Source organism: Microlunatus spumicola (assembly GCF_039536445.1).
In the GTDB taxonomy this organism is placed as follows: Bacteria; Actinomycetota; Actinomycetes; order Propionibacteriales; family Propionibacteriaceae; genus Microlunatus; species Microlunatus spumicola.
The window spans coordinates 1231711-1459739 of record NZ_BAAAYR010000001.1; the positions used below are offsets into that span (position 1 = coordinate 1231711).

Genomic DNA, 228029 nt, shown 5'->3' on the forward strand with positions numbered 1-228029 from the left:
CCCAGCGGTCCTGCCCCGGCGTTTCGCACCGGGGGGTGATCTGCGGGCCGGGCTCGCGCCCGGCCGGTCCAGCGGTACGACCGGTGGGTCAGTACCAGGTCATCGGGTTCACCATGCCGCCGTTCAGCCACACCATGAGGTGCAGGTGGCAGCCGGTGGAGTAGCCCGTGGTGCCGACGTAGCCGATGGTCTGGCCCTGCCGGACGTGGTCCCCGACACCGACGACGTAGCGGATGGCGTGGTTGTAGCCGGTGGTGACGTACTTCCCGTCGACCTTGCCGTGGTCGATCATCAGCCGGTTGCCGTAGCCGGCGTTGTAGTACTTCTCGGCCACGACCCCGCTGTAGGCGGCCTTGATCGCGGTGCCGCAGCCGGCGCCGAAGTCGGTGCCGTCGTGCAGCTTCCAGATGTGGGTGACCGGGTGCAGCCGCATCCCGTACGGGGACGTGATCGGTGCGGTGACCGGGTAGATGAAGCCGTGGTGCGCGCCCGAGGAGGACGTGCTGCGGGTGCTCGACGGGCGCGACGCCGGCTTGGGCGCCGCCACGCGGGCGGTGCTCGAACGCGACGTGCGCTTCGGCGCCTTGGCCCTGTCCTTGGCGGCGGCCTTCGCCTCGGCCCTGGCCCGGCGCTCGGCCTTGGCCTGGGCCTCGCGGCGCTCGGCGGCGGCCTTGGCCTCGGCGGCCTTCGCGGCCGCCTTCTCCTTGGCCACGCGCACCGCGATCCGGTGCTCCACGGTCGCCCGCTCGGCGGTGAGCTTCTCGTACTCCTGCTTGTCCTGGGCGACGTCCTGGGCGGCGGCCCGCTCGACGGCCTGCTGCTGCACGAGCTGGCCGGCGACCGCGGTGGCCGCCGCGCTGGCCTGGGCCTCGAGGCGACGGGTCTCGGCCAGCGAGTCCGCGGCCTCCTCCCGGTCCTTCGCGACCTTCTGCTCGGCCTTGGCCATCTCGGACCGCTTGGCCTTGAGCTGCGCCTCGAGCGCGAGCAGCTCGTCGATCTTGGACTGCGTGGTGTCGAGCATGGTGGTCGCCCACTGCATGCGCGTCGCCAGGTTGGCCGTGCTGGAGCTGGTGAGCACCGCGATCGGCATGAGGTTCGTCTGCTGCTGGTACTGGTTCCGCACGATGACGCCGACCATCTGCTTCTTGGCGTCGAGGCGCTCCTGGCAGTCCAGGACCGCCGCCTTGGCCTTGGCCAGGTCGGTCTGGGCCCGCTTCAGCTTGGCCGCCAGGCGGACGTCCTCGGCCTTGGCCGCCGTCAGGGCGCCCTGGGCGCGGGACAGCTCGGCCTGCGCCGAGGCGAGGCGGCTCGCGGCCTGGTCGACCTGGACCCCCGCGTTGCTGAGCGCGGCGCTCGACTCGGTGAGGTCGGACTTGGAACGGCTGATCTGCTGCTTGAGCGCGTTGCGCTGGTCGGTCAGGTCGTCGGCCTGGGCCGTCGAGACGAGCAGGCCCGCGGTCAGGGCGACGACGAGCGCACCCGTCAGGACCGCGGACGGCACCCGGACGCCGAGGGCGTGCAGGCGGCCGCCGAGGCGGCTGGGGCGCTGACCACGGTGCTCGCCCGAAGGCAGGTCGTCGGCGACCGGAGCGTCGGTGAGGACGCGGGGAAGGTCCGGCACAGCGTTCTTCCAATCGAGGTCCGTCGGAGCCCCTACCTCGACCGTTCGCGGCGGCCTCGGCGGTAACTCTCGACTAGAGATCGAGATTCTGGGGTGAATCCCGGTGTGTCGGTCGGGGGTGACCGGCAGCCCGGATGTTAGGCAGAACGTCGCGGAGCCCCGCAAGCCTTTGCACTCGAGTCACAGGGGGCTCAGGCGTAACCCGGGGTGAAGGCTTCATCGAGACTTAAGCAGGCACCTCGAGGCAGCACATCGGCGCCCGGATCGTCAAGACCTCACGTCCTCGGAGCCCCGGAAGCGCCCCTGACGCCCGTCGGACCGCCCTTGCCGACCACTGGTCACCTCGGCTGTAACGGCGCGCGCCTGAGGCGACGAACCGACCACTGGTCACTCGGTGTCCTGCACCTCGGGTGGAACAGGGATGGTCGAAGGGGCCTTCGTCCCCCGGAACGACGACAGCCGCGCACCGGGTCCCCGCGGGTGCGGGAGCCGGTGCGCGGCTGCGACGTGCTGCGGGCCCAGGGCCCCGTCAGCGGGTCAGACCCGGAGGTACTTCCGCGTGGTCACGAGGGTCGGGACGACCGCCAGAACGAGGCCGACGATAGCCACGCCGAGCATCGCCAGGCCGGTCTGGCTCCACCCGATCCAGGGGATCGAACGGATCGCCGGCTCGGCACGCTGCATGACGATGAAGTAGACGCCCGCCCCCAGCGTCGCGCAGGCCAGGGCGGCGCCGATCAGCGCCGAGAACACGGCCTCGAAGAGGAACGGCAGCGTGATGTAGAGGTTGCTCGCGCCGACCAGCCGCATGATGCCGATCTCGCGCCGTCGGGCGAAGGCGGCGAGCCGGATCGTGTTGCCGATCTGCAGGGCCGCGGCGACGAGCAGCAGGCCCGAGGCGACGATGGTCCCCCACTGGACGAAGTTCAGGGCGTTGAAGAAGGGGTCGAGGTACTGGCGCAGGTCCTGCACCTTCTGCACCCCGCGCAGCCCCTGGACCGAGCTGACGACGCCCTCGTACTCCTCGGGGTTCTTCAGCTTGACCCGGAAGGACTCCTGCATCTGGTCCACCGTGAGCGAGTCACGGATGGGGCTGCCGGCGTACGCGCGCTGGAACTCGTCGTACGCCTGCTGCTTGTTCTCGAAGAACACGCCGTCGGCGGCGACCTCGGGGTTGGAGAGCAGCGTCTGCTGGATGACCTGCTTCTGCGCGTCCGTGGCGTCCTGGCCGGGGTCGCAGTTGTCGCCCGAGACGTCGGTCGTGCACAGGAAGATCGAGATCTCGATCTTGTCGTACCAGCGGCCCTTCATGAGGTCCACCTGCTGGTTGGCCAGCAGGCCCGCCCCGAAGAGGGACAGCGAGACCCACATGGTCATGATGACCGCGAGGGTCATCGTCAGGTTCTGGCGGAGACCGGCGCCGGTCTCGGAGAAGATGTGGCGGAAACGCATCAACGGTCCTTACTGCTGCTCACTGGTACCCGTAGACGCCGCGGCTCTGGTCGCGGACGACCTCGCCGTCGTCGAGCTCGATCACGCGCTTGCGCATCTGGTCCACGATCGTCGAGTCGTGGGTGGCCATCAGCACGGTGGTGCTGGCGCGGTTGATCCGGTCGAGCAGCTTCATGATGCCGATGCTCGTCGCCGGGTCGAGGTTTCCCGTCGGCTCGTCGGCGATGAGGATCATCGGGCGGTTGACGAAGGCGCGGGCGATGGCGACGCGCTGCTGCTCGCCGCCGGACAGCTCCTCGGGGAGCCGTCCGCCCTTGCCGTCGAGGCCGACGAGCTCGAGGACCTCGGGCACGACGCGCTTGATGGTCGACGGCGGCTTGCCGATGACCTGGAGCGCGAAGGCGACGTTCTCGGTGACGGTCTTGTTCGGCAGCAGCCGGAAGTCCTGGAACACCGTGCCGATCTGGCGGCGCATCGCCGGGATCTTCCAGCTGTGCAGCTTGCCGAGGTCGCGGCCGGCGACGAACACCTTGCCGCGAGTGGCGCGCTGCTCGCGCAGGATGAGGCGGAGGAAGGTCGACTTCCCGGAGCCGGAGGCACCGACCAGGAAGACGAACTCCCCCTTGTCGATGTCGACGTTCACACGGTCGAGCGCCGCACGGCGCTGACCGTCATAGGTCTTGGAGACGCTCTCGAATCGGATCACAAGCTGGTCCTGGCCGGCTAGGTTGCTCCGTCCCCGGCGCACGGCCGGGCCGGACGGCCTCGACCACTGTAGGTGAGCGCACCACCCCACCGGCTGACCCGAGCGACCGGGCGCGCCGCGACAGCAGGCCCCGGCACGGGCCCGACGGCCTCGCCGGAGGACGGCTCAGCCCGCGTGCTCCTGCATCCGCCAGCGGATGCCGGACTCGATGAACCCGTCGATGTCGCCGTCGAAGACCGCGTCGGGCGAGGAGACCTCGAAGTCCGTGCGGAGGTCCTTGACCATCTGGTAGGGGTGCAGCACGTACGAGCGCATCTGCGAGCCCCAGCTGTTGCCGCCGTCGCCCTTGAGCGCGTTCATCTCGGCCTCGCGGTCGCGGCGCGCCTTCTCCAGCAGCCGCGACTGCAGCACGCGGAGCGCGGCCGCCTTGTTCTGCAGCTGCGACTTCTCGTTCTGGCAGGACACGACGATGCCGGTCGGCAGGTGGGTGAGCCGGACCGCGGAGTCGGTGGTGTTCACGCTCTGCCCGCCGGGCCCGGAGGACCGGAACACGTCGACGCGGATGTCCGCCTCGGGGATGTCGATGTGGTCGGTCGACTCGGTCACCGGCAGCACCTCGACCCCGGCGAACGAGGTCTGGCGGCGCCCCTGGTTGTCGAAGGGCGAGATCCGGACGAGGCGGTGGGTACCCTGCTCGACGGACAGCGTCCCGTACGCGTACGGCGCCCGCACCTGGAAGGTCGTGGACTTGATGCCCGCCTCCTCGGCGTAGGAGGTGTCGAAGACCTCGGTGCCGTACTTGTGCCGCTCGGCCCAGCGCAGGTACATCCGCTGCAGCATCTCGGCGAAGTCGGCCGCGTCGATGCCGCCGGCCTCCGAGCGGATCGTGACCAGCGCGTCGCGCTCGTCGTACTCCCCCGACATCAGCGTGCGGACCTCGAGGGCGTCGATCGTCTTGCGCAGCGCGGTCAGCTCGCTGTCGGCCTCGACCATGCTGGCGTCGTCGTCCTCCTCCTGGCCGAGCTCGACGAGCACCGCCAGGTCGTCGAGGCGCTGACGGAGGTTGCTCAGCCGGTCGACGTCGGACTGCAGCGACGAGAGCCGCGAGGTGACCTGCTGCGCGTGGTCGACGTCGTCCCACAGGTCGGGCGCAGAGACCTCCTGCTCGAGGGCGGCGATCTCCACCTGCTTGCTCGCGGGGTCCACCACCGCCTCGATCGAGGCCAGGGCCCGCTCGAGCTCGGGGATCGCCACGGAGAAGTCGGTACCAGCCACGACATGCGAGTCTAGGTGACCCCGCACAGGTTGCTCCCGGCTCGACCCGGCGGGCTCGCCAGGAGACGGGTCCAGGAGGAGAACGTGCGCGAGGTCGTCCTGGCCATCGACGTCGGCGGGACCAAGATGGCCCTCGCCCTCGTGGACGACGAGGGCACCGTCCTCGCCGAGGAGCTGCGCCCGACGCGGCCGGACCCGGACCCGCTCGCGGTGGTCGGCCCGCTGCTCGACGGCGTCGCGGCCATCTGCGCCCGGCTGCCCCCGGCCGACGGACCGCTCCGGGTCGGGATCGCCTCCGCCGGACCGTTGGACGGGCCGACCGGCACCGTCTCCCCCGTGAACATCCCCGCCTGGCGGGACTTCCCGCTCGTCGCCCACGTGCGCGGGGCCGCGGAAGCGGCCGGCGGGCGTACGGCGCTGGTCGGGCTGGCGGGCGACGGGCACTGCTTCGCCCTCGGCGAGCACTGGCTCGGGGCCGGGCGGGACGTGGCCTCGATGGTCGGGATGGTGCTGTCGACCGGGGTCGGCGCCGGTGCGGTGCTCGAGGACCGGCTGTTCGGCGGGACGACCGGCAACGCCGTCCACCTCGGGCACACCAGCGTCAACGCCTGGGGCGAGCTGTGCGTGTGCGGCGGGCACGGCTGCGTGGAGATGTACGCCCGCGGCCCGGCCCTGGTCGCGGCGGCCCGACGGCTCGGCTGGACCGGCGGCGACGACGCGAAGGCCCTGACGGCCGACGCGCGGGCCGGTGACCCCGTCGCAACCGGCGTCATCGACGAGGGGATGCGCGCGCTGGCGGCCGGCATCGCCGCGACGGCGACCCAGCTCGACGTGACGACGTTCGTCCTCGGGGGCGGGGTGTCCCGGGCCGGCGAGGTGATCTTCGGGCCGCTGCGCCGGCACGTCGCCGCCTTCGCCGCCCTCCCGTACGTCCGCGCGCTCGAGGTCCGCCCCGCCGTGCTCGAGAACGCCGGCCTCCTCGGCGCCGCCGCCCTCGCGCTCCGCCTCGAGGCCTGAGCCCACCTCCGAGCGTTCGTGGCGCGACTGTGCGCTGCCGCACCGCCGATGGAGTGTCGCGGTGCGCGAGCGCACACCTGCGCATACGCCCCCTGAGCTCGTCGAAGGGCCCGGAACGGGTCGACGCTGGTCGTGGAGAAACCGCCAACCTCTTCGAGGCCCTTCGACAGGCTCAGGGGGCGTGCTGCGGCCGACCTCTTCGAGGCCCTTCGACAGGCTCAGGGGGCGTTCACGGCTTGACTGCGCGCTACCGCACCCGCCGACGACGTGTCGGGGTGCGCGAGCGCACACCTGCACATCCGCCCCCTGAGCTCGTCGAAGGGCCCGGAACGGGTCGGTGCTGGTCGTGGAGAAGCCGCCAACCTCTTCGAGGCCCTTCGACAAGCTCAGGGGGCGTGCGGTCCGGCGATCACGCGCGGCGAGAGGCGGGGCTGCCCTCGTCGCCCGGCTCCTCGCCGGTCGTGTCGGCGTCCTCGAGCTCGTCCGGCTCGGGAACGCGCAGCTCCTCGACGCGGACGTAGGTGTCGACGCGGTTGCCGGTGCGCAGCGGGCGGTCGCCCAGCCAGACGAGGACGAAGGCGGCGAAGGAGAGCGCCAGGGCGAGGACCGGTCCGAAGACGAGCACCCAGACGAGGACCAGGCCGAGCACGTCGAGGCCGAGGGCGAGGAGCGCCGTGCGCGGGGCGAGGCGGCTGCGGCGGGCGCGCCAGGTCACGTAACCCACCCACGGAACCATCGCCACGAGCGTCACGACGAGCGCGAAGCCGGACATGCCGCCGGTGAACGCACCGGCGACCAGCCGGAGCATCGCCACCAGGGCGATCGCGCCGGTGAGCACGCCGAGCGCGGTGCGGGCCGCCAGGGTGGTCATGGGCGGCCAGCGTACGGGCTGGTGGTCAGCCCTGGCCGAGAGCGGCCTGGAGCGCGCGGACACGCGCGAGGTCGTCGGCGAACCCGTCGGGCGAGGTGAGGTCGGGCTCATCGTCGTCGCTGTTCACCACGTACTCGACGGTCTCCATCACCGCGCGCTGCTGCTGCGCGGTGAGGTCGTCCCAGCGGGTGAGGATCCGGGCCAGCCCCGCGTGCGCGGCGAACGCGCGGTCGATGTCGAGGTCGTGGTTGCTGGTGAGGGCACCCATGAGCATCGACCTGTGGTCCGACAGCGTCGTGCGGAGCACCGCCACCTCGTCCGTCACGCGTCCAGGTTAGGTCATCCTCACCTGGCGGGGTCCGGGGTCCGCCGACCGGTGCGAGAATGGCGCGGCCCGACGGGCGACCGCTACCTTGGTCGGCCGCGGGACGCGGGAGCATAGCTCAGCTGGTCAGAGCACCTGCCTTACAAGCAGGGGGTCGGGGGTTCGAGCCCCTCTGCTCCCACCCGCACGGCACCACGGGGGGCGCGGCGTCCCTCAGCGCAGGTCGTCGGAGGTCAGCCGGTGGGCGCCCCCGACCATCACCGCGAAGCCGTCCTGCATGGCCGCGGCGTCGGTCCAGACCGACGACGTGACGACCGCGTTGCCGTTCCTGGTGTAGGCCGTCGTGTTCTGCGTGGTCGAGCCCTGCGCGGAGAACGGTCGCCCGCAGCCCGTCGCGGCCAGGCTCTTCTGGTGGTCGTAGACCTTGCGGCCGGTGACCGGGTCGAGCAGGACCGACACGTCGTAGACCGGGATGCCGGCCGCCACCATCCGCTGCTTCTGGGTCGTCGAGTAGTGCCCGGTCAGCTCGTCGTTCGCCGCGACCTGGACGTACGCCCCGGCCTTGCGGAACCGGATCAGCTGGTCGACGAGCTCGCTCTTGGAGGGGCTCAGGTAGAAGTTGGCGAACGTGACCCGGGAGCCCGGTCCGCAGTCGGCCTTCTTCGCCCACCTGAGGACGGGGTCGGTGCGGACCTCGGGCATCATCCACAGCCGGCGACGCCCGTCGCACGTCTTCAGCGCCCCGATCTTCTTCGCGGTCCGGTCCCTCCACAGGAGGGTGAGGTGCGCACGAACCTGCACGTAGAGGCAACGATCGGTCACCACGGTCCGGTCGTTGTAGGCGGTGTCGAGCGAGTAGGTCCAGTTGCCCGAGTCCGAGATCGTCTGCTCGTCCCCGTCGAGAGCGGGGTCGGGGTCGATGAGGACGAGCTTGCGGTGCTCGATGCCGGCCTTGCCCGACCGGGACAGCGAGCCCCAGCCGACCTTCACCGGCTGCCCCAGGAGCCGGAGCGTGTCGACGAGCACCTGGACCTTGTCGGCGACGTCCCCGCTCTTCTCCCCGTCCGGCTTCGGGTGGCTCGTGAGCATCCGCACGGACACCCCGCGGGCCGCCGCCCGGATCAGCGCCGCCGCCAGGTCGTCGCGGGTCGTCGAGTACATGACGACGTCGACGCGGCCGCCGGGCGGCACGGCGTCGAGCCGCCGGACCAGGTCGTTGCCGAGGGTGCAGGGGGTCAGGTCCCCGGGGCGGCACCAGGGAGCGATGACGGACGTCGACGGTGTCGAGTAGAGGTACTCCGACGACGAGGGCACCGGCGGTTCGGCTACCGGTGCAGCCGCCGCCGGCGTCGGTCGGCCGGCGAGGGGCACCAGGCCCAGCACGAGGGCCAGCAGGAGGCAGGCGACGAAGGACGTCCGGGCGTGCCGGCGCGCGGGTGACCGATGCGGCACGGGCCGCCCTCCTTCGGCGGGGCGTCTGCGCACGCTCGGGGTCACGGCGCTGCTGTACCCGCAGGGAAGAAGGTCTCACCCCGAAGGGTGTGGGTGGCGCACGACGCACCGGAGACGAGGACGGGCTCCGGCCCCCGGAACCCTCCGCAGCGACGTCGTCCGACCGCGACGGAGACACCCTCGCGGAATTCGTGGCGCCGGACCTGTCACACGGGAGGCACCCGCAGCGATGAGGACGACGACCAGGTGTGCAGCAGCAAGGAGGACCCATGGCCGTCGTGCACGTCTACCTCGTCCCCGGGACGCTCGTCCGTGTGCAGGACGGCTGGTGCCCCACGTGCCAGGTGTCCTCGGTCTGGACCGGCCCGGTCTGGCGGCTGTGCCCGGACGGGGTGTCCCCGAACGGCGACATCACCGGCTGCGCCGGGTGCGACACGTGGAACAGGCGTCCCGCGCCGGCACCCGACCGCGCGGCGAGCCTCAGTCGCGACGCTCGGCGAGCAGGACCGGGATGAGGCGGTCGGTCTTCGTCTGGTACTCCGCGTACGGCGGGTAGGCGGCGACCGCCCGGTCCCACCACTCCTGGCGCTCGTCGCCGGACAGCTCGCGCACGTGCGCGTCCCAGCGGTCGGCACCGTCCTGCACCATCAGCGCATCGGGGTCCGCCGTGAGGTTGTGGTACCAGACGGGGTGCTCCGGCGCGCCGCCCTTCGAGGCCACGAGCGCGTACGCGCCGTCGTGCTCGACCTTCATCAGGGCCATCTTGCGGAGCTTGCCGGACTTGCGGCCGCGGGTCGTGAAGATCACGACCGGCAGGCCGGTGTCCATCAGCGTGTTCGCCTCGCGACCGTCGGTCGCCTCGTAGGTCGCGACCTGGTCGCGGACCCACTTCTCGGGGCTGGGCTCGTACTCACCTTCGAGGGGCATGGTCCGAGCGTAGGCACGGCGCGGCGACCGGGACGCCGGGGGTGCCCGGGGCTCAGGAGACCTGGAGCGCCGTCCGGACGTGCTCGACGATGTCGCGCGGCTCGCCGATGCCGTTCAGGACCCGCCAGGTGATCGTGCCGGACGCGTCCAGCAGGAAGGAGCCGCGGAGGGCGCACCCGGCCTCGTCGTCGAACACGCCGTACTCCCGCGCGATCGCCCCGTGCGGCCAGTGGTCGCTCAGCAGGTCGAACGGCAGGTCCTCCGCCTCCGCGAACGCGCGCAGCGTGAACATCGCGTCGCAGGACACGGCGGCCACCCGTACGCCGGCGGCCGCGAGGTCGGCGTGACCCGCCCGCAGCGCGCCCAGCTCCCCGGTGCAGATGCCCGAGAAGGCCCAGGGGTAGAAGACGAGCAGCAGCGGGGCCTCGTCCTGCGCGACGAGCCCGGAGAGCAGCACCGTCTCGCCGTGGTGGTTCCGCGTGCGGAAGTCGGGGGCCCGGTCGCCCACCGCCAGGGTCACCGGCGCGTGCCGCGCGGGCGTACGAGCTTGGTGGCGGACCAGTCCGTGGACACGGTGGCGCTGACGGTCTGCGCGAGGCCGGCGGTGATCGCGGACTCCGACAGGTCGCTCGCGTCGACGTAGCCGTCCCGGCCGACCTTGGGCGTCATCAACCAGATGTAGCCGGTGTCGGTGAGGTCGGTGAGCGAGTCGACGAGGCCGTCGACCAGGTCGCCGTCCCCCTCGCGCCACCACAGCAGGACGACGTCGACCGCCTCGACCGCCTCCTCGACGAGCTCGCCGTCGATGGCGTCCTCGACCGAGAGCCGCAGCCCCTCGTCGACGTCGTCGTCCCAGCCGAGCTCCTGGACGATCTGACCGCTGGTGAGTCCCAGCTTGCTGGCCGCCGGGTTGTCGCCCGTGGCACCTGCCGCCGCACTCACGGCGCGCTCCTCTCGTGTGACCGCCTCGCTGATGGACGGCCCGTCCCCGTGGGACGCGTCCACGCGCCCACCCTGATGGCGCACAGCCTCCCACAGGCGGGCCCCTCCAGGAAGGGGGAACCAGGTGTTGCGGCCCCGGTCGGGAACCGCACGGTGCGAAGCGCTGGGACCCGGTGACAGGATGGGGCCCACGAAGACGAGGGGCGCGAGCGGCACCACCCCAGCCGCTGGCCCGAGGTGAGGAGCATCCGATGGCGAGCCAGAGCGGGCAGACCGGTACGACCGGCGCGAACAGCGGCGGCCCCCGCCCGACCCTGACGGCGGAAGGCCTGGTCCACCAGGTCCCCGACATCGACCCCCAGGAGACCCAGGACTGGCTCGAGTCCCTGGACGACCTGCTGGACGAGAAGGGCAAGGCACGCGCGCGGTTCGTGATGCTGCAGCTGCTGGCCCGGGCGCGCGAGAAGCAGGTCGGCCTGCCGGCACTGCGCAGCAGCGACTACGTCAACACGATCCCGCCGGAGGCGGAGCCGTGGTTCCCGGGCGACGAGCACGTCGAGCGGCGCCTGCGTGCGTACATCCGCTGGAACGCGGCGATCATGGTGAGCAAGGCCAACCGCAAGGGCCTCGAGGTCGGTGGCCACATCGCGACCTACCAGAGCGCCGCGAGCCTCTACGAGGTCGGCTTCAACCACTTCTTCCGCGGCAAGGACGCCCCCGGCGGCGGTGACCACGTCTTCATCCAGGGTCACGCCTCCCCCGGCATCTACGCCCGCGCCTACCTCGAGGGCCGGCTGTCGAGCGACCAGCTCGACGGCTTCCGCCAGGAGGTCTCGCGCGGACCGGGTCGTGGCCTGTCGTCCTACCCGCACCCGCGGCTCATGCCCGAGTTCTGGGAGTTCCCGACGGTCTCGATGGGCCTGACGGGCATCAACTCGATCTACCAGGCGCGGTTCAACCGCTACCTGGCCAACCGCGGCGTCAAGGACACCTCCGACCAGCGCGTCTGGGCCTTCCTCGGCGACGGCGAGATGGGCGAGCCCGAGTCGCTCGGCGCCATCCGCGTCGCGTCCCGCGAGGGCCTGGACAACCTGACCTGGGTCATCAACTGCAACCTCCAGCAGCTCGACGGCCCGGTCGTCGGCAACGGCAAGGTCGTGCAGGAGCTCGAGTCGTACTTCCTCGGGGCCGGCTGGCACGTGATCAAGGTCCTGTGGGGCCGCGACTGGGACCCGCTGCTCGCCGCGGACGCCTCGGGCGCGCTGGTCAACAAGATGAACACCACGCCGGACGGGCAGTTCCAGACCTACCTGGTCGAGGACGGCGCCTACATCCGCCAGAACTTCTTCGGCGGCGACCCGCGTCTGGCCAAGATGGTCGCGAACTTCTCCGACGAGCAGCTGAAGGTGCTCTCCCGCGGCGGCCACGACTACCGCAAGGTCTACTCGGCGTTCAAGGCGGCGACCGAGCACGTCGGGCAGCCGACCGTGATCCTGGCCCAGACCGTCAAGGGCTGGACGATCGACGCGCTGGAGGGCAAGAACGCCACCCACCAGATGAAGAAGCTGACGAGCAAGGACCTCAAGGCCTTCCGCGACCGGCTCTACCTGGACATCCCGGACAGCAAGCTCGAGGACCCGTACAACCCGCCCTACTTCCACCCGGGCAACGACTCCGACGAGATCGCCTACCTGCAGGAGCGTCGTCGTGCGCTCGGCGGCTACGTGCCCGAGCGGCGCGTGAAGCCGACGATCGTCAAGCTGCCGGGCGACGAGATGTACGCCCCGCTGATGGAGCCGGCCGGCGGCGCCAAGGTGGCGACGACGCAGGCGTTCGTGCGCCTGCTGCGCGACCTGATGCGCGACAAGGAGATCGGCCAGCGGATCGTCCCGATCGCGCCGGACGAGTTCCGGACGTTCGGCATGGACTCGATGTTCCCGACGGCGAAGATCTACAACCCGCACGGGCAGACGTACGAGTCGGTCGACCGCAAGCTGCTGCTGTCGTGGAAGGAGGCCAAGAACGGCCAGCTCCTCCACGAGGGCATCTCCGAGGCCGGGGCCATGGGCTCCACGATCGCCGCGGGCTCCGCCTACTCGATGCACGGCGAGCCGATGATCCCCGTCTACATCTTCTACTCGATGTTCGGGTTCCAGCGGACCGGCGACTCCATCTGGGCCATGGCCGACCAGATGTCGCGCGGCTTCCTGATCGGCGCCACCGCGGGTCGCACGACGCTCACCGGCGAGGGCCTGCAGCACGCCGACGGGCACTCGCCGCTGCTCGCCAGCACCAACCCGGCGGTCGTGCACTACGACCCCGCGTTCGCGTACGAGATCGGGCACATCGTCAAGGACGGCCTGCGTCGGATGTACGGGCACGAGGACCCGGACCACCCCGAGGGCGAGAACGTCATCTACTACATGACCGTGTACAACGAGCCGGTCGACCAGCCGGGCGCGCCGGAGGGGCTCGACGTCGACGCGCTGCTGCGCGGCCTCTACCGCTTCAACACCGCGCCCATCGACCCGGCCGGCAAGCCGCGCGCCCAGCTCCTCGCCTCGGGCGTGGGGATGGCTGCCGCGCTCAAGGCCCAGAAGATGCTGGCCGACGAGTGGGGCGTGGCCGCCGACGTGTGGTCGGTGACCTCGTGGAACGAGCTGCGCCGCGACGCCGTGGAGACGGCGAAGTGGAACCTCAACCACCCGGGCGAGGACAAGCGGTACCCGCACGTCACGCAGATGCTGCACGGGGCCGAGGGTTCGGTCGTCGCCGTCAGCGACTACATGCGCGCCGTGCAGGACCAGATCGCGCCGTACGTCTACCAGCCGTGGACCTCGCTCGGCACGGACGGGTTCGGGTTCGCCGACACCCGCGCCGCCGCCCGGCGGTTCTTCGAGGTGGACGCCGAGTCGATCGTCGTCGCCACCCTCGAGAGCCTGGGCCGTGAGGGTCAGTACGACGCCGGTGCGGCCAAGCAGGCGTACGACACGTACGCCGTCGGCGACCCCACCGCCGTCGCGGGCGTGGCACAAGAGGGCGCTGGCGCGTAGTCGCCCACACCGAGCCATGTTGTGCACCGTTGTTGGTGCACAACATGGCTCGTTGTCGTCGTGGGGCGTCAGGCCGGCGTGCGGGAACCTGAGCGCAGGACGTCGAGCAGGGAGTCCAGGGCGGCCTCGAGGGGCCAGCTGCTGCGTTCGGGCTGGCTGAGCATCAGCCCACCCTGCACGGCGGCGAGGATGGCGGCGGCGAGGCGGTCCGGGTCGACCGAACCATCGACGTGCCCGGCGGCGCGCATCCGGCGGATGCCGTCGGCGAGCTTGCCGCGCCACAGCGTCATGGACTGCGCCACGAACCCGGCGAGCTCGGGGTCCGTCGCCGCGGCCTCCCAGGCCAGCGAACCGATCGGGCACGCCCACCGGCCGAGCCCGAGGTAGTACGCGACGAGCGCGTCGCGCCAGGCGTGCCAGGACTCCCACGTGGCCAGGTCGTCCAGCCACGGCAGCTGCGCCTCCAGGAGCTGCTGCCCCTCCCAGTTCGCGACCTCGCGGACCAGCTCGGACTTGCCGCCCGGGAAGTAGTGGAAGAGCTGGCTCTTGCTGGTCAGCGTGGCCGCGCGGACGCCGTCGAGCGTCGTGCCCCCGATGCCGCTCGCGAGGATCTGCTGCCCGGTCGCCTCGATGATCCGCTGGCGGGTCTGCTGACCGCGCTTGGTGAGGGTTCCGTCCACGCACCCGAGGTTACGCTCTGGACCCTACGGTCCAGAACCTGTGCTAGAACTGGACCATGCAGTCCAACAGCGACCTCCTGTCCGCCCTTCCCACCGACGACCGGCTCGCCGGTCGCACCGCGATCGTCACCGGCTCCAGCGCCGGGATCGGCGAAGCGGTCGCCCGCGTGCTCGCCAGCTCCGGTGCGACCGTGGTCGTCACCGCGCGCGACCTCGCCCGGGCCACGCCCGTCGTGGAGGCGATCACCGCGGCCGGCGGCACCGCCCACGCCCTGACCCTCGACCTCGCCGGCTCGTACGCCGACCTCCGGGCCTTCGCCGCGGAGGCGACGGACGTGCTCGGCGGGCGCGTCGACGTGCTCGTGAACAACGCCGGCATCTACCCCGTCGGGCCCACGGAGACGCTGCCCGACGCCGACCTCGACGCGCTGCTCGCGGTGAACGTCCGCGCCCCCCACGTCCTCGTCGGCGCCGTCGCGCCGGCCATGGCCGAGCGCGGCGACGGCGTGATCGTCAACATCGGGTCCTGGATGGCCCGGGTCGGCACGCCGGCCATGGCGATGTACCCCGCGACCAAGGCCGCGCTCGAGCAGCTGACGCGCGGCTGGGCGGCCGAGTACGGCCAGCGCGGCGTGCGCGTCGTCGGCGTCGCACCCGGCGCGACGAGCACCCGCGGCAACGCCGACTACCCCGAGGCGATGGAGCACCTGGCCAAGCAGACCGTCGCCGGCGTCCCCGTGCGGCCGGTCGACGTCGCGTACGCGGTGCGGTTCGTCGTGTCCGACGAGGGCCGCTTCGTCCAGGGCAGCTCGATCGACGTCGACGGCGGGATCACCGGGGCGCGGGTCGGCTGACCCCCGAACCTGAAGATCCGGCCGGCTTGAGGTGTTCTTCAGCCTGGCCCCGCACGCTGGGTCCATGACGCACCTCGGGCTGGTCGACCTCGTCACCCTGGTCCTCGTGGCCTCCTCCGTCGTCGGAGCGCTTCTTGGGCGGCGGGGCCTGTTCGGCGCGCTGCTCTCGGGCGCGGGCACCGCGGTCGGCTGCTGGCTCGTCTGCCTCGGCCTGGTCGCCTGGGCGCCCGACGTGGTCGCGAGCGCGGCCTCCTCGAGCGCGCTGTTGCAGCTGGTCCCGGTCCCCGGGCCTGCGCTCGCGAAGGCCCGGGCGCTCGCCGGCTGGGTCGCCGGCGAGTACGGCACCTGGCACTAGCGCCCGGGCATCAGCCCTGGCGGCGGGCGACCACCGCGTAGAGGGGGTCGCCGCGGTAGCGGCCGGAGGGCGTGCGGAGCGAGACCTCGGGCTCGTCGAACCCGCCGGCGAGGCGGACGTACGTCGCGGCGATGGCGCAGCGCGTGTCCTCGTCGGCGTAGAGCCAGCCCGCGACCGCCTTGGAGGGGAAGAGGCGGTTGGAGAACGTGAGCACGACGGGAGCCCCCGGCCGCAGCACCCGGGCGGCCTCGCGCAGCACCTCGACGGGCCGGACGAGGTAGTCGACCGAGACGCAGCAGAGCACCGCGTCGAAGGACGCGTCGGCGAAGGGCAGCACCGGGTCGGTGTTGAGGTCCTGCACGACGCGCTCGGTCGCCACCGGGTTGGCCCGCAGCTCGCTCGCGTTCATCCCGAGGACGACGAGCTCGGCCGGCGGCGTGCGCAGGTGCGAGACCCAGGACGACATGAGGTCGAGCACGCGGCGCGGCGCGGTGGCCGAGCCGTCGACGCCCAGCTCGGCGTAGAGGTCGGAGACGGCCGCGATCGCGCCGTCGTCGATGTGCGTGACCAGGCGCGGTGGACCGTAGAACGCCGCGTCCGAGCTCTCGTCCTCGCGGGCGAAGAAGCCCGCGGGGAAGACGTCCTCGGGACCCGACGCGCTCATGGGCGGACCGTCAGGCCGCAGCGGCGGCGGCGCCGTCGAGCAGCGCCTGCCGGGTCTCGGCCACCGCCTGCGCGTTGCCGGCGACGAGCCAGCGCTGCCCCTCGATGAGGACCTCCTCGGCGGCACCGCCCGCGCCTAGCACCAGGGCCGCGCCCGGGTACCAGTCCCACGGGTGCAGGTTCGCCTGGAGGAACACGCCGATGCGCCCCGACGCGACCCCGGCGAGGTCGACCGAGGCCGAGCCGAACATCCGGGTGGTCGCGGCCGTTCCCGTCGCCGCGTTCCACGAACCGGCCTTGACGCGGTCGCGCAGGTGCGAGGCGTTGGAGTAGGTGGCGACGGACACCTCGGCGAGCGGGCGGTCCGCCAGCGGGGTCACGTCCCGGCCGTTCAGCGTCGTCGGCCGGCCCCGGCCGCCGACCCACAGCTCGTCGCGCGCCGGGTAGAACACGGCCCCGAGCAGCGGGCCCTCGTCGTCGACGAGCCCGACGGCGGAGCACCAGTACGGGATGCCGGACAGGAAGTTGTACGTGCCGTCGACCGGGTCGATGTACCAGGTGCGGCCGCCGGTGCCGTCGGCGGCGGTGCTGCGCGCACCCTCCTCGCCGACCTGGCCGTCGTCGGGACGCTCGGCCGCGAGCCGGCCGGAGACCAGCGCCTCGGCGGCGTGGTCGGCCGCCGACACCACGTCGGAGATCGAGGTCTTGTAGTGGGTGTCCAGGCCTGCCGCGAGCATCCGGTCCGCCAGCCCACCGGCTTCGCGTACGAGGTCGGCCGCCAGCGCGTCGTCTTCCACGGCCCCGACCCTATGCGCTGCGCCCCGACCCGCCCCCGGCGCACCGCGGTGAGCCGCCGAGCCGGAGCGCGGGGGCAGCCGTCAGCGGGGCGTCCAGCTCGGCGTGCCGACCGTCCCGTCCTGGGAGAGCTCGCGCTCCTGCCCGCCGTCGCGGTCGACGACCACGAGCCGGAGGTGCTCGTCGTCGTCGTCCGACGCGCGCCGGAACACCAGGGACCGCCCGTCGGGCGACCACGAGGGGTCGGTGTCGATCTCCTCGCCCGTGGTCAGCTCGTCGATGTCGCTCTCGGACCCGTCGACGGGCATCGTCACGACGTGGGCGGGGTCGTCCCGGTCGTCGACGCTCACGTAGCGCGAGAAGGCGACGGTCGTGCCGGTCGGCGCCCAGGCCGGGCTGACGTTGCGGCCGCCGACGACCCGCGCGGGTTCGGTGGAGCCGTCCACGGCGGTGAGGTAGAGCGGCCCGCCGCGGCTCCAGGAGCCGGACTCCGCCTTGGGGTAGAGGACCTGCCGCCCGTCCGGGCTGAAGGTGGGGCTCCCGATCAGCCCGACGTCGAGCGTCCGGACGAAGGTCCCGTCGGTCGTGGCCGTGCCGAGGGTGAAGGTGCTGCCGCGCTCGTCGATCTTGCAGACGACGCCCAGCGTCCCGTCGCCGCTCCAGACGACCTGGCGCAGGAACGGGCAGCCCGGCGACCCGTCCCGGAACAGCAGCCGCTGCACGCTGCCGTCGGCGGCCACGGCGTGCAGCGAGGTCCGCAGGCCCGGGCGTTCGCGGCGCAGGTAGAGCACCGTACGGCGGTCGTGCGACACGACCGGGGCGATCTCCTGCTCCCCCGACGCCAGCACGACCGCGCCGCGCGACCCGGCGGAGCTGATCGTCGACATGGTCCAGTCGTCGCCGACGTTGTAGCGGACGACGATCTGGTCGTCGGCGAGCGGGCGGGCCGACCGGGGCAGGTCGTCCCCGCTCCCGGGCGACGGCGTGGCGGACGCCGGCGAGGACGCAGTTGCGGACGCGGGGCTGGAGGCGGCGGGCGCGGACGCGCTGCCCGGCCCGGCGGGCGCGGAGGCGGTGCGTGGAGGCGCCACGACGTTCCACCAGACCACCCCGGAGGCTGCCGTCAGGAGGACCAGGACGGCGACCAGCACGACGGTCAGCCGGCTGGTGCCGGGTCGCACCGTCGCCTCGTCGGGGGCGGTCACGCGAGAGATCCTCGCACGACGACGGACCCCGCGGCCCGGTCGTGCCAGCCCCGCCGGGACCCCGGCGCGCGGGCCAGGAGCGGCAGCAGACCGAGCCCGCAGGGGGCGACCGCCAGGAGCAGGACGACGGTCCGCAGCAGCGCGCGCTCGTAGCCGATCGGGGTCCCCCGCCTCGCGTCGACGACCACGATCCCCAGGACCCGCTGGCCCGGCGTCTGGCCCTCGCCGACGCCGACGACGGCGTAGAGCAGCGCGGCCACGACCCAGCCGACGAGGGCGAGGGTCGACGCCAGGTGCCAGCCGCCGTCCGGGCTCCGGGTCGAACGCAGCCCGAGCAGCAGGACCGCGACGAGGGGGACGGCGAGCACGGTCTCGTCGATCGCGGCGGAGCCGAGCCGCGCCCAGGGCGCTGCTGCCGCGCGGGGCACCGACCCCCCGGTGCCCCGCGCGCCGCGACCACGTCCCGCCCCCCACGGGGCGTGGCCACAGACCGGACAGCTCATCGACGCGCGGCACACCGTCGCCGGGGCATGTCCGCTCCTCCCGGGCAGCTGCGCGCCGCCGTCGAGAACGACCCTAGGGAGGTCTGGGCGGCAGCGGAATGGGGAGCACTCCCCATGCCCGCGGTCGTGCGGGCGCCGACCGGCGGGTCAGGTCCGGCGCGGGCCGCCGGCCGGGTCGGGCAGGAGCGCCAGGTCCGCGGCGGTGACGAGCTGGGTCGCCAGGGCGTACTCGACGAGCCGGGCCTTGCGGCTGGTCGCGAGCCGGGAGGCGTCCCCGTGCAGGCCGCGGACGCCGAGCTTGGTCAGCTTCTCGCAGACGTTGTCGAGCTTGCGATTGAGCTTGGTCGGGGTCCAGCCCAGGCGTTCCGCGACCGCGCTGGAGGCGGGCGTCACCGCTCCCCCGCGATTCTGCCGGTGCAGCACGGGCTCGCAGAGGCCGACGAGCAGCAGGTGCTGGTCGGGCGTCAGCGAGACGCGCCCGACGGTCACCGAGCCGGCGAGCTCGGAGCGCTGCCGGACCGGCTCGAACAGCGACCCCTCGAGGTGGACGTCGAGCTCGTACGTCGTGGGTCCGGCCGTGAACCAGACCACCGTGCGCGGGAACACGAGCGGCAGCCGCCCGCCCGGCGCCAGCCACGCCTGCAGCCCGCCGAACTCGTCGGCGACGGTCGCGCTCAGCACGGTCCCGACGTTCGAGAGCCACCACAGGTCGCCGCGGTCGGCCACCTCGAGGAACTGCCGGTGCAGGAAGGGGTTGTCGTCCACGGCGACGTCCGCGTCGCGCCCGATGACCAGGGGGTGCCCGGGCCGCACCGGGTAGACCTCGCCGCAGTAGTCCACGGTCAGGCCGGGCAGCGTGGACGCGTGCGTCGCCGTCACCCGGCACCCCCGGAGCGCAGGTAGAGCATCAGCAGCCCGAGCAGCAGGACCGCCGCCATCACCAGGACCAGGACCACCAGCACGGCCGGGGTTCGGGGGCCCGCTGCCGTGCCCGACGCGGCGGTCGCGACGGGCTCGGGGTCGGGCGCCGCCGTGTCGTCCGGCGTCGCCGGTGCGGGCTCACGGTCGGCACGGCGCCGCGTCACGCCCGCGAGGGCGGCCCGGTCCCGGTCGCCCCGGTCGCCCCGGGGTTCCGGCGGGCGTCCGGGGACGAGCACGACGTCGGTGGGCTCGAGGTGGAGCTGGCGCTGCACGTCCTGCAGCGCGTGCACGAAGCTGGTCATGGAGGAGAAGCGGTCGCCCGGGTCCTTGGCCAGGGACTGGCGCAGCAGGCCCTCGAGCGTCGCGGGCACGTCGGGACGCCCGAGCGCCGGGAGCGGTTCGAGCCGGATCCGGCGGACGAGGGCCGCCTCGCTGTCGCCCTCCCGGAAGAAGGGCGACCGCGTGGTCAGCAGGTGCCACAGCGTGGCCGCCAGCGAGTAGACGTCGGAGGCGACGCCCGGCGCGGCGCTGTCGGCGAGCACCTCCGGCGGCGACCACGGGATCGACATGCCGATGATCCGGTCACCGACGTCGGCGATCGTCCCGGCGATGCCGAAGTCGCTGAGTGCCGGCCCGAAGGGGTTGCGCAGGATGTTGTGCGGCTTGATGTCGCGGTGCAGGATCCCGGCGCCGTGCGCGTACGCGACCGCGCTGCCGATCTGCACGCCGGTCTTGAGGACCTCGGCCACCCCGAGCGGCGTCCTCGCCCGGTCGAAGAGCGTGCCGTCCGGGTAGAAGGGCATGGTCAGGTAGGGCCGTCCGTGCGCGGCCCGGCCGACGGCGAACACCGGGACGATGTGCGGGTGGGCCAGGCGGGCCATCGCGTGCGCCTCCGCGACGAAGCCCGTCGCCTCGTCCTCCGACAGCCCGGTCTCGCGCACGACCTTGACCGCGACGTCCCGGTTGAGGCTGGTCTCGCGGTAGAGGAAGACGTCGGCGTAGCCGCCCGTCCCGATCCGTCTCCGGAACTCCAGCCCCGCGATGTGCGGCCCGACCTCCTCGACCTCGGCCGCGCGCCCCTCGCGCGGATCGCTCACGGCTGGACCTCGAACGGCAGCGTGACGACGTCGGCGAGCACGATCGCGCCGCCGGGCCCGAGCGGGGTCGGCTCGTACGCCCGCAGCGGCGTCACCCGCCCGGCGTGGTCCACGACCGCGGTGCCGTTCGTGGAGCCGAGGTCGCAGACGAGGACGTTCCAGAGGTCGAGCACGACCGCCACGTGCTGCGCGGACACGTCCTGGTCCGGGTCGGGTAGCGCGACGAGGTGGGGCTGCGCGCCCACCCAGTCCGCGGGCACGTGCGGCGCACGGCCGAGCACCGCGCCCCGGTCGAGCAGCAGCGTCACGCCCTGCGGCAGCACCAGCCGGCCGAGCGCCGGCCGGGCCGTCTCGAACGCCTCCTGCGGCGGCACCGGCCTGCGGCAGACGCGGCAGAGGCCGGACCAGGCCGGCGTGAGGTGGCCGGCCGGGCAGACCGCGGCCAGCACCCGGGGCGCGTCGACCGCTCCGGGCGCGCCCGCGACCGGGGTGGGCGCCTGGCGGCGCACCCGGACCGTGGTCGTCGCGGCGTCGCGAGCCCGGGTGACGGTGCCGGTGGGGCGGGCGGAGGTCCCGGAGCCCGCCAGGGTGGTCGTCCCGACGAACGACTGGGTGTCGTCGGCCCGGTGCACCTCGGACTCAGCCGGCCGGGTGTCGACGAGGACGAGGTGGAACGCGCCCGCCGCCGCGACGCCGTCGCGCAGCGGGAGGTGGGGTTCGGCGGACCCGTCGGCGAGGGCCGCCCCCAGCGTCGACGCCCCGCCGAGCGGCAGGTCGAGCCACGCGGCCGCGGGCCGGTCGGGCTGGACCTCGGTGCCGTCCACGAGAAGACGGACGGCGCCGCGCGCGACGAGCCGGCGTACGCCCGCCTCGCGCACGAGGGCGAAGGCCGGCAGCGCCTCCGGGCCCTCCGCCAGGACGGTCTCGAGCAGCGCGTCGACGTCCGCCGTCGTCGGCAGCCGCTCCCAGCACCGCGTCACCAGCGGGTGCCCGGGGTCGACGTCGAGCAGGACGGCCCAGCCGCCGGTCCGCAGGAGGGTGCCGCCCGCGCCGCCGTACGTCGCGGCGGCGGGCCCGCCGGCCGTCGGAGGGGGCTGCACGCCGAAAATCTACAGCGCGGCACCTTTCTGCCGACATGGTCGGCCGGGGCACGGAGGGAGGGGTGGGAGGGGTCGGAGCGTCAGCCCTTGTCGGCCCAGGCCAGCAGCCGGTCGACCGGCCAGGTGTTCACGACCCGGTCGGGGTCGAGCCCGAGCGCCTCGGCCCGCTCGCACCCGTACGCGAGGAACTCCAGCTGCCCGGGCGCGTGGGCGTCGGTGTCGATGCTGAAGAGGCAGCCCATGTCGATCGCCTGCCGCAGCAGGTCCGTCGGAGGGTCGCGGCGCTCCGGGCGCGAGTTGATCTCGACGGCGACGTCGAAGGTCCGGCAGGCCTCGAAGACGACCTCGGCGTCGAACACCGACTGCGGCCGGGTGCCCCGCGAACCCTCGATCAGGCGGCCCGTGACGTGGCCGAGGACGTTGGTCCGGCGGTTCGCGATGGCGCCCACCATGCGGTGCGTCATCGTCTCGGAGTCCGAGCGCAGCTTGGAGTGGACGCTCGCGACGACGACGTCGAGGCGCGCGAGCAGCGCGTCGGTCTGGTCGAGCCCGCCGTCCTCCAGGATGTCGACCTCGATGCCCTGCAGCACCCGGAACGGGGCCATCTCCTCTCCCAGCCGCGCGGTCAGCGCCATCTGCTCCTGCAGGCGCTCGGGGCTCAGCCCGCGGGCCACGGTGAGGCGCGGCGAGTGGTCGGTGATGACGCAGTACTCGTGCCCGAGCGTCCGTGCCGTCGCCATCATCTCCTCGACCGGGCTGCCGCCGTCGGACCACAGGGAGTGGGTGTGCAGGTCGCCGCGGATCGCGGCCCGCAGGGCGGCGCCGCCCTCGACGAGGGGTTCGCGGTCGTCGCGCAGCTGTTGGAGGTAGTCGGGGACGCGGCCGGCGAGGGCCTGGGTGATCACGGTCGCCGTCTTCGGGCCCACGCCGGTGGCCTTCGCCCACGAACCCTCGGCCTGCCGCTTCGACCGTTCCTCGGCCGGCATCGCCTCGAGCGCGTCGGCCGCCCCCCGGTACGCCTTCACCCGGTAGGTGTCGGAGCGCGAGCGTTCCAGCAGGAAGCCGATCTCGCGCAGCGCGGCGACCGGGTCGACCTGCTCGGCGTCCTCGCCCACGTCCGTGCTCCTTCCTGCCGGTGCCGGGGTCCTGCCCGACCCCTACGCTCGACCCTATGGCGGCGAGCACGAGGGGCATCACCAAGTCCCTGCTCCCTGCCCCGAAGACGCGGGCGGCGATGGCCAAGCGCCTCGCCGGGGCCACCGCCGCGATGACGACCGCGACCGTGAGCGAGATGGAGGAGCGGCACCCCTGGTTCCGTGAGCTGGACGCGGAGCACCGCTCCTGGGTCGGCGTCGTCGCGCGGGCCGGCATCGACGGGTTCGTGACGTGGTTCGCGGACCCCGACCCCCAGTCGCCCACGACGACGGACATCTTCGGCGCGGCACCGCGCGCGCTGACCCGCAAGATCACGCTGTCCCAGACCGTCGAGCTCGTCCGCACGACCATCGACGTCGTCGAGGCCCAGATCGACGAGGTCGCCCCCCGCGGCGACCGGCCCGTCCTGCACGCGGCGATCGTCGGCTACAGCCGCGAGGTCGCCTTCGCCGCCGCCGAGATCTACGCCCGGGCCGCCGAGCTGCGCGGCGCCTGGGACGCCCGGCTCGAGGCCCTCGTCGTCGACGCGGTGCTGCGCGGGGAGACCGACGAGACCGTGCTCTCGCGCGCCTCGACCCTCGGCTGGCGCGCGTCCGGCGGCGTGGTCGTCGTGGTCGGCCCGGCCCCCGAGAGCGAGGCCGGGCAGGCGGTGGACTCCGTACGCCGCACCGCCGCCACCGCCGGCCTGGACATGCTCGGCGCCGTGCAGGGCGACCGCCTCGTGGTCGTGCTGGGCGGGGCCGCGCTCACGACGCCCGACTTCGCGCGGCAGGTCGTCTCGCGGTTCGTGGACTGCTTCGGCGACGGCCCCGTCGTCATCGGCCCTCCCGTCGAGCACCTGATGGACGCCGCCGCCTCCACCCGCGAGGCGTTCTCCGGCTTCCGCGCCGCCCCCGCCTGGCCCGAGGCCCCGCGCCCCGTCGAGTCCTCCGACCTGCTGCCCGAACGCGCCCTCTCCGGCGACGGCCACGCCCGCCGCGCCCTCGCCCGCGACCTCTACGACCCCCTCGTCGGCGCCGGCGGCGGCCTGCTCGACACCCTCGTGACGTTCCTCGACCAGGGCCTCCAGGTCGAGGCCGCCGCCCGCGCGCTCTTCGTGCACGCGAACACCGTCCGCTACCGCCTCCGGCGCATCCACGAGGTCACCGGCTACTCCCCCACCGACCCCCGCGACGGCTACGCCCTCCGCCTCGCCCTCACGCTGGGGCGCCTGCGGCACTGAGGGGTCGGTTGGTCTCCTGCCCCTGCTCGGCTGGGAGCCACGTCTGCTCGGGTTCGTGTCGTCTGCGCGGGCTCGAACACGCGCAGACGCACCGAAGGCGAGCAGACGTACGAGGCCGGGTTCGGCACCTGGCCCAGGGCGCCGCCTGCACGACAAGCCGACAGACGCACCAACGGCGAGCAGACGTACGCCGGGCCGGTCTGAGCGGCTGAGTTGGGGCCCTCCGGGGGTGCGCGAGCAGACGTACGCGGGCCCGTGTCTGCTCGGGTTCGTGTCGTCCGCGCGGGTTTGAACACGCGCAGACGCACCAAAGGCGAGCAGACGCACGCCGGGCCGGTCTGAGCGGCTGAGTCGGGTCCCTGCCGGGCCTCGGCGAGCAGGTCTGCTCGCGTCCGGGAAGTCTGCGCGCGTTCGTCAGCGCTCAGACTCGCCCGACCCGAGCAGACAGGCGCGGGGCCTACCGTCTGCTCGACCTCGTGTCATCTGCGCGGGTTTGAACACGCGCAGACGACACGAAGGCGAGCAGATGTCGGGCGGGCCGCACGCGAAGGCGGATCGGGCGTCGTACGACACGGCGTACGAAACCGAGATGAACGCCACACTCTTGTCAGAACCGAACAATCGGATGTCCGAAGATTCGTGGTGTCCCTGCGCGACTTCTGGGCCAAGGTCACGAAAGAGTAAAGGGGTGTTGGCGATCGTCGCGCCCGGTCAGGGCGCCCAAGCTCCGGGGTTCCTCGGCCCCTGGGTCAAAGAGTCCTCCTTCTCCGACCGCCTGAACTGGCTGAGCGCGGTGAGCGGTCTGGACCTCGAGCACTACGGGGTGCACGCCGACGCCGAGACCATCCGGGACACGGCGGTCGCGCAGCCCCTGCTCGTCGCGGCGGGTCTGCTCGCGGCGCTGGAGCTGTTCCCGCACCCGGCCGACGCGTACCCCCTCATCGGGGTCGCCGCCGGGCACTCGGTGGGTGAGATCACCGCTGCCGCAGGCGTCGGCGTCTTCTCCGCGGAGTCGGCGATGGTCCTCGTCGCCGAGCGCGGCCGCGCGATGGCCGCCGCCAGCGCGGTCCGGCCGACGTCGATGACCGCGGTCGTCGGCGGCCAGCCGGACGAGGTCGCCGCCGCCCTCGAGGCGCAGGGGCTCACCGCCGCGAACAACAACGGCACCGGCCAGGTCGTCGCCGCGGGCACGGTCGAGCAGCTCGCTGCCCTCGCCGAGCACCCGCCGACGCGGGCCCGGCTGATCCCGCTCAGCGTCGCCGGGGCCTTCCACACCGTCCACATGGCGTCCGCCGTCGACCGGCTGAGCCGCCTCTCGCGGGCGATCTCGACGCACGACCCGCGGACCCGCCTCTTGTCGAACCTCGACGGACAGGTCGTCCACGACGGCCGCGACGTCCTGCGTCGCCTGGTCGGCCAGGTGGCTTCCCCGGTGCGCTGGGACCTCTGCATGGCGGCCATGGCCGACCTCGGGGTCACGGGCCTGCTCGAGCTCCCGCCGGCCGGCACGCTGACCGGGATCGCCAAGCGCAACCTCAAGGGCGTCGAGCTGTTCGCGCTGAACACGCCCGACCAGACCCAGGACGCGCTCGACTTCATCGCGCGTCACGGCGGACAGCCGGCGTCCTCGACCCCGATCACCGCGAACCCGACGTGGCGCCTCGTCGTCTCCCCGGGCAAGGGCCAGTTCACCCGGACCGAGGACATCGAGGCCGGCATGCTCCTGCCGGTGGCCAGCACCATCGGCCTGGTGAAGAACCGCCGCGACGAGGTCGCGATCAGCGCCCCGTACGGCGGCATCGTCGTGGAGTGGCTCGTCGAGGACGGCGACCCCGTGTCGCCCGGTCAGCCGCTGCTGCGGCTGCACCCGACGGTGGAGTCCGACGAGGCGACGGAGGTGTCCCGATGAGCGGGGTGAAGGCGAGCCAGGGCGCGGCGTTCTCGAAGATCATGGGCATCGGCGGCTACCGCCCGCGGCGCGTGGTCGACAACGCGGAGATCGTCACCTACATCGACAGCTCCGACGAGTGGATCCGTACGCGCTCCGGCATCACGGAACGCCGCTGGGCCTCGCCGGACGAGACGGTCCAGATGATGTCGGTCGCGGCCGCCCGGACGGCCATCGAGCGCGCGGGCCTCGAGCCCGGCCAGGTCGACACGGTGATCGTCGCGACGGTCACCCACCTGCTGCAGACGCCGGCGATCGCGACCACCATCGCGTCCGAGCTCGGGGCCAAGAACGCGGCCGCCTTCGACATCAACGCGGCCTGCGCCGGCTTCTGCTACATGGTCGCGATGGCCGACGCGCTGATCCGCTCCGGGGCCTCGAAGTACGTCGCGATCATCGGCGTCGAGCGGCTCACCGACCTGACCGACATCCATGACCGGTCGACGGCGTTCATCTTCGCCGACGGCGCCGGCGCGGCGATCATGGGCCCGAGCGACGAGCCCTCCATCGGCCCGGTCGTCTGGGGTTCCGACGGCGAGCAGTCCGACCTGATCACCCAGACCCAGCCCTGGGACAAGGCGATCCCGCGCCAGGACCGCGTACGCCCCGAGGACGGGACCGCCGAGGCGGCCACCTGGCCGACGATCGCGATGACCGGCAACCCGGTCTTCAAGTGGGCCTCGTACGCGATGGCCAAGACCGCGGCCGAGGCGCTCGACGCCGCCGGCGTGCAGCCCGACGAGCTCGACGTCTTCGTCCCCCACCAGGCGAACAACCGCATCACCGACGCGATGTTCAAGGCGCTCAAGCTGCCGAGCGACGTCGTGATCGCCCGCGACATCGTCAACCACGGCAACACGTCGGCCGCCTCGATCCCCCTGGCGATCGAGACGCTGCTCGAGAGTGGCGAGGCCAAGTCCGGCCAGACCGCGTTGATCATCGGTTTCGGCGCCGGCCTCGTCTTCGCCGGTCAGGTGATCACGCTCCCCTGAGCGTGATCATCTCCCTCTGCCCGCAAGATCAGCACAACCCACACGAAGGAGTTCCCACCGCGATGCCCACCACCGAAGAGGTCCGTTCGGACCTGGCCGAGATCGTCAACGAGGTCGCTGGCGTGCCGGTCGACGACGTCCAGCTCGACAAGTCGTTCACCGACGACCTCGACGTGGACTCGCTCTCGATGGTCGAGATCATCTACGCCTGCGAGGAGAAGTTCGGCGTGTCGATCCCCGACGAGGAGTCCAAGAACCTGAAGACCGTGGGCGACGCCGTCGCCTACATCGAGCGCGCAGCCAGCTGAGCTGAATCGGTGTGGGGGGCGACCCCCCTCGCCCCCCGCCTACGTTCCACTCGCTAGCGCTCGCGAAACGTGAGCGTGACCCGGGATCGCCGACGCGGTCCCGGGTCTCGCGCCCGCACCACTCCGTACGACTCGTCTGACCCAGGAGTTCATTGATGTCCCGCACCCGTGTCGTCGTCACCGGCATCGGCGCCACCACCCCGCTCGGTGGGACGGCTCCCGAGACGTGGGCCGCGCTGCTCGAGGGACGTTCCGGCGTCCGGCACCTCGCGTCCGACTTCCCCGAGGACATCCCGACCAAGATCGCCGCGCCGGTCGCTGTCGACCCGTCGCAGGTGCTGGAGCGGGTCGAGGCCCGCCGTCTCGACCGCTCGGCCCAGCTCGGCGTGGTCGCGGCGATGGAGGCCTGGGCCGACGCCGGCTACGGGCTCAAGGACGACAACCCCGTCGACCGCGAACGGCTCGCCGTCGCGATCGGTACCGGGATCGGGGGGCTGCACACGCTGCTCGGGCAGTGGGACATCCAGAAGGAGAAGGGCGCCCGCCGGGTCAGCCCGCTGGCCATCCCCATGCTCATGGCCAACGCCACCGCGGCCAACATCGGGCTGCGGCTCGGCGCGCAGGCTCCCGTCAGCACGGCGGTGTCGGCCTGCGCCTCGAGCAACGAGTCCATCGCGCTCGGGCTGGACCTGATCCGGCTGGGTCGCGCCGACGTCGTCATGGTGGGCGGCACCGAGGCGTGCATCCACCCGATGCCGATGGCGTCCTTCTCGCAGATGCAGGCCATGAGCCGCCGCAACGACGAGCCCGAGCGCGCGTCGCGCCCCTGGGACGTCGACCGCGACGGCTTCGTCCTCGGCGAGGGGGCCGCGATGCTCGTCATCGAGACCCTCGAGCACGCGCAGGCCCGCGGCGCCCGGATCTACGGCGAGCTCGCCGGCGCCGGCATCACCGCGGACGCGCACGACATGGTCCAGCCGAACCCGGCCGGCGACACCCAGGCCCGGGCGATCACGTACGCGCTGCGCGAGGCCGAGCTGTCCGCGGCCGACATCGTGCACGTCAACGCCCACGCGACCTCCACGCCGACCGGCGACATGACCGAGATCAGCTCGATCCACCAGGCCCTGGGCACGGGGACCGAGGCGATCGTCACCGGCACCAAGTCCATGACCGGGCACCTGCTCGGAGGGGCCGGTGCGCTGGAGACCATGGCGACGCTGCTGGCGCTCTACCACCGCCAGGTCCCGCCGACGATCAACCTCGACAACCCCGAGCCCACGCTCGACGTCGACGTCGCCACCAAGGTCCGCGACCTGCCCGCGGGCGACCTGGCCGCGATCAACAACTCGTTCGGCTTCGGCGGTCACAACGTGGCGGTCGTCCTCAGCAACGCCTTCGCGACCCACCCCGCGAGCTAGTCCCTCTCACCGCCGCACCCTCAGGAGGGCCCGCATGACCGCCACCGTCGCACCCGCTGCCGCCGCACCCGCGAAGAAGGAGAAGCTCCCCCGCGAGCTCGACCCGCGCAACCCGAACCACCGCCTCGCCGCGCTGCTCGACGAGGGTTCGGTCGAGCTGATCACGCCCGACGACGACTCGGGCATGCTCGCCGCCGTCGGCACGATCAACGGCTCGCGCGTCGTCGCCTTCTGCTCCGACGCCACCGTCATGGGCGGCGCGATGGGCGTGCAGGGCTGCGACGTGGTCGTGCAGGCGTACGAGCGGGCGATGCGCGACCGCGTCCCGGTGCTCGGCATCTGGCACTCCGGCGGCGCCCGGCTGGCGGAGGGCGTGCTCTCGCTGCACGCCGTCGGGCGGATCTTCCACGCGATGACGCAGGCGTCGGGCAAGATCCCGCAGATCTCGATCGTGCTCGGCTTCGCGGCCGGCGGTGCCGCGTACGGGCCGGCGCTCACCGACCTGGTGATCCTCGCCCCCGAGGGCCGGATCTTCGTGACCGGGCCGGACGTCGTGCGCTCGGTGACCGGCGAGGACGTCGACATGCTCCGCCTCGGCGGGCCCGACACGCACGGGCGTCGTTCCGGGGTCGTGCACGTGGTCGCCGACGACGAGGCCGACGCGCTGAACCGGGGCCGCGCGCTGACGACGCTGCTCGCCGACCAGGGCTCGATGACGCCCGAGGTGGCCGACACCGACCTCGCCGCGCTGCTGCCCGAGTCGCCGAAGCGCGCCTACGACGTGCACCCGCTGATCAACGGCGTGCTGGACGAGGGTTCGACGGTCGAGCTGCACGCCCGCTGGGCCCCGAACGTCACCATCGCCCTCGGCCGTCTCGGCGGCCGCACGGTCGGCGTCATCGCCAACAACCCGCTCCGCCTTGGCGGCTGCCTCGACTCGCTCAGCGCGGAGAAGGCGGCCCGGTTCGTGCGGATGTGCGACACCTTCGGCGTCCCGCTGGTCGTCCTCGTCGACGTCCCCGGCTACCTGCCGGGCGTCGGCCAGGAGTGGGACGGCGTCGTGCGCCGCGGCGCCAAGCTGCTGCACGCGTTCGCCGAGGCCACGGTCCCCCGCGTCACGCTCGTCACCCGCAAGGCGTACGGCGGCGCGTACATCGCCATGAACGCCCGCTCGCTCGGCGCCACGAAGGTGTTCGCCTGGCCGGGGGCCGAGGTCGCCGTCATGGGCCCGGTCGCCGCCGTCCGCATCCTGCACCGCCGCAAGCTCGCCGCCGTGGCCGACGACGTCCGCCCGCAGCTCGAGGCCGAGCTGGCCGCCGAGCACGAGCGCATCGCCGGCGGCGTCGAGAAGGCCGTCGAGATCGGCGTGGTCGACGAGATCGTCACGCCGCAGACGAGCCGTTCGGCGCTGGCCACCGCCATCCGCGACGCCGACGTCGGCGCGCGAGGAGACCACACCAACATCCCGCTCTAGTCCTCCTCGCGCCCGGCCGTCGGGGGTCCGGGTCGGCGTGGGGTTACCACTGGTCACTTCGGGGTCGGCGTGGAGTGACCACTGGTCACGTCGGGCGCACTCAGGTGTGTTGGTCACGCCCCAAGTGACCAGTGGTCAGCACGGGGTGGGGCTGGCCGGGTTGCCGGGGCGCGATAAGAACGCTCCCTGAGCTTGTCGAAGCGGTGCCCTGAGCCTGTCGAAGGGGGCCTCGAAGAGGTTGGCACCGAGAACGCCGACCACTGCGTGGCCCTTCGACAGCCTCAGGGAGCGTTCTCGGGCTCAGGGGGCGTTCGCGGGCTCAGGGGGCGTTCTCGGGCTCAGGGGCGTCCAGCGTGGTGGGGTCAGCCGGCAGCGCGGCGGACCAGCTCGCGGAGGCGGCGCTCGACCTCGTCGTCCACGGCGAGGACCGCGTAGGCGGCGGGCCAGAAGACCCCGTCGTCGAGGTTCGCGTCCTCGCTGAAGCCGACCGTGCCGTAGCGGGTGCCGAACTTCGAGGCCGGCTGGTAGAAAACCACGACCTTGCCGTCGCGGGCGTAGGACGGGAAGCCGTACCAGGTCTTGTGCTCGAGCTGCGGCGCCTCCTCGGTCACGATGGCGTGCAGCCGTTCCGCGATGGTCCGGTCGGTGCCCTCGAGCGCGGCGATGGCGTCGAGGCAGGCCTGCGCCTCGCGCTCCTTCTTCGCCGAACCCTTGCCGCCCTTCGCCTGCTCGCGCAGCTCGGCCTTGCGCTGCTGCATCGCGGCACGCTCGGCGTCGCTGAACCCCTCGCCGGACCCCTGCTCGTCGGCCATCAGCCCTCGCTCTCGGAGTGGACGCCTCTCGTCCGCGCGCCATCCTGCACCGGGACGCACGCGGGCGGCTCGGCACCCGCCCACGACGGGTCGGACGTCGCCCCGAGCGTGCGCAGCAGGTCGAAGCGGGAGGCGTCCTCGCTGCCCGGCACGGCGGTGTACGCGACGATCCGCAGGTCCGTCCCGGCGGCGGTGAAGACGTCGCAGTCGAGCGTGATGTGGCCGACGACCGGGTGCACGAACGTCTTCGGCTCGGACCGGTGCTCCACGATCGTCGCGTCGGCCCACAGCTCCCGGAACGTCTCGCTCACGCTCCGCAGCTGCTCCACCAGCGCCGCGACGGCCGGGTCCTGGGGGTAGCGGATGAGCGCGCGCCGGAGGTCGGACACGAGGGCGCACTGGAACCGCATCTCGTCGTCGTGCCCCCGCAGGACGGTGACGCCGGAGCGCGTGAACTGCTGGACGACGAGGTTGCGGCCCGGCGCGATCACGCCGAGCAGCGCGGACCAGGCCTCGTTCGCGGTCAGCAGGGTCCAGGTCGCGCTGTAGACGCCGATCGCGACGTCGGGGAGCCGGGCCAGCAGCCGCTGCACGCTGCCCGGGATGTGGGTGGGCACCAGGCCGGACGTCGGCGCGGCCAGCCCGGCCGCCGCGTACAGCTCGTCGCGCTCGGGGTCGGACAGCTGGAGCACGCGGGCCAGCGAGGCGACGACCTGCGCCGACGGCCGGGCGGCACGCCCCTGCTCGAGGCGGACCAGGTAGTCGACCGACAGGCCCGCCAGCAGCGCGACCTCCTCGCGCCGCAGCCCGCGCGTACGCCGCTGCCCCACCGGGAAGCCGACCGCCTCGGGCTGGAGCCGGTCGCGCCAGGCGCGGAGGAGGCCGGCGAGGTCGCCGCGGCCGGTCGTCTCGATCACCTCACCAGTGTGCGCGGGCGGGGCCCGGCCTGGGTGGTACCGCGAGTCCCAGGGTCGAACGCTCCTACCCGCACCCCTCGAACGGCACGCACGCTGGTGCCCATGACCACCAACACCCACGAGAACACCACCACCACCCTGATCACCGGCGGCAACAAGGGCCTGGGCTTCGAGACCGCACGCCGCCTGAAGGAGCACGGCCACCGCGTCGTCATCGGCGCCCGCGACGCGGGGCGCGGGCAGCAGGCCGCCGAGGAGCTCGGCGTCGAGTGGGTGCAGCTCGACGTGACCTCGGACGACTCGGTCGCGGCCGCCGCCCGGGAGCTCGAGCAGCGCTTCGGCGGCGTCGACGTCCTCGTCAACAACGCCGGCATCTCCGGCCCCTTCGTCGGGGTCGAGGAGATGGACGCCGCGATCATGACCTCCGTCCTCGACACCAATACGGTGGCCGCCGTCCGGACGATCCACGCGTTCCTGCCGCAGCTGCGCCGCTCCTCCGCCCCGGTCGTCGTGAACGTCTCGAGCGGGCTCGGGTCATTCGCCGTCCGCGCCGACGAGTCGCGCATCGAGCACTCGCTCCCGACGCTCGCCTACTCCGCGAGCAAGGCGGCGCTCGACATGCTGACCACCGTCTACGCGCAGTTCCTGCCCGAGATCCGGATCAACGTCGTCGACCCGGGGTACACCGCGACCGAGTTCAACGGGAACTCCGGGCCGCAGACGGTGACCGAGGGCACCGACGCGGTCGTGGCCATGGCGACCATCGGCTCCGACGGCCCGACCGGGACCTTCACCGACCGCCACGGCGTCGTCGGCTGGTGAACCGCTGATACGCCCCTGAGCTCGTCGAAGGGCCTCGAAAGGGGTCGCTTCTTCTGATACGCCCCCTGAGCTTGTCGAAGGGCCTCGAAGAGGTCGGCTTCTTCTGAGCTCAGGGACTGCCAACCCCTCCGGGGCCCTTCGACAAGCTCAGGGGGCGTTCGGGCTCAAGGGCCTTGTCGGGCTCAGGGGCTTTGTCGGGCTCAGGGGTGCTGAGCGGCCCGGAGGGTGTCGGTCAGGCGGGCGGCTGCATCCGGTAGACCGCCCCGGCGGAGTCGTCGCTGACGTAGACGGCGCCGTCGGGGCCCTGGACGGCGGAGACGGGACGACCCCAGCGGTCGCCGTCCGGGCTCTGGAACCCGGTCAGCAGGGTCTGCTGGTCGCCGAGGCGACCGTCCTCGTAGGAGAAGAAGGAGACCTCGGGCGCGCGGGGCGGGGTGCGGTTCCAGGAACCGTGGATGCCGACGAGGGCGCCCGCGCCGTACGGGGCGGGCAGCCCGGCGCCCGAGGTGAAGCTGAGGCCGAGCGGCGCCGAGTGCGCCCCCATCCCCTGCTCGACCGGCGGGAGCGTGGAGCAGTCGAGCTTGGAGCCGTCCGCGTTGGTCTCCACGTCGCGCACGAAGGGGCGGTCGGAGTAGTCGAGCGCCGTCCCCGGCACGCCGGGGTCCACGTCGGGGTCCGGGTTGCAGTAGGGCCAGCCGAGGTCGCGCCCCCGCGTGAGCTTGGCGAAGGGCTCCAGCGGGTGGTCGCCCACGTACGCGGGCAGCACCTCGCCCTGGTCGGAACGCCCGTCGCCGTCGTAGTCCCGGTCGTACGGGTACTCGATGTTGTCGCGGTTGTTCACCGCGGTCCAGACCGCGCCGTCGGGCGCGATCGCCAGGCCGGTGCCGTTCCGCACGCCGCGGGCGAAGACCTCCGCCGTGCCGCCGCCCGGCGGGACGCGGAGGATCGTCGCGCGCTGCGGGTCGGCGTCGCGGTCCTCCTCGGAGATGTTGCCGGTCGAGCCGACGGAGACGTAGACCGCGCCGTCCTCGGCGACGGCGACGCTCTTGAGCGCGTGCGCGTACGCCCCGCGCAGGTCGTCGCTCTTCGCGTCCGGCAGCCCGGTCACGACGGGCTGCGGGTCGGTCGCCCGGCCGTCGGCGTACGCGTACGCGTCGACGCGGTCGCTCTGCGCGACGTAGAGCCTGCCGTCGTGGAAGGCGAGCCCGTGCGGCTGGTTCAGCCCGCTCAGCAGGGTCGCGGTCGTGGGCGCGCCGGTCCCGGCGGCCGGTGCCGGCGTGACGACGTCGACCTCGCCCGCCTTCGGGCGGGAGATCAGCAGCGACCCGTCCGGCGCCCAGGCCAGCAGCCGCGCCCCGTCCGTCCGCGCGAAGACGCTGACCGACCAGCCCGTGGGGGCCTGGACCGTGCGCGGCTCGTCGAGCGGCGAGGCGTCCAGCCCGGCGGGGACGGCGAGGTCGACGGTCTGGAGCGGGGACGAGGCGGACGCCGCGGCGGTCGGGGCGCTCGACGGCGCGCTCGAGGGCGTCGCGGCGGGGCTGCTGCTGCAGCCGGCGGAGACCGCCAGCAGCAGCCCCGCGGCGGCGAGGGCGCTGAGGTGTCGCGACGGCCTCCGGGTGCTCATGCCTCCCAGCGTGCCCACCCGGGGCAAGCCGCGGCGGGGCCGTCAGGCGGGCGGTGCCAGCCGGTACACCGCGTTAGCGAGGTCGTCGCTGACGTAGAGAGCGCCGTCCGGGCCCTGCACCGCGGCCACCGGCCGGCCCCAGCGGTCGCCGGCCGCGTCCTGGAACCCGGACATGATCGTCTGCTGACCGCCGAGGTCCCCGTCCGCGTAGGCGAAGAAGGCGACCTCCGGGGCACGGGGCGGCGTCCGGTTCCAGGAACCGTGGACGCCGACGAGCGCACCGTCGCCGAGGCCCGGGAGCGGCGTACGGGTGAAGGCGAGCCCGAGCGGCGCGGAGTGCGCGGGCAGCGACTGCTCGACCGGCGGGAGCGTCGTGCAGTCCAGCTTTTTCGACCCGGCGTTGAGCTGGACGTCCCGGACGAAGGCCCGGTCCGTGTAGCGCAGCGCCGCTCCCTTCACGCCCCGCACCTCGTCGGGGTCGGGGTTGCAGTAGGGCCAGCCGAGGTCGCGCCCGGGGGTGATCCGGGCGAGCGGCTCGACGGGATGGTCGTTGACGTACGCGGGCAGCACCTTGCCGTAGTCGTCGGAACCGTCGCCGTCGTAGTCGCGGTGGTAGGCGTACGGGAGGTTGTCGCGGTTGTTCACGGCGGTCCAGACGGCGCCGTCGGGGGCGACGGCGAGACCGGTGCCGTTGCGGACGCCGTGGGCGTAGGTCGTGTAGTCCCCGTCCGCCGGGTCGACCTGCAGCACCGACGCCCGCTCCGGGTCCAGGGTGCGGTCGCTCGCCGAGGCGTTCTCCGTCGAGCCGACCGAGACGTAGAGGGTGTGGTCGGGCCCGACGGCGACGCTCTTCAGCGCGTGGGCGTACGCGCCCTTGAGGTCCGGGCTCTCGGTGTCGGGCAGGCCGGTGAGCACCGTCGTGGGCCCACCGACGGAACCGTCCGCGTAGGCGTAGCGCTCGATCTGGTTGCTCTGCGCGACGTAGAGCGAGCTCCCGTCGAAGGCCAGGCCGTGCGGCTTGCGCAGCCCGGTGAGGAGCGGGGTCGAGGTCGCACGGTCACCCGGTCCGGGCGTGAGCCGCGTGACCACGCCGTCGGCCGGACGGGACACCAGCAGCCGGCCGTCGGGGGTCCAGGCCTCGAGCCGGGGCTTGGTCGGACGCGCCCACACGCTGGCGGTCCAGCCGGCCGGCACGTCCACGGACCGCGGCCGGTCGAAGGGCGCCCAGGCCAGGTCGCTCGGCACTGTGACCGGGACGGCGCCGAGCGCGACCCGGCTCGTGGTCGGGGCGGGAGCCAGAGCCGGCGCACCGGGCGCGGCGGAGGCGGTCGAGGCTGCGCCGGGCAGCGCGCACAGGGCCAGCAGCGCGGCGGCGGGCACGAGCAGGGCACGGGGGCGGGAGGTCGGGGGCACGGGCGTTCCTTCGGGTCGGGGTCCCGGAGGAACGCCCCCCGGTGCGTGCGCTGCGTGACGGACGCGGCCCCCCCCCTCCCCCCCCGAGGCCCGGTCCTGGTTCGACTACGCCGGCGGGGTCAGCCGGTAGACCGCGTTCGCGTAGTCGTCCGTGACGTAGACGTTGCCATCGGCACCCTGGACGGCGGCGACGGGCCGGCCCCAACGGTCACCCTTGCTGTTCTGGAAGCCGCTCATGATCGTGCGCTGCCCGCCCATCTCGCCGCGGGAGTAGCTGAAGAACGCGACCTCCGGCTCGCGCGGGGGGTTCCGGTTCCAGGAACCGTGGACGCCCACGAGCGCGCCGCTGCCGATCCCGGGGAGCTCGGTACGGGTGAAGGCGAGGCCGAGCGGCGCGGAGTGCGCCGGCAGCCCCTGCTCGAGGGCCGGGAGCGCACCGCAGTCGAGCTGGGAACCGTTGCCGTTGAGCTGGGCGTCCCGCACGAAGGGCCGGTCGGAGTAGTCGAAGGCCGTGCCCTTGACGCCCGGGTCGACGTCCGGGTTCGGGTTGCAGTAGGGCCAGCCGAGATCGCGACCCTGCGTGAGCCGGGCGAGCGGCTCGATCGGGTGGTCGTTGACGTAGGCGGTGATCTTCTTGTTGTAGTCGTCGCTCCCGTTGCCGTCGTAGTCCTGGTGGTACGGGTAGGTGGTGTTGTCGCGGTTGTTCACCGCGGTCCACAGCTCTCCGTCCGGGGCGACCGCGAGCCCGGTGCCGTTGCGCACGCCGCGCGCGAACACGGTGTAGCCCGACTTCCCCTTCTCGACCTTGAGGACCGACGCGCGCTGCGGCTTCTTGTCCCGGTCGTAGGCCGACGCGTTCTCGGTCGAGCCCACGGAGATGTACAGCTCGTGGTCCGGGCCGAGCGCCAGGCTCTTGAGCGCGTGGGCGTACGCGCCCTTGAGGTCCTTGCTCTTGCTGTCGGGGAGCCCGGAGAGCACGGTCGTGCGCTTGCCGACCTTGCCGTCCTTGTAGGTGTACCGGTCGATCCGGTTGCTCTCGGCGACGTAGAGCGTGTTCCCGTCGAACACCATGCCGTGCGGCTTGCGCAGCCCCCTGACCAGGGTCGACGACGTCGGGTAGCCGCGCTTGTTGGGGGTGAGCCGCGTGATGAGGCCGTACTCGGGCCGGGAGACGAGCAGCCGGCCGTCGGGGGTCGGGACCTCGAGGCGCGGCTTCTTCGGCCGGGCCACGACCTTGACGGACCAGCCCTCGGGCACGGTCACCGAGCGCGCCTTGTTGAACGGTGCCGCGTCGAGCGCCGAGGGCACCTCGATCCGGACCGTCTGCAGCGGGGCCACGGCGGGCAGCGGCAGGGCGGGCCGGGTCGGGGCGGCCACGGCGGTCGTGCTGAGGCCGGGCAGGGCGATCGTGCACAGCAGAGCGGCGGACGCCAGCGTCACTGCTGGTCGTCGGAGGGGGGTCAAGAGCACGGGGGAGCTCCTCGGATGGGGCCCGCGGCCTGCTGCCGTAGGGCCGACGACCGCATCGTAGGCATGAGTCCGACCCGCGAAAGATTGTCCGCGAAGATTCTTCGCGAGTTCAGACGAGCGCCTGCCGGGCCGCCGTCGCCGTCGAGACGAGGCTCAGACGACCTCGTGCAGCCAGCGGACGGGAGCGCCCTCGCCCGCGTGCCGGAACGGTTCGAGCTCGGCGTCCCAGGGCCGGCCGAGCAGCTCGTCGAGCGAGTCGGCCAGGTCCCGGCCGCCGGTCGCGGCCGTCAGCATCGCCGCGCGGACGCGGTCCTCGGGGATCATGATGTCGCCGTGCAGGCCGGTGACGGCGTGGAAGACGCCGAGGCTGGGCGTGTAGGAGTAGCGCTCGCCCTCGGACGCCGAGCGGGCCTCCTCGGTCACCTCGAAACGCAGGCGCTGCCACCCGCGCAGGGCGCTGGCCAGGCGCGCGGCGGTGCCGACGGGCCCGAGCCAGGAGTACTCGGCGCGGTACGCGGCACGCTCGGCCGGCTGGGGGATCCAGTCCAGCCGTACGGGCATGCCGAACTCACCGCCGACCGCCCACTCCACGTGCGGGCACAGCGCCGACGGCGACGAGTGGACGTACAGGACGCCACGGGTCGTGCTCATCCGAACCTCCACGGGTGGGACCTCGGCAGCTCAGGGCTGCCTTCCCCGACATCCTTCGCACCGGGTCCCGCGTGGCGGTTCTGCTGTTCTTGCGCCTCACATTCTGCCCCAGAAGTCTCAGCCGCACCAGGCGTTCGGGGGTCGGTTCAGGGTTGACGGTTGTGCACCGAAGTCGGTGCACAAGTGGCCACCCTGACGTCGAACCGGGACGTTCGTAGGGTGGGCCGCATGGTCACCACCGCTCCGTACGGCTCCTGGCGCTCCCCCATCGGCGTCGAGGACCTCACCGCCGGCTCGACCGGTCTCGACGCCGTCCAGGTGGACGGCGACGACCTCTACTGGCTCGAGTCCCGGCCCGACCAGGCTGGGCGGGTCAGCCTGTGGACGCGGCCCTTCGCCGGCGGCGAGCCCCGAGAGCTGACCCCGGGCTCCGCGAACGTCCGCACGCGGGTCAACGAGTACGGCGGCGGGGAGTACGGCGTCCGCGACGGGGTGGTCGTCTACTCCGACCTGGGCGACGGCCGGCTACGCCGACTGGACCGCGACGGCACGGTCACCGTGCTGACGGGCGAGGGCGATGCCTGGTACGGCGACCCCTTCGTCGACGCCGGCCGCCGGCTCGTGGTCGCCGTCCGCGAGGACCACCGCGACGCCGCCGTCGCCGAGCACGGCGAGGCCGTCACCACCCTGGTGTCGGTCCCCCTCGACGGCTCCGCCGCCGACGACCTCGACGCCGTCACCGTCCTCGCCGCGGGCGCGGACTTCTACTCCACCCCGCAGCTGTCCGACGACGGCCGGCTGGCCTGGACCGAGTGGTTCCACCCGAACATGCCCTGGGACTCGACGGCCCTGCACGTCGCCCCGCTCGAGGCCGACGGGCTCGGGTCGGTGGAGGCCGTCGCGGGCGGTCCGGAGGAGTCGGCCGTGCAGCCGCGCTGGCGCGGGTCCGACCTCGTCTTCGCCTCGGACCGCACCGGCTGGTGGAACCTCCACCTCTTCGACGGCGACTCCGTCCGCGCGCTGCACGAGGCCGAGGCCGAGTTCGCGGAACCGCAGTGGGTCCTCGGCATGAACCCGTACGCCGTCCGTCCCGACGGCAGCCTCCTGTGCCTGGTCGTCACCGACGGGTTCCCGAGCCTGGTCCTGCTCGACGTCGAGAGCGGGGAGCTAACCCCGGTCGCCGAGCCCGGGACCGGCGCGGACGGTCTGGCGGCCGGCGCGGCGGGCTCGGCGGCCGTGCTCACCCACCCCGACCGTCCGGCCGAGCTGGCCACCCTCGGCACCGACGGCACCTGGACCACGGTGCGGACCAGCACCCGGCAGGCCCCGGACCCGGCGCTCGTCTCGGTCGCCCGCGACGTCACCTGGCCGGGTGAGGGCGGCGTGGTGCACGGCTGGTACCACCCGCCGGTGAACCCGGACTTCGCGGCGCCCGAGGGCGACGCCCCCCCGCTGATCACGCTGTCCCACGGTGGACCGACCTCGCAGTCCCGTGCGGTCTTCTCGCTGTCCACGCAGTTCTGGACGAGCCGCGGCTACGCCGTGCTGGACGTCAACTACGGCGGCAGCACGGGCTACGGCCGCCCCTACCGCGAGCGTCTCAAGGGCCGCTGGGGCATCGTCGACGTGGACGACTGCGCCAACGGCGCGCTGGCCATGGTCGAGCAGGGCCTCGCGGACCGGCGGCGGCTCGTCGTCAAGGGCGGCAGCGCGGGCGGCTACACGACCCTGCGCGCGCTGACCGCGACCGACGTCTTCACCGCCGGCGTCAGCTCGTACGGCGTCGGCGACCTCGAGATCCTGGCGCGCGACACCCACAAGTTCGAGTCGCGCTACCTCGACGGCCTCGTCGGGCCCTACCCGCAGGACCGCGAGATCTACGTCGACCGCTCCCCCATCCACCACGTCGACGAGCTGTCCGCGCCGATCCTGCTGCTGCAGGGCCTCGAGGACAAGGTCGTCCCGCCGAACCAGGCCGAGGAGATGGCCGACGCCGCCCGCGCCAAGGGGCTCCCGGTCGCGCTGCTGATGTTCGCGGGCGAGGGGCACGGCTTCCGTCGCTCCGAGACGATCGTCGCCTCGTACGAGGCCCAGGTCAGCTTCCTCGCCCAGGTCTTCGGGTTCGCCCCGGCCGACGACGTCCCCGTGCTGGCGGTCGAGAACCTGGCCTGACCCGACCCTCCTGCCGCGCACCCCTCGGGTGACCACTGGTCACTTGGGGGGTGTCAGAGGACTTTCCGGCCTCCCGAAGTGACCAGTGGTCGCGGGCGGTGTCGGAGGGACCCGGCCAGGCAGGTTCAGCGGGTCTCGCGGGCGCCGAAGATGGCCTGGCCGACGCGGACGGTGGTCGCGCCGTGGGCTATGGCGAGGGCGAAGTCGCCCGACATCCCCATGGACAGCTCGCGCCCGAGCAGCTCGGGCGGCAGGGAGTCGCGCAGGGCGGCCGTGCGCTGGAAGCAGGCCGCCACCGCGCCCTCGTCGTCGCTGTTCAGGGCCAGGGTCATGAGGCCGCGGACCCTCAGCGTGGGCAGGGCCGGCAGCTCGACGAGCAGCGCCTCGACGTCCTCGGGCGCGAGCCCGGACTTCTGCGGCTCCGCCGAGGAGTTGACCTGGACGAACACGTCGAGCGTCCGGTCCAGCTCGTGCAGCGCACGGTGCAGCCCGCGGGCGACCTTGAGCGAGTCGAGCGCGTGGAGCTCGTCCGCGAACGCCGCCACCTGCCGGGTCTTGTTGCTCTGCAGGTGGCCGATCATGGCCCAGCGCACGTCGGGGTGGTCGGCGAAGTGGTCGGCCTTCTCGGCCGCCTCCTGCACCTTGTTCTCCCCGAACAGCCGCGCCCCGGCCGCGTACGCCGCCTCCAGCACGGCCGGCGGGTGCGTCTTGCTCACCGGCAGCAGCCGCACCTCGCCCGGGTCCCGCCCGGCGGCGACGCACGCGGCGTCGACCTCCGCGCGCACCCGCGCCAGGTTGGCCGCGACGTCCACCTCGACCCCGACCGCCGTCTCGCTCACCACGCCAGGCTAGGCGAGGCTCAGCGGGCCACCTCGGGGATGAGCCGCTCCGCGCGGTAGCGGTCGAAGAGTTCGGTGAACGCGCGCTCGGTCCGGCGGTAGCCGAGGAACCCGGCCTCGCGGCTCTTGCTCATGTCCGTGACGACCTCCATCGGCCGGCCGAGGTCGGCGTCCGTGTGCCACCAGGACGCCAGCCGGGTGATGTCGGCCTCGGCCAGCCCGAGGCGTTCCGCGATCGCGGGCCACGCGCCCTCGTGCGGGGTGAGCTGCTCCTCGAACGGCTGCGGGTCGCCCTGCGGACCCTCGACGCGCGCCGGGTCGACGCCCAGGTGGGCGGCCAGGCGCGGCCACATCCAGCGCCACCGGAAGACGTCGCCGTTGACGATGTTGAAGGGCTCGTCCGCGCCCGCCGGGTCGGTCGAGGCCCACACCATCTGCTCGGCCAGCAGGCCGGCGTCGGTCATGTCGGTGAGGCCGTTCCACTGCGCCTCGCTGCCGGGGAAGCGGAACGGCAGGTCGAGCTCGTTGGCCAGCGTCGCGGCGACGGCGACGGTCAGCCCCATGTTCATGGCGTTGCCGACCGCGTAGCCGATCACGGTGTGCGAGCGGTGCACCGACCACGTGAACCCCTGCCGCTCGGCGGCGGCGAAGAGCTCGTCCTCCTGCGCGTAGTAGAAGTTCGGCGTGTCCAGGCGCGGCTCGTCCTCGTGGAACGGGGTGTCGGGGACGACGCCCGCGGCGTACGCCTCGAACGGGCCGAGGTAGTGCTTCAGGCCGGTCACGAGGGCGACGTGCCGCAGCGGGGCTTGGGCCAGCGCGGCCAGCAGGTCGCGGACCATCGCGCCGTTCACGGCGATGTTCTCGGCCTCGGTCGCCTGGCGCTGCCAGGCGGTGAAGAAGACGTGGGTCGGTGCGACGTCGGCCAGCGCCGTCGCCAGGCTCTCCGGGTCACGCAGGTCCGCGGGGACGCTGCGCACGCCGGCCCGCGACGAACCGCCGCGCGACAGCGCCAGCACCTCCCAGCCCTCGTCGAGGAGCTGGTCCACCAGGGCCGAGCCGGTGATGCCGCTGGCCCCCACGACCAGGGCCGTGCGGCGGGCCGGGTCGGCGGACGTCGGGTCAGGAGCGTTCAGGTCACGTACGGTCACCCCAGGCGCAACCGGTCGGTCCCGGTGGGCATTCCGCGCCGGACGGTGGAAGCGGGGATGGCGGCGGCGCGTACCGGCTCGCGGAGGGTGACGCTGCGCCGGGTCCTGCTCGCGGCCGGGGCGCTGGTGCTCGCCGTGGTCGTGGTGCTGGTCCTGGCGGCCGTCGCGCCCTTCGCGCTGCGCGAGCGCGGCAGCACGGGAGCCGTCCCCGACACCGCGATGCCGCTGCCCGGCCGCGCCGGCGCCGCGACCGACGCCCTGCGCGGGCTCGGCTACACCTGCTCGGACGCCGTGGTCGCGGACGCGACCGTCCAGCGGTCGTGCGGCACGGTCTCCGGCCCGAGCACGAGCAGCGTCCAGCTCCTGGCCGACCGGGGCACGGGCGCGGTGCGGCTCGTCCAGACGGGCACGGACCGGTCGCCGACCAGCACGAAGCAGCACCGGGCGGTGCTCGACGCTGTCGGCCCCGCGATCGGGCTCCCGCCCAAGGACCAGGCGCGGCTCGACGACGCGGTCGCCGCCGACGTGGACACGACGCTCACGCTCGGCTGGGGCAGCGCCGTCGTCCACGCCTCCGAGCGCGTCGACGACCAGCCCGGCGCCACCCTGCGCGTGGCCGGGGACACCGGTCCGGGGCTGCGGCGCTCCCGCGCCACCCTCCGGGTGCCGGTCGACGCGCTGGCGGCCGCCGCCGAGGCCCACGGCTACACCTGCACGACGCCCGAGGTCCGGACCATCCGGGGCTGCGACCGGCCTGACGCCGACGACGGCTACGGCCAGGAGCTGTCGTTCCAGGGCACGGGGACGGCCACGGTCGAGGTCTACCTGAGCGTCACGTCGCTCTACCACCGGGACACGCGCAGCCGCTGGCTCGCCGAGATGACCGAGGTGCTCGGCTGGGTGGACACCGGGCAGACCCGCGAGCTGCGCGCCTGGCTCGCGGCCTCGGCCGACGCACCGGGTGGCGAGGGCTACGTCGACGGGCTGCCGATCTCGTTCCTCGTCCGCGCCGGCACCTGGGAGAAGGAGACCTTCGGCGTCGTCCGTGCCGAGTGCGCGAGGTTCGACGACCTCTCCTCCTGCGAGCCCTGACCCCGAGGGGCATCATCGGGACGGGACGCGGACGTCCCCACCGACCCAGGAGGACCCATGAAGGCAACCGTCGCCGGCACCGTGATCGCCGAGGCGCCGCAGGAGGACCTGATCAAGATCGAGGGGAACTGGTACTTCCCCCCGGAGAGCGTCGTGACCAGCCTGCTGGAGGAGAGCCCGACGCCGTACACGTGCCCGTGGAAGGGCCCGTGCCAGTACTTCACCGTGAACGTCGACGGGAAGTCCCTGCCCGACCGGGCGTGGACCTACCGGAACCTGTACGACGGGGCCGTCCAGCGGGTCGGCCAGGACTTCACGAACTACGTGGCCTTCTGGAAAGAGGTGCAGGTCAGCGAGTAGCGGACCGTCGCCCCGGGGCCGGTGTCCCGGGGCGGTGACCCCTACGGCCAGCGGGCGCCGAGCGAGATCATCCCGAAGGCCGCGAGGATCGCGAACGCGAGGCCGAAGCCGGCGTAGCGGGACGTGACCTCCTTGTCGACCTTCTCGGTGCCGACCGAGCTGCCGATGTCGCGGTAGACGTCCTTCAGCTGGCCGGCGGAGGTGGCCGTGTAGGCCGTGCCCCCGCTGATCCGCGAGACGCGGGCCAGCTCGGCCCGGTCGACCGGGACGGGCTCCCGGCGGCCGCCGATGTCGATGTAGCCGTCCGGCGTGCCGTACGCGATCGTGTAGATCGGCACCTTCTGGGCGGAGGCGGTCTGCGCGGCCTCGTCGGACGGGCGACCGATCTGGGTCTTCCCGTCGCTCAGCAGCACGATGCGGGCGGGCGCGACCGAGTTCGGGTCCCCCGGGTCGGGCGGGACCTGGGCGAGCGCGGCGAGCGAGGTGTAGATGCCCTCGCCGATCGCGGTCGACGCCTTGGGCTGCAGGCTCTGGATCGCCGCGGTCGCGGCGCCCCGGTCCTGCGTCGGCGGCACGAGCGTCGTCGCCGTGCCCGCGAAGGAGACGATCGCGACGTTGAACTTGGGCGGCAGCGCGTTCACGAAGTCCTCGGCCGCGGCCTTGGCGGCGTCGAGGCGGTTCGGCTGGACGTCGGTGGCCTCCATGGACAGCGAGACGTCGATGGTCACGACGATCGTGGCCCGTTCGCGCGGCACCGACACCTCGCCCTTGGGCTTGGCGTACGCGACCGTCAGCGTGAGCAGGCTCAGGATCGACAGCCCGACGGCCACGTGCCGGAGCCAGGTCCGGTCGCGCGGGATCACCAGGTCGAACATCGAGCGCGCGATCCGGTCGTTCCGCTTGCGCTTGCGGTTGACGAGGAAGAGGTAGAAGGCCACCAGCGCCGGGATCAGCAGCAGCCACCAGAGCCGCACCGGCTCCATGAACGACAGCAGCGGGGTCAGGGCGAGGGGGTCGAGGATCACGGCCACTTCGCCCCCAGCGAGATCGCGCCGAGCGCGGCGAGGACCGCGAACGCGAGCCCGAAGCCCGCGAACTGCGACGTCACCTCGCGGTCGGCCTTCTCGTAGCCGACCTCGGAGGAGATGTTCTCGTAGACCGTCCGGAGCTGCTCCGGCGTCGCGGCCGCGAAGTACTGGCCGTCGCTGATCTGCGCGATCTCCTGCATCTGCTCCTTGTCGACCGGCACCGGGTTGCGCTTGCCGTCGAGGTCGACGTAGCCGTTCTCGGTGCCGTACGCGATCGTGTAGACCGGCACGCCGGCGAGCTTGGCGTCGGCCGCCGCCTGCTGGGGAGCGCGGCCCGTCGTGTTCGACCCGTCGCTGAGCAGGACGATCGCGCCGGGCGCGGGTTCGTCGGGGTGGTCGGGGTCCTTCGGGGCCTGCTGCAGCGCGGCCATCGCGGTGTCGATGCCGGCACCGATCGCGGTCGAGTCCTGCAGCTTGATGCTGTTGATCGCGTTGGCCACGGTCCCGTGCTGCAGCGTCGGCGGCACCAGGATCGAGGTCGCGCCGGCCATCGAGACGACCGAGACGTTGTACTTCTCCGGCAGCGCGTTGACGAACGCGATCGCGGCGGCCTTGGCGGCGTCGAGACGGTTCGGCGGGACGTCGGTCGCCTGCATCGACAGCGACGCGTCGATGACCAGGACGATCGTCGCGCGCTCGCGCGGCACGTTCACCTCGGTGGTCGGCTGCGCGAAGGCCGTGGTCAGCGTGACCAGGCTCAGCAGCGACAGCGCGACGGCCAGGTGGCGGCGCCACTGCGACTGCCGCGGGATCACGACGTCGAGCATCGAGGTGTTGGTGAAGCGCATGCCGCGACGGTTCTTGCGCCGCGTCGCCAGCACGTACGCCGCCACGAGCAGCGGGATGACGACCAGGATCGCCATCCGGCCCGGGGACGCGAAGCTGATCTGGCTGAAGAACGACCAGAGGTCGCCGAAGACGTTCAGCGGCGCGAGGGCCACGGTGGGCGTGCTCATCGGGTGACCCCCTGCGGCGGGGCGTGCAGCATGCTCGCGACCCGGCGGTAGGCCAGGACGAAGCGCGCGATGTCGCCGACCCAGTCCCGGTCGGTGCGCAGCTGGATGTGCCCCACACCTGCACGACGCAGGGAGATGCGGATCCGTTCCCGCTGGGCCGCGCTCGCCGCGTCCATCCGGGCCCGGGCGTCCGGGTCGCCGGTGTTCACGTAGCGCTCGAAGTCGGTCTCGGGGTCACGGATGAGCATGTCGCCGACGTTCGGGAACTCGATCTCGCGCCGGTCGACGACCTCGATCGCGAGGACCTGGTTGCGCACCGCGAGGCGGCGCATGGACCGCTCCCAGTCCGGCGGGACGTTGGGGTCGAGCTCGTGGTCGCCCGGGGTGAGGAAGTCGGAGACGACGACGCGCAGGCCGCGGCGCCGCTGGGCGCGCGACATCTGCTCGACGCCGTTCGCCAGCGTCATCGGGCCGGTGGCGTGGTCGGGCACGAAGGGTTCGGTGAGCATCGTGCGCAGCAGGCCGTAGAGCGCAGAACGGCCCGACCGCGCCTGCAGGCGGCGCAGCTTGTCGGGCTTCATGATGTAGCCGCCGAAGCGGTCGCCCATCTTCTGGCTGAGGAAGCCGATCGTCGCGATCGCGGCGATGCCGAGGTCGCGCTTGGTGACGCCCTCGGTCCCCCAGTTCATCGACGGCGTGACGTCGAGCAGCGCCCAGACCTCGAGCTCGCGGTCGGAGACGGTGTCGCGCACGTACGGGACGGTCGTCCGCGCCGTGACGGCCCAGTCGATCTTGCGCACGTCGTCCTCGCCCGCCACGTACAGGCGGGCGTCGTTGGCCTCCGAGCCCGGGCCGGGCAGCAGGCCGAGGTGGTCGCCGTGGAGGTAGCCCTCCAGGCGCCGGACGATCGTCAGCTCGAGCCGGCGCAGCGCCGCCTCGGGCGCGAGCTTGTTGAGCGGGATGGTCGCCCGGGTCGGCGTGCCGAGCACGGACGAGACCGCGCCGACGTCGCGCGGCGGGGCCGCGAACTGCACGGGCGGACCCGACGGGGGCCCGTACCCCGGAGGAGAAGAAGAGAGTGCCGCCATGGACGGCCTAGAAGTCCCGCGTCGGCGGGTACGGCGCGACCGGACGACCGGTCGGCGGCGGGAAGCCACCCGGGCCCTGGCCGTTGCGGCCCTGGGGCGGACCCTGCTGGCCGTTGGGCGCACCCTGCGGCACCGGCTGCTGGCCGGGCTGCGGCACCGGCTGCTGGCCGGGCTGCGGCGCCGGCTGCTGGCCGGCGGGCTGCTGGCCGCCCTGCCAGACGGGCGTGGGCGGCGGCACCATCGCGATGATCCGCTCGACGACCTGCGCCGGCGAGATGTTGTCGGCGATGGCGTCGAAGCCGAGCGTCAGGCGGTGGGCCATGACGTCCTTGGCCACGGCCTGGACGTCGGTCGGCAGCACGTAGTCGCGCCCGTGGATCAGCGCGAGCGCCCGGGACGCCGCGACCAGGCCCAGCGTCGCGCGCGGGCTGCAGCCGATCTGGATGACGGAGGTGAGGTCGGGCAGGTTGAACTCGGCCGGCGTACGCGTGGCCAGCACCAGCCGGACGATGTACTCGGCCACGAGGTTGTGGACGAACACCTCGGAGGCCTGCTGCTGCAGCGCCCGGACGATCTCCGGGTCGAAGACGGGACGCGACTCCGGCGGGTCGACGCTCATCCGCCGCAGGATCTCGAACTCCTCGTTCCCGCGCGGGTAGGGCACGTCGACCTTGAGCAGGAAGCGGTCGCGCTGCGCCTCGGGGAGCGGGTAGACGCCCTCGGACTCCACCGGGTTCTGCGTCGCGATGACGATGAACGGGCGGGGCGTCTGGTAGGTCGTGCCGGCGATCGAGACCTGCTTCTCCGCCATCAGCTCGAGCATCGCCGCCTGCACCTTGGCGGGCGCGCGGTTGATCTCGTCGGCGAGGACGAAGTTCACGAAGATCGGGCCGAGCTCGACGTCGAAGGTCTCCTGGCTCGCCTTGTAGATGCGCGTGCCGACGATGTCGGAGGGCACCAGGTCGGGCGTGAACTGGATGCGCGAGAACGTCCCGCCGACCACCGTCGCGAAGCTGCGCACGGCCAGCGTCTTGGCGACGCCGGGCACGCCCTCGAGCAGGATGTGGCCCTTGGCCAGCAGGCCGACCATCAGCTGCTCGACCATGTGCTCCTGGCCGACGATCACGCGCTGCACCTGGCTGATGGCCTCGCCGAGCAGGCGCGAGGCCTCGGCGGGGTCCATGGCCGGGCGGGGCGCGGTGGCTACCGACGTCGAGGGCGAGGACGAGGCCGCGGACGCGCCGGTGGTGTCCGGCGCGCCGTAGCTGGGGCTGCTCACTCACTCACTCCTGTTGCACGGGGGGTCTGGGCACCTGGCGGGACCAGGGTGCTGCTCGGGTGTCGCTGCGTGCTGCTCCGGTCGGGGACCCCACGGTCACGCCCGTCCGGCAGGCCCGCACAGTCTCGCAGACCGGTGGGTCCAGCGTAGGTGGCGAGGAGCGCAGCACCAGGAGTTCACAGGTGATGCATAGGACCGGGTGCCGAGCGGCCCGCCGGGGCTCCGTGTGGCGCCCGGCGCCGGGGTCCGTCGTGCGCGCGACGGCCCGGGGCCGCCCCCGGGGACGAATAGACTCGCCCGGTCGCGCCGCCAGCCGTGCCGCCCGGGCTGCCGCCGCCACGACGACCGTCCCCCGCCGTCCGTCCCCGACCCCAGCCGAGGAGGTGCCCGTGTCGTCGCCGTACTACGGCCCCTGGACCCCCGGGGACCCCTCGGGCGCCCCGCAGCCCGGACCCGCCGCCCCGCCGAACGCCGAGGCCATGCGCGAGTTCGACGCGGTCGACCCCGCCACGCTGCCCGACGTCGTCCCCGTCAGCCCGCTGCTCCCCGACGACCCGCCCAAGGTCGGCGGCTACTGGCTCGACGCCCGCCTGCACGCGAGCGCCGCCGGCACCGCCTTCACCGCGCACGCCGCGGACGGCCCGGACGGTGCGCCCGCGATGGTGCTGCTGCTGTCCGAGGGCGCCGCCGCCGACGCGGCCGCCCGGGACCGGTTGGCCGGCGAGGTCAACGACATGCACATCGACACCGTGCTCGCCCGCGGCGGGCAGGGGCAGGACACGGGCCGGCTCGGGCGCCGGTTCGTCGCGCCGGACGTGCCGGTCGCCCCCGACGCCCGTCCGGACGCGCCCTGGGTCGCGCTCGCGTACGACGGGTCCCCGGCGGCCGCGGCCGAGGCCCAGCGCGTCCTCGACTCGGTCGAGCTGGCCGCCCTCGAGCCGCTCGGCCGGCCCACCGGCCCCGACTACCAGCTGCCCTGGATCGACCGCGTACGCCCCGGCGTCGCCCGGCTCTGGCCGCTGCCCTGGCCCGGCCGCTACGACCGCGCCGGCTGGCGCACGATCCTCGTGTCCTGGCTGCTGATGCTCCTGCTCGCCGCCCTGGCCGTCCTCATCGCCATCCTGATCTTCCAGAACCAGCCGCCGCAGAGCCCGCCGCCGCCCGCCGACGGCACCGGAAGCCCGCCGCCCGCGTCCTCGTCGCCGAGCCCGCAGTCCGGCTCGCCGTCGCCGCAGTCGGGCTCCCCGTCCGGGTCGCCGTCGCCGTCCGGTTCCGGCTCGCCCTCGCCGTCGCAGTCCGGCACGGAGTCCGGCTCGCCCTCGCCGGGCGGGCCCTCACCCGACGACAGCGGCGCCCCGGGCAGCCCGACCCCGCCCTCGCGGCTGTAGGCGACGGACCGTGACGACCCCCTCCGACGCGGGTGCCCCCGCGCTGGTCGCCTGCGACCTCGACGGCACCTTCCTCTCCCCCGACGGGACCGTCAGCGCGCTCAACGCGCGCGCCGTCCTGCTCGCGCAGCAGGCCGGCATCCCGGTCGTCTTCGCCACCGGCCGCCCGGTCCGCTGGCTCGACGTCATCGCCGACCTGCCCGGGGCGCACCCGACCGTGATCGCCAGCAACGGCGCCGTCCTCTACGACCTGGGCACCCGGCGGGCGCTCGACCGCCTGTGCCTGGACCCCGCGGTCGCACTGACGGCCGTCGCCTGCATCCGTGAGCACGTCCCCGACGCGGCCTTCGCGTTCGAGTCGGGCACCCACTTCGGCTACGAGCCCGCGTACCGGACCTGGGTCCCCGACACCGGCCAGGACCCGACGTTGCGGCGCGGCCCCGTCGAGGAGCTGGCGCACGAGGTCTCGGCGGTGAAGCTGCTCGTCCAGAGCGCCACCCTCGGCGACGACGCGCTGCTCGCCGAGGTGCGGACGTGCGTCGGCGACACCCTCACCGCGACCTGCTCGGTCGGGCGCGGCTACGGGCTGGTCGAGCTGAGCGCCTCCGGGGTCGACAAGGCGAGCATGCTGGCCCGGACCTGCGACCGGCTCGGCGTACCGGCCAGTCGCGTTGCCGCCTTCGGGGACATGCCGAATGATGTGAGCATGCTCAGCTGGGTCGGGATGCCGCGCGTCGTCGCGAACGCCCACCCCGCTCTCCTGGCCCTCGGCTTCCCGGTCGTGCCGCCCAACCACGAGTCCGGCGTGGGCGCCACGATCCTCGACTGGGTCGCGTCGCTGACGCGTCCGTCGTCCGGGTCCGGGCTGGCCGAGGGTGTCCCGAGCGGGCCGCAGGGCCACGTCGGGGCCGCGACGCCCGCATGAGGCGTACGGTCCGCGGCGTCGGGATCTGCCTCCTGCCGCTGCTCGCCGGGCTGTGGGTCGCGGCCACGGAGTTCGGTGGGCACCTCGTGCCCTGGCGGCCCGTGATGGTCGACCTCGAGGTCTACCGCGAGGCCGCGCGCGTGCTGATGAGCGGTGGCGACTTCTACTCGCTGCCCGGGCAGCTGCAGTTCCTCTACCCACCGCTCGCCGCCGTCCTGTCGGTGCCGCTCGCGGTCCTGCCCACCACGCTCGTCCAGATCGGCTGGACGGTCGGCGGCGTGCTCGCCCTGCTCGCCGTCCTGCACCGCGTCGGGCTGCAGGGCTGGGTCCTGAGCCTCGTCGGGACCGCCGCGATCGTGTTCGCCGAGCCCGTCCGGCAGACCCTCGGCTTCGGCCAGCTGGGCATCTTCCTCGTTGCGCTCGTCGTGCTCGACCTCGTCCCCGGCCCACGCGTCCTCTCCCGCCGGCTTCTGCCCGAGGGGTTCTGGACGGCGGTCGCCACGTGCATCAAGCTCACGCCGGCGCTGTTCGCGGTCTATCTGCTGCTCGTCCGCCGCACCCGCGCGTTCGTGGTCGCGGTCGTGTCCGGCGTCGCGCTCACCCTCGCCGCCGCCGTGGTCGCGCCGCAGCGGTCGGTGGAGTTCTGGGGCCGGCTCGCCCACGGCGACACCGGGCTCGGCGGCAGCATCATCTACTTCACCAACCAGTCCGTGATGGCCGACGTCGTCCGGGTCTTCGGGCTCGGGCCTGGCGCCGCGCTGCTCGGGCTGGCGCTGAGCGCGGTGGTGGCGGCGCTCGGCGCGTGGGCCGCCGTCCTGTGGCACCGGCGAGGCGACGTACCCCTCGCCGTCATGCTCGGCGGGGTCGCCACCCTGCTCGCCTCCCCCGTCTCCTGGCTCCACCACTTCGTCTGGGTCGTGCCGCTGGCTGTCGTCCTCGTCCGCGACCTGCTGCCCGTCGGCGGGGCCCGCCGGCTGCCGGCGTGGTTCGGCCTGCTCGGGCTGGTGTTCTGCGGCTGGGTCGCCATCGAGCCGTTCCGGAACCTGCCCAACGGCGGCGACTTGGAGCTGACCTGGACGGCCGGGCAGAACCTGCTGGCCTCCGTCACCCTGCTGCTCGGCGGAGCGTTCCTCGTCGCCGCCGTCCTCGTCGGCCTGCGCCGCGAACCTGGTCACACGCCTGTCACACCGGATCCGGTAGAACAGCGACGTCCTGACCTCGCCCCGCCCGCCCCCGTACGAGAGGTCCGTCCGTGACCGCACTCTCCGCCGACGCACCCGAGCCCGGCCGCAGCCGCCTGCACCGCCTCTCCTGGGTCGCCGTGCTCGTGCTCGGCGTGGTCGCGTACCTCGTCGTCCTCCGGACCGCCGTCGCGACCCAGAACGTGAACTTCATCCCGTCGCTGCTGCTGCTCGGCTCCGCCGTCGTGCCCTTCACCGTGCTCACCTTCGCCGCGACCGGAGGGCGCCGGATCGTCGTCAGCTCGGGTCTCCTCGCCCTCGTCGCCGTGCTCGGCGGCATCATCGGGACCGTCGCCGCCGGGACGCTGGAGTACGACGCCCTGGTGCGGCTCAAGACGCTGCCGATGATCTTCGTCGGCCTCATCGAGGAGTCGGCCAAGCTCGTCGTCCCGCTGCTCGTGCTGCTGTTCAGCCGCTACCGCGGCGCCGCCGCCGGTGTCGTCATCGGCGTCGCCAGCGGGATGGGGTTCGCGACGCTGGAGACGATGGGCTACGGGTTCACCGCGCTGCTCAAGAGCGGCTCGATCGCGGCCCTCGACTCCACGCTCCTGCTGCGGGCCCTGCTCTCCCCCGCCGGCCACGTCGCCTGGACCGGCATGACCGCCGCGGCCCTGTTCGCGATCGGGACGTCGACGCGCCGCGGTCGGGCCGTGCTGCGTTTCGTGGCCACCTTCATCGGTGCCGTCCTGCTGCACGCGGCCTGGGACGGTTCGAACAACCTGATCGTCCACGTCCTCGTGGCCCTGGTCAGCATCGCCGGCCTGCTCGTCGTGATCCACCGGACGCGCCGCTCCCCGGGCAACGGCACGACGCACGGCCACGAGCACAGTCGCGCCTCGGTAGCATCGTCCGGCCAGGGGCGATAGCTCAGCCGGTCAGAGCAAGGGACTCATAATCCTTCGGTCGTGGGTTCAAGCCCCACTCGCCCCACCGCTAGTCAGAGGTACATTCGAACTCTCGTCGTGAGCCAAGAACTCGAGTTTCTGGCACACCAATTGGCACAGGAGGTCGACGAGTCGACGACTGGTGCCGGCGATCCGCGCGTCCGCACAGTGCCCGCCCATGACCGGCGAAACCACCACTGCACGACCGATGGTGTCCCCCCCGGGAGCTGGCCGCCAAGTGGGGCTGCCACCCGCGGACGGCACGGGAGAGGACGTGCAGTGAGGGCTTTCCGGAGGCGGTTGGGTAGGCGACGTTTTCTTGGTGCTGAGCGAAACTCGCAAAAGCTGTCTATCGCCGCCGAGGAGGCTGCCAACATCTTCTGTACTGAGGACCTGACCGAGGTTCTCCAAAGTGGCCACCTGTCTCTGAGGACCCCAGTTATCTGTCCCTCTGACGGCGTAGACGACTGTCTTGACAGTCTTCCCGCGCTGGTCAGGCGCCGAGCCACATCGCCCGGGCGAAGATTCCGGCGACGGAGGCAACCTGGCGGGCGCTCTCCCACTGGCGAGCCGGGCGTCCTCTCTCCTCAGCGTCGACTAGGGCCTTCGCATCCCGGAAGGCTTCGACGGACAGGCCGATAGAAACGAGCATCTGTCGGCGGAGCCACTCAACGGGGAAGCCTTCCGCGAATGGCAGAGCGTGGTGGAAGGCAAGGTCTCCGTCCTCGTCGAGACCCCAGCCGGGAAGCCCGTGGGTGTCTGCGTTGTCCTCAAGCAGCCCGGACGCGTTCACACCGACGAACTCGGTGGGGACGGTGACACACAGCCGCGCCGGGGAGCTGTCGGAGCGTGTGGCACTGTCCGCCCACTCGGTCTGCTCGAACACGAAGACTTCCACACCGTCGACTCGCACCTGGTAGTACGGGTTCCCGTCATGGGCAGCCCCGCGTTCGACGGGTACCTGGTGAAAGGGGTACGGCCAGCCCTGAGCGGGGTCGAAGATGTCGTCGAGGATGAGCGTCTTCCGCAGCACGTCGTGACGCTAGCAGCGGCTTACCGGCTGTGTGACTGTTCGGGAGAAGCCAGTTGACTCAGTCGACGGGCTTGATCTCGTACTCGTCGAGGAACTCCTTGGACATGTCCGGCACGAGCGCCTTCAGCTTCTCGGCTCGCTCCTCGGTGATCATCCGCCCCTCGAAAGTGAACAGGCTGATGATGTCCTCGTGCCCGTTGATTCTGACCCACGCGTCGCGGTGCGGAATCCACCGCTCGATGGTGCTGACGGGGTGGGTAGCCGGAGCAGGACGCGTCCGGTCAGGTTCTCGTAGTACTCCACGGGTTCTCCCTAGGAGCGCGGCGGGCCTGGGCAGTATGCGGCCGCAGCGCGAACTGTCGACTCGAACTCACGCCACGTGCCGGCGAAGGTGCCGAGTAGTGCCGCGGCTTGGGCCTGCTGGAACGGCCGTCGGCGTAGCGTAGTGAGAGGGCGGAGCTCGTCACACTGGACGACAGCGCTGTCCGCTCCGTGTTGGGTCGCCGTGTTCATGAACCACTGGTCGGCGCTCACAGACCACTTAGCGACGCGGTGCTTCACGGAGGCTCCACGACACGAGCCCCATGGGTTCCCCGACCTCTGTCGTTCAGCAAGTGCGCTGATGCTGTCCCACTCGGGCACGACAGACAGACAAGTAAGACGCAACTAGCCCCGCCCCTCTCAGGGCGGGGGCTCGAACCGCTCGGTCAGTCGAGGTCGAACGGGCTGCGTCGTAGGCGCTGCTGCCCTGGACGCTGAAGTTGCGGTACGTCGATGTCTGCTGCGGGGCCGGCGTCTACCGGGACAACCCGCTCGGCTGAGCGACGGCCACCACTGGCGAGTTCCTGTGGTCGAAGCAGCGCGAAATCGGACAGGCGCACCCGAGCCGAGATGCACTCGAACCTGCGCGAACTCCTCCAGCAGCAGGCCGTCGACCTGTCCGTGCTGAACAGCGACCCGAGAAGCAGCGCAACCGCGTTATCACCGAGCCGACCGCCACCCGCGAGCTGCCAGCTGCCAGCTGCCAGCTGCCCGACTCTTCCGGACGCGTGCGCTGCTAGCCGAAAGCCGACGTCGCGAAGCGACTCGGAGGACGCTGACCACTAGTGTGGAAGCCCCGGCGTGGGCGTCCTCGTCACGACGAGGTGGGTGGTCGGGGCTTCTGTCATGGGCTGACGAGAACTCGACTATTGGCTTCGTGGGGCGCGCACGCACGGTCACTAGTGGCCGCACTCCTGCAGGCCCTCATCCGCCGGAGGACGCATCACATGACCACGCTCTACCCCGATCGTCAGGCTCTTTACGGCTAGCTCCACGCTGCTCACGCTGCCGTCCAGGAGGCGACGGAAGCTTTGCGTGCTGCGGCGAACCGTCGTCATGAGGCCGCCCTGGCTCTCGACATCGGCCCGTCAGCTCTCGCCACGACGCTCGGGTTTCAGACGCCTTCGTCGGCCCACGCCATCTTGATGGCTGCGGCCCACGGGAAGCTACCGAACATCCACAAGCGCAAGCCGCGCAAGCCCAAGGCGGACCCAACAGCGGTGCCGGCCCTGAACCTGGTCACCGGCGCCAAGGCGGTGACCACTCCGGCGGAGACTGGCTCTCCGCAACTGGTGGGGGCCACGCTCTGACTTCAACACCACGAATACTTGCCCTTCCGGGTGGGGGTTCGCTGCTGTTAGAAAGTTGCCGGTGCCGCGTAAGCGTCGCAGCTGTCCGGCGTACCAGCACTCGTCACGTTCGCCTCGACGAGGACGCGTCCCTTCGCGGGGATGAGGTCCGGGTACGCAGTCCCGCCCCCAATTATCTTGTCGGACTTGTCGAAGCAGACGACACCGATGCGGGCCGACTTCTGCGCTTCAACACCCGGGTTCTTGACCTCGAAGACGGCCGTCTTAGTGCCGTACTCGTCCTTCTTCACCTTGACCTTGCCGACGGGCAGGTTCGGCGCATCCTCCATGCTCGTCTTGTTGTCGAGCCCAAGCGTCGCCTCAACCTTGGCAACCTTCGCCTTGCCGGCCACGTCGACCTGCGTGCCGAGAGCTAGCGTCTGATCGGCGGAGGTGAACTGCTCGACCTGCGATTCCGATGCGACGAGTTCGCCCTTGGAGTCGAGCAAGTTGAACTGGACCGTGACGAACATGCCGACGTTGTCGGCTGAGCTATTGGTGACGATGGCGCTGGCCCAGCCATAGTCGCCGTCCTTGCCGAAGCCGGTTTTGACCAGAGTCGCCTTGCCCTCCGTGGCCGGCGTCTCGGCGGCCCCCGGAGTGCTGTTGTCCGACTTCTGCTCGCCCTCGCCCGTGTTCTGGCTAAGGGTCTGCGGGGACGAGCAGCCGCTGAGCAGGAGGACTGCGCAAGCTGCCGCCGCGAGAGCTGGCGCGAAGAGGCGCGCGTGAAGGGTCATGAGAAGGGTGGTTCCTTCGAGCTCGGGGGTTTCACCGGGACGCGAAGCGTATCTATGGATAGCCCGCTCGTGTGGCGGGCGCAGAAATCGACTCGCGGGTGCCTGACTGTCAGCCGGCTGCCTGCTACCTCCGGTCGGCCGTGGCTGGGGGAGGGGGCTCAAGGGCCTAGAAGGGCGCACAGGCCGACACGGTCCCTGACGCAGCCACCACGAGTGCGTCACCCCCGAAAGGCCCCGATAACCGACACCACCACCGCCCGCATCAACGTTATTCAGCGTCGCCTTGTCCGCACCTCCGCACTCCCTGGCACACCGACCACGAGCACGGTCTTCCCCAGGACGTCATCGTCGCCTACGGCCCGCTGGTGGTTCGCGGGCTCAAAGGACTGGACACGGCGCCTGACTGGAAGCTTCCACTGCGAAACGCCGTCCTCATCGCCAACGCGCCTGCTGACCTGGCCTGGGCACTCGACTGTACTGAGCTTCTCGCGTCAGTTCGGCTTGCGAGCTGCCACGCCTGTGGCTAAAGCCTCTGTGGATCTGCTATTCTCTAAGCCTCGGAGAATCTAAGATCTAGAACCAAGGAGCAGGGCATGCCCAAGATCAACGTAACCCTCGACCAGGACGTCTACGACGAGCTCGCCACGCACGTACGGGGATTCGAGACACCCAACGAGGTTATCCGTCGGCTGCTCTTTGGCGAGCAAGACGGCACGAGCCGGAAGCCTCCGGCAGCCGTCCGCCGGCCTGGTGGACTGATGAAGTTGATCAGCGCCGGATTGGTTAAGCCCGGGGACAGGCTCGCCCACTACCAGAAGCGCAAGAACGAGACGCACCTCGGCACTGTCGATGCGGACGGCTGGATCACGACGAAGCTGGACTCCTACGCGAGCCCGTCTCCGGCTCTGGGCGACCTGGTCGGAACCTCCATCAGCGGCCCGGACTTCTGGGTCCACGAGCGGAGCGGCAAGACCATCAACCAGCTGAAGGCGCAACTGTAGGCGTCGGGTGCTCTGCTGTCGAAGGGTTCGGCCGAGCACCCTGTCCCAGTGGCTCAGACCGCCGCCCGGCGTGCGTGCCACGCGAAAGCCGACGCGTACTCCGTGCGGACCACCCGTCTCCCTCGCACTTAGCGGGCCGCCCCCTCGAGCTGTCGTTGAACAGAGACGAGCCCGCCGTCGAGACTCGGGACGACCCGACGAAGGTCCGGCCGCACGAGATCGGGAACCGATAGTCATCTACCCAGAGACACCGGAGCCGATTGAGTTCCGGGTGCGGCCCGACGCCACCTACGGACAGACTGCTCGAGCCCCGCTCCCCATCCCGGAGTTGGGCTGTGCCATGGGCACACGCCGCTGAGCCACACGTCGCGTAAGGCCGCAGACAGTGCCACATGAAGGCGGTATGGAGCAGGTTCCGCACAACAATCCCTGTGCCAACACGTCACTCGATGTGTGCCTCTGACAAGGCGAAGCCGTGTCGAAGAGCGAGTTAGGCGGGGTTCTCACAATCCCTCGGTCGTGGGTTCAAGCCCCACTGGCCCCACCGCGCGACTCGTCCTAAACGCTCTCGAGCAACCACCGAACCTCGCGCTGCAGGAGGTCGGTCCGGCCGGGCGAGGCGAAGGCGCGTACGTCGTGGCCCAGGGCGTCGTAGACGGTGCGCGCGCCGTCCTGCTCCGTTACCCAGACCAGCGGCTGCTGCCCGCCCTCGTGGTTGTGGTGGAGCAGGACGTGGGCGTCCGAGCTGCGGTCCAGGAGGCAGTAGCGCTCGTCGAACAGGGTGAAGGGCGCGAGGCCCGCGGTGATCGGGTGGTCGCCGTCGCTGACCTGCACGGCGGCGTCGCCGATCGGAGGGTGCATCGAGCGGCCCTGAACCCACCGGCCCCCGACCCAGTCGGGCCACTCGTCGAGGCCGTCGAGGGTCATGGTCGCGGCGTGCAGGGCGAGCAGCGGGCGGCGTCGGGCGCGGTGGTCGCGCAGCGCCTGGAACGCCTCGACCCACGCCTCCTCGGGCCCGTCGGACCGCGCGTGGAACTCCCCCGCGCCCGCGTTGACCACGACAAGGTCGCTGTCCGGCACCTCGGCCACCACGCCGGCGGGCTTGAAGGCGCGGACCGCCACCTGCAGGCCCATCGCCTCGAGCGCCCGGGCCACCTCCATTGAGGTGGCCGTGAAGTCGTGCCACTCGTCCTGGTAGCGGCCCGAGCCGGAGAGGATCGTCACCTTCATCGCTGTGTCCTGTTCTGTCGGGGTCGTACGGGCTGGAGGCGGCCGCTCACGCGGTCGACGCTCGTTCGACCAGCGCAGGCGGGAGGTCGGAGCTCAGCAGGCCGGCCGCGGCCAGGTCCCGCCAGAGCTTGGCGGGGACGGGCCAGCGCGACCAGGCGAGGTTCTGGCGCCACTGGTCGACGTCCACGGCGCCGGTGAGCGCCATCGCGACCTCGGGCCGGGCGAGCACGAACTGCAGGGCCGCGGCGCCGATCGGGGTGCCGTGGCGGTCGCAGACCTCCTTGATCGCGGCCACCTGCAAGACCACCTCGGGCGGCGTCGGCGCGTAGTGCAGCTGCCCGGAGTCCCGGCCGTCCACCAGCCCGGCGTGCAGCACGGACGCCACCACGAGCGTCACGCCCTGCTCGGCCACGAGCGGCAGCACCTCGTCGACGGCCTCACCGTCGACGAGCGACAGCCGGCCGGCGAGCAGGGCGACCTCCACCCGGGTCTCGCGCAGCAGGTGCAGCAGCGTGGGCACCTGGCAGACGCCGACGCCGATCCGGCCCACGAGACCCTCGTCGCGGAGCCGTTCGAGCGCGGGGTAGCTCTCGCGCGTGACGAGCGCGAGGAACGCGTCCGGGTCGTGCACGAAGGCGACGTCGAGCCGGTCGACCCCGAGCCGCTCGAGCGACTCCTCGACCGAGCGCCGGATGCCGTCGGCGCTGAAGTCGAACCGCCACAGCGGGTCCTCCCCCGGCGGGACCGGCTCGTCTCCCCGGACCAGCCGCCCCACCTTGGAGCTGAGCACGAGGTCCGCCCGCGGGTACGCGGCGAGCGCGCGGCCCATGAGCCGCTCGGCCACCCCACCGCCGTACATGGGTGCGGTGTCGAAGTAGCGCACCCCGTCCTCCCAGGCGGCCGCGACCAGCACGTCGGCGTTGGCCTGGCCGCCCGGGTGCTCCGGTACGCCGGTGCCACCGAGGGCGAGGCCCTTCGGCTGGCCGAGGGGAAAGGTCGCGGCGGGCACGGCGCTCACATCCAACCGCCGTCGACGACCCAGGTCTGGGCGGTGCACATCCGCGAGTCGTCCGCGGCGAGCCAGAGCAGCATCCGGGCGACGTCGACGGGCATCACGGGCTCGGTCAGGCACTGGTTGCGCCGGATCGACTCCTCGGCCTCCGGGGTGACCCAGTCGCGGAGCTGGCGCTCGGTCATGACCCAGCCGGGGATGATGCAGTTGACCCGGATCCGGTCCGGGCCCAGCTCGCGGGCCAGCGTCCGCGTGAGGCCCTCCACCCCGGCCTTCGCCGTGATGTAGGACGGCAGGTCCACGAGGTCGATGTGCGCGCTGATCGACCCGAGGTTGATCACCGAACCCCCGCCGAGCGCCCGCATCTGCGCCGCCACGGCCTGGGCCGCGAAGAAGTGGTGGCGGACGTTGACCGCGAAAGACGCGTCCCACGCGGCCACGTCGACGTCGGCCACCCGTTGGCGGCGGTCGTTCGCGGCGTTGTTGACCAGCACCGAGATCGGGCCGAGCTCGTCGTGGGTGGCCGCGATCGCCTGCTGCAGGGCGGGGATGTCGGCGACGTCGCAGGGCAGGAACAGCGGCCGGGGGTGCCCGGCCGCCGCCACGTCCTCGACCAGCCGCCGGGCGGCCGGCTCGTCGATGTCGACGAACGCGACTCTCGTCCCCTGCGCGGCGAGCGCCGCCACGAACTCGGCCCCCAGCCCGGTGGCGCCGCCGCTGACGAACGCCACCCGGTCACGCAGGCTGGGGTAGACCGCCGAGGTCATCGGTGCTCCTTCTCTTCTGTCGGTCTTCGGGTCGGCCGGGCTCTGCTGACCGGCCGGGCGCGTCTAGCCCGCCTTGAACTGGTCCACGAGCGACTCGCGGACCTGGCAGCTCTCAAAGGAGAAGGAGTCCGCGAGGGCGTCGAGCTCGGAGTCGTCCAAGCCTCGCAGGAGCTCGGCGTACTCCTCGGCGAGCGGTTCCGCGACCGTGATGTTGAGCAGCAGACGGCGGACGAAGTGGAAGCGCCCGAAGGGGTAAGGGTCGAAGTCCGGGAACTCGCGCGCGACCAGGTCCTGCACCGGCTGGGTGATCTCGGCCGGCCCGACCTCGTCGCTGCCCCAGCCGTCCGCGGCCAGCCGGAACTTCTTGGCCACGAAGGGGTCGAACCGCTGCCGGTAGGGAGTGTCCGGCCGCAGGCCGACCATGCCCTGACGCCCCAGGTCCTTGTACATCCAGGACTGCCAGCTGACGCCGTAGCGGGTGTAGATCTCGAGCTGGTCGGCCAGGATCTGGCGGCGCTGGACGTCCTTCGCCTCGTCGTTGAAGTAGATGGGCGAGAACTCGCTGACCACGATCGGCGTGCCGGTACGCCGGGCGTACTCGGAGCGCTTGAGGAACTTCTCCTCGACCACGTCGCGGTCGATGTAGGTGCCGTCGGTGACGCCCGGGTAGGGCCCGCCGCGCCCGAAGCCGGAGGCGACGTAGTCGTGGAGGGCGTAGACGACGCCGTCCTGCGGCTCCTCGAAGAACTCGAACTCCGTGGAGTACGTGTTCCCGTCGAGGAAGATCAGGTGGTCGGGGTCGACGGCCTTCACGGCGGCCACGAGCCGGTCGTAGTACGGCCCCACGCGCTGGCGGGTCGCGTCCGCCGGCTCGTTCATCAGGTTGTAGCCGCTGACCCAGTGCTGGTCCTTGTAGCGGTCGGCGATCGCCTCCCACAGGTGCACGACCCGGTCCTGGAAGTGCGGGTGGTCCCAGAAGGTGTCGACGTGGGTCGGGTTGTCGGAGTGCCAGTCCTGGTTCTGGTAGCCGGGCAGCGCGTGCAGGTCGATCATCGTGTAGATGCCGTGCTTGGCACCGAGCTCGACCGCACGGTCGAGGTGGCGGAAGCCCGACTCGATGACCTCGAACGGCTTCGCGTCGCTCTCCAGGTGCCGGTAGTTGACGTTCACCCGGACCGCGTTGAAGCCCTGCTCGGCCAGGAACGCGACGTCGGCCTCGTTGTAGAAGGCGGTCAGCAGCCGCTCGAAGAAGCGCGCGGCGCGGTCCTCGCCGAGGACCCGGCGGACCTGGGCCCGCATGAACGACTCGTTCGCGGCGTAGCCGGTGATGAAGTTCTCCATGAGCAGCCAGCCGCCGATGTTCGGTCCGCGCAGCCGCACGTCCTGCCCGTCGGCGTCGACGAACTGGCTGCCGCGGGCGGACAGGTTGCGGTGGGTCACAGGGGGTCCTTTCGTGGGTGCACCCGGCACCGGTGTGCGCAGGTGTGGAACGACGTCAGGCACACCTCGACCGGCGCGGGGAGCGCGGCCGGGTGCGACGCGGGTGGGGTCAGTGGGACTCGCGGCGCACGGCGGAGCCGCTGGAGCCGACGAGGAAGTCGAGGTCGGCTCCCCGGTCGGCCTGCGTGACGTGGTTGACGTAGAGCAGCTCCCAGCCGCGGTCGGGCTCCGCCAGGGCGTCGGTCATCGCCGCCGGGGCCGACCGGAGCGCGAGCTCGTCGTCGGGCACGTCGAGGTGCAGCAGCCGCTGCTCGACGTCGAGGTCAATCGGGTCGCCGTCGCGGACGAGGGCGAGCAGCCCCCCGACCCCCGCCTCCGGGCTGACGTGCAGGACGACGGTCCCGTACGCGGTCCCGCTCATCCGCCCGTCGCAGACCCGCACCATGTCGCGGACGCCCTGCTCGAGCAGCTTGCGCGGCAGCGGCAGGTTGGCCACCTCGGGCATCCCCGGGTAGCCCCGCGGGCCGCAGCCCCGGAGCACCAGCACCGAGCTCGCGTCGACCTCCAGGTCGGGGTCGTCGATCCGGGCGCGCATGTCCTCGACGGAGTCGAAGACGACCGCCGTCCCGCGGTGCTGCAGCAGGTGCGGCGAGGCGGCCGCGGGCTTGATGATGGCGCCCGTCGGGGCGAGGTTGCCGCGGAGCACCGCGATGCCGGCGCGCTCCTGAAGCGGGCTCTCCCGCAGGGTGATCACCTCGCGGTCGTAGATCTCCTGGTCGTCGAGGTAGGCGACCAGCGGCTCCCCCGTCACGGTCAGCGCCTCCGGGTCGAGCAGGTCGCGCACCTGGTCGAGCACGGCCAGGAAGCCGCCCGCCCGGAAGAGGTCCTCCATGAGGTAGCGCCCGGAGGGCTGCAGGTTGACCAGCAGCGGCACGTCGGCGCCGATCCGGTCGAAGTCGTCCAGGGTCAGGTCGAGGCCGAGGCGGCCTGCGATCGCCAGGAGGTGGACGACGGCGTTGGTGGAGCCGCCGATGGCCGTGAGCGCCACGATGGCGTTGCGGAACGACCCCGCGGTCATCACCTGCTTCGGCGTCCGTCGCTCGGTCGCGAGCTCGACGGCCAGCGTCCCCGACAGGTGCGCCCCCTGGAGCAGCCGGCTGTCCGGGGCGGGGGTGCCGGCGAGCCCGGGCAGGCTCATGCCCAGCGCCTCCGCGAGCAGCCCCATCGTCGACGCGGTCCCCATGGTGTTGCAGTGGCCGCGGCTGCGGATCATCGAGGACTCCGAGGCGAGGAAGGTCTTCTGGCGCAGCGCGCCGGCCCGGACCTCCTCGCTCAGCTTCCACACGTCGGTGCCGCAGCCCAGCGGCTCGCCCCGGAACGACCCGTTGAGCATGGGTCCGCCGGGCACGACCACGGCCGGGAGGTCGGCCGAGGCGGCGGCCATGAGCAGCGACGGGATGGTCTTGTCGCAGCCGCCCAGCAGGACGACCGCGTCGACCGGGTTGGCGCGCAGCATCTCCTCGATGGCCATCGCGGCCATGTTCCGCCAGAGCATCGCGGTCGGCCGGACGGTCGTCTCCCCGAGGGAGACCACGGGCAGGTTGAACGGGATGCCCCCGGCCTCGAAGACGCCCTGCTTGACGCTCTGCATCACCTCGTCGAGGTGCGCGTTGCACGGGGTCAGGTCGGACGCGGTGTTGGCGATGGCGATGCAGGGCCGGCCGTCGAACGCGTGGTCGGGCAGACCCCGGCGCATCCAGGCCCGGTGCAGGTAGGCGTTGCGGTCGTTGCCGCCGTACCACTCGGTGCTCCGCAGCGGGCCGCCCGCGGGACGGGGCCCGCCGTCCGCGCCCTCTGCGTCGAGGCCGGGGCTGACGGTGTTGTCGCTGATCGTGCTCGTACGGGTGGGCTCGGTCATTCCTTGACGCTTCCTGTCGCGAGGCCGGTCTGCCAGTACCGCTGGAGGTAGAGGAACGCGACGACCAGCGGGAGGATGGAGACCAGGGCTCCGGTGATCACCGTGGAGAAGAGCGCCTGCGAACCCCCGCCTCCCGTGGTGCTGGTCGACTGCCACTGCGCCAGCCCGACCGTGATCGGGTAGAGCTCGGAGCTGCTGAGCATGATCAGCGGCAGGAAGTAGTTGTTCCAGGTCGCGACGAGGGCGAACAGGAACACGGTGAGGACGGCGGGTCCGAGCAGCCGCAGGCTGACCTGCCAGAAGATCCGCAGCTCCCCCGCCCCGTCCACCCGGGCCGCCTCGATGAGGCTCTCGGGCACGGCGTCGGCGGCGTACACGCGGATCAGGAAGACGCCGAACGGACTGACCAGCGAGGGCAGGATGATCGCCAGGGGCGTGTCCGTCAGGCCCGCGTTGCTGAACAGCAGGTACGTCGGGATCGCCAGCGCCGTGAGCGGGACCATGACGGCCCCGAGGACCGTGCTGAACAGGATCTTGCTGCCGAAGAACTGGTAGCGGGCGAAGGCGTACCCCGCCATCGTCGCCAGCGCCGCGGCACCGAGCGCGCTGACGCCGGCGTACAGGATCGTGTTGCCCATCCAGCGGAGGAAGATCCCGCCCTGGGCCGTGAACACGGTCCGCACGTTCTCCACCAGCGAGAAGTGGTGGCCGAACCACAGCCCGAACGTGCTGAAGAGGTCCTCGTTGTCCTTGGTGGAGGCGATCACCAGCCACACGAAGGGGAAGAGGAAGTACAGCGCGCACAGGGCGAGCAGGACGGTGAGCAGGGTGCTGCGCCGCTTGGCCGGGTCGTACGTGCGCCGGCTTCGGGGCCGGGGTGCACCCGGGGCGGGGGCCGCGTCGGCGACCCGGACGTCGGTGGCGGTCATGCCCGGCTCCGCTCGAGGCGGGAGCTGCTGAGCTGGAAGACGTACGAGACGATGAGGATCACCAGTCCGAGGGCGAAGGCGATGGCGGCGGCGTAGTTCACGTCCTGCCGCACGAACGCGACGTTGTAGGCGTAGAAGTTCGGGGTGAACGCGCTGGTGATCACGTTCGGCGCGACGGTCTTGAGCAGGCTCGGCTCGTTGAAGAGCTGGAAGATCCCGATGATCGAGAAGATGATCGTGAGCATGATCGCCGGCCGGATCGCCGGGATCTTGATGTTCCAGGCGATGCGCCACTGCCCGGCGCCGTCCAGCTCGGCCGCCTCGTAGAGCTCGCCCGGGATCGACCGGAGGGCCGAGTACATGACGATCATGTTGTAGCCCGCGAACTCCCAGGTGACGATGTTCATCATCGAGCCGAGGATGTGCTCGGCGCTCAGCAGACCCGGCGCCGGCAGCCCGAGGGCGCCGAAGGTCTGCGCGATCGGGCCGAACTGGTCCCCGTAGAGGTAGCCCCACATCAGGGTGCCGACGACGGCTGGGACCGCGTACGGGATGAAGATCAGGAGCCGGATGACCTTGCTCGCCCGGGCGCGCTCGCTGTCGAGGGCGAGGGCGAAGAACAGGGACAGGGCCAGCATGATCGGGACCTGGACGACCAGGAACACCGCCATCCGCCCCAGCCCGCCGAGGAACGCGGGGTCGAGGAAGGCGCGGGCGTAGTTGGCCAGCCCGACGAACGTGCTGCCGCCGATCAGCTGCGTGCGGAACAGGCTGAGGTAGAGCGAGTAGGCCAGCGGCACCACCAGCATGGCCACGAAAACCACCAGGAACGGCGTCACGAGGACGTAGGCCGCGACCTGCTGCCGGCGTCGTTGGCTGCCGCCCCGTCCCCGCGCGGGCGGACGCCGCACGGGAAGGTCCAGCGGTTGCGACATCGGGATTCCTGTCTGTGAGTCTCGGGCGAGCGGGTGCCGGGCCCGGAGGGGCCCGGCACCCCGGGGGTCAGTTGACCTCGAACCCCTGGTCTTTGCCGTAGGTGACGAGCTGCTCCTGCCACGCGGCGGCCGCCGCGACCAGGTCGCCCTTGTCGCCGATCGCCTTGCCGAGCGTCTCGTTGTAGCTGGAGTAGGCGTAGTCGGTGTAGGGCAGCCAGTCGAAGGTGGTGTCGACGGTGTTCGTGACGTCGGCGAACAGCGCGTTGACCTTCTGGTCGCCATAGAACTCGGACTTGCCGTCGACGAACGCGGGGTCGGTCAGGACCGACTTCAGCGTCGGGAAGAGGAACAGCTTGTTCGCTGCGACCAGGGCGCTCGTCTGGTCGTGGTTGATGAACTTCGCGAACTCGTACGCCACGATCGGGTTCTTCGTGGTCTTCAGCACCGCGGCGGTCGAGCCGCCCCAGTTGCCGGAGACGTTCGCGCCCTCGGTCCACTGCGGCAGCGGGGCCGCGCGCCACTTCCCGGAGGTGTTCTTCGCGGTGCCCTGCAGGTACACCGGGCCCCAGGCCGCGGTGATCCAGCCGGCGTACTTGCCGGTGGACAGGCCCTGGTACCACTGGTCGTTGAAGTCGGCGTCGACCGAGACGAGGTCACGGTCGATGAGGTCCTGCCAGTACTTGAGGACGGCGGTCGTCTTGGGGTCGGTGAGGTCGATCCCCACCTTCTTGCCGCCGTCGTAGCTGAACGGCTTGGCGCCCGACTGCCACAGCAGCCCGATCAGCTGGCCCGGGTTGTTGGACGGGAAGTCGGAGATGTACTTGCCGGTCGCGCGGACCTTCTCGGCGGCCTTGGCATAGTCGGCCCAGGTCTTCGGCGGCTCGGTGACGCCGGCCTTGGTCAGGATGTCCTCGCGGTAGAGGTTGCCCATCGGGCCCGCGTCGCCCGGCACGGCGTAGACGGCGTCGCCCCGCGACACCTGGTTCCAGACCCAGTCGGAGTAGTCCGGCTTGAGGTCCCGCGCCCCGTACGGCGCCAGGTCCAGCAGCGTGTTCGTGACCACGAACGAGTTGATGTACTGGTACTCGACCTGGGCCACGTCCGCCGCGCCCTCGCCGGCCTGCACCGAGGTGCGGATCTTGGCGTAGTGCGGGGCCCCGTTGCCGACGTTCTCCAGCTTGACGTCGATGGCCGGGTACTTCTTCTCGAACAGGGCGACCTGGTCCTCGACCCCCGGCACCCAGTTCCAGAACGTCAGGGTCGTCGGCGTGGTCATCGCCTTGTCGATCTCGGCCTGGCTCGGCGGCTGGACGGCGGGAGCGGAACCGCTCCCCCCGGTCGACGCGCCGCCCCCGCACGCGGTGAGCAGCAGGGCGCCCATCGCGGTCGACGCGATCAGGGCGACGGCGGTCCGTCTCAGTCGTCCGGGCTTGGGCTGCCTCGCAGTGGATGTCATGTCGCCGTTCCTCTCCGCTCGCCTCTGAAGGAGGTGTCCGATATCTCAGACGCTTTCCGAGATATCAACCGTGATGCTGCCTCCTCGAACCTGACCGGTCAAGTCCGTCTCAGGGAGTCGTGAGCGCTTGCCCGGAAGCCGGGCGGATGTCAGTCTGCTGCACATGTCAGACGTTGCTCGAAATATCAGACAGCGTGTCGCCCACTCGCCGGCAACCCGAGGCGTGCGCCCCCGCACCGGCACCACCGCCGCTGTCGACCGGGCCGGTCGATGAGGGCCGTCGTCCTGCGCCGGCCGGGCCAGCCTCTGGAGGTCGAGGACGTGACCCTGGCGGAGCCCGGCGACGACGAGGTGCGGGTGCGCGTCGAGGCGGCGGGCGTCTGCCACAGCGACCTGCACTACGTGACCGGCGACCTCAGGGGCAAGCTGCCCGCGGTCATCGGTCACGAGGGGGTGGGCGTCGTCGAGCGTGTCGGGCGGTCGGTCACCCGTGTCGCGCCCGGCGACCGGGTCGTCTTCACCTGGCGCCCGCGCTGCGGGGACTGCGAGTTCTGCAGCAGCGGCCGTCCGGCCCTCTGCGTCGTCGGGCGGGTGCAGGGCACGACCGGTGGGCTGCCGGACGGCACGAGCCGGCTGAGCCAGGGCGGGGAGACCGTGCACCACCTGATGGGCGTCTCGTGCTTCGCCGAGGCGTGCGTGGTCTCGGCGCGCTCGCTGGTCAAGATCCCCGACGACGTGCCCGCCCAGGTCGCGGCCATCGTCGGCTGCGCGGTGGTGACCGGCGTGGGCGCCGTCCTCAACCTCATGCGGGAGTCCACCGGTCAGCCCGTCGTGGTCGTCGGAGCCGGCGGGGTCGGCCTCAGCGCGGTGCTCGGGCTGCAGCTCGTCAGCGCCGGCCGGGTCGTCGTGGTCGACACCGTCGCCGCCCGGCTGGAGCTGGCCGCCGAGCTCGGCGCCACCGACGTCGTCGACGCCTCCGCGGTGGACGCGGCGGCCGAGCTGGCGCGGATGTTCCCGGGCGGGGCCCGCTGGGCCGTCGACGCGGTGGGGGCCGCGGGCACGCTCGAGCTGGCCCTCGGCAGCCTCGGCCCGACCGGCACGCTGGTCGCCCTGGGGCTCGGCCACGTCGACACGACGTTCCGGGTGCCGGTGAACCTGCTGGTGCAGCAGGAGCGCCGCATCCTGGGCAGCCTCTACGGCTCGTCCAACCCGCTCGTGCAGGTGCCGCTGATCCTCGACCTGTACCGCCGGGGACGGCTGCCGCTCGACCGGCTGGTGGGCCGGACCTTCGGGCTGAGCGAGGTCAACGAGGCGTACGCCGCGCTCACGGGCGGCGCGGTCGGTCGCGCGACGCTGGACCCGTCCCGCTAGCCCGGACCGGGCTGCGGCCTAGGAGCGCGGAGGGGCGCCCAGCCGGGTCGACAGCTCGCGCGTCCCGGCCGTGACCAGCGCGACGAGCTCGGCCTTGCGGGCCTCGTCCCAGCGCAGGACCGGCACGGAGATGCTCATCGCGGCCACGCAGGCCCCGCCGGTCTTGTAGATCGGGGCCGCGACGCAGGTGACGTCGGGGTTGGACTCGCAGTACTCGTCCGCCCAGCCGCGCTCGCGGACCACCGCCAGCTCCTGGTTCAGCCGGTCCAGGGAGTCGATGCTGGCGGGCGTCATCGGGGCGAGCGAGGCCGCGTCGGGGAAGAGGACGCCGAGCTGGGCCGGCGACAGGTCGGACAGCAGCGCCTTGCCGCCGGCCGTGCAGTGGGCCGGTAGACGGCGCCCGACGTCGGACACGAGCCGGACGGGGTGCGTGCTGTCCACGCGGGCGATGTAGACCGCGTACCGGTCGTCGCGGACGGCGACCTGCACCGTCTCGCCGCACTGCGCGGCCACCGCCCGGGCCGCCGAGCGCGAGAGCTCCATCAGGTCGAGCTCCCGCTCGTACGCGCCCCCGAGCTGGAACGCCTTCACCCCCAGGGTGAAGCGGTGCTGGTCGCCGCCCTCCTGCTCGAGGTAGCCGCGCTCGGCCAAGGTCCGCACGAGCTCGTGCACGCTGGCCCGCGGCAGCCGGAGCCGCTCGGTGATCTCGGGGACCCGCAGCCCCTCGTTCGGCTCGAGGAACAGCTCGAGGATGTCGAGGGCCCGTCGCAGCGCCGGAGCGGTCAGCCGCCCGGGCGGTGCGGCGACCCCGTCACGCGTGTCCTCCATCGTGTCCCCGCCGTTCAGGATGTCCTCCGTGCGCCCGACCTCGTCGGCGGGCCGTCCGCCCGATCATCCGTCACGGCTGCACCAGACGACCGTCGACGCGACGGGGCGCCGTCGTGGGGTTGTCGGTCAGGTCCGTCGGCAGCAGCGAGGCGGGGAAGTTCTGGTAGGCGACCGGTCGGAGGAACCGGGCGATCGCCGCCGTCCCCACCGACGTCGACGAGGGCGCGGTCGTGGCGGGGTACGGGCCGCCGTGCTGCTGCGCGTCGGTGACGGAGACGCCCGTGGGCCACTGATTCCACAGGACGCGGCCCGCTTTCTTCGCCAGCGCCGGGACGAGCCGGGGCAGGACGTCGTCCGACGGCTCGCCGAAGACCGTGGCCGTGAGCTGGCCGTCGAGGCGGTCGACGACCTCGAGCAGCTGGGCGTCGTCGTCGTACGCGACCACGAGCGACACCGGCCCGAAGCGCTCCTGGGTCAGGGCCTCGAGGTCGGCGAGGAGGTCGGCGGCGCTGACGCTCAGGAGCAGCGGGGCCGGCGGACCGTCCTCGCCCTCCTCCGCCGTCGCCAGCGTGCCCACGGCGTCCGCGGCGGTCAGCTCGGCGAGCGACGTGCGGTACCCCGACTCGATCCGGTCGTTCAGCATGGGCGCTGCCGGGGGCAGCACCGACGCACGGAGCTCCTCGACGAGCGGCGACCCCGCCGGGGCCAGCAGCAGGCCGGGCTTGGTGCAGAGCTGACCCGCGCCGAGGGTGAACGAGTCGACCAGGCCGCGGGCGATCGCCGGGGCGTCCGCCGCAGCGGCGCTCCGCGTCACGACGACCGGGTTCACGCTGCCGAGCTCGCCGAAGAAGGGGATCGGGTCGGGCCGCCCGACCGCCAGGTCGAACAGCGCCCGCCCGCCGGGGATCGAGCCGGTGAAGCTCGCCGCCCGGACCCGGGGGTCGACCACGGCGCGACGGCCGGCCTCGAGGCCCTGCACCAGGGCGAACACGCCCGCCGGCCAGCCGCCGGCCCGGAGCGCCGCCGACACCACCTCCGCCGTCTGCACCGACAGCCGCGGGTGACCGGGGTGCGCCTTCACCACCACCGGGCAGCCGGCGGCGAGCGCCGACGCCGTGTCCCCTCCCGCCACGCTGAAGGCGAAGGGGAAGTTGCTCGCGGCGAAGACCAGGACGGGGCCGACGGGCTCGAGGTGGCGGCGCAGGTCGGGTCGCGGGCCCATCCCCCACCCGGGGTCCGCGTGGTCGATCCGCACGTCGGCGTACGCGCCCTCGTCCAGCACGCCGGCGAACAGGCGGAGCTGGAAGGTGGTCCTGGTCAGCTCGCCCCGGAGCCGGCCCTCGAGCAGGTGCGACTCCTCCCGGGCGGTCGCGACCAGACCCTCGGCGGCGGCGTCCAGCGCGTCGGCGATGCTGGTGAGTGCCACGGCGCGCTCGGCACGGGAGGTCGAGCCCCACGGTCCCGCCGCCTCGGTGGCGGCGTCCAGCACGCGGTCGAGGTCGTCGAAGGTGGTGTCGGCCAGGTCGGTCGTCGGCACGAGTCGTCTCCTAGTTGTCTGTCATTTCGGACGTGGTCCGATATGACAGACTGCCACCGCGTTACACCGCTCGGCAATCCGCTACGACGTCACCGGAGGACCACGATGGCCCCACTTCCCTTCTCCGGGGTGCTCTTCGGGGCCGCCTACTACGCGGAGTACCAGCCCGCCGGCTCGGTCGACCGGGACCTCGACCTGATGAAGGCCGCGGGCTTCACGGTCATCCGGGTGGGCGAGTCGGTCTGGTCGACCTGGGAGCCGCAGGAGGGCGTGTTCGCGCTCGACTGGCTCGAGCCGGTGCTCGACGGCGCCCACGCCCGGGGCACCGGCGTCGTGCTGGGCACCCCCACGTACGCCGTGCCCCCGTGGCTGCAGCGGCTGCACCCCGAGATCGCGGCCGAGGTCGGCACCGGCCGCCGGCTCGGCTGGGGCGCCCGGCAGGAGATGGACCAGAGCCACCCGGCCTACCGCTTCTACGCCGAGCGCGTCGTGCGTGCGGTGGTCGGGCGCTACGCCGCCCACCCGGCCGTCATCGGCTACCAGGTCGACAACGAGCCCGGCCTGCAGCTCCCGCACAACGAGCACACGTTCCGGCGGTTCGTGACCTGGCTGCGCGGGCGGTACGCCGACGTCGAGGCGCTCAATGACGCCTGGGGCCTCGTCTACTGGTCGCACCGGCTGTCGGACTGGTCCGAGCTGTGGCGGCCGGACGGCAACCTCATGCCGCAGTACCAGCTGGAGTGGCGCCGGTTCCAGTCCACCCTGGCCACCGAGCTGATCGCCTGGCAGGCCGACCTCGTCCGGACGTACGCCCGCGACGACCAGGTCATCACCACCTGCATCGCCTACTCCCGGCCCCAGGTCGCCGACGACGAGCTGGTGCGCTCGCTCGACGTCGTGGCCGGCAACCCGTACTACAAGATGCAGGACGGGCTGACGATCGCGCCCGACGCCGCAGCGTCCGACGCGGCCGAGGCCGAGTCGTGGTGGCACGCCGACGTCCCGTCGCTGTTCCAGTGGGGCGACCGGGCCTGGTCGTCGGCGGACGCACCGTTCCTCGTGACCGAGACGAACGCGCAGTCGATCGGCGGACCCTGGCAGAACCACCCGCCCTACCCCGGCCAGCTCAAGCAGGCGGCGTTCGCGCTGCTCGCCCGGGGCTCCCGGATGGTCGAGTACTGGCACTGGCACACGCTCCACTTCGGCGCGGAGACCTACTGGGGCGGCGTCCTGCCGCACAGCCAGGTCCCCGGCCGCGTCTACCGCGAGGTGGCCGCGCTCGGCGCCGACCTCGCCGCGATCGGCGACGCCCTCGACGACTACCGCCCCGACGGGGAGGTCCTGCTGCTCTGGTCGACGGACACGAAGTGGTCGTTCGAGGACTACCCGCCCCTGGCCCTGCCGACCGGCGGGCCGGACCCGGAGGCGTACGGCCGGATCTTCGGCGCCTTCTACCGGGGGCTCTTCGAGGCGGGGGCCCAGGTCCGCGTGCAGCACGTGGGCCGGTTCGTCGAGCAGGACCCCGCGACCCTCGCGCGGGAGTTCCCGGTGCTGGTCGCGCCGGCGCTCTACGTGGCCGACGACGCCCTGCTCGACCACCTCGAGGCGTACGCCGCGGCCGGCGGGCACCTCCTGGTCGGGATCAGGACGGGCTACGGCGACGAGCTGGCCCGGGCCCGGCACGCGGTCGCGCCGAACCGGCTGGCCGGGGCGGCCGGCGTGCACTACGACGAGTACAGCAACCTGTCGCGGCCGCTCCACGTCGCCACGACCGGCGACGGGTTCGACCTCGACGTGGGTGCGGCGGGCACCGACTGGGTCGACGTGCTCCAGGTGGACTCGGCCGAGGTGGTGCTCGAGCTCGAGGACAACGAGCTCGGCGCGCGCGCCGCGCTGACCACCCGGGCGCACGGCCGGGGCCGCGTCAGCTACCTGAGCACCCTGCCGAACCCCGCTCTCGGCCGCAGCGTCGGGCGCTGGCTGCTGCCGGAACGCACGTCGGCCGTCTGGCAGGCCCCGGCCGAGGTGACGATCTCCACCGGTCAGACCCCGCAGGGCACGGTGACCTTCGTCGCGAACTGGTCCGGCGCCCCGACCAGCGTCGTCACGCCCGTCGACGTGACCGACCTGGTCAGCCGGACCGCGTACGCCGCCGGCGACCCGATCCTGCTCCCCGCGCGAGCCGCACGCGTCCTGCGGAACGGGCACGAGGGGTCGGGCTCGGCCTAGCCCGACCAGCGTGACCGACGGGCCGGCGCTGCGTCGACGTGTCGGATGTGAGGGCGCCCCTCAGGACCCCCTGGCACGTCCGATGCTTGACGTGTCATGAGATAAAGGGCCCGTGCCCGCCGAACCGCCGCCCAGCACCCCCGCGCCCCTCGTCGCCGGACGGACCGGGGTCCGTCCCGAGGAGGAGCCGACCGTGGTCGCGGTCGACCTCGGGAAGGACTTCGGCACCGGGCGTCCGGCCCTCGCCGGGGTGTCGCTCGCGGTGGCGGCGGGCGAGTTCGTGGCCGTCGTGGGCCCGAGCGGGTCGGGCAAGTCGACGCTCCTCTACTGCCTGTCCGGGCTGGAGGTCCCCACCACCGGGCGGGTGCTGATCGCGGGCACCGACCTCGCGTCGCTGCGCGGCACCCGGGCCGCCCGCTTCCGCCGGGAGCACATCGGCTTCGTGTTCCAGTCGTACAACCTGCTGCCGGCGCTGTCGGTCCGCGAGAACGTGGGCCTCCCCGCCCGCCTCGCCGGTCACCCCGTGCCGCGGTCCGCGGTGGACGACGCCCTCGAGCTGGTCGGGCTCGCCGGCCTGGGCGGCGCCTCGCCGTCGACGCTCTCCGGGGGTCAGCAGCAGCGGGTGGCGATCGCGCGCGTGCTGCTCGCGGAACCCCCGGTCGTCTTCGCGGACGAACCCACCGGCGCGCTCGACGCGGTCAGCGGGGACCGGGTGCTCGCCGAGCTGCGGACGCTCGCCGGCCGCGGGCGGACCGTCGTGATGGTGACGCACGACCTGGAGGCCGCGACGCGCGCCGACCGGGTGCTGGTGCTGCGCGACGGCGCCCTGCACGCCGAGCTCGTCGCGCCGACGGCGCAGGCCGTGTTCGACGCGGTGGCGGCCGCCGCGGTGACCCGCGCATGACCCGTCTGGTCCTGGCCGACCTGCTCGCGGGCGTCCGGATCTGGGCCGGGCTCGCCGCGGTGCTCGCCGCGGTGCTCGTCGCGGCGGGACTGGCCGGCACCGTCCCCGCCGTGCTCGTCCGGGCCGGGCTCGACGCCTCCGGCACCGCCGCCCTCGGCGCCTGGTCGCTCGCCGGCACGGCCGCCGTGCTGAGCCTCGTCGCGGTCCTGGTCGTCACGACGAGCACGCTCCGGCTGGCGGTGACCGTGCGGACGCGGACGTTCGCGCTGTGGCAGGTCGTCGGGGTGCTGCCCCGCACGGCCGCGCGCATCGTGCTGGTGGAGGTGCTGCTGGTCGCGTTCGTCGGCGCGGTCCTCGGCGTGCTCCTCGGCGCCGCGGTCGCCCCGGGCTTCGTCGCGTACGGCCTGCGCGGCACCTCGGGGCTCGAGGCGCTGACGCCGCGGCTCGCCGGTGCCGACCTGCTCGTGGTCGCCGTGGTCACATCGGCCCTCGTTGTGCTGGCCGCCGTCGGACCGTCCCGCCGGGTCGCGGGCACGCCTCCGATCGCCGCGCTGCGCGACCCGGACGTCGTCGACCACCGCCGCCGGGTGCTGCCGCTGCTCGTGGCCGGCGGCCTCGCCGCGGTCGCGGTCGGGATGCTCTCCACCCTGTCCTCGACGGTGGACACCGGTGCGAACCAGCTGCTGCTGATCGGGGTCGTCGTCGTCGCGGTCGCCGCGGCCCTCGCCCCCCAGCTCACGCGGCCGGTGCTGCGGGCGTGGACCGCCCTGCCCGCACGCTGGTGGCCGTCGCTCTTCCTCGCCCGCGCGGCCGCGCTGCAGGGGCTGGGTCGTACGGCGGCCGGGGTCAGCGCCGTGGTCGTCGCCGCCGGGCTGCCCGCCGCGCTGCTCGCCGGGGCGCACACGTCCGCGGCGCTGTCGGGCGGCGGTTCATCGGGGTCGGCCGGCGCGGCGATCGCCCTGCTGATCGGCGGACCGGTGCTGCTGGCCTCGATCGGCGCCGCCGCCGGGGTCCTCATCAGCGCCCGTGACCGGTCCCGCGAGCAGGCGCTGCTGCGCGCCGCCGGAGCCGGGCCCGCCCAGACGGCCGGCATCGCCATGCTCGAGACGACGCTGGTCGCCGTCACCGGACTGCTGCTGGCCGGGGTGGCGGTGGTGCTCACCTCGGCCCTCGAGCTCCTCGTGCTCGCGGCGACCGGGCACCGGGTCCCGTTCGACGCCGGGCTGCCCGCGCTCCTCGTCGCCGCCGTCCTCGTCGCCGCATTGATGGCCGTCGCCACCGCCGTCCCCGCCCTGGTCGACCTCCGGCGCCCGGTCCGCGCGGTCCTCAGCGCCGAGTGAGCTCCTGCCCCCCAGCCCAGCCCAGCCCAGCCACGCGGAGGAGCCCGAGGTCAGGGGCGGATGAGCACCTTGAGGGCCTCGCGGGAGTCCATCAGCCGGTAGGCCTCGGCGACGTCGTCGAGCGGGAGCTCGCGGTCGAAGACCCGGCCGGGGTCGATGCTCCCGTCGAGGACCCGCGGGATCGCCGCCTCAAGGTAGGCCCGTACGGTCGCCGGACCGCCGGTGAGCGTCGCGTTCTTGCCGAACAGCGACGCGAAGCCGACCGCCGCCTCCTCGTACTGCGGGACGCCGACGCGCGAGATGACGCCGCCGGGGCGGACGATCCCGTACGCCTGCTCGTACGCGGGCATGTGGCCGACCGCCTCGAGGACGACGTGCGAACCCTCGCCGCCGGTGAGCTCCATGACCTTCGCAACCCCCTCCTCGCCGCGCTCGGCGACCACGTGGGTCGCACCGAACTCCCGTCCGAGCTCGGTACGGGACTCGTGCCGGCCCATCAGGATGATCGTCTCGGCGCCGAGCTCCCTGCTGGCGAGGACGGCGGAGAGGCCCACGGCCCCGTCGCCGATCACCGTGACGGTCTTCCCGGGGCCGACCCGGCCCTGCCGTGCCGCGTGGTAGCCGGTCAGGTAAACGTCGGACAGGGTGAGCAGCGAGGGCATCAGCGCCTCGTCGGTCCCGTCGGGGATCGCGACCGCCGTTCCGTCCGCCTGGGGGACGACCAGCAGCTCGGCCTGCGTCGCCGACGGGGCGCCGTCGAAGAAGCCGCCGTGCACGCACGAGGTGGTGATCCCGTCGCGGCAGAAGGCGCAGGTGCCGTCCGACCAGGCGAACGGCACGATCACGGTGTCGCCGGCCTTCAGCGTGGTCACGTCCGCGCCGACCTCCTGGACGACTCCGATGGCCTCGTGGCCCATCCGCCGGCCCTCGGGCGTGTCCGGGAGGTCGTGGTACGGGTGCAGGTCCGAGCCGCACACGCAGGCGTACGTCACCCGGACCAGCGCGTCGGTCGGTGCGGTGATCGTCGGGTCGGGAACCTCTTGGACGCGGACGTCGCCGGCGCCGTACATCACGGTTGCTCTCATCAGCTCTGTTCTTCCTCGGTGCAGGTGGGGGTATGGACGGCGGGCGTCAGCCGGCGAAGACCTGCCGGGCCACGGTGATCGCGGTCATGGCCTTGGGCCAGCCGGCGTAGAACGCCAGGTGGGTGATCGCCTCGACGAGCTCGGTCTCGGTGACGCCGTTCTTGCGGGCGTGGTCGAGGTGGAAGCGGAGCTGGTCGGCGTCTCCCCCGGTCACGAGGGCCGCGACGGTGACGAGGCTGCGGTCCCGGGCGGCCAGCCCGGGCCGGTTCCAGACGTCCTCGAACAGGACGTCGTCGGTGAGCTCGGCCAGCTTGGGCGCGACGTCGCCGATCGCACGGCGGCCGCCGCCGACCTGGTGCGGCTGCTCGGGCACGGGTTCCGCTCCTCGGGTCGTCGGGGTCAACGCTGCTGCGCGGCGTCGTAGTCGGCGTCGGTGAGCGGCTCCAGCCAGGTGGTCGGGTCGGAGCCGTCGGGGTTGGTCTCGTAGAGCGCGAGGTGGCTCATGAACGTGTCGGCGGTGGCTCCGTGCCAGTGCTCCTCGCCGGGCGGGCAGAGGACGGTGTCGCCGGCCCGCACCCGGACCAGCGAGCCGTCCCGGGTGCCCACGAGGCCGACACCCTCGCTCACGTGCAGCGTCTGGCCGACGTCGTGCCGGTGCCAGTGCGTCCGGGCGCCGGGGGTGAAGCGGACCAGGGCCGCGTTCATCCGGGACGGCGCGGTGCCGTTGAGGACCGGGGTCATCCAGACGTCACCGACGAACATCGAGGACGGCATCTGCACGGTGGGTCGGGGGTGCTGCAGCTCCATGGCTCCGACCGTAGGACGGGCCCGCCCGACCTGGGAGACCCTGCCGGTACACCCCTCGCCAGGCCCTCGCCCTGAGATCCGACCACTCGATGGCGCGAGCGAGCGTCCGGCACGCTCGACCGCCCGCCTCTGCGCGATCGAGTGAGCGGATCTCAGGGCGAGGGCGCGCAGCGCGTCAGCCTGCGGGGTCGGGAACGACCGCGGTCTCCCCCGGACCGTCCCCGGCGCGGTGGTGGAAGGCGGGGGGTTCGTCGGCCAGGGCGGTCAGGGCGTCGAGCTGCTCCGGCTCGAGCCGGACGTCCGCGGCGGTCGCGTTCGCGGTCAGCTCGTCGACCGTCTCGGCGCCGACGATCACCGACGCCACCGCCGGGCGGGCCAGGAGCCAGGCCAGCGAGACCTGGTAGGGCGCGAGGCCCCAGTCCCGGCTGAGCCGGTCCACCTCGCGGGCGAGGGCGATCTCGGCGGCGCCGAAGCCGGCGGCCCCGAACCGCTGGTCCCCCGAGACCTCACGGTCGAGCACGCCGAGGTCCGCGAGCAACCCGCCGTGGAGCGGGGCGTACGGGACGATCGACAGCCCGAACCGGGTGCAGGCCGGCGCGAGCTCGCGCTCCGCGGCGCGGTCGACGAGGTTGTACTTCACCTGTGCGGCGACCGGCGCCTGGAGGCGGCGGTCGTCGGCGGTCCACAGCGCCTGGACGACCTGCCACGCGGGGTGGTTGGACAGGCCGACGTAACGGACCTTGCCCTGCCGGACCAGGTCGTCGTACGCGGCCAGCGTCTGCTCGATCGGGGTGTCGGGGTCCGGGTCGTGGGCGTAGTGGAGGTCGATGTGGTCGGTCTCGAGCCGGCGCAGGCTGGCCTCCACCTGCCGGACGATGTGCCGACGAGAGAGCCCGCGGTCGTTCACGTCGAGCCCCACGACACCGTTGGCCTTGGTCGCCACCACCATCTGCTCACGACGGCCGCGCAGGGCGCGCCCCAGGATGCGCTCGGCGGGCTCGCGCTCTGCCGCCGGCGGCGCACCGGGCCGGTCGAAGACGGGCATGTTGCCGTACACGTCCGCGGTGTCGACGAAGTTGATCCCGAGGTCGACGGCGGCCCCGACCAGCCGGTCGGCGTCCTGCGCGCTCGGGGCGACACCGAACGTGGCGGTCCCCAGACAGATCCGGGAGACCCGGACGCCGGTCGGGCCGAGGAGCGAGTACTGCATCAACCGATCCTTTCCCTCTGCCAGACCATGCCTGGCTCCCACGTTCCTCCGGGTGCACGAGTGCGTCCACCCTCGCTCAGGCGAGTTCGACCCGGGCCTGGAACCCGTCGGCCTCGTCGGCCAGGTCGGCGATGCTCGTGCTGAACCGCCCGATCCGGACGATGCCGGCGTAGTAGCCCATGTCGCCGTAGTAGAGGACGAGGTCGCGGCCGGGGGCGTAGTAGCCGATCTCGCCGACCTCCGGGTCGGAGCCGCGCGGCGCACCGTCGATGGTCAGGGCCCGTGGCAGCGGACCCGTCTTCTCGATCCCGTGCAGGTCGTCGAAGGTGACCGTGAGCGGCAGCTGGTCGACCAGGTCCCGGGCCGTCGGGTTGTCGTCGAGCTCGCCCGCGTACGCCCGGTCCCCCACCACGACGCGGATCGGCGTGACGCCGGCCGCCGGCGGCTCGGCGGACGACGACGCGGACGACGGCGTGGACGACGAGGGCGGCGTGGACGAGGAGGGCGACGCGCTCGGGGCCGGGGAGGACGCCCCGCCCCCGCCGTCCGTCGAGCACGCGGTCGCGGCCGTGAGCGCAGCCAGGGCCACGAGCAGGCTGGGTCGCCGCACCCGGAGTGCGCGGGCACGGGCGAGGTCGGCGACGCGGCGCATCAGGTTCATCGGTCTCCTGGGGCTGGTCCGGAGACCCAGCCAACGGGAGCCGGCGGCGTCGAGGAAGACCCTGGGGAGGGGTGTACCCGCGGGACACCCCACCCGACCTCAGGCGGGCTGGGCCGGGTGCGCGTCCAGGACCTTGTCGAGCAGCGTCCGGAGCTGCTCGCGCTCGTCGGCCTCGAGCGGGGCCAGCAGCTCGCCCTGCACCTCGGTGGCGAGGTGCTCGAGCTCGGCGAGGCGCGCGGAACCCGCGTCCGTCGGCGTCAGCAGCAGCCGCCGCCGGTCACCGGCGTCCGGCGAGCGGTGCACGAGGCCGTCGCGCTCGAGCCGGGTCACGATCCCGTTCACGTTCGCCCGGTCGAGCCCGAGGCGCCGCCCGAGGTCGGCCTGGCTCAGCGCACCGAACTCAGTCAGCGCGGCCAGGATCGCGAAGTCGGACCGGGCCTCCAGGGGCATCCGGGTCGCCGTGAGCCGCGCGCCGATCGTCGCCACCCGGCCGGCCTGCCAGCTGGCCAGCGACCTCAACCTCGTCGGAGCGCCTGCGTCGTCCACCGTGTCTTCCAGTCTGTTGGTATGACCAACATCTCGTGTTACGTTGTCGGGACCAACGACTTTCGGAAGGTCCACCTCATGCCCGACACATCCTGGCCCCTCTCGCCCACCTCGCTCGCCGGACGCCGCGTCCTCGTCCCGGTGGGACGGGCGCGGTCGGCGAGGGGATCGTCCGCGCCCACCTCGCCGCCGGGGCGGAGGTCGTCGTCCCGACCCGGTCGGCGGAGCGCCAGGCCGAGTTCCGGAACCTCCTCGGCCCGGTCGCGACGGAGCACCTGCACCTGCCGCACCACGACTACACGAGCTTCGCGGGCGCGGAGGCGCTCGCCGCCACGATGGTCGAGATGCGCGGGGGCATCGACGCCGTCGTCGCCCCGATCGGCGGCTGGTGGGCCGGTCGCGCGCTCACCGAGGTCGACGAGGACGACTGGGACGCGGCCTTCGTCCGGCTCGCCACGACCCACCTGGCCGTCGCGCGCGCCGCCCTGCCCCGGCTCGGCGACGACGGGACCTACACGGTCGTCGTCGGGCAGTCCGCGCGCTGGCCGGTCCCCGGCAGCGGGCTGGTCAGCATGGAGCAGGCCGCGGTGCTGATGATGCAGCGAGTGCTGGCCGCCGAGGTCGGGGCGCGCGTCCGCGTGCACGCCCTGGTGCTCGGCCCCGTCCGTACGCGGCACGTCGCGGGCGAGCCGGGCTGGGTCGGTGCCGACGAGGTGGGTGCCGTCGCCGCCGCCCTGACGGCCGGGGCCCTCGCGCAGAGCGGCGAGGTCACGCTCGACGACGCCGACGACGCCCGGCGGTTCCTCGCGGAGCAGGGCACCCTCGCCGGCGCCGGACGCCCCCGGTGAGAATCTGGGACCGCCGGACCCGGGACGGGACCGGGACCACGACCGACGAAAGGGTCGCGCACCATGCCGCCACCGCGGACCATCTCGGAGCTGCTGGGCCCTGACGCCCCCTCGAACTGGGGCCGCTGGGGCGACGACGACGAGGTCGGCAGCCTCAACTACCTGACCCCGGCCGAGGCGCTACGCGGCGCGGCGGCGATCCGGACGGGCCAGAGCTTCACGCTGCAGGTGCCCATCGGCTCCCCGGACGTGGCGGCCGACCCGGTCTTCCCGGGCCGGTCCTCGGCCGTCCGGACGTCCGTGGCCGACGAGGGGCACTTCCTCCGCGGCGAGATCGAGGAGCCGGCCGACGGCCACCACTGGGCCGACGACACGATCGAGATGTACCTGCAGGGCTCGACGCAGTACGACGCGCTCGGCCACCTCTGGTACGACGGGAAGATCTGGAACGGCTACGACGCGGCCACCACCATCGGCAGCCTGGAGAAGGCCTCGGTCGCCGCCATCGGCCGGCGCGGGGTGGTCGGGCACGGCGTGCTGATCGACATGGCCCGGCACCGCGGGGTCCCGACCCTGCGGCCGGGTGACACGTTCACCCACCACGACCTGCTCGCGGCCGCCGCGGCGCAGGGCACGACGATCAGCGATCGCGACGTCCTGGTCGTCCGCACCGGGCGGATGGGCGAGTTCTACCGCTCGAGCCTCGAGGACTTCTACGCCGACTTCGACGAGCCGGGGCTGACCTACAGCCGCGAGCTGGTCGAGTGGTTCCAGCGGATGGAGATCCCCAACCTCGTCACCGACCTGATCGCCAACGAGGCCACCTACCACCCGGGGACGCGGCTCGAGCTGCCCCTGCACTGCGCCCTGATGCGGAACCTGGGCGTCGCGTTCACCGAGGTCTGCTGGCTGGACGACCTGGCCGACGCCTGCGCGGCGGACGGGCGGTGGACGTTCCTCTACACGGCCGCGCCGCTGGTGGTCGTCGGTGCGAGCGGGTCCCCGGTCAACCCGGTGGTGATCCGCTAGCCCGGCCGCGCGGCGTCCTGCGTCGACCCCCGGAGCGGAGGGCCTCAGCCGTAGCGGTGGTTCTTCTCGGGATGGTTCGCCTCGCGCGTGCACTCCCGGCCGTTCATCGACCTGTGGCCGCAGCGGGCCTCCGTCGGCGCGGCCTCGGCCTTCTCGACCGGGGCCTTCGCGACCCGGGCCTTCGCCGGCTTCGTGGCCGGCTGAGAGGCCGTCGGTGCCTCCGCTCCCCCGGCGGCCGCAGCCGCCTCCCGGCGGGTCGGCCCGCTCGCGTTGTTCCGGGCGTACTTGGCTTCGCGCATCGCCCGCTGGGCGTCGACCTTGCTCATCGTCGGCTCACCCGGGGAGCCTACGACGCCCCGGCGGGCCCGGGCCTGCTCGCCCGCGACCCGCTCGACCCGGCCCCCGGACGACCCGTCGCCCGAGACGCCCCACCGCTCGGACGAGCGGCTCGACGGGGGTCCCGGGCGACGGAGCGGGCCTCAGGGTCAGCTGGTCTTCGGCAGCACGACCGAGGCGCGGATGAGGTTGTGGTCGGACGGGATGGTCCCGACGAACTGGCCGGTCTCGTCCATGTCGACCACCGTCTCCCACTCGGGCACCTTGATCGTCGGCGAGACGAAGATGTAGTCGATGTAGGAGCCGTTGATCCAGGTCTTGTGCGTGTTCACGACCCGGTTGAAGTCGTTGAAGCTGTCGACCCAGGTGTTGATCCGCTTGACCACCGTGGCCCCGGGCGTCGTCTTCGTCGTCCCGGCCGCGCCGCCGAGCGGGTCGACCAGGCCACCCTTGACGAGGACGTCGTACGGGGCGTTGGTCGGGCTGTAGCTGTGGGCGAAGCGGCTCGAGTTCAGGTCGCCCACGAACATCACGGGCAGCCGGCCGGGGTTGTGGTCGGCGACGGCGGCGAGGGCGACCTCGGTCTGCTCGCGGCGCAGGTCGTAGAACGCGGTCTCGCCGGCCTTGTCCTTGGTGGGCTCGAGGTGGGTCGAGGCGAACATGAAGCGGTTGCCCGTCGAGCGCTGCCGCAGCTGGGCCCAGGCGACGTACCGCGCGTTGTCGGTCGGGTCGACGAACGGGAGCTTCTTCGACCCCTGGTCGAGCAGCTCGACCCGCGACGCGTCGAAGATGATCTTCGTGTCCTGGGACGCGCCCTGGTCCTTGTAGACGCAGTTGCTCGGGGTCGTCGACTTCACGCAGTTGTTGCGGTTGACGTTCGTCAGCTTCCACGAGCCGCCGAGCCGGTTGGTCAGGTCCTCGAACTGCGAGAGCGAGATGCTCTTGCCGTTCGCGTCCTTCAGCCAGCCCTGGCCCGCCTCCTGCAGGCCGACGACGTCGAGGTGCTGGCCCTTGATCGTGGCCACGACGGCGTCACGGCGCTGCTCCCACGTGCCCTCGTTCGGGACCCCGGAGAAGCAGTTCGCGCACTTGATGTTGTAGCTGGCGACCCGGAGCGGCTCGCCGACGGCCGGGGACGGCGTCGGGCTCGGGCTCGGGCTCGGGGTCGGGGTCGGCGACGCGGTAGGGCTCGGGCTGGCCGTCGCGCTCGGCGTGGGGCTCGGGCCCGGCGTCGGCTCCGACGAGGACACCGGGTCCTTCTTCGGGGTCTTGATCTTGAGGGCCGAGGAGTACTTGGACAGGTTGTGCCCGTCCTCGTCGATGACCCGCACCTTGACGTAGTAGGTCTTGCCCTTGGTCAGCTTCGTCAGCGTGGTGGTGGTGGCCTCCTCGCGCACGTACTTGGCCTTCGTCATCTTCTTCGACGTCGAGTACTGCACCCGGTAGTTCGTCGCCCCCGACACGGCCTTCCACTTCACGACGAGCGTCGTCGTGGTCGCGGTCCCGACCTTCGGCGCGGACGGCGTGCGCAGCGCGTACGCCTCCGCCCGCAGCGGGGCCGCGCCGAGCAGCGTCACGGCGAGCAGGGCGACGACCAGGGCCACGCGGGCCCAGGTGGTGGCGCTGCGGGTGACGGGACGGGCGGTGAGGTGGGGCACGAGCGCCTCCTGGGTCCGGGTCGGGGCAGGCCGGAGCGACCCGGGGCCGACCGGTGTGCGGTGAGAGGGGGCGCAGCGGGGGGTCTGCGCTGACCGTCGGGCCTGCTCGACGTGAGCAGCCGTTCGAGGGGTTCATCGCTGCGGCGCAGCGGCACGTATCAGGGCAGACCTAAGAACACACCGTGATTAAGGTTCAGGTCCTTCAGCGTGTGAGGTCGCCGGCCCGTCCGGCGGCGTCGTCACGGCCCGTACGAGCGGGCGGGTGCGTGCGGAGGTCCAGCGGGTCGAGCCGGCTCAGCGAGCCGAGCAGGTTCAGAGGACGTGGCCGCCGTTGACGGTCAGCGTCTGGCCGGTGACGAACGCGGCCTCGTCGGAGAGCAGGTAGGCCACCGCCCCGGCGACGTCCGCCGGCACGCCCATGCGGCCGAGCGGGACCTGCTGCTCGTACGCGCTGGTGTCGGACCCGGCGTGCCGCTCGACGGGGATCCACCCGGGGTTCACCGCGTTGACCGTCACGCGGTCGGGCCCGAGCTCCTTGGCCCAGAGCTTCACGAGGCCGAGCTGCGCGCTCTTGGCCGCGACGTAGGCCGACGTGCCGGGCAGGTTCCGGTCGACCGTGTCGGAGCCGATCAGCACCAGGCGTCCGCCGCCGGCGGCCCGCATCGCGGGCAGCGTCGCCTGGACCAGCAGGGTCGGGCTGAGCACGAAGAACTCGAGCTGGTCGAGGTAGTCGCGCCACGTCAGCTCGACCAGGGGCGCCGTCGGCTGCGGGCCGGTCGCGTTGGCCACCACGGCGGTCACCGAACCGAGCTCCGCCCCCGCGGCCGCCACGAGCCGCGTCACCTCCGCCTCGTCGGTGACGTCACCGCCCACCGCGGCCGCCTGCCCGCCGCCGGCCCGGATCTCGTCGACCACGGCGGCGGCACCCGCGGCGTCCGAGCGGTAGCTCACCGCGACCGCCCACCCCCCGGCGCCGAGCCGGCGCGCGACGGCCGCCCCCAGCCCTCGGGACGCACCGCTGACGAGGCAGACCGGACGCTGATCGCTCATGCCCGTGAGCCTAGGACGACGGGTCGGTGAAGACCGACCAGCACAGCGCGTTGCGCAGCCGCTGGTCGTCGAGCACGAGCTCTCGGACCTCCGCGGGCAGCCGGTCGCGCTGCCAGGTGCACTCGAGCCGACCCGCGGCCTCGGCCTCCTCCGCATGCGCGGCGGCACGGACGGCCTTGATCGCGTACGCCGCCGCGCCCAGCTCGTGGGCGGCGACGTGGGCCACGACCCCCGCCTGACCGGCCGCGAAGGCTGCGTGGCGCGCGGCCCCGCGGAGGTCGCGCGCGGCCGCCATCGCGTGCCCGCCGGCGGAACGGGACACGGTCATCGAGACCTCCCCCGCCGCCCAGGCCCGGACCTGCACGAGCGCCGTACGGGGACGGTCGTCGTCGGGCCGCACGGCCTCGAAGAGCGTCAGGACGTCCTCGGCGCAGGTCGCCGCCCAGCGCGCGAGCGCGTGATGGTGCTCGTCGGTCAGGGTGCCGCCCCGCCGGAGCGTGACCAGCCGTGGGTCACGCACCGGCGAGAGGATCACGTCTCGCTCGACGCCTGCGCGGGTGCGGTCCGGCGACGCCCGGACCCAGCGGGCTCGGGGCGGTAGCCGCGCGGCAGCGCGGTGGCGAGCCGGCGCAGGCGCCGGACGGTCCGGGCCCGCAGGCGGTCGCGCAGCCGGGGCTTCCGGGTGGCCTTCGCGCGCGGGGGAGCCGTCAGGACGTCGCACCAGGCCTGCTCGAAGTCGGCCGCCCGGTGCCGCTCGACGATCTCCCCGGCCCGGCGACCCATCTCCACCACGCGAGCGGGGTCGGAGACGAGCGAGACGATCGCGTCCGCCAGCGCGGCCGGCTCGTGCCGGGCGACGAGGAGCCCGTCCACGCCGTCCTCGATCAGGTCCCGCGGCCCGTAGCGGATGTCGTACGCGACCGCCGGCGTGCCCCGGCTCATGCTCTCGGTCACCACGCGGGGCGACCCCTCGAAGGTCGAGGTCAGCAGCACGCACGCAGCCCGCGCCTGCGCCTGGCCCACGGCCAGCGAGTAGCCCATCAGCCGGACCGAACCGCCCAGCCCCAGCTCGTCGACCAGGCCCTGCAGGCGGTCCTGCAGCGGGCCCTGGCCGTAGATCTCCAGCCGGGCGTGGGGCACCGACCGGACCACCAGCGCGAAGGCCCGGATCGCGTGGTCGATGCGCTTGCGCTCGATCAGCTGCGAGACCAGCACCACCAGCGAGGGGTCCTTCTCGACCGCCTCCTGCCGCGGGTCACGGCCCGGGTAGCGGATCGCGCTCAGCGGCGCCGTCGGGACCTCCTCGCGCAGCTCGGTCAGCTGCTGCTGGGTCTGGCACACGATCTGGTCGACCTGGTCGGCGTGCTCGAACAGGGGACGGAAGCTCGGCCGCATGCCGCTCGAGCGGTCGTCCGGGTCGCGGTAGTGGCAGTTGTGCAGCGACGCGACCTTCTTGTAGGCCTTGCGCGAGGCCAGCAGCACCGGGTCGTTGCTCCCCCGCTTGAGCGAGAACAGGACCGGCCGGGGCAGGTCCGCGATCTCCTCGTCCACCCAGTCGCTGACGATCCGGATCCAGTCCACCCGGTTGCCCGCGGGATCCACCGCGCGCTCCTCCTGCTTGGTGCCGCGCCCGGGGAACGTGGTGAGGAACGGCGCGCCGGCGGCGTCGAAGTAGCGGAACCGGAACGGCAGCCGCTCGCCGGGGCGGAAGTCGGCGAGCCGGAAGGGCTCACGTCCCTTCAGCCGCTGGGCCCGCGTGACGACGTCGTCCTCGCCCGGGACCGCGTACGCCTCCAGCGGCGGCACGCCGAGCCGCTTGGTCCACGCGCTGTGGGCGAAGAAGTTGCGCACCTTGACCCGCGGGTGCAGGCTGCCGCGCTCCTTGAGCTCCGTCGGCACCGAGTACCAGTTCGGGGTGAAGCCCGTCGTCAGCAGGAAGACCCTGTCCCACCGCTTCGCGTAGAGGGTCGCGCGCTCCTGGACCGAACGCTGCAGACCACCGCCCTGGGCGAACAGCTCAGGGAACAGCAGGCAGGGCGTCTCTTCGGTCCGCAGGACCAGGGGGTCGCTCGACATGAGCGTATTTTTCCTGAGAACACCTGAACTCTCCGCAGGCTAGGTCGGCGTGTCCGGAAACGGTTGTGGGGAAGAAAGCTCCCGGCCCGACGCGCACCTTGAAGGTGTGAGCTCGTCCAAGGGTCAGGCCACGACCTGGACCTTGATCTGGCCGGGGCTGGTCGCCGCCGCGAGCGCCTGCGCGTAGTCCTCGAGGGTGAAGGTGGCCGTGACCAGGCTGACGAGCGCGTCCTGGAGGTCGACCATGCGCTCGGCCGCCTCGGGGTACTTCTCCGCCAGCGAGTTCGAGCCGATGACGCTGAGCTCCTTCGCGAACACCTCGTACGGGCTGAGCGCGACCGCGGCCGTCGGCGAGGCGACGCCCATCTGGACGAGCCGACCGCGCGGGCCCAGCGCCCCCAGGGCCGCCGTGATCGCCGCGGGGTGCCCGCTCGCGTCGATAACGAGGTCGTACACCTGGCGGTCGAGCTCCTCGACGGAGCCGACCGCCTGGACCGCCCCGAGGTCGAGCGCCGCGGCGCGCCGGGCCGCGTCGGGCTCGACGACCCGGATCCCGGCGCTCCCCTCGGCGCGGCCCAGGACGACGGCCATGAGCCCGATCGACCCGGCGCCGAAGACGACGACCTCCTCGTCGGTCCAGCCCGGTGCCCGCTCGAGCGCGTGCAGCACGCAGGCGAACGGCTCGATCAGTGGCGCCGCGCGGTGCGCGACGGACGTCGAGAGCGCGGTCACGATGCGGCTCGGGACGGCGACGAGCTCCGCGCAGGAACCGTCGACGGCGATGCCCACGGGGCGCAGGTCCACGCAGAGGTTGGTGGCACCGCGCCTGCACCACGTGCACCGGGTGCAGCTGATGTTCGGGTTCACGCCCACGTAGTCACCCTCGGCGAGCCCGACGACGCCCGGCCCGACCTCGGTGACGTGGCCCGCGAACTCGTGGCCCGGCACGACGGGGAACCGGCCGTGCGGGTAGTCGCCGGCCACGAGGTGGAGGTCGGTGCCGCAGACGCCGGTGCCGACCGGCGCGATGACGACCCACCCCTCCTCGGCGCGGGGCACGGGCAGCTCGCGGAGGTGGACGCCGCCGCGGCCGTCCGCCTGCACAGCTCGCATGGTGGTGGGCACGTACGGGTACCGTCCTGTCGGTCGCCGGGTCCCGCTGCGGGGTCACGGGACCCGTGGGGAGGCCGCCCAACCTAGTCTTGGGCGGTCCGATCTGTCTAGACTGTACGGACAAGACGAACGGCGACCGGTCTCCGGTCCGTGGTGGCCCAGGAGGCGACGGTGTCGGAGACGATCGACAGGACCTCTCCGGTCCCCTACTACGAGCAGCTCTTCGACATCCTCAAGAGCCGCATCGTCAGCGGCGACATCCCCGTCGACGAGCGGCTGCCCAGCGAGCTGGAGCTGAGCCGGGACTTCCGCCTCTCCCGCGCGACGGTGCGGCAGACGATGTCGCGGCTCGAGTCCGACGGGTTCGCCCGGCGGGTGCCCCGACGCGGCGTGTTCGCCGCGACGCCGGGCGCCCCCTCGGGCTGGCTGGTGCAGGACACCGAGGGCTTCCTCGAGTCGCAGATCCGGCACGGACGGACCGGCATCCAGACCACCGTCGTGGACGCCGGCTTCCGGGTGCCGCCGCTGCACGTCTCCGAGGCGCTGGGGCTGGCGGCCGACGAGAAGGTCTTCACCCTCGACCGGGCCCGCTCGCTCGAGGGCCGGCCGGCCCTGTTCAGCACCAACTGGTTCCCGAGCGGCAGCGGCGCCGTGATCGCCGCGGCCCAGGACGTGCTGGACGGCACCGGGTCGGTCAACGTCACCCTGCGTTCGGCCGGCTTCGTGATCCAGGGCGCCCGCCGCGTCATCCACGCGACGCACGCTCCCCAGGACGTCGCCCGGCACCTCGACATCGAGCCGGGCGAGCCCGTGCTCCGCATCCGGTCGCTGTCGTGGGACCAGAACGAGCGGCGCTTCGACTACTACCAGACGTGGGTGCTGACCGACACCGTGCCGCTCGAGGTCAACATCGTCGCCAGCTGATCGACGTCGCCGGCCGGGCGACAGCCTCCGCTCAGGCGGTCCCAGGCTCTCCGAGCGCGACGGCCGGGTCCGGGTCCCAGCCGACGGCGAGGGCGGCCAGGCAGGCCGCGCCCACCGCGGTGACCTCCGGCTCGACGAGCGCGTCCGATCGGTGGCGGTTCACGGCCTGCTTGATCTCCATCCAGCCCGGCGAGCGCGACCAGCCGCCCGCCGCCCGCACCCGGGGAGGCCCGCCGACGTCGCCCGACACGGCGTCGACCGCCGTACGACCGGCGCAGGCGAGGGCGCCGAGCACGGCGGACGCCCGGGCGTACGGGGCCCGCGGCGCGTCGACCCGGTACGACGGGGGCCGACCACCGCGTCCGCCGGGGCGGAAGTAGCCGGACTCCAGCACGGGCTCGGGACGCGCGGTCCCCTCCACCAGGGCGGTCATCCAGCGGGCGACGTCGGGGTCCTGCGCCGCCCACGCCGCGTTCCGGGCGAGCTCGACCACGCGCAGCACGGTCGTCCCCGTCGACCGGATCCCGGGCGCGACGTCCACGTCGGGGTGGACGAGCGGCGGCGGCAGCCGCGACTGGGCGACCACGACCTCCGCGGTCCCCATCGAGTCGAGCACGCTCCCGGGCAGCAACCGGTCGACCGCCCACCCGCCCACGGGGTGGTCGTGCCCGCCGGCGACGACGACCGCTCCGTCGGCGACCGCACCGGCCGCCCGCAGCCGGGACGAGCGGAGCCGCCCGACGACGTCGCCCGCGGGCAGCACCGCGGGCAGCAGGTCCACGGGACCGAGGGACGCCGCGACCCGGCCGGGGGCCCACGTCCGGCTGGACGCCCGCCAGGCGCCGGTGCGGGACGCGAGCGTGTCGCTCAGGAACGGCCGCCCCGTCCAGCGCACGGCGACCAGGTCGGCGACCGCGACCCAGGCCACCCCCGCCTCGGCACCGGGCTGCTCGCGGGCCCAGGCCCAGCCCACCATCGTCCGGGCGGCGTCGTCCGCGGCGTCGAAGGCCTGGTCGTCGTCGAGCCGGGCGCGGAGCGTGCGCACGACGCCCTGCCGGCGCGGGTCGAACCACGACAGGGCGGACGACAGCGGGACCAGGTCGGCGTCGAGGAGCATCCCGTCCTCCCCCATGCCGACCGTGCAGACGGCGTGGACCTCGTGGACGTCGCCGCAGACCTTCAGCACGAGACGCTCGACGAGGTCGACGAGCGCGAGGGACTCGACCGAGAGCCCCGAGGTGTCGCGCGGCGTCGGGCTGCTCGCCCGGGCGAGGACCCGTCCGTCCCGGTCGAGGACGACGACCTTGACGTTGGTGCTGCCGACGTCGACGCCGCAGGCCACGGGAGTTCGCCGAGCGTCAGCCATCCGCCCAGCCTCCTCGTTCCCGGAGAGCGGTGCCCGCCCTTCCCGTGCTCAGCCGTCGTAGCCGGACGCCGCCATCGCGGCCTTGTGCTGCTCGCCGATCTGCTTCTCGAGCGGCACGACGGGCAGATCCTCCACGACGACGGGCCAGGTGGGGAACGCGCCCTCCAGCGCCCCGGCCGCCTGCATCGCCGCCCCGCGGGTGACGTACTCGTCGGACTGCGGCACCGCGACGGGCAGGTCGACCATCTGGGTGAGGACGGTCCGCACCGCCGGGCTCGCGGCCGCCCCACCGATGAGGAGCAGCCGGACGGGCGCAAGGCCGCAGGCGTCCAGCGCCTCGAGCATGGTCACCTGGCTCGCGACCGTGCCCTCGACGACCGCCCGCGCGAAGTTGCTCCGGGTGAGGCTGGAGAGCGAGGCGTTGTGCAGCGAGGCCCGGGCGTGCGGGAGGTCGGGGGTGCGCTCACCCTCGAAGAAGGGCAGCAGCGTGAGGCCGTCGGCACCCGGACGGGCCTGCAGGGCGAGCTCGGAGAGCTCCTCGTGGCTGCACCCGAGCAGCGTGGCCCCCGCGTTGAAGTTGCGCGCCGCGTTGAGGGTGGCGACCAGCGGCAGGTGGTGCCCGGTCGCGTCGGCGTAGCTGCAGACGTAACCGCCGAGGTCGTGGACCGGCGCGGCCGAGCGGGTGTAGACCACGCCGGACGTGCCGAGCGACATCACCGCGTCCCCGTCGTCGAGCCCGAGCGCGAGAGCGGCGGCCGCGTTGTCCCCGCCCCCGACGCCGATCGGGAGGCCGGCGGGGACGCCAGGGATCCCCGACCCGGTGACGCCGGCCCGGTCGAGCGGACCGAGCACCGCGGGGAGCAGGCAGGACCGGCCGAAGGCGTGCACGAAGAGGTCGGTGCAGTACTCGCCCGTGTCCGGCGACCAGTACGCGGTCCCGCTGGCCTCCGACCGGTCGGTCGTGAGCAGCCCGACACCGCCGGAACCCGGGCCGTGCCCCCGCAGCCGCCAGGTCAACCAGTCGTGGACCACGCCCACGGCGGCGGTCCGGCTCGCTGCGGCCGGATCGGTGTCGCGCAGCCAGCGCACCTTCGCCGCCGTGTCGGACAGCGTGAGCGGCAGCCCGGTCCGCAGGATCCACTCCGACCGGCCCAGCTCGGCGTTGAGCGCCACCATGTGCGGGTGGGACCCGGTGTCGTTCCACAGCGGGGACGGGCACACCACGGCACCGTCCGCGTCGAGGAAGACCGGGGTGTGCTGCTGGCCGCTGACGGAGAGCGCCGCCACGTCGTCGAGCCCGCCGGCCCGGCGCACGGCCGTGAGCAGCGCGTCCCACCACGCCTCCGGGTCGACCACCGTCTCCGTCGGGTGCGGTGCCGTGCCGTGCCGGACCTGCGCACCGGTGGCCAGGTCGCGCACGGTCACCTTGCAGCTCTGGGTGGAGGAGTCGATGCCGGCGACGAGGGTCACGGTCGCCGCCCTCCCCGTGCGGCGCGGCGCGCACGGGTGCTCACGCCGGCGCTCATGCGGGGGTCGCCTTCAGGTGCTCCCAACGAGGCCGCACCGCGTCCCGCCACTCGGCCAGCCGGGCGTGGCGCCGGGGGTCGACGTCGACGTCGCGGGGCTCCGTCTGCTCCCAGCTCCCGGTCGTCCCGCTCGCCAGGGCCTGCGCGCCGCGGGACACGACTTCGGGGAACCGCGAGGCGCTCAGCGGGGTGCCCAGCAGATCGGCCTTGAGCTGCAGCCAGAGCGGGTTGCCGCTCGCCGGCCCGATGACCTTGACCCGCCGCGCAGCGCTCGGGAAGAGCTCCAGCACGTCGCTCTGCTGCAGCACCAGGCCCAGGAAGCAGCCGAGCACGAGCTCCTCGGCCGTCGTGCCCGACCCCAGGCCGGAGACGAGGCCGCGGGCCGTCGGGTCCTTGCGCGGGGGCGGGCTCCCGCGGAACTGCGGCAGCACCAGAGGAGCCGCCTCGAGGTCGAGCTCGTCACGCACGTAGCGGGCGTGCAGGTCGAGGACGTACGCCGACAGCCGGTCCGCGTCGAGCCCCAGCAGCCCCTGCAGGGTCGCGAAGGCGGAACCGCCGGTGGGGATGGAGGCGAAGAGCGTCCAGCCCGGCCCTGCGCACGCGAGCCCGTTCGCGAGCCGGGTGCGTTCGGTCCGCTCGTCCAGGCTCGGCGCGTCCTGCAGGAGCAGCAGGCCCTCCGTGGTCCCCGTGGAGTTGAGCAGCTCCCCGGGACCGAGGTCCGCACCGGCCGCCCCGACCATGTGGTCGTGGCCCGCGACGTGGACGAGCACGTCCGGACCGAGCCCCACGACCTGTGCGAAGTCCGCGGTGACCGGTCGGCCCTCGGACGCCGCCCGAAGCGGGGGGAAGACGCCGACGTCCAGCCCGACCATCGCGCAGACCTCCGGGGACCACGTCCGCGTCGAGAGGTCGAGCGCCATCGTGCGGCTCGCCAGGGAGGGCTCGGCCCACCGCTCGCCGGTCATCAGGGCGGCCAGGTGCTCGCTCACGTTGAGCCAGAGCGCGCCGTCGGCGTCGACGGCCCGTTCGACCGCCCAGGCCACCTTCGAGAGCGCGTAGTTCCCGCTCACCGGCAGACCGGTCACCCGGTAGACGCGGCGGCGCTGCTCGGGGGTCAGCCGGGCCAGGCGGTCGAGGCCGCGCTGGTCGTGCCACAGGATCATCGGTGACGCGAGGCTGGTGTCGGCGCGGACCAGGCCGCCGGACTCCCCAACCCCGGTCAGGGCGATCCGCGCGACCTCGGCGCGCCGGTCGGGCGGCAGGCCCTGCACGAAGGTCGTGACGCACGCCAGGACCTCGGGCAGGTCGTACACCTCCCCGACCTCGTCCGGCACGGTCGGCGTCGGTCGGCGGGCCGAGGCGAGCAGCTCCCCGTCCGCGCCGAAGAGGCACAGCTTGACGCTCGTCGTCCCGACGTCGACCGTGATGGTGGAGAGCACCACGGCGCCCACTCCCCCCGCTACTTCGCCGACGGGTTGAACATCCGGATCCGCCGCTCGACGACGTCGGCGACCGCGGCCACCGCGTGCGTGGAGACGCGGATCAGCGAGACCTCGTCGGGGTTGGCCACCCAGGCCTCGCCGAACGTCCTGATCATGGCGTTGCGCAGGTCGCTCGCGACGTTGACCTTGACCACGCCGAACTCGTGGAGCCGCGCGAGCTGCTCGGCCGGCAGGCCGGACCCGCCGTGGATCACCAGCGGCACGGGGCTCTCGCGCCGCACCTCCTCGAGCCGGGCGAAGTCGATCCGCGCGTCCGGGGCGTGGCCGTGCACGTTGCCCACGGAGACGGCGAGCATGTCGCACCCGACGGCGTCGACGAAGGCGGCCACCTGGGCCGGGTCCGTGGCGTCCGCCAGGTCGGCACCCACCTCGTCCTCCTTGCCGCCGATGCTGCCGAGCTCGGCCTCCAGGGCGATGTCCGGGCCGCACAGCTCCCGCGCCCGCGCCGAGGTGGCGACGTTCTCCTCGTACGGCTCCTCGGAGGCGTCGATCATGATCGAGGTGAAGCGCGCCGCCAGCGCGTCCTCCACCGCCCGGATCGACTTCCCGTGGTCGAGGTGGAGGGCGACGGGCACCTCGCAGTCGGCCAGGCGCCGCGACACGAGGTCGTGGATGTACTCGAACCCGGACAGCACCGCGTTGGTCGGGGCGCACTGGATGAAGGTCGGGACGCCGACGCGCTCGACCGCCCGGACGATGCCCATCGTCGTCTCGAGGTTCGTGGTGTTGAAGGCGCCCGCGACGAGGTTGCGCGAGGTGCACTCGGCGATGACGGCGTGCCCGCTGACCAGTGGCATGTGCCGGTCCTTTCGTGGCCCCGGCGGTCCCGGGCCTGGTGGCGCTGGCGCCCGTGACGAGCGCCAGGAGGTGAAGTGTCCGCGTCTCCCGCCGCCGGCGACGCACGGGTGGGCCTGCTCGGCGCACGGTGTGACGATGCCCGCTCCTAGCTGGTACGGACAGACCGTACTTGGAACATCGGGCCCCTGACAACCGCACGCCGGACGACCCGACCCCTGCGGTCGTGCGGCGACCGTGCGTACGCCTCCTGCGTCACGAGCTGGTGGTTGACAGCCGCACGGACCGTCCAGATACTTCTACCTGTCCGACCAGTATGGCTTGTACGTACAGTTTGCCTCCGGGCACAGGGAACAGGGGTCCAACGATGCGCTTTCCACTTCCACGACGCCGGGCGACCCGGCTGACCGCGACGCTCGCGGCGGCCGCGGTCGCGGTGGTGCCGCTCGCCGCCTGCACGACAGACGGCAGCGGGGGCACCGGCGGCGGACCGGCCGGCAGCGGCGGGGACGTGACCATCAACGTCGCGCTCGCCGCGAACCCGCAGATGAAGACCGCCGAGTCGCTGATCAGCGACTTCGAGGCCAAGAACCCGGGCATCAAGGTCAAGTTCACGACCCTGCCGGAGAACGACCTGCGCCCCGCCGTCACCAAGGACGTCGCGACCAACGCCGGGCAGTTCGACGTCGCGATGGTCGGCGCGTACGAGGTGCCGATCTGGGCGCAGAAGGGGTGGCTCGTCCCGCTCGACGACTACGTCGCGAAGGACACCGCCTGGGACGCCGCGGACCTGACGACCCCGATCAAGGACGTGGTGTCGGGCCAGGACGGCAAGCTCTACGGAGCCCCGTTCTACGGCTCGTCGTCCTTCCTCTTCTACCGCAAGGACCTGGCCAAGAAGGCCGGCGTGACCATCCCGGAGACCCCGACCTGGGACGAGGTGCAGGCCGCCGCGGCGAAGATGGACGACAAGGCGGACGGCGTCTCCGGGCTGTGCCTGCGCGGGCTGCCCGGCTGGGGCCAGAACCTGGCCGCGGTCACGACCGTGATCAACACCTACGGCGGCCGCTGGTTCGACGAGAGCTGGAACCCGCAGCTGACCAGCCCGGAGACGGAGCGGGCCGTGCAGATGTACGTCGACTCGCTGCGCAAGTACGGGCAGGCCGACGCGGCGAAGGACGGCTGGGAGGGCTGCCTGCAGCAGATGAGTCAGGGCAAGACCGCCATGTGGTACGACGACACCGTCTTCGCGGGCTCGGTCATCGACCAGGCCACGCCCGAGGTGAAGGACAACCTCGGCTTCGCGATGGCGCCGACCGGGCCGAGCGGCAAGCCGTCCGGCTGGCTGTGGTCGTGGGGCCTCGGCATCACCAAGTCGTCCAAGAACGCGGACGCGTCGTGGAAGTTCATCTCCTGGGTGACGAGCAAGGACTACATCAAGCTCGCCGGCGAGAAGGCGGGCTGGGACTCCATCCCGCCGGGGTCGCGGAAGTCGACCTACGAGATCCCCGAGTACAAGAAGGCCGCCGCGAGCTACGCCGACCTGACCCTGCGGTCGATCAACGAGGCGACGCCCAAGGCGCCGACGGTCCAGCCGGTCCCCTACACCGGCGTGCAGTACGTGCAGATCCCCGAGTTCGTGGACATCGGCGACTACACCTCCCAGCAGGTCGCGGGCGCCATCGCCGGCACCCAGACCGTGCAGGAAGCGCTCCAGAAGAGCCAGGACTACACGACCAAGGCGGTCAAGACCGCCGGCCTCCTCAAGTAGCCCACCGGCCCCGCGGAGCCGCCCGGTCGTCCCGGGCGGCTCCGCCCCCGTCCTCACCCTGAAGGACCACCACCGTCATGACTGCCACCCTCGAGACCGCTCCCGGGCAGGTCATCGCACCTCCGAAGCCGCCGCCGGCCACGAGCGCGGCCCAGCGCTGGCGCCTGCGCGGACCGCTCCTGCCCGCCCTGGTCTTCACCCTCGCCCTGACCCAGATCCCGTTCCTGATGACGCTGTTCTTCAGCGTCCGGCGCTGGAACCTGCTGTCCGGCGGTGACCAGGGCTTCAGCTGGGGACGCAACTACCTCGACACCTTCACCGACCCGATCTTCTGGAAGTCGATCCTCAACACGGTCCTGATCACCGGGGTGTCGACGGTCCTCTGCATCGGCCTGGGGCTGCTGCTGGCCCTCGCGCTCAACCACAGCTTCCCCGGACGCGGGCTGGCCCGCACGTTGGCCATCACGCCGTTCTTCGCGATGCCCGTCGCGGTGACCCTGTTCTGGCGCAGCGCGATGTTCGACCCCACCTTCGGCCTCTTCGGCTTCCTCAGCCGCTCGGTCGGGCTGCCGTCCGTCTCCTGGCTGAGCGACTACCCGCTCCTCGCCCTGGTCGTCCTGCTGACCTGGCGCTTCACGCCGTTCGGTCTGCTGATCATGCTCGCCGGGCTGCAGGGCGCTCCGCAGGACCAGCTCGAGGCCGCCCAGGTCGACGGCGCGGGGCCGCTGCGGCGCTTCCGCTTCATCACGGTGCCCCACCTGCGCCCGTTCATCGAGCTGGCGGCGCTGCTGCTGGCGATGAACCTCATCCAGACGTTCGGCGAGATCGCCCTGCTCAGCGCGGGTGGGCCGGCCTACGCCACCACGAACATCACCTACTACATCTACCTGAAAGCGTTCAACGCCTTCGACTTCGGCTTCGCCTCGGCCCTGGGCGTCGTCGCCCTCGTGCTGACGATCGCCCTGGTCTCCCCGGCGCTGCGGCTGCTCTCGGGCATCTTCCAGGCGGAGGGACGCCGATGAGGTCGAACGTGCTCACGAAGGGCGGCATCGCCGTCGGCGGCTGGGTCGGCAGCCTCGTGCTCTTCTTCCCGATCTTCTACATGGTGATCAAGAGCCTGCAGGACGAGACGACGGCGGCCAGCCCGACCCCGACGTTCTTCTTCCGCCCGACCCTCGACAACTACGTCGAGGCGGTCGAGGCGGGGATCGGCCCGTACGTCGTGAACTCGCTGGTCGTCGTCGTGGTCTCCACGCTCGTCGTCCTCGCGCTCGCCGTGCCCGCCGCGTACGCCCTGTCGGTCCGGCCCGTCGCCAAGGCCCAGGACGTCCTCTTCTTCTTCATCTCGACCAAGATGATGCCGATCGCCGCGGGCATCATCCCGATCTACATCGTGGCCAGCGCGCTCGGGCTCCTGAACACCATCACCATCCTCGTGCTCATGCACATCGGGATGAACCTGCCGCTGGGCATCTGGATGATCCGGTCGTTCATGCAGGAGATCCCGGGCGAGGTCCTGGAGGCCGCGTCGGTCGACGGGTCGGCCGGGTGGCGGACGATGCGGTCGATCATCCTGCCGCTGATCCGGCCTGGGCTCGCCTCGACCGCCCTGCTCTGCGCGGTCTTCTCCTGGAACGAGTACTTCTTCGCCGTGAACCTGACCACGTCGAAGTCGACCCTCCCGCTCTTCCTGCAGAAGTTCCTCAGCTTCGGCGAGCTCTACACCGCGCACGTCGCCGCCATCGCGACGCTCGTCAGCCTGCCGGTGATCATCGCGGGCTGGGCGGCGCAGAAGTCCCTGGTCCGCGGCCTGCTGTTCGGCGCCGTCAAGTGACCACCGCCGGTTGACCTGACTCGCCGTGCCCCGACCTGGGTAGGACCTCCCGAAACGGGGAGGCAGGAGGCGGCATGGGCAGGTGGTCAAAGGCGGCGACGGGCGTCGTCCCGGTGCTGGTGCTGCTCGGGTGCGGGTCGAGCGAGGAGCCCGCCGTGCTGTCCGCGGCGACGGCGTTCCAGCGGGCGGTGGCCGCGCAGGACAGCCCCGCGGCCTGCGCCCTGCTGTCCGACGAGGCGCGGGAGCGGCTGGAGGCGGCGGCCGCCCGCCCGTGCGCCGAGGCGCTGCTCGCGCTCGACCTGCCGGGCGACGCCGTCCGGTCCACCGAGGTCTGGGGCGGGGAGGCGCAGGTCCGGCTGTCGAGCCAGGTGATCTTCCTCGCCGAGCTCGGCGACGGGTGGCGCGTCACCGGCGCGGGATGCACGCCCCGCCCGGACCAGCCGTACGCCTGCCGGGTCAGGGCGTGAGCCGTGCGCACCGTGTTCTGGGGGACGTTGATCTTCATCGCGGTCGGTCTGGCGTACATGATCACCATCGGGCTGCTGCAGCGGTGACGCGATGAGGACCTTCCTGCGCGAGAACGCGCTGACCCTGTTCTTCGGGGGGCTCCTGCTGCTCGCGCTCGTCGGGCAGTCGGTCGCCGGACTGGCGCAGCACAACGGCCAGCAGGTCGCCGACGGGCAGGAGGCGATCAGCTACGCGCAGTACCTGCTGTCGTCCGACTTCGCCACCGACGTCGCCGAGAACTGGCAGTCGGAGTTCCTGCAGTTCTTCCTCTACGTCCTCGCCACGGTCTGGTTCGTGCAGAAGGGGTCGAGCGAGTCGAAGAAACCGGGGCACGGCGGGCGCGGGACCGACGAGGAGCAGCGGGTCGGGGTCCACGCCGGTCCCCGCTCCCCCGCCTGGGCTCGCGCGGGTGGGTGGCGCCTGCGGGTCTGCTCGAGCTCGCTGGGCCTGACGATGGGGACGATCTTCCTGCTCTGCTGGCTCGCCCAGTCCGTCGCCGGCCGCGCCTCCTACAACGCCGAGCAGCTGAGCGCGTACGAGGACCCGGTGAGCTGGGCGGGCTACGTCACCTCGGCCGACTTCTGGAGCCGCACGCTGCAGAACTGGCAGTCCGAGTTCCTCGCGGTGGCGGCGATGGCCGCGCTCTCGATCTTCCTGCGCCAGCGGGGGTCGCCGGAGTCCAAGCCCGTCGGCGCACCGCACGACGCGACCGGCGACGACGCCTAGGTCGGGAGCGCGCAGGTCCACGACGGGGCCGGTCCCCGGGACCGGGCCTCAGTCGGTGAGCTCGGTCAGGGAGAGGCGGCCGTCGACGATGTCGGCGGCGAGGTCGTCGAGGCTGCGGGACCGGCTGTAGGCGTACGCGCGGAGCAGGCTGAGCGCGTCGCGCCGGCGGCCCCCGCGGGTCGCCACGACCATCCCGATCGCGACCCACACCTCGTGGCGCCGGCCCGCGGCCTCGCGGTACCACGCGGGCTGGCTCTCCCCGTCCTCGCCGACCTCCTGCACGCAGCCGCTGAGCAGGGCGGCGACGGGGTCGCGGACCTGGTCGACCTCGGCCAGGTCCAGCCGCTCGCGCAGCCGGTCACCGACCGAGTAGAGGTCGAGCGCCGCGAAGATGCCGCCGCCCGGCGCCCGCAGCGGGATGGCGGCGACGGCCCGGTAGGGCGTGGTTCCCACGAGCTCCTCGGCGTAGAGCGGCCAGCGCACCTCCAGGTCCGCGCGGTCCGCGACGAGCTCGGCCTGCGCCTCTGCGGCGTCGAGGCACGGGCCCTCGCCGAGCGTCGACTGCAGCTCCTCGGCCTGGGCCGCCTCGTCGCTGCTCGCCCCCAGGGGCAGCCGGAGCACGTTGACCATCATCGAGAGCCCCGCGGCGTCGACGGGCAGGACCCGTACGGCGGCCCGGGCGAGGGCGGCCGGCGTCACCCGGCCCGCGCCCACCTCCTGCCCGACGGCGAGCAGGAACCGCGCGGTCGCGCCGGACCCCGCGCCCTGCTGCTCGTCGGAGGTGGAGCGGTCGCCCGTCGGGGGCGAGGAGGTGCTCATCGGCCACCCTTCCTGTCGGTCGGTCCGCTGCCCGTGCCCCTACCCGACCGGGGCGGGGTCGAGACCTCGACCGCCGGAGGCGGCTCCTGCAGGACCCGCCGGACCTGGTCGCAGGGCGACGGGGCGTCGGGCGGGGCCGCCCCCACCGAGGTGCTCGCCGCGGCGACCACCAGGCCTGCGAGGTCGCGGAGCTTGAGGTTGCGGGCCGAGGAGACCCGGTCGAGCACGGCGAAGGCCGCCGTCGGGTCGCAGCCGTAGCAGCCCATGAGGATGCCCTTGGCCTGCTCGATCAAGGGCATCGTCGCCGCCAGCGAGCGGACGTGGTCCGGGTCCATGGCGTCCAGCTGACGGCGCCGCTCGGCCTCGCTGAGGCGGTCCCAGAGGCGCGAAGCCGGCGCCGCACCCGCGGGCGGTCGGTCGACGGGTGCGGAGGAGGTCGGGCCCTGGGCGGTGCCGGGGACAGAGCCGGGGCCGGACCGGTCGTCAGGACCGACCGGGGGGAGGTGAGGTGACACGAGAGGAGCTCCACGAAGGTTCGCGCGGACGGACGGCAGGCTTGCGCCTGCGGCTTCTCCCAGCCGCCGGAAAGTCTAGGCAGGCCGACGGTCCCTTCAAGCCCGTGCGACGTGCGACACGCCCGCGTCATCGGGAGGCGGTCGGGTATGCCCCACCAGCAGCGCGTCGACCGGACGCGCGACCACGGAGGGAGACCGTCGATGGCGACAGGCGAAACCGGGTTCGACGACGTGACGTTCGACCTGATCTCGTTGCAGTACCACTCGCTGAAGGCCGGGCACGACTACGGCCAGTACGTCCGCGACGCGCGCAACGCGGGCCAGGACGACATCGCCTCGTTCTTCGAGAAGGTCATGGCGCAGGACTCCGAGCGGGCCCAGCAGTGCCACGACTTCCTGGCCCGGCTCGGCGGCACCGACAACACGTCCCCGCAGGGCGCCTGAGGACGCGACGGGCCGGGCCCCGTGCGCGGCCCGGCCCGTCCGGCCCTGTCGCCGGGAGCCCGCCCCAGGCGTTTGCCCGGACGCCGGACGGCTAAGAGAGGGCGCGCCGACGGTCTTCCGGGTGCGCCTGCCCCGCCGGCCGTCCCCCGTGGGGCCGAGGCCACGACCCCGTCGCGCACGGGGTCGGACAGGAGGAGCAGTGCAGGACGAGATGCCGGGTTCGCACCTCGCGGACGTGTTCGCGCGGGTGCAGTCGTTGATGTTGGCGGTGGGAAGTCTGACCTCTTTGCTGAACGAGCTGGTACACACCGCCGCGAGCGTCGTGCCGGACACCTCGTGCGGGATCACCGTCCAGCGCGAGGGCGAGGCCACGACCGTCGCCTCGAGCGACGACCGCGCCCGCTCCATCGACGAGACCCAGTACTCCATGAGCGAGGGACCGTGCCTGCACTCCCTGCACACCGGCGAGCTCGTGGCGATGGACGACCTCGACACGGAGACCCGATGGCCGGGCTACGTCGAGCGCGCCCGTCGGCAGGGGCTGCGGTCCTCGCTGAGCCTCCCGCTGACCCTCGGCGCGGGGCCGTTCGGGGCGATGAACCTCTACTCGTTCGCCGCGCCGCACAGCTTCACCCCCGAGCGCCGGCGTGAGCTGGAGCTCGTCGCGGCCCAGGCGGCCGGTGCGCTCCGGCTCGCGGACCAGCGCCTCCACGACGACGAGGTGCGCGGCCACCTCGAGCAGGCCCTCGACTCACGGGGCGTGATCGACCAGGCGCTCGGCATCATCATGGCCCAGCAGCGCTGCACGTCGACCGTGGCGTTCGACCTGCTCCGCCGTCAGTCCCAGTCGACGCATCGGCGGCTGCGGGAGGTCGCGATCGACCTGATCGTGCACGTCACCGGTGAGGCGCCGCAGGCGGGCAAGCGCTTCGAGGCCTGAGCCGAGGCTTCAGGTACCCGGCTGCTGCAGGGCCAGCATGCGGTGGTCGGGGTCGAGGCGGGCGAGCAGCTGCTCGCCGATCACGCGGAGCTGGTCGACCTGGGCCGGGTCGAGCGCGTCGAAGACGAGGCGCCGGACGGTCGCCACGTGGCCGGGCGCGGTCCCGACGACCTTGTCCCACCCCGCGGCGGTCAGGACCACGTCGGTCGCGCGGCCGTCGTCGGGCGACGGGACCCGGCGCACGAGCCCCCGGCCCTCCAACCGGCGCACCACGTTAGACAGCCGCGCGAGGGTCGCGTTCGTCCCGGCCGCCAGCGCCGACATCCGCAGCGCGCGGTCCGGCGCCTCGGAGAGCATCGCCAGCGCGAGGTAGTCGAAGTGGGTCAGCCCCGCGTCGCGGACCAGCTGGGCGTCCAGCGCGCCGGGCAGGAGCTCGAGCACGGCCGCCAGCCGGCGCCACGCCTGCTGCTCCTCCTCCGACAACCACTGCTCGTCCACGGTGCGAGGGTAGCGCCTTGGTTGTAGCCACAACCAATCTCGAGTAGCCTGATGGTTGTAGGTACAACTATCGAAGGACCGGACATGACGCTCTCCCCCGCCGACCTGCTCGCGCCGGACACCCGCATGGGGGCGGTCACGCTCCGGGTCGCCGACCTCGACGCGATGACGGCCTACTACCGCGACGCCGTCCGGCTCGCCGTCCAGTCCGCGCACGACGGGACGGTCGTCCTCGGGCGCGGCGGGACCCCGCTCGTGGTCCTCGAGCACGCACCCGAGCTGCGGCGGGCGGGCGCCCGGCAGGCCGGGCTCTTCCACACGGCCGTGCTCTTCGAGACGGAGGCGGACCTGGCCGCCGCCGTCCACGAGGTCGCCGTGCGGCACCCGGGGTCCTTCACCGGCAGCGCCGACCACCTGGTCAGCAAGGCCTTCTACTTCACCGACCCCGAGGGCAACGGCGTCGAGCTCTACTGGGACCGCGACCGTACGCGGTGGAGCTGGACGCACGGGCGGATCGAGATGGACAGCCTCTTCCTCGACCCGAACACCTACCTGCGCGAGCACCTCGACCCGGTGGCCGTGGCCACGGCCGACCAGCGTCCGGCCAGCGTCGGGCACGTCCACCTCTGCGTCGGCGACGTCGACACGGCGCGCAGCTTCTACGTCGACCAGCTGGGCTTCGAGACGACGTCGGAGTGGCGGGGCCAGGCGCTGTTCGTCAGCGCGGGGCGCTACCACCACCACATGGCCATGAACACCTGGAACAGCGCGGGCGCAGGCCGGCGTCGAGCGACGCTCGGGCTCGGGCTGGTGCGCATCGAGCTGCCCGACGCCGACGACCTCGGGGCCCTCGGCGAGCGCCTCGGCCACCACCGCGTGCCGCTGGCCGACGACGGCCGCACCGTCTCGTTCGAGGACCCGTGGGCGAACCGCATCGAGGTCTCGGTCCGCGCTGCCTGACCCGCGCGGGGGCCCGCCTCCGACCTTTGGGGGAGGCCGATCTCCCCCGTGCGCGCGATGCCGGGACCCCCTCCGGCTCCCTAGCGTGGACCCATGATCATCACCGGAACCACACCACCGCCCGGCCCCGGCCGGACGGACGACCCGACCGCCCTCTCGCCCGAGGCGACCCCGCCCGAGCGACGCGTCCCGTGGGCCGCCGTCCTCACCTTCCTCGTGGTCGCGTACGGCGGCGGCTGGCTGATCGCCCTGCCGTTGTGGCGCAGCGGCGGCCTGGCGAACCCGCTCTTCCTGCCCCTCGGCCTCGCCGTCATGGCCACGCCTACGCTGGCCGCCCTGGTGGCGACGCTCGCCGTCGTCCGGCCGGCGCACCCGGCCCGGTTCCTCGGGCTCACCCCGGTGCGGCCCTGGCGCCGCACGCTGGGCTACGCGCTGCTCGGCTTCGTCGGCGTGCAGGTGCTCGGCGCGCTGGCCATCGTGCTCGCCTGGGTGCTGGGCGTGACGCCGCTGCAGGTCACCGGGGGCGCCTGGTCGTCGCTCGTGTCGATGCAGCTGCTCGGCCTGGTGGTGACCGTGGCCGCGCTGGGCGAGGAGATCGGCTGGCGCGGGTTCCTGCTGCGGGCGCTGCGTCCGCTCGGCACCGGGAAGGCGCTGGTGCTCTCCGGGCTGGCGTGGGGTCCGTGGCACGCGCCGCTGGTGCTGCTCGGCTACAACTACGGCACCATGGACCCGTCGGCGCTGATCATGATGACGGTCACGACGATCCTGATGGGCGTGCTCTTCGGCTGGCTGCGGATGCGGTCGGCGTCGGTCTACCCGTCCGCCTTCGCGCACGGCGCCCTCAACGCGAGCGGCGGGACGCTGCTGGCGGCCTTCGCCCCCGCCGCCGGCGTCGCCCCCTCGGTGCTCGGCTGGGTGGGCTGGCTGCTGCTCGCCGTCGTCATCGGCGGGCTCGTCGCGACCCGCGCCTTCCGCTGGGCCCGTCCCGGCACGGCCTCGTCCTGACGCCCGGGCCGGCCGCGCGTACGGATACTGAGCGGGTGATCCCGGTGCCGACGTCCGCCCCGGGGGTCCTCCCGGACGCGGGCCGGGCGGGCTCGGGCCGGCGCCGGCTCGACGTGGGGCTGGACCGGCTGGGCCTGCGCACCGCGGCCGCCCGGGACCGGGCCCTCGCCGTCGCCCTCGCCGTGCTCACCGCGGTGGGGCTCGGCCTGCTGACCGGACCGTTGGCCACCGACTTCGGCGTCGACCTCACCCTGTCCCGCCGGCTCCTGTTCGTCGGGCTGTCGGCGGCGCAGGCGCTGACCCTCGCCGTCCGCCGCACCCGGCCACCGCTCTGCCTGCTGCTGGTGACCGGCCTCCAGGTCCTCGTCACGGCCACCGTCGCCTCCGAGGCCACGGTGCGGGGCGTCCCGGTCGTGCTCGCCTTCTTCACCGCGGGGGCGTGGCTCCCGTTCGGCCGGCTCCTGCGCTGGGGCGGCCTCGCCGTCGCCCTCGAGGTGGCCCTGACCCCGCTCGCCGACGCGGCGCTCCGGGTGCTGCTGCCGCCCGGGGCCGGCGCTGGCGGCGGCCCGGGCCTGAGCGCCGTGACGTGGGCGGTCGGGGCCGCGTCGATCGTCGTCGTCTACGGCGCGGCCGCCGCCGTCGGGGTGACGGTCGCGACCCGACGCCGCAACGTCGCCCTCCTCGAGGCCCGCGCGGCCGCGACCGAGGCGGAGCGCGAGGCCGACACCCGCCGGGCCGTCGAGGCCGAGCGGCTGCGGATGGCCCGCGAGCTGCACGACGTCGCCGCCCACCACCTGACCGGTCTGCTGGTCCAGGCGTCCGCCGCCGAGCGTCTGGTCGACCGCGACCGGCCCGGCGCCCGGGAGGCGATCCTCGAGGTGCGCCGGCAGGGCAGGCAGGCGCTCGACAGCCTGCGGACGGTCGTCGGCGTGCTGCGGGACGACGGCGCGCCCGGTCCCGGTCCGGCCGCGGGGGCCGACCTCGGGCCCGTGCCCGGCCTGACCGAGCTGTCCGACCTCGTGGGTGCGGCCCGGCGCCTCGGCGACGCCGTCGTGCTGCACGAGACGGGTGCGCCGTACGCGCTCGCGCCGGTCGCCGAGGTGACCGCCTACCGCGTCGCGCAGGAGGCCCTGAGCAACGCCCGCCAGCACGCTCCGGGGCAGCCCGTCGAGGTCGCGCTGGCGTACGCCGACGACGCCGTCCGGCTGAGCGTGGTGAACCCGGTCGGGGCCGGGGCGGCGACGCCCGCCGGCGGTCGGAGGGCCGGGTTCGGCCTCGCCGGCATGCGCGAGCGGGCCGCGCTGGTCGGCGCCGCGCTCGAGGCCGGACCGGCGACGGACGGGACCTGGCGGGTCGGGCTCACGCTCCCCCGCCCCGGGGCCGGGACCGCGCCGGACGACGACCTCGCAGGGGCTGCGTCGTGACCCGGCTCGTGCTCGTCGACGACCAGGCGGTGATCCGCGCCGGGTTCCGGGTGATCTTCGAGAGCGAGGACGACCTCGAGGTCGTCGGCGAGGCCTCCACCGGTCCCGACGCGGTCGCCGTCGTCGCGCGCACGGCACCCGACGTAGTCTGCATGGACGTGCGGATGCCCGGCGGGGACGGGCTCGCCGCCACGCGTCGGATCCTGGCCGCCGGCCCCGACGCCCCGGCCGTCCTGGTCGTCACCACGTTCGACCTCGACGAGTACGTCTTCGGGGCCCTCGAGGCGGGCGCCAGCGGTTTCCTCCTCAAGGACGCGGAGCCCGAGGAGCTGGTCGCGGCCGTCCGGCGCCTGGCCGACGGGTCCGGGCTGCTGGACCAGGCCGTGACGCGGCGGGTGATCGCGGAGTTCGCCCGTCGCCAGCCCGCCCCCGCCCCCGGCGGTGCGGCGGCCCTGCTCACCGCGCGGGAGGCCGACATCGTCCGCGTCCTCGCGCTCGGCCGCTCCAACGAGGAGATCGCCCGCGAGCTGTTCATCGAGCCCAGCACGGTCAAGTCCCACCTCACCCGGGCCATGGCCAAGATCGGGACCCGGGACCGGCTGCAGACCGTCGTCTGGGCCTACCGGAACGGCCTCGCCCGGGTCGGCGACGAGCCGCGGTCTGATCCCTGAGGACGCCGTCCTCGGAGCGCAGCCCTGCTGCGCAAACGGCGTTGGCGCGGTAGTTGGCTAAACACTTATGGACTCAAGTGTTTAGCGATAGCGTTGGTGACGTGCCGGACGAGCCGACGGACGGAGCCGGGGCGTCGGAACCCGTGCGGGCTCCTCGGGTCCGCGTCCCCGTGCCGCCGATCGGTCTCGAGCGGCAGCACTGGGCACCTTCGGCCGCCGTCGGCTACACGCGACGCGAACGCAGCGGGACCGGCGCCTACCGCTCCGCCGTCCCCGCAGAGATCGCCGACCTGACCCTTGCGCTGCCCGCCGAGCTGGTCGCCGACTCGGAGGACGCGGCGGCGGAGATCGCCCGGTTCGACGCGTCGAGCCAGCACACGATCGGCGCCGTGACGGCCGTCCTGCTGCGCTCCGAGTCGTCGTCCTCCTCTCAGATCGAGCAGATCACGGCCAGCGCCCGAGCCATCGCGGAGGCGGAGCTCACCGGCCTCGGGTCGGGCAACGCCGTCGGGATCGTCGACAACATGCACGCGATGGCCGAGGCGCTGCAGCGGACGGACCACCTCACGGTGGACGGCATCGCCGAGATCCAGCGGACCCTGCTGGCCCGGCACGCGCCCCGGCTGGTCGGCTGGCGCGCGGAGCCGGTCTGGGTCGGGGGCCGCGGATCGACGCCCGTGACCGCGGACTTCGTCGCCCCCGACCACCGCAGGATCCTCGCGGCCCTCGAGGACCTCGTGACGTTCGCCGGACGCGACGACCTGCCGGTGCTGCCCCAGATCGCCGTGGCGCACGCCCAGTTCGAGACGATCCACCCCTTCGCGGACGGCAACGGTCGGACGGGCCGGGCACTGGTGCACCTCATGCTGCGCAGCAAGCAGCTGGTCCGGACAGCGACGGTGCCGATCTCCGGCGGTCTGCTGGTGGGCAAGGACACCTACTTCGAGGCGCTCGGCGCCTACCGCGCGGGAGATGCGGCACCCATCGTCGACGAGCTCAACCACGCGGCGCTGCGGTCCGTCCACCAGGGACGACGACTGATCGACCGGATGTCGCAGCTGCGGGACACCTGGCGAGCCACGGTGCGCGCCCGTTCGGACTCGACGGTCTGGCGGATCATCGACCTGCTGCCCGGCCACCCGGTCCTGGACGCCGAGACCATCGCCCGCCGCACCGGGGTGCACGCCGCCGGCGTGCGGCGCTCGGTGGCTCCGCTCCTCGAGGCCGGGATCCTGGTCGCGAGCCAGCACTTCAAGTCGCACAAGCAGCTCTACCGGGCGCCGGCCGTGCTCGACCTGCTCGACGACTACGCGACGGAGGTCGGTCGCCGGCAACGCTGAGCGGACCTTCCTCAGAAGGGGGTGAGCTCGAGCGAGAAGACGTCGGCGCACTCCCGGCAGGACCCGAGCCGCTGCGAGCGGTCCAGCGGCGCGGTCCACTCGGCGACCGTGCCCTCGGCCGGGCGGCGGCAGGGCCGCACGGAACCGAACCGCGTCGGCACCCGGCAGCGGCCCGGGTGGCGGCGCGTCGGCTCCGGGACCGCCACGAGCTCGGGCTGGTCGGGCACCCCGTCATCCTGCCGCCCCCGGGACTCCCACCGGCACCTCCCCGCCGAGCTGTCGGTGGCCTGGCGGAGGATCGTCGGAACCGCACCCATCCCGACGACGAGAGGACCGCGTGAGCCGACGACAGCTGCTCAACGCCCCCGAGGACGTGGTCCCGGAGGCCCTCGAGGGCCTGGCCCTCACGCACCCGGACCTGGTCACGTACGAGCCGGGGGCCGCCCTGGTCCTGCGCCGCGCGTTCACGCCGGGCAAGGTCGGCCTCGTGTCGGGCGGGGGTTCCGGCCACGAGCCCCTGCACGCCGGCTTCGTCGGCGTCGGGATGCTCGACGTCGCGGTCGCCGGGGCCGTCTTCGCCTCCCCGAACGCGCTGCAGGTCCACGCCGGGACGACGGCCGCCGACCAGGGCGCCGGCGTCCTGCAGGTCGTGAAGAACTACACCGGCGACGTCCTGAACTTCCGGATCGCCGCCGAGATCGCCGCGGACGAGGGCCTCGAGGTGGCCTCCGTCCTGGTCGACGACGACCTGGCCACCGCCGGCAGCAAGGTCGGCCGCCGCGGCACCGCGGCGGTCCTCGCGGTCGAGAAGGTCTGCGGGGCCGCGGCCGAGGCGGGGGCGGACCTCGCGACCCTGGCCGCGCTCGGCCGACGCGTGGTGGGCTCGTCGCGCTCGATGGCCCTCGCGCTGGCCGCCGGGACGCACCCGGGCGACGCCGGGCCGGCCTTCACGCTGCCCGACGACCTGGTCGAGCTGGGTGTCGGCATCCACGGCGAGCGCGGGACGGGCCGGGTGCCCTTCGCCCCGGCCGACGAGCTGGTCGACAGGCTCGTCGCGCCGCTCGTCGAGGACCTGGCGCTGGACGGGTCCGTCCCGGTGGTCGCGATCGTCAACGGCCTCGGCGGGACCGGGCCGCTGCAGCTCTCCGTCGTCGCCCGCCGGGTCCACCACCACCTGCGCGCCTGCGGCGTCGGCGTCGCCCGCAGCCTCGTCGGCTCCTACGTCACCTCGCTGGACATGGAGGGCGTCTCGGTCACCCTCGTCCGCGCCGACGACGAGCTGCTGCGCCTGTGGGACGCCCCCGTCCGTACGCCCGCCCTGACCTGGTGAGGAGCCCGACCGCCATGACCGACCCCGTGCTCGACGGCGCGTTCGCGCGCTCCTGGTTCGACGCATTCCGCGTCACCTTCGCGACCCAGGCCGACCGGCTCGCCGACCTGGACCGGCAGGCCGGCGACGGCGACTTCGGCGCCAACCTGACGTCGGCGCTGACCCGCGCCCAGGGGTTCGTCGACGGGGACGAGCCGCGGACGTACGCAGACGTGCTGCTGGCCGTGTCGAAGGGCTTCCTCGCCACCGGCGGCACCAGCGGGCCGCTCTTCGGGATGTGGTTCCGCGACCTCGCCCGGGCCGCGGACGACTCGGCGACCGTCGCGACGCTGGCGGCCGGCGTGGCGGGCGGGCTCGCCACGATCCAGCGGCTCGCCGGTGCGGAGGTCGGCGACGCCACGATGGTCGACGCGATCGACCCGGCCGCCAAGGCCCTCGCGGGTGCCGCCGAGGCCGGCAGCGCGGTGGCCGACGCTCTCGAGGCCGCGGCCACGGCCGCCCGCGACGGGGCGATCTCCACCCGCGACCTGCTGGCCGGCCGCGGCCGCGCCAGCTACGTCGGCGAGGTCGCGCGCGGCGTGCTCGACCCGGGGGCCGTCGCGGTCGCCCTGTTCTTCGCCGCCGGCGCGCAGGCCGCGACGGGTGCCGAGCGGGACCCGGGCTGGCTCGACGGACCCGACGCGGCCGAGGCCGAGTCGCGGCCCGAGCCCCACGCCGCGTCCGACGCAGCCCCGCCCCCGGTCGGGCAGGCGGCGCTCGACGACCTGCACGAGCGGCTGCGCCGGTTCCGTGAGGTGCCGCTGCCCCGCGGCCACGGCTGGGAGCGCGGCGTGGACGCGGCCTTCCTCCGCGACCTGGTGCGGCACTGGGCGGAGACGTACGACTGGCGTGCCCACGAGGAGCAGGTCCGCGCCTGGCCCTGGGTCCGCAGCAGCGGCGGGGAGGTCCCCCTCCGGGCGGTGCACCAGCGCAGCGGGCGGCCGGGGAGCCCCGCGCTGCTGCTCCTGCACGGGTGGCCCGACTCGGTGCTGCGGTTCGCGAAGGTGCTGCCGCTGCTGGGTGACGTGGACGTCGTGGTCCCGGCGCTGCCCGGCTTCCCGTTCGCCGTCCCGCTCGACGAGCCGGGCGTCCGGCCGCGGGAGATGGCGGCGGCGTGCGCCGCGCTGATGGCCGAGCTCGGGCACGACCGCTACGTCGTCTCGGCGGGCGACGTCGGCAGCGAGGTCGCCGACTGGGTGGCGGCCGACCACGCCGCGCACGTGTCGGCGCTGCACCTGACCGACGTCTCGCAGAACCGCTACCGGGTCGACCCGCCGACGGACCTCTCGGAGGAGGAGCGGGCCTACGTCGCCCGCGGCCACGCGTGGCAGGAGGCGGAGGGCGGCTACTCCCACGAGCAGGCGACCAAGCCGCACACCCTCGCGATCGGGCTCGGCGACTCCCCCGCCGGCACGGCCGCCTGGATCGCGGAGAAGCTGCGCTCGTGGACCGACAGCCAGGGCGACGTCGCGACGGTGTTCACGCCCGACGAGCTGCTGACCTGGGTGAGCGCCTACTGGTTCTCTGGCGCGATCGGGACGTCGTTCACCGCGTACGTCGACGGCGGCCCGAAGCCGGCCGAGCGACTGCGGCCGCCCACCGCGTTCACGGTCTTCCCGCACGACCTCGTGAACGCGCCCCGGTCGTTCGCGGAACGCTTCTACGACGTCCGCGTCTGGCGCGAGGAACCGTCCGGCGGGCACTTCGCCGCGTGGGAGCGGCCCGAGGCCTTCGTCCGCGGGGTCCGGGACGCGCTGGCGCTGGCCGAGGGCACCTAGCGGACGTGCGGGTGGGCTAGAGGACCGAGTGGTCGCCGATGCCGTGGTAGCGGCGGTCGTGGTAGACGAGCGGGGCGCTGGGCTCGTCCGCCACGGCGGACTCCACGGCGAGCACGGAGACCAGCACGCTGCGGCCCACGGGCGTGCGCTGCACGATCTCGCCGCGGATCCAGGCCGCCGAACCCGTGAGGACCGGCTCACCCGTCGGCAGCGACCACCAGTCGGTGGTGGCGAAGCGGTCGATGCCGCTGGTGGCGAACCGCGCGGAGACCTCGACCTGGTCGGCCGTCAGGAAGTTCACGACGAGGGTCGGGGCGACGGACAGCAGGCGCCACGCCGACGAGGCCGAGTCGACGGAGAAGGCGAGCAGCGGCGGGTCCGCGGAGACCGAGATCAGCGAGGTGGCGGTGAAGCCGACCGGCTGGCCGTCGACGGTGGTCGTGATGACGACGACACCCGCCGGGTGGTTCCGGAACACCCCCTTGAACGCGTCGGCCCCGAGGGGCGACCGGTCCAGGGACGGGTCGTTCAGCTGGGCAGAGGAGGTCATCGGTGCTTCCTTGGCCGTACGGACGGAGTCGCGGGGACAGCGTGCTCCCTCACCTCAAGCAGATCGGGGCGCGGCTTGATTCCGTGAGGCATCCCACACCGCGCGCGACCGGGTCGAGCGGAGCCCCGGGGCGGTGAGAGGTGGGTCGACAGGAGCGTCGGACCCGGATGAGACGCTGGCGGCCCGTCCGGGCAGAAGAACCCGTCCGAGCAGAAGAAGAGGTGCGTTGATGCAGGCCGTCGTCTACGACCAGGCGCTGAAGTTCGAGGTGCGCGAGATCCCCGAGCCCGAGGCGGGCCCAGGCGAGGTCAAGATCAAGGTGACGCAGGCGGGCTTCTGCGGCACCGACCTGCACCTGCACCACGGCGGCTTCGGCGCGAGGTTCCCGCTGATCCCGGGGCACGAGGGCGTCGGCGTCGTCACGGCCCTCGGCGACGGCGTCACCGGTTTCGAGGTCGGCCAGCAGGTCGTCGTCAACCCCAACGCCTACTGCGGCCTCTGCGCCTACTGCCGCGCCGGCGACCTGGTGCGCTGCGAGAACCTCCTGGCCGTCGGCGTGAACCGCGACGGCATGTTCGCCGAGTACGTCTCGGTCCCGGCCGGGCAGGTGTTCGTCGCCGACGGCCTCGAGCCCGACACGGCCGTGCTGACCGAGCCGGCCTCGTGCGCGATGCACGGCCTCGAGCGCCTCCGCCCCCGTCCGGGGACCAGCGCCCTCGTGTTCGGGGCCGGGCCGACCGGCACCCTGCTGGCCCAGATGATGGCCTCCGGCGGCGTCTCCCACGTGACCGTCGCCGACCCGTCCGAGGCCAAGCTCGCCACGGTGAGCGGGCTCGGCATCGACCAGACCGTCACGATCGGCCGGATCACCGAGGAGACCACCGCGCAGGTCACCGACCAGCTGCGCGCCGCCTCGCCGACCGGCACGGGCTACGACATCGTCGTCGAGGCCACCGGCTCGTCGGTCGTGGGCGACCTCGGCCTCCCGCTGCTCCGCAACGGCGGCACCCTGCTGGTCTACGGCGTGGCCCGCGAGGAGGCCCGGCTCGCCCTGTCGCCGTACGAGATGTTCCGTCGCGAGCTGACCGTGCTCGGCTCGTTCGCGGAGATGACGTCCTTCGAGGCGGCGCTGAACGCGCTGCGGAGCCGGCGGGTCCGGACCGACGGCCTGATCACCCACCGCTTCGGCCTCGCCGACTACGGGCACGCGATCGAGGCGGCCCAGCACGACGGGACCGCGCACAAGATCGTCATCGTCCCGTGAGTCCTGAGCCCGCGGGCCCCGGCTCCACGGGCCCCGTCCGGTCCGCGGTCGTCACGGGCGCGGCCGGCGGGATCGGCGGCGCGATCGCCCGGCGGCTGGCGGCGGACGGGCTGGCGGTCTCCGTGCTCGACCTCCCGTCCGCGCGGGCCGGGCTGGACACGCTCGTCGCCGAGCTGGCGGCCGACGGGCGGACCGGTCTGGCGCTGGCCTGCGACGTGACGGACGCGGGTTCCGTGGACGCGGCGGTCGCGGCGCACGTGGAGCGGTTCGGCGGCCTCGACGTCATGGTCGCGAACGCCGGGATCGCGGTCACGGCCGCGCTGGTCGACACGACGCCGGAGCAGTGGCGGACGACGCTCGACGTGAACCTGACCGGAGTCTTCCACTGCTACGCCGCGGCCGCCCGGCAGCTCGTCGCCCAGGGCCGGGGCGGGCGGATCATCGGCGCCGCCTCGGTCGCCGCCCACCGCGGTGGCAAGTGGCAGTCGGCCTACTCGGCGACCAAGTTCGCCGTGCGCGGGATGAGCCAGTCCCTCGCGCAGGAGCTGGCCGAGCACCAGATCACCGTGAACGTCTACAGCCCCGGCGTCGTCCAGACCCCCATGTGGGAATCGATCGACGTCGCCCTGGCCGGCCGGAACGGCACCGCGGTCGGCTCCGAGATGCAGGCGATGGTCGCGGGCATCCCGCTGGGGCGCCTGGAGGTCCCGGCCGACGTGGCCGGCGTCGTCTCCTTCCTCGCCTCCCCCGACTCCGCGTACGTGACCGGGCAGTCGATCGTCGTCGACGGGGGCATGTGGTTCTCCTGACGTGATGACGATGACGTGATGCCGGGCGGGCATCGGCCGGTGCCCGGACGGTCCTGGTCGGCGGAGGTCGCGCGCCGGACGATGGGGACGTGAGCAGCAGCTGGCGGCCCGACGAGCTCGACCTCGTCGAGCGGGCGCACGAGCTGGAGATCGCCGTACGCCGGCCGGACGGCACGCTGCGGCGCTGGACGCCGGTCTGGGTGGTCGTCATGGACGGCCACGTGCACGTCCGGAGCTGGTACCGGCGTGGCACGGGCTGGTTCGGGCACGCCGTCACCGACCGCCTGGCCCGGGTGCGCGTCCCCGGGCTCGAGGCCGACGTCGACGTGGTCGACGTCGGGGGTGCGGGCGGCGGGCCGGCCACCGGCGACCTGCCGGAGCGGGTCGACGCGGCGTACCGGGCGAAGTACGGCAGGCAGGGTGCCGCGTCGATGGTCACGCCGGAGGCTGTGGCTACCACGCTGCGGCTCGACCCCACGCGCTGAGCCGGAGACGCCGGGAGACGCGTTCGGTGGGAGGCTTTCCGGAGCCCGCCCCGGCCACGCCGGACCACCCCGACGAGAGCGACCCGTACGCATGCACCTCTACCTCGACACCGCCGACCGCGCCGCGGCGGAACCGCTGCTGGCGACCGGGCTGTTCGCCGGCCTGACCACGAACCCGACGATCCTGCAGCGCGCGTCGCGCGGGGTCGCCGACATCGAGGACATCTACGCGTGGGCGCGGGCGGCCGGGGCGAAGGAGATCTTCTTCCAGGCCTGGGGCGAGGACACCGCCACGCTGGTCGAGCGGGGCCTGCGGCTGAGCGCGCTCGGGCCCGACGTGGTCGTCAAGCTCGTCGCCTCCAAGGCCGGCGCAGCGGCCTGCGTCGAGCTGGCCGGTCGCGGCATCCCCACCCTGCTGACGGCGGTCTACCACCCGGGCCAGGCGATGGTCGCCGCCGCGGCCGGGGCGACCTACATCGCGCCCTACCTCGGTCGGCTCGCCGACGCCGGCCGGGACGCGATGGGCGACGTGCTCGCCATGCACCAGCTCCTCACCGCGACCGGCAGCAGCACCCGGGTCCTGCTCGCGAGCATCCGCGACGTCGACTCGATGGTCACCCTGGCCCGGTCCGGCGTGCAGCACTTCACCTTCGCGCCGACCGTAGCCGAGGCGTTCTTCACCGACGAGCTCACCGCCGCCGCCTCGCGGGCGTTCGAGGAAGCGGTCACGGCGACCAACCGATGAGCGCGACCGACCCCTCGCTCCTGGGGGCACCGGAGGCCGGGCCGGCGGTCGTCGTCGCCGGCGACGCGTTCGTCGACCTCACCTCGACCACGGCCGCGGACGGCGGACCCGCGTACGCGCCGCACCCCGGTGGCTCCTGCCTGAACGTCGCGGTCGGCCTCGGCCGGCTCGGCGTCCTGACGGGGCTGCTGGCCCGGGTGTCCGACGACGGGTTCGGCGGGCTGGTGCGGCGCCACCTGACCGGGTCGGGCGTCGCCGGGACGTTCCTGCTGCCGAGCACCGACCCCACCGGGCTGTCGGTGGCCGACGTGGTCGACGGCGTGGCCGGCTACCGCTTCTACAACGAGGGCACCGCCGACCGCGGTCTCCGGCCGGAGCACCTGGCCGGGCTCGCGCTGCCGGCGGGCGCGGCGCTACACGTCGGCTCGGTCGCCCTCGCGTACGAACCGCAGGCCGGCACGCTGACCGGCCTGCTGCGGGCCGAGGCGGGGCGGCGGCTGATCTCCCTCGACCCGAACGTCCGCCCGTCGGTCATCGCGGACCGCGACCGCTACCTCGCCCAGCTCGACGACTGGGTCGCGCTGAGCGACGTGGTCAAGGTCAGCGACGAGGACCTGGCCTGGCTGCACCCCGGGGAGGACGTCGAGACCGTCGCGCGACGGTGGCTCGAGGCCGGTCCGGCCCTGGTCCTGGTGACCTCCGGCGCGGCGGGGGCGTGGGCCGCGACTGCCGCCGCCGAGGCGCGGGTGCCGACGCCGCGGGTCGTCGTCGCCGACACCGTCGGGGCGGGCGACGCCTTCATGTCGGCCACCCTCGCCTTCCTGTGGCGTACCGGCCGCCTCGACCGCGCGGGTGCCGGCTCGCTCGACCGAGCCGACCTGGAGGCGCTGCTCGCGTACGCCGCCCGCGTCGCCGCCGACACCTGCACGCGGGCCGGGGCGGAACCTCCCCGTTGGGACGACGGTTTCGTCCCCGAACCTCCCGTCAGCTGACGGCCGGGACGGACGCGACGGACAGGCGCAGGACGCGGGCGGCGGGGGTTCCGGAGGTGCTCGTGAGCCTCAGGGCCCGGCCGTCGGGGCTCCCGCCCGTGGTCCACACGGGGAGCGCGGCCGGGAAGACCTGCTCCACCGAGATCGCGGTGCCGGGTTCGAGGCCGGGGACCCCGGACAGGTCGAGCGTGACCTCGGGCTGCCCCGGGTCGCGCGACCAGACGAAGAGGTGGCAGCCGGCGTCCCCGGCCAGGCCCAGCGCCACCCAGGCGTCGTCCCAGCCCGGCAGCCCGAGCGGCCAGAAGGGCACGGTCGAGGCGAGGTCCTCGCGCAGGTCGCGGCCCAGCCGGACCGCCTCGGCGACCAGGGCGCGCTCGTCGGGCGTCATCGCGTCGAGGTGGCCGGACAGGTAGAGGCGGCCCGAGAGCCCGGTGACCAGGGTGAACGCCGCCTCCTCCGGCGTCATCCCCGGCTGGGGGTAGGCCCAGCTGGCGGCCTGCTCGGGCAGCACGAGCATCGGGGCGGAGGCCGCGACCGGCGGGTAGCGCAGCGGGTCCTGCTGGTCGGAGGTCGACTGCAGCTGCAGCCGGGACAGCATCGCCGGGTCGGAGCGCATCGCCCCGGAACCGCAGTTCTCCAGGACGAGCGCGGGGTGCCGGTCGAGGACACCGTCGAGCCAGGCCAGGTGCGCGCGGTTGTGCCGCAGCAGGCCGTCGCCGACGCTGTCCGCGTCGTGGTCGGTGCCGGGCCCCGGGTCCACGTTGTAGTCCAGCTTCAGGTAGCCGACGCCGAGGTCGGCCACCAGCCGGTCGACGACCGCGTCGAGGTGGGCCCGGGCGGCGGGGTGGCGCAGGTCGAGGTGGTGGCGGTCGTGCTCGACCAGCCGCTGCCCGGCGCGTTGCAGGAAGGCGTCGTCCGGCAGCCGGTCGGCCAGCGGGCTGCGGACCCCGACGACCTCCGGCTCCAGCCAGAGCCCGGCTGTCATGCCGTGGCCGCGGATCCGCTCGAGGACCTCCCCGATGCCGCCGGGGAAGCGGGTGCGCGAGGGCAGCCACTCCCCCACGCTGTCCCACCAGTGGCCGGTCTCGTCGTACCAGCCGGCGTCGATGCAGAAGACCTCCGCCCCGACGGCCGCGGCGGCGTCGACCAGCGGGAGCAGACGCGCGGTGGTCGGGTCGCCCTCGAGGGTGTTCATGTAGTCGTTGAAGACGATGCGGGGCGGGGTGTCGACCGGGTGCGGCCGCCGGCGGGAGCGGCGGTGGCGCGTGAGGTGGCCGACGGCCGTGGTGAGGTCCGGCGCGACCGTGACGGCCACGGGGACGGACGTGAACGCGTCGCCCGGCGCGAGGACCGTCAGCCACTGGTGGTCGGCGTCGGTCGGCCCGCCGACGGCGAGGTGGCCGTCGACCGTGTCCTCGCCCAGGTCGTAGCGCCACGGCCCGTTGTGCTCGACCTGCCAGGCCCAGGCCACGCCGCCGTCGGGGGCGACGGCGGCCGCGACCGGGAGGTGCGTGCCGCTCGACCAGGTCCCGGTGGACACGACCCGGCGGGCGCTGCGCGGGTCCTGGCCCGTCAGCTCCTGGCCCAGCGCGGGGAAGCGGATCGCGTCGCCGGGTTCGGTGAACCACCGCCCCTCGCCCAGCCACTCGCTGAACGCCCGGTGCAGGGTCCAGCGCCGTACGCCGCAGGGTTCCGTGGAGCCGGCCGGACGGCCGAAATGGGTGGCGAACGAGACGACCGAGCGCAGGACCGCCGGCTCCGCGCCGTCGTTCACGACCCGGACCCGCGAGCGCAGCACCGGGACGTCGTCGGCCAGCTCGAGCAGGAGCTCGGCCCGCAGCCCGCTGACGGGGTCGGCCACGGTGAGGACGAGCTCCCGCCCGCCCCGCACGACGGCGTCGCGGTGGTCCACGTAGCGGGCCCGACGTCCGACCACCGTCTGCACCAGCCGGTCGGTCGCGGGCGCGTGGCCGTCGCGGACCGTCAGCACCTCGACCAGCGGCCGCCCGGCCGGGAGCTCGAGGTCGGTCGCGCCGACGCGGACGCCCGCCAGGTAAGGGGCGGCGTCGTCCGACCAGGCGATCTCGACCGTCAGCGCCTCGTGGCCCCAGCGCAACCGTTCCGTCATGCCCGCTCCGGTCTCCTGCGGAGCCGCCCGCGGCGACGCCTGCTCCGGCGATGATCCCGGTCCGCCGTCCCTCGTCCACGACGGGGGTCGGGGGCCGGCCCGGGGTCTACCGTGACCGGGTGACCCGCCGAGTGCTCTACGCGAGCTTCGCGACCAAGAACCTGAGCGGCGGCGTGGACGTGCACCTGCACCACATCGCCCTGCTGCGCGCGGCGGGCATCGAGGCCTCGCTGTGGCTGCCGCAGCCCGGGACCCCCGCCTGGATGGGCGACGTGCCGGTCGTGACGGGTCCCACCGTCGAGGTCGGCGCCGACGACGTCGTGATCTTCCCGGAGGCACCCGTCGTGCCCGGCACAGACCCCGCCCCTGGCGCGCGCAAGATCATCTTCAACCAGAACCACTTCTACACGTACGCCACCTGGGACGGCCCGCTCGACGGCTACCCCGGCTGGGACCCGGCGCCCGCGGTGTGGGCGGTGTCCGAGGAGTCCGCGCAGGTCCTCCGCGCGCTGAACCCGTCGCTCCCGGTGACCGTGGTGCCGCCGCCGGTCGACCCCGACCTCTTCACCCCCGCCGCCACGCGCTCCGGGATCGCGCTCCTGCCCAAGAAGCGACCGCACGAGGCCGTCCTGCTCCGCCGGCTGCTCGAGCAGGACCCCCGCGTCCCCGCCGGTGCCGTCCACGTCCTCGCCGACGTGCCCCGCTCGGAGGTCGTCCGCGTCCTGGCCGGGGCCGCCGTGTTCGTCGCGCTGTCGCACACCGACAGCTTCGGGCTGCCGGTCGCCGAGGCCATGCTGTCGGGCTGCCTGGTCGCGGGCTACGACGGCGGCGGCGGGATCGCCCTGTTCGACGCGCCCGGCGCCTGGCGCGTCCCCGAGCAGCGGCCGCTGCTCCTCGCCGACCGCGTCGCGGACCTGCAGTCGCGCCAGGAGGAGCTGAGCCACCTCTCCGAGGCCAACCGCGCCTGGGTCCAGGCCCGTCACAGCCCGGCCGTCGTCGCCGTCACCCTCCTGGCCGCCGTCGCCGACGCCCGTACGCGCCCCGGCGCCGCGAGCACGGCCACCCACCCCGCCGCCTGGCTCGACCGCATGCCCGACGGGTTCACCAAGACCGGCTGAGCCGGCTCCCGTAGGCCCGCAGCCGCACGTCCCAGCCGCCTCAGGACTTTCACGTTTACGTGAAACCCCGGTACTCACCACGGCAGATCTGCCGTGGCCAGTACGGGACTTTCACGTTTACGTGAAAGTCCTGGGACGCCTGGGACGTGGACTCGCCGGTACGAGAGGGGTCAGGCGGGCGGGTCAGGAGACGACGACGACCTCGAGGGTGCGGGGGCCGTGGACGCCTTCGACGCGGTTGAGCTCGATGTCGCTGGTGGCGCTGGGGCCGCTGATCATCGTCGTCGGGCGGACGGGGTCGAGGAGCGCGAGGGCCTGGGGGACGTCGGGGACGACCTGGTCGGCGCGGACGACGCAGAGGTGGTAGTCCGGGACGAGGGTCAGCAGCCGGCGGCCCTGGTCGAGCGAGGCGTCGAGGACGATCGTGCCGGTCTCGGCGACGGCCAGCGCGCAGGCGGTGACGACGCCGTCGAGGCCGTCGAGCGTGTCGACGGTCAGCCCGGCGCCCTCGTCGGGGCGGTCGCGCCGTACGTCGACGTCGGTCTGCTCGAACCAGCCCTGCTCGACCCCCGGCGGGACCGCGACCGTGCGCGCGCCCTGCTCGGCGAGCGCGGCCGCGATCGTCGTGGCGAGCTCGTCGGGGGTGCTCCGCCGGACGCGGGCCTTGTAGTCCACGAGGCGGTCGACCAGGAGCTCGACGAGCTCCTCGGTCGTCGACGAACGTTCCCGGCGGTAGTCGCGGGCGATCGCCTCGTACGGCAGGTCGGGCGGCGGGGCGAGGCGGTGCGCGTCCCGGATCCGGCCGAGCACGGCCTCGCGCGCCGAACCCGTCCGACCCTGAGGGTCGGTCACGACCGGTCCCCGTCGTGCGTCGCGGCCCACCAGTCCCGGAACGTCTGCTGCGGCGGTCGTGCGAGGTCGCGCGTCTCCGTCCACTGCTTGACCACGGGCAGCGGGACCTCGCCGATCGCCCCGCGCTTGCGCCCGAGGAGCCGGCCGAGCCGGCCGCTGCGCAGCGCGAGCCGCCAGCGCCGCGGGTCGCGCATGACGAAGGACAGCGTGCGCATCGCCGCCGCCTCCGCGCTCGGCACCGTGTGCTCCTCGGCGTACTCCTCCGTGTGCCGCGCACGCAGGTGGACGAGGATCTCCGGGATGTTGATCTTGACCGGGCAGGCGTCGTAGCAGGCGCCGCACAGCGACGACGCGAACGGCAGGGACGCGTTGTCCTCGACCCCGGTCAGCAGCGGCGACAGGATCGCGCCGATCGGGCCCGGGTAGACCGACCCGTACGCGTGCCCCCCGGCCCGCTCGTAGACGGGGCAGACGTTGAGGCAGGCGCTGCAGCGGATGCAGTTCAGGGCGTCGCGGCCGTCGGCGTCGGCGAGGACCTGCGTACGCCCGTTGTCGAGCAGCACGAGGTGGAACTCCTGCGGCCCGTCGTCGGGCGTGAGCCCGGTCCACATCGACGTGTACGGGTTCATCCGCTCACCGGTGCTGGACCGCGGCAGCAGCTGCAGGAACACCTCGAGGTCGGTGTAGCGCGGGACGAGCTTCTCGATGCCCATCACCGTTATCAGCGTCTGCGGCAGGGTCAGGCACATCCGCCCGTTGCCCTCCGACTCGACGACGCCGATCGTGCCGGTCTCGGCGATCGCGAAGTTGGCGCCGCTGATCGCCACCTGCGCCGACAGGAACTTGCGGCGCAGGTGCAGCCGGGCCGCGCCGGCGAGGACGGACGGCTCGTCGGTCAGGTCGGGGTCGACGTCGCCCATCTCGTCGAGGAAGATCTGTCGGATCTCGGACCGGTTCCGGTGGATGGCCGGCACGAGGATGTGGCTCGGCTTGTCGTGCCCGAGCTGCACGATGAGCTCGGCGAGGTCGGTCTCCCACGCGGAGATGCCGGCGGCCTCGAGCGCCTCGTTGAGCCCGATCTCCTGGGTGGCCATCGACTTGACCTTGACGACCTCGTCCACGCCCTTGGCCTGCACGAGGGCGGTGACGATCCGGTTGGCCTCGTCCGCGTCGCGCGCCCAGTGGACGACGCCGCCGCGGGCGGTGACGGCCGCCTCGAGCTGCTCGAGGTAGTCGGGCAGGTGGGCCATCGTGTGGACCTTGAGCTGCCGGCCGGCCCCGCGGAGCTCCTCCCAGTCGGGCAGCTCCGCCACGACGCTCGCCCGCTTGGCGCGGATGGTCCGGGTCGCGTGACCGAGGTTGGCCCGCAGCTGGGTGTCGGCGAGCGCGTGCCGGGCCGCGTCGGGGAAGCTCTCGTCCCCGCGCAGGTTCCCGACCCCGCGGGGCGCGGACGGCGGCAGCGTCGGCATGCCGAGCATCACGGCGCTCATGCCCGGCCGTCCAGCACGCCGGAGGTCGCGCGGTCGCGGCCGGCCTGGTCGAGGACGTACGGGCGGGCGCGGGTCGCCGCGAGGATCTGCGCCAGGTGGACGGTGCCGACCCCGGAACGGATCCGCGAGAGCCCGCCGCCGATGTGCATGAGGCAGGAGCTGTCGCCGGCGCTGCAGAGCTGGGCGCCGGTGTCGAGGACGTGGCGCATCTTGTCGGTGAGCATCGCGGTCGAGGTGTCCGCGTTCTTCACCGCGAAGGTCCCGCCGAAGCCGCAGCACTGGTCCGCGTCGGGCAGGTCGACCAGCTGGATCCCGTCGACGGCCTGCAGCAGCCGCAGCGGCTTGTCGCCGACCCGCAGCATCCGCAGCGAGTGGCAGGTCGGGTGGTAGGTGACCCGGTGCGGGAAGTAGGCGCCGACGTCGGTGACGCCGAGGACGTCGACGAGCAGCTCGGACAGCTCGTACGTCTTGCCCGCCACGTGACCCACGGCGTCCTGCAGCCCGGCGCTGCCGAACCGCCGCGCGACCATGCCGTGCTGGTGCCGCACCGACCCGACGCAGGAGCCGGACGGGGCGACGACGGCGTCGTACGGGGCGAAGACGTCCGCGAACCGCTCGACCAGCGGCAGCGCGGCCTTCTGGTAGCCGGTGTTGACGTGCATCTGCCCGCAGCAGGACTGCTCCGCCGGGAAGTCCACGGTGTGGCCGAGCCGTTCGAGCACGTCGACGGTCGCCCGGCCCACGTCCGGGAACATGGCGTCCGCCAGGCAGGTGATCAGCAGCCCGATCTTCACGGCCTCGCCTTCGTCGCGGTGGTCTGGGTCGCGGTGCCGACGTCGTCGGGACCGTGCACGCCCACGGGAGCGTAGCGCCGCAGGTCGAGCCGGTCGGCCGTCCGCGCCCGCATCTCCTCCAGCGTCCCCGTCGACGAACCCGCCGTCCGGGCCTGGACCATCACGTTGCCGAGCGCCGTGGCCTCCACGGGACCGGCCAGCACGGTCCGCCCGGTGGCGTCGGCGGCCAGCTGGCAGAGCAGCGCGTTCTGCGCGCCGCCGCCGACCACGTGCACGACCTCGACCCGCCGCCCGGTCAGCCGCTCGGCCTGGTCGAGGGTGCGCGCGTACGCGGCGGCCAGCGACGCGAGCACGCAGCGCACCACCTCGGCGCGGGTCCCGGGGACGGCCTGCCCGGCCTCGCGGCAGGCCCGGCGGATCCGCTCGGGCATGTCGTCGGGGGCGATGAACCGCTCGTCGTCGACGTCGATGACCGGCCCGTCGTCCGGCAGCCGCCCGGCCTGCTCGAGCAGGTCGGCCAGGTCGGCCGGCTCGCCCTCGTCGGACCAGGAGCGCAGCGACTCCGACAGCAGCCACAGGCCGCCGACGTTGCGCAGGAAGCGGGTGCGGCCGTCGACGCCGCCCTCGTTGGTGAAGTTCGCCTCCCGGCTGCCCGCGGTGAGCACGGGGGCGTCGAGCTCCAGCCCGACCAGCGACCAGGTGCCCGAGGAGACGTACGCCCAGCGCGGGTCGGTGGCCGGGACCCCGACGACGGCGGAGGCGGTGTCGTGGGAGCCGACGGCCACCACCGACACTGACGCGGGCAGGCCCGTGGCGGCGACGACCTCGGGCAGCAGCCCGCCGAGCCGCTCCCCCGGCTGCACCAGCGGCGGGAACAGGTCCTCGGGCAGGTCGAGGCGACGGAGCAGGTCGGCCGAGAAGGTCCGGGTGCGCGCGTCGAGCAGCCCGGTCGTGGAGGCGTTCGTGACCTCCGTGCGCAGCGCGCCGGTGAGCCAGTAGCCGATCAGGTCGGGCAGCAGCACGGCGTGCCGGACACGGGGCCAGAGGACGTCCTGCTGCTCGGCCGCGAGCTGGTAGAGCGTGGTGAAGGGCAGCGACTGCAGCCCGTTCACCGCGTAGAGCTCGTCCGCGGGCACGTGCTCGTGCACGCCGGCGAGCACCGCGGGGCTCGTACGGTCGTCGCGGTAGGCGGTCGGTTCGGCCAGCAGCCGGCCGTCGGCGTCCAGCAGCCCGTAGTCGACGGCCCAGGTGTCCACGCCGACGCTCGTGACGTCGTCGAACCGCTCCCCCAGCCGCGTCAGCCCGACGAGCACCTCCGCGAACAGCCCGCTCAGGTCCCAGCGGAGCCGCCCCTTCGCGCGGACCGCCCCGTTCGCGAAGCGGTGCACCGTGTGCAGCTCCACCCGGCCGTCGTCGACGACGCCCGCCACCACGCGCCCGCTGGACGCGCCGATGTCGATCGCGGCGTGGACCGTCCGCCCACCGCTCACCGGGTCCCGCTCACCGGAGGAAGGCGGCCGCGACGCCCGCGTCGACCGGGACGTGCAGGCCCGTGGTGTGGCTCAGGTCGGCCGAGCAGAGCACGAAGACCGCGTTCGCCACGTTCTCGGGCAGCACCTCGCACTTGAGCAGCGTCCGCTGGGCGTAGTAGGCGCCGAGCTCGGACTCCTCGACCCCGTAGACGGCGGCCCGCTTGGCGCCCCAGCCGCCGGCGAAGATGCCCGAGCCGCGGACCACCCCGTCGGGGTTGATGCCGTTGACCTTGACGCCGTGCTCGCCGAGCTCGGCCGCCAGCAGCCGCACCTGGTGCGCCTGGTCGGCCTTGGTCGCGGAGTAGGCGATGTTGTTGGGCCCGGCGAAGACGGAGTTCTTGCTGGAGATGTAGACGATGTCGCCGCCGAGCTCCTGGTCGATGAGCACCTTCGCGGCCGCCCGCGAGACCAGGAACGAGCCCTTGGCCATGACGTCGTGCTGCAGGTCCCAGTCCGCGACGGTGGTTTCGAGCAGCGACTTCGACAGCGACAGGCCGGCGTTGTTGACCACCAGGTCGAGCCCCCCGAAGGCGAGCACGGTCGCGTCGACCATCGCCTGCACGGCGGCCTCGTCGGTCACGTTCGCGACCACCCCGAGCGCGACGTCCGGACCGCCGATCTCCGCCGCGGCGGCCGCCGCCTTGTCCGCGTCGAGGTCGGCGATCACCACGCAGGCGCCCTCGGCGGCGAGCCGGTGGGCGATGGCCTTGCCGATGCCCGACGCGGCTCCCGTCACCAGCGCGATGCGGGTCGCCAGCGGCTTCGGCCTCGGCATCCGCGCGAGCTTGGCCTCCTCCAGCGCCCAGTACTCGATGCGGAACTTCTCGCTCTCGTCGATCGGCGCGTACGAGGACACGCCCTCGGCGCCGCGCATGACGTTGATGGCGTTGACGTAGAACTCGCCGGCGACGCGGGCGGTCTGCTTGTCCTTGCCGTACGAGAACATCCCGACGCCCGGGACCAGGATCACGAGCGGGTCGGCGCCGCGGATCGGCGGCGAGTCCGGCCCCGCGTGGCGGTCGTAGTAGGCCTGGTAGTCGGCGCGGTAGGCCTCGTGCAGCTCGGCGAGCCGGGCCTTCGCCGCCTCCAGGGACGCGTCGGCCGGCAGGTCGAGGACCAGCGGCTTGATCTTGGTGCGCAGGAAGTGGTCGGGGCAGCTCGTGCCCAGCGCGGCGAGCCGCGGGTGCTCGGTGGCGGCGAGGAAGTCGAGCACCACGGGCGCGTCGGTGAAGTGGCCGACCATCGGCCGGTCGTGCGAGGCGATCGACCGCAGGACGGGGGCCAGCGCGACCGCCTTCGCGCGCCGCTCCGCCTCGGGCAGCGCCGCGTAGCCGGGCAGGACCGGCCCGAACGGCTCCGGCCTCGAGCTGTCCTCGAGGTAGCGCGACGCCGTGTCGATGATCCAGCGCGAGCTCTCCTCCGCCTCGGCCGAGGTCTCGCCCCAGGCGGTGATGCCGTGGCCGCCGAGGATGCAGCCGACGGCCTCCGGGTGCTCGGAGCGGATCCGCGCGATGTCCAGGCCGAGCTGGAAGCCGGGCCGGCGCCACGGGACCCACACGACCCGGTCGCCGAAGATCTTGGTGGTCAGCTCCTCGCCGTCGGCGGCCGTGGCGATGGCGATGCCGGAGTCGGGGTGCAGGTGGTCGACGTGCGGCGCGTCCACCAGGCCGTGCATCGCCGTGTCGATCGACGGGGCCGCCCCGCCACGCCCGTGCAGGCAGTAGTCGAAGGCCGCGACCATCTCGTCCTCGCGCTCGACGCCCGGGTAGGTGCCGACCAGGGCGCGGACGCGGTCCAGGCGCAGCACGGCGAGCCCGCTCTCGGTGAGCGTCCCGAGGTCGCCGCCAGAGCCCTTGACCCAGAGCAGCTCGACCTCCTCGCCGGTGACAGGGTCGACCTCGAGGCCCTTGGCCGACGTGTTGCCGCCGGCGTAGTTGGTGTTCCGCGGGTCGGCGCCGAGGCGGTTCGACCGGTCGAGCAGCTCGGCGACAGCGGGATTCGTCATCTCACACCTCTCGGAAGTCGATGCCGAGCAGCGACGCCGCCGCCCGGTAGTCGGCGGCGCGAGCGCCGACCGACAGGGACCAGTGGTGCCCGGTTCCCGTGGCGCTCCAGGCGTCCACCCACTCTCCTGGGTCACGGCCGAAGTCGACCCGGGAAGTGGTGTTGCCGATGGCCAGCAGCGGTCCGGGCACGACGGTGCCCTGGGACGCGACGAAGGACAGCGACCCGTCGCGGTCCTGACCCAGCCCAAGCAGGGTCACCGGTCCAGGCTGCACGTCGAACTCGACGGAGACCCCCCAACCGCGCTTGCCGTGGAACACGCCGAGCCCCCTCAGCAGCGGGTTGCGCGCACTGACGGCCAGGTGGGCCGGCCCGTCGTGGCCCATCTCGACGACGCCGTCCTCGAAGTTGAGGGCCTGGATCTCGCAGAAGGAGCCGCCGGCGCCGCTCACGTGGGTGGCAAGCTGCGCGACCGTCGTCCGGAGCTCGTACTCACCGGTCGTCGGTATGCCGCGAGCGGTAAGCAGAGAGGCACCCAGAATCAGGCCAGCGCCGAGTCGCTCGTGCTGCTCGCCGTCCAGGCCGCGGTGGTAGTAGGCCAACGTGTCGAGGGCGAAGTCGTCGACGAGTCGGTCGAGCCCGACCGACACCCGGGCGCCCCAGACGAAGTCCTCCTCGACAACCGAGTCGTCGACGGTGAACAGCTCGCGGGCGAGAGCGAGGCGTTCCACCACCTCGGCGTCGGTGACCTTGTCGACCCGGGTCCGCAGGTCGTCGAGCTCCAGCACCTCGACGTGTGACCCGAACGTCGTCGGCAGCAGCGTGAGGTCGGTCGAGACGTCGAGCATCCCGGGGTAGAGGTGCCCCATCAGGCCGTGGCGGGCGGTGCGTAGCGCGGCGCGCACGTGGGCCGCGCGGATCCACCGCTCGATCCGGGTCCAGGCGGCCTCCTGGCGGAGGTAGCCGGAGACCGACCGGAAGTCGATCCCGGCCCGACGGAAGACGTTGCCCACCTCCGGCACGGGGCACTGCCCGCAGTAGGCCAGCCAGGCGCCGGTGTCGAAGCTGGCGTGGTCCATCTTCTCGGTCGGCTGGAGGTCGATGACCAGGACCGGCGCCCCGGCGCGCTGGGCCACGGGCAGGACCATCGAGGCGGTCAGGTAGGTCGCGAGGAACAGCACGATCAGGTCGCAGTCGGCGCGGCGGAGCTGCTCGGCCGCGGTCGCGCCCTCCTGCGCGTCGGAGATGAACCCGACGTCGACCACCTCGGCGTCCATCGCCTCGAAGCGGGACGAGACGTAGCGTGACGACTCCTGCAGCTGGGGCAGCAGGTTCGGGAACTGGGGCCAGTAGGTTCCGAGCCCACCGGCGACCAGGCCGATCCGGGGTCGGCGTCGGACCTTGGGCGGCAGCAGAGCCGCCGGGTCGCCGACCGTGCTCATGCGCCCCACCCCGCCTGGTGCCCGCCCGTGCGCCCGGCCTCGATGCGCTCCTGGTAGCCGCTCTCGGCGTACGCCCGCATCGGGTCGGCCGACAAGCCGCGCGACTCCCGCCACCGCGCCAGGTCCGGCCGGACGTCGGTGGAGAAAGCGTCCATGAAGACGCTGTTCGCAGCGATCACGTCCCCCGCCCGCTGCGCGACCTCGAGGGCGTCCGCGTCGAGCAGCAGCGCGCGAGCGGTCATCTCCTGCACGTTCAGCACGCTGCGGATCTGGCCGGGGATCTTGTGCTCCACGTTGTGGCACTGGTCGAGCATGAACGCCACCCCGCTGTCCCGGCCGTAGCCGCCGCCGCGGACGACCTCGACGAGGATCCGGAACAGCTGGAAGGGGTCGGCCGCCCCCACGATGAGGTCGTCGTCGGCGTAGAAGCGCGAGTTGAAGTCGAACGACCCGAGCCGGCCGAGCCGCAGCAGCTGCATGACGATGAACTCGATGTTGGTCCCCGGAGCGTGGTGGCCTGTGTCGAGGCAGACGGTTGCGCGGTCACCCAGCGCCGTCACCTGCGCGTACGAGGTGCCCCAGTCGGGGACGTCGGTGTGGTAGAACGCCGGTTCGAAGATCTTGTACTCCAGGACCAGGCGCTGGTCCTCGCCTACGTGGGCGTAGATCTCCGCGAGCGACTCCGCCAGCCGGTCCTGCCGGGAACGCATGTCGTCCTGGCCCGGATAGTTCGTCCCGTCCGCGAGCCATATCTTCAGGTCCCGCGAGCCTGTCTCGCCCATGATCTCGAGACAGCGCAGGTGGTGATCGACCGCCTGGCGACGCACCGCCGCATCGCGGTGGGCCAGGCTTCCGAGCTTGTACGCCTCGTCCTGGAACGTGTTCGAGTTGATGGTGCCCAGGGCGACACCGAGGTCCTCGGCGTGCTTGCGAAGGGTGGCGAAGTCCTCGACCTCGTCCCACGGGATGTGGAGGGCCACCCGCGGCGCGAGCCCGGTGAGCTCGTGCACCTTCGCGGCGTCCGCCACCTTCTCGAACGGGTCGCGGGGCACGCCGCGCTGCGGAAAGACTCGGAACCGGGTCCCCGAGTTCCCGAAGGCCCAGGAGGGCAGCTCGATCTCCTGCTGCTCGAGCAGCGGGGCGATGTCGGCGAAGGACGTCATCATTTCCTCACTCACTGGTGGCCGGCAGGTTCGCCGGCGGGGTCTGCTGCGGGATGGCGGGCGACATCAGCCGCTCGCCGCCGGGCTCGTCAAGGTGACCGGTCCGAGGAGCCCGGACTGGAGCTGGGAGGGGAACACCCACACGGTCGGTGTCGACTCGTCCAGGAACGGCGCGAGCGTGTTGTAGACCGTCACCTCGACGGTCGCGGTCCGGCCGAGGGCCGGGAGCTCGAAGCGGTACGGCGCGCAGAAGGCACTGCCGACCTGCCGGCCGTCGACGCGGACGTCCACGCTCCCCCGCACGCGGCCCAGGTCGAGGACGACCGAGCCCGAGCCTGCGGGGACGTCCACCTCACGGGCGTAACGGACCGCCCCGCTCCAAGCGCGCAGCCCGACGTCGCGCCAGCTGCCGAGCTCGATCGGGGCGCGTGCGGTCGACACCAGGAGGGGCCCGTGCCAGGCCGCGCCGCCGCGGTCGAATGCTCGCGGCCCCGTCTCCACGATCAGGTCCGTCACCGCGGCGACGGGCTCCGGCAGCCGGACGGCGCCGTCCCGCACCTCGAGCGGCCGGCCGAGCAGCTCGACCGTCCCCGACCCCCGCAGGGGAAGGGTGACACCGGTGGTGCCGGCCGGCAGACGGACCCTGAACCGTTGCACCGCCGGCGCCGCCGAGACCGAGAAGGCGACATCGTCCACGGGTTCGCCCACCACGGGCGGCCCGTGCAGCCAGGCCGCCTCTGGCAGCGGGTGGCTGCGTTCGGCAGCGTGGGCCGCAGCCAGGTTGCTCCAGCGGCCGCGGTGCTCTTGCGACGGGGCGCTGGCACGGTCGGCGCCGGTTTCCCAACCGGGGCCGCTGACCAGGGTCACGACCTGGTCGCCGGCGGTGACGACGAGGTCGACGAAGACCACGTCCCGAGCGTCGGTGCTCTCGGTGACGATCTCGACGACGTGCTCGCCCGGGGTCAGGGTGCCGGTGAGGTCGTGGCTGAAGTACATGGGCGTCGCACCCCAGGACGCCTCGTAGTACTCGACCTTCTCCTGGCGCGCGACGTCCGTGCCGTCGACGAGGATCGAGAGCCCGGTCGCCGCCCCGACGACGAGGCGGGCCTCACCCGCACCGGGCGGCACCTCGAGACGGTTTCTATACGACACCCGACCCGTGGGCACGACGCCGTCGCCGACCGTCATGAACTGCGGTCGCGCCCCGAAGGAGCCGGGCCGGGCCAGCGCTACGAAGCAGCCGAGCAGGTCGCCCTCGCCGGAGAAGTCGAAGCCCGGGTGCGTCTCGGCGGCGCCGAGCTCGACCTCCAGGAGATTGACGCCGGCGGCGTCGACGGAGATGGTCGAGAGGTAACCCGACCCGGTCGGGACCTCGACGCCGTTCCACCACACACGGCGCGTGGCGGCGGCGCCCACGAGCAGGTCGGTCGGCCCCTCGAAGTTGGTGCGGACGAGGCTCCGAAGGACAGCCATCTCCCCGACGGCGGGGGCCGGCACCCTCAGGAACTCTTCGGCGACCATGCCCTTCGTGCCGAGGATGCCCCCGTCCTTGGGCAGACCCCGGCTACCAGACCAGGTGTGGACGACGAATCCCGGCTCGAGCAGCGTCCGGTCTCCCCTCCGTACCGCGGCCGCCGCTCCGACGCTCAGCGGGGCAGGTCGGTCAGCGGCTGCGACCGGTGCCAGCACTGCGGCCGCCTGCCCGGAGGTGACCGTCACCGGGGTCCAGCCCGAGCCGTCGGGCGCCGCCGACGCGTCCTCGGTCCAGTCGAGCGTCCACATCTGCAGCTCGGTCAGCGCGTCGCCGACGGGCAGGGCCAGGTCGCCCCAGGTGTTGTCGAGCGTCGGGACGAGCTCGCCGGTCCAACCCGCTCCGAGATCGGTCGTGCTCCCCGCCAGCGCGCCCGGGCCGACCGCTACCGGGGCAGCGTCCTCGTCCGCATCCGTCGAGGTGCCCGTGGGGTCGCCCTCGCGCCACACCAGGAGCACGGCCGGCGCCCCGTCGAGCGGGACGTCGATGCGCGAGCCCGCCTCCGTTCGGACGACGGGCACCGGCCGCTGCGACCCGGTCGCCGGATTCCACACCTCGGCGACCACGACCGGCGCGGGAACCGTGACCGTCTGAATCGCCGCGTAGCGGGCAGGGTCGAAGTCATGGTCGTCCCACTTCCACGTCTCGCGGCGCAGCGGGTACGCGCTGGCGTTCGGGAAGGCCCCGGTGACGAGGGCGAGTCCGTCGCGACCGGAGCGTCTTACGAGCAGGGGCACGTCGCCGGCAACGTGCGGCTCCCGATGCGCGAGGACGTCGACGACGCCCGCTGGGTCGGGCACTCGGTGCAGCGCGGAGTGCTCGCGCAGCCGGCGGACCGCACCGTCGTCACCGTCCCGGCCGGCGGCCAGCCGGGGCGGACGGCCCACGACCACCACCCGACCGCCAGCGTCGAGCAGCTCGCACAGCCGCTCCGCCGTCCTCGTCTCCAGCACGTCCGTCGACGGCAGCACGACCGTGCGGAAGCAGTGGTCCCGAATGGCGAGGCCCGCTCCGATGGTGTCTGTGGAGAGGGTGCTGCGGTGCAGGGAGTCGTCGTCGACGACGTCGAAGGAGACACCCGCCGCGTCGAGCAGGCCCACCCGGGTGTCGAACCAGTTGTTGGTGCCGCAGAGCTGCAGGTAGTGGTCCTGGGTCTCGTCGACCGCCGCGTAGGGTCCACCGACCTGCCCGTCACCGAAGTGCTCGACCGGGGCGTCGAGCGGGAGCAAGGCCTGCACGGTCGCGGTGGGGTGCAGCACCGCCACGTCGGCCTCGTGCGAGCCCCAGCTGAGCAGCGAGCAGAGGCGGGCGACGGTCTGCGAGAACTCGGGGTAGTGCCGCCAGTACGGCTGGCGCCAGTCGGTGGACGGCGGTGCCCACTCGAACCAGCCGCCCGCGGTCCCGAAGTATGTCGCGTGCGGGTTGTAGAGATTGGCTCCGCTGCGGAGGAACGGCAGCAGCCAGTCGTAGACGTCCTCGAGGGTGCCGCCCCAGCCGCTGGAGTGGAACGACTCGATCCACACCCGCGGGTGGCCGTAGAGGTGGGCCATGGAGCTGTGCACGCGGGCGTCGCCCTCGTGGTCGCTGCCTGCCGCGCTGTACCAGCGGTGGGTGCGGAAGTAGTCGGCGTAGAGCTGCGTCGACTGGGTCGGGAAGCCCGCACGCGCCGGGTTGAACTGGTCGCAGCCGAGCAGCATGCCGCGCTCGGCGTGCCAGTCCGCCAAGGGCCGGAAGAAGGCCTCTTCGGCGAGCTCGGACCGGACCCACCCGTAGTCGCCGCGGACCTTGGCCGAGGCGTCGTCGTCACCCGACCACAACGCCGGCAGATGGTCGAGCAGGTCGTAGCCCCGTCGAGCGCGGAACTCGTCGGCGAACCGGCCGGTCCAGGTGCCCGTCGCCGGGAGCTCGTCCTGGAAGCTGCCGACGACGACCGTGCCGAGGTGCTCCGGCACCCGCCGGTCGAACTCGTGGTGCACGAGGTCGACCAGCCGCTCGACCGCCGTCGGCTCGAGGTAGTCGAAGGCCGTCGGGACTGCGGTCACCACCTCGACCGTCGTGCCGTCGGGAGGCAGCCGCCCCGGTTCGAGGCGCTCGGCCCGTCCGCCGGGGGGCGTCGCCGCGTAGAGCGCGACCAGACGCTCCTGCCCCTGCAACGCGACCACACCCCGCTCGACCGTCGCGAAGCGGTGCCGCAGGCCCGAGCCGCTCGCCTCCGGATGAGCGTGGGTGATGCTGCCCTGCAGGTTGGCGCCCGAGAAGCCGATCTGGTCGTAGAACCAGATCTTCGTCCCCAGCTCGGCGGCGATCTCGCAGGTCTCGGTGAAACGGTCCCACCACGGCTCGCTGAACCACGCGGGGACGTCGGCACGGGCCGCGAAGATCGGCCCGGCCGGCGCCAGGTTGATCACCACGAGGTTCGTGATGCCCCCCTCGGCGAACCGCTGCAGCTGCCAGCGCATCCGCTCGCTGGTCACCTCGCCGCCGCTCCACCACCACAGCGGGGTGGGGCCGAACGTCGGCGGCGGGTCGGAGAAGAGCTTGCGGAGCTCGGGGCTGGTCACGGCGGCACTTCCCGGTCTGGACGTGGGTTGACGGGCGGCGGGGCGGCTGATGCCCGCCCCGCCGCTGGCGGACGGCGTGGGTCAGGCGCCCTCGGCGTAGACCTTGTCCATCTCCTTGGCCGCGTCGACGGAGCTGGTCTTGCCGGCGAGGAGCTGCTGCAGGACCTCGAAGTGGGTCTGCTGAACCTTTGCGTTCGGCCACAGCTGATCCATGAACGGGTCCGACTTGCCGTTCTTCAGGTACTCCACCGCGGTGTCCAGCGCCGGGTCCTGCTTGTAGTCGCTCGACGCGGGCAGCACCGGTACGGCTGCTGTCCCCGTGGCGTACACGGCCTGGCCCTCGGGCGACGTCAGGAACTCGATGAACGCCTTGCCTCCGTCCATGTTCTTGGCCTTGGCGTTCAGCCCGTACGCAGCGCCGAGCGCGGCAGCCATCCGGGTCGAAGCGGCGTCGTCGTTCGCGGGGAGCGGCTCGAACGACAGCTTCGTGCCGTCGGGGGCCGACTGCAGGATCGCCACCATCGATGCGTTCACCTGCACCGACGCCATCGCTTTGCCCTGACCGACGAGCTTGAGAGCGTCCTCGTACGTCGTCCCGAGGGAGTTGTCCTGGAAGCAGTCCGCCTTGTACATCTCGGTGTACTTGTCGAACGCTGTCACCCAGCCCGAGTCGGCGAACTTCGCCTTCCCCTCGGACATGTCGGAGGCGAAGTTCGGGTTCGGCCCGTAGACGATCGTGGGGGTCAGCGCGTACGGGATCAGCTGCGTGTTCCACGGCGTCGCGCCGGCGTAGGCGAACAGCGACTTCCCGGCAGACTTCGCCGTACCGCAGAGCTTGAGCATGTCGCTCCAGGTGGTCGGTGCCTTCCAGCCCGCCTTCTCCATCGCCTCGGTGTTGTAGGCAGCCCCGATGAACGCGGTCGTCGTCGGCGCGACGTAGGTCTTGCCGTCGACCTGGGTGACGCTCTTGAACGCCTCGGGAACGTCCTTCACGAAGGAGTAGCCGGACAGGTCCGCGATCAGACCGGCCTTCTGCACGACCTTCATCGCCATCGGGTTCCCGTCACCGCCCCAGGTGAAGAAGACGTCGGGAGCGGTCCCGCTCGTGAGCTGGGTACGCAACGTCGTCTGGTAGTTGTCGACGTCGGTGATCGTGACGGTGACCTGCGTGCCCGTCTTGGCGGTGAACGCCTTCGCCGCCGCCTCCGCCCCGGCCTTGTCGCTGCCCACGGAAGCGAAGGTGATGGTGCCGGCGCCGCCGGACGCGCCTTGTCCCGCTGGAGCCGCGGGGGTGTTGGAGCAGGCGCCTGCGGCGAGCACCAGGGCGCTGGTGGCCGCGAGCGCGGCGAGTGGTCGAGTACGCATTTCGTGCCCTTCGTTGGGAGGAACCGTCGCCGGCGACCGGCGACGTGCGTGGTGCGGAGCGTCAGCCCTTCAGGCCGCTGGCGAACCCCTGGATGACGGTGCGCTGGAGCAGGAAGTAGACGAGCAGGATCGGGGCGATGCTGATCACGAGGCCGGCGAAGACGAGGTTCCACTGGGAGACGTACTGGCCGACGAAGCTGTAGAGCGTCACGGGCACGGTCATCTGCCCGCTGCCGCTGAGGTAGAGCAGCGGGGTCAGGAAGTCGTTCCAGATGAAGATCACGTCGAGGATCACCACGGTGCCGGTCACCGGCCGGAGCAGGGGGAACACCACCGTCCAGAAGGACTGCGACGGGGAGGCCCCGTCGATCGACGCCGCCTCCTCGTACTCGGCGGGCAGGGCCCGCAGGAAGCTCGTGTACAGGAACACCGTGAACGGCATCTGCAGGCCCACGTAGAAGAGCACGAGCGACCACACGGTGCCGAGCAGGCCGAGGTCGCGCATGGTGACGTACAGCGGGATCAGCGCCAGCTGGAATGGCAGCAGGAGCCCGATCATGAAGACCGCAAAGGCCACCCGCGACCAGAGCCGGGTGACCCGAGCCAGCGGATAGGCCGCCATCGCGCCGAAGACGACGAGCACCAGCGTGGAGACCGCGGTCACGAGCCCGCTGTTGACCAGCGCGTTGCCGAGGAAGCCCTGGGTCCAGGCGTCGCCGTAGTTGGCGAAGGTGACCTGCGACGGGAGCGCGTACGGCTCAGCCGGGTCGTTCGAGCGCCGCAGCGACTGGTTGATCAGGATGTAGGCCGGGAAGAAGAACAGCAGTGCGACGACGATCATGACCGCTTCGAGGATCCCGGTGCGCCAGGTGTACCGCGTGATCATGGTCAGCCCCTGTTCTGCCGGTTCAGCAGGGCGTACTGGCCCGCCGACAGGACCGCGACGAGCACCGTCAGGACGAGCGCCATGGCGATGCCGTAGCCGAAGTCGCCGAACTGGAAGGCGTTCTTGTAGATCAGCGTCGACATGGTGTCGGTCGCGCCGCCCGGTCCGCCCCCGGTCATGACCCACACCTGGTCGAACAGCTTCAGGCCCCCGATGATCGAGAGCATCAGGTTGATCGTGATCGCCGGGGCCAGCTCGGGCCTGATGATGCTGAAGAAGCGTCGGAACGGGCCCGCGCCGTCCACGTACGACGCCTCGATCACCTCGGTCGAGATGCCTTGGAGGTTCGCCAGGAAGATCACCATCGAGTAACCGGCGAACTGCCAGACGATCACGAGGCAGATGCTCCACAGCGCGTAGTCGCTGTCGCCGATCCAGTTCCGCCGGAGCGAGCCGAGGCCGACCACGCCGAGCACCGAGTTGATGGCGCCGTTGGGCGAGAGCAGGTTCTGCCAGAGGTAGGCAGTCGCGACGGGTGTGATGATCGCCGGCGCGAAGAGCAGCACGCGCAGCACGTTGCGACTCTTGATCCTGCTGTTGACGCCGAGCGCGAGGAGCAGCCCGACCAGGTTCTGCACGATCGTGATGGTGAAGGCGATGAGCAGCGTGCGGCCGACCGCGGCGCGCGCCTTGTCGTCGGAGAACACCTGCGAGAACTGCTCGAGGCCGACGAAGTCCTTGTCGGCCGAGAGCCCGTTCCAGTCGGTGAACGCCAGTCCGGCGCCCTGGACGCTCGGCCACAGGACCACGAAGGCGTAGAGCACGGCGGCTGGCAGCAGGAACGCCCACAGAGTGGGCCGACGACGGCCGCGCGGACGGCGCGCCGGCTCTGCCGTCGCCCCCGCCGACGCCGCCGGCCGGAGCGTGGGAACGCCTAACGCCATACCCGACCCCCTTGTCGTTGATACGGTTCAATGAGCCGTGGTCACACCATAGGGGTGCGTTTCTCGCTACGTCAATCACGCCGCGATACCGATCCGACCGCCCTCGGAGCGCTGCGTTGAAACGTTGCCCTGTGCTCAGCGGGGGAGCGGCGGGAACTCCGCGTCGGGCAGCGGCTCGTCGACCCTCAAACCCAAGGGGTCGGTGCACACGTGCGGGCGGCCGTCGTACGCGACGTCGCGGTCGACGTAGATGACGACGTGCGCCAGCCGGACCTCGTCGGTGTCGTTCGCGTTGGCGGTGTGCGGGGTGTACCCGTTGTGGAACGTCACGTCACCGGCGCGCAGCGGGAGCGTGACCCGGGGCGCATAGGCGAGCTCGGGGGCCGCCTCGAACAGGTCCGTCCGGTCGGTCAGGTCGACCGCGCGGATGTCGTGCCGGTCCTGCTGGGCGGGCAGGAAGGTCATGCATCCACGCTCGACCGGGACGTCGACCAGCGCGACCCAGGCCGACAGGCTGTGCCGCGACCGGGCGTGCGGCCAGTAGGGCGCGTCCTGGTGGTACTCGGTCGCGGCGTGGTTGTGCGGCTTCTTCATCAGCAGCTGGTCGTGCCAGAGCCGGAGCGGCACGCCGGCGAGCTCGGTGGCGGCCTGGGCGAGCCGCGGGTGGAAGGTCAGCTCACGCAGCACCGGGTCGTCGCCCCATACGTTGACGACCTGCTTGAACGTGTCGTCCGTCGGGTTGAGCGCACGCCCCCGGTCGTACACCTCGCGCGCGGCGGCGGCGAAGCGCTCGACCTCGTCGGCGCATAGCACCCCGCGCAGCTGGACGAACCCGTTGCGGCGGTAGCTGTCGACGAGGTCGGCGTCCAGGCCGGCGCCGGCAGCCGGTGCTGGTCGGTCGGGGGCGGTCCGCACCGGTGCGGACGGGAAGAGTGTCTTGTTCATGGCTCCAGGCTGATCGCGACCCGGGCGCGGGGCTAGCACGATCCTCCCCCGCTGCCTCACGATGCTGGCGTGGACGTGCGACGCCTGACCCGTAGCGAGGTGTTCACCGCCGGCGTGGCGGTCGCCGCCTGGCCCGTCGTCGTCGCCGACCCCGTCCCCCCGCACGTCCACGACTTCGTCGAGCTCGCCCTGGTGACCACGGGGACGGCCCGCCACAGCACAGCCGCGGGCGCCTCGGTACTTGGGGCGGGCGACGTCGTGGTCGTCCGCCCCGGCGCCTGGCACGCGTACTTCCCCGGGCCGGAGGGGCCGTGCGAGGTCATAAACGTGTACCTCGGCCCGGAGACCCTGCACGCGGACCTGGCGTGGGTCCTGGACGACCCGCGGCTCGCTCGGCTGCTGCTGGTCGGTGGCCGGCTCGACCCGCCGCTGGCCGAGGTGCCGCGCCGTCGCGTCGAGGGCTGGCTGCACCAGCTGGCGCAGGAGCAGGCCGCTCCGGACCGGCGGCTCAACGCCGCGCTGCTGCAGTGCGCGCTCGTCGAGGTCTCCCGGGCCACGGCGCAGTGCGGTTCCGTGGCACCGCCAGCGCTCAGCGGCCCCGTGCGCGACGTTCTCCTGGCGATGACCGAGGACCTCGCCCGGCCGTGGTCGGTGACCGAGCTGGCCGCCCGGGCCGGCCTCAGCACCTCGGCCCTCCACCGGCAGTTCCGCGAACAGCTCGGCAGCGGCCCGGTGGAACGGCTCACCCTGCTCCGGGCCGAGGCGGCGGCCACACTGCTCGTTCAGACCGACCTGACCGTCGCCGCCGTCGGCCGACTGGTGGGGTGGCCCGACCCCAGCTACGCCAGCCGGCGGTTCCGGGCGATACACCAGGTCTCCCCTGCCGAGTACCGGCGACGGCACGCGGCGCGGAGGTGAGCAGGACCCGGACGATCCTGCACGCGGTGGTCTAATGAAACCGTTCAATGACGCTCTCGCCCTCCGGGACGACGTGCCCTGTGAGGAGGAGCCCCGTGCCCCGCAGGTCCTCGACGAGCATGAAGGACGTCGCCGCTCTGGCCGGCGTGTCCCTCGGCACGGTCTCGAACGTCGTCAACTCCCCAGCACTGGTCAGCGCCGCCACTCGCGACCGGGTCGAGGTCGCGATCCAGAAGCTGGGGTGGGTGCCGAACGAGTCCGCGCGTCAGCTGCGCGCCGGTCGGAGCCGGGTGATCAGCATGGTCGTCATGGACATCAGCAACCCGTTCTTCACCGACGTCCTGCGCGGCGTCGAGGACGAGGTCCACGACCGCGGTTACCACGTCCAAGCCAGCAACAGCGCCTCACAGCCGGAGCGCGAGAGCGAGCAGCTGCGGGTCCTCGAGCAGCAGCGGGTCGGCGGCGTGCTGCTGGCTCCCGTGGGCGGCCCGAACGGCCGGGCCGACGCGCTGCGGCGGCGCGGGATCCCCGTCGTCATCGTGGACCGCGCCGGCGACGAGACCGGCTACTGCTCCGTGTCGGTCGATGACGTCGAGGGTGGCCGAATGGCCACGGATCATCTCCTCGGCCTCGGGCACACGTCGGTGGCGGTGGTCGGCGGCCCGGGCACCCTGCACCAGGTGCGCGACCGCCGTCTGGGTGCCGAGATCGCCCGTGGGCAGCACGGCGGCACCGCGTCGTTGCTGACCGTCACGACGCCCTCCATGGAGGCCGCGTCCGGGGTCGCCGCCGCCGACCAGCTCGTCTCGCTGCCCGACGCCGAACGCCCGACCGCGGTCTTCGCGATGAACGACCTGCTCGCGATCGGGCTGCTCCAGGGCTTCGTGACCCACGGGCTGCGGGTGCCCGACGACGTCGCCCTCATCGGCTACGACGACATCTCCTTCGCCGCCTCGGCGGCGGTCCCGCTCTCCTCGGTCCGACAGCCGCGGGCCGACCTCGGCCGGCGTGCCGCCGAGCTGCTCTTCGAAGAGATGGACGCCGTGGACCACGACCTCGCCCACGAGCACCAGAGCGTGCGCTTCACCCCCGAGCTGGTGGTGCGGCGCAGCACCGCACCTGCCGGAGCGAAGGCTCCCGCGTCCGGCTGAGCGGCGCGCCGGGCGACTCAGACCAGGGCCGCCGCCACCTGGCCGGTGAGGTGGTGCGTTCCGGAGCCGATCTCCCGGTCCTGCTCGCCGGGCAGCCGGACGACGCCGCTGACGCCCTCGGGCAGGGTGACGTCGAGCTCGAGCGCACCCCCGTCGGCGACGGACCAGGAGACCGCGACCGGGCCGTGCGGGGACCGCAGCGAGGTCTTGGCCCAGGTGAGCCCGCCCCCGGGCTGCGGCGCCACCAGGACCCGGGCGTAGCCGGGTTCCAGCGGGGCGAGACCGGCGACCGTCCGGTGCAGCCAGTCGACCACCGCGCCCAGGGCGTAGTGGTTGAAGCTGGTCATCTCGCCCGGGTTGATGGTGCCGTCGGGCAGCATCGAGTCCCAGCGCTCCCAGACCGTCGTCGCGCCCATCGTCACCGGGTAGAGCCAGGACGGGCACTCCCGCTGCAGGAGCAGGGCGTACGCGTCGTCCAGGTGCCCGGTGACGGTCAGCGCGTCGGTGACGAACGGGGTGCCCGCGAAGCCGGTCTGGATGTGGTGGCCGCCCTCGCGGACCAGCTCGGCCAGCCGCTCCCCCGCCTGCGCCTGCCGGTCGGCGTCGAGCACGCCGAAGGCGATGGCGAGCGCGTAGACCGTGACGGCGTCGCTGGTGATGCGGCCGTCGGCGTCGACGTAGTGCTCGACGAACGCGGTCCGGGTCCGCTCCGCGACCTCGCGGAAGTGCGCCTCGTCCCCGTGACCGAGCAGGGCCGCGGTCTCCGCGACGAGGGTCGCGCTGCGGAACAGGCAGACCGTGGCCACCACGCCGGGGTCCGCCTTGGCGAGCAGCGGGTCCTCCGGCGGCGCCGTCGGGTCCAGCCAGTCGCCGAACTGGAAGCCGGTGTCCCACAGCCCGCTCGGCGACAGCAGCGACTCGACCCGGCGCACGTGCGCGGTCATCGAGCCGAACTGGTCCTCGAGGACCCGGCGGTCGCCGTACGCCTGCCACAGCGCCCACGGCACCCAGACCGCGGCGTCGCTCCACACCGCGGTGGAGTCGGGGTCGGGGAACGAGCTGGCCCCCGGGTCGCGGGCCAGCACGAGCTTGAGCACGTCGGGGACGACGAAGGCGACCATGCCGTCGGCGGCCCGCTGCTCGGCCTCCACGTCGCGCAGCCAGTCGCGCAGGAAGTCGCGTACGTCGAAGAGGTAGGCCGCGGACGGGGTGAACGCGGCGATGTCGCCCGTCCAGCCCAGGCGCTCGTCGCGCTGCGGGCAGTCGGTCGGCACGTCGAGGAAGTTGCCGACGGTGCCCCAGACCGCGTTGCGGTGCAGCTGGTTGACGAGCTCGTCGGAGCAGCTGAACTCCCCCGTCCGCTCGAGCTCGGAGGAGACCACGACCGCGGTCAGGTCCTCCGGCGCGAGCTCGCCCGGCCAGCCCTCCACCTCGGCGTAGCGGAAGCCGTGGAAGGTGAAGGTGGGCTCGAACACGTCGGCGGCGCCGCTCAGCACGAACGTGTCCGTGGCCAGCGCGCTCCGCAGCGGACGGGTGCCCAGCTCGTCGTGCTCCAGCACCTCGGCGTGGCGCAGGGTCACCGTCGTGCCGGCGGGGCCCTGGACGTGGACGCGCAGCCAGCCGACGAGGTTCTGGCCGAAGTCCACCAGCGTGCGCCCGGCCGGCGACGTCCACACCTCGACCGGGGCCACCTCGGCGATGCGGCGCACGGGCGGGCCGACGTACGGGGTGAGCGTCCCGAGGTCGAGCGTGCCCTCGTGGACCCCGACCCACGCGGGGTCGACGTGCCCGGGCCGCAGCCACGCGTCGTCGCGGCGGCGGGCGTCGATCGTCTGGCCGTCGTAGAGGTCGTTCGCAAGGACGGCGGAGGGCCCGGCGGTCCAGGAGCGGTCGGTGACCACGGTCTGCACGTGGCCGTCCGCGAACTCGACGGCCAGCTGCGCGAAGGCGCCCAGCTCGTCGCCGTAGTAGGCCCGGCCGCCGTTCCAGCCCAGCCGCCCGCGGAACCAGCCGTTGCCGAGCGCGATCCCGAGGACGACGGGTCCGGTGGGGTCGTCGCCGAGCAGGGCGGTCACGTCGTGCTCGCGGTAGCGCAGCCGCCACTCGTAGCTCGACCAGCCCGGGCTGAGCACCTCGTCGGCGACGGGGCGACCGTTCAGGAAGGCCTCGAAGACCCCCTGCGCGGTGATCAGCAGGGTGGCCCGGACGACGGCCCCGTGACCCTCGTCCAGCGCGACCTCCCGGCGCAGCAGCGGGGCGCCGTCGAAGTCCTCGTCGGGCGAGATCAGGACGGCAGACCAGTCGGGCATGGCACTCCTCGGTGAGAACGGCAGCGGGTGAGAACGCGAGATGAAACGTTCTAGTCGAGGCAATCATCGTCGCGTCGGGCTGTCAACCATCGCGCTCCCCGAGCCGTCGCACCGGGGTAACGGGCTCGCCGGGGACGTCGCTGGTACGGTTCAACCGCTCCGGTGGGTCCGGACACGAGGACGGGAGACCACGTGCCCCGCTACTGCCTCCGCGGACGGGTCAGGCCCGAGCACGTCGCCGAGTACACGCGGGTCCACCAGGAGGTCTGGCCCGAGATGCTCGACGCGCTGACCGAGGCCGGCTGGCGCCACTACTCGCTCTTCGTCTCCCCGGACGGCACCCTGGTCGGCTACGTCGAGGCGGACGACCTCGACACGGTGCAGCGCGCGATCCAGGCCACCCCGGTGAACGACCGGTGGCAGCGTTCCGTCGCGGCCCTGTTCGCGAGCGACGGCGCCCCGGACCAGGCGTGGGAGGTCCTGCCCGAGGTGTTCCACCTCGAGGGCGGCACCGCCGGGCGCGACCGGGGCTGAGCCCGAAGGCGACACCTCCCGACGGGACGGGGACCCGGCCGTGGGCGGGCTGGGAGAGGATCGGCCCGTGGCACGCGTGTGGCTCCCCTACGCCGACCTCGACGAGGCACGACGACGGCTCGGCGGCCTGCCTGCGGGGCTCGAGGTCGACTGCTTCCGGGCCGACGGCGACGACCCGCCCTCCTCCGCCGACGAGGTGGAGCTCGTCGTCCTGCCCTACATGCGCCCCGAGGGCCCGCACGTGCTGCGCGGCCTGCCGTCCCTGCGCGTCGTGCAGACGCTGACGGCGGGGGTGGACGACGTGCTCCCGTACGTGGCGCCGGGCGTGACCCTGTGCAACGCGGCCGGCGTGCACGACGCGAGCACCGCCGAGCTGGCGTTGGCGCTGATCCTGGCGAGCGGGCGGCAGCTGGACGTCTACGCCCGCCAGCAGGAGCACGGCGCCTGGCGGCCGGTGCCCGGCACCGCGCTGGCCGACCTGCGCGTCCTGGTCCTCGGCTACGGGCACATCGGGCAGGCGATCGAGGCCCGGCTCCGGGGGTTCGAGGTCGCCTCGGTCACCCGCGTCGCGCGCCGCCCCCGGTCCGAGCCCGAGGTCCACAGCGTCGACGAGCTTCCGGCGCTGCTGCCGTACGCCGACGTGCTGGTCGTGATCGCGCCGCTGACGCCCGCGACCGAGCGTCTGGTCGACGCGACCGCGCTGGCCCGGCTCCCGGACGGGGCGCTCGTGGTCAACGTCGCCCGTGGGCGGCTGGTCGACACCGACGCCCTGCTGGCCGAGACCCGCTCGGGGCGGCTCCGCGCCGCGCTCGACGTGACCGACCCCGAGCCGCTCCCGCCGGACCACCCGCTCTGGCGCACGCCGGGCGTGCTGATCTCCCCGCACGTCGGGGGCGCCAGCTCCGCCTTCCCGCCGCGCGCCGACCGGCTGGTCAAGGCGCAGCTCGAGCGCTTCGCCGCCGGCGAGCCGCTGGCGAACGTGGTGCACACCGGCGCCTGAGCGCGCACCCGGCCAGACCGGGACGGCGCTCAGCGCGGCGTCGGTGCACCGCCTGCGCCACCGCGCGGTCCGCCGCCCGCCCCACGTCCCCCGCCCGCCGTGGCGACGCCGGCCGTGACCGTCCCCGCCGCCGTCAGCCCTTCGGTCGTCCCGCCCGTGGAGAAGCCGGTCGCACCGGCGGCGTCGCCGACGAACAGCGCGTACGTCTGCCCGCTGGTGATGCCGTCGGCGGCGACGACGAGCGCCGAGGTCGTCTGGTCCACCGCCTGGCGCGCGAGCACGGTCCCGTCCTCGGACGCGACGACGACGACCTGCCCAGCGGTGGCCGGGGTGCTCAACGACGCCGCCACCCAGCCCCGGGTGGAGCTCGTCGCGGGCGAGGTCGAGATGCCGCCGAGGGCCACCAGCGTCCCGCCGTCCACGGGGAAGTCGCCGTTCACGTCGACCGACCCGGTGCCGCCGCCCCCGGCGGAGCCCGCCTCGACGACCGTGGTCCCGCCGGTGATGATCGCGGAGCCGTTGGAGTCGATGCCGTCGCCCTGCGCGACGCCCACACGGACGTCTCCACCGCTGATCGTCAGCAGCACGCCGTCCTGCACGTCCTCGCCGCCGCCCTCGACCAGCCCGTCGGTCGCGTTCAGGCCGTCGTCGGTGGCCGTCACGTCCACCGTCCCGCCGGCGACCGTGATCCGCGCCGCCTCCAGGCCTTCCTCCGAGCCGGTCACCGTCAGGGTGCCCGCGGCGACGTTGATCGCCCCCACCGCGTCGACGCCGTCGCTCTTCGCGGTCAGGGTGACCGTCCCCGCGTCCAGCTGGAACCAGCCGGGCTCGGCCGTGTCCTCGTTGTCCGCCTTCAGCCCGTCGCCGCCGGCGTCGACCGTCAGCGAGCCGCCCTCGACCACGAGGTAGTCCTTGCCGCGGACGCCGTCGTCGGCCGCCGTGACGTCGACGGTCCCGGACAGGATCACCAGGCCGTCCTTGCTGGCGATGCCGTCGTTGCTCGCTCCGGTGACCTTCAGCGTCCCGCCGCCGGCGACCGTGAGGTCCGCCATCGAGAAGAGGGTGGCGGTCGGGGCGTCCGTCTCCTCGTCGTCCGCCCCCGACCCGGCGCCGTCGGCGAGCGTGCTGTTGGTCCCGTCCGCGAGCACGACGACGGCCTCGTCGGCCTCGGAGACGACGAGCGGCGAGGTGCTGGTCGAGGTGATCGAGGCGCCGTCGAGCACGACCTGCACCGTCCCGTCGCCCGGGCTGGCGACGAGGACCTGCCCGTCGGAGAGGGTTCCGGAGACGACGTACGTCCCGGCCCGGCTGATCGTGACGACGTCGCCCTGGACCGTCGCCCCGTCGCCGTCGACGGTGGTGCCGCCGTCCTTCAGCACGACCTTCGTCGCCCCGTCGGCGCTCCAGTCCCCGTCGCCCGCGTCCGCGTGCGTGTCGGCGGGGGTGGTGAACGTCGCGGCCGTGACGGTCGATGAGGTGCTCGAGCCGGTGGTCGTCGTGTCGTCGGTGGTCGAGCCTGTCGCGCTGCAGCCGGTGGCGACGGCCAGCAGGAGGGCGAGGGCCGCGAGGGCCCGTCGGGGTCGGGAGAAGGGTGAGGGCACGAGGTGCTCCGATCGGTGATGGTCGGGTCAGGTCGGGTGGTCGGGTCGGGTCAGGTCGGGTCGGCGTACGGGTCAGGGCGCGAGGTGGCGGTGCAGGGCGCGATACCACTTCAGGGGCGGGAGCTCGGGGTGCAGGGCGGCCATGCCGAGGCCGTACTTGGACAGCCGGACCGGGCGGTGGCCGTGGCGCCACAGCAGCCGGTCCACCTCCGACGGCGTCGCGCCGGTCTTGGTCTCGACCACGGCCAGGCCGGGCCGCTCGAGCACGCGGTGGTCGGGCAGCGACTCCCAGGCCAGGTCGACGTCGACGGTCGCCCGGGTGCCCGAGCCCGGCAGGTAGAGGGTGGACCGCCGGTAGTGCGTCGTGAGGACCGGCCGCAGCGCGGCCGCGGTCGGCAGGTCCAGGACGGCGGCCACGAACCCCGCCCCCTCGACGCCGAGCCATGAGCCCGACGACAGCGGGGCGTGCTCGACCCGCTGCTTGTGGCTCTGGTCCCGCGCCACCCGGGTCTTGACCTCCAGCCAGGACGTCCGCGTCTCCAGGTAGCTGCGCGTCCGCACCTTCCACCGCCGCCGGCGGGAGCGCCCGGCGTCGGTGTAGCTGGTCCGCTCGGCCGTGTCGAGGTAGGTCGAGCGGTAGCCGAGCTCGCGACGGTGGTCGATCTCCAGCACCCGGGTGCCGTCCGGCAGCTCCCGCAGCAGCTCGCGCGCCCGGTCCACGGGCAGCACGTACTTCCGGTCCACGCGGGTCAGCAGCGCGGCCCGGTCGACGAGCTCGTCGAGGCTGATCGGTGCGAGGTCGAGGTCGGTCACGGCCCCGAGGCTCGTGGTGCTCATCGACGGGCGAGGACGCGGTCAGCGGGTGTGGCCGGCTCGCGCAGGTCGTCCGGTTCCGTGGTCGCCGGCGCGTGGCGGAGCTCGACGGCCGTCGTGTCGTTCACCAGGTCGGTCCGGAGGATCTTGACCGACGCGACCGAGAGGCCGTGCACGGCGGACAGGTAGGCGGCGGCATCAGCCGGCCGGGTGAACGCCCGGTCCACGACCACCTGGCTCGTGGACACGCGGCCCCGCACCCACGAGGCGTCGCCCACGCCGATCGCGGTCAGGACGGCGGCCATCAGGGCGAGGTCCACCCAGGACGGCGCCTGGTCGAGCCCGCCGAGCAGGCCCAGGGTGAGGGCGGCGAAGTAGTAGGCGACCTCGCTCTGGGTCAGCTCCTGGGACCGCAGCCGGATGATCGACAGGATCCCGAACAGCCCGAGGCCGAGCCCGGCGCCGATCGTCGAGGTCGACAGGGCCGCCGACACGGCGAGCACGCCGACGTTCGCGGTGAGGATCGCGACCACGAGCTCGGGCTTGCGGTGGCGGGGCAGGAAGAACACGAAGACGAGGACGCAGATCGCGACGACGTCGGCGACGTAGAGGGTGAAGGCCGGCACGGGAGTCTCCTGGGGCTGGGGTGGCTGCGCCCATCTAGCCCGACCGGGCTGTTCGCGCGGCCTCTCCTCCCTGTACGTCGACTGTGCGCCTCCCGCGCCCGGGGCAGGCCCCGCTCAGGCCGGGTCCGGCTGGTCGAACAGGCGCGTCCGCAGCGCGCGCAGCGCCGCCACCCGGGCGCCGAGCAGCGGAGCGGCGGGGCCCAGGGAGGCCGCGACGACCGGCGTCGGCGGGACGAGCAGCGCGTCGGTCCGGGCGGAGAGCCGGTCGAGGAAGCCCGGCGCGCCCGCCCAGGGTCCGCCGACCACGACCGCGGCCGGGTCGAGCAGCGCCGCCACGGAGGCGAGGGCACCGGCCACGGCGTCCACCACGGCGTCGCCCCGGCGCCGGTCCTCGTCGGACCGGGCCGCGAGGGCGTCGACGACCGCACGTACGTCGATGGTGTCCGAGCCCGGACGCAGCAGGCCGAGCGCCCCGAAGCACTCCCCCAGCCGCATCGCCCGCCCGTCCGGACCCGTGGTCAGGACGTGCGCGGGTTCGCCGGCCAGGCCGCTGTGGCCGCGGACCAGCCGCCCGCCCTGGACGACCGCGCCGCCGAGGCCGTGGCCGAGGTGCAGGTAGCAGAAGTCGTCCAGCCCCGCCGCAACACCCGCGTCGTGCTCGGCCAGCGCCGCCCAGTTCACGTCGTTGTCGACGTCGACGTCCGCGCCGGCCAGGGCGTCGAGCAGCGGCGCGAGCAGCGCCCGCGGGTCCAGCTCGTCGACCAGGAACGGCGAGTGCGGCAGGTGCACGAGCCGTCCCGACGCACGGTCGACCGGCCCGGCGAGCGAGATCGAGCAGGCGCGCACGGGGCCGGGCGACCCGGCCGTCGCGTCGTCGACGAGAGCGAGGAGCAGCGGTTCGAGGGCGGCGGCGGCCACGGGGCTCGGCGTCTCCCGCTCGACCCGGCGGAGCACCTCGCCCCGGACGTCGAGGAGCTCGGCGACGAGCCCGTCCGGCCCCCCCTCGAGCGCCAGGGCCACCCCCAGGTCGGAGCGGAGGCGGTAGCGGACCCCGGCCGGCCCGCGCCGCCCCGACGGCGCGGCTCCCGCCTCGGTGACGACCCCGTCCCGCTCGAGGCGGCGCACGCTCTCCGAGACGGTGGGCTTGGAGATCTGCGTGGCCGCGGCGATGTCGGCGCGGGTCAGCGCCTCGGTCTGGAGCAGCTGCTCGACCACGTGCCGGTCCGTGATGCGGCGCAGCAGGGCGAGGGACGCCCGGGGAGCGTCCTGCACGTCGGTCATCGGCACCTTCGGGGTCGGATCTGTCAGGAGTCCTTGCAGATTAGCGGGTGCTCCTCTAGAGTCCGGGACCAGGAACCAGAAAGAGTCCTAACTATTCGACCCAGGAGGCCCCGCATGACCAGCACCGCCGCTCCGTCAGCCCCCGTCAGCCCGCTGACGGGCCTGCCGCACTGGGAGAGCATCCCCGACGACATCCCGGCCGCGACCGCCGAGGTGAAGGCCGCGATCCGCGCCCGCATCGAGGCCTCCGGACGCACGGTCGCGCAGGTCGTCGCGGAGGTCGAGGCGTTCCTCGAGGAGGAGATCGCCGACATCGAGGCCACCCGGGCCCGCGGCGAGGAGGTGTGGCCCGTGATCGACTACGCCGACATCGCCGCCGACCGGGTGTCCGACGAGACCCTGGCGCTCGTCCGCCGTCGCGGCTGCGCCGTCGTGCGCGGCCACTTCCCCCGCGAGCAGGCCGAGCGCTGGGACGCCGACGTCGTCGACTACGTCGAGTCCAACCACTTCTTCAAGACGTACGCCGGTCCCGCCGACGACTTCTTCGGCTCGCTGGGCTCGGAGATGAGCAAGCCCGAGATCTACCCGATCTACTGGTCGCGCGCGCAGATGGAGGCCCGGCAGGACGCGCGGATGGCCACGGTGCAGGCGTTCCTGAACCGCCGCTGGACGTCGGAGAGCGAGGGTCGGCGGTGGTTCGACCCGGAGGTCGACACCCTCTACCCCGACCGGATCCGCCGCCGTCCGCCCGGCGCCACCTCGGGCGGGCTCGGCACCCACCTGGACCCCGGGACCCTCGACCTCTGGATGACCGAGGGCTACCAGCAGCACTTCCGGCACCTGTTCTCCGGCGACGTGGCCGCGTACGACCCGTGGGACGCGGCCTACCGGACGGAGGCCACGCAGTTCCCCGGCTCGACGATGTGCTCGGCCTTCCGCACGTTCCAGGGCTGGACCGCGCTCAGCGAGATGCGCCGCGACCAGGGCGTGCTGCACACCGTGCCGATCCCCAAGGCGATGGCCTACCTGATGCTTCGCCCGCTCCTCGACGACGTGCCCGACGAGGAGATGTGCGGCGTCCAGCCGAACCGCACGTTCCCGGTCAACGAGCGCTACCACGCGATCCTCACCCGGGCCCTGTCCGGCATCCCCGACGTCGCGCCGGGCGACTCGGTCTGGTGGCACTGCGACATGATCCACGCGGTCGCACCCGTCACCGACCAGCAGGGCTGGGGCAACGTCATCTACATCCCGGCTGCGCCGCAGTGCACCAAGAACGAGGCGTACGCCGGCCTCGTCCGTGAGGCGTTCCTGGCCGGCAACAGCCCGCACGACTTCCCCGAGGAGAACTACGAGGCGAGCTGGGCGAACCGCTTCCAGCCGGACGACCTCAACGAGGTCGGGCGGCGCGGCCTCGGCCTCTGACGAGATCGTGCTCGATAACGCCCCCTCGATCCACCCGACCGTCCGAGCGCACGCTCAGCGGCGACCGGCGGCGGGATCGAGGAGGCGATTCTGAGCAGAATCCGGCAGCGATGCTTCCGGCACCCGCTGACCCGTCTGGTCCTCCTCGCGCCCCCGGAACGCCCCCTGAGCCTGTCGAAGGGCCTCGCAGAGGTCGGCCCAGCGAAGACGCCGACCACGTCGTGGCCCTTCGACGAGCTCAGGGGGCGTTTCCGCAGCGTGAGCGCGTGGCCGGAGCCGGGACGGACGGGAAGGGGGACGAGCTCCGGCCGACGGGCTCGCTCCTGGTCCACGACGCGGAGGGCTAGGCCGGGGGCAGCGGCGCCCCCGGAACCAGGCCCGCCGCCGCGGCGGCCGTCACCGCCGCCGCCATCACGGCCACCTCGGGCCGGTCGGTCGTCCGGGCCAGGGCGGCGACAACGTCGAACTCCGGCGTCGCCGTGATGATCACGCCGCCCGCGTGGCTGATCTTGACCGGGACCGCGTGATCGTCGACCTGCACGTCGACCCAGACCCGCGGCAGCATGAACTTCGTCGTCGGCGCTTGCCGTACGCCTATCGTCGACGTCTGCGCGAAGACCACGTCGCGGAGCCGCGCCGCGTCGTCGGGGGCGCAGAGGACGTGCAGCGTGTGCGCGGGGCGGCCCTTCTTCATCAGGACCGGCACCAGCCAGGCGTCCTGGGCGCCGGCCGCCATCAGGGCCGTCAGCACGCCGGGCCAGAGCCGGGGATCGAGGTCGTCGACGTTCGCCTCGACCACGACGGCGGGCGTGCCCTCGGACGCGGTCGCGGTCGCGGCCTCGCGCTCGCCCAGGAACACCCGGGTGACGTTCGGCCGCCCGGCCACGTCGCGCGTGCCGGCACCGGTCCCGGACCCCTCGACCGTCATCGACGGCAGGTCCTCGCAGGCGTCGCCGAGCGTGGTCACGAGGGCCATCCCCGTCGGCGTCGTCAGCTCGCCCTCGCCGCCGGCCCGGACGCGCCAGCCGCGCGAGAGCTCGACCACCGCCGGCCCGGGCACGGCGATCCGCCCGTGCGCCATACGGACGGTCCCCGAACCCACCGCGACCTCGCCCGCGCTCAGCGTCTGCACGCCGAGGTCCGCGACCGCCGCGCAGACCCCGACCACGTCGGCGATCGAGTCGAGCGCGCCGACCTCGTGGAAGTGCACGTCTTCCGCGTCGATGCCGTGCGCCCGGGCCTCCGCGTCGGCCAGCGCGGCGAAGACGCGCGTGGCGTCGAGGCGGACGCGCTCGTCGAGGTCGGCCTCGGCGAGCATCCGGTGGATCGTCCGCCAGTCGCGGTGCGGGGGGTCGTCGACCCGCATGACGACGTCCGCCTTGGTCGCCCGCATCCCGGCGCGGGTGACCGGCTGGACCTCGACGGTGACCGAGCCCGCGACCACCGCATCCACGGCGCGCTGCACCGCGACGAGCGAGGCGCCCGCGTCGAGGAGCGCGCCGAGCAGCATGTCCCCCGCCACCCCGGCGGAGGCGTCGACCCAGAGGTGCCTCACGCGCGGTCCTGCTCGTGCTGCCGGTCCTCGTCGGGCGACGGTTCCGCGATCTGCGCGGCCAGGTGGCCGGCGCCGTAGCCGTTGTCGATGTTCACGACGCTGACGCCGGGCGCGCAGCTGTTGAGCATGGTCAGCAGCGCGGCCACGCCCCCGAACGACGCCCCGTAGCCGACCGACGTCGGCAGCGCGACGACGGGCGCCCGCACCAGGCCCGCGACCACGCTCGGGAGCGCGCCGTCCATGCCCGCCGCGACGACGACCACGCGCGCGGAGCGGAGCAGGTCGAGCTTGCCGAGGATCCGGTGCAGCCCGGCGACCCCGACGTCGACGACGAGCTCGGCTCGGCGCCCGAGGTAGCGGGCGGTCAGCCAGGCCTCCCTCGCGACCGGCAGGTCGGACGTGCCGGCGGCGAGCACGAGGACGAGCCCACCGGTGCCGCCGGGGATCTCCGGGGGCCAGGCGAGCAGGCGGGCGTCCGGGTCCCAGGCCGCGTCGGGCAGCGCCGCGTGGACGGCGGCGGCGTGCTCCTCGCTGGCCCGGGTGAAGAGGGTGACGACGTCGGGCCGCTCGGCGACGGCCAGCGCGATCTGCCGGACCTGCTCGGGGGTCTTGCCCGCGCAGTAGACGGCCTCGGGGTAGCCGCGACGGTCCTGCCGGCCCAGGTCGAGCTCGGCGAACGCCGACAGCTCCGAGGGGCCGGGATCGGCTGCGCTCACGCGTGACCCTGCAGGACGGTCAGGGTGAAGGCGCCCGGCTGCATCGTGCCGAGGTCCAGCACGACGTAACGGAACCCGGCGGCGAGCACCGCCTCGCGGACGGCGCTGCGCAGGGGTTCCTGGGCGGCGCGCGCCAGGTCGTCCCCCGGCAGCTCGAGGCGGGCGATGTCGTCGTGGTGGCGCACCCGGAAGTCGCCGAGGCCGAGACGGCGCAGCCCGCTCTCGGCCACGTCGATCTGGCGCAGCTTCTCCGGGCTGACCTCGGAGTGGTGCGGGATGCGCGAGGCCAGGCACGGGGCCGCGGGCTTCTCCGCGCACGGCAGCGCCCAGGCCCGGGCGACCGCGCGTACGGCGGCCTTGTCCAGCCCGGCGTCGCGGAGCGGGGCCAGGACGCGGTGCTCCACGGCGGCGCGGCTGCCGGGCCGGTCCGGGCGCTGCGCGTCGTCGAGGTTCTCCCCGTACGCGACCGCGTCGAGCGCGTACGTGGCGACCACCTCGTCGGAGATCTTGGTGAAGAGCTCGTTCTTGCAGTGGAAGCAGCGGTCCGGCCCGTTGGCCACGTAGGCCGGGTTGCTGCCCTCGTCCGTCGCCACCTCGACCAGGGCCGCACCGATCACCTGCGCGACCTCGTGCGCGGCGGCACGCTCGTCGGAGGCCAGGCTCGGGGAGACCCCGAGGATCGCGACGACCCGGCTCGGCCCGAGCACCCGGACCGCGGCGGCGAGCAGCACGGAGGAGTCGACGCCGCCGGAGAAGGCGACGCCGAGCCGGTTCACGCCCTGCAGCGCGGTACTCACCGCCGCCAGCGCCCGGTCCTCGACGGAGAGGTCGGCGGAGGTCTCCGGGGAGACGTCGAGGCTGCTGTTCACGGGCACCACCCCATCATCGTCGCCCGGACGGCCGACGCGGCGGTGCGCTCACCGGGGACGGAGCCGGTAGAGGACCTCGCCGGCGTGCGGCTCGACGAACGTGTCGGGGTCGGCCTCGTACGCGGCCACGTCCACCTCGGCGGGGTCCAGGTAGGCCAGGTTCACGGACTCGACCACCTCGCGCGGGATGCCGGTCGCCAGCGTCACGGTGACGCGGTTGCGCTCGCCGTGCTCGGGGTCCCACGTGCCCTGGCCGCGCAGGTGGGTGGAGTGCGCGAGGTCGCCCCACGGCTGGTCGCGGAAACGCTCCCACTGGCCCGTGAAGTAGTCCCGGCTGTGGTAGCCGATCTCCCGGATCTGCGGGTGCATCACCGAGATCTCGGTGATGTGCGGCGCGTAGACGATCACCTCGCCGCCGTCGGCCACGATCGGCTCCAGCTTGTAGAAGCCCTTGGCCGCGGTCCAGATGTCCTCGTACCGCGTGGGCATGATCGACAGCACCCGGCGCACCGGGGCGTCGAGGTAGGTGACGTGGGTCTGCGCCGACACCTCGGCGCAGGCGGCCCAGGCGTCCTCCGGGGTGCCGAAGGCGGCCGCGTGCAGCGTGTCCGTGCCCGAGGCGACGACCAGGCAGAGGGCGAGGCGGCGGGCGTCGATCATGGCCGCGGCTTCGTTGATCAAGGCCCGTACGGGCGTGACGCCGGACGTCCCGATCATCTCCGCGCTGGTGATCAACGCTCCGACCCAGTGCGAGAGGTCGATCAGCTCCTGGCCGGAGACGCCGGGGAAGAAGTACTTGTTGCCGCCCGAGAAGCCGACCACCTCGTGCGGGAAGACGGGACCGACGACGATCGCGACGTCGGCCTCGGCGACGTGCCGGTTGACCTGGACCTCGACGCCCGTGTCGGCCAGAAGCCCGCCGGTCAGCTCGGCGAGCCGCTCGGGGCCGATGGTCCCGAGCGACGTGAACGTCTCGGGCACCCGCGACTCGTGGTTGAGGATCCGCCAGCCCGGATAGGTCTCCTCGGACCGGCCGGGCGCGTAGCCGAGGTGCGCGCCCAGCTGCTCCTCGCTCATGCCGTGGTGGGTGCCGAGGGCGATGACGACGGTCACCTCGGCGGCCCGACCGGCGAGCGCGTCGCGCGCCGCACCCAGCAGCAGCGGGAGCGGGCAGGTGCGGGTGGCGTCGGGGACGACCAGGCACACCCGGGCGCCGTCGAGGTCCGCGTCGGCGAGCGCGTCCAGCACGAAGCCGCGCACCTGCTCGGCGCCGAGCCGCTCCCCCGGCCCGCCGATCGTGCGGGCCGCGGCGGGATCGCCCGGGTCGGTCCCGTACGCCTCGTCCCCGGCAGGGCGGTCCGCAGTCGTGGTGGCCACGACGCCACGATGCCCGCGGCCGCGACCCCGTTCAAGCGACGGACCGCTGACCGGGCAACGAGCGGCAACGACCGGCAACGAGCGGCGACGCCACGGAACCGCCCGTCGTGCGGTAGACCGTCCTGGTGCCCGGTGACCTCTCGGTGTTGCTGGTGCTCGACCTGGTCGGCACCTTCGCCTTCGCGCTCAACGGTGCCCTCACGGCCATCCGGGTCGTCGACGTCGACCTCGTCGGCGTCCTGACCCTCGGGATCATCACGGCCGTCGGCGGGGGCATCGTGCGCGACGTCCTGCTGGGCGCGCTGCCGCCGGCGACGTTCGTCGACTGGCGCTACCTCGCCGTCGCCGGGGCCGGCGGCCTGCTCGCCTTCCTCTTCAGCCGCGAGCTGCGCCGGCTGCGGGTCTCGATGCACGTGCTCGACGCGGCCGGGCTCAGCCTGTTCGCCGTGACCGGCGCCGGCAAGGCCCTCGAGCTCGGCGCCGGACCGGCCCAGGCGATCCTGCTCGGCGCCCTGACCGGGGTGGGCGGCGGCACCGTCCGGGATGTGCTGATCCGCCGGGTCCCCGACGTGCTGCGCACCGGCCTGTACGCGATCCCGGCCCTCCTGGCCGCAGCCCTGGTCGTGCTGACCAGCGGCATCGGGGTCGACCGGGTCCTCGGCGCACCGGCCGCGCTGGCCGCGGCCTCCGTCTGCTTCGCGGTCCGGATGATCGGGCTCCGCTTCCACCTGAACGCACCCCGTCCCCGCGGCGTCCCGCGCCGGCCGCCCGGCGGGACCGCCTGAACCCCGCGGTCAGGACCGGAGCGCGTACGCCTGCGCGGTGACGGCGTCGACGAGCGCGGTGTCCGACCCCAGGTCGGGCCCGAGGGTCTCGAGCACCCCGGTCACGGCCGCCTCCAGGTCCTCGACCGCAGCCGCTGCCCGGGCTCGGTCGGCCCCGGCGTCGCGGACCGGAACCCCAACGCCGCGCAGGTGCAGGACCCAGCCGGCGAGCGCGGTCGCGCAGCCGGTCGGGACGCGTCCGGCGGCGCGTTCCGCACGCAGCACCGCCAGCACCCGGACGCCGAGCTTGCTCGAGCCGTCGGCGGCGATCTGCGCCAGCCGGTGCTGGACGCGCGCGTTGCCGAACCGTTCCAGCAGCGCGGACCGGTAGGCCGCGAGCTCCGTCGGCGGCAGCGTCAGGTGGCGGCACGCCTCGTCCCAGAGCTGCTCGACCCATGCCCGGCAGGTCGGGTCGGCCACGGCCTCGTCGACGGTCGCGTGCCCCCGGACGCTGGCGGCGTACGCGAGCAGCGAGTGCGACCCGTTGAGCAGCCAGAGCTTGCGCTGCTCGAAGGGCGTGACGTCGTCGACGAGCGTGGCCCCCGCGCTCTCCCAGCGCGGTCTCCCGGCGGCGAACGACCCCGAGACGACCCACTCGGAGAACGGTTCGGTGGGCACCGGGTCGGCATCGACGTAGCCCTGCGTGTGCTCCACGAGTCGTCGGTCGCCGTCGGTCGTCGCGGGGGTGATCCGGTCGACCATCGACGTGGCGAACTCGACGTGCTCGTCGATCCAGGAGGCCAGCGTCTCGTCGACCAGCTCCGCGAACCCCACCACGACCGCCCTCGTCAGCGAACCGTTGTCGGGCAGGTTGTCGCAGGACAGCACGGTGATCGCCCCGGCCCCCGCGTCGCGACGGGCGCCCAGCCCCGCCACGAGCCGGGCGGGCATCGACGTCACCGCGGCGCGGGGGTCGGCCCGGAGCGCAGCCGCGTCGGCCTGCACCCTTTCGTCGGCAGCGTCCAGGTGGTTGTCCGCGTCGAGCACGTAGCCCCGCTCGGTGACCGTGATGGTGACCAGCACGACCTCGGGCCGGCCGAGGAGCTCGAGCAGCCGGTCGTGCTCGGCGGCCGCGCGCACCTCGGACAGGGATCCCACGACCTCGAACGCGTCGCCGTCGGCGCTGCGCGTGACGAGCGTGTAGAGCCCGTCCTGCGGGCCGAGCGCGTCCGCGACCCCGGAGCTCCGACCGGTGAACGCGGCGATCCCCCAGTCGCCGGCGTCGGACGCGTGGGCGGTGTACCAGGCCTGGTGGGCGCGGTGGAAGTTCCCGACGCCGAGGTGCACGACCCGCACCGGCGGAGCGGGCGGCGACCCCGGGAGCCCGCGCGTCAGGCGCGGCGACGGTCCCGTGGCGGGAAGGTCCGGTGGGCCGACCTCGCGGGTGCTCACAGCTTGAAGGCCTTCCGCGGGTTGGTCACGACGAGGTCGTGCAGGACCTCGTACGCCTCGTCCTCGTCCAGCCGGTGCTCGGCGACGAGACCCGCGACGTAGCCGGCGTCGATGCGCCGCGACAGGTCGTGCCGGGCGGGGATCGAGCAGAAGGCCCGGGTGTCGTCGATGAAGCCGGAGGTCTTGGCGAAGCCGGCGCTCTCGGTGACCGCGGCGCGGTAGCGGCGGATCGCGTCGGGCGCGTCGAGGAACCACCACGGAGCCCCTGCGTAGACCGACGGGTAGAAGCCGGCGAGCGGGCCGATCTCGCGCGAGAACTGCGTCTCGTCCAGGGTGAACAGCACGAGGTGGAAGCCCGGGTGGGTGCCGTAGCGGTTGAGCAGCGGCCGCAGCCCGTCCGTGTGCTCGACCGCGACCGGGATGTCGGTGCCGACGTCGGGCCCGTAGCGCTCGTACGTGGGCAGGTGATGGTTGCGGCGGACGGCGGGGTGCAGGGTCATCACCAGACCGTCGTCGCAGGACATCCGGGCCATCTCTGCGACCAGGTGGCGGCGCAGCGCGGTGGCGTCGGCGGCCGAGACCTCGCCGCGACGCGCGGCGGTGAACACGCGCTCCGCCTCGTGAGGCTCGAGGGGGTCGGTGCGCGTGTCGGTGTGGGCGTGGTCAGTCGACACGGCGCCGTGCTCGACGAAGAAGGCCCGCCGGGCCTCCAGCGCCGCGACGAAGCCGGCGTAGTCGCCGGTCTCGGTCCCGCTCACCTCGGCGAGCCGGTCGACGTCGTCGTTCCAGGTCGGCAGCGCGGCCTCGAGGTAGCGGTCGGGGCGGAAGGTCGGGACGACCCGGCCGGACCAGGTGGGGTCGTCGCGGAGCAGGGCGTGGGCGGAGAGGTCGTCGCAGGGGTCGTCGGTGGTGGCCAGCACCTCGATGCCGAACCGCTCGTAGAGCGCCCGGGGCCGGAACGGTTCGGTGGCCAGCGCCGCCGCGACCGCGTCGTAGATCCGGTCGGCCGTGGCCGCGGCGGGCCGCAGCCCCACGCCGAAGATGTCGGCCAGCTGGTTCTCGAACCAGTAGCGCACGGGCGTGCCGCGGAAGACGCCCCACCGCTCGCAGACCGCGCGGAAGGCAGCCCGCGACCGGGCCTCGTCCAGCGGGCCCTCCCCCACGCCGAAGGTCGACAGCTCGGCACCCGTCGCGTGCAGCAGCCGCGTGACGTAGTGGTCCGGCGTGATCAGCAGCGCGGTGGGGTCCGCGAACGGCACGTCGTCCGCCAGCCAGCGCGCCGGCACGTGCCCGTGCGGGGAGATGATCGGCAGCCCGGCCACCGCGTCGTGCAGCCGACGGGCGATCGCCCGGACCCCCGGGTCGGCGGGCAGCAGGCGGTCCGGATGGGGCTCGAGCGTCTGGTCCTCCACGCCCCCATCCTGGTCCGCCCCGTTCCGCGCGACCGACGGGTCACCCGGAGGTGCCCGGCGAGGCGGCGGCTAGGACCGCGTGCCTCCGTACGCCACCGGCACCAGGTCGGCCTGGGCCGCGCCGCTGGCGACCAGGTCGAGGATCGCCTCGGCCACCTGCTCCGGCCGGTCGAGCTCGACGCCCGCCAGCCCGGCCGCCGCGTCGCTCCGACCGTCGCGGAGAGACGCCAGGAACTCCGTCCCCGTCGCGAACGGGATGATCGTCGACACGGTGACGCCGGTGCCCCGCAGCTCCTCGCGCGCGATGGCGGTGAGCCGTTCGAGGGCGATCTTGGACGCGACGTACGCACCGGTCCCGGGAGCGTCCGCGAAGGTCGTCCCGGAGCTGACGTTGACGATCGTCCCGGAACCCTGCGCCCGCATCACCGGGAGCACGGCCTGCATCACCGCGAGCGGCGCGACGAGGTTGAGCGCGAGCAGGGCGCGCAAGTCGTCGAGCGACGTCTCCTCGACGCTCGCGTGCAGGCCCTGGCCCGCGTTGTTCACGACGACGTCCACGCGACCGAAGGCGTCGACGGCGGCGCGCACGAGCGCGTCGACCTGCTCGTCGTCCGTGACGTCGCACCGGACGGCCACCGCCCGCCCGAGCTCGTCGGCCAGGGCGGCGACGCGGTCCTCCCGCCGCGCGGCGAGCACGAGCCGGGCACCCCGCGCGGCCGCGGCCCGCGCCGTCGCCTCCCCGATGCCCGACGACGCGCCCGTCACCAGCACCACGGCGTCCTCGATGTCGACCACGACTCCCCCTGCTCCTCGACCGGGACCGTTGGACCCCGGATTACGATACTGATGAGTAGCGTAAGCGCTCGGGACGAGAGGAGACGCCGTGGGCACCGAGGACGACGTGACCCCGGTCGCTCGGCCGGGGCGGCCGTACGACCGGTCGCGGGACGCGCAGATCCTGGCCGTGACGCTCGACGCGCTGGCCGAGCGGGAGTACGAGCACGTGACCATCGACGCCGTGGCGCAGCGCGCCGGGCGGGCGAAGACGACCCTCTACCGCCGGTGGCCGACCAAGGTCGACCTCGTCCTCGCGGCCGTCGAGGCGGCCGGCCGCCCGCCCGAGGCCGACGAGCTGCCCGACGAGGGCACCCTGCGCGCGGACCTGCTGGCGGTGGTCGACTCCCCCTGGCTCGGCGGGCCGGAGCGCCGGCTGGCGATCTTCACCGGCCTGACCTCGGCGGCGCGGAGCTCGGACCGGCTCGCCGACGCCGTCCGGACGACGGTGACCGAGCCGTACGTGGCGGTCTACCGGGCCCTCCTGCAGCGGGCGGTCGACCGGGGTCAGGTCGCGGCGGAGCTCGCCCCGAGGGTGCCGTTGCTCGCGCAGGTGATCCCGGCGATGTCGGGCCACCGGCTGGGCGCGACCGGCGAGCCGGCGGGTCGGGAGTTCTTCGTCTCGGTCGTCGACCAGGTCGTCCTGCCCGCGCTCGCGCACCCCCCGGGGCCCGCGACCCCCGCCTGAGCGCGATCATGGCCACCATGTCGACCACCGCGGCGCGGGCCGGCGCCCGATGAGCCGCCCCGCCCCCGTCACGATCACCCCGGTCCACGTCGCCGACCTGGTCGCCGAGGGCGAGCTGATGCCGGTCTACGTGCACGTGGTCGAGCACCCCGACGGGCGCGTCCTGGTCGACACCGGCATGACGGAGCTGCACCCCGCGGTCGCCGACATGGACCCCCGCCTGCGGCCGCTGGACGAGCAGGGCTTCGACCTCGCCTCGATCGACGCCGTCGTGAACACGCACCTGCACTTCGACCACTGCGGCGGGAACGTGCTGTTCCCGGGCGTCCCGGTCTACGTCCAGCGTCAGGAGCTCGAGGACGCGCGCCGGCTGGAGGGCTACACGATCCGGGAGTGGGTCGACTCCCCCGGCGTGACGTACGTGCCGGTCGACGGCGAGCACGAGGTGCTGCCCGGGATCCGGCTCCTCCCCGCACCGGGCCACACCCGCGGCACCCAGGTCGTCGTCGTCGAGACCGGTGGGCGTCCGGTGGTGATCTGCGGCGACGTGGCGGTCTGGGCCGGCGAGCTCGACGAACCGACCACCGAGGGCCAGCTCCTCGTCCGCTCGCTCGACCCCGAGCAGGTCTGGCTCGCGCACACGCACGAGCCCTGGCGGCCCCCCGCTCGGTGAGCCGGGACGGTCAGCGGGGCAGCACCAGCAGCGCGTCGCCGACCGGGCGCTCGCCCGTCAGGTCGGAGGGGTCGTTCACCACCCGGCCGCCGACGACCATCGTCGTCGAACCGCCGCCGTCGAGGTTCAGCGCGTCACGCATCCCGAGCGCCCGCGCGAGCGCGGCCGTCTCCACGATGCTCGTGCCCAGGCTCGTCGTGCTGCGCCCGTCCACCGTGGCGATCAGCGTGCGACCAGCGGCGTCGTTCCCGGCGAAGGTGCGCGGGTTCCGCTGGTTGCTGAAGCCGTAGTAGACGCTCGGGGAGGGCTGGACGAAGCCGTCGCGACGCGGGGTCACGTGCACCCGGCCGTCACGGACCAGCTCCGGCCCGCCGTTGACGACGAAGGCCCCGGAACCCGGCCGCAGCAGCCGGCGTCCGCGCCCCTCCAGGCCCGTCCTCACGGTCAGCCGACGACCGACCACCGCGACCGAGGCGAGGTCGTCGGCCAGGTCTCCGGTCGCCTGCACGGACCGCTGCCCCTGCTCGAGCACCACCCCGCGCACGGGACGCACAGCGACCACCCGCGACCCGCGCCCGAGGACCGCCTCGACCCCCGGACCCGTCGGGGTGCGCCCGCCGAACTGGGGCGTGAAGGCGACCACCTCGTCGTCGTCCGTGCAGGTCACGTCGTGCCGCGGCAGCGGCGTCGGCAGGTCGTCGGCCGTCCCCCCGCAGTTGCGGACGAGGCCGGGCACCCGGTCGACGCCGTCGAGAGCCAGCGTGCGCCCGCGGCTGCCCCGGACCGAGCCCGACCAGCGGAGCCGCTCGACCGCCGTGCGCCGCGCGTCGGACCGGAGCACGAGCCCGGGCCGGTTCCCCACCGTCTCGCTCAGCAGCCTGCCGTCGTAGACGCCGACGCCCGCCGGGTCGCCCGGGGCCCCCGACCCGGGATCGAGCACGAAGTAGCCGGCGTTCGTCGCCGCCGTGGCCCCCGCGGCGAGCGCGAGCGCGCTGGTGGTCTCACGGCGCTCCAGGTCGGGCCCGTACGACGCGACCAGGGACCCCGAGAAGCGGCGCGGGTCCACCGTCAGCAGCCGCACGCGCCACGGTCCGCGTGCGCTGGACCCACCGTCCCAGCCGGTGTAGCGGGTGCTGCCGGCGAAGCCGTCCGCCACCAGCCGCGCGAGGAGGGCGTCCCCGTCCGCCTGTGTCGCGAGCAGGCCCACCCGGACCCGCCAGCCCAGGCGCCCGCCGGCGTAGTCGGACGTCGCCGGGGTGTCGACCTCCTCGACGCGTGCCTCGAAACCGGCGGTCCGGAGCCGGCCGGCGAGGGTGTCCGCGCTCGCCCGGTCGGCGATCGCCGCGGCCGGCGCGTCCGGGTCGGGCGAGGCCGGCCCGGACGGGACGGCGACCTCGACCGTCCACGGCACCGTGGGGTCGACCGCACCCCGGACGATCGTGGTCAGCGTGACGCCCCACTGCAGGGTCGTCGTCGTGCGCTGCTCCGTCAGCCCCGACGGGCCGAGCGGGAGCCCGACGGAGGAGGTCGACGGCGGCGGCGCCGCGACCGCCGGGAGCGGGACGACGGGCGAGGCGAGGACCGCGCCGACGGCGAGCAGGCCGCCGATGCGAAGGCTGCGGCGGTTCCGGGGAGTGGTCACAGCTCACCGTAGGGCGGCGGCCGACGGGTGGCGAGGGTCCGGCGGGCCTCGATCAGATGAACCGCCGACGACACGAACCCGTGGTCGACCCCGTCCGAGGCGGTGCACGAGGATCCGGGCCGTACGCGCAACGCCTACGGTTCCTGCACGAGGTCCGGCCGGACGGGTCGGCCCCGACGCACGAGACATTCGAGAGGTCCTGCCCTGAGGCGAAGTCGTCCGCGGACATGACCCACGTCCTCCTCCTCGTCCTGGCCGGGGTCGGTGCGGGCCTCACCGGCTACGGCGCCGGTCTGGCGTCCGTCGTGTCCTACCCCGCCCTCCTCGCGGTCGGGCTCTCGCCGCTCGCCGCCAACGCGACGAACACGGCCGCGCTCACCGGGATCGCGCTCGGCGGGGTCGGTTCCGCCCGTCGCGAGCTGACGGGCATGCGGTCCCGCATCCTGCGGTTCGGCGCGGCCGGGCTCGTCGGCGGCGTGGTCGGGGCGGGGCTGCTCGTGGTGCTGCCCGAGTCGACCTTCGCGGCGGTCGTGCCCTGGCTGGTGGCCGCCGCGTCGCTCGTCCTGCTGCTCCGGCCCTGGCTGCAACGGCTCCACCGGGGTCGTTGGTCCGAGCACCACCCGCTCACCGTGGCGGTCGTCGGCCTGGTCGCCGTCTACGGCGGCTACTTCGGCGCCGCCGCCGGCACGCTCGTCGTCGCCGTCCTGGGGCTCGTGCTCACGGAACCGCTGTTCAAGGTCACCGCGCTCCGGGCCGTCGTCCTGGGGCTCGCCAACCTGGCCGCGACCGTGATCTTCGTGGCGCGCGACCTCGTCGTGTGGACGTCGGCGCTGCCCCTCGCGGCCGGGATGATCGTCGGCGCGGCGATCGCCCCGCGTCTCCTGCGCCGGCTGCCCGACCTCGTCGTCCGGGTCGTCGTCGCCGTGGCCGGGCTGGGGCTGGCCGCGTTCCTGCTCCTGCAGTCCTGAACGAGGCCCGACGCAGCCGTCCTCTGTCGGCACGCGTACGGCCCGCGACCCCGCCGCACCCTCCCGGGGGCATCGAGTTGGATGGGGCCATGACCACCTCCGACTTCACCGAACCCGCGGTCCCCCTCGGTCAGCACCGGATGCCGCTACTGGGCTTCGGCACGTGGCAGATCGACGACGCGGACGCGCCGCAGGCGACGACGACCGCGCTCGAGCTGGGCTACCGCCACATCGACACGGCCACCGGCTACCGCAACGAGGCCGGCATCGGCAAGGCGCTGGCCTCCTCCGGGCTGGACCGCGAGTCCGTCTTCATCACCACCAAGCTCCCGCCGGAGAACGTGGGCCACGAGCGCCAGACCATCGAGGAGAGCCTGACCAAGCTCGGCGTGGAGCGCGTCGACCTGTGGCTGGTGCACTGGCCGCCGAACGGGCAGGCCTCCCCCGAGGTCTGGTCGCAGGTCGTCCAGGCGCAGCAGGACGGGCTCGCCACCAGCATCGGCGTCAGCAACTACTCGCTGGAGCAGATCGACGAGCTCGTGGCCGCGACCGGCGTGACGCCCGCCGTGAACCAGATCCGCTGGAGCCCCGGCATCTATGACGCCTCGCTCGCCACCGGCCTCGCCGAGCGCGGTGTGGTCCTCGAGGGCTACAGCCCGTTCAAGGCGAGCAACCTCGACGACCCCACGCTCGTCCGGATCGCCGAGGCCCACGACGCGACCAGCGCCCAGGTGATCGTCGCGTGGCACGTCGCGCACGGCTTCGTCGTGATCCCCAAGTCCGCTCGCCGCGAGCGGATCGAGGCCAACGCCGCGGGCGCCCGGATCCGGCTGAGCGACGACGAGGTCGCCGAGATCGACGCGCTCGGCGCCTGAGACCCGACCCGCCCGGCCCGGCGTACGGGACCGGGTCAGGCGGGTCGCCAGGCCAGCGGCCCCGGGCCGTCGATCGAGACCCGAGGCGTCACGACTCGCTCCTCGGTCGTGTCGTAGAGCACGAGGCGCTCCTCGCTGAGCAGCGCGAGCCACCGGTCGTCGAGCCAGACCGCGTCGTCCGCCGTCTGCCGGGTCGAGGGGAAGATCTCCTTCACCTCGCCGGTGGCGACGACGCTGACGCGGATCGTGCTCCTGCCCCCGACCTTCTCCGTCACCGCGAGGAGACCGTTGCCCGGCGAGAGCGTGCCCGCGCTGGTGTCGTCGCCGACCGCCGTGTCGAGGTCCTCCGTGGTCCCGTCCCGGCGGACGAGCGTGAAGCGGCACTCCCCCTCGGCGCACGAGCGCACCACGTGGCCGTCGGGCCCGGTCGCCACCAGGTCGCCCGGCTCCGCGCGCCGCTCCACGAGCGGGAAGACCGGCCGGACCTCGCGCCGGCCGACCTCCAGGAACCCGCCGGCCCCGTCGCCCACGACCGGCCGCGGCACGTCGACGGTGCGGGCCGTCCGGCCCCGCCAGTCGATCAGGCGCCACGTGGTCGCCCGCTCCCGGGAGGTGTCCGTCGCCCAGACCCGGCCGTCCGGGCCGGGAAGGAACGACGTGGCCGAGCGGAGCCCGCCCCTGACCGTCCGCGGGGCCAGACCGTCCACCGCGAGCAGCCGGGTCCCCCGGCCGCCCGGACGCCAGACGAGGACGCCGTCGGCCAGGACGGTCAGGACCGTGCCCGCGGGCTCGAGCCCGACCGGGGCGATCGCCAGGGCACCGGTGCTCGCGTCGAGGCCGACGACCTGACCTCCGCCGCCCACCAGCAGCGTGCCCGGCGGGAGGTCGTCCGGCCAGGCCCGTGGGTCCGTCGACGACTCTCCCGGGAGCGTGGGCGCGGGCGCGGGCGCCGGGGCGGTGTCCGGCTGCGACCCGCCGAAGCGGAGCACCCCCAGACCGACGAGCACGACCAGCACGACGGCGAGGACCACCCACGTCCGCCGTCGGCCGAGCCGGGGGCCGTCGTCGACGAGCTGCTCCGGACCCGTCACGTCGCCAGTATCAGCCTCCGCCGCGACCGCCGCCGGACGCCGGCTGGTGCCGCGGGATGCCACCGCTCCCCCCTAGCCGATCGGTCCCGCGCGCGAAGCCGATCCGGTCAGGTTCCTGGTGTGACGGTTGTGACTCATGTTTCTCCTGCGACGAGTGAGTACCTCCAGGCACGATGACTGCCGCTTCCCCCGCAGACCTCAGAACGACCAGGAGCTCCCCGTGCCCAGCCAGTCCCGCCTGCACCGCCCGCTGACCGCCCTCGTCCTCGGGGCGGCCCTGCTCGCCCCCGTCCAGCCGGCCCTCACCGCCTTCGCCGCCCCGCCCGTCGGCCACCCGGTCGCCAGCGCCCGGGCGTCGGTCCGCGCGACCGCGCTCACGCTGACCGCGTACGGCGACAGCGATCCGTACGGTGCGATCCACCTGTCCGGGTCGCTGCGCTGGGCCGGCGGGAAGAGCCTCGGTCACCGGCAGCAGGTCGAGCTGTGGGCGAGGACCGGGACGCGCTGGGCGCTCGTGAAGAAGGCCCAGACGGACCGTTCCGGGGACGTCGAGCTGCGCGTCACCCCGACCGCCCACACGACCTACCAGCTGCGCTACGCCGGTTCACGCAGCGCGAGCCTCTCCTCGGCCGCCAGGCGTTCCGTGAGCCGGAACCTCGCGGTCCACGCCACCGCGCACCTCACCTTGCAGGCTCCCGTCACCGCCCGCCGCGGGACGACGTTCGCCGTCAGCGGCAAGGTCACCCCGGGCGGCGCCGGCCGGGTCGTCACCCTGGCCGGGGACGGCCGGACCTTCACGACGTTGAGGACGCGGGCCGACGGAACCTTCTCCGGCCACGTCCGGCTGCAGCAGACCACCACGCTGACCGTCGTCCTGGCCGACACCGCCACCCTGGACGGCGCCCGGAGCGGCCCCCGCGTCGTCCGCGTCAGCAAGGGCTGACGCGCCGGCCGACCAGCCCCGGTCGGTACGATCCCCCGGTGTCGGACGCAGAGGTGAGGATCGGGCTGGTCGGCTACGGCTTCGGGGGGCGTTACTTCCACGCCCCGCTGATCGCCGGCGCCGCGGGGTGCACGCTGGTGGGCGTGGTGACCCGCTCGCCCGAGCGGCGGGCCGAGGTCGCCGCGGAGCACCCCGGGGTCGCCCTCCACGACACCGTCGACGACCTGCTCGCGGCCGGGGTGGACGCCGTCACGGTGTGCACCCCGGCCGCCACGCACTCCACGCTGACCGACGACCTCCTGCGCCGCGGCCTGCCGGTGGTCTGCGACAAGCCCTTCGCCCTGGACGCGGACGCCGCCCGCCGTACGGTCGAGCTGGCCGAGCGGGAGGGCGTGCTCGTCACCCCGTACCAGAACCGCCGCTGGGACTCCGACCTGCTGACGCTCCGCCGTGTGCTGGCCTCGGGCCGCCTCGGCGAGGTGCGCCGCTTCGAGTCGGCCTTCGAGCGCTGGGCCGCGGACCTCACCCCGCCGGCCGCGGGCGGCGGGCTGCTGCGCGACTTCGGCAGCCACCTCGTCGACCAGGCCCTGCACCTCTTCGGTCCGGTGGACCGGGTGTACGCCGAGACGCACGAGGTCGGGCCGGAGAACGAGGACGACGTCCTGGTGCACCTGCAGCACGCGAGCGGGATGCGCTCCGAGCTCACGGGGGCCTGGCGCCAGGCGGCGCCGCGGCCCCGGTTCCGGGTGAGCGGCAGCGAGGGCAGCTACGTCGTGACCAGCCCGATGGACGGGCAGGAGGAGGCGCTGATCGCCGGGCGCTCGCCCGCGAGCGAGGGCGACGCGTGGGGCACGGAGCCGGAGTCGGCCTGGGGCACCCTGACCCTGGGGACCGAGAGCGAGGTCGTGCCGAGCGAGCGCGGCCGCTGGGACGCGTTCTACGCCGAGTTCGCGGCGGCGGTCCGCGGCGAGGGCTCCATCCCCGTCGACCCCTGGGACGCGGTCGCGACGGCCACCGTCATCGACGCCGCCCGCCGCAGCGCCGCGACCGGCACCACCGTGGACGTGCCCCCGATCTCGCGCTGACCGGTCCGGCTCACCGCGCGTAGCGGCTGAACTTCTCGCGCGCCGCCGGCGTCGCCGGGCTGAACAGGTTCACGAGGTTGCCGTCGGGGTCGCGCAGCAGCAGCGACCGGTTGCCCCAGGGCATCGTGGTGGGCACGTTGACGAAGGTCGTGACCCACCCCTGGAGCGAGGCGTACGTGTCGTCGACGTCGTCGACCAGGAGCTCGATGATCAGCGACCGGTTCGCGGCGGCCTCGGCGCTGCCGGGTCCGAACAGCCCGACGGTCCGGGTGCTGCCGATGGCCAGGGTGCCGTCGGGGGTGCGGAGCTCGGCGAAGTCGGGGACCGGCCGGTCGACCGGCGCGCCCGTGAGCCGGGCGTAGAAGTCGACCATCCGGTCGACGTCGGCGGTGATGATGCGGACGGAGACGAGGTTCATGCCGCCGACGGTAGGACCGTTACCGGACAGGATCCGGCCGGTATCCGGCTAGATTCTCGACGTGGCCCGACCGACCGCCCGCGTCCTCGGCCTGCTGGAGATCCTGCAGGCCGGCGGGACGCACACCCTCGCGGAGCTCGCCGGTCGCCTCGGGGTCGACGAGCGGACCGTGCGCCGCTACGTCGTGCACCTGCTCGACCTCGACGTGCCCGTGGAGTCGGTGCGCGGCCGCTACGGCGGCTACCGCCTGGCCCCGACCTTCAAGCTGCCGCCGTTGATGTTCACCGACGAGGAGGCGACCGCCGTGCTCGTCGGGCTGCTCGCGAGCGCGCGGACGAGCGCCGGCGCGGCCCGGCTCGCCGCGGAGAGCGCGGCGGCCAAGGTGCGCCGCGCCCTGCCCCGACGTCTGGCGTCGCGGCTCGACGCGCTGCTCGGCGTCGTCGAGGTCAGCGGGACGACCTCGGTCGGCCTCCCCGCCGGGGCGGACGTGCTGCTCGCCGCCGCCGAGGCCGCCCGTGCCGGGACCGCCGTCGACGTCGTCCACACCAGCCGGGAGGACCGGGTCACCGAGCGGGTGGTGCAGCCGTACGGGATCGTCGCGCACGGCGGGCACTGGTACCTCACCGGCCTCGACGTCGCGCGCGACCAGGTCCGGACGTTCCGCCTCGACCGGATCACCACGGTCCGGCCGCGCGCCGAACGGTTCGAGGTCCCGGTCGACTTCTCGCCGCAGGACGCGGTGCTGCAGGCGCTCGCGGGGACGCCTTGGCGCCACGAGGTGTCGGTGCGGGTGCACGCCGACGAGGCCACGGTGAGGCGACGCCTGCCCGCGGGCCTGGCGACGCTGACGCCGGTGGCCGACGACGAGGGCTGGACCCGGGTCGAGCTGCGCGCCGAGCGGCTCGACTGGGTGCCCGCCACGCTCGCCGCGCTCGACGCCGACCTGGTCGTCGAACGTCCCGACGAGCTGCGGGGACGGCTCCAGAGGCTGGGCCGGCGCCTCCTCGACGCCTGACCCCGCCTCGCGAACCCGCGCCCTCAGTCCAGCATCGTGTCCAGGAGCTCGCGGATGTAGCGGCGGTTCCGCGCGATCACGCCGAGGCTGTCGCTGCCGTAGTGCTCGCAGAGGAACGGCCCGCGGAACCCCAGCTCCAGCGCCCGGCCGATGATCGACCGGTAGTTGATCAGCCCGAACTCCATCGGCAGCGGGAACGTGGCCACCGTGCCGGTCGCCGGGTCCTCGTCGCGCGAGTAGTTCTTCACGTGCCAGAAGTTGGCGTACGGGAGCACCTTCTCGAACATCTCCGGGATCGGGTCCATCGGGCGGTGCAGCCGGATGAAGTTGCCGATGTCGGGGTTGAGCCCGCACGCCGGGTGGTCGACCTCCTTCAGGAAGGCGACGGCCGAGTCGCAGGTGCCGACGTACGTGTCCTCGTACATCTCCAGGCTGATCTGCTGACCGTTGCCCGCGGCGTGCTCGGCGAGCTCGCGGATCCGCGACGCCGCGAGGGCACGCGCCTCCGCCGACTCGTCGTCCTGCCAGCCCTGCTCCAGCCAGAACCAGAGCGCCTTCGCCTGGGCGGGCGTGAAGGCCTGGAAGAAGCCGAAGCTGACGATCGGCACCCCGAGCCCGGCGGCGACGTCGATCAGCCGGTGGCTGTAGTCGAGGTACTCGTCCGCGCGCTCGGGGTCCATGACGCTGCGGCGCGAGGTCGAGATCGCCGGGACGGTCAGCCCGGCGTCGCCGAGCGCGCCGCGGAAGTCGGCGAGCCGGGCGGCGTCGAGGTCGGCGACACGCACCCAGGTGTCGGTGAGGTCGACCTCGGTGAACCCCACCCGCGACACCAGTCGCAGCTGCCGGGCCCACTCCTCCGGGTCGGCGTCCTGGATCGGGCCGCCCTTGGAGTCCGTGCCGCCGAAGGCGAGCATGGCCGCGGCGATCGGCCAGTTCTCGGCCGTGTACGGGACGGGCGAGCCGGGGGTGTTCGTGGTGACGGTCATCGCTGCTGCTCCTCGATGGTGTCGGGCGTCTCCGGGTTCGCCAGGGCCTCCGGGGGCGTCCCGCTCCCGCCGACGGTCGGGGCCGGGCCGAGCTCGCGCAGGAGCTGACCGAGCCGGGCGTACGCGCGGTTGCGGTAGGCGACGAGCGGGGCCGAGTCGCCGGCCGGGATGACGAACCCGCCGTCCTGCTTCACGCCCAGGTGGCCGCTCGCGACGAGCTCGGTGAGCACGGCCGGGGTCGCGAAGCGCTCGCCGTAGTGCTCGGACAGGGTGCCGAAGCCGGCCTCGTAGATGTCGAGGCCCGCCATGTCGGCGATGGCGAACGGCCCGAAGAAGGGCAGCCGGTAGCCGAACGTGGTCCGCACGACGATGTCGACGTCCTCCGCGGTCGCGACGCCGTCCTCGACGAGGGTCGCGGCCTCCTTCAGCAGCGCGTACTGGAGGCGGTTCAGCACGAAGCCCGCCCGGTCGGTCACGCGGGCGGTGAGCTTGCCCGTCCGGGCCACCAGCTCCTCCGCCGCGACGACGGCCGCCTCGTTCGTCCCCGCGTGCGCGATCAGCTCGACGCCAGGGATGAAGGGGGCCGGGTTGGAGAAGTGCACGCCCAGGAACCGCTCGGCGTGCGTCAGGTTCACGGCCAGCCCGCTGATCGGCAGGGTCGAGGTGTTGCTCCCGATCACGGCGTCCGGGCGGGCGGCGGCCTCGATGGCGGCGAGCACCGGGCCCTTGACCGCCGGGTTCTCCGAGACGGCCTCCTCGATGAAGTCGGCGTCGGCCACGGCGGCCTCGAGGCTGTCCGCGGCGCGGAGGTTCGCCTCGACGAGGGCGGTCGACCCCGGGTCGAAGAGCCCCTGGTCCTCGAACGTCCGCGCCTCCTGGCGCAGCCGCTCGAGGTGGTTCCGGGTGGTCTCGGCGTCCGCGTCGCTGATGACGACCTGGAAGCCCGCGATGGCCAGGACCTGGGCGATCCCGCCCCCCATGTACCCGGCTCCGACGACGGCCACGTTCGTGATGCTCACGCGCTGCACTCCCCCACCCACGTCCGGGCGACGCCGTTGCCCGCCCCGGTGGCGCCGGTCTCGGGTGGTGGCGCCTCCGACGCTCAAACTAGCCCGACGGCCTCCGACCGGGCCGGGCGGGCGACGCGCGCCGCCAGGCGCGAGCGGACGACCAGGGCCGCACCGCAGAGCAGCAGCGTGGCCGCGAGGCCGAAGCCGGCACCACGGCGCGGGTAGCCGTCGCCGAGGTGACCGCCGAACGCCATCAGCTCGACCGAGAACCGGACGAGCCCGAACGTCGTCGCCCCGACGACGGCGACGACCGCCCAGACCACGGACCCGGGCAGCCGCGGCTCGTGGTCGGACTCGAGGACCAGGAGCAGCACGAAGACGACCGCCAGCACCTCCCCGCCGACCCACCACAGCGGCTGGATCGGTGCCTCGGGGTCGATCAGCGGGGTGAAGGCCGACACGACCGACCAGACGCCGATCGAGACGGTCTGCAGGGCCAGCAGCAGACCGACCACGCGGGTCGGACGGCGCAGCGGGAGGGCCCGGAGGACGGCCGGCCACGACAGGCCGGCCAGGAGGGAGGCCACGGCGACCGGCCCGGTCACCCACGGCACCCGGTCGCCAGGGTCGGCCATGAACGGCGGGACCAGCCAGGTGTCGCGCCGTCGCGAGCAGAGCTCCGACCGGAACGCGTCCCCGGCGCAGGGCGACCAGTGGGCCGCGTACGAGACGGCGGTCAGCACCCCGGCGGCGGCGAGGAGCAGCCCCGCCACGAACCACGCGTCCCGCGCCCGACCGGTCATGGACGGCACGCTACGGCTAAGGCCGGTCGGTCCGCCGAAGATCAGGCGAGGTCAGCGCAGCGCGGCGATGGCGCCCGGCGCCGGAGGACCACGGGCCTCAGGCGATCAACGACCACCAGGTGCGGGCGAAGGTGCCCTCGTCGTCGTCGAACCCCTCGAGGGACGCGGCCACCACGGCCGCCGTGCGCAGCATCAGCAGGTGCTGGGCCGTGAGCGCGGGGGCCGGGTGACCGAGGGCGACCAGCGCCTCCTGCATCTGGTCCCGGATCCAGGCGCGGTGCCGCGCGGCGATGGCCCGGACGGGGTGGCTCGGGTCGCTGAACTCCGCCGCGGTGTTGATGAACTCGCACCCACGGAAGCCCTCGGTGCCGCGCGCGGTCGTGACGCCGTCGGCCACCCAGCCGAGCAGCGCGCGCGGCCAGTCGTCCCCGGCGTCGGCCCGCAGCTGCGCGAGCTCGGCCTCCGCGAGCTCCACCCGCCGGGCGAGGAAGGCCACCACGAGGTCGTCCTTCGTCGGAAAGTGGCGGAAGAAGGTCATCCGCGCGACCTGGGACTCGGCGATCACCCGGTCGACCCCGACGGCGCGGATCCCGACGGCGTAGAAGAGCCGGCTCGCGGTGGCGAGGATCCGCTCGCGGGCCACGGAGGGCTTCGAGCCCACCCGGGGGCCCGCCTTGCTGGTCGCGCCGGTCACGTCCGTCCTTCCCTCTTGCCAGGTCCCGAGAACCTGCTCCATACTCACCAAAAGTAGTAGATAGACGGATCCGTCTACCTGAGACCGACGCACAGACAGGCCGCCATGGACCTCGAGCTCAGCGGGAAGATCGCCGTCGTCACGGGGGCCAGCAAGGGCATCGGGCTCGCCGTCACGACCGCGCTGGTGGCGGAGGGCGCCGTGGTCGTCGCCGGCGCCCGCTCGCCCGGGAGCGACCTGCCGCGGCTGCAGGACACAGGTCGGGTGCACTTCGTCCCGGTCGACCTCAGCACCGCGGCCGGCCCGCAGGCGCTCGTCGCCCGTGCGGCGGAGCTGGGCGGCGTCGACGTCCTCGTGAACAACGCGGGCGCCGTCACCCCACGCACGGGCGGCTTCCTGAGCATCACCGACGCCGACTGGGAGGCCTCCTTCGCCCTCACCCTGATGGCCACGGTCCGGACGACCCGGGCGGCGGTGCCCGAGATGGTGCGGCGCGGCGGCGGGAGCATCGTCACGGTCAGCTCGGTCAACGCCTACCTGCCCGACCCGCTCGTCCTCGACTACTCCGCCGCCAAGGCCGCCGTCACCAACGTCTGCAAGGCGTTGTCGAAGGAGCTGGGTCCGCTCGGCATCCGCGTAAACACGGTGAGCCCCGGGCCCGTGGAGACCGGGCTGTGGCTCGGTGAGCACGGCGTGGCCGCGGCCCTCGCCCGTTCCGGCGCCGGCGACGCCGCCGTCGTGGCCGCCCAGGCCGCCAGCGGGGCGGTCACGGGCCGGTTCACGCGGCCGGACGAGGTGGCCGACCTCGTGCTGCTGCTGGCCAGCAGCCGGACGGCGAACGTCACGGGTACCGACGTCGGCATCGACGGCGGCCTCGTCCCCACGCTCTAAACGCCCAGCCCCGCACCGTCCCGCCGAACCCGAGGAGCCCGCATGACCCAGCCCACCGTCACCCGTCCGCACCCGGTGCTGTTCGTCCACGGGCTCTGGATCCACAGCAGCGCCTGGCGCGACTGGCAGGACCTCTTCGAGGCGCAGGGGTACGTCACCTCGGCGCCGGGCTGGCCGGGCGACGGAGACACCGTGCAGGCGACCCGTGACGACCCGCACGCCCTGGACGGCGTCGGGATCCTGGACATCTGCCGGCACTACGCCGAGATCATCGAGGCCATGCCCGCACGCCCGGTGGTCGTCGGGCACTCGTTCGGCGGGCTGATCGCCCAGGAGCTCCTCGCGAACGGCTACGCCGTCGCCGCCGTCGCCATCGACCCGGCCCCGATCAAGGGCGTGAAGGTCCTGCCCTTCGCCCAGCTCCGCTCGGGCCTGCCGGTCCTCGGCAACCCGGCGAACCGGAAGCGGACCGTCTCGCTGACGGCCGAGCAGTTCCGCTACAGCTTCGGCAACGCCCTGACGGAGGCCGAGTCCGACGCGCTGCACGCGCGGTGGACGATCCCGGGCCCGGGCCGGCCCCTCTTCGAGGACGCGACGGCGAACTTCAGCCGCCACTCGGCCGCCGCCGTCGACTCCCACCACGCCGTCCGGGGACCGCTGCTGCTGCTCAGCGGCACCGAGGACCACACGGTCCCGCGGTCCGTCACCGAAGCCGTCGTGAAGCTCTACGCCGACAACCCCTCGACGACGGACTACGAGGTGGTCGAGGGCCGCGGGCACTCGCTGACCATCGACGCGGGCTGGCGCGACGTGGCCGAGACCACCCTGGGCTGGATCGCGCGGCAGGAGACCGGGGCGCTCGCACCCGCGCCCGCCTGATCGTCGCGAGGGAGGCTCACCGCAGCGCCGCGATGGCGCCCCCGCCGATCCCGGCGATGACGATGCCGGTCAGGACCGTGCGGGCCTGCCTCGTGCCGGGCCGCGGGACGTGGAAGAACCAGATGCCGATGCCGGCGTTCACGGCCAGGCTGAGCTGGGCGATGGTGAAGCCGGTCCCGGTCCCCACCCGGGACACGAGGCCGAGTAGGGCGAGGTTGCCGAGCCCGAAGAGGAGCCCGGCGCCCAGCAGCCCGAGCGTGGGCCGCAGCGCGAGCCGGACGGGCTCGCGCGCGGGGAGGCAGAGCACCAGGGCGCCGACCAGGATCCCGAGGGCGAGCGGGACGTTGCTGACCGAGGCCGGCACGCCCGCCCACTGGGCCGGGATGAAGTAGCTGCCCCACAGGACCCCGGCCGCTCCGGCCCAGAGGAAGCCCGCGCGCTTGGACGCCGGCCGGGTCGTGGCCGAGGTCTCGTGGGGCTGCGTCCCGGGCGCGGCCGGCTCCTCGCGCGCGCCGGCGATGAGCAGCACCCCGGCCACGACGGCCAGGAAGCCCGCGACGAGCACGACGATCCCGAGGACGGAGAAGCCGTCGAGCTCGCCGAAGAGCAGCGCGCCCCCGAGAAAGGCCACGACGATGTTGAGCGGGGTCCAGGTACCGGCGGCACGGGCGAGCCCGATCAGCCGGGCCGCCCGCAGGACGCAGTAGTTGCCGGCCGCCCAGACCACGCCGCCGAGCAGCGGGAGCCAGAAGGTGCGCCAGCCCGGCTGCAGCCCCCCGCCACCCACGAGCAGGGCGGCGCCCGCCAGCACGACGTTGCCGACGGCCACGTAGAAGATCCGCGTGCGCTCCGGCGTGGCCGGCCACAGCTGGGCCAGCGGGATCCACGTCCCGAGCGCGACGACCATCATGATGGCGAGGAGAACAGACATGTCCCCAGGTTAAACTCTTTGAACGAGCAAAAGAAAGGAGCCCCGTGCCCAGCCGCTCGACCGCCCTGCTTCAGGCCGCGCACGCGCACCCCGGGCTCACCCGCGCCGATGCCGCCCGGCTGCTCGGGGTGGGGACGGGTGCGGCGACGGAGATCGTCGCCCGCCTGTCGCGGGCGAGCCTGCTGGCCGAGGTCCCCGCCGCGCCGAGCGGGGCCCGGGGCCGGCCGACGACCACCCTGGTGCCGCACCCGCAGGGCCCGCTCGTGCTGGCCGCGGCCATCACGCACGAGACCTGGCGGGTCGACGTGGTCGAGCTGGGCGGGACGGCGCTGGCCACCGAGGAGGGCCGGCACGGGGCGGAGTGGGCCACGCTCGCCACCACGCTCGCCGCGACCGTCGCCACGTTCCGGGACCGCTACGACGGCCGGCCGCAGGCGCTCGGCCTCTCCGTGCCCGGCACCGTCACCGCCGCGGCCCGCCTGGACGCGGCCACCCTGCTGTGGCACGACATCGACCTGCGCGAGCTCTGGCCCGACGCCCCCGTGCTCGTCGCCCGGAACGACGCCAGCCTGGCCGCCGCCGCGGAGTCGCGGCGGGGTGCGGCCGTGGGCGCCGCGGTCGCCCTGCACCTGCACGTCGAGGCGGGCCTCGGCGGGGCCGTCGTCGACCACGGCACCGTGCTGGCCGGTGCCACCGGCACGGCCGGCGAGTTCGGCCACATGCCCTTCGGCGACCCCGCGGTCCGCTGCCCCTGCGGGGCCCGGGGCTGCTGGGGCACCGCGGTGGACGGGACCGCCCTCGCCCGCCTCCTGGGGCGCCCGGTCCCCCGCGACCACGTCGCGTACGCCCGGCAGCTCATCCGTACGGCGACCGAGGCGGACGAGCGCGCGGCCGTACGGACGGTGGCGGCGGCGCTCGGGCGCGGGATCGCCGGCCTGGTGAACGGCGTCGACGCCGACCTGGTCACGCTCGGCGGGCTCGGGGTGGACCTGCTCGCCGCCGCCGGCCCCGAGGTCGAGGCCGCCTACCGCGCCGGGCTGATGGCCTACCGCCGCGACGACCCGCCCCCGGTGCTGCCCGCGGCCCTGGGCGACGACGGCCCCGTCGCCGGCGCCGCCGAGGAGGCGTGGTCGGCCCTGCTGCTGACGTTGGCCTGAACCTCACGTCCGCCGACCACTGGTCACGTCGACCTCGCCGCAGGCCTCCGGAGAGCGCCGACGTGACCAGTGGTCAGGCCCAGCGGCGGAAGAGAAGGGTGAGGGGTCAGGCGTGGTGGGCGGGTTCGTGGGCGCGGTGGCCCTCGGGCTCGAGCTGGAAGGTGCAGTGGGCGACGTCGAAGTGCTCGCCGAGGCAGCTGCCCAGGCTGTCGAGGATCTCGCCGGAACGTCCGCGCGCGAGGTGCTCGTGCGCGACGACGACGTGGGCGGAGAGCACGGGCAGGCCGCTGGTGATGGTCCAGACGTGCAGGTCGTGGACCTCGACCACGCCCGGCGTCTCCTCGATGTGCGTGCGGACCGTGGCCAGGTCGACGCCGCGCGGCGTCGCCTCGAGCAGCACGTCCACGACGTCGCGGATGAGGGCCCAGGCGCGCGGCACGATCAGGCAGACGACCAGCACCGAGGCGATGGCGTCGGCGCGCGTCCAGCCCGTGGTGAGGATGACGACGGCGGCGACCACGACGGCGACCGAGCCGAACAGGTCGCCCAGGACCTCGAGGTAGGCACCGCGCAGGTTGAGGCTCTCGTCCTTGCCGCCACGCAGCACGAGCAGGCCGACGACGTTGGCGGCGATGCCGACGAGGGCGACGCCGAGCATCAGCCCGCTGGACACCTCCGCCGGGTCGCGCCAGCGCTCGACCGCCTGGACGAGCACCCAGCCGGCGATGGCGACCAGCAGCACGCCGTTCACCAGCGCGGCCAGGACCTCGGTCCGCTGCAGCCCGTAGGTCCGCGCGCTCGTCGCCGGGCGCGCGGCCAGCACGGAGGCGATCAGGGCGATCACCAGACCGGCCGAGTCGGTGAGCATGTGGCCCGCGTCGGCGAGCAGCGCCAGGGAGCCCGAGAGCAGGCCGCCCACCACCTCGGCGACGAACACCGCCAGCGTGATGATCATGACGATCACCAGCCGCTTGCGGTGCCGTCCGGTCGCGGTCAGCGTCCCGTGCGCGTGGGCGTGGTCGTGCCCCATCAGCGGACCCGGCCGGGTCCGCCGCACCGGTCGGCCGGCACCATGATCGACTGCGCAGACATCGACCTCAGCGTACGTCCGCGGCCGTCTCCGGGGGCCTGTCCGGCCCGTCGACGGGCCCGGGGTGGCGCGACCAGCTGCGCTTCACCAGGTGCTCGACCGGTCCGCTGAGGAAGAGCAGCAGCAGGGCCTTGTAGTTGACCGGTCCGGGGAAGAGGCTGCCCAGGACCAGCGCGACCAGCAGCGCGCCCAGCGACGTCGCGCTGCCGAGGACCTCGTCGCGCGTCTCCCGGTCGCGGCCGACGCTCAGCGCCGCGTCCCGGTGGACGGTCACCGCCAGCATCGTCAGCGACGCGCTGGTCACGACCAGGGTGCCGACGTAGAGCAGGACGGTGCCGGTGGACGGCTCGTACGCGGTGATGATCGCGGTCGGCCAGGGCAGGAACACGATCGAGAACATCCACAGCAGGTTCCAGGCCACGAGCGGCCCGCTCAGGCGGGACACGTGCCGGAAGAGCTGGTGGTGCGCCCACCAGAACCGCGAGATGACCGCGAAGCTGAGCAGGAACGACCCGAGCTCACCGAGGTTCTCCCGCAGCAGGTCCTCGAGGTCGAGCCCCGAGGACCGCGCCTCCGGCACCAGGTCGACGAGCGGCAGCACGAGCAGCGTCAGCGCGATCGCCACCACGGCGTCGGTGAAGAAGACGAGCCGCTCCGAGGAGTCGGTCGGCCGGGTGGCGCGCGAGACGCGCCAGCTCACTCGATCGGGCCGGGGTCGGGGACCGGCTGCGGGTCGCCCGCCGGGTCGAGGTCGGGACCGGGGTCGGGCGTCGGGATGGGCGACGGTCCGTCGGGCGGGCCGGGGACCGGTTCGACGGGTCCGGTGGGCAGGGTCATGAGGGCTCCTTCTGGTCGAGGACGCGGTGGACCTTGTGCTGGGCGGCCTGGGCTCGCGGGCGGACCGTGAGCCGGTCGACGTCGACGTGCTCGGGGAGCGCGGCGATCCAACGCACGATCTCGGCGACGTCGTCCGCGACCAGCGGTGCGGCAACACCGGCGTAGACGGCGGCCGCGCGCTCGGCATCGCCGGCGTAGCGGGTCAGCGCGAACTCGTCGGTGCGCACCATGCCCGGCGCGACGTCGTGGACCGTGACGGGCTGGTCGACCAGCTCGAGGCGCAGCGCCCCGGCGACCATCCGCTCGGCGGCCTTGGCCCCGCAGTAGCCGGCGCCGCCCTCGTACGCGGTGTCCGCCGCCGTCGAGGTGATGAAGACGATCTTGCCCCGGTTCGCGATCAGCCGCGGCAGCAGCGCCTGCGTGACGCGGGTCGTGCCGATGACGTTCGTGGCGTACATCCGCTCCCACGCGTCGAGGTCGGCCTCCGCGACCGGCTCCTGACCGAGGGCCATGCCGGCGTTGTTCACCAGCAGCGACACCTCCTCGCCCAGGCCCGCGGCGAACGCCTCGACCGACGCACGGTCGGTCACGTCGAGCACGGCCGGCACCCCGCCGATCTCCGCCGCGAGGGCCTCCACCCGGTCCTGCCGCCGCGCGGCGCAGACGACGGTCCAGCCGTCCCCGGCCAGCGCCCGGGCCGTGGCGGCCCCGATCCCGCTGCTCGCTCCCGTGACGACCGCTGTCCTCGTGCTGCTCATGCCTCGATCACGTGCCCATCCTCGCGGCTGGGAAGAGTTCCGTGGGACCCGGGGTTGGCCCTGCCATGAGCATCGCCGTCACCGGAGCCACCGGACAGCTGGGTCGACTGATCGTCGCCGGCCTCACCGACCACCTGCCCGCCGACCAGGTCGTCGCCGTCGTGCGTGACCCGCAGAAGGCCGCCGACCTCGGGGTGACCGTGCGGGTCGCCCCGTACGAGGACGTCGAGGCGCTGACCGCCGCCTTCGACGGGGTGGACGTGCTCGTCTTCGTGTCCGGTGACACCCCGGGCGTGCGCGTCCCCCAGCACACCAACGTGGTCCGCGCCGCCCAGGCCGCCGGCGTCGGCCGGGTCGTCTACACCAGCGCCCCCAAGGCCGCCGACACCACGCTGATCCTCGCGCCGGAGCACAAGGCGACCGAGGAGCTGTTGCGGGAGTCCGGGCTGACCTGGACCTTCCTGCGCAACAACTGGTACTCCGAGAACTACGCCCAGACCCTGAAGACCGCGGCCGCGACCGGCGAGGTCGTCTCCGCCGCGGGTGACGGCCGCGTCGCCAGCGCGTCGCGCCCGGACTTCGCCGCCGCCACCGTCGTCGTCGCGACGACGGAGGGCCACGAGAACACCGTCTACGAGCTGGGCGGGGACGAGGCGTGGGACTTCGCGGAGTTCACCGAGGCCGCGAGCGCCGCGCTCGGCCGCGAGCTGACCTACCGCCCGGTGAGCCCCGAGCAGCTGGACGCGGAGCTGACGGCGGCCGGGCTGGACGCGGGCACGCGCGGCTTCCTGGTCGGCCTCGACGTGAACATCGCCGAGGGCACGCTCGCCGAGGTGACCCACGACCTCAGCCGCCTGACCGGCCGACCGACGACGCCGCTGGTGACGACGCTCCGGACGCTGGCCTGAGGCCGGGAGCGACCGAAGGGCCTAGAGCGCCCCGTACGCGTACGTCGGGCTGAGCCGGACGACGACCCGCTGGTCGTCGACCATGGCCCGGCGGTACGCGTCCCAGTCCGGGTGCTCTCCGGAGATGCCGCGGTAGAGGGCGACGAGCTCCTCCACCGCGGCGTCCGCCGGGTCCGCGGCGACCTCGGACAGCGTGACGTCCCCCTCGAGCACCGCGTACGACCAGAAGCTCTCGCCGTCGACCTTGAGGGCCGCCCACGGCGTCCGGCGCAGGTTGTGGAACTTCGCCCGGTCGGCCGTCGTGGACACGCGGACCAGGCCGTCGTCGCCGACCAGGTGGACGACGTTCGACAGCTGCGGTCGCCCGTCACGGCGCACGGTCACCAGGACCGACTGCCGGTTGGCCCGGGCGGCGCCGAGCGCACGCTCCAGGTCCACTAGAGGCTGGAGTCCTCCTCGGACGACGGCTGGACCGGGGCGTCGTCGGCGTCGTCGTAACCGGCCGCCACGTCGGCGGCGTGCGAGTCGGGCTCACCCGTCGCTCCGTTGTCACCGACCCCGGCGTCGCCGCCGTCGGTCCCGCTCGCCGCGATGTCGGACTCGATCGAGGAACCCGACCCGTCGACGATGCTCTCGTCGACCCGCTCGGCCTCGGGGCTGCGCTCGCTCATGGCTGCTCCTCCACGCTCGTGGGCGCCGCTCCGCGCCCCTCGTCCCACTGTCGCACCGCGTCCTGGGGGTCGCCGGGGCGGCCGCTACCGTCGTCGGCAGGACGGCTCCCGCCGCCCATCGGCAGGAGGACCCATGACCCCCGACGACACGAACCCGGGCGACACGAACCCGGACCACACGACCGAGCACGACTCCCGCGTGGACGAGCGGGCCCTGCTGCTCCCCGAGGAGCGCGCGGCCGGCAGCGACGACCCCGAGGCGCAGGCCGCGGCGATCCTCGCCGACTCCGACCTCCGTGAGGACCACCCGGAGCGGACCCAGCAGGACTCGCCGCAGTCCCCCGACCTCGACAGCTGAACCGTCGGTCGACCGCCGGTCGGGTGGACCCGGGCGTCCCCAAGGGTCAGGCGGCGTCCGCCGCCAGGGGCAGAGCGGTCCAGGTGGACGTGTAGCGGAGACCGCTCCGCTTGAACAGCTGCGTCACCGGGCAGCGCCGCTCCAGCTCCGACACGAGCGTGGCGAAGGTGTCGTCGTCGGCGTCCGTCTCCACGGACCCGGTCACGGTCACGGCGTCGAAGTTCGCGTTCCCGTCCGCGCCGCCGACGAAGACGGACGGGTCGAAGTCGCCCCGCGCCGAGATGCGGAACTCCCCGAGCCGCACGCCGAGGTCCTTGGCGACCAGCTGGGCGGAGATCTGGTTGCAGGACGTGAGGGCGCCGAGGGTGTAGGACAGCGGGCTCGGGGCGGCGTCGGCGCCGCCGAAGGCCGGGTAGGTGTCCGAGGCGAAGGTGTGCGCGTGCGCACCGACGACGGTCAGCTGCTGCGCGACACCCGTCCCTCGTCCTTCGACGGTGAACGGGACGGTCTGCTGGGGCACGGTGTTCCTTCGGGTGGGTCGTACGGGGTGGAGGGCTGAGCGGCCGGAGGTGCCGCGCTCAGAGCGCGGAACCCTCGTCCAGCGCGTGGTACGCGCGGTCGTGGTAGACGAGCGGGGCGCCGGGGCGCCCCTGGGCGGTCTCGCGGACGTGCACGACGACCAGGTGGCTGGCGCCGACGGGGATCCGGTCCACGACGTCGCCCCGGATCCAGGCGGGCACGTCGTCGAGCACGGGCTCGCCGGTGGGGAGCCAGTGCCAGTCGACGCCGGCGAAGCGGTCGACGCCGCTCGTGGCGAAGCGGGCCGACACGTCCACCTGCTCGGCGGCGAGGAAGCCGATCGTCAGGCTGCGGGCACGGGAGAGGGCCGACCAGGAGGACGACGTCCCCGCGACCGAGAAGGTCACCAGCGCCGGGTCGGCCGACACGGAGACGACCGACGTGGCCGTGAACCCCACCGGCCGGTCGCCGTCGCGGAGCGCGACGACGGCCACGCCCGCCGGGTGCCGGCGGAAGATCGACCGGAACGCGTCCGAGGTCACGGGGGCCGGGGTGCCGGTCTGCTGCGGCGCACGGGTGCAGGGTTCGGCGGTCACGCGCCCTCCCCCACGTCCCGGGCGGCCAGCTGGGCGGCGACCACGGGCGCGGCCTCGTCGGCCCACGCCGCGGCGAGCTCGTCCAGGTCGCCGAGCCTGGACTCGGTGACGGCGAACGGCCGGGTCGGTGCCGAGGCCCCGAGCTCGACGAGCAGCGGCCGCAGCAGGTGCTCCGCCACGAAGGAGTGTGCCGGGCTGGCCGACACCACGACGGGCACGGCGAGCACGCCACGCAGGCCGCCCGTCGGGTAGCGGTCGAGGAACGTCTTCAGCAGACCGGTGTAGCTGGCCTTGTAGACGGGGGTCGCGACGACGGCGACCGCCGCGTCCGCGAGCACGCGCGCGAACCGGTCGGCGTCCGGCGCCTCCTCGGCGAACAGCTCCGGCGCGACCTCGGCCAGGTCGAGCGCGGTGACCTCGCCGGAGCCGAGCCGCTTGGCGAGCGCGCCGGCCAGCGTCCGCGCGACGAGCAAGGTCCGTGAGCCCGGGCGGGGGTTCCCGGAGACGGCGACGACGTCGGTGCTCACGAGGCCGCTCCCGAGGTGGCGGCGGACGGGCGACGGAGGACCCGCGGGGCGGGGTCGAGGCCGAGGTGGTCGCGCAGGGTCTCGCCCTCGTACTCCGTGCGGAACACGCCCCGCTCCTGCAGCAGCGGCACGACCTCGTCGGCGAAGCGGTCGAGCCCGCCCGGGGTGATGTGCGGGACGAGGATGTAGCCGTCGCAGACGTCGCCCTGCACGTGGTCGTCGATGGCCTGCGCGACGGTCGCGGCGGAACCGACGAAGGTCTGCCGGTTCGTCGTCTCGACGATCAGCTCGCGCAGCGACAGGTGCTCGGCCGCGGCCTTCTCCCGCCACTCGCGCGCCGTCGCCACCGGGTCGCGGTGCATGCGGACGCTGGCGCGGCCCTTCGCGATGGTGTTCTCGCCGACCACCGGGTCGAAGTCCGGCGGCGGGCCGTCGGGGTCGAGGTCGGACAGGTCGGTGTTCCAGAGCTGCTCGGCGAGCTTGATCGCCGTGGCCCCGCTGACCTGCTGCAGGCGGACCTCCTGCGCGATGTCGGCCGCCTCGGCGTCGGTGTCGCCGAGCACGAACGTCGCGGCGGGGAGCACGACGAGCTGGTCGGGACGTCGCCCGTACGCGGCCAGCCGCCCCTTGACGTCGGCGTAGAAGGCGCGGCCGGCGTCCCAGGTCGCGTGCCGGGTGAAGATCGCGTCGGCGGTGGCCGCCGCGAACTCCCGGCCCTCCTCCGAGTCGCCGGCCTGGAAGATCACCGGTCGGCCCTGCGGGCTGCGCGGCGTGCTGAACGCGCCGTCGATCGCGAAGTGCTGGTCGTGGTGGGAGAACGTCCCGACCTCGGGGCGCCGCAGGAACTCCCCCGTCGCCCGGTCGGCGACGATCTCGTCGCCCGCCCAGGCGTCGAACAGCGCGAAGGCGGCGTCGAGGAAGTGCTGGGCGCGGGAGTAGCGCTCGTCCTGCGGGAGGTAGCCGCCGCGGCGGAAGTTCTCGCCGGTGAAGGCGTCCCACGACGTCACGACGTTCCACGCGGCACGGCCGGCCGACAGGTGGTCGAGGGTCGCGAACTGGCGGGCGACCTCGTACGGCTCGTTGAACGTCGAGCTGACCGTCCCCGCGAGCCCGAGCCGTTCGGTGACCGCGGCGAGCGCGGACAGCACGGCGAAGGTGTCGGGCCGGCCGACGACGTCGAGGTCGTAGATCTCGCCGTTCTGCTCGCGCAGCCGCAGCCCCTCGGCGAGGAAGAAGAAGTCGAACTTGGCCCGCTCGGCCGTCTGCGCGAGGTGGACGAAGGAGCTGAACTCGATGTGGCTCCCGGCGGCCGGGTCGCTCCACACCGTGGTGTTGTTGACGCCCGGGAAGTGGGCGGCGAGGTGGATCTGCTTGCGCGGTGCGCTCGTGGTGCTGGTCATGGGGTCGTCCTCAGCTCGTGGCGTAGCGGTTGGCGGGACGCTCGAGGCCGAGCCGGTCCCGCAGCGTGCCGGGCTCGTACGCGGTCCGGAAGGCCCCGCGCCGCTGCAGCTCGGGCACGAGGCCGGCGACGATCGCGTCGAGGTCCTGCGGCAGGGCGGCCGGGCGCAGCCGGAACCCGGTCAGGCCGGCCTCGGCCCGGGCGAGCAGCAGGTCGGCGAGGCCCTGCGGCGTCCCGACGAAGACCTCGGCGTCGCTCGCGTCCTCACGACCCGACCAGGCCTCGAGCTGCGCCCAGCGCTCGGCGGCGCGGGCCTCGTCGTCCTCGAGCAGCACGACGAGCTCGCCGAACACGTGATCCGGACCGGTCCGGCCGGCCTCGGCCCGGGCGGCCGTGATCTCGGCGACCTGGGCGGCGGCGGCCGCGTTGTCGGCCGGCGTGATCAGGACGACGTCGGCCGAGCGGGCCGCGAAGGCGCGCGGCACCTCGGCGTGGGCCAGGGCGACGACGACCGGCTGCCCCTGCGGCGGGCGCGGGGTGATCGACGGGCCACGGACGGAGAAGAACCGGCCCTCGAAGTCGACGTAGTGCAGCTTGTCGCGATCGACGAAGCGGCCGGTCGCCGCGTCGCGGATCTCGGCGTCGTCCTCCCAGCTGTCCCACAGCCGACGGACGACCTCGACGGCGTCGCCGGCCTCTTCGAAGAGGTCGAGCAGCGCCTGCCGCGCCTCCGGGGTGTCGCCCCGCGGGTCGGTCCAGCCCGGACGACGCCCGACGTGCGCGACCTCCGCGGCACCGGCCGAGACCTGCGGGCGCCAGCCCGCGCGCCCCTGGGACACGTAGTCGAGCGTCGCGATGGCCTTGGACAGGTGGAACGGCTCGGTGTGGGTGACGGTGCCGGTCGGGACCAGCCCGACGTGGGCGGTCAGCGGGGCGACCCGGGCCGCCACCAGCACGGCGTCGAGCCGGCCGCGGACCTCGTCGGTCCGGTGGTCGGGCCCCTCGGGCGACGAGCTCTGCAGCGCGAGGGCGTCCTCGAACGTCACGAGGTCGAGCAGCCCCTCCTCCGCGCGGCGGACGAGGTCGACCCAGTAGCCGGCGGTCAGCAGGTCGTGCGGCCGCGCGGTCGGCAGCCGCCAGGCGGCGGGGTGCCAGCCCGCCCCGTCGAGAGCGACGGCGAGGTGCAGCGGGCGCGTCATCGGGGGTCTCCGGTCGGATCGGTCGGCTCGTTGGCCAGGAACGAGGGCGCGAGGAACGAGGGCCGGGCGCCGGGGGCGCTGAAGGAGGACCAGCGCGTGGTGGCGCGGAACGCCGGTAGCTCCGCCAGGTAGGCGGCGTAGCGGGCCAGGTTCGGGTAGGCGCTGAGCGGCGGGCCGAGCCGGCCCGAGGCGTTGCCCTGCACGTCGTAGCGGGCGAGCGTCACCCAGAGCCGGATGTCGGCCTCGGTGACGCCGTGGCCGACGAGGAAGCCGCCGTCGACGAGGCGCTCGTCCAGCCGTCGGAAGGCGGCGTGCAGGTCCGCACGGGCCTGCTCGGCCACGGGTCCGTCCCCGCCCGCCCGACCGACGCCCTGGTTCACCGCCGGGCCGACCCAGGCGTCGAGCTCCTCGATCTCGGCCCGGTGCTCGGCCGGGTAGGTGTCGACCCCTGGGTGCCGGAACCCGGTGAACGCGGTCGCGACGTCGAGCCCGAGCGTCCGGTAGTCGTTGCTGACGATCCGGTTCGTCTGCGTGTCCCACAGCGTCGGGACGCTCACGTGGCCGTCGAAGCCGGGCTCGGTCGCCTCGTACGCGTCGCGCAGCAGGGTGAAGCCGTTCACCGGGTCGGGCCCGTGCGTCTCGCGGAACGCCCAGCCGCGGCCGTCGCGGGCGTCGTCGACGTAGGAGACCCCGATGACGTCCTGCAGCCCGTTCACGGCGATCTCGAGCACGACCCGCTGCGCCCAGGGGCAGAACCAACCGGCGTAGAGGTGGTAGCGCCCGGGGACGGCGGGGTACGGGCCGGAGCCGTCGGCGGTCAGGCGACCGGTGAAGCGGTAGAGCGGGCGGGGGTCGTCCGGGGCCTGGGTGATCCGGTAGGTCCCGTGGCGCTCGGTGTCGACCGGGCTGGCGAAGTTGGGGCGCGTGGTCGTGGTGGTCACTGTTCGGCTCCTGCCGGGATGGTGGGGGCGCAGGGGGTGGTCGCCGGCGCGAGGGTGTGCAGGCCGGTCGCGCCGGCCCAGGTCGGAAGGTCACGGTCGTCGGGCGACGGCCGACAGGTGGCGCCGTCGGACGCGTAGGTCCACCGGGGCCCGTCCCGGAGGAGTGCGTCGAGCGCGGCCAGGAGCCGGTCGACGTCGGCGGAGCTGCTGCCGACCCCGAGGCTGGCCCGGACCGCCCCGTCGTCGACGCCGAGCCGGGCGAGCAGCGGGTGCGCGCAGAACCGGCCGTCCCGGACGCCGACGCCGTGCTCGGCGGACAGGTAGGCGGCGACCTGGGCCGCGCGCCAGCCCGGCACGGTGAAGCTGACGACCCCGACGACGTCGCTGGGGTCGTCCCAGAGCCGCAGCGGCTCGAGCCCGCGGGCGCGGAGTCCGTCGACGAGGCGCCGGTGCAGGGCGGCCTCGTGGTGGCGCACGCGGTCCAGGCCGGTCGCCTCGAGCACCCGGAGGGCCTCGGCGAGCGCGAGCGCGCCGAGGACGTTCGGCGTGCCGCCCTCGTGCCGCTCGGGGCTGGTCGCCCAGTCGGTCGCGGTCGTCCCGTCGCTGACGCCGACGCGGCGGACAGCGCCGCCGCCGGCCTGGTGGGGCTCGGCCGCGTCGAGCCAGTCGCGCCGCCCGACGAGCGCACCCGCGCCGAAGGGGGCGTAGGCCTTGTGGCCCGAGAAGGCGACGTAGTCCGCGTCGAGCGCGGCGAGGTCGAAGCCGCGGTGCGGCAGCAGCTGGGCGGCGTCGACGACGACGCGGGCACCGTGCGCGTGGGCGAGCCGGACCAGCCGGCGCAGGTCGGGCACCTCGCCGGTGACGTTGGAGGCCCCCGTGACCGCCAGGAGGGCCGCGGGCCGGTGGGCGAGCTCGGCGGCCAGCGACGCCTCCGTCCCGGCCAGCGTCGGCGCGCTGCGGACGACACGGGCCGGGCGCCCGGACGCGGACGTCCACGGCAGCAGGTTGGCGTGGTGCTCCACGTCCAGCACGACCACCTCGCCGGGCACCGCCGAGGCGAGGAGGTTGAGGGCGTCGGTGGTGTTCCGGGTGAGGACGACGACGTCGTCGGGACGCGCGTGGACGAAGCGGCCGACGGTCTCCCGGGCCTGCTCGTAGAGCCCGGTGCACAGCTGGGAGAGGTAGCCGGCGCCGCGGTGCACGCTCGCGTACGCGGGCAGCACCTCGGTGACGTGGGCCGCGACGCGGGCGAGGGCCGGTGCGCTCGCCGCGTTGTCGAGGTGGACGTAGCCGGCGCGGCGGCCGCCGACGAGCGGCACCGACTCCCCCGCACCCACGGTGGGCAGCAGAGCGGGCACGTCGGGGGTCTGGGTCGCCCGGTCGGCGAGGTCGGGGGACGGACGGGTCAGAACGGTCACAGGAGGACCTCCAGGGTCGGGACCCCGGGCGGGGCCGCGCTTGCCGCTGCCGGCGTGGCAGCGACCGTGTCGTCACCCGGGGCACCCCACCGCGGAGGAGGGTTGCCGGCCAGCAAGCCGGGGCTTGACGCTGGCACTCGTGACGGGATCACTCTAACTCGCTATTTCCTAGTGGTGCGCAGGGGTACATCGGGCGGACGCAGGTCCTCGGTCAGGTGCAGCGCAGGAGCACGGAGAGACGGGCCTCGCACTCCGCGCGGCTCATCTCCTCGGCGCCGGTCGGGCACGTCCGGTCGTCGCGACCTCGCCCTTCCGTGGAACGGGACGGGTCCGTGCCCGAGGGAGCGGGCGCTGTGGGGCGCCGCGCCTCGTCCACGCGCGGTCGGGTGACCACATCAGCCCCTCGACCCGGCGCCGACGGGCTCGCCGGCGCGTGGTTCATCGGCGGCGGGCCGCGGCAGCGCGAGCAGGGCCCGCGCCACCTGGTCGTTCAGCCGATGGACCGGGGCGTTGGTGCACGGGCGGGCGAAGGCGGCCGCCTTGAGCGCCGTGTGCATCCCGAGCGCCAGCCGACGCGGGGCGACCGTGCCGTCGGCCTCGACGAGGTGGTGCCCGGGTCCGGTGAGCAGCTGGCCGGTATCGAGAGCGCGGCCGGCGTCGTCGACGAGGACCTGCGACGCCGCCTCGCCGCGGGCGGCCAGCGCGGACAGCAGCGGGTCCTCGGTGCGGGCCAGGTCGAAGGCGGGCAGGGTCGCCTCAACCAGGGCCCGAGTCCGGATCTCGCCGGGGACGGCCGACGAGCGCGCGACGAAGGCACCACCCACGGGGTCCGCGTCGATCTCGAGGTCGGGCCCGAGGAACGTGACGACCCCGGCCTCCTCGAGGGCGAGCAGCTGGTGGAGGCGGTCGTGCGGCGGCCCGCTCGCCCAGAAGCTGAAGAAGCCCATGAACCAGCCGTAGAAGTCCTCGACGAGCGAGCGCGGGTCCATCCGCGGCGACGCCAGGGCCGGTGCGACCACCGGGACGACGGCGAGCAGGGCGAAGAAGGCGCCGAGGTCGGCGCTGTGCCGGTCGTCGGCCCGGCGGGCGAGGTCGTCGGTCACGTACGCGCGCAGCACCTGCGCGAGCTCGGCCGGTCCGCTCACCCGCAGCCCGCGCAGCGGGCGGTCGAGCGTGACCGGGTCGAAGCGGTCAGCCGGGTCGGGCACGACGTCGGCGATCCAGCGGGCGTACGCCTCGCTCCCCCAGTCCAGCGCCGCGAAGCCCTCCGCGAAGTCCGGCCAGGACGTGGCGACCCGCTCGGGGTGGCCGAGCGCGAGCTCGCGGTAGTAGCCCCAGGCGACCTCGCGACCGACGAGCGGCCACAGGTCGGCGAGGAAGTCGATCGGGCCGCCGCGGCGGAGCACGGCCCCGACGGCGTCGACGGTGCAGAACGTGGTGCCCTCCGGCTTGCCCGCGCGCAGCCGGTACATCGGCTTCGCGTGGTACGGCACCCCGCGACGGGAGCCGACGAGCAGGTGCGGCTCCGCCCCGGACGGCACGTAGACCAGTCGTCCGCCGTTCTCGACGAACCCGCCCCCGCGGCCCTCCGTGAGCAGCACCATCAGGTCGACGAAGTCGAGGCCGAAGCCGCGGACGAGGACGTCCTCGCCGGCCGGGACACCGCTGAGGTCCAGGTCGCCGGCGTAGCCGGGCGGGACGTAGGTCAGGCCCCGCTCCGCCGCGAACGCCGCCAGGGCCGCGAAGCGCGGGGCCGGGCGGACGTCGACGTGGCTGTTCAGCAGGACCACCGCGTCGGCGACGATCTCCTCGCCGTCCTCGAGCACGACGCGCTCGCGCCCGTCGTCCCCGGGACCGGTCGAGCGCAGGTCGACGGCACGCTGGGCGTGGGTGACGAGGGTCATCCCCTCCGGCAGCCGCGCGAGCGTGCGCCGGACGACGAAGTCGAAGTACGCGCTGGCCAGGCGCCGGGTCGGGAAGTCGAGGGGCCCGACGGTCGCGGCCTCGGCGGCGAAAACCGGGTCGTCCAAGTCCGCTCCGTGTGTGAGGCACCACTCGGCCATGGTCGGGCCCGGGGTGACCGGCCCGGCCATCGCGACGCTCTGGTCGACGAAGGCCGTGAGGTCCTCGGTCGTCGTGTTCAGCCGGAGCAGCTCCGACTGCGCCGAGCGCCAGACCCGGCCCCCGCCCACCGGGTAGGGGTCGACCAGGTGCACCTCGACCGGCCCGGTCCCCTCGGCGGCGGCGTTGCTGACCAGCCGCTCCAGGAGGCCGGCCCCGCGGGGCCCCATGCCGACGAGCACGAGCACCAGGCCCGTACGGTCGTCCGGCGTCGCCATCAGCTCTCCTCGTGGTCGGCCCAGCGGGGACGCTGAGCACAATGTCTACAGGATTACTCGGGAAGGGAAGCGGACGGATGCCCGTCCGCATTCCCGGAACGTCCCCTGAGCCTGTCGAAGGGCCCGGAACGGGTTGGCGCTCTGCTCGTGAAGAACGCAGGGAACCCACCGGACGCTCCCTGAGCCGCAGAACGCTCCCTGAGCCTGTCGAAGGGCCCGGAACGGGTCGGCGTCTCGGCCCAGGAAGAACCCCCACCTCCTCGAGGGCCCTTCGACAGGCTCAGGGAGCGTTCTCGCCCTTCGACAGGGCTCAGGGAGCGCCCGCGCGGGCTCGCTCAGGCGTCATCCAGCGGAAGACCGGGCGGGTTGATCTCGGAGGACTTCACGGCCTCGTTCTGGAGGTTGTAGGCCTTGAGCCAGGCGTCGTACTGGCCGGTCTCGATCAGGTGGTTGATCGCGTCGGCCACCGGCTTCGCGAGCCCGCTGTCCTTCTTGGTCGTCGCCGCGATCAGGCCCTGCAGGGTGTCGCCGGCGCCGGAGTAGGTGCCGGCGGTACGGGTCGGCGTGCTCGTGCCGGCGGACTGCTGGTCCTGGTAGGCGATGCCCGGGTTCGGGCCGAAGTAGGAGTCGATCCGGCCGGACGCGAGCGCGAGGTAGACGCTGTTGTTGTCCTTGTAGTAGCGCACCTCGAAGTCCTGGCCCTCCGCCCGCAGCTTCTTCTGCCAGGCCAGCAGGATCTTCTCCTGGTTGGTGCCGGAGCTGACGGCCACGGTCGTCCCGGCGAGGACGCCCGGGTCGCCGTCGAAGGTCCACGGGTCGTCCTTGCGGACCGCGAAGGCGAGGTTGTCGTCGCGGTAGGAGGCGAAGTCGTACTTCTGCTTGCGCTCCTCGGTGACCGTGATGTTCGAGAACCCCGCGTCGAGCTGGCCGCTGGAGAGGCGGACGAACATGTTCTCCCACGCGTTGTTCTGCAGGTCGGGCTCGAGGCCCAGGGTCGCGGCGACCAGCCGGCCGAGGTCGGGCTCCGCGCCGGTGAGCGTCTTGTGGTCGTCGCCGACGTACGCGAGCGGCGGGAAGCCGGCCGGCAGGGCGCCGACGCCGATGACGAGGGTGCCGCGGTCGCGCACGGCGGCGGGCAGCTCGTCGCGCAGGGAGGGCTGGGCCTGCACGGTGATCTCCGTGCGGGTGGCGGTCGTCGTGTTGTCGGCGACGACCACGGTCGTGCTGCCGTCGGCGCCGACGACCGCGGCGCGCGGGCCGGCCGTCCCGGCGGACGAGCAGCCCGCCAGGGCCAGGACGAGAGCGGCCGTGAGGCCGGCGCCGAGGGCCTTGGTGGGGACGTGGGACATGGGTGCTCCTTGGGACGGGTGCGCAGGGGCGCGCGTGACGATCGACAGAGGGGTGGTGCGAGAGGTGCGCGGACCGGCCGGGCGACCGGCGCGCGGGTCAGCCGACGCGGCTGAGGAACGCGGCGGTGCGCGGGTGCCGGGGCCGGTTCAGGACCTGCTCCGGCGGCCCCTGCTCGAGGACCCGGCCGGCGTCGAGGAAGACGACCGTGTCGGCGACCTCGCGGGCGAAGGCGATCTCGTGCGTGACGATGATCATCGTCGTACCGGCTGCGGCCAGGTCCTTGATCACCGCGAGGACCTCGCCCACGAGCTCGGGGTCGAGCGCGGACGTCGGCTCGTCGAAGAGGACCAGCCGGGGCCGCAGCGCGAGGGCGCGGGCGATCGCCACGCGCTGCTGCTGCCCGCCGCTGAGCTGGCGCGGGTAGGCGTCCACCTTGTCGGCCAGCCCCACCCGCTCGAGCAGCGTCCGGGCCTCGGCCCGCACCTCCGCCCGGTCGCGGCGGAGCGCCGCCACCGGTGCCTCGACGAGGTTCTCCAGCACCGTGAGGTGCGGGAAGAGGTTGAAGCTCTGGAAGACGAAGCCGATGCGGGCGCGCTGACGCAGGATCGCGCGCTCGCTCAGCTCGTGCAGCCGGCCGCGGACGACCTTGACCCCGACGGGCTCGCCGTCGACGCTGACGAACCCGGCGTCGAGCTTCTCGAGGTGGTTGATCGAGCGGAGCAGGGTCGACTTGCCCGAGCCCGACGGCCCCAGGACGACGGTGACCTTGCCGGCCTCGACGTCGAGGTCGACGCCGTCGAGCACGCGGTTGGCGCCGAAGGACTTCGTGGCCCCGCGGACCTCGACCACGGGCGTCGTGGTCGGCGCGACCGTCTCCGTCACGGCGACCGCGCTCATCGGGCGACCCCCCGGCGGGTGCGGACGGCCGAGGCGATGCGCTCGGCCCTCGTACGGGTGTCGCGACCGGTGACGCCCCTGGCGAAGTGGCGCTCCACGAGGTACTGGAAGACCGACAGCACCGTCGTGAGGACGACGTACCAGACGGTGGCGACCATCAGCAGCGGGATGACCTCCCCGCTGTTCGTGCTGGCCTGGGTCTCGACCTGGCCGAAGAGGTCGAGCAGCGACGTGATGTAGACGACCGAGGTGCCCTTGAGCAGCCCGATCAGCTGGTTGGCGTAGGTCGGCAGGATCGCCCGCATCGCCTGCGGCAGGACGATCCGCGTGAACCGCCGGTGCCGCGGCAGGCCGAGGGCGCTGGCGGCCTCCTTCTGCCCCGGGTCCACGGAGATGATGCCGGAGCGGACGATCTCGGAGGCGTACGCGGCCTCGTTCAGGCTGAGCCCGATGATCGCCGCTGCCTCGTAGCTGAGCAGCTGCGTGGCGTCGATGCTGAACAGCTGCGGGCCGAAGGGCACCGACAGGCCGAGGCTCGGGTAGAGCGCCGTCGCGTTGGCCAGGAACAGCAGCAGCACGATCAGGGGGACCGACCGGAAGATCCAGACGTAGACCCAGCTCACGCTCACCAGCACCGGGCTCCGCGACAGCCGCATCAGCGCCAGCACGACGCCGGCGGCGAAGCCGATGACGGCGCTCCACGCGGTGAGCTTCAGCGTGACGACGAGGCCCTCGAGGATGACCGGCTGGAAGAACCAGTAGCCGAAGGCGTCCCACTGGTAGGCCGGGTTGGCGACCAGCCCCTGGACGACCTGCGCGAGCAGCACGACCACGACGGCGCTCGCGACCCAGCGCCAGGGCCGGCGCAGCGGGACGACGCGCGCGGTCGCCAGGTCCTGGAGCGCCGTCGGCACGGGCTGGAGCGGTGGCGTCGGACCGGTGCCCGGAGGGCGCAGGTCCTGGGGTGGACGGGGTTCGGTGCTCAGGCTCACGAAGACCTCGAAGGCGTGCGGCAGCCCGTGGACGGGCCGGCAGGGTGGGAGGAGGGGGTGGAGAAGAGGTGGGGCGCAGGGGTGAGCGCGAGGCTCAGCGGCGCGGACCGCGGGTCGGTCCGGGCCGCCCGGGCATCGCGCCCGGACACCCGCGGCGACACGCGTCGCCGGGGCGTCGGGACGCCAGGGTGGTGCGGCCGCGGAGGCGGTCGGGGCTCGCGATCATCATCAGGACCTGTCGACGGGGCCTCGGGGTCGAGGCCGGGCGCTTGCCGGGGGTGCTCCCCCTGCCGGGTCGTCACCTGGGGCACCCCACCGCCGCTGCGAGGGTTGCCGATCAGCCAGCCAGGGCTTGTCGCTGATTCTCGTGACCTGGGCAGAACGTTAGGGCCGGGCGTGCGTCCGTGTCAAACCCTGCAGGAATTGTAGGGAATAGCGGAATAGCCCGGTCCGGCCCGAGGTTCTGGGCCGCATGACCGCGACCGTACGGGCCGGGTCCGGCCCTGCCGCACCCTCCTCCAACCCCTTCTCGCCGCACCCTCTGGACGCCGCGCCGTGGGCCTCGCTCATCGGGCCGCACGCCCACTTCGCGCTCGGCTCGGGCCTGGCGCGCCGTTACCCCGCGGACGTCTCCCCCTTCGCCGCGGTCGCCGACCCGGCCGACCCCCGGTCGTGGCGGGACCTCCGGAGCCTCTACGCGGTCGACGAGGTGGCCGTCCTGTCCGGCCCGACGGGCTTCGTCGGCGACCTCCCGTCCGGCTGGGTGCCGGACGGCGTCATCCCCGGCGTCCAGCTCGTCGCGACCGACGCCCTGCGGACCGCGCCGGCGGACGACGCGTTCGTCGTCGGCGCCGCCGACGCGGCCGAGGCGGTGGACCTCGTGCTCCGGACCGAGCCGGGGCCCTTCCGCCCGCGCACGTACGAGCTCGGCACCTACCTCGGGCTGCACCGGGACGGCCGTCTGGTCGCCCTGGCCGGCGAACGGCTGCACCCGGCCGGCTGGACCGAGATCAGCGCGGTCTGCACGGACCCGGCGTACCGGCGGCAGGGACTCGCGTCCCGGCTGGTCCGCGGCGTCGCGCAGCTGGTCCGCGAGCGTGGGGAGACCCCGTTCCTGCACACCGGGGCCGCGAACACCCGCGCGATCGACCTCTACCTGGCGATGGGCTTCGTGCTGCGGCGCGAGGTCGACTTCGCGGCCCTGCGCGCCGTCTGACCCCGCGGGGTTCAGCGGGCGTCGCGGCGGGTCTCGAGCGCGTCCGCGAGCTGCTCGAGCCAGGTCGCGACGCCGCTGGGCCCCTCGACCACGACGTCGGCGAGGACGGACAGCGCGTCCTCCTCGTGGGAGGCCGAGCACACCAGCAGGCCGCCACGGCCCTCGCGGCGCAGCTGCTCGACGAGGCGGAAGGCCGGGAGGTCGCCGAGGTCGTCGCCGACGAACACGACCTGACGGGCGCCGGTCTCCTCGACGATGGCGCGCAGGGCCACGCCCTTGTCGATGCCCGGCGAACGGATCTCGAGGACGTTCTTGCCGGGCTCGACGACCATCTCGTGACGCTCGGCGAGGTCGTTCAGGGGACCGGAGAGGGCGGCGTACGAGGCGTCCGGGTCCGGCAGCTGCCGGGTGTGCACGACGACCGCCCGGCCCTTGTGCTCCACGTGCGCGGCGCCCTGGCCGAGACGGTCCAGCAGCGGCGGGATCTCCTGCTCCAGCGCCGCGACCTGGCCCGGGTCCGGCGGGATCACGAACTCGTCCGTCGCCGCGTCCCAGCGCTCGACGCCGTACTGGCCGAGGACGACGAGGTGGCCGAGCCCGGGCACGCCCCGGAAGCCGCCGAGCCGGACGGCGGTCCGCGCCGGACGGCCGGTGACGATCGCGACCGTGCCCAGCAGGTTGCCGAGCCGGGCCAGCGCGGCGACCGCACGGGGGTCGGCGTGCGCCTGCTCGGGGTCGGCCACGATCGGCGCGAGCGTCCCGTCGAAGTCGATCCCGACGAGGGTCTCCCCGGGGTGCTCGAGCACCGCCTGCAGCCGGGTCTGCGCCAGCGCATCGGAGGTCATGGCCGAAGCCTGACAGACGCCGGGGCCCCTCGCCCACCGCTCCCGCGCGGCTGGGCGGGCGTTCCTCCCCGTACCCTCGGCGTCGTGGAGGAACAGCGACGGTGACGTCCGGGACAGCAGGGCAGGGCGCGGGAAACGGCACCGGGCGGGACGCAGAGCCTCGTACGGGAGGACGGCCGACCCGCAAGGCGGACTTCGTGGTGGTGGCCAACCGGTTGCCGGTGGACCGCGTCGAGAACCCGGACGGGACCGTCACCTGGCGCACGTCGCCGGGCGGGCTCGTCACGGCGCTCGAGCCGGTCATGCACTCACACGACGGCGCGTGGGTCGGCTGGCACGGTGCACCCGACGAGGTGCTCGACCCCTTCGAGAACGACGGGCTCGAGCTCGTCCCGGTGCCGTTGTCGGCGCAGGAGATCGAGGACTACTACGAGGGCTTCTCCAACGCGACCCTCTGGCCGCTCTACCACGACGTGGTCGCTCCCCCGGAGTTCCGCCGGGAGTGGTGGGACGCGTACGTCCGGGTCAACCAGCGGTTCGCGGACCGGACGGCCGACGTCGCCGACCAGGGCGCCGTGGTCTGGGTGCAGGACTACCAGCTCCAGCTCGTGCCGCAGATGCTGCGCGAGCTACGCCCCGACCTGAACATCGGGTTCTTCCTGCACATCCCCTTCCCCCCGACCGAGCTCTACATCCAGCTGCCCTGGCGCGACCAGATCCTGCGCGGCCTCCTCGGCGCCGACCTGGTCGGCTTCCAGCTGGGCGGCGGCGCGCAGAACTTCCTCCGCCTGGTCCGGCAGCGGCTGCACCTCGAGACCCGCCGCGAGCACGTGCACGCCGCGGACGGCCGCACCGTCATGGCCCGGGCGTACCCGATCTCCATCGCCGCGGCCTCGCTGCACGAGCTGGCGTCGAGCGACGCCACCGCGGCCCGCGCCGCGGAGATCCGGGCCGACCTCGGCGAGCCGAAGACCCTGTTCCTCGGGGTGGACCGGCTCGACTACACCAAGGGGATCCCGGAGCGCATCCAGGCCTTCGGCGAGCTGGTGGCCGAGGGCCGGATCGACCCCGACGAGGCGGCGCTGGTGCAGGTCGCGACCCCGTCGCGCGAGCGGGTCGAGCAGTACCGCCACCTGCGCGACGACATCGACCGGCAGGTCGGCCGGATCAACTCCGACGTGGGCCGCATCGGCCGCCCGCCGATCACCTACCTGCACGCGTCCTACCCGCGCGAGGAGATGGCGGCGCTCTACCGCGCCGCCGACGTCATGATCGTCACGCCGCTGCGCGACGGGATGAACCTGGTGGCCAAGGAGTACGTGGCCTGCCGGCAGGCCGACGACGGGGCGCTCGTGCTGAGCGAGTTCGCCGGGGCGGCGCGCGAGCTGCGCCAGGCCTACCTGATCAACCCGCACGACATCGACGGGCTCAAGGAGACGATGCTCGAGGCGATGAACGCCCCGGCCCGCATCAAGTCCCGCCGGATGCGGCTGCTGCGGCGCCAGGTGTTCGAGCACGACATCGAGCACTGGGCCCGCGCGTTCCTGGACGACCTGAACCGGGTGGTGCAGGGCAAGGTCGAGTGGCCCTCGCGGCCCGTCGTCGGCAGCGGCGGCGGTGGTGGCGACCAGGGCGAGCTCCACGGTCCTGCACCCAGCCGCCACGAGCACGGCAGCGGCCAGGACTGACCGGGCGGGCCGTCGAGCGGTCGTGACCGACCGCTCGGACGGGCCCTCCGACCTGGTTCGTCCGGCCGGCGCGGCTAGCGCAGCCGCACCGCCAGCGCGGTCAGGTCGGCGCGGCTGAGGCCGCAGCCGTCGACGAGGTAGTCCCGGACCGTGCCGTAGTCGGCCTCGAGCTGCCCGCGGGCCGCGTTCAACCAGTCGAGGTCGACCTCGGCCCCGGAGTAGGCGCGGGTGGCCAGGTAGTCGACGTCGCGCACCTGGCGGTCGACGCCCGCCACGGTCTGCATGAGGTCGCAGACCCAGCCCGTACGGTCCTTGCCGGCGCGGCAGTGCACCAGGACCGGGTGGTCCGAGCGCGCGACGCGGCGCAGCACCCGGCCGACCGACTCGCGGTTGGCGCTGCGGGTGACGTAGCCGCGGTAGAACTCCAGCCGCTCGCCGGCGTTGCTGATGACGTAGCGGCGGTTCTTCACGCCGGGGATGGCGGGGTCCCCGCCCTCGTTCATGGCGATCATCGTCTCGATCCCCAGGTCCGCGACCACGCGCTTCTCCAGCGCGGTGCAGCCGTCGAGGTCGCCGGTGCGCCACAGGTCGCGGACGCCCGTGACCGGGCGGAAGTTCGGGGCCGTGGTGAGCCGGACGCGCACGTCGGGCCGGTCGACCCGCCCGACGCCGGAGCCCCACCAGACGGTGCCGCGCGCGAACTGCTGGCCGTACGTGTTGCGTCGTGAGATCCGGCGCTTCACCTCGCGGCCGGTCGCGCGACCGAGCATGTCGGCCCCTCCGGCGGCCAGGTAGGTCTCGAGGATGCGCCCGCTGACCCGCGGCGCGGCCTGGGCGGCGGGAACGCCGACGAGAGCAGCCCCGGTGAGTCCCAGCGCGCCGACGAGGACCGTACGACGCGGCAGCGCCCCGCCGAGGGACGTCGGGCTCTGCTCGGGCTGCGAGGGGAGGTCGTGCTCGGCGGCTGCCGTCATCCGTGCTCCTGGACCGTGAGCGCCCCGCGGCTCCGTGGAGGTCGGACCATCGGTCCGACCGGGGCGGGAGTCCCCGCCGTCCGGGCAGCATAGCCGCGGACGGTCCGTCGCGACGGACCCCGGGGAGCGGTCGTGACGACCGCCGGTGGCTCCCCCGACTGGACTCGAACCAGTAACCTGCCGGTTAACAGCCGGCTGCTCTGCCAATTGAGCTACAGGGGATCGGCCTGGAAGACGTTACCAGCCCGGCGAGCTGGATCCGTACTCCGACTGCAGCTCGGACGAGACGCGGGCGGCCTCCTCGGCCACACCCTCCGTGCTCCAGCTCAGCCCGCGGGTCAGCGACGAGTGCCAGGTGAGCGTCCCGTCGCCGCCCAGGTCGCGCCGCGCGGTGACAGTGACGCCCCGTTCCCCGCGGATGGCGACGAACCGCTCGACCGCGATGCTGGCCGCCACCCGTTCCCGGAACAGCTCCGGCAGCCGCCCCGGCTCCGCCAGCCCGACCCGGCCCCGCCGGCCGCCGTAGAGGGTCCACGACAGCGCCCGCGACTCCGCGTTCCAGCCGCCGTGCTCGATCTCGTGCCACCCGACGTGCTGCCAGTCGTCCCCGCCGCCCGTCGGATCACCGCCGCCGAAGGAGAGGGCGGCCGGGCCGCCCACGACGAACCCGTCCTCCGCCCGGGCCCAGGCCAGCACCCGGCCGGGACCACCCACGCGGGCCGCCGCCGAGCGCCGCCACGCGTCGTACGCCTCAGAGGGCATGCCCCGGCTGCCGAGACGCGTCCTCACGGGCGGCGGGCGGGGGTCGGGAGCACGCGTCCATTCTGCCCGCCACCCCACCGGAACGGTCGCCCAGCCGCCCCGGGCGGCCGTCGTGCGGCCGACCGGGGCGGGGCTTCCCGGACCGTCGGATCTCCCCCCCGAGGACCGTCCGTACCGGTGCTCGACCAGGCTGCGGCACGGCGGTGACGCGCCCCAGTGCCGGATCTCGCCATTGACAGGCCGTCGGCGATGGACTAGTCCTCCCCTGTGCCCCTCGTCCGCACACCTCCCGAGCCGGAGCTCCCGGCCGGTCGCGGGCGGCCGGGGGACGACGCTCCGGTCGACACCGGGGACGACGGCGCGGCACCCGTTCCTGCGCCGCCCCACGGGCAGCCGTACGAGCCCCTGCTGGACCTGGCCGGGCAGCTGGCGACCGCGGGCTCCCTGACGCGCCAGGTCGACACGACGCTGCCTCACCTGGCGGGCCTGTGCGGCGCGACGGTGACCGTCTTCGGCGTCGCCGGGTCCCGCGCCGCCGGGGTCAGGTGCTGGCCGCCCGACCTGGTCTGGGCGGCGGTCCTGCGCGACGCCCTCGCAGCCTCCTGGGAAGCCGGCCCCCTCACCCGCTGGTGCCGCGAGGTGGGCGTCGTGCCCGCCGTGCGCGCGAACGACGTCCTGCCGGGCTGGGGCACCGCACCCGGCCTGGTCCTGGAGCACCGGGGCCGGGTCCTGGCCGAGCTGCTCGTCATGCCGGTCGCCGTCACGGGCGCGACGATCGCGGCCTACTTCATGACGCGCTACGAGGGGCCCTTCGACGAGGACGAGGTCGCGGCCGTCCGCTCCGCCCAGCCCGTCGTGGTCGCGTCCCACGGCCGCTTCCTCCGCCCGCCCGAACCGGCCCTCACGTCGCGCCAGGCCGCCGTGCTGCGGCTGCTGGCCCAGGGCCGGACGGTGCGGGCCATCAGCTCCCGGCTGGGCATCAGTCAGAGCACGGTGGACAAGCACGTCCGCGACCTCTATCGCCGTCTCGGCACCCAGGACCGGGCCTCCACCGTCCGCACCGCCGAGGTCCGCGGCCTGCTCGACGGGCTCGTCGGGGAGGACTGGCAGGACCTGCTCATCGTCGACGAGCCCTGACCCTGCGGTCGCGGTCCGGCCCTGCCGCGGGCCCGGCCTCACGAGGCGGCGCCGGCGAAGGAGCGCGGGCACCGGCCGCGCAGCTGCTCCAGCGCCCGGGCCTCCGCCCGCCGGACCCGCCCGACGGGGACGCCGAGCTCACGCGCCACGCCGGCGAGGCTGCTCGGGGTCCCGCCCCCGAACCCCAGCCGGAGCTCCAGCACCTGACGGTCGAAGCCGGTGAGCGTCGCCAGGAGCCGCCGGGCCCACGTCTCGGGCTCCCGCCCGGCCCCGCCGTCCGGCTCGTCCCCCGTCCCGATGAGGCGGTGCAGCGACCGTTCGTCCAGGTCGTCCAGCGACCGCGCCGGCCGGTGCCCCAGGAGGTCGGCCGTCCACCGCGGGTCCCGGCCGATCGCCTCCGCCACCTCGGCGACGGACGGCAGCCGGCCGAGGTCCTGGATCAGCAGGCTCTCGACGCCGTGGGCGGCACGGAGCTGGTCGTGCCGGCTGACCGGGACCGACGCGCCCGACGCCTGGCGCGACGCGGCCGAGCCGACGCAGGTCCGGATCCAGTAGGTGGCGTAGGTCGAGAACCGCACCCCCCGCGTGTGGTCGAACCGCACCACCGCGGCGATCAGCCCGAGGCAGCCCTCCTGGAACAGGTCGGCGGTCGGCGCCCCGCGGCGCGCCCACGACGACAGGACCGCGCCGACGAGCCCGAGGTTGGCCGCGACGAACGCCTGCTGGGCCCGGGCACCCTCCTCCTCGACCGCGCGCAGCTCCTCCTCCGTCGCGTCCCCGCGCCACGGCACCTCCGGGTCCTGCCGGGCCGCCCGGGCCAGCACGCCAGCCTCGACCGCCGCCGCCCACCGGGCCACCTGCTCGGTCTGGTGCGCCGCCTGGGCGTCGCGGGCGTCCGCATCCCCGACCTGGGATCCAGCGGTCGGGGAATCGGCGGTCGGGGAGTCGGCGGTCAGGGGTGCAGGAGCAGCGGCGAGGACGACGGTCACGCCTGGAGTCTGGTGATCGAGGACCCGACGGGCCGCCCGCCGACGACCGGCTGTGGAGAACGTCGCCCACCCGGCCCGCCCTGTGGACGACCGGCACGCTCGGCGCCGCCTCCACGACCGCCCCGGGGCGGTCCGGACGTCAGTCCTGCGCGCCGATGCTCCGCGTCTGCAGGGCCTTGCGGCGCGCCTCGAGGACGACGAGCTCGGAGAACATCGCGTTGTACTTCTGCTGGGCCGACACCGGGTTCGTGCGCTGCAGGCGGGACTTGAGCGTCGCGATGCTGCGCATCACCGTCAGCAGCTGGAGGCCGGCGGTGTGGGCGACCACGAACCGCTCGTCGGGCTCTCCCTGGAGCGGCAGCGGCTCGACGGCGAGCGCGACGACGAGGGAGCGCACGCGCTCGTCCTCGACCGCGTCGCTGACCCGGTGGGTCCAGTCGCCGTCGGCGTCGTCGGCCACGGCCTTCTCCACGGCGGTGAAGACGGCCGCGTACGCCGGGTGGGTGAAGTCGGCGGGGCTGAGCCCGTCCCAGTGCTCGGGGAACTGCTCGGGGGCCTGCACGAGCAGCTGCGCCGTCTCGCGCTCGATGGCGAGCATCCGGTCCCGCGGGTTGGGCATCGGGACGCCCGTGGCGCGGGCCGGCTCGACGACCTCGGGCTGCGGCTCGGGCTCGGCCTGCGTGGTCCGGCGCGACGACCGGGAGGCGGCGCGGGAGACCTCGGCGCGGACCTCGTCCTGGTCCATGCCGAGCAGCCCGGCCAGCTCGCGGGCGTAGCCGTTGACGAGCCCGGAGTCGCGGATGCTGCCGACCAGCGGGGCCGCCGCCCGCAGGGCCGCGAGCCGGCCGTCGGCGCGCTCGAGGTCGTGCTGGCCGAGGATGTTGGTCATCACGAAGCGGTAGAGCGGCATCCGGCGGGCCACGAGCTCGCGCACCGCCGCGTCGCCGTGCTGCAGCCGGAGGTCGCAGGGGTCCAGGCCGGTGGGCTCGACGGCCACGTACGTCTGGGTGATGAAGTTCTGGTCGCCGGCGAAGACCTTGAGCGCGGCGTTCTGGCCGGCCTGGTCGCCGTCGAAGGTGAAGATGACCTCGCCGTGGAAGGCGTCGTGGTCGCCCATCAGGCGGCGCAGGAGCCGCGCGTGGTCGTCGCCGAAGGCGGTGCCGCAGGAGGCGACCGCGGTCTCCACCCCGGACAGGTGGGCCGCCATCACGTCGGTGTAGCCCTCGACGACGACCGCCTGGCTGCGCTTGCTGATCTCCTTGCGGGCCAGGTCGAGCCCGTAGAGCACGTGCGACTTCTTGTAGAGCGGGGTCTCGGGGGTGTTGAGGTACTTCGCCGGCATCCGGTCGTCGTCGCGCAGCCGCCGGGCGCCGAACCCCAGCACCTGGCGGCCCGAGTCGCGGATCGGCCAGAGCAGCCGTCCCTGGAAGAAGTCCCAGCCGGACTCGCGGGCCAGCCCGGCCTTCACCAGCTCGGTGTCGGAGAAGCCGCGCCCGCGCAGGTGCTTCAGCAGGGCGCGCCCGTCCGAGGGTGCGTAGCCGACGCCGAACTTCTCGGCCGCCGCGCGGTCGAAGCCACGCTCCCCCAGGAACTGCCGCCCGATCAGCGCCTCGGGGGTCGAGATCTGCTCGGCGTAGAACTCCGCGGCCGCCTGGTTGGCCTCCATCAGCCGCAGCCGGATGCCCGGCTCCTGGCGGGGGCCGCTCTGCTCGGTGTAGCGCAGCACGATGCCGACGCGGTCGGCCAGGCGCTCCACGGCCTCGCCGAACGAGAGACTGTCGATCTTCATCTGGAAGGTGATGACGTCGCCGCCCTCGCCGCAGCCGAAGCAGTAGAAGAACCCGCGGGCCGGGGTCACCTGGAAGCTCGGCGTCTTCTCGTCGTGGAAGGGGCACAGGCCCTTCATCGACCCGCCGCCGGCGTTGCGGAGGGCGACGTACGAGCCGACGACGTCCTCGATGCGGGCGCGTTCGCGGACGGCGACGACGTCCTCGTCGTTGATCCGCCCAGCCACGCCCGGAGTCTAGTGCGGCGACGCACTCCCGCCGCGGCTGTGCACAGGGCGTTCCGGCGACCCCCGCCGCACCCCGGGGAGGCGACACTGGGGCATGGGTGGTCCACGGACGGGTTCGCTGGTCGGGGCGGTCGGGGGCGTGCTGTTCGTCGTGCTGAACGCCGGCGTCGTCGGCGGCCCGGCGGGCGTCGTGCTCCGGGTCCTCGCGGTCCTCGCGTTCGCCCTCGTGCTCTGGTTCTCGGTCCTCCGCCCCGCCGCCCGCCGGCCCGGTCCGGCCCCGTCGCCCCGCGCGCTGCGCACGTACGTCGTCTGCGTGGTCGGGGAGGTCGTGGCGATCCCGCTCGGGGCGCAGGTGCTGACCCGTCTGCTCGACCGGCCCGTGCTCGTCCTGCCGTGGGTGGTCGTCGTCCTCGGCGTGCACTTCCTGCCGTTCGCGCGGGCGTTCCGGGTGCGGCTCTTCGCGACGCTGGGGTGGGTCCTCGTCGCCGTCGGGGTGCTCGGCGGGGCGCTGGCCCTGCTCGTGGACCCGCGCGGAGCCGCGCTGTCGGGGGTCGTCGCCGGCTTCGCGCTGCTCGCCTTCGCCCTGGCCGGCGGCACCCGGACGACGCGCTAGCGGGAGACCGGCTGCCCGTCGGTCCGGGAGGGCGCGGTGCGGGAGGGCACGGCACGGGGAGGCACGGGCACCGGCGGCTCGAGCGGCGGGTGCCGGGCCCGCCACCAGGGCACCAGCCGTTCCAGCGGCGCGAAGGCCAGCCAGCACACGACGGTCGGGGCGAAGTGGATGTAGAGCAGCGCGACCGTGAAGACGTGGAACCCCATCCAGAACAGCGCGGCCGCGAGCAGCGCCCGGCCGCGCAGCCACAGGACGACGACCGACGACAGCTCGGCGAGGATCGAGCCCCACTGCATCACGCGCAGGACGCCCGGGTACGGCAGCAGGAACTGCCCCAGGCCGTGCGGGCGCCGGACGATCGCCCAGGTCAGGATGTAGCTCTCGGGCCAGCTCGTCAGCGTCCAGCCGCCGCTGCGGATCTTGGCCAGCGCGGAGAGGAAGTAGGTCGCGATGACGGCGACCTGGACGCACCGGAGCGCCCACCCGGCCTGCGCCGAACGCCGGGTCGCCGACCAGCCGCCGGGCACCGCCCCGACCGTGGGCAGCACCCAGAGCGCGACGACGAGCGCCAGGTGGTCGTGGTCGACCTTGCCGTAGCTGAAGCCGATGGCCACCCACCACGTGAAGGCCGCGGCCACCACGACGCCGGCCAGCCGCGGGGCGCGTCCGAAGGCTCCGACCAGGCAGCCGACGACGAGGACGGCGTACAGGGTCCAGGCGAGCGGCAGGCTCGGCGGCGGCAGGTGCAGCACGCGGGCCAGGAGCAGCGGGCGGTAGAGGTCGGGGTGGTGGCTGAGCGGGATCGGGTCGCGGACGACCAGGTGCAGGTCGAGCAGCACGAAGAGATAGAGCACCGAGCGCAGGACCGCCACCCGCGCCTCGGGCACGACGGGGGCGAACCACCCGACGACGGAGCCCCGGCGCGGCGTCGCGTCCGCGCTCACGGGACCACCCGCCACTGCGCGAGGGTGACCTCGGAGGTCCCGGTGGGCTGCCCGCGGTGCAGCCGGGTCTCGTCCTGGACCAGGTAGAGCTCGACCGGGCGGGGCGACGCCGGGTTGCGGGCCGTCCAGCCGTCGCTGACCGCGCGCAGCAGGCTCGGGTCGCGCTCGATGTCGGGGATCCTCGCCTCGATCTCGGCCCGGCTGATCCCCGCCGTCTCGACGCGGAGCGGCAGCTCCACCCGGTGCCCGTCGGTCAGCAGGCCGTCGACGCGGGTGATCACGACGGTGTCGTCCTCGGGCGGGGAGAAGGCGTACTGCGACATCGGCCCGAAGGGCCAGGCGTCGTCCTCCATCCGCAGCGACCCGTTGACCAGGAGCACGACCAGCGCCACCGCCGCGAGCACCCGCCAGGCCAGGGACCCGCGGCTCACCGGCCGCACGTCAGACCCGCTCACGTCGGCGATTGAAGCACGCGTGGGGCTACGAGCCCGTGAACGCGACAGGTTGTGCACCGAGTTCGGTGCACAACCTGCCTCGTTGTCGGACGAGGTCTAGCCGGCCGCGTTCAGCCGGTCCATCTCGTCGCTGCTGAGCTCCAGGTCGGGCGCCGTGGCGGAGTCGGTGATCGTCTCCGGGCGCGAGGCGCCCGGGATCGGGACGACCACGTCGGCCAGCGCGAGCTCCCAGGCGAGGCAGACGACCTGCGGGCTCACGCCGCGCTCCTTCGCCACCTCGGCGAACGGGGCGAACGTGTGGCCCAGGTCGGCCGCGTTCGTGATGCCGCCGAGCGGGCTCCACGGGAAGAAGGCGATGTCGAGCTCGGCGCAGAGCTCGAGCTCGCTCTGGCTGGTGCGGAACGCCGGGCTGAACTGGTTCTGCACCGACGCGAGCCGGCCGCCGAGGATCTCGTCCGCCTGCCGGATCTGGTCGACGTCGGCGTTCGAGATGCCGGCGAGGCCGATGAGGCCCTCGTCGAGCAGCTCCACGAGCGTGCCGACGGACTCCGCGAACGGGACCTTCGGGTCCGGGCGGTGGAACTGGTAGAGCCCGATCTGCTCGACGCCGAGCCGCTGGAGCGACGCCTGCACGGCCTCACGGAGGTGGCCGGGGCTGCCGTCCTGGGTCCAGCTGCCGTCGCCGGGGCGGAGGTGCCCGCCCTTGGTGGCGACGAGGACGTGCTCGGTGCTGCCGCCGTACGAGGCCAGCGCCTCCGCGATGAGGGTCTCGTTGTGGCCGACGTCGTCGGCGTGCAGGTGGTAGGCGTCGGCCGTGTCGATGAGCGTGATGCCCGCGTCCAGCGCGGCGTGGATGGTGGCGACGGACCGGGCGCGGTCGGGGCGGCCCTCGATGGACATGGGCATGCCCCCGAGGCCGACGGCCGAGACGGGCGTGCCCAGGGAACGGATGGCGCGTTGTTTCATGCGTCCTTCTTTACCCGGCCGGGCGCAACGCCTACCCGCCGGGGCGCAGCGGCAGCCGTTCCGGGTCCCACGCGAGGTCCCGGACGGCGAGGTCGAAGGCGAAGCGGTCGGTCATCCCGGCGACGTAGGTGACGGCGGTGCGGACCGGGTCGTCGTCGGGCACCACCGTGTCCGGCAGCGCGCCCGGGTGCGCCACGAAGTGCTCGACGAGGGCCTGCAGCACCTCGACCACGGCGCGTGACTGCGCGAGCGACTCCGGCCGGACGTAGATCCGCTCGTAGTTGAACGCCCGCAGCGAGGCGAGCGCCCCCGCAGAGTCGGCGGACATGCCGATCTCGCCGTGCTCGGCGACGCTGGCCACGACCGCCCGGACGAAGTGCCCGAGCTGCTCGCGGCGGGTGCGGCCGGCGACCTCGGCGACCTCCGCCGGGATCTCGTCGGGACGCACGATCTGCGCGTGGACGGCGTCCTCGAGGTCGTGGGCGCAGTAGGCGATCCGGTCGGCCCAGCTGACGATCTCGCCCTCGACGGTGCTCGGCGCGGGCCGCGACCACGAGTGGTTCCGGATGCCGTCGAGGGTCTGCGCGCAGAGGTTGAGGTCCGCCAGCGACACGTCCGCGCCCCAGGGGCCGTGGTCGAAGCCGCCGGGCACGTACGCGTCGAACGCGTCCTCGCTGGCGTGCCCGCCCGGGCCGTGGCCGCAGTCGTGCCCGAGCGCGATCGCGTCGGCCAGGGACACGTTCACGCCGACGCCGCGGGCGATGGAGGTGGCGATCTGGGCCACCTCGAGCGCGTGGGTGAGCCGGGTGCGCTGGTGGTCGGTGGGGTGCACGACGACCTGCGTCTTGCCAGCCAGCCTGCGGAACGCGGTGGAGTGCACGACCCGGTCCCGGTCGCGCTCGAAGCAGGTCCGCTCGGGGTCGGGCTCCTCGGGGCGGGCCCGGTCGCCCGCGCCCTCCGCAAAGGTCGCGCCGGCCCGCAGGACCTCCCGCTCGTACGCCTCCCGCGCCAGCCGGTCGACCGTCCGGCCCGGTCCGACGCGGGCGTGCGAGGTGGCGTGCGCGCGCACCAGGCCCTCGGCGGGGTGCCCGTGCATCGTCCGCGCCCACTGCTGGGCGCGGACCGACGGCTCGGGCCCGTCGGCAGGCTCGGGAGACAACGGGTCAGCCACCCGAGACGTGCTCGTCGTCCTCGAGGTCCAGCGCCGCGCCCGACGCGTCGTCCAGCCAGTGCTCGGGCAGCGCGACCTTGGCCTTGGGCGCCCCCTGGCGACCGCGCGGGGTCCCCAGCTCGGTGACCGGGAAGGCCAGGTCCGGGTCGAGGCCGGCCAGCGCGGCGTCGAGCTCGGCGAACGAGGACACCATGGCCAGCGCGCGACGGGTGTCGCCGCCGACCGGGTAGCCCTTGAGGTACCAGGCCATGTGCTTGCGCAGGTCCGTCAGCGCGCGGCGCTCGCCGTGCTCCGGGTCGGTCTGCAGGCCGGCGAGCAGCTCGGCGTGCCGGCGGATCGTCACCGCCACCTCGCCCGACGTCGGCAGGGCCCGCCGGGCCGATCCCGCGGAGGACCCTTCGGGGGCCTGCAGCGCGACCGCCAGGTCGTGGAACAGCCAGGGCCGACCCAGGCAGCCGCGGCCGACGACGACGCCGTCGGCGCCGGTCTGGTCGAGCATCCGGCGGGCGTCCTCGGCCTCCCAGACGTCGCCGTTGCCGAGCACCGGGATGGAGACGTGCTCCTTGAGCTTGGCGATGGTCGACCAGTCGGCGTGCCCGGAGTAGGACTGCTGCGCCGTACGCCCGTGCAGCGCGATCGAGGCGCAGCCCTCCTCCTCGGCGATCGCGCCCGCGTCGAGGTAGGTCTGGTGCGCGTCGTCGATACCGACCCGGGTCTTCATCGTGACGGGGACGCCGTACGGGCGGGCGGCCGCGACCACGGCGCGCAGGATCGCGCGGAGGCGGTCGCGCTTCCACGGCAGGGCCGCTCCCCCGCCCTTGCGGGTCACCTTGGGGACCGGGCAGCCGAAGTTGAGGTCGACGTGGTCCACCCGGAACCGCTCGGCCAGGATCGCCGTCGCGTCGGCCATCGTCGCCGGGTCGACGCCGTAGAGCTGCACGCTCCGGGTCGTCTCCCCCGGGTCGAACTGCAGCATCTCCATCGTCTTGCGGTCTCCCGCCACGATGCCGCGGCTGGTGATCATCTCGCAGACGAACAGCCCGTCGGTGCCGCCGCCGGCCTCGTGCTGCTCGCGGCACAGCTGCCGGTACGCCGCGTTCGTCACGCCGGCCATCGGCGCGAGCTCGACGACCGGGGCGGCCGCGGTCCAGGGGCCGGTTCTCATCGGGAGCCCGGTCATCAGCAGCCCGGGAGGCGGGCGCCCAGGTAGGCGACGACCTGGGAGAGCGCGACGCGCTCCTGGGTCATCTCGTCGCGCGAGCGGATCGTCACGGCGTCGTCCTCGAGGGTGTCGAAGTCGACCGTGACGCAGAACGGCGTGCCGATCTCGTCCTGGCGGCGGTAGCGACGACCGATCGCCTGGGCGTCGTCGAAGTCGACGTTCCAGCTCTTGCGCAGCTCGGCGGCGAGGTCGCGCGCCTTGGGCGAGAGCGCCTCGTTGCGCGACAGCGGCAGCACCGCGGCCTTGACCGGCGCGAGCCGCGGGTCGAGCTTGAGCACCGTGCGCTTGTCGACGCCGCCCTTGGTGTTGGGCGCCTCGTCCTCGGTGTACGCGTCGACGAGGAAGGCCATCAGCGAGCGCGTCAGGCCGGCCGCCGGCTCGATGACGTACGGGGTGAACCGCTCGCCGCTCGCCTGGTCGAAGTAGGACAGGTCGTTGCCGGAGTGCTCCGAGTGCGTCTTCAGGTCGAAGTCGGTCCGGTTGGCGATGCCCTCGAGCTCGCCCCACTCGCTGCCCGCGAAGCCGAAGCGGTACTCGATGTCGACCGTGCGCTTGGAGTAGTGCGAGAGCTTCTCGGCCGGGTGCTCGAAGTGCCGCAGGTTGGCGGCGTCGACGCCCAGGTCGGTGTACCAGCGGGTGCGCTCGTCGATCCAGTACTGGTGCCACTCCTCGTCCGTGCCGGGCACGACGAAGAACTCCATCTCCATCTGCTCGAACTCGCGGGTGCGGAAGATGAAGTTGCCGGGGGTGATCTCGTTGCGGAAGCTCTTGCCGACCTGGCCGATGCCGAACGGCGGCTTCTTGCGCGTGGTCTGCACGACGTTCGCGAAGTTCACGAAGATGCCCTGCGCGGTCTCGGGGCGCAGGTAGTGCAGGCCGGACTCGTCCTCGACCGGGCCGAGGTAGGTCTTGAGCATCATGTTGAAGTCGCGCGGCGCGGTCCACTGGCCGCGCGTGCCGCAGTTGGGGCACGGCACGGAGGTCAGCTCGACCGTGTCGGGGTCGTCGACCTTGTGCTTCTCCGCGTAGCCCTCCTGCAGGTGGTCGGCGCGGAACCGCTTGTGGCAGTGCAGGCACTCGACCAGCGGGTCGGTGAACACGCCGACGTGGCCGGAGGCGACCCAGACCTGGCGCGGCAGGATCACCGAGGAGTCGAGGCCGACGACGTCGTCACGGCTCTGCACGACGGTGCGCCACCACTGGCGCTTGATGTTCTCCTTGAGCTCCGTGCCGAGCGGCCCGTAGTCCCAGGCCGACCGCGTCCCGCCGTAGATCTCGCCCGAGGGGAAGACGAAGCCCCGGCGCTTGCACAGGCTGATGACGTTGTCGAGGGTGGTGGGGGCCACGAAGGGTGCTCCAGACGTACGGTCGGCCACCGTCCCCGGCTGGGACGGCACGACGTCCAAGCCTACTGGCGCGGCACCGCTGCTCCTCGACCGCGCGGCGCGGAGGTTTGTCACCGATGGGGTCGGCGGTCCGCTGGTGAGCGATGATCGGCCCGTGACGGGGGTCCGACGGGCGCCGGAGGCGGGGCCGGGGGGCCGTCGCCTGCGGGTCGCGCTCTACGCCAGCGCCGCTCTCGTCGTGATGGCGCTGGTCGCCACCGCCGTGGTCGTCTTCGCCGACCGCGGGTCGGGTTCCGTCGTGCCCCCCGCCGACCCCGGCGGCTGCGCCGCGCTGACCGTCGACGTGCGCTACCAGATCGACCCCGGCCGGCAGACCGGGCTCCTGACGACCACCCCGGGGGCCGCCGCCGGAGCCCGTGACGCGGGCTACAGCCGGGACGAGGGCGTGGTGTTCCGGGTCGCGACCAGGCCGGCCGACGGCCTGGTGGCCGTGCACCAGCTGCGCCGCGACGTCGGCGACCAGATCTGGACGACGAACGCCGACGAGGTCCGCGAAGCCGTCCAGGCCTGGGGCTATGTCGACCAGGGCGTCGTCGCCTACGTCGCGTCCGCACCCCTGCCGTGCACGCTCGGGGTCGAGCGGTTCCAGTCCCGCGGCGTGCACCGCTACGCGACGACGACCGGTGAGCGCGACGCGCTGCGCCGGGCCGGCTGGGCGCCCGAGGGCTCCTTCTACGCGGCGCGGCCCGCCGGGGCGACCACCACGGCGACCCCCGGGACGCGGCCGGGCAGGAGCCCCACGGCGGACGGGCCGACCTCCGGCACGGTCGTCGACGCGGGCTTCGACGACGCCCAGGTCGGCCCGGTCACGCCGGAGTCCTTCAACGAGGCGGTCGGGAAGACGAACCGCGAGGACGCCGCGTACGACGGCATGTCCTACGTCCGCGGCGACGACGGGAGCGGACGGTTCGTCCGGACGCACCTGGCGGCCCACCGGATCCTGGCCCGCAACGACGCGCCGGACGACGGCAACGTCCTCGTCGTGCCCCTGGGCGACCAGAGCCGGGACAGCGCGTGCATCTCCTACGACGTGCGCTTCTCCCCCGGCTTCGAGGTCTCGGCCGGCGGCAAGCTCCCGGGCCTGCTCGGCGTCGCCCCCGGAACCTCCCCCGCGACGCCGACCGGCGGGGGTTCGACGGAGCACGGCTGGTCGGGGCGCGTCATGTGGCTCGGGCCCAAGCTGTCGCGGCTGGTGCGCGAGGCCGGGCAGCCGGACCTCGCCGTGACGTACCTCTACCACCCGGGCCAGACCGGGACGTTCGGCGACGACGTGAGCTGGGGCCGCGGCATCGTCGACGGCTCCTGGCACCGCCTGCGTCAGTGCTACACGCTGAACACGGTCGGCCAGGCCGACGGCCGCCTGCAGGCCTGGGTCGACGACCTCCCCGTCCTCGACCGCTCCGACGTCGTCTACCGGACCGACCCCGAGGTCCACATCACGCACCTGGACTGGTCGGTCTTCCGCGGCGGCGACACCGCCGACTGGGCGGCCGCGACGGACGGCGACGTCGACCTCGACAATCTCCAGGTCACCGTCGGCTGAACCGTCTCGTCAGAGCGGCGGGACCGAGCCTCGCGCCACGTTCGGGCCGACGAGGTCCGGGTCCTCGTACGCGGTCGGCTCGTCGATCGCCCGGGACAGCAGCGGGACGACGACCGAGCGCGACTCAATCCCGGACAGCGCGCGGCGGTAGGACCCGACGTCGTCCCAGCGGGCGGTGATGGTCCACAGGTCCGGCTCGTCGAGGTTCCGCGCGAAGTCGAGCGAGCGCAGCCCGCCGCGCTGCCGCAGCACCGCGATCGCCGTCTCCGCCTGCGCGACGAACGCCTCCGTGTCCTGCTCCGGCACCTGGAAGCGCGTCACGACGATCATGGCGAGCAGTATCCCCGGACGCCGCGCCCTCCCCACGGCCCCGGCACCGGGCTCTGCCCCAGGGACCTCAGGACTTTCACGTTTACGTGAAAGACCTCGCCTTGCACGGCAGATCTGCCGTGGTGAGTACCCGGGTCCCACGTAAACGTGAAAGTCCTGAGGTCGGGAGCCAGCGGCACCCGGGACACCGATCACCTCGTGGCCCGCCGACAGGCTCAGGGGGCGTTCCGCGGGCTCAGGCGGCGCGATCCTCAGGCTCAGGACGGCGGCTCGCAGGCCGGGTCGCAGCGGGAAACGTTGTCGGCCCGCGAGGAAACGTTGTCAGCACGGGGCCGTGACCGGATCGTTGGCGAGGCGTCATCTGAGCGCAACCCAACGGCCACCGGACGGCCCTAGGTTCGTCGGACTCGGGAACCCCACCGCTCGTCCGCCTCCGACTCTCCGCCGCTGCACCGCTCCTTCCCGACGAACCGACGGAGGCACCGATGATCGAGCACGTCGACCCCTTCATCGGGTCCTCCGCGACCGACCTGCCCGCGCCGGTGGGCCTGGCGGCGAGCTGGTGGTGGCCCAAGCCGCAGGTCGGCAACACGCACCCGGGCGCGACGTACCCGTTCGGCATGGTCTCGGCGTGCGCCTACTCCGGCGCCTACCCGACGGGCTACGGCCAGTACGAGCTGAACACCGAGGGCGTGCCGCCGCAGCTCTTCACCGAACAGCTCGCCTCGGGCTTCACGCACTTCCAGCAGTCCGGTACGGGCGCGATCCGCAAGTACTACAACTACTTCCGCGTCACCCCGATGCTCGAGCCGCTCGACGCCCTCGGCACGGCCTGGACGGTCGCCGACGAGGAGGCCGAGCCCGGCTACTACGCCTGCACGCTCGGCCCTTCGACAGGCTCAGGGAACGGCGTGGGGGGCTCAGGGAACGGCGCGGGGGGCGCCGGGAACAGCCAGGGCATCCGCTGCGAGCTCACCGTCGGGCCCAAGAGCGCCGTGCACCGCTACACGTTCCCCGCGCACGCGGACGCCCGCCTCGTCGTCGACTTCTCGATGGGCGGCCTGGTGATCCCGTACGGCCGCACGGTGCCGCTGCGCGCGCACCTCGAGACCACCGCCCCGGGCGTCGCGCACGCCGAGATCGTCGTGGAGGGGACGCCGCTCGCGACGCACCTGGAGTTCGACGGCGCGGACTGGCCCCAGCTGCTCTGGTACGACCGCCGCCTCATGCAGGGCGGCACCCGGCTCGACTTCGACCGCATCCGCCCGACCACGCTGCGCCCGTTCGGCCTCATGTGGCGGGGCCGCGCCGAGCCCGGCCAGGTCGTCGAGCTCCGGTTCGGCTTCTCGCTGCGCGGCGCGGACCAGGCGCGGACGAACCTCCACCGCGACGGCGCCGCCCGCGAACGGGTCGAGGTACGCCGGCCGGAACCGCCGGAGGACCGTACGCCCGCTGTCGCGGGCCCGGTCGCCTTCGACGAGCGGCGCGCCGGCACCGCCGCGGCGTGGCGCGAGCACCTGGGCCGGATCAAGATCGAGACGCCCTCGTCCGCACGGCGCACCGTCTTCTACAGCGCGCTCTACCACGGGATGATCAAGCCCTGCTTCGCCGTCGACGAGAGCCCGTTCTGGCCGTCCGACGGCGCGTTCGCCTTCGACATCTGCACGATGTGGGACATCTACCGCACGCAGCTGCCGCTGCTCACGGCGCTCTTCCCGGCCCGCGCGGTCGAGCTCGCCAACGCCTTGATCAACATCGCCGAGGAGGAGGGCAACCTCCCGATCGGCTACCGGATGGCCAAGGGCGTCGACCGCTTCTCGCGCCAGGGCAGCGCGCTCGCGCAGACCTTCCTGGCCGACCTGTGCACGCTCGGTCTGCCGGGCCTGGACTGGGACTGGGCGCTCGTGCACATGGACCTCGACCTGCGCCGCGCGTACGGCGAGGAGTACCTGCTGCGCGGCGTGGCCCACCCCGTGACCCACACGCTCGACCTGGCCTTCGGCTACCACTGCACGGCCAAGGTCGCGCGCCACGTCGGCGACACCGCGCTCGCCGAGCAGCTCGAGGGCCTGGCCACGCGGTGGGTCAACGCGTTCGACGCCGAGACCGGCCTGCTGATCGACTCGTCCTTCTACGAGGGCGGGAGGTGGAACTACTCGTTCCGCGTGCTGCACGACATGGCGGCCCGCATCGACCTCGCGGGCGGCGAGGACGCCTACCTGGCGCTGCTGGACTCCTTCTTCGGCTACGGCGCCGAGCCGGTGACGCAGGTCGGCGAGCGCCCGAGCGTCGCCGAGCTCGCGGCCGGCTACGCGCTGAACCGCTTCGAGGGGCTGAACAACGAGCCCGACATGGAAGCGCCGTGGGCGTACCACTACCTCGGGCGCCCGGACCGGACCGCAGAGATCGTGCACGGGGTCGTCGAGAACATGTTCGGCCTGGGCCGTGGCGGCCTGCCCGGCAACGACGACTCCGGGGGCCTCAGCTCCTGGTACGTCTGGGCCAGCCTCGGGCTGTTCCCGGTGGCCGGCCAGGGGCTCTACCTCGTCAACGCCCCCTCGTTCGCGTGGTCCCGGCTCCGGCTCGGGCGCGAGACGCTCGAGATCACCACGACCGGGTTCGTCGAACCCGGCCCCGACCGCCCGCCGCAGTACGTCCAGGCGGTGTGGTTCAACGACCAGCCCTGGGAGCAGAGCTGGATCACGACCCGGGAGCTGCACCGCGGCGGCACCCTGCTGATCGACCTCGGCCCGACCCCGTCGGCCTGGGGCACCACGACCCGACCCCCGTCCGTCACCCCACCCGGAGCCGGCCACGACGCACCGTCGGGCGCTCCCGTACCCCTCACCACCACCGGCTAGCAGCAGGACGAGAGGAGCCGACATGACCCCGCCCCCCGAAGGCCCACGCCCGTCGCGACGTCGCCGACCCCGGGCCCGTACGCGCCGCCGCCTCGTGATCGTCGTGCGCGCCGACCCGGTGATCTGCGGCCACTCCGGCGAGGCCCGCAACCTCGCGGAGGCCGCGCTGCTACGCGGGTTCAGCGAGGTCAAGATCGTCACCTGGCCGGTCGAGCGCCTCGTCGCCGCCGGCCTGCCGCTCAAGCCGCTGGAGAGCGTCCAGCCCTACAGCGAGGGCATCGAGGTGGAGCGGCCGGAGCCGGTCGGCGACTACCGCGTCCCGGACGGGCGCTACCTGTCCGGCCTCGTCGGCCGGCTGGTCGAGCTCTTCACCGACGGCGTCCCGACCGTGGCCATGTCGCTCTACCTCAGCCCGCACACGCTCGCGGTCAGCGAGGCGGTGCGGGTGGCGCGCGAGACCGGGCTCCCGGTCCGGGTGTCGACGATCGCCGAGGCCGTCGGGTCGGACGTGACCAACGTCGTCCGGACGTGCGTCGAGAAGCAGCAGTTCGGCGCGGCCGCGCAGGTGCTCACCGCCTACCTCGGCAGCGACGTCCCCGTCGCGGTGTCGGAGTACACCCGCGACCTCGTGGTGTCGTCCGCGGAGGCGATCGACGCCCGCCACGGCACGCGGTTCGCCGAGCGCTGCCGCGAGCGCGTCGCCATCTCCTACCCCGCGATCAACACCGCGGACTACCTCGACCTCGACCCGGCGGTGACGGCGCGGGTCCTCGCGGCCCGCGGCCTGACGCCCGGCTCGTACGTGCTCTACCTGTCCCGGCTCGCCCGGGCCAAGGGCGTCGACGACCTCATCGCCGGGTTCGCGGCCAGCCCGGCCGCCGCCGGCAAGACGCTCGTGATCGCCGGCAACGGCCCCGACGCCGCGGAGCTGCACGCGTTCGCAGCGGCCTCGACCGCGGCGGAACGGATCCGCTTCCTCGACGACGTGGGCGACGACGAGAAGCCCGCCCTGATGGCCGGCTGCGCGACGTTCGTGCTGCCGAGCAAGCCGATGCCCGAGTTCGTGGAGACGTTCGGCATCGCCCTGGTCGAGAAGATGCTCGCCGGTGGCGGGCCGGTGATCACCTGCGACACCGGCGGCATCGGCGAGGCCGTGGGCGAGACGGCCCTGATCGTGCCGGTCGAGGACCCGCAGGCCATCGCCGACGCCCTCGACGAGGCCCTCGGGCTGCCCGACATCGAGCGCGAGATGATGGAGCTCGCGGCCCGGGAGCACGCCCGGCAGTTCGACCGGCTGGCGGTCTTCGACCGGCTCCTCGCCCGGCTCCCCAGCGACCAGGTGGCCTCGCTCGGCGCGTACTGACGCCCCTCCCGACCTCGGCAAGTGGTCGCTCCGGCGCCTCCGGAACCCTCCGGGAGGCACCGGACCGACCACTTTCCGGAGGGGTTCGGCCACACTGGCGGGGTGACCGACCCCGCTCCGACGACCCTGCGCAGGCGCCTCGAGGTCGTGAGCCGGCCTGCGCTCGTCCGCCTGACGGCCCTGCCCAGGCCGGTCGTGCCGCTCGTGACGGTGGTGCTCTTCGCCGTCGCCGTCCTCGCACCCCCGGCCGTGGCGCTCGTCGCTCTCGTGCTGATCGGGCTGTTCCTGGTCTGGCTGACGTTCCTCGCCTGGCCCGCGGTCGGTGCCGGCGGCCGGGCGATGCGCCTGGCGATGGTCGCGCTGGTCGTCGTGCTGGGGGTCACCCGCTTCTAGGCGGAGCACGGCGGTCGCGCCGGTTCTTGTGCTTTTCCTGCACATCACCTGAGAGCCTGATTAGATCGGCCCTGAAAAAATAGTGATCTCGGGGGATTGCTCGACCTGCACGGCCACCGCCGTCCGGGCCCCTCCCTCGACAGAAGGTGCTGCGATGCCCCTCGCTGTGCCGTGGCGTCCCGCCACGATCGCCAGAGTCCGCCCCCTCCTCCCCCGCCTCTCCGCCTCCGCGACCTTCCCGCGCGTCGCGGCGGTGAGCGCAGCCACCCTGGTCCTCGCCAGCGTGTTCGGCACCGTGGCCGCCGTGCCGGCCTCCGCCGACGTCCCGTGCGCGGACGGGTCGACCCCCGCGCAGGACAGCACGCTGAGCTGCAGCGTCGCCGGCAGAGCCACCCTCACCGTGCCCTCGGGAACGACCTCGGTCGACGTCTCGGTGCTCGGCGGGGGCGGCGGCGCGGGCTACCCGGCTCGTCAGCACATCGGCGGCAACGGCGCCAAGGTCAGCGGGACGCTCGCCCTCCCGGCCGGCACGGCCTACCTGTACGTCGTCGTCGGCGCTGCCGGTAGCGGCGACAACCACGGCACGAGCACCGGCGGAGGCGCCTCGGCGGTCTTCGCCCAGGACCTCGACCACACCTTGCTGGCGAAGCTGGCGGTCGCCGGTGGCGGCGGCGGCGGTGCCTACAACGGCGACGGCGGCGACGCCGGCTCCGCGGGCACGAGCGACAACGCACAGGCCGTCTCCGGGCCCGGCCAGGCCGGCGTCGGCTCGACCGGGGGCGCCGGCGGAACCGGGAACTACGCCCCCGGGACGGCGGGCCAGAGCAACGATCCCTCTGCCCTCTCCGTAGCGCCGGGGGGCAACGGCGGCGCCGTGCCCGGCGGCGCCACGGGCGGCGGAGGTGGCGGGGGCTACGCCGGCGGCGGCGGTGGCGGCGGCAGCCGGGGAAGCATCCTCAGCAGCAACGTCGCCGGTGGCGGCGGCGGTTCCTCGCTCGCGTCCGCGTACCTGGCGGGCGCGTCCGTCTCGATCGCCAGCGGGACCGGTGGCGTCCAGCTGCCCGGGCTCGTCGCCAGCGACGGCGCCACGGGTTCGGTCTCGCTGACCTTCCACGGCCCGGCCGTGCCGGCGGCGCCGACCGGCGTGACCGCCACCGCGGGCGATACCCAGGCCTCGGTCTCCTTCACCGCTCCGGCCTCCGACGGCGGCTCGCCCGTCACCGGCTACACCGTCACCGCGAGCCCGGGCGGAGCGACCGCCGCCTGCGAGGGCAGCCCCTGCACGGTGACCGGGCTGACGAACGGCACGGCCTACACCTTCACCGTCGTCGCCGACAACGCCAACGGCAGCTCATCGGCGTCCCAGGCGTCGAGCGCCGTCACCCCGGCCCTGGCCCCGGACGCTCCGACCGCGGTCGAAGGGGCGGGCGCCGACGGCTCGGCCCTCGTCTCCTGGACCGCCCCGGCCTCCGACGGCGGTTCCGCGGTCACCGGCTACACGGTGACGGCCTCCCCGGGCGGCGCGAACGCGACCTGCGTCTCGAGCCCCTGCCGCGTCATGGGCCTCGACAACGGCGAGGACTACACGTTCACGGTGGTCGCCACGAACCCGATCGGCAGCTCCACGCCCTCGGACGCCTCGGCGCCCGTGAGCGTGCGCACCGTCCCCGGCGCGCCGACGATCACCAAGGTCACCCACGGCAACGGGGCGGCGACGGTCACGTTCGACGCTCCCTCGGAGGACGGCGGAGCGCCGGTGACCGGCTACACGCTGGTGGCCTCGCCGGACGGTGCCAGCGCGGCGTGCCCGGGGAGCCCGTGCACCCTGGTCGGGCTGCAGAACGGGACGAGCTACACCCTGCAGGTCCTGGCCCTCAACGCCGCCGGCAGCTCGGAGCCCTCGGCGGCCAGCGACGCGATCACCCCGGCCACCGTGCCCGACGCCCCGCGCTCGCTGAAGGTGGACCGCGGCGACGGCCAGGCCGTGCTGACGTTCGACGCTCCTGACCACGACGGCGGTGCCGAGCTCTCGGGCTTCGAGGTGTCGGTCGACGGTGGCAAGAGCTGGAAGGAGCTCGAGACCGACGGGTCCGACCCGCTGACGGCGACGATCACCGGCCTCGCCAACGGCACCGGGTACGCGATCGCCGTCCGCGCGGTCAACGCGGAGGGGCACGGCGCGGCGACGTCGCTCTCCGACGTCACCCCGGCCGGTGTCCCGGGGACGCCCTCGGGTGTCACGGTCGCCCGTGGGGACGGCCAGGTGAAGGTGTCCTGGACCAGCCCGGACGACAACGGTTCCGCCATCGAGGGCTACGAGGTCGACGTCCCCGGGCTGGACAAGACCGTGACGTGCGCCGCTTCGCCGTGCGTGGTCGACGGGCTCACCAACGGGACGAGCTACCAGGTCCGCGTGCGTGCGCGGAACGACGTCGGCCGCTCGGTCTGGTCCGACCTCTCCGACGGCGTCGTGCCCGCTGCGGCCCCGAAGGCACCCGCCCTGGTCGACCTGTACTCCGGCGACGGGGCGCTGCTCGTCCGGTTCACGCCGGTGGCCACGTCCGACGACGGCGGGGACCCGGTCACCGGCTACGAGTACAGCCTCGACGGACGTACCTGGCACACCCTGCCGACGAACCCCTGGGGAACGGGCGACGACCTCGCCGGATCCGTGGGCGACCTCCAGAACGGGACCGCGCTGACGCTGCGCGTCCGGGCCGTCAACGGGGTCGGCGGCGGCACCGCCTCCGGCGCGCTGACCGAGACCCCCGCCACCGTCCCGTCGAAGCCGCGGACGGTCGAGGTCAGCTCCTCGAAGGGCCGCACGACGGTCTCCTGGAAGGAGCCGACCTCCGACGGCGGGTCGCCGGTCACCGGCTACACGGTGGTGGCCGCCCCGGGCGGTGCGCTGTGCGAGGCCGACGGCGGCTCCGCGCGGTCGTGCACCTTCACCGGTCTGGTCCCGGGCGCCACGTACGCGTTCTCGGTCACGGCGACCAACCTGGTCGACCACCGCATCGGGACCGGTACGTCCGAGGCCGCCACGACGGGGCAGGTCCTCGTGACCGACGCCCCGAGCGCACCGGCGCAGCTCTCGGTCACGCCCGGCGACCGTACGGCGACGCTCACCTTCACGGTCCCCGTGTCGGACGGCGGCAGGGCGGTCACCGGCTACGAGGTGAGCACCGACGGTGGTGACACCTGGCGCGGCGTCTCGACGACCCTCGTCCGTGGCGGCGTCGCCGCGCGGACCGCCTTCGTCGGTGGCCTGGACAACGGCAGCACCTACCCGATCGCGGTGCGTGCCCGCAACGCCGACGGTGCGGGGGCGGCCACCCCGGCCTCGAGCACCTTCCTGACGCCGTGGTTCGCCGACCCGGTGAGCGTGGGCGACCGGGCGGCCGAGATCCCGGTGCCGACGGAGCCGGCCTTCTACCGGGGCGGCCTGACGCACACCGTCGCGACCAACCGTTCGCACGGCGGGACGGTGGCGATGGAGGGAGCCAGCCTGAAGGGTCGTCAGCTGCAGTCCGGTCAGGCGGTCCAGCTCACCGCGAAGCTCTTCGGCGACAGCTCGTCCAGGCTGACGAGCAGCGGCAAGAAGCAGCTGAAGTCGGTGGCGCGCAGCCTCACCTACGTCCAGGAGATCAGCTGCGAGGGCTACGTCAACTACGGCAACCCCAAGAAGAAGGGCCTGACGAGCCTCTCCAAGAAGCGAGCGACGGCCGTCTGCACCACCCTGCGCGGCTACGCGAAGCAGGTCGACGTGGAGGCGAAGGTCGGGTACGGCGACGACCACCCGCTCGTCGTCGGCGGGACCTACGCCAAGCGGGTCGACAACCGGCGCATCGTCGTGGTGATCGACCGGTAGCCCGGCGAGCACCACGAGCATCAGGACCAGGGTCGGCGAGCGTGCTCGCCGGCCCTGGTGCCGTTCCGGCCGGCCCCCCGCGAAGGGCCCGGAGACCCTAGGCTGACCTGAGAACCAGGCCCGAACCTCTCAGGCGAGCGCGAAGGCGGCGAGGCCGGCCACGACGACGGCGCCGCGACGCAGCGGTCGGACGTGAGGACGGGCGAGGGGCGAGGTGAGAGGTCCCCTCAGGGGAGGCCAGGGAGACGGTTCAACTCTCCATGGCCCTTCGCGGCTTCCGCCCTCGACCGCTCCGGGTCAGGCGTCCAGCCAGGCGCGCACCTCGCGGGTGAGGAAGTCCAGGTCCTCCGGGATCGTCCGCGGGTTGCCGGCGCGGTGGCCCCAGATGCTCGGGATCGGTGCCAGGCGACCGTTCCGCAGGAAGGGCAGCTCGGCCTCGTTGTCCGCGACCCGGAAGTAGAGGTCGGTCTCGCCCGGCAGCAGCAGCACGGCGGCCTCGATCGCCCCGAGCGCCGTCGGCAGGTCCCCGCCGTACGCGCCGCGGCTGATGTCGGCCTCGGACCAGGTGAGCGCCTGCGCGTAGAGGTTCGCGGCGCGGTTGCGGCTGAAGGAGTCGACCCAGTCGGTCTGCAGGAACGTGTCGAGGTCGGGAGCACCGAGCACGGTCTCGAAGAGGCGCTCGCGGTAGAAGTCCTGGCTCAGCCCCCAGCCGGCGTACACGTGGGCGAACGCGCGCAGCGTCGCCGTCGGCTCGGCCGAGAACCGCCCGCCGCCGAGGTGCTCCGGGGCCGCCTCGAGGACGCGGAGCAGGCCGGACAGGAAGACCCGGTTGTGCAGCGACGTCCGCGCGCTCCCGCACACGACGACGGCCCGCCGCACGAGCTCGGGGTAGAGCGCGGCCCAGTGGTAGGCCTGCCCGGCCCCCATCGAGAACCCGTACGCGCACGCCACTTCGCGGACGCCGAGGTGCTCGGTCAGCAGCCGGTGCTGCGCGCGCACGTTGTCGGCCATGGTCACGACGGCGGGGAAGTCGTCGTCGTCTGCCGCGGAGGACGACCGGCCGTTGGAGAACATGTCCGGCACGACCACGAACCAGCGGGTCGGGTCGAGCACGCCGTCCGGCCCGATCAGCCAGGCGAGGTCGTCGCTCGTCGCGCCGTAGCTGCAGGGGTAGACGATGACGTTGTCGCCCGTCGGCGCGAGCGTGCCGTGCGTCTGCCAGGCCAGCCGCGCGTCGCGGATCGTCCCGCCGCGCTCGACCTCGAGGTCCCCGAGCGCGAAGGTCCCGCTCGCGACGGGCCAGCTCACGCGAGGGCCCCGGTCGGCAGCAGCGCGTGCACGCCCCAGGTCTGGTTGGCCACCTGCGTGACCCGGAGGTCGACGCAGGTGCTGGCGAGCGCGAGCGCCTCGGCCTTGTCGAGGGAGTAGATCTGCTGCATCCACACCACCATGGCGTCGAGCGCGTCGCCGGTCGCGACGTTCAGGTCGGCGTCGAAGCCGAACGTGATCCGCCCGGCCGGCGCCTCCGCGTGGATCGTCGTGAGCGGGCGGTCGGTCGCCACGGTCACCGTCACCTCGGTGGTCATCCCGCACTCGATCGCCGTGCCCCCCACCTCGCCGTCGCCCTGCGCCGCGTGGCCGTCGCCGAGGTAGAGCAGGGCGCCGGGGACGGCGACCGGGAGGTAGAGCGTCGCCCCGGCCACGAGGTCCTTGCAGTCGACGTTGCCGCCCGAGCCGGCGCGGGGCGGGATCGTGGAGTGCTCCCCCGCCTCGGCCGGGGCCACGCCCATGACGCCGAGGAAGGGCGCGAGCCCCCGCACGAACCCCCGGGACTCGGTCCCGCGGCCGCTCTCGGCGTCGAGGTCCCACAGCAGCCAGGCCGGCGGGCTGTCGAGGAGGCCCAGCCGCTGCGTGACCGGGGTGTCGAGGAGGCCGGCGACCGTCCAGCCCCAGGGGTCGGGCGTCAGGTCCTCCAGGTGCAGCGCCAGCATCTGGCCCGGCTCGGCCCCGCGCACCTCGATCGGGCCGGTCAGGCAGTGCCCGCGGCTCTCGGGGATCAGCTTCGGCCGGTCCTCGCCGGGCACGGTCTGGCGCTCGACGTAGCCGGAGGCGTCGAGGGAGCGGACGACCACCGTGTCCCCGGGGTCGATCGACAGCACGGGCGCGTGCGCGCTCGAGAAGACGTCGGCGGTGGTCTCGGGGGTCGGGTCGAGGCGGGCGGTGGTCACCGGTGCTCCATCCCCTGCGGCTGCAGGTCGAGGTGTTCTCCGACCGGGCGGGCGCCGGTCAGCGGGTAGTGGCAGGCGACGGCGTGGTGGCCGTCGTCGTCGGGCAGGAGCAGCGGCACCTCCTCCGCGCAGCGGTCGGTGGCGAGCGGGCACCGCGTACGGAAGCGGCAGCCGCTCGGCGGGTCGACCGCCGACGGCAGCTCGCCGCCGAGCACGGCGGTGCTCCGCCGCAGCGTCGGGTCGGGCAGCGGGATCGACTGGATCAGCCCGGCCGTGTAGGGGTGGCGGGGCGCGCCGTACACCTCCTCGCTGGTGCCGAGCTCCACGAGCCGGCCGAGGTACATCACCCCGATCCGGTCCGCCAGGTACTTCAGCAGGGACAGGTCGTGGGAGATGACCACGTAGGTGAGCCCGAAGCGGTCCTGCAGCGAGCGCATGAGGTTCAGGATCTGCGCCTGGACCGAGATGTCGAGGGCGGACACGGGCTCGTCGGCCACCACCACCTTCGGGCGCAGCGCGAGGGCCCGGGCCATCGCGATGCGCTGGCGCTGGCCGCCGGAGAACTCGTGCGGGTAGCGGTCGGCCGCGTCGGGCGGCAGACCCACGGCCTCCAGCAGCTCGGTCACCGTCGCGCGCCGTCCGGCGCGGGTGCCGACGTGCTGGGCGACCAGCGGCTCGGCGACCAGCTCCGCCACCGACATCCGGGGGTCGAGGGCCGCGGCCGAGTCCTGGAACATCATCTGCAGGTCGCGCCGCCGCCGACGGAACGTCAGCCGGCCCATCCCGCGGAACGTCTGGCCCTCGAACGCGACGGCCCCCTCGGTCGGGTCCTCGAGGCCGACGAGCATGCGGCCGATCGTGGTCTTGCCGCAGCCCGACTCCCCCACGATCCCCAGCGTCTCCCCGGCGCGGACGTCCAGCGAGACGCCGGAGACGGCGTGCACGGCGCGCTTCGGCCCGAACAGCCGCGTGGCCCGCAGCCCGAAGCGCTTGTGCACGTCGAGCACCTCGAGGACGGGTCCGGCCGAGCCGGCGGTCCGGTCGGGCGTAAGACGCCGCCGACCGAGATCGTCCGCGGAACCCGCGTCCGTGCCGCGGGGGTGGAAGCAGGCGTGCTCGTGCCCGGGCCCGACCGCGACGAGGGGCGGGTCGAGCGTCCGGCAGTCCTCGCCGGCGAAGCGGCAGCGGGGCGCGAAGCGGCACATCGGGCCGAGCCCGACCAGCCGCGGCGGGGTCCCCGGGATCGTCGCCAGGTCGACCTGGCGGTCGAGCTCCAGGTCGGGCATGGACTCGAAGAGGGCCTCGGTGTAGCGGTGCTGCGGGTCGGCAAACAGGGTCGCCGTGGGCGCCTGCTCGACGATCCGGCCGCCGTACATCACGGCGACCCGGTCGGCGTGCCCGGCGATCACGCCCATGTCGTGGGTGATCAGCACGACGGCCATCGACAGCCGCTGCTTGAGCTCGTCGAGCAGCTGCAGGATCTGGGCCTGGATGGACACGTCCAGCGCGGTGGTCGGCTCGTCGGCGATCAGCAGCTTGGGCTCGCAGACCAGCCCGATCGCGATCATCACGCGCTGGCGCATGCCGCCGGACAGCTCGTGCGGGAAGGCCGAGAGCCGCTCGCGCGGACGGGGCATGCCGACCAGGTCGAGCACCTCGACCGCGCGCTCGTCCGCCTCCCGGCGGGAGCCCGCCCGGTGGATCCGGTACGCCTCGCGCAGCTGGCTGCCGATCGTGCGGGTGGGGTTCAGCGACGTCATCGGGTCCTGCGAGATCATCGCGATCTCGTTGCCCCGCAGCCGCCGCACGCCGGCGTCGTCGAGGGTCGTCAGGTCGACGCCGTCGAAGGTCACCGAACCACCGACCACGGCCCCGCCCGGGGGCAGCAGCCGGATGATCGACATCCCGGTCATCGTCTTGCCGGAACCCGACTCCCCGACCAGCCCCAGCGTCTCCCCCGCCTCGACGCGGAAGGTCACGTCGTCGACCGGCCGGACCGTCCCCGTACGGGTCACGATCTCGGTCCGCATGCCGTTGACCTCGAGCAGGCTCATCAGGCCGCCTCCCTCTCCGCGTCCGGGACCCGGACCTCCGTGACCACCGCGTGGGCCGGGCGCGCGCGGCGGCCGCCCAGGAACCGGGGCAGGTTCTGCCTCAGCCGCACCCCCTCGCGCGGGTCGAGCAGGGTCATCAGCTGGTCGCCGGTGAAGTTCGCCAGCAGGATCGTGACCGTGATGGCGGCACCGGGGAAGGTCGCCAGCCACCAGGACGTGGCCAGGCTGGTGGCCCCTGCGGCCAGGTCGCTGCCCCAGTCGGGCTGCGGCAGCTGCACGCCGAGCCCGAGGAAGCTGAGCGTCGACGCGGTGAGGACGGCCCAGCCGACGGCGCTGCTGGCGAGCACCACGACCTCGGTCATGAGGTTCGGCAGCAGGTGGCGGACCGACGTCCGCAGCGTCGTGGAGCCGAAGACCTGCGCCGCCTGGACGTACTCGGCGTTGCGGAGCTTGCGCACCGACGACTCGACCACGCGGGCGAAGCCGGGGGTGAAGGCGACGCCGAGGGCGATGACGATGCTGCGGATCCCCGAGCCGGCGGTCGCGATCAGGATCAGGGCGATGAGCAGGACGGGCAGGGCCAGCAGCACGTCGACGACCCGCATCAGCACGGCGTTCAGCCACCGCGGCGCCACACCGGCCGCGACCCCGAGGGCCACGCCCGCGACGACGGCGACGACCACGCCGAGGAGGCTGGCCGCCAGCACCGGGCGGGCGCCGAAGACCGTGCGGCTGAAGACGTCGCGCCCCAGCTGGTCGGTGCCGAACCAGTGCGCGGCGCTGGGCGGCGAGAGGAACGCGTCGGTGGTGTCGATGGGGCCGATGCCGCTGAGCAGCCCGGGGGCCAGCAGCACGAGGATGAAGACCACGGTGACCAGCGGGACGACGCGGGCGAGGCCCCCGTGCGCACGGGCGGTCGGACGGGCGGTGGCGAGCAGCGGGACGGTCACCGGGCACCCGCCAGCCGCGTCCGCGGGTCGACGGCGCCGACCACGAGGTCGACGGCCAGGTTGATCAGCACGTAGCCGATCCCGATCACGACGATGGCCCCCTGCACGACCGGGATGTTCTTGTTGCTGATCGAGGTGGCCAGGAAGCTGCCGAGCCCCGCCCGCCCGAAGATCACCTCGGTGATCGCGGCGCCGGTCAGGATGTTCCCGAACTGCAGCCCGATGGTCGTGATCGCCGGGATCGACGAGTTCCGCAGCGCGTGCCCGAGCAGCACCCGCCACTCGCCGCACCCGCGGGCGCGGGCCGAGCGGACGTACTCGCTGCGGTACTCCTCGATGATCCGTCCACGCACGAGGCGCGTCAGGATCGCGGCGTAGCCCCAGCCCAGCGAGACCGCGGGGAGGATCAGGCCCTTCGGCGTGCCGTCGTCGATCGCCGGCAGCCAGTCGAGCCGGACGCTGAGCAGCAGCACCAGCAGCAGGGCCAGGAAGAAGTACGGGATCGCCACCCCGAGGAAGGAGATCCCGCGGGCCACCTGGTCCACGACCGTCCCGGGCCGCGCGCCGGCGGCCAGCCCGAGGGGCACGCCGACGACGACGGCGACCGCGATCGCCGCCACGGCCAGCACGATCGTGCTCGGCGCACGGCTGAGCAGCTCGTGGGCCACCGAGTTCGACGTCAGGTACGACGTCCCCAGGTCGCCGTGGACGAGCTGGCCCAGGAAGTCCAGGTACTGGGTCGGCAGCGGCCGGTCCAGCCCGAGCTGAGTGCGCAGCGCCGCGATCTGGGCGGGGCTCGCGTTGGCGCCGAAGAGGATCACCGACGCCGGGTCGCCCGGGATGGCGTGGATCAGCAGGAACGCGACCAGCGTGATGCCGAGGACCACCGGCACCGCCGAGCCGAGGCGTCGGAGCACGAACCCCACGTCAGCTGCCCGCGGTGGCCGAGTGGAAGGTGACGTAGCCGTTGAACGTCGGGTGCAGGCCCTGGACGTCCGTCGGCGTCGTGAACGCCCCGTTGACGTCCCACAGCGGCAGGTAGATCGCGTCGGTCATCAGCGTCTGCCCGACCTTCTCGTACAGCGCGTTCCGGGCGGCCTCGTCGGCGGTCGCGTTCGCCTCGGCGATCATCTTGTCGACCGCCGGGTTGTCGTAGTGCGACCAGTTGAAGCCGGACTCGATCGCAGCGGAGTTGACCCAGATGTTCAGCAGGTACGGGTCGGCGCCGTAGTAGCCGAACGAGCCCAGGTTGTGCTCGCCCGAGTTGTACGAGACCTGGGCCGCCGTGAACGGCTGCACGGTGGTCGACGCGGCGAAGCCGACGGCCGCCAGCTGCGAGACCACGAACTGGGTCGGCAGCTCGAACCCGCCACCCGAGAACAGGATGATCTTGAGCTCGAGCTTCTCGCCGTTCTTGGCGCGGACCTTGTCCGGGCCCATCACCCAGCCCGCCTGGTCGAGCAGCTGCCCGGCCTTGACCGGGTCGTACGCGTACGTCGCGCTCGCGGCCTCGTTGTAGCCCGGGGTGATCGGGGTGAGGACGTTGTGCGCCGCCTTGTTCACGCCGAACTGCACGGCCGTGACGAGCTTCTCCTGGTCGACGGCGAACATGATCGCCTGGCGGACCAGCGGGTCGTCGGTCGGCGGCTTGGTCACGTTGATCGGCATCCCCGACGGCGTGCCGATGGCGGGGATCGTCACCTGCGTGAACTTCTGCGTCTTCTGCGCCGCGGCGATGCTGTTGGGCGGCAGGTTCATGGCGACCTGCAGCTGGCCCGACTGGAGCGCGTTGTAGCGCCCGCTGTCGTCGGCCACGATCCGGAACACCAGCTGGTCGAGCTTGGCCGGGCCGCTGCCCAGCGCGGCGGGTCCCCACGCGTAGTCCGGGTTCTTGACGAGCGTCAGGCGGTCGCCGGTGGCGTAGCTGTCGAACTTGAAGGGCCCGCTGCCGACCGGGTTGTTGCCGAAGCCGGTCGGCCCGTACTTCTCGAGCGCGGTCGGCGAGGCGATGCCGAAGTTGCCCGCCGCCTGCTGGTGCAGGAAGCCCGCGTTCGGCTCCTTGAAGCTGATCTCGACGGTGTGGTCGTCGATGATCTTGGTCTGCTTGTACGGGCCGAGGGCGCCGAGCCCGCTCTTCGACTTGGTCGCGGGGTCGACGACGTGGTCGTACGTGGCCTTGACCGCCTTGGCGTCGAACGTGGTGCCGTCGTGGAAGACGACGTCGTCGCGCAGGACGAAGGTGTAGACCGACGCGTCGTCGGAGACCGTGTAGCTCTTCGCGAGGCCCGGCACGAACTCGCCCTTGCCGTCCGCGGTGGGCAGCCACCAGACCAGCGGGTCGAAGACGGCCATCGAGATGAGCAGCGTCAGCGCCAGCCCTGTCGCCCCGGGGTCGAGCGTGTCGGGCGTGGAGGCGATGCCGACCGTGAGGGTGCCGCCGGTCGGGGTGACCGCGCCCGGGGCCGACGACGTCGGCTCGGCGTCAGAGGAGCACGCCGTCAGCAGCGGACCGACGGCGAGGCCGCCACCCATCGCGGCGGCGAGGCCGAGCAGGTTGCGGCGCGAGAGGGCGAGGCGGTGGCCACCCGGCACGAGGGCGGAGTCTCCCGCGGTCTGAAGGGCGGGCTGAGGGGCAGCTGGTGGCACCTGCATCGTGCGCTCCTTGTCCGGACACGAACCCCGACGGTTCGAGGGGCGAGAGCGGACTGACGTCCGCTGAGGTGCCCTCAGTCTCGCGTTCGTATACGAAGGGTGGATCACGAGCACGTTTCACCTGCGTAAAGGTATGGACCTCAGACCAGACCTGCGCGGCTCTTCCCGAGGTGCCCGCTCAGCGGGCGCCGGGCTCCTGCCGGGACTCGTGACGCATGGTCAGGACGTGCCGGCGGGCCTCGGCCTCGGCCAGCTCGGGGTCGCCGGCCTCGATGGCCGCGATCAGCCCGTGGTGCTGCTCCCAGGCGCGGGGGTCGCGCAGGGGCGAGCGCTGCCGGAGCAGCCACTGCCCCCGCTTCACCATCGGGATGGCGATGGCGACCAGGTAGGCGTTGCCCGTCATCTCGAAGACCAACGAGTGCAGGTCGCTGTGCAGGTCGGCGAGGTGGTCGAGGTCGCGGTCGGCCGTCGGGTCCTGCGCCTCGCTCAGGACCTCCTTCATCCGCGCGACCAGCGCCGGGTTCTCGCGGCGGGCGGCGAGCCTGGCACCGAGCGGCTCCAGGGCCAGCCGGACCTCGAAGATGTCGTCCGCCTGGTCCTCGTCGAGGGTGGCGACGAGCGCTCCGCGACGCGCGGCCGTCTCGACGAACCCCTCGGCCTCGAGCACCCGGATCGCCTCGCGCACCGGGTTGCGGGAGACCCCGAGCAGCTCGGCCAGACGGTCCTCGACGAGCCGCTCCCCCGGGACCAGCCGACCCGCGAGGATCAGGCGCCGCAGCTCGGCCGCCACCACCTCGCGCAGGCGCACTGGTGTCTCGCTCTTCGGCGCCGACGTCGAGGTACCCATCGCGGGAATGTATACGAAGACCGACGCGCGCGCTGCCGCTCCGGGCAGCAGCTAGCGCTGGACCTCGTTCGGGACGGCGCCGCCGTAGCGCCGGTCGCGGTCGGCGTAGAGCTCGATGGCGTGCCACAGGTCGCGCCGGTCGAAGTCGGGCCAGAGCCGGTCGAGGAAGACGAGCTCGGCGTACGCGCTCTGCCAGAGCAGGAAGTTCGACGTGCGCTGCTCGCCGGACGAGCGGACGAAGAGGTCGACGTCGGGGATCTCGGGCTCGTCGAGGAAGCGCCGGAACCGCTCCTCCGTGAGCTTCGACGGGTCGAGCCGGCCGGCGGCGGCCTCGGCCGCGACCGCGCGCACCGCGTCGACGATCTCGGCGCGGCCGCCGTAGTTCACGCAGAACTGCAGGGTCAGCACGTCGTTGTCGACCGTCTGCGCCTCCGCGCTCTCGAGCTCGGAGATGACGCTCCGCCACAGGCGGGGGCGGCGGCCGGCCCAGCGCACCCGCACGCCCATGGCGTCGAGCTGGTCGCGCCGGCGGTGGATCACGTCGCGGTTGAAGCCCATCAACCAGCGCACCTCGTCGGGCGAGCGTCGCCAGTTCTCGGTGGAGAAGGCGTACGCCGACAGGTACTTCACGCCGATCTGGATCGCGCCGGAGATCACGTCGAACAGCGCGTCCTCGCCCCGCGCGTGGCCCTCCGTGCGCGAGAGCCCCCGCTGCTTGGCCCAGCGCCCGTTGCCGTCCATGACGATGGCGACGTGCTGCGGCACCTTGTCGGTGGAGATCGCCGGCGGCAGGGCACCCTCGCGGTGCGGCGCGGGCGGACCGGGCGGTCCCGTGCGGCGCGGCACCTCCGGGTTCCTGCGGCTCAGTCGTGGCACCCGACGGACTCTAGTGCTGCGGCGCCGGAGGGAGCAGAATCACCGGCGAGGGGGTCGGGCCATGGGGACGGGACAGGAGCTGTTCGACGTCGCCGCGGGCGCGTACGACCGTCTGATCGGGCGCTACCTACCCACGCTCGGCCCGGCGTTCGCGGACGCGGCCGGGGTCGCGGCGGGTCAGCACGTGCTCGACGTCGGCTGCGGTCCCGGCGGCCTGACCAGCGTCCTCGTCGAGCGCGTGGGTGCTCCGCACGTCGCGGCCGTCGACCCGTCGGCGCCCTTCGTGGCGGCCTGCCGGGAACGGCACCCCGGGGTGGACGTGCGCCGGGGCGTGGCCGAGGAGCTCCCGTACGCGGACGCGACCTTCGACGTCAGCCTCGCCTCGCTCGTCGTCGGGTTCATGAGCGACCCGGTCGCCGGCGCCGGCGAGATGGGGCGGGTGACCCGGCCCGGCGGGAGGGTGGCCCTGTCCTTCTGGGACCTGGAGGCCATGCCGCTGCTCGCCACGTTCTGGCGGGCGGTCGCCACCGCGCTGGGGCCGGGGGCCGGCGGGGAGGACGAGCGGGTCGGACGGCGCGAGGGCGACCTCCGGCGGGTGCTCGAGCATGCGGGGATCACCGACGTCATGGACAGCCGGCTGACCTGCACCGCCACGTACGCCGACCTCGACAACTGGTGGTCGTCGTTCACCGGTGGGGCGGGACCGGTCGGCGCCTTCGCGCGCTCCCTCGACCCCGGGGCGGCCGACCGGGTGCGCGAGGAGGCCGACCGGCTGCTGGGGCACCCGCGGGACCCCTTCACCCTGGAGGCCGTCGCCTGGTGCGCGGTCGGCACGGTCACCCGAAGCAGCGCCGCCTCTACGACGGGCAGCACGGGCGGCGCGGCCTGAGCCCCGTCCTTGTCGACGGCAGGACAATGACGGTGTGCCCACCTACCGCGACCACGCCGTGGTGCTGCGGACGCACAAGCTCGGTGAGGCCGACCGCATCATCACGATGCTCAGCCGGAGCCGCGGCAAGGTGCGGGCGGTGGCCCGCGGGGTCCGGCGGACCTCGTCGAAGTTCGGCGCCCGGCTCGAGCCGTTCAGCCACGTCGACGTGCAGCTCGCGACCGGGCACTCGCTCGACGTCGTCGCGCAGGTCGAGTCGCTGGACGCCTTCGGCGGTCCGCTGAGCGCCGACTACCCCTCGTACACGGCCGGGCAGGTCATGCTCGAGACCGCCGACCGGCTGGTGGTCGAGGAGGGCGAGCCCGCCATCCAGCACTACCGGCTGCTCGTCGGTGCGCTCCGCGCCCTCACCGCGGGCACCGCGGACGGGCCGCGCCCGCCCACGCTGGTGCTGGACTCCTACCTCCTGCGCGCGCTGGCCGTGTCCGGCTACGCGCCGTCGTTCCGGGACTGCGCGCTCTGCGGGCTCGAGGGCCCGCACGCCGCCTTCTCCCCCGCCTCGGGCGGTGCCGTGTGCGAACGCTGCCGGCCCGCCGGCTCGGCCCGGCCGTCGACCGACACCCTGGAGCTGCTCGGTGCGCTGCTCGAGGGCCGGTGGCAGGCCACCCGGGAGGTCGCCCCGCGCGCCGCCCGCGAGGCCAGCGGCCTGACGTCGGCCTTCACGGCCTGGCACCTCGAACGCTCGCTCCGCTCGATGGCGCATGTCGAACGTTGACCCGCGCTGGCCGCCGCCCGGCTCCGGACCCGAGCAGCTGTCCGCCCGGCCGCGCCGCCCCGCCTGGGTCTACCTCGTCGTCGTCGCCGTCGCGCTGACCCTCGTCGCGACGCTGCTGCTGCCGCTCGGCCTGGCCGCTGTGTGGCGGCGGGTCGCGCCCGGCCTCGACGGCGGCGTCCTCCCGGGGACCGCCCCGTCCGACCGCTCGGCCGTCGACGGGTCGCGGGGCGTCGGCGA

At 73.5% G+C, this 228029-nt stretch carries 209 protein-coding genes, 3 tRNA genes, 1 pseudogene and 2 riboswitches (1 of these 215 running past the window's edge); of the genes and pseudogenes, 78 read left to right on the plus strand and 135 right to left on the minus strand.

Annotated features, from left to right (window positions below; genetic code table 11):
* Positions 1 to 88 precede the first annotated feature (88 nt).
* The 4 genes from ABD665_RS05540 to prfB all read right to left on the minus strand — a co-directional run bounded on the left by ABD665_RS05540 (position 89) and on the right by prfB (position 5054).
* Positions 89 to 1621 (minus strand): peptidoglycan DD-metalloendopeptidase family protein, encoded by a 1533-nt coding sequence (locus ABD665_RS05540; RefSeq protein WP_204911865.1) that lies wholly within the window; start codon positions 1619 to 1621, stop codon positions 89 to 91.
* A 537-nt stretch (positions 1622 to 2158) separates the two neighbouring features.
* The gene (ftsX, locus tag ABD665_RS05545; RefSeq protein ID WP_344741375.1) at positions 2159 to 3073 is read right to left on the minus strand and encodes a permease-like cell division protein FtsX; all 915 of its coding nucleotides are present in this window, start codon (positions 3071 to 3073) and stop codon (positions 2159 to 2161) included.
* Between the two features lie 19 nt (positions 3074 to 3092).
* Complete coding sequence (ftsE, locus tag ABD665_RS05550) at positions 3093 to 3779, minus strand: cell division ATP-binding protein FtsE (protein ID WP_204911864.1); 687 nt, start codon at positions 3777 to 3779, stop codon at positions 3093 to 3095.
* A 165-nt stretch (positions 3780 to 3944) separates the two neighbouring features.
* On the minus strand, positions 3945 to 5054 hold the full coding sequence (prfB, locus tag ABD665_RS05555; RefSeq protein ID WP_204911863.1) for a peptide chain release factor 2: 1110 nt from the start codon (positions 5052 to 5054) through the stop codon (positions 3945 to 3947).
* 84 nt (positions 5055 to 5138) lie between these two features.
* On the opposite strand from prfB, the gene ABD665_RS05560 reads away from it, so the two are divergent.
* Positions 5139 to 6071: an ROK family protein gene (locus ABD665_RS05560; protein ID WP_344741379.1), complete on the plus strand. Its 933-nt coding sequence runs from the start codon at positions 5139 to 5141 to the stop codon at positions 6069 to 6071.
* 409 nt (positions 6072 to 6480) lie between these two features.
* Here the strand turns inward: ABD665_RS05560 and ABD665_RS05565 are convergent, their stop codons facing one another.
* Together ABD665_RS05565 and ABD665_RS05570 are read right to left on the minus strand one after the other, a co-directional pair.
* On the minus strand, positions 6481 to 6942 hold the full coding sequence (locus ABD665_RS05565) for a hypothetical protein (RefSeq protein ID WP_204911862.1): 462 nt from the start codon (positions 6940 to 6942) through the stop codon (positions 6481 to 6483).
* Between the two features lie 25 nt (positions 6943 to 6967).
* Positions 6968 to 7267 (minus strand): hypothetical protein, encoded by a 300-nt coding sequence (locus ABD665_RS05570; RefSeq protein WP_204911861.1) that lies wholly within the window; start codon positions 7265 to 7267, stop codon positions 6968 to 6970.
* Positions 7268 to 7374: 107 nt separating this feature from the next.
* Between ABD665_RS05570 and ABD665_RS05575 the strand changes: the two genes are divergently transcribed.
* Positions 7375 to 7448 (plus strand) — tRNA-Val (locus ABD665_RS05575).
* Positions 7449 to 7480: 32 nt separating this feature from the next.
* Here the strand turns inward: ABD665_RS05575 and ABD665_RS05580 are convergent.
* The 4 genes from ABD665_RS05580 to ABD665_RS05595 all read right to left on the minus strand — a co-directional run bounded on the left by ABD665_RS05580 (position 7481) and on the right by ABD665_RS05595 (position 10588).
* Positions 7481 to 8719 (minus strand): phospholipase D-like domain-containing protein, encoded by a 1239-nt coding sequence (locus tag ABD665_RS05580; RefSeq protein WP_204911860.1) that lies wholly within the window; start codon positions 8717 to 8719, stop codon positions 7481 to 7483.
* 480 nt (positions 8720 to 9199) lie between these two features.
* On the minus strand, positions 9200 to 9646 hold the full coding sequence (locus ABD665_RS05585; RefSeq protein WP_204911859.1) for a nitroreductase/quinone reductase family protein: 447 nt from the start codon (positions 9644 to 9646) through the stop codon (positions 9200 to 9202).
* Between the two features lie 52 nt (positions 9647 to 9698).
* Positions 9699 to 10166 carry a redoxin domain-containing protein gene (locus ABD665_RS05590; protein ID WP_344741383.1) on the minus strand — a complete coding sequence of 156 codons (468 nt, stop codon included), beginning with the start codon at positions 10164 to 10166 and terminating at the stop codon, positions 9699 to 9701.
* Positions 10163 to 10588, minus strand: a complete 426-nt coding sequence (locus ABD665_RS05595; protein WP_344741385.1) for a DUF3052 domain-containing protein — start codon at positions 10586 to 10588, stop codon at positions 10163 to 10165. Before ABD665_RS05595 ends, ABD665_RS05590 begins: the two co-directional genes overlap by 4 nt.
* 251 nt (positions 10589 to 10839) lie before the next feature.
* On the opposite strand from ABD665_RS05595, the gene aceE reads away from it, so the two are divergent.
* The gene (aceE, locus tag ABD665_RS05600; protein ID WP_204911858.1) at positions 10840 to 13641 is read left to right on the plus strand and encodes a pyruvate dehydrogenase (acetyl-transferring), homodimeric type; all 2802 of its coding nucleotides are present in this window, start codon (positions 10840 to 10842) and stop codon (positions 13639 to 13641) included.
* A 68-nt stretch (positions 13642 to 13709) separates the two neighbouring features.
* Here the strand turns inward: aceE and ABD665_RS05605 are convergent, their stop codons facing one another.
* On the minus strand, positions 13710 to 14321 hold the full coding sequence (locus ABD665_RS05605) for a TetR family transcriptional regulator C-terminal domain-containing protein (RefSeq protein ID WP_204911857.1): 612 nt from the start codon (positions 14319 to 14321) through the stop codon (positions 13710 to 13712).
* 56 nt (positions 14322 to 14377) lie between these two features.
* Between ABD665_RS05605 and ABD665_RS05610 the strand changes: the two genes are divergently transcribed.
* Positions 14378 to 15175, plus strand: coding sequence for an SDR family NAD(P)-dependent oxidoreductase (locus ABD665_RS05610; protein ID WP_204911856.1), 798 nt, complete (start codon positions 14378 to 14380; stop codon positions 15173 to 15175).
* 64 nt (positions 15176 to 15239) lie between these two features.
* Positions 15240 to 15530 carry a hypothetical protein gene (locus ABD665_RS05615; protein WP_204911855.1) on the plus strand — a complete coding sequence of 97 codons (291 nt, stop codon included), beginning with the start codon at positions 15240 to 15242 and terminating at the stop codon, positions 15528 to 15530.
* A gap of 10 nt (positions 15531 to 15540) precedes the next feature.
* Here ABD665_RS05615 and ABD665_RS05620 read toward each other — a convergent pair whose 3' ends face one another.
* The 8 genes from ABD665_RS05620 to ABD665_RS05655 all read right to left on the minus strand — a co-directional run bounded on the left by ABD665_RS05620 (position 15541) and on the right by ABD665_RS05655 (position 22929).
* Entirely contained in the window at positions 15541 to 16194 is a 654-nt protein-coding gene (locus ABD665_RS05620) for a methyltransferase domain-containing protein (RefSeq protein ID WP_204911854.1), read from the minus strand.
* Positions 16195 to 16204: 10 nt separating this feature from the next.
* Positions 16205 to 16990 (minus strand): inositol monophosphatase family protein, encoded by a 786-nt coding sequence (locus tag ABD665_RS05625; protein WP_344741389.1) that lies wholly within the window; start codon positions 16988 to 16990, stop codon positions 16205 to 16207.
* An 81-nt stretch (positions 16991 to 17071) separates the two neighbouring features.
* Positions 17072 to 18193: a PD40 domain-containing protein gene (locus ABD665_RS05630; protein ID WP_204911853.1), complete on the minus strand. Its 1122-nt coding sequence runs from the start codon at positions 18191 to 18193 to the stop codon at positions 17072 to 17074.
* Positions 18190 to 18621: an RDD family protein gene (locus ABD665_RS05635; RefSeq protein ID WP_204911852.1), complete on the minus strand. Its 432-nt coding sequence runs from the start codon at positions 18619 to 18621 to the stop codon at positions 18190 to 18192. The genes ABD665_RS05630 and ABD665_RS05635 overlap by 4 nt, the downstream gene beginning before the upstream one ends.
* Positions 18622 to 18843: 222 nt before the next feature.
* Positions 18844 to 19575, minus strand: coding sequence for an FHA domain-containing protein (locus ABD665_RS05640; RefSeq protein WP_204911851.1), 732 nt, complete (start codon positions 19573 to 19575; stop codon positions 18844 to 18846).
* Complete coding sequence (locus ABD665_RS05645) at positions 19572 to 20714, minus strand: protein kinase domain-containing protein (RefSeq protein WP_204911850.1); 1143 nt, start codon at positions 20712 to 20714, stop codon at positions 19572 to 19574. Before ABD665_RS05645 ends, ABD665_RS05640 begins: the two co-directional genes overlap by 4 nt.
* Positions 20711 to 21814, minus strand: a complete 1104-nt coding sequence (locus tag ABD665_RS05650) for an FHA domain-containing protein (RefSeq protein ID WP_204911849.1) — start codon at positions 21812 to 21814, stop codon at positions 20711 to 20713. The genes ABD665_RS05645 and ABD665_RS05650 overlap by 4 nt, the downstream gene beginning before the upstream one ends.
* Before the next feature lie 80 nt (positions 21815 to 21894).
* Positions 21895 to 22929, minus strand: coding sequence for a PHP domain-containing protein (locus ABD665_RS05655; RefSeq protein WP_204911848.1), 1035 nt, complete (start codon positions 22927 to 22929; stop codon positions 21895 to 21897).
* 119 nt (positions 22930 to 23048) lie between these two features.
* On the opposite strand from ABD665_RS05655, the gene ABD665_RS05660 reads away from it, so the two are divergent.
* From ABD665_RS05660 to ABD665_RS05685, 6 genes are all read left to right on the plus strand, one after another.
* Positions 23049 to 24191 (plus strand): PucR family transcriptional regulator, encoded by a 1143-nt coding sequence (locus ABD665_RS05660; RefSeq protein WP_425562130.1) that lies wholly within the window; start codon positions 23049 to 23051, stop codon positions 24189 to 24191.
* A gap of 688 nt (positions 24192 to 24879) precedes the next feature.
* Positions 24880 to 26100, plus strand: coding sequence for an acyltransferase domain-containing protein (locus ABD665_RS05665; RefSeq protein WP_204911846.1), 1221 nt, complete (start codon positions 24880 to 24882; stop codon positions 26098 to 26100).
* On the plus strand, positions 26097 to 27131 hold the full coding sequence (locus ABD665_RS05670) for a beta-ketoacyl-ACP synthase 3 (RefSeq protein WP_204911845.1): 1035 nt from the start codon (positions 26097 to 26099) through the stop codon (positions 27129 to 27131). Before ABD665_RS05665 ends, ABD665_RS05670 begins: the two co-directional genes overlap by 4 nt.
* 62 nt (positions 27132 to 27193) lie before the next feature.
* On the plus strand, positions 27194 to 27439 hold the full coding sequence (locus ABD665_RS05675) for an acyl carrier protein (RefSeq protein ID WP_183339272.1): 246 nt from the start codon (positions 27194 to 27196) through the stop codon (positions 27437 to 27439).
* Between the two features lie 155 nt (positions 27440 to 27594).
* On the plus strand, positions 27595 to 28860 hold the full coding sequence (locus ABD665_RS05680) for a beta-ketoacyl-ACP synthase II (RefSeq protein ID WP_204911844.1): 1266 nt from the start codon (positions 27595 to 27597) through the stop codon (positions 28858 to 28860).
* A 34-nt stretch (positions 28861 to 28894) separates the two neighbouring features.
* A complete protein-coding gene (locus ABD665_RS05685) occupies positions 28895 to 30334 on the plus strand; it encodes a carboxyl transferase domain-containing protein (protein ID WP_204911843.1) in 1440 nt (479 codons plus the stop codon).
* A gap of 362 nt (positions 30335 to 30696) precedes the next feature.
* Here ABD665_RS05685 and ABD665_RS05690 read toward each other — a convergent pair whose 3' ends face one another.
* Together ABD665_RS05690 and ABD665_RS05695 are read right to left on the minus strand one after the other, a co-directional pair.
* Entirely contained in the window at positions 30697 to 31146 is a 450-nt protein-coding gene (locus ABD665_RS05690) for a hypothetical protein (protein WP_204911842.1), read from the minus strand.
* Complete coding sequence (locus ABD665_RS05695) at positions 31146 to 32063, minus strand: helix-turn-helix transcriptional regulator (protein ID WP_344741401.1); 918 nt, start codon at positions 32061 to 32063, stop codon at positions 31146 to 31148. Before ABD665_RS05695 ends, ABD665_RS05690 begins: the two co-directional genes overlap by 1 nt.
* A 102-nt stretch (positions 32064 to 32165) precedes the next feature.
* Between ABD665_RS05695 and ABD665_RS05700 the strand changes: the two genes are divergently transcribed.
* On the plus strand, positions 32166 to 32885 hold the full coding sequence (locus tag ABD665_RS05700; protein ID WP_204911841.1) for an SDR family NAD(P)-dependent oxidoreductase: 720 nt from the start codon (positions 32166 to 32168) through the stop codon (positions 32883 to 32885).
* 232 nt (positions 32886 to 33117) lie between these two features.
* Here ABD665_RS05700 and ABD665_RS05705 read toward each other — a convergent pair whose 3' ends face one another.
* From ABD665_RS05705 to ABD665_RS05720, 4 genes are all read right to left on the minus strand, one after another.
* A complete protein-coding gene (locus tag ABD665_RS05705; RefSeq protein WP_204911840.1) occupies positions 33118 to 34509 on the minus strand; it encodes a PQQ-dependent sugar dehydrogenase family protein in 1392 nt (463 codons plus the stop codon).
* 42 nt (positions 34510 to 34551) lie between these two features.
* Positions 34552 to 35922 carry a PQQ-dependent sugar dehydrogenase family protein gene (locus ABD665_RS05710; RefSeq protein ID WP_204911839.1) on the minus strand — a complete coding sequence of 457 codons (1371 nt, stop codon included), beginning with the start codon at positions 35920 to 35922 and terminating at the stop codon, positions 34552 to 34554.
* 105 nt (positions 35923 to 36027) lie between these two features.
* On the minus strand, positions 36028 to 37362 hold the full coding sequence (locus ABD665_RS05715) for a PQQ-dependent sugar dehydrogenase family protein (protein WP_204911838.1): 1335 nt from the start codon (positions 37360 to 37362) through the stop codon (positions 36028 to 36030).
* A gap of 183 nt (positions 37363 to 37545) precedes the next feature.
* Positions 37546 to 38043, minus strand: coding sequence for a DUF3145 family protein (locus tag ABD665_RS05720; protein ID WP_204911837.1), 498 nt, complete (start codon positions 38041 to 38043; stop codon positions 37546 to 37548).
* Between the two features lie 228 nt (positions 38044 to 38271).
* Between ABD665_RS05720 and ABD665_RS05725 the strand changes: the two genes are divergently transcribed.
* On the plus strand, positions 38272 to 40215 hold the full coding sequence (locus ABD665_RS05725; RefSeq protein WP_204911836.1) for a prolyl oligopeptidase family serine peptidase: 1944 nt from the start codon (positions 38272 to 38274) through the stop codon (positions 40213 to 40215).
* Positions 40216 to 40340: 125 nt separating this feature from the next.
* On the opposite strand, the gene ABD665_RS05730 is transcribed toward ABD665_RS05725, so the two are convergent.
* Together ABD665_RS05730 and ABD665_RS05735 are read right to left on the minus strand one after the other, a co-directional pair.
* Complete coding sequence (locus ABD665_RS05730) at positions 40341 to 41027, minus strand: YggS family pyridoxal phosphate-dependent enzyme (RefSeq protein ID WP_204914164.1); 687 nt, start codon at positions 41025 to 41027, stop codon at positions 40341 to 40343.
* 47 nt (positions 41028 to 41074) lie between these two features.
* A complete protein-coding gene (locus tag ABD665_RS05735) occupies positions 41075 to 42202 on the minus strand; it encodes an NAD-dependent epimerase/dehydratase family protein (RefSeq protein ID WP_204911835.1) in 1128 nt (375 codons plus the stop codon).
* Between the two features lie 57 nt (positions 42203 to 42259).
* Here ABD665_RS05735 and ABD665_RS05740 point away from each other — a divergent pair, with 57 nt between their 5' ends.
* Together ABD665_RS05740 and ABD665_RS05745 are read left to right on the plus strand one after the other, a co-directional pair.
* The gene (locus tag ABD665_RS05740) at positions 42260 to 43294 is read left to right on the plus strand and encodes a hypothetical protein (RefSeq protein WP_204911834.1); all 1035 of its coding nucleotides are present in this window, start codon (positions 42260 to 42262) and stop codon (positions 43292 to 43294) included.
* A gap of 57 nt (positions 43295 to 43351) precedes the next feature.
* Positions 43352 to 43654, plus strand: a complete 303-nt coding sequence (locus ABD665_RS05745; RefSeq protein ID WP_204911833.1) for a DUF427 domain-containing protein — start codon at positions 43352 to 43354, stop codon at positions 43652 to 43654.
* Between the two features lie 41 nt (positions 43655 to 43695).
* Here the strand turns inward: ABD665_RS05745 and ABD665_RS05750 are convergent, their stop codons facing one another.
* Genes ABD665_RS05750 through ABD665_RS05765 form a run of 4 tightly spaced genes read right to left on the minus strand, consistent with a single transcriptional unit; the run spans position 43696 to position 47969 of the window.
* A complete protein-coding gene (locus tag ABD665_RS05750; protein ID WP_204914162.1) occupies positions 43696 to 44637 on the minus strand; it encodes a VWA domain-containing protein in 942 nt (313 codons plus the stop codon).
* 38 nt (positions 44638 to 44675) lie between these two features.
* Complete coding sequence (locus tag ABD665_RS05755; protein ID WP_204911832.1) at positions 44676 to 45698, minus strand: VWA domain-containing protein; 1023 nt, start codon at positions 45696 to 45698, stop codon at positions 44676 to 44678.
* Positions 45695 to 46786 carry a DUF58 domain-containing protein gene (locus ABD665_RS05760; protein ID WP_204911831.1) on the minus strand — a complete coding sequence of 364 codons (1092 nt, stop codon included), beginning with the start codon at positions 46784 to 46786 and terminating at the stop codon, positions 45695 to 45697. Before ABD665_RS05760 ends, ABD665_RS05755 begins: the two co-directional genes overlap by 4 nt.
* A gap of 7 nt (positions 46787 to 46793) precedes the next feature.
* Positions 46794 to 47969, minus strand: a complete 1176-nt coding sequence (locus ABD665_RS05765; protein ID WP_344741930.1) for an AAA family ATPase — start codon at positions 47967 to 47969, stop codon at positions 46794 to 46796.
* Positions 47970 to 48544: 575 nt separating this feature from the next.
* Between ABD665_RS05765 and ABD665_RS05770 the strand changes: the two genes are divergently transcribed.
* The 5 genes from ABD665_RS05770 to ABD665_RS05790 all read left to right on the plus strand — a co-directional run bounded on the left by ABD665_RS05770 (position 48545) and on the right by ABD665_RS05790 (position 52549).
* Positions 48545 to 49453 (plus strand): hypothetical protein, encoded by a 909-nt coding sequence (locus tag ABD665_RS05770; protein ID WP_204914154.1) that lies wholly within the window; start codon positions 48545 to 48547, stop codon positions 49451 to 49453.
* 10 nt (positions 49454 to 49463) lie between these two features.
* The gene (locus ABD665_RS05775; RefSeq protein ID WP_204911830.1) at positions 49464 to 50378 is read left to right on the plus strand and encodes an HAD hydrolase family protein; all 915 of its coding nucleotides are present in this window, start codon (positions 49464 to 49466) and stop codon (positions 50376 to 50378) included.
* On the plus strand, positions 50375 to 51634 hold the full coding sequence (locus ABD665_RS05780; RefSeq protein ID WP_204911829.1) for a glycosyltransferase 87 family protein: 1260 nt from the start codon (positions 50375 to 50377) through the stop codon (positions 51632 to 51634). Before ABD665_RS05775 ends, ABD665_RS05780 begins: the two co-directional genes overlap by 4 nt.
* Positions 51631 to 52485 carry a PrsW family glutamic-type intramembrane protease gene (locus tag ABD665_RS05785; protein ID WP_204911828.1) on the plus strand — a complete coding sequence of 285 codons (855 nt, stop codon included), beginning with the start codon at positions 51631 to 51633 and terminating at the stop codon, positions 52483 to 52485. The genes ABD665_RS05780 and ABD665_RS05785 overlap by 4 nt, the downstream gene beginning before the upstream one ends.
* Positions 52476 to 52549 (plus strand) — tRNA-Ile (locus ABD665_RS05790). The genes ABD665_RS05785 and ABD665_RS05790 overlap by 10 nt, the downstream gene beginning before the upstream one ends.
* Before the next feature lie 447 nt (positions 52550 to 52996).
* On the opposite strand, the gene ABD665_RS05795 is transcribed toward ABD665_RS05790, so the two are convergent.
* Positions 52997 to 53536 carry a hypothetical protein gene (locus ABD665_RS05795; RefSeq protein WP_204911827.1) on the minus strand — a complete coding sequence of 180 codons (540 nt, stop codon included), beginning with the start codon at positions 53534 to 53536 and terminating at the stop codon, positions 52997 to 52999.
* 1678 nt (positions 53537 to 55214) lie between these two features.
* A complete protein-coding gene (locus tag ABD665_RS05800) occupies positions 55215 to 55943 on the minus strand; it encodes a hypothetical protein (protein ID WP_204911826.1) in 729 nt (242 codons plus the stop codon).
* A gap of 593 nt (positions 55944 to 56536) precedes the next feature.
* Between ABD665_RS05800 and ABD665_RS05805 the strand changes: the two genes are divergently transcribed.
* Positions 56537 to 56944, plus strand: coding sequence for a restriction system modified-DNA reader domain-containing protein (locus tag ABD665_RS05805; RefSeq protein ID WP_204911825.1), 408 nt, complete (start codon positions 56537 to 56539; stop codon positions 56942 to 56944).
* Positions 56945 to 57502: 558 nt separating this feature from the next.
* On the opposite strand, the gene ABD665_RS05810 is transcribed toward ABD665_RS05805, so the two are convergent.
* The 8 genes from ABD665_RS05810 to ABD665_RS05845 all read right to left on the minus strand — a co-directional run bounded on the left by ABD665_RS05810 (position 57503) and on the right by ABD665_RS05845 (position 66631).
* Positions 57503 to 58174: a ThuA domain-containing protein gene (locus ABD665_RS05810; protein WP_204911824.1), complete on the minus strand. Its 672-nt coding sequence runs from the start codon at positions 58172 to 58174 to the stop codon at positions 57503 to 57505.
* Positions 58175 to 58220: 46 nt separating this feature from the next.
* The gene (locus tag ABD665_RS05815) at positions 58221 to 59183 is read right to left on the minus strand and encodes an aldo/keto reductase (protein ID WP_204911823.1); all 963 of its coding nucleotides are present in this window, start codon (positions 59181 to 59183) and stop codon (positions 58221 to 58223) included.
* Between the two features lie 5 nt (positions 59184 to 59188).
* Entirely contained in the window at positions 59189 to 59953 is a 765-nt protein-coding gene (locus ABD665_RS05820) for an SDR family oxidoreductase (RefSeq protein ID WP_204911822.1), read from the minus strand.
* 63 nt (positions 59954 to 60016) lie between these two features.
* Positions 60017 to 61393, minus strand: coding sequence for a cellulase family glycosylhydrolase (locus ABD665_RS05825; protein WP_204911821.1), 1377 nt, complete (start codon positions 61391 to 61393; stop codon positions 60017 to 60019).
* A gap of 109 nt (positions 61394 to 61502) precedes the next feature.
* Positions 61503 to 63311, minus strand: coding sequence for a dihydroxy-acid dehydratase (locus ABD665_RS05830; RefSeq protein WP_204911820.1), 1809 nt, complete (start codon positions 63309 to 63311; stop codon positions 61503 to 61505).
* The gene (locus ABD665_RS05835) at positions 63308 to 64240 is read right to left on the minus strand and encodes an ABC transporter permease subunit (protein ID WP_204911819.1); all 933 of its coding nucleotides are present in this window, start codon (positions 64238 to 64240) and stop codon (positions 63308 to 63310) included. The genes ABD665_RS05830 and ABD665_RS05835 overlap by 4 nt, the downstream gene beginning before the upstream one ends.
* The gene (locus tag ABD665_RS05840) at positions 64237 to 65175 is read right to left on the minus strand and encodes an ABC transporter permease subunit (RefSeq protein WP_204911818.1); all 939 of its coding nucleotides are present in this window, start codon (positions 65173 to 65175) and stop codon (positions 64237 to 64239) included. Before ABD665_RS05840 ends, ABD665_RS05835 begins: the two co-directional genes overlap by 4 nt.
* A 67-nt stretch (positions 65176 to 65242) precedes the next feature.
* Positions 65243 to 66631 (minus strand): extracellular solute-binding protein, encoded by a 1389-nt coding sequence (locus ABD665_RS05845; RefSeq protein ID WP_204911817.1) that lies wholly within the window; start codon positions 66629 to 66631, stop codon positions 65243 to 65245.
* A gap of 270 nt (positions 66632 to 66901) precedes the next feature.
* Between ABD665_RS05845 and ABD665_RS05850 the strand changes: the two genes are divergently transcribed.
* Positions 66902 to 68002, plus strand: coding sequence for an alcohol dehydrogenase catalytic domain-containing protein (locus tag ABD665_RS05850; RefSeq protein WP_204911816.1), 1101 nt, complete (start codon positions 66902 to 66904; stop codon positions 68000 to 68002).
* Positions 68003 to 68020: 18 nt separating this feature from the next.
* Here the strand turns inward: ABD665_RS05850 and ABD665_RS05855 are convergent, their stop codons facing one another.
* Complete coding sequence (locus ABD665_RS05855) at positions 68021 to 68830, minus strand: IclR family transcriptional regulator domain-containing protein (protein ID WP_204911815.1); 810 nt, start codon at positions 68828 to 68830, stop codon at positions 68021 to 68023.
* Between the two features lie 70 nt (positions 68831 to 68900).
* The gene (locus ABD665_RS05860; RefSeq protein WP_344741424.1) at positions 68901 to 70367 is read right to left on the minus strand and encodes an aldehyde dehydrogenase (NADP(+)); all 1467 of its coding nucleotides are present in this window, start codon (positions 70365 to 70367) and stop codon (positions 68901 to 68903) included.
* Between the two features lie 105 nt (positions 70368 to 70472).
* Between ABD665_RS05860 and ABD665_RS05865 the strand changes: the two genes are divergently transcribed.
* The 3 genes from ABD665_RS05865 to ABD665_RS05875 all read left to right on the plus strand — a co-directional run bounded on the left by ABD665_RS05865 (position 70473) and on the right by ABD665_RS05875 (position 74840).
* Positions 70473 to 72596 (plus strand): beta-galactosidase, encoded by a 2124-nt coding sequence (locus ABD665_RS05865; RefSeq protein WP_204911814.1) that lies wholly within the window; start codon positions 70473 to 70475, stop codon positions 72594 to 72596.
* A gap of 112 nt (positions 72597 to 72708) precedes the next feature.
* A complete protein-coding gene (locus ABD665_RS05870; protein WP_344741428.1) occupies positions 72709 to 73500 on the plus strand; it encodes an ABC transporter ATP-binding protein in 792 nt (263 codons plus the stop codon).
* On the plus strand, positions 73497 to 74840 hold the full coding sequence (locus ABD665_RS05875; protein WP_204911813.1) for an FtsX-like permease family protein: 1344 nt from the start codon (positions 73497 to 73499) through the stop codon (positions 74838 to 74840). The genes ABD665_RS05870 and ABD665_RS05875 overlap by 4 nt, the downstream gene beginning before the upstream one ends.
* A gap of 50 nt (positions 74841 to 74890) precedes the next feature.
* Here ABD665_RS05875 and ABD665_RS05880 read toward each other — a convergent pair whose 3' ends face one another.
* From ABD665_RS05880 to ABD665_RS05905, 6 genes are all read right to left on the minus strand, one after another.
* On the minus strand, positions 74891 to 75925 hold the full coding sequence (locus ABD665_RS05880) for a zinc-binding dehydrogenase (protein WP_204911812.1): 1035 nt from the start codon (positions 75923 to 75925) through the stop codon (positions 74891 to 74893).
* Positions 75926 to 75971: 46 nt separating this feature from the next.
* Positions 75972 to 76298 (minus strand): carboxymuconolactone decarboxylase family protein, encoded by a 327-nt coding sequence (locus ABD665_RS05885; protein WP_204911811.1) that lies wholly within the window; start codon positions 76296 to 76298, stop codon positions 75972 to 75974.
* Between the two features lie 26 nt (positions 76299 to 76324).
* Positions 76325 to 76732, minus strand: coding sequence for a (R)-mandelonitrile lyase (locus tag ABD665_RS05890; protein ID WP_204911810.1), 408 nt, complete (start codon positions 76730 to 76732; stop codon positions 76325 to 76327).
* A 175-nt stretch (positions 76733 to 76907) separates the two neighbouring features.
* A complete protein-coding gene (locus tag ABD665_RS05895; RefSeq protein WP_204911809.1) occupies positions 76908 to 77942 on the minus strand; it encodes an aldo/keto reductase in 1035 nt (344 codons plus the stop codon).
* Positions 77943 to 78018: 76 nt separating this feature from the next.
* Complete coding sequence (locus tag ABD665_RS05900) at positions 78019 to 78603, minus strand: cyclophilin-like fold protein (protein ID WP_204911808.1); 585 nt, start codon at positions 78601 to 78603, stop codon at positions 78019 to 78021.
* Between the two features lie 99 nt (positions 78604 to 78702).
* A complete protein-coding gene (locus ABD665_RS05905) occupies positions 78703 to 79149 on the minus strand; it encodes a MarR family transcriptional regulator (RefSeq protein WP_204911807.1) in 447 nt (148 codons plus the stop codon).
* A 35-nt stretch (positions 79150 to 79184) separates the two neighbouring features.
* Here ABD665_RS05905 and ABD665_RS05910 point away from each other — a divergent pair, with 35 nt between their 5' ends.
* Positions 79185 to 79997: an SDR family oxidoreductase gene (locus ABD665_RS05910; RefSeq protein ID WP_204911806.1), complete on the plus strand. Its 813-nt coding sequence runs from the start codon at positions 79185 to 79187 to the stop codon at positions 79995 to 79997.
* 63 nt (positions 79998 to 80060) lie between these two features.
* Positions 80061 to 81026 (plus strand): cyclase family protein, encoded by a 966-nt coding sequence (locus ABD665_RS05915; protein ID WP_204911805.1) that lies wholly within the window; start codon positions 80061 to 80063, stop codon positions 81024 to 81026.
* A gap of 44 nt (positions 81027 to 81070) precedes the next feature.
* On the opposite strand, the gene ABD665_RS05920 is transcribed toward ABD665_RS05915, so the two are convergent.
* The 6 genes from ABD665_RS05920 to ABD665_RS05945 all read right to left on the minus strand — a co-directional run bounded on the left by ABD665_RS05920 (position 81071) and on the right by ABD665_RS05945 (position 87271).
* Positions 81071 to 81352, minus strand: coding sequence for a hypothetical protein (locus ABD665_RS05920; protein ID WP_204911804.1), 282 nt, complete (start codon positions 81350 to 81352; stop codon positions 81071 to 81073).
* Between the two features lie 159 nt (positions 81353 to 81511).
* Positions 81512 to 83020 (minus strand): endonuclease/exonuclease/phosphatase family protein, encoded by a 1509-nt coding sequence (locus ABD665_RS05925; protein ID WP_204911803.1) that lies wholly within the window; start codon positions 83018 to 83020, stop codon positions 81512 to 81514.
* A 312-nt stretch (positions 83021 to 83332) separates the two neighbouring features.
* Positions 83333 to 84070: an SDR family oxidoreductase gene (locus tag ABD665_RS05930; RefSeq protein ID WP_204911802.1), complete on the minus strand. Its 738-nt coding sequence runs from the start codon at positions 84068 to 84070 to the stop codon at positions 83333 to 83335.
* A 10-nt stretch (positions 84071 to 84080) separates the two neighbouring features.
* Positions 84081 to 84590, minus strand: a complete 510-nt coding sequence (locus ABD665_RS05935; protein ID WP_344741435.1) for a putative immunity protein — start codon at positions 84588 to 84590, stop codon at positions 84081 to 84083.
* Positions 84591 to 84601: 11 nt separating this feature from the next.
* Positions 84602 to 86146: a glycosyltransferase gene (locus tag ABD665_RS05940; protein WP_204911800.1), complete on the minus strand. Its 1545-nt coding sequence runs from the start codon at positions 86144 to 86146 to the stop codon at positions 84602 to 84604.
* Between the two features lie 123 nt (positions 86147 to 86269).
* A complete protein-coding gene (locus ABD665_RS05945; RefSeq protein ID WP_204911799.1) occupies positions 86270 to 87271 on the minus strand; it encodes an alcohol dehydrogenase catalytic domain-containing protein in 1002 nt (333 codons plus the stop codon).
* A 159-nt stretch (positions 87272 to 87430) separates the two neighbouring features.
* On the opposite strand from ABD665_RS05945, the gene ABD665_RS05950 reads away from it, so the two are divergent.
* Positions 87431 to 88183, plus strand: coding sequence for a UTRA domain-containing protein (locus tag ABD665_RS05950; protein WP_204911798.1), 753 nt, complete (start codon positions 87431 to 87433; stop codon positions 88181 to 88183).
* Positions 88184 to 88214: 31 nt separating this feature from the next.
* Here ABD665_RS05950 and ABD665_RS05955 read toward each other — a convergent pair whose 3' ends face one another.
* From ABD665_RS05955 to ABD665_RS05970, 4 genes are read right to left on the minus strand one after another with little or no spacing between them, the layout of a single operon-like run.
* The gene (locus ABD665_RS05955) at positions 88215 to 89549 is read right to left on the minus strand and encodes an FGGY family carbohydrate kinase (protein ID WP_204911797.1); all 1335 of its coding nucleotides are present in this window, start codon (positions 89547 to 89549) and stop codon (positions 88215 to 88217) included.
* A gap of 48 nt (positions 89550 to 89597) precedes the next feature.
* The gene (locus ABD665_RS05960) at positions 89598 to 91019 is read right to left on the minus strand and encodes an FGGY family carbohydrate kinase (protein ID WP_204911796.1); all 1422 of its coding nucleotides are present in this window, start codon (positions 91017 to 91019) and stop codon (positions 89598 to 89600) included.
* Between the two features lie 52 nt (positions 91020 to 91071).
* Complete coding sequence (locus ABD665_RS05965; RefSeq protein WP_204911795.1) at positions 91072 to 92517, minus strand: FGGY family carbohydrate kinase; 1446 nt, start codon at positions 92515 to 92517, stop codon at positions 91072 to 91074.
* Between the two features lie 17 nt (positions 92518 to 92534).
* Positions 92535 to 93374 (minus strand): class II fructose-bisphosphate aldolase, encoded by an 840-nt coding sequence (locus ABD665_RS05970; protein ID WP_204911794.1) that lies wholly within the window; start codon positions 93372 to 93374, stop codon positions 92535 to 92537.
* A gap of 365 nt (positions 93375 to 93739) precedes the next feature.
* Here ABD665_RS05970 and ABD665_RS05975 point away from each other — a divergent pair, with 365 nt between their 5' ends.
* The 5 genes from ABD665_RS05975 (at position 93740) to ABD665_RS05995 (ending at position 98210) form a co-directional block, all read left to right on the plus strand.
* Entirely contained in the window at positions 93740 to 95143 is a 1404-nt protein-coding gene (locus ABD665_RS05975; RefSeq protein ID WP_204911793.1) for an extracellular solute-binding protein, read from the plus strand.
* A 77-nt stretch (positions 95144 to 95220) separates the two neighbouring features.
* Positions 95221 to 96165, plus strand: a complete 945-nt coding sequence (locus ABD665_RS05980) for an ABC transporter permease subunit (RefSeq protein ID WP_204911792.1) — start codon at positions 95221 to 95223, stop codon at positions 96163 to 96165.
* The gene (locus ABD665_RS05985; protein WP_204911791.1) at positions 96162 to 96977 is read left to right on the plus strand and encodes an ABC transporter permease subunit; all 816 of its coding nucleotides are present in this window, start codon (positions 96162 to 96164) and stop codon (positions 96975 to 96977) included. Before ABD665_RS05980 ends, ABD665_RS05985 begins: the two co-directional genes overlap by 4 nt.
* Before the next feature lie 74 nt (positions 96978 to 97051).
* Complete coding sequence (locus ABD665_RS05990; RefSeq protein ID WP_204911790.1) at positions 97052 to 97444, plus strand: hypothetical protein; 393 nt, start codon at positions 97052 to 97054, stop codon at positions 97442 to 97444.
* 91 nt (positions 97445 to 97535) lie between these two features.
* Complete coding sequence (locus ABD665_RS05995; RefSeq protein WP_204911789.1) at positions 97536 to 98210, plus strand: DUF6766 family protein; 675 nt, start codon at positions 97536 to 97538, stop codon at positions 98208 to 98210.
* Positions 98211 to 98258: 48 nt separating this feature from the next.
* On the opposite strand, the gene ABD665_RS06000 is transcribed toward ABD665_RS05995, so the two are convergent.
* Together ABD665_RS06000 and ABD665_RS06005 are read right to left on the minus strand one after the other, a co-directional pair.
* Positions 98259 to 99029 carry an ANTAR domain-containing protein gene (locus ABD665_RS06000; protein ID WP_204911788.1) on the minus strand — a complete coding sequence of 257 codons (771 nt, stop codon included), beginning with the start codon at positions 99027 to 99029 and terminating at the stop codon, positions 98259 to 98261.
* Positions 99026 to 99364, minus strand: coding sequence for an ANTAR domain-containing protein (locus tag ABD665_RS06005; protein WP_204911787.1), 339 nt, complete (start codon positions 99362 to 99364; stop codon positions 99026 to 99028). The genes ABD665_RS06000 and ABD665_RS06005 overlap by 4 nt, the downstream gene beginning before the upstream one ends.
* Positions 99365 to 99745: 381 nt before the next feature.
* Between ABD665_RS06005 and ABD665_RS06010 the strand changes: the two genes are divergently transcribed.
* Both ABD665_RS06010 and ABD665_RS06015 read left to right on the plus strand, forming a co-directional pair.
* On the plus strand, positions 99746 to 99988 hold the full coding sequence (locus tag ABD665_RS06010) for a hypothetical protein (protein WP_204911786.1): 243 nt from the start codon (positions 99746 to 99748) through the stop codon (positions 99986 to 99988).
* 286 nt (positions 99989 to 100274) lie between these two features.
* Positions 100275 to 100928, plus strand: coding sequence for an ANTAR domain-containing protein (locus tag ABD665_RS06015; RefSeq protein ID WP_204911785.1), 654 nt, complete (start codon positions 100275 to 100277; stop codon positions 100926 to 100928).
* Between the two features lie 9 nt (positions 100929 to 100937).
* Here ABD665_RS06015 and ABD665_RS06020 read toward each other — a convergent pair whose 3' ends face one another.
* The gene (locus ABD665_RS06020; protein WP_204911784.1) at positions 100938 to 101426 is read right to left on the minus strand and encodes a MarR family transcriptional regulator; all 489 of its coding nucleotides are present in this window, start codon (positions 101424 to 101426) and stop codon (positions 100938 to 100940) included.
* Between the two features lie 84 nt (positions 101427 to 101510).
* Between ABD665_RS06020 and ABD665_RS06025 the strand changes: the two genes are divergently transcribed.
* The 5 genes from ABD665_RS06025 (at position 101511) to ABD665_RS06045 (ending at position 106826) form a co-directional block, all read left to right on the plus strand.
* Positions 101511 to 102386, plus strand: a complete 876-nt coding sequence (locus tag ABD665_RS06025; RefSeq protein ID WP_204911783.1) for a VOC family protein — start codon at positions 101511 to 101513, stop codon at positions 102384 to 102386.
* 93 nt (positions 102387 to 102479) lie between these two features.
* On the plus strand, positions 102480 to 103391 hold the full coding sequence (locus ABD665_RS06030; protein ID WP_204911782.1) for a CPBP family glutamic-type intramembrane protease: 912 nt from the start codon (positions 102480 to 102482) through the stop codon (positions 103389 to 103391).
* 35 nt (positions 103392 to 103426) lie between these two features.
* On the plus strand, positions 103427 to 104815 hold the full coding sequence (locus ABD665_RS06035) for a histidine kinase (RefSeq protein WP_204911781.1): 1389 nt from the start codon (positions 103427 to 103429) through the stop codon (positions 104813 to 104815).
* Positions 104812 to 105486: a response regulator gene (locus ABD665_RS06040; RefSeq protein ID WP_204911780.1), complete on the plus strand. Its 675-nt coding sequence runs from the start codon at positions 104812 to 104814 to the stop codon at positions 105484 to 105486. Before ABD665_RS06035 ends, ABD665_RS06040 begins: the two co-directional genes overlap by 4 nt.
* Positions 105487 to 105587: 101 nt before the next feature.
* Entirely contained in the window at positions 105588 to 106826 is a 1239-nt protein-coding gene (locus tag ABD665_RS06045; RefSeq protein ID WP_204911779.1) for a Fic family protein, read from the plus strand.
* Between the two features lie 11 nt (positions 106827 to 106837).
* On the opposite strand, the gene ABD665_RS06050 is transcribed toward ABD665_RS06045, so the two are convergent.
* On the minus strand, positions 106838 to 107053 hold the full coding sequence (locus ABD665_RS06050; protein WP_204911778.1) for a hypothetical protein: 216 nt from the start codon (positions 107051 to 107053) through the stop codon (positions 106838 to 106840).
* Between the two features lie 110 nt (positions 107054 to 107163).
* Here ABD665_RS06050 and ABD665_RS06055 point away from each other — a divergent pair, with 110 nt between their 5' ends.
* Together ABD665_RS06055 and ABD665_RS06060 are read left to right on the plus strand one after the other, a co-directional pair.
* The gene (locus ABD665_RS06055) at positions 107164 to 108156 is read left to right on the plus strand and encodes a dihydroxyacetone kinase subunit DhaK (protein WP_204911777.1); all 993 of its coding nucleotides are present in this window, start codon (positions 107164 to 107166) and stop codon (positions 108154 to 108156) included.
* A 14-nt stretch (positions 108157 to 108170) separates the two neighbouring features.
* The gene (locus ABD665_RS06060; protein WP_204911776.1) at positions 108171 to 109973 is read left to right on the plus strand and encodes an alpha/beta fold hydrolase; all 1803 of its coding nucleotides are present in this window, start codon (positions 108171 to 108173) and stop codon (positions 109971 to 109973) included.
* Between the two features lie 16 nt (positions 109974 to 109989).
* Here ABD665_RS06060 and ABD665_RS06065 read toward each other — a convergent pair whose 3' ends face one another.
* Positions 109990 to 110523, minus strand: a complete 534-nt coding sequence (locus ABD665_RS06065; RefSeq protein ID WP_204911775.1) for a flavin reductase — start codon at positions 110521 to 110523, stop codon at positions 109990 to 109992.
* A 229-nt stretch (positions 110524 to 110752) separates the two neighbouring features.
* Between ABD665_RS06065 and ABD665_RS06070 the strand changes: the two genes are divergently transcribed.
* The 5 genes from ABD665_RS06070 (at position 110753) to ABD665_RS06090 (ending at position 114818) form a co-directional block, all read left to right on the plus strand.
* Positions 110753 to 111787 (plus strand): alcohol dehydrogenase catalytic domain-containing protein, encoded by a 1035-nt coding sequence (locus ABD665_RS06070; protein ID WP_204911774.1) that lies wholly within the window; start codon positions 110753 to 110755, stop codon positions 111785 to 111787.
* On the plus strand, positions 111784 to 112596 hold the full coding sequence (locus ABD665_RS06075) for an SDR family oxidoreductase (protein ID WP_204911773.1): 813 nt from the start codon (positions 111784 to 111786) through the stop codon (positions 112594 to 112596). Before ABD665_RS06070 ends, ABD665_RS06075 begins: the two co-directional genes overlap by 4 nt.
* An 89-nt stretch (positions 112597 to 112685) precedes the next feature.
* Positions 112686 to 113081 (plus strand): DUF2255 family protein, encoded by a 396-nt coding sequence (locus ABD665_RS06080; RefSeq protein ID WP_204911772.1) that lies wholly within the window; start codon positions 112686 to 112688, stop codon positions 113079 to 113081.
* A 91-nt stretch (positions 113082 to 113172) separates the two neighbouring features.
* A complete protein-coding gene (locus ABD665_RS06085) occupies positions 113173 to 113826 on the plus strand; it encodes a transaldolase family protein (RefSeq protein ID WP_204911771.1) in 654 nt (217 codons plus the stop codon).
* A complete protein-coding gene (locus tag ABD665_RS06090; RefSeq protein WP_204911770.1) occupies positions 113823 to 114818 on the plus strand; it encodes a PfkB family carbohydrate kinase in 996 nt (331 codons plus the stop codon). Before ABD665_RS06085 ends, ABD665_RS06090 begins: the two co-directional genes overlap by 4 nt.
* Here ABD665_RS06090 and ABD665_RS06095 read toward each other — a convergent pair.
* On the minus strand, positions 114811 to 116946 hold the full coding sequence (locus ABD665_RS06095) for an alpha-galactosidase (protein WP_204911769.1): 2136 nt from the start codon (positions 116944 to 116946) through the stop codon (positions 114811 to 114813). The genes ABD665_RS06090 and ABD665_RS06095 overlap by 8 nt on opposite strands.
* A 119-nt stretch (positions 116947 to 117065) precedes the next feature.
* Between ABD665_RS06095 and ABD665_RS06100 the strand changes: the two genes are divergently transcribed.
* The gene (locus ABD665_RS06100) at positions 117066 to 118064 is read left to right on the plus strand and encodes a glycosyltransferase (RefSeq protein ID WP_204911768.1); all 999 of its coding nucleotides are present in this window, start codon (positions 117066 to 117068) and stop codon (positions 118062 to 118064) included.
* A gap of 183 nt (positions 118065 to 118247) precedes the next feature.
* Here the strand turns inward: ABD665_RS06100 and ABD665_RS06105 are convergent, their stop codons facing one another.
* From ABD665_RS06105 to ABD665_RS06160, 12 genes are all read right to left on the minus strand, one after another.
* A complete protein-coding gene (locus ABD665_RS06105) occupies positions 118248 to 118916 on the minus strand; it encodes an LUD domain-containing protein (RefSeq protein WP_204911767.1) in 669 nt (222 codons plus the stop codon).
* Positions 118913 to 120406: a LutB/LldF family L-lactate oxidation iron-sulfur protein gene (locus tag ABD665_RS06110; protein WP_344741455.1), complete on the minus strand. Its 1494-nt coding sequence runs from the start codon at positions 120404 to 120406 to the stop codon at positions 118913 to 118915. Before ABD665_RS06110 ends, ABD665_RS06105 begins: the two co-directional genes overlap by 4 nt.
* The gene (locus tag ABD665_RS06115; RefSeq protein WP_204911766.1) at positions 120403 to 121200 is read right to left on the minus strand and encodes a heterodisulfide reductase-related iron-sulfur binding cluster; all 798 of its coding nucleotides are present in this window, start codon (positions 121198 to 121200) and stop codon (positions 120403 to 120405) included. Before ABD665_RS06115 ends, ABD665_RS06110 begins: the two co-directional genes overlap by 4 nt.
* Positions 121197 to 122690: an FGGY-family carbohydrate kinase gene (locus ABD665_RS06120; RefSeq protein ID WP_204911765.1), complete on the minus strand. Its 1494-nt coding sequence runs from the start codon at positions 122688 to 122690 to the stop codon at positions 121197 to 121199. Before ABD665_RS06120 ends, ABD665_RS06115 begins: the two co-directional genes overlap by 4 nt.
* Positions 122691 to 122700: 10 nt before the next feature.
* Positions 122701 to 124737: a bifunctional aldolase/short-chain dehydrogenase gene (locus ABD665_RS06125; RefSeq protein WP_204911764.1), complete on the minus strand. Its 2037-nt coding sequence runs from the start codon at positions 124735 to 124737 to the stop codon at positions 122701 to 122703.
* A 1-nt stretch (position 124738) separates the two neighbouring features.
* On the minus strand, positions 124739 to 126178 hold the full coding sequence (locus ABD665_RS06130) for an L-fucose/L-arabinose isomerase family protein (RefSeq protein ID WP_204911763.1): 1440 nt from the start codon (positions 126176 to 126178) through the stop codon (positions 124739 to 124741).
* Positions 126175 to 127341 carry an L-rhamnose isomerase gene (rhaI, locus tag ABD665_RS06135; protein WP_204911762.1) on the minus strand — a complete coding sequence of 389 codons (1167 nt, stop codon included), beginning with the start codon at positions 127339 to 127341 and terminating at the stop codon, positions 126175 to 126177. Before rhaI ends, ABD665_RS06130 begins: the two co-directional genes overlap by 4 nt.
* A gap of 66 nt (positions 127342 to 127407) precedes the next feature.
* Positions 127408 to 131433 carry a glycosyl hydrolase gene (locus ABD665_RS06140; protein WP_204911761.1) on the minus strand — a complete coding sequence of 1342 codons (4026 nt, stop codon included), beginning with the start codon at positions 131431 to 131433 and terminating at the stop codon, positions 127408 to 127410.
* Between the two features lie 81 nt (positions 131434 to 131514).
* Positions 131515 to 132798: an extracellular solute-binding protein gene (locus ABD665_RS06145; protein ID WP_204911760.1), complete on the minus strand. Its 1284-nt coding sequence runs from the start codon at positions 132796 to 132798 to the stop codon at positions 131515 to 131517.
* A gap of 61 nt (positions 132799 to 132859) precedes the next feature.
* Positions 132860 to 133684, minus strand: a complete 825-nt coding sequence (locus ABD665_RS06150) for an ABC transporter permease subunit (protein WP_204911759.1) — start codon at positions 133682 to 133684, stop codon at positions 132860 to 132862.
* A gap of 2 nt (positions 133685 to 133686) precedes the next feature.
* The gene (locus ABD665_RS06155; protein ID WP_204911758.1) at positions 133687 to 134628 is read right to left on the minus strand and encodes an ABC transporter permease subunit; all 942 of its coding nucleotides are present in this window, start codon (positions 134626 to 134628) and stop codon (positions 133687 to 133689) included.
* A gap of 135 nt (positions 134629 to 134763) precedes the next feature.
* Positions 134764 to 135573: a phytanoyl-CoA dioxygenase family protein gene (locus tag ABD665_RS06160; protein WP_204911757.1), complete on the minus strand. Its 810-nt coding sequence runs from the start codon at positions 135571 to 135573 to the stop codon at positions 134764 to 134766.
* Between the two features lie 69 nt (positions 135574 to 135642).
* Between ABD665_RS06160 and ABD665_RS06165 the strand changes: the two genes are divergently transcribed.
* Both ABD665_RS06165 and ABD665_RS06170 read left to right on the plus strand, forming a co-directional pair.
* Positions 135643 to 136491, plus strand: coding sequence for a helix-turn-helix domain-containing protein (locus tag ABD665_RS06165; protein ID WP_204911756.1), 849 nt, complete (start codon positions 135643 to 135645; stop codon positions 136489 to 136491).
* A 95-nt stretch (positions 136492 to 136586) separates the two neighbouring features.
* Positions 136587 to 137642: a LacI family DNA-binding transcriptional regulator gene (locus ABD665_RS06170; protein WP_344741461.1), complete on the plus strand. Its 1056-nt coding sequence runs from the start codon at positions 136587 to 136589 to the stop codon at positions 137640 to 137642.
* 17 nt (positions 137643 to 137659) lie between these two features.
* Here the strand turns inward: ABD665_RS06170 and ABD665_RS06175 are convergent, their stop codons facing one another.
* Positions 137660 to 139951, minus strand: a complete 2292-nt coding sequence (locus tag ABD665_RS06175) for a family 78 glycoside hydrolase catalytic domain (RefSeq protein ID WP_204911755.1) — start codon at positions 139949 to 139951, stop codon at positions 137660 to 137662.
* A gap of 192 nt (positions 139952 to 140143) precedes the next feature.
* Here ABD665_RS06175 and ABD665_RS06180 point away from each other — a divergent pair, with 192 nt between their 5' ends.
* Positions 140144 to 140485 (plus strand): L-rhamnose mutarotase, encoded by a 342-nt coding sequence (locus tag ABD665_RS06180; RefSeq protein WP_204911754.1) that lies wholly within the window; start codon positions 140144 to 140146, stop codon positions 140483 to 140485.
* A gap of 67 nt (positions 140486 to 140552) precedes the next feature.
* Complete coding sequence (locus tag ABD665_RS06185) at positions 140553 to 141485, plus strand: NAD(P)-dependent oxidoreductase (protein WP_204911753.1); 933 nt, start codon at positions 140553 to 140555, stop codon at positions 141483 to 141485.
* Positions 141486 to 141514: 29 nt separating this feature from the next.
* Here ABD665_RS06185 and ABD665_RS06190 read toward each other — a convergent pair whose 3' ends face one another.
* The 4 genes from ABD665_RS06190 to ABD665_RS06205 form a co-directional block, all read right to left on the minus strand.
* Positions 141515 to 143086 carry a carbohydrate-binding domain-containing protein gene (locus ABD665_RS06190; protein WP_204911752.1) on the minus strand — a complete coding sequence of 524 codons (1572 nt, stop codon included), beginning with the start codon at positions 143084 to 143086 and terminating at the stop codon, positions 141515 to 141517.
* A 72-nt stretch (positions 143087 to 143158) separates the two neighbouring features.
* Positions 143159 to 143923: a VTC domain-containing protein gene (locus ABD665_RS06195; RefSeq protein WP_204911751.1), complete on the minus strand. Its 765-nt coding sequence runs from the start codon at positions 143921 to 143923 to the stop codon at positions 143159 to 143161.
* Entirely contained in the window at positions 143920 to 144525 is a 606-nt protein-coding gene (locus ABD665_RS06200; RefSeq protein ID WP_204911750.1) for a DUF4956 domain-containing protein, read from the minus strand. Before ABD665_RS06200 ends, ABD665_RS06195 begins: the two co-directional genes overlap by 4 nt.
* Positions 144526 to 144639: 114 nt before the next feature.
* Positions 144640 to 145806 carry an ROK family protein gene (locus ABD665_RS06205; protein ID WP_204911749.1) on the minus strand — a complete coding sequence of 389 codons (1167 nt, stop codon included), beginning with the start codon at positions 145804 to 145806 and terminating at the stop codon, positions 144640 to 144642.
* 114 nt (positions 145807 to 145920) lie between these two features.
* Between ABD665_RS06205 and ABD665_RS06210 the strand changes: the two genes are divergently transcribed.
* On the plus strand, positions 145921 to 147231 hold the full coding sequence (locus ABD665_RS06210; RefSeq protein WP_204911748.1) for a YbiU family protein: 1311 nt from the start codon (positions 145921 to 145923) through the stop codon (positions 147229 to 147231).
* 343 nt (positions 147232 to 147574) lie between these two features.
* Here ABD665_RS06210 and larC read toward each other — a convergent pair whose 3' ends face one another.
* From larC to ABD665_RS06230, 4 genes are read right to left on the minus strand one after another with little or no spacing between them, the layout of a single operon-like run.
* Positions 147575 to 148786, minus strand: a complete 1212-nt coding sequence (gene larC / locus ABD665_RS06215) for a nickel pincer cofactor biosynthesis protein LarC (RefSeq protein ID WP_204911747.1) — start codon at positions 148784 to 148786, stop codon at positions 147575 to 147577.
* Positions 148783 to 149502, minus strand: coding sequence for a nickel pincer cofactor biosynthesis protein LarB (gene larB / locus ABD665_RS06220; RefSeq protein ID WP_344741469.1), 720 nt, complete (start codon positions 149500 to 149502; stop codon positions 148783 to 148785). Before larB ends, larC begins: the two co-directional genes overlap by 4 nt.
* Entirely contained in the window at positions 149499 to 150377 is an 879-nt protein-coding gene (gene larE, locus ABD665_RS06225; RefSeq protein WP_344741471.1) for an ATP-dependent sacrificial sulfur transferase LarE, read from the minus strand. Before larE ends, larB begins: the two co-directional genes overlap by 4 nt.
* A gap of 42 nt (positions 150378 to 150419) precedes the next feature.
* Positions 150420 to 151748: a lactate racemase domain-containing protein gene (locus ABD665_RS06230; RefSeq protein WP_204911746.1), complete on the minus strand. Its 1329-nt coding sequence runs from the start codon at positions 151746 to 151748 to the stop codon at positions 150420 to 150422.
* A gap of 125 nt (positions 151749 to 151873) precedes the next feature.
* Here ABD665_RS06230 and ABD665_RS06235 point away from each other — a divergent pair, with 125 nt between their 5' ends.
* Positions 151874 to 152533, plus strand: coding sequence for a trimeric intracellular cation channel family protein (locus tag ABD665_RS06235; RefSeq protein WP_344741474.1), 660 nt, complete (start codon positions 151874 to 151876; stop codon positions 152531 to 152533).
* A gap of 9 nt (positions 152534 to 152542) precedes the next feature.
* Here ABD665_RS06235 and ABD665_RS06240 read toward each other — a convergent pair whose 3' ends face one another.
* From ABD665_RS06240 to ABD665_RS06250, 3 genes are all read right to left on the minus strand, one after another.
* Positions 152543 to 153868, minus strand: a complete 1326-nt coding sequence (locus ABD665_RS06240; RefSeq protein WP_344741476.1) for a mannitol dehydrogenase family protein — start codon at positions 153866 to 153868, stop codon at positions 152543 to 152545.
* Between the two features lie 92 nt (positions 153869 to 153960).
* Entirely contained in the window at positions 153961 to 155376 is a 1416-nt protein-coding gene (uxaC, locus tag ABD665_RS06245) for a glucuronate isomerase (RefSeq protein WP_204911744.1), read from the minus strand.
* Positions 155377 to 155445: 69 nt separating this feature from the next.
* Positions 155446 to 156171 carry an SDR family NAD(P)-dependent oxidoreductase gene (locus tag ABD665_RS06250; protein WP_204911743.1) on the minus strand — a complete coding sequence of 242 codons (726 nt, stop codon included), beginning with the start codon at positions 156169 to 156171 and terminating at the stop codon, positions 155446 to 155448.
* 88 nt (positions 156172 to 156259) lie between these two features.
* Here ABD665_RS06250 and ABD665_RS06255 point away from each other — a divergent pair, with 88 nt between their 5' ends.
* Both ABD665_RS06255 and ABD665_RS06260 read left to right on the plus strand, forming a co-directional pair.
* Positions 156260 to 156898 carry a TetR/AcrR family transcriptional regulator C-terminal ligand-binding domain-containing protein gene (locus tag ABD665_RS06255; protein ID WP_204911742.1) on the plus strand — a complete coding sequence of 213 codons (639 nt, stop codon included), beginning with the start codon at positions 156260 to 156262 and terminating at the stop codon, positions 156896 to 156898.
* 49 nt (positions 156899 to 156947) lie between these two features.
* Positions 156948 to 157571, plus strand: a complete 624-nt coding sequence (locus ABD665_RS06260) for an MBL fold metallo-hydrolase (RefSeq protein ID WP_204911741.1) — start codon at positions 156948 to 156950, stop codon at positions 157569 to 157571.
* 10 nt (positions 157572 to 157581) lie between these two features.
* Here the strand turns inward: ABD665_RS06260 and ABD665_RS06265 are convergent, their stop codons facing one another.
* Positions 157582 to 159213: a phosphodiester glycosidase family protein gene (locus ABD665_RS06265; protein WP_344741479.1), complete on the minus strand. Its 1632-nt coding sequence runs from the start codon at positions 159211 to 159213 to the stop codon at positions 157582 to 157584.
* 227 nt (positions 159214 to 159440) lie between these two features.
* On the opposite strand from ABD665_RS06265, the gene ABD665_RS06270 reads away from it, so the two are divergent.
* A complete protein-coding gene (locus tag ABD665_RS06270) occupies positions 159441 to 160181 on the plus strand; it encodes a TSUP family transporter (RefSeq protein WP_204911740.1) in 741 nt (246 codons plus the stop codon).
* Between the two features lie 89 nt (positions 160182 to 160270).
* Positions 160271 to 161056: an aldo/keto reductase gene (locus tag ABD665_RS06275; protein ID WP_204911739.1), complete on the plus strand. Its 786-nt coding sequence runs from the start codon at positions 160271 to 160273 to the stop codon at positions 161054 to 161056.
* Between the two features lie 35 nt (positions 161057 to 161091).
* On the opposite strand, the gene ABD665_RS06280 is transcribed toward ABD665_RS06275, so the two are convergent.
* Complete coding sequence (locus tag ABD665_RS06280) at positions 161092 to 162147, minus strand: hypothetical protein (protein WP_204911738.1); 1056 nt, start codon at positions 162145 to 162147, stop codon at positions 161092 to 161094.
* A 220-nt stretch (positions 162148 to 162367) separates the two neighbouring features.
* On the opposite strand from ABD665_RS06280, the gene ABD665_RS06285 reads away from it, so the two are divergent.
* Together ABD665_RS06285 and ABD665_RS06290 are read left to right on the plus strand one after the other, a co-directional pair.
* Positions 162368 to 163090, plus strand: coding sequence for a hypothetical protein (locus tag ABD665_RS06285; protein ID WP_204911737.1), 723 nt, complete (start codon positions 162368 to 162370; stop codon positions 163088 to 163090).
* A 38-nt stretch (positions 163091 to 163128) separates the two neighbouring features.
* Complete coding sequence (locus tag ABD665_RS06290) at positions 163129 to 164175, plus strand: Gfo/Idh/MocA family protein (protein WP_204911736.1); 1047 nt, start codon at positions 163129 to 163131, stop codon at positions 164173 to 164175.
* A 10-nt stretch (positions 164176 to 164185) separates the two neighbouring features.
* Here ABD665_RS06290 and ABD665_RS06295 read toward each other — a convergent pair whose 3' ends face one another.
* Positions 164186 to 164593 carry a VOC family protein gene (locus tag ABD665_RS06295; protein ID WP_204911735.1) on the minus strand — a complete coding sequence of 136 codons (408 nt, stop codon included), beginning with the start codon at positions 164591 to 164593 and terminating at the stop codon, positions 164186 to 164188.
* A gap of 61 nt (positions 164594 to 164654) precedes the next feature.
* Between ABD665_RS06295 and ABD665_RS06300 the strand changes: the two genes are divergently transcribed.
* Positions 164655 to 165608, plus strand: a complete 954-nt coding sequence (locus tag ABD665_RS06300) for a WYL domain-containing protein (protein ID WP_204911734.1) — start codon at positions 164655 to 164657, stop codon at positions 165606 to 165608.
* Positions 165609 to 165631: 23 nt separating this feature from the next.
* On the opposite strand, the gene ABD665_RS06305 is transcribed toward ABD665_RS06300, so the two are convergent.
* The 4 genes from ABD665_RS06305 to ABD665_RS06320 all read right to left on the minus strand — a co-directional run bounded on the left by ABD665_RS06305 (position 165632) and on the right by ABD665_RS06320 (position 169101).
* A complete protein-coding gene (locus ABD665_RS06305; RefSeq protein WP_204911733.1) occupies positions 165632 to 166594 on the minus strand; it encodes a TIM barrel protein in 963 nt (320 codons plus the stop codon).
* Positions 166591 to 167613 carry a 3-hydroxyacyl-CoA dehydrogenase family protein gene (locus ABD665_RS06310; RefSeq protein WP_344741486.1) on the minus strand — a complete coding sequence of 341 codons (1023 nt, stop codon included), beginning with the start codon at positions 167611 to 167613 and terminating at the stop codon, positions 166591 to 166593. The genes ABD665_RS06305 and ABD665_RS06310 overlap by 4 nt, the downstream gene beginning before the upstream one ends.
* Before the next feature lie 83 nt (positions 167614 to 167696).
* Complete coding sequence (locus ABD665_RS06315) at positions 167697 to 168407, minus strand: hypothetical protein (protein ID WP_204911732.1); 711 nt, start codon at positions 168405 to 168407, stop codon at positions 167697 to 167699.
* 97 nt (positions 168408 to 168504) lie between these two features.
* The gene (locus ABD665_RS06320; RefSeq protein WP_344741488.1) at positions 168505 to 169101 is read right to left on the minus strand and encodes a TetR/AcrR family transcriptional regulator; all 597 of its coding nucleotides are present in this window, start codon (positions 169099 to 169101) and stop codon (positions 168505 to 168507) included.
* A gap of 105 nt (positions 169102 to 169206) precedes the next feature.
* On the opposite strand from ABD665_RS06320, the gene ABD665_RS06325 reads away from it, so the two are divergent.
* Positions 169207 to 169992, plus strand: a complete 786-nt coding sequence (locus ABD665_RS06325) for an SDR family NAD(P)-dependent oxidoreductase (RefSeq protein WP_204911731.1) — start codon at positions 169207 to 169209, stop codon at positions 169990 to 169992.
* A 42-nt stretch (positions 169993 to 170034) separates the two neighbouring features.
* Complete coding sequence (locus ABD665_RS06330) at positions 170035 to 170871, plus strand: alpha/beta fold hydrolase (RefSeq protein WP_204911730.1); 837 nt, start codon at positions 170035 to 170037, stop codon at positions 170869 to 170871.
* Positions 170872 to 170887: 16 nt separating this feature from the next.
* On the opposite strand, the gene ABD665_RS06335 is transcribed toward ABD665_RS06330, so the two are convergent.
* Complete coding sequence (locus ABD665_RS06335) at positions 170888 to 171802, minus strand: GRP family sugar transporter (protein ID WP_204911729.1); 915 nt, start codon at positions 171800 to 171802, stop codon at positions 170888 to 170890.
* Positions 171803 to 171846: 44 nt separating this feature from the next.
* Here ABD665_RS06335 and ABD665_RS06340 point away from each other — a divergent pair, with 44 nt between their 5' ends.
* A complete protein-coding gene (locus tag ABD665_RS06340; RefSeq protein WP_204911728.1) occupies positions 171847 to 172959 on the plus strand; it encodes an ROK family protein in 1113 nt (370 codons plus the stop codon).
* A gap of 106 nt (positions 172960 to 173065) precedes the next feature.
* On the opposite strand, the gene ABD665_RS06345 is transcribed toward ABD665_RS06340, so the two are convergent.
* The 4 genes from ABD665_RS06345 to ABD665_RS06360 all read right to left on the minus strand — a co-directional run bounded on the left by ABD665_RS06345 (position 173066) and on the right by ABD665_RS06360 (position 175644).
* A complete protein-coding gene (locus ABD665_RS06345) occupies positions 173066 to 173989 on the minus strand; it encodes a cation diffusion facilitator family transporter (RefSeq protein ID WP_204911727.1) in 924 nt (307 codons plus the stop codon).
* 67 nt (positions 173990 to 174056) lie between these two features.
* On the minus strand, positions 174057 to 174749 hold the full coding sequence (locus ABD665_RS06350; RefSeq protein WP_204911726.1) for a TMEM175 family protein: 693 nt from the start codon (positions 174747 to 174749) through the stop codon (positions 174057 to 174059).
* Entirely contained in the window at positions 174746 to 174886 is a 141-nt protein-coding gene (locus tag ABD665_RS06355; protein WP_204911725.1) for a hypothetical protein, read from the minus strand. Before ABD665_RS06355 ends, ABD665_RS06350 begins: the two co-directional genes overlap by 4 nt.
* Entirely contained in the window at positions 174883 to 175644 is a 762-nt protein-coding gene (locus ABD665_RS06360; protein ID WP_204911724.1) for an SDR family NAD(P)-dependent oxidoreductase, read from the minus strand. Before ABD665_RS06360 ends, ABD665_RS06355 begins: the two co-directional genes overlap by 4 nt.
* A 65-nt stretch (positions 175645 to 175709) precedes the next feature.
* Here ABD665_RS06360 and ABD665_RS06365 point away from each other — a divergent pair, with 65 nt between their 5' ends.
* Complete coding sequence (locus ABD665_RS06365; protein WP_204911723.1) at positions 175710 to 176552, plus strand: NAD(P)H-binding protein; 843 nt, start codon at positions 175710 to 175712, stop codon at positions 176550 to 176552.
* 21 nt (positions 176553 to 176573) lie between these two features.
* Here ABD665_RS06365 and ABD665_RS06370 read toward each other — a convergent pair whose 3' ends face one another.
* Both ABD665_RS06370 and ABD665_RS06375 read right to left on the minus strand, forming a co-directional pair.
* Positions 176574 to 176990 carry a TIGR03618 family F420-dependent PPOX class oxidoreductase gene (locus tag ABD665_RS06370; protein ID WP_204911722.1) on the minus strand — a complete coding sequence of 139 codons (417 nt, stop codon included), beginning with the start codon at positions 176988 to 176990 and terminating at the stop codon, positions 176574 to 176576.
* Positions 176990 to 177223, minus strand: a complete 234-nt coding sequence (locus ABD665_RS06375) for a hypothetical protein (RefSeq protein ID WP_204911721.1) — start codon at positions 177221 to 177223, stop codon at positions 176990 to 176992. Before ABD665_RS06375 ends, ABD665_RS06370 begins: the two co-directional genes overlap by 1 nt.
* A 133-nt stretch (positions 177224 to 177356) precedes the next feature.
* Here ABD665_RS06375 and ABD665_RS06380 point away from each other — a divergent pair, with 133 nt between their 5' ends.
* The gene (locus ABD665_RS06380) at positions 177357 to 177581 is read left to right on the plus strand and encodes a hypothetical protein (RefSeq protein WP_204915026.1); all 225 of its coding nucleotides are present in this window, start codon (positions 177357 to 177359) and stop codon (positions 177579 to 177581) included.
* 46 nt (positions 177582 to 177627) lie between these two features.
* Here the strand turns inward: ABD665_RS06380 and ABD665_RS06385 are convergent, their stop codons facing one another.
* The 11 genes from ABD665_RS06385 to ABD665_RS06435 all read right to left on the minus strand — a co-directional run bounded on the left by ABD665_RS06385 (position 177628) and on the right by ABD665_RS06435 (position 189758).
* Complete coding sequence (locus ABD665_RS06385) at positions 177628 to 178101, minus strand: OsmC family protein (protein WP_204911720.1); 474 nt, start codon at positions 178099 to 178101, stop codon at positions 177628 to 177630.
* A gap of 58 nt (positions 178102 to 178159) precedes the next feature.
* Positions 178160 to 178696: a flavin reductase family protein gene (locus ABD665_RS06390; RefSeq protein ID WP_344741501.1), complete on the minus strand. Its 537-nt coding sequence runs from the start codon at positions 178694 to 178696 to the stop codon at positions 178160 to 178162.
* The gene (locus tag ABD665_RS06395; protein WP_204911719.1) at positions 178693 to 179223 is read right to left on the minus strand and encodes an NAD(P)H-dependent oxidoreductase; all 531 of its coding nucleotides are present in this window, start codon (positions 179221 to 179223) and stop codon (positions 178693 to 178695) included. The genes ABD665_RS06390 and ABD665_RS06395 overlap by 4 nt, the downstream gene beginning before the upstream one ends.
* On the minus strand, positions 179220 to 180623 hold the full coding sequence (locus ABD665_RS06400) for an NtaA/DmoA family FMN-dependent monooxygenase (RefSeq protein WP_204911718.1): 1404 nt from the start codon (positions 180621 to 180623) through the stop codon (positions 179220 to 179222). Before ABD665_RS06400 ends, ABD665_RS06395 begins: the two co-directional genes overlap by 4 nt.
* A 10-nt stretch (positions 180624 to 180633) precedes the next feature.
* Positions 180634 to 181821 carry an LLM class flavin-dependent oxidoreductase gene (locus ABD665_RS06405; protein WP_204911717.1) on the minus strand — a complete coding sequence of 396 codons (1188 nt, stop codon included), beginning with the start codon at positions 181819 to 181821 and terminating at the stop codon, positions 180634 to 180636.
* Positions 181818 to 182762 (minus strand): glutathione S-transferase C-terminal domain-containing protein, encoded by a 945-nt coding sequence (locus ABD665_RS06410; RefSeq protein WP_204911716.1) that lies wholly within the window; start codon positions 182760 to 182762, stop codon positions 181818 to 181820. Before ABD665_RS06410 ends, ABD665_RS06405 begins: the two co-directional genes overlap by 4 nt.
* Positions 182759 to 184180, minus strand: coding sequence for an aminotransferase class V-fold PLP-dependent enzyme (locus ABD665_RS06415; protein ID WP_204911715.1), 1422 nt, complete (start codon positions 184178 to 184180; stop codon positions 182759 to 182761). The genes ABD665_RS06410 and ABD665_RS06415 overlap by 4 nt, the downstream gene beginning before the upstream one ends.
* Before the next feature lie 31 nt (positions 184181 to 184211).
* Positions 184212 to 184325, minus strand: a riboswitch (SAM riboswitch).
* A gap of 250 nt (positions 184326 to 184575) precedes the next feature.
* Positions 184576 to 186519, minus strand: a complete 1944-nt coding sequence (locus ABD665_RS06420; RefSeq protein ID WP_204911714.1) for an FAD/NAD(P)-binding protein — start codon at positions 186517 to 186519, stop codon at positions 184576 to 184578.
* A 335-nt stretch (positions 186520 to 186854) separates the two neighbouring features.
* Positions 186855 to 187868 (minus strand): transporter substrate-binding domain-containing protein, encoded by a 1014-nt coding sequence (locus tag ABD665_RS06425; RefSeq protein WP_204911713.1) that lies wholly within the window; start codon positions 187866 to 187868, stop codon positions 186855 to 186857.
* A gap of 97 nt (positions 187869 to 187965) precedes the next feature.
* Positions 187966 to 188766: an amino acid ABC transporter ATP-binding protein gene (locus tag ABD665_RS06430; RefSeq protein ID WP_344741506.1), complete on the minus strand. Its 801-nt coding sequence runs from the start codon at positions 188764 to 188766 to the stop codon at positions 187966 to 187968.
* Positions 188763 to 189758 (minus strand): amino acid ABC transporter permease, encoded by a 996-nt coding sequence (locus ABD665_RS06435; RefSeq protein ID WP_344741508.1) that lies wholly within the window; start codon positions 189756 to 189758, stop codon positions 188763 to 188765. Before ABD665_RS06435 ends, ABD665_RS06430 begins: the two co-directional genes overlap by 4 nt.
* 260 nt (positions 189759 to 190018) lie before the next feature.
* Positions 190019 to 190131, minus strand: a riboswitch (SAM riboswitch).
* Between the two features lie 99 nt (positions 190132 to 190230).
* On the opposite strand from ABD665_RS06435, the gene ABD665_RS06440 reads away from it, so the two are divergent.
* On the plus strand, positions 190231 to 190974 hold the full coding sequence (locus ABD665_RS06440) for a GNAT family N-acetyltransferase (RefSeq protein WP_204911712.1): 744 nt from the start codon (positions 190231 to 190233) through the stop codon (positions 190972 to 190974).
* Between the two features lie 11 nt (positions 190975 to 190985).
* Here the strand turns inward: ABD665_RS06440 and otsB are convergent, their stop codons facing one another.
* Positions 190986 to 191819: a trehalose-phosphatase gene (gene otsB / locus ABD665_RS06445; RefSeq protein WP_204911711.1), complete on the minus strand. Its 834-nt coding sequence runs from the start codon at positions 191817 to 191819 to the stop codon at positions 190986 to 190988.
* 197 nt (positions 191820 to 192016) lie between these two features.
* Between otsB and ABD665_RS06450 the strand changes: the two are divergent.
* Positions 192017 to 193375 (plus strand): annotated as a pseudogene (locus ABD665_RS06450) (alpha,alpha-trehalose-phosphate synthase (UDP-forming)); the annotation flags it as partial.
* A 206-nt stretch (positions 193376 to 193581) separates the two neighbouring features.
* On the opposite strand, the gene ABD665_RS06455 reads toward ABD665_RS06450, so the two are convergent.
* The 3 genes from ABD665_RS06455 to ABD665_RS06465 form a co-directional block, all read right to left on the minus strand.
* Positions 193582 to 194481, minus strand: a complete 900-nt coding sequence (locus ABD665_RS06455; RefSeq protein ID WP_204911709.1) for a tyrosine-protein phosphatase — start codon at positions 194479 to 194481, stop codon at positions 193582 to 193584.
* Between the two features lie 146 nt (positions 194482 to 194627).
* Positions 194628 to 194703, minus strand: a tRNA-Asn gene (locus ABD665_RS06460).
* Positions 194704 to 194718: 15 nt separating this feature from the next.
* On the minus strand, positions 194719 to 195243 hold the full coding sequence (locus ABD665_RS06465) for a hypothetical protein (RefSeq protein WP_204911708.1): 525 nt from the start codon (positions 195241 to 195243) through the stop codon (positions 194719 to 194721).
* Between the two features lie 267 nt (positions 195244 to 195510).
* On the opposite strand from ABD665_RS06465, the gene ABD665_RS06470 reads away from it, so the two are divergent.
* The gene (locus ABD665_RS06470; RefSeq protein ID WP_204911707.1) at positions 195511 to 196380 is read left to right on the plus strand and encodes a LuxR C-terminal-related transcriptional regulator; all 870 of its coding nucleotides are present in this window, start codon (positions 195511 to 195513) and stop codon (positions 196378 to 196380) included.
* A gap of 38 nt (positions 196381 to 196418) precedes the next feature.
* Here the strand turns inward: ABD665_RS06470 and ABD665_RS06475 are convergent, their stop codons facing one another.
* Both ABD665_RS06475 and dnaG read right to left on the minus strand, forming a co-directional pair.
* Positions 196419 to 197369: a sigma-70 family RNA polymerase sigma factor gene (locus ABD665_RS06475; RefSeq protein WP_204911706.1), complete on the minus strand. Its 951-nt coding sequence runs from the start codon at positions 197367 to 197369 to the stop codon at positions 196419 to 196421.
* A gap of 139 nt (positions 197370 to 197508) precedes the next feature.
* Positions 197509 to 199383: a DNA primase gene (gene dnaG, locus ABD665_RS06480; RefSeq protein ID WP_204911705.1), complete on the minus strand. Its 1875-nt coding sequence runs from the start codon at positions 199381 to 199383 to the stop codon at positions 197509 to 197511.
* A 94-nt stretch (positions 199384 to 199477) separates the two neighbouring features.
* Between dnaG and ABD665_RS06485 the strand changes: the two genes are divergently transcribed.
* Positions 199478 to 199996, plus strand: coding sequence for a hypothetical protein (locus tag ABD665_RS06485; RefSeq protein WP_204911704.1), 519 nt, complete (start codon positions 199478 to 199480; stop codon positions 199994 to 199996).
* Here ABD665_RS06485 and ABD665_RS06490 read toward each other — a convergent pair.
* The 6 genes from ABD665_RS06490 to ABD665_RS06515 all read right to left on the minus strand — a co-directional run bounded on the left by ABD665_RS06490 (position 199993) and on the right by ABD665_RS06515 (position 206130).
* A complete protein-coding gene (locus ABD665_RS06490) occupies positions 199993 to 200940 on the minus strand; it encodes a hypothetical protein (protein WP_344741515.1) in 948 nt (315 codons plus the stop codon). The two genes, ABD665_RS06485 and ABD665_RS06490, sit on opposite strands and share 4 nt — an antisense overlap.
* Positions 200937 to 201395 carry a hypothetical protein gene (locus ABD665_RS06495; RefSeq protein WP_344741517.1) on the minus strand — a complete coding sequence of 153 codons (459 nt, stop codon included), beginning with the start codon at positions 201393 to 201395 and terminating at the stop codon, positions 200937 to 200939. The genes ABD665_RS06490 and ABD665_RS06495 overlap by 4 nt, the downstream gene beginning before the upstream one ends.
* Before the next feature lie 96 nt (positions 201396 to 201491).
* Entirely contained in the window at positions 201492 to 202361 is an 870-nt protein-coding gene (locus ABD665_RS06500) for an aldo/keto reductase (protein ID WP_204911702.1), read from the minus strand.
* 31 nt (positions 202362 to 202392) lie between these two features.
* On the minus strand, positions 202393 to 203457 hold the full coding sequence (locus tag ABD665_RS06505; protein ID WP_204914102.1) for an HD domain-containing protein: 1065 nt from the start codon (positions 203455 to 203457) through the stop codon (positions 202393 to 202395).
* A gap of 67 nt (positions 203458 to 203524) precedes the next feature.
* Entirely contained in the window at positions 203525 to 204697 is a 1173-nt protein-coding gene (dusB, locus tag ABD665_RS06510) for a tRNA dihydrouridine synthase DusB (RefSeq protein ID WP_344741519.1), read from the minus strand.
* A gap of 14 nt (positions 204698 to 204711) precedes the next feature.
* Complete coding sequence (locus ABD665_RS06515) at positions 204712 to 206130, minus strand: glycine--tRNA ligase (RefSeq protein ID WP_425562131.1); 1419 nt, start codon at positions 206128 to 206130, stop codon at positions 204712 to 204714.
* A 124-nt stretch (positions 206131 to 206254) separates the two neighbouring features.
* Here ABD665_RS06515 and ABD665_RS06520 point away from each other — a divergent pair, with 124 nt between their 5' ends.
* Complete coding sequence (locus ABD665_RS06520; protein ID WP_204911699.1) at positions 206255 to 207703, plus strand: polysaccharide lyase; 1449 nt, start codon at positions 206255 to 206257, stop codon at positions 207701 to 207703.
* Between the two features lie 9 nt (positions 207704 to 207712).
* Here ABD665_RS06520 and ABD665_RS06525 read toward each other — a convergent pair whose 3' ends face one another.
* Positions 207713 to 208033, minus strand: a complete 321-nt coding sequence (locus ABD665_RS06525) for an antibiotic biosynthesis monooxygenase (RefSeq protein ID WP_204911698.1) — start codon at positions 208031 to 208033, stop codon at positions 207713 to 207715.
* Positions 208034 to 208518: 485 nt separating this feature from the next.
* Between ABD665_RS06525 and ABD665_RS06530 the strand changes: the two genes are divergently transcribed.
* The 4 genes from ABD665_RS06530 to ABD665_RS06545 all read left to right on the plus strand — a co-directional run bounded on the left by ABD665_RS06530 (position 208519) and on the right by ABD665_RS06545 (position 216521).
* Positions 208519 to 210894, plus strand: coding sequence for a glycoside hydrolase domain-containing protein (locus ABD665_RS06530; protein WP_204911697.1), 2376 nt, complete (start codon positions 208519 to 208521; stop codon positions 210892 to 210894).
* Between the two features lie 22 nt (positions 210895 to 210916).
* Positions 210917 to 212257 carry a glycosyltransferase gene (locus ABD665_RS06535; protein WP_204911696.1) on the plus strand — a complete coding sequence of 447 codons (1341 nt, stop codon included), beginning with the start codon at positions 210917 to 210919 and terminating at the stop codon, positions 212255 to 212257.
* Positions 212258 to 212359: 102 nt separating this feature from the next.
* Positions 212360 to 212650, plus strand: coding sequence for a DUF6703 family protein (locus ABD665_RS06540; protein WP_204911695.1), 291 nt, complete (start codon positions 212360 to 212362; stop codon positions 212648 to 212650).
* A 253-nt stretch (positions 212651 to 212903) separates the two neighbouring features.
* On the plus strand, positions 212904 to 216521 hold the full coding sequence (locus ABD665_RS06545) for a fibronectin type III domain-containing protein (protein WP_204911694.1): 3618 nt from the start codon (positions 212904 to 212906) through the stop codon (positions 216519 to 216521).
* Between the two features lie 297 nt (positions 216522 to 216818).
* Here ABD665_RS06545 and ABD665_RS06550 read toward each other — a convergent pair whose 3' ends face one another.
* The 8 genes from ABD665_RS06550 to ABD665_RS06585 form a co-directional block, all read right to left on the minus strand.
* Positions 216819 to 217829 carry an alpha/beta fold hydrolase gene (locus ABD665_RS06550; RefSeq protein WP_204911693.1) on the minus strand — a complete coding sequence of 337 codons (1011 nt, stop codon included), beginning with the start codon at positions 217827 to 217829 and terminating at the stop codon, positions 216819 to 216821.
* Complete coding sequence (locus ABD665_RS06555; RefSeq protein ID WP_204911692.1) at positions 217826 to 218749, minus strand: acetamidase/formamidase family protein; 924 nt, start codon at positions 218747 to 218749, stop codon at positions 217826 to 217828. Before ABD665_RS06555 ends, ABD665_RS06550 begins: the two co-directional genes overlap by 4 nt.
* A complete protein-coding gene (locus tag ABD665_RS06560; RefSeq protein WP_344741529.1) occupies positions 218746 to 220803 on the minus strand; it encodes an ABC transporter ATP-binding protein in 2058 nt (685 codons plus the stop codon). Before ABD665_RS06560 ends, ABD665_RS06555 begins: the two co-directional genes overlap by 4 nt.
* Positions 220803 to 221753: an ABC transporter permease subunit gene (locus ABD665_RS06565; RefSeq protein ID WP_204911691.1), complete on the minus strand. Its 951-nt coding sequence runs from the start codon at positions 221751 to 221753 to the stop codon at positions 220803 to 220805. The genes ABD665_RS06560 and ABD665_RS06565 overlap by 1 nt, the downstream gene beginning before the upstream one ends.
* Positions 221750 to 222670 carry an ABC transporter permease subunit gene (locus tag ABD665_RS06570; RefSeq protein WP_204911690.1) on the minus strand — a complete coding sequence of 307 codons (921 nt, stop codon included), beginning with the start codon at positions 222668 to 222670 and terminating at the stop codon, positions 221750 to 221752. The genes ABD665_RS06565 and ABD665_RS06570 overlap by 4 nt, the downstream gene beginning before the upstream one ends.
* 10 nt (positions 222671 to 222680) lie before the next feature.
* A complete protein-coding gene (locus ABD665_RS06575; protein ID WP_204911689.1) occupies positions 222681 to 224345 on the minus strand; it encodes an ABC transporter substrate-binding protein in 1665 nt (554 codons plus the stop codon).
* A gap of 238 nt (positions 224346 to 224583) precedes the next feature.
* Entirely contained in the window at positions 224584 to 225252 is a 669-nt protein-coding gene (locus tag ABD665_RS06580) for an FCD domain-containing protein (RefSeq protein WP_204911688.1), read from the minus strand.
* A gap of 51 nt (positions 225253 to 225303) precedes the next feature.
* A complete protein-coding gene (locus tag ABD665_RS06585) occupies positions 225304 to 226119 on the minus strand; it encodes an isoprenyl transferase (protein WP_425562132.1) in 816 nt (271 codons plus the stop codon).
* A gap of 70 nt (positions 226120 to 226189) precedes the next feature.
* Between ABD665_RS06585 and ABD665_RS06590 the strand changes: the two genes are divergently transcribed.
* The 3 genes in view from ABD665_RS06590 to ABD665_RS06600 are tightly spaced (at most 34 nt apart) and all read left to right on the plus strand, a layout consistent with a single transcriptional unit that may run on beyond the window.
* Complete coding sequence (locus ABD665_RS06590) at positions 226190 to 227017, plus strand: methyltransferase domain-containing protein (protein ID WP_204911687.1); 828 nt, start codon at positions 226190 to 226192, stop codon at positions 227015 to 227017.
* Between the two features lie 34 nt (positions 227018 to 227051).
* Complete coding sequence (gene recO, locus ABD665_RS06595) at positions 227052 to 227792, plus strand: DNA repair protein RecO (RefSeq protein WP_204911686.1); 741 nt, start codon at positions 227052 to 227054, stop codon at positions 227790 to 227792.
* Positions 227779 to 228029, plus strand: the 5' portion of a protein-coding gene (locus tag ABD665_RS06600; RefSeq protein WP_204911685.1) for a M1 family aminopeptidase. Its footprint extends 1318 nt past the window's final position; only the first 251 of its 1569 coding nucleotides appear in the window; its start codon is at positions 227779 to 227781; its stop codon lies off the right edge, out of view. Before recO ends, ABD665_RS06600 begins: the two co-directional genes overlap by 14 nt.

Bases quoted from the DNA above. Each gene is read 5' to 3' on its own strand.
- ABD665_RS06535 (WP_204911696.1), top strand. From the start codon at position 210,917: ATGACCCCGCCCCCCGAAGGCCCACGCCCGTCGCGACGTCGCCGACCC.
- ABD665_RS06095 (WP_204911769.1), bottom strand. From the start codon at position 116,946: ATGACGGAACGGTTGCGCTGGGGCCACGAGGCGCTGACGGTCGAGATC.
- ABD665_RS06060 (WP_204911776.1), top strand. From the start codon at position 108,171: ATGACCGACCCCGTGCTCGACGGCGCGTTCGCGCGCTCCTGGTTCGAC.
- ABD665_RS06315 (WP_204911732.1), bottom strand. From the start codon at position 168,407: ATGACCGGTCGGGCGCGGGACGCGTGGTTCGTGGCGGGGCTGCTCCTC.
- ABD665_RS06145 (WP_204911760.1), bottom strand. From the start codon at position 132,798: ATGCGTACTCGACCACTCGCCGCGCTCGCGGCCACCAGCGCCCTGGTG.
- dusB (WP_344741519.1), bottom strand. From the start codon at position 204,697: ATGAGAACCGGCCCCTGGACCGCGGCCGCCCCGGTCGTCGAGCTCGCG.
- ABD665_RS05690 (WP_204911842.1), bottom strand. From the start codon at position 31,146: ATGGCCGACGAGCAGGGGTCCGGCGAGGGGTTCAGCGACGCCGAGCGT.
- ABD665_RS06150 (WP_204911759.1), bottom strand. From the start codon at position 133,684: ATGATCACGCGGTACACCTGGCGCACCGGGATCCTCGAAGCGGTCATG.
- ABD665_RS06270 (WP_204911740.1), top strand. From the start codon at position 159,441: ATGACCCACGTCCTCCTCCTCGTCCTGGCCGGGGTCGGTGCGGGCCTC.
- ABD665_RS06295 (WP_204911735.1), bottom strand. From the start codon at position 164,593: ATGAACCTCGTCTCCGTCCGCATCATCACCGCCGACGTCGACCGGATG.
- ABD665_RS05745 (WP_204911833.1), top strand. From the start codon at position 43,352: ATGAAGGCAACCGTCGCCGGCACCGTGATCGCCGAGGCGCCGCAGGAG.
- ABD665_RS05890 (WP_204911810.1), bottom strand. From the start codon at position 76,732: ATGGAGCTGCAGCACCCCCGACCCACCGTGCAGATGCCGTCCTCGATG.
- ABD665_RS06275 (WP_204911739.1), top strand. From the start codon at position 160,271: ATGACCACCTCCGACTTCACCGAACCCGCGGTCCCCCTCGGTCAGCAC.
- ABD665_RS05780 (WP_204911829.1), top strand. From the start codon at position 50,375: ATGAGGCGTACGGTCCGCGGCGTCGGGATCTGCCTCCTGCCGCTGCTC.
- ABD665_RS06025 (WP_204911783.1), top strand. From the start codon at position 101,511: ATGACGCTCTCCCCCGCCGACCTGCTCGCGCCGGACACCCGCATGGGG.
- ABD665_RS05680 (WP_204911844.1), top strand. From the start codon at position 27,595: ATGTCCCGCACCCGTGTCGTCGTCACCGGCATCGGCGCCACCACCCCG.
- ABD665_RS05615 (WP_204911855.1), top strand. From the start codon at position 15,240: ATGACGCACCTCGGGCTGGTCGACCTCGTCACCCTGGTCCTCGTGGCC.
- ABD665_RS06335 (WP_204911729.1), bottom strand. From the start codon at position 171,802: ATGTCTGTTCTCCTCGCCATCATGATGGTCGTCGCGCTCGGGACGTGG.
- ABD665_RS05750 (WP_204914162.1), bottom strand. From the start codon at position 44,637: ATGGAGCCGGTGCGGCTCTGGTGGCTGCTGCTGATCCCGGCGCTGGTG.
- ABD665_RS06030 (WP_204911782.1), top strand. From the start codon at position 102,480: ATGATCATCACCGGAACCACACCACCGCCCGGCCCCGGCCGGACGGAC.
- ABD665_RS06260 (WP_204911741.1), top strand. From the start codon at position 156,948: ATGAGCCGCCCCGCCCCCGTCACGATCACCCCGGTCCACGTCGCCGAC.
- ABD665_RS05565 (WP_204911862.1), bottom strand. From the start codon at position 6,942: ATGACCACCCTGGCGGCCCGCACCGCGCTCGGCGTGCTCACCGGCGCG.
- ABD665_RS05855 (WP_204911815.1), bottom strand. From the start codon at position 68,830: ATGGAGGACACGCGTGACGGGGTCGCCGCACCGCCCGGGCGGCTGACC.
- ABD665_RS06420 (WP_204911714.1), bottom strand. From the start codon at position 186,519: ATGGCGACGCCGGACGACCGTACGGGCCTGGTGCTCGTGCTCGTCGGC.
- ABD665_RS05850 (WP_204911816.1), top strand. From the start codon at position 66,902: ATGAGGGCCGTCGTCCTGCGCCGGCCGGGCCAGCCTCTGGAGGTCGAG.
- ABD665_RS05990 (WP_204911790.1), top strand. From the start codon at position 97,052: ATGGGCAGGTGGTCAAAGGCGGCGACGGGCGTCGTCCCGGTGCTGGTG.
- ABD665_RS06465 (WP_204911708.1), bottom strand. From the start codon at position 195,243: ATGCCCTCTGAGGCGTACGACGCGTGGCGGCGCTCGGCGGCGGCCCGC.
- ABD665_RS05865 (WP_204911814.1), top strand. From the start codon at position 70,473: ATGGCCCCACTTCCCTTCTCCGGGGTGCTCTTCGGGGCCGCCTACTAC.
- ABD665_RS05900 (WP_204911808.1), bottom strand. From the start codon at position 78,603: ATGAACCTGATGCGCCGCGTCGCCGACCTCGCCCGTGCCCGCGCACTC.
- ABD665_RS05740 (WP_204911834.1), top strand. From the start codon at position 42,260: ATGGCGGCGGCGCGTACCGGCTCGCGGAGGGTGACGCTGCGCCGGGTC.
- ABD665_RS05675 (WP_183339272.1), top strand. From the start codon at position 27,194: ATGCCCACCACCGAAGAGGTCCGTTCGGACCTGGCCGAGATCGTCAAC.
- ABD665_RS05670 (WP_204911845.1), top strand. From the start codon at position 26,097: ATGAGCGGGGTGAAGGCGAGCCAGGGCGCGGCGTTCTCGAAGATCATG.
- ABD665_RS06375 (WP_204911721.1), bottom strand. From the start codon at position 177,223: ATGAGCGAGCGCAGCCCCGAGGCCGAGCGGGTCGACGAGAGCATCGTC.
- ABD665_RS06305 (WP_204911733.1), bottom strand. From the start codon at position 166,594: ATGACCGTCACCACGAACACCCCCGGCTCGCCCGTCCCGTACACGGCC.
- aceE (WP_204911858.1), top strand. From the start codon at position 10,840: ATGGCGAGCCAGAGCGGGCAGACCGGTACGACCGGCGCGAACAGCGGC.
- ABD665_RS05820 (WP_204911822.1), bottom strand. From the start codon at position 59,953: ATGACCTCGGCGGTCTACCCCAGCCTGCGTGACCGGGTGGCGTTCGTC.
- ABD665_RS05920 (WP_204911804.1), bottom strand. From the start codon at position 81,352: ATGAGCAAGGTCGACGCCCAGCGGGCGATGCGCGAAGCCAAGTACGCC.
- ABD665_RS05770 (WP_204914154.1), top strand. From the start codon at position 48,545: ATGCGCGAGTTCGACGCGGTCGACCCCGCCACGCTGCCCGACGTCGTC.
- ABD665_RS05660 (WP_425562130.1), top strand. From the start codon at position 23,049: ATGGCCAAGCGCCTCGCCGGGGCCACCGCCGCGATGACGACCGCGACC.
- ABD665_RS06405 (WP_204911717.1), bottom strand. From the start codon at position 181,821: ATGACGCGCCCGCTGCACCTCGCCGTCGCTCTCGACGGGGCGGGCTGG.
- ABD665_RS06125 (WP_204911764.1), bottom strand. From the start codon at position 124,737: ATGACGAATCCCGCTGTCGCCGAGCTGCTCGACCGGTCGAACCGCCTC.
- ABD665_RS06070 (WP_204911774.1), top strand. From the start codon at position 110,753: ATGCAGGCCGTCGTCTACGACCAGGCGCTGAAGTTCGAGGTGCGCGAG.
- ABD665_RS05810 (WP_204911824.1), bottom strand. From the start codon at position 58,174: ATGAAGGTGACGATCCTCTCCGGCTCGGGCCGCTACCAGGACGAGTGG.
- ABD665_RS05585 (WP_204911859.1), bottom strand. From the start codon at position 9,646: ATGCCCCTCGAAGGTGAGTACGAGCCCAGCCCCGAGAAGTGGGTCCGC.
- ABD665_RS06440 (WP_204911712.1), top strand. From the start codon at position 190,231: ATGACCGCGACCGTACGGGCCGGGTCCGGCCCTGCCGCACCCTCCTCC.
- ABD665_RS06365 (WP_204911723.1), top strand. From the start codon at position 175,710: ATGAGCATCGCCGTCACCGGAGCCACCGGACAGCTGGGTCGACTGATC.
- ABD665_RS06090 (WP_204911770.1), top strand. From the start codon at position 113,823: ATGAGCGCGACCGACCCCTCGCTCCTGGGGGCACCGGAGGCCGGGCCG.
- ABD665_RS05845 (WP_204911817.1), bottom strand. From the start codon at position 66,631: ATGACATCCACTGCGAGGCAGCCCAAGCCCGGACGACTGAGACGGACC.
- ABD665_RS05725 (WP_204911836.1), top strand. From the start codon at position 38,272: ATGGTCACCACCGCTCCGTACGGCTCCTGGCGCTCCCCCATCGGCGTC.
- ABD665_RS06355 (WP_204911725.1), bottom strand. From the start codon at position 174,886: ATGACCCTGCCCACCGGACCCGTCGAACCGGTCCCCGGCCCGCCCGAC.
- ABD665_RS06425 (WP_204911713.1), bottom strand. From the start codon at position 187,868: ATGTCCCACGTCCCCACCAAGGCCCTCGGCGCCGGCCTCACGGCCGCT.
- ABD665_RS06360 (WP_204911724.1), bottom strand. From the start codon at position 175,644: ATGAGCAGCACGAGGACAGCGGTCGTCACGGGAGCGAGCAGCGGGATC.
- ABD665_RS06175 (WP_204911755.1), bottom strand. From the start codon at position 139,951: ATGCCCGACTGGTCTGCCGTCCTGATCTCGCCCGACGAGGACTTCGAC.
- ABD665_RS05705 (WP_204911840.1), bottom strand. From the start codon at position 34,509: ATGAGCACCCGGAGGCCGTCGCGACACCTCAGCGCCCTCGCCGCCGCG.
- ABD665_RS05765 (WP_344741930.1), bottom strand. From the start codon at position 47,969: ATGGACCCCGCCGAGGCCTCGCGCCTGCTCGGCGAGGCCATCAGCCAG.
- ABD665_RS05915 (WP_204911805.1), top strand. From the start codon at position 80,061: ATGCCGCCACCGCGGACCATCTCGGAGCTGCTGGGCCCTGACGCCCCC.
- ABD665_RS06430 (WP_344741506.1), bottom strand. From the start codon at position 188,766: ATGAGCGCGGTCGCCGTGACGGAGACGGTCGCGCCGACCACGACGCCC.
- ABD665_RS06525 (WP_204911698.1), bottom strand. From the start codon at position 208,033: ATGATCGTCGTGACGCGCTTCCAGGTGCCGGAGCAGGACACGGAGGCG.
- ABD665_RS06085 (WP_204911771.1), top strand. From the start codon at position 113,173: ATGCACCTCTACCTCGACACCGCCGACCGCGCCGCGGCGGAACCGCTG.
- rhaI (WP_204911762.1), bottom strand. From the start codon at position 127,341: ATGACGTCCTTCGCCGACATCGCCCCGCTGCTCGAGCAGCAGGAGATC.
- ABD665_RS05620 (WP_204911854.1), bottom strand. From the start codon at position 16,194: ATGAGCGCGTCGGGTCCCGAGGACGTCTTCCCCGCGGGCTTCTTCGCC.
- ABD665_RS05805 (WP_204911825.1), top strand. From the start codon at position 56,537: ATGCCCAAGATCAACGTAACCCTCGACCAGGACGTCTACGACGAGCTC.
- ABD665_RS06110 (WP_344741455.1), bottom strand. From the start codon at position 120,406: ATGAGCGCCGTGATGCTCGGCATGCCGACGCTGCCGCCGTCCGCGCCC.
- ABD665_RS06000 (WP_204911788.1), bottom strand. From the start codon at position 99,029: ATGAGCACCTCCTCGCCCCCGACGGGCGACCGCTCCACCTCCGACGAG.
- ABD665_RS05970 (WP_204911794.1), bottom strand. From the start codon at position 93,374: ATGCCACTGGTCAGCGGGCACGCCGTCATCGCCGAGTGCACCTCGCGC.
- ABD665_RS05875 (WP_204911813.1), top strand. From the start codon at position 73,497: ATGACCCGTCTGGTCCTGGCCGACCTGCTCGCGGGCGTCCGGATCTGG.
- ABD665_RS06005 (WP_204911787.1), bottom strand. From the start codon at position 99,364: ATGGACCCGGACCACGTCCGCTCGCTGGCGGCGACGATGCCCTTGATC.
- ABD665_RS06345 (WP_204911727.1), bottom strand. From the start codon at position 173,989: ATGGGGCACGACCACGCCCACGCGCACGGGACGCTGACCGCGACCGGA.
- ABD665_RS06210 (WP_204911748.1), top strand. From the start codon at position 145,921: ATGACCAGCACCGCCGCTCCGTCAGCCCCCGTCAGCCCGCTGACGGGC.
- ABD665_RS06155 (WP_204911758.1), bottom strand. From the start codon at position 134,628: ATGGCGTTAGGCGTTCCCACGCTCCGGCCGGCGGCGTCGGCGGGGGCG.
- ABD665_RS06505 (WP_204914102.1), bottom strand. From the start codon at position 203,457: ATGCACGGGCACCCCGCCGAGGGCCTGGTGCGCGCGCACGCCACCTCG.
- ABD665_RS05985 (WP_204911791.1), top strand. From the start codon at position 96,162: ATGAGGTCGAACGTGCTCACGAAGGGCGGCATCGCCGTCGGCGGCTGG.
- ABD665_RS06455 (WP_204911709.1), bottom strand. From the start codon at position 194,481: ATGACGGCAGCCGCCGAGCACGACCTCCCCTCGCAGCCCGAGCAGAGC.
- ABD665_RS05930 (WP_204911802.1), bottom strand. From the start codon at position 84,070: ATGAGCGATCAGCGTCCGGTCTGCCTCGTCAGCGGTGCGTCCCGAGGG.
- ABD665_RS05955 (WP_204911797.1), bottom strand. From the start codon at position 89,549: ATGGCTGACGCTCGGCGAACTCCCGTGGCCTGCGGCGTCGACGTCGGC.
- ABD665_RS06065 (WP_204911775.1), bottom strand. From the start codon at position 110,523: ATGACCTCCTCTGCCCAGCTGAACGACCCGTCCCTGGACCGGTCGCCC.
- ABD665_RS05755 (WP_204911832.1), bottom strand. From the start codon at position 45,698: ATGAGCACGCCCACCGTGGCCCTCGCGCCGCTGAACGTCTTCGGCGAC.
- ABD665_RS06590 (WP_204911687.1), top strand. From the start codon at position 226,190: ATGGGGACGGGACAGGAGCTGTTCGACGTCGCCGCGGGCGCGTACGAC.
- ABD665_RS05610 (WP_204911856.1), top strand. From the start codon at position 14,378: ATGCAGTCCAACAGCGACCTCCTGTCCGCCCTTCCCACCGACGACCGG.
- ABD665_RS06400 (WP_204911718.1), bottom strand. From the start codon at position 180,623: ATGACCAGCACCACGAGCGCACCGCGCAAGCAGATCCACCTCGCCGCC.
- otsB (WP_204911711.1), bottom strand. From the start codon at position 191,819: ATGACCTCCGATGCGCTGGCGCAGACCCGGCTGCAGGCGGTGCTCGAG.
- ABD665_RS06580 (WP_204911688.1), bottom strand. From the start codon at position 225,252: ATGGGTACCTCGACGTCGGCGCCGAAGAGCGAGACACCAGTGCGCCTG.
- ftsX (WP_344741375.1), bottom strand. From the start codon at position 3,073: ATGCGTTTCCGCCACATCTTCTCCGAGACCGGCGCCGGTCTCCGCCAG.
- ABD665_RS05880 (WP_204911812.1), bottom strand. From the start codon at position 75,925: ATGAGAGCAACCGTGATGTACGGCGCCGGCGACGTCCGCGTCCAAGAG.
- ABD665_RS05800 (WP_204911826.1), bottom strand. From the start codon at position 55,943: ATGACCCTTCACGCGCGCCTCTTCGCGCCAGCTCTCGCGGCGGCAGCT.
- ABD665_RS06160 (WP_204911757.1), bottom strand. From the start codon at position 135,573: ATGAACAAGACACTCTTCCCGTCCGCACCGGTGCGGACCGCCCCCGAC.
- ABD665_RS05685 (WP_204911843.1), top strand. From the start codon at position 28,895: ATGACCGCCACCGTCGCACCCGCTGCCGCCGCACCCGCGAAGAAGGAG.
- ABD665_RS05975 (WP_204911793.1), top strand. From the start codon at position 93,740: ATGCGCTTTCCACTTCCACGACGCCGGGCGACCCGGCTGACCGCGACG.
- ABD665_RS05830 (WP_204911820.1), bottom strand. From the start codon at position 63,311: ATGACCGAGCCCACCCGTACGAGCACGATCAGCGACAACACCGTCAGC.
- ABD665_RS05700 (WP_204911841.1), top strand. From the start codon at position 32,166: ATGACCACCAACACCCACGAGAACACCACCACCACCCTGATCACCGGC.
- ABD665_RS06130 (WP_204911763.1), bottom strand. From the start codon at position 126,178: ATGAGCACGGTCGGCGACCCGGCGGCTCTGCTGCCGCCCAAGGTCCGA.
- ABD665_RS05760 (WP_204911831.1), bottom strand. From the start codon at position 46,786: ATGGCGGCACTCTCTTCTTCTCCTCCGGGGTACGGGCCCCCGTCGGGT.
- ABD665_RS05720 (WP_204911837.1), bottom strand. From the start codon at position 38,043: ATGAGCACGACCCGTGGCGTCCTGTACGTCCACTCGTCGCCGTCGGCG.
- ABD665_RS05835 (WP_204911819.1), bottom strand. From the start codon at position 64,240: ATGACCGCCACCGACGTCCGGGTCGCCGACGCGGCCCCCGCCCCGGGT.
- ABD665_RS06530 (WP_204911697.1), top strand. From the start codon at position 208,519: ATGATCGAGCACGTCGACCCCTTCATCGGGTCCTCCGCGACCGACCTG.
- ABD665_RS06010 (WP_204911786.1), top strand. From the start codon at position 99,746: ATGGCGACAGGCGAAACCGGGTTCGACGACGTGACGTTCGACCTGATC.
- ABD665_RS06485 (WP_204911704.1), top strand. From the start codon at position 199,478: ATGGGTGGTCCACGGACGGGTTCGCTGGTCGGGGCGGTCGGGGGCGTG.
- ABD665_RS06330 (WP_204911730.1), top strand. From the start codon at position 170,035: ATGACCCAGCCCACCGTCACCCGTCCGCACCCGGTGCTGTTCGTCCAC.
- ABD665_RS06195 (WP_204911751.1), bottom strand. From the start codon at position 143,923: ATGAGCACCACGAGCCTCGGGGCCGTGACCGACCTCGACCTCGCACCG.
- ABD665_RS05980 (WP_204911792.1), top strand. From the start codon at position 95,221: ATGACTGCCACCCTCGAGACCGCTCCCGGGCAGGTCATCGCACCTCCG.
- ABD665_RS06560 (WP_344741529.1), bottom strand. From the start codon at position 220,803: ATGAGCCTGCTCGAGGTCAACGGCATGCGGACCGAGATCGTGACCCGT.
- ABD665_RS06205 (WP_204911749.1), bottom strand. From the start codon at position 145,806: ATGACCGACGTGCAGGACGCTCCCCGGGCGTCCCTCGCCCTGCTGCGC.
- ABD665_RS06380 (WP_204915026.1), top strand. From the start codon at position 177,357: ATGACCCCCGACGACACGAACCCGGGCGACACGAACCCGGACCACACG.
- ABD665_RS05840 (WP_204911818.1), bottom strand. From the start codon at position 65,175: ATGTCGCAACCGCTGGACCTTCCCGTGCGGCGTCCGCCCGCGCGGGGA.
- ABD665_RS06325 (WP_204911731.1), top strand. From the start codon at position 169,207: ATGGACCTCGAGCTCAGCGGGAAGATCGCCGTCGTCACGGGGGCCAGC.
- ABD665_RS05895 (WP_204911809.1), bottom strand. From the start codon at position 77,942: ATGCAGTACTCGCTCCTCGGCCCGACCGGCGTCCGGGTCTCCCGGATC.
- ABD665_RS05995 (WP_204911789.1), top strand. From the start codon at position 97,536: ATGAGGACCTTCCTGCGCGAGAACGCGCTGACCCTGTTCTTCGGGGGG.
- ABD665_RS05940 (WP_204911800.1), bottom strand. From the start codon at position 86,146: ATGTCGAGCGACCCCCTGGTCCTGCGGACCGAAGAGACGCCCTGCCTG.
- ABD665_RS06500 (WP_204911702.1), bottom strand. From the start codon at position 202,361: ATGAAACAACGCGCCATCCGTTCCCTGGGCACGCCCGTCTCGGCCGTC.